The organism is Pseudomonas sp. AC193 (assembly GCF_979258075.1).
The window spans coordinates 2,302,427-2,533,112 of record NZ_OZ409832.1 but is presented as its reverse complement, the minus strand read 5'-3'; the positions used below and the strand labels follow the sequence as shown (position 1 = coordinate 2,533,112).

Genomic DNA, 230,686 nt, shown 5'->3' with positions numbered 1-230,686 from the left:
ACGTTCACGCTGAGCATCAAGCAGCACGAGGAAGTCGGTAGTGCCTTCGCGATAGCGGATCTCGGCGAGGTCAGCAGCCTTGCGGCTCGACTCACTCTGACGAATCAGCGAGATCAGCCGTTGCTGACGTTTGCCGTAATCGCTGAAGGCGTTTTCCGATTCTTCCAGGGCCAGCAGCACTTGCTGCTCGTAAGTCGCCAGTGCGCCTTCGGCTTCGGCATCGGCGCCGCGCAAACGCGCTCGCACGCTGCCAAGGTCGAACGCAGCCCAGGTGATGCTCGGGCCGAGTGCCCAGGCGTTGGCCGCCGAGGAACCGATTTGCGAACCACGCCCGGCCGTCCAGCCAAGGAAACCGCTGAGGCTGACCCGTGGGAACAGATCGGCTTTCGCCACGCCGATGCGCGCTGTGGCCGAAGCCAGGTTGCGTTCTGCGCTGAGAATGTCCGGGCGACGTTGCAGCAGTTCACCCGGATCGCCGATTGGCAGGGCCTTGGCAATCGCCGGCAAGTCTTTTGGGCTGAGGTCGACGGTCAGCTTGTCCGGACGCTCACCCAGCAGGGTGGCGATGCGGTTTTTCTGCCGAACCTGCTCGGCCTGTAATTGCGGCACGCTGGCTTCTACCGAAGCCAGACGCGCATCGGCACGTTCGACGTCGAGCTGATCACCAACGCCGGCGTCACGCAGGCTGATGGTGATCTTGCGCGACTCCTGCTGGTTGTTCAGGTTGGCCACGGCGATCTTTTCCCGCAACTGAGCGCCGCGCAGTTGACCGTAAGCGTCGACCAGTTCGGCAATCATGGTGACTTGCAGTTGGTACAGATCGGCTTTGGCGGCCTCTTGATCGGCGTCACTGGCTTCCAGATTGCGCTGGATGCGCCCGAACAGATCAAGCTCCCAGGCCATGTCCAGACCGAGGTCATAGCGTTCGCTGTTGACTCGGTCGTTTGTCTGGCCGGGGATTTGCCCCTTGGCCAGATCACTGCTGACGCGGCTGGTGATGGTCGGCATTGCATCGTTGCTGGCATCGTCGCGGATTGCCCGAGCGGCTTTCCAGCGGGCGAACGCCACGCGCAGTTCACGGTTGCCTTGCAGCGATTGGGTCACCAACTGGTTGAGGGTCGGATCGTCGAATTGCTGCCACCAGATGCCTTCGAATTTCGAACGGTCGAAGTTCTTTTGCCCGGCGGCGCCGTCGGTGACGGCCGTGATGTTGGCCGCCTCCGTGGCTGGGGTCTTGTAGTCGGGGCCGACGGCGCAGGCGCTGAGGGCCAGCACCAGCAGGCTCGGCAGGAAGACTTTCAGACTCATTGTTGAGCCTCCAGTTTGAGGGCCTTGGCCGCTTTGCGGGCTTCGCCGCGCTCAACAAAGTTACGGATCAGCACGTAGAACACTGGCGTCAGCAACAGACCGAAGAAGGTCACCCCAAGCATCCCGGAGAACACCGCCACGCCCATGGCATGACGCATCTCGGCACCGGCACCGCTGGAGAACACCAGTGGCACTACACCCATGATGAACGCGAAGGAGGTCATCAGGATCGGCCGCAGACGCAGACGGCAAGCTTCCAGTACTGCGGCGAGCGGGTTGAGGCCTTCTTCCTGTTTATCCTTGGCGAACTCGACGATCAGAATCGCGTTCTTACACGCCAGTCCGACCAGTACGATCAATCCGATCTGGGTGAAGATGTTGTTGTCACCGCCCGAGATGATCACGCCGGTGATGGCCGACAGCAGGGTCATCGGTACGATCAGGATTACCGCCAGCGGCAGGCTCCAGCTTTCGTACTGAGCGGCGAGCACCAGGAACGCCAGCAATACGCAGAGCGGGAACACGAACAGCGCGGTGTTGCCAGACAGAATCTGCTGGTAGGTCAGGTCGGTCCACTCGTAGGTCATGCCGTTCGGAAGTTCTTCCTTGAGCAGTTTCTCGATGGCTTTTTCGGCCTGGCCGGAGCTGTAGCCTGGGGCTGCGGCACCGTTGATTTCAGCGGTAATGAAGCCGTTGTAGTGCATCACGCGATCGGGGCCCGAGGTGTCGCTGACCTTGATGAAGGTCGCCAGCGGGATCATTTCGCCTTTGTTGTTACGCACTTTCAGCTGACCGATCTGATCGGATTCGAGGCGGAACTGCTGCTCGGCCTGAACGTTGACCTGATAGGTGCGCCCGAAGCGGTTGAAGTCGTTGGCATACAGCGAACCCAGGTAAATCTGCAGGGTGTCGAAGATGTCGCTGACGGCCACGCCGTGGGTCTTGGCTTTTTCACGGTCGATGGCGGCATCGACCTGCGGCACGTTCACGGTGTAGCTGGTGAACAGGCCTGCCAGTTCCGGCACGTTATGGCTCTTGTTGATGATGTTCATGGTTTCTTTGTACAGCTCGTCATAGCCCAGGTTGCCCCGGTCTTCGATTTGCAGACGGAAACCACCAATGGTGCCCAGACCTTGTACCGGCGGTGGCGGGAAGATCGCCATGTAGGCTTCTTGAATGTTGGCGAACTGGCCGTTCAAGGCCCCGGCGATCGCACCGGCGGACATGCTCGCGTCTTTACGTTCGTCGAACGGCTTCAGGGTCACGAAGACGATGCCGGCGTTCGGACTGTTGGTGAAACCGTTGATCGACAGGCCCGGGAACGCTACAGCGCTTTCCACGCCTGGCTGTTTCAGCGCGAGGTCGGACATGCGTTTGATCACGTCTTCGGTGCGATCCAGGCTCGAAGCGTCCGGCAGTTGCGCGAAAGCGACGAGGTATTGCTTGTCCTGGCCGGGTACGAAACCGGTCGGGGTGCTGGAGAAACCGAAGAAGGTCAACACCATCAGGCCTGCGTACAGCAGAAGGGCGATGCCGCTGCTGCGGATAACCCGGCCCACCGTGCCGACGTAGCCATGGCTGGCGCGGTCAAAGAAGCGGTTGAACGGACGGAACAGCCAGCCACCGAAGATCTTGTCGAGCACTTTCGAGAAGCGGTCTTTCGGTGCGTCGTGGCTTTTCAGCAACACAGCGGCCAGCGCTGGCGACAGGGTCAGCGAGTTGAACGCCGAGATCACGGTCGAGATGGCAATGGTCAGTGCGAACTGCTTGTAGAACTGCCCGGTGAGGCCGGAAATAAACGCCGCCGGAATGAACACCGCACACAGCACCAGCGCCGTGGCAATGATCGGGCCGGTCACCTCACGCATCGCCCGTTTGGTCGCTTCGACCGGCGTCAGGCCGAGTCCGATGTTCCGCTCGACGTTCTCCACCACCACGATGGCGTCGTCCACCACGATACCGATGGCCAGTACCAGACCGAACAGCGACAGCGCGTTCAGCGAGAAGCCAAACAGGTGCATCACCGCAAACGTACCGATCAACGACACCGGCACCGCCACCAACGGAATGATCGAGGCGCGCCAGGTTTGCAGGAACAGAATCACCACCAGCACCACGAGGATCAATGCTTCGAAGAGGGTGTGAACCACCGCCTCGATCGAACCGCGCACGAAGATCGTCGGGTCATAGACGATGCTGTAATCCATGCCTTGTGGGAAGCTTTTCTTCAACTCGTCCATCTTGCCGCGAACTTCGTTCGAGATGTCGATGGCGTTGGAACCAGGGCGCTGGAAGATCGGGATCGCCACGGCCGGCTGATTGTTCAGCAACGAACGCAGGGCGTATTGGCTGGAACCCAGTTCGACGCGAGCGATGTCTTTGAGGCGAGTGATTTCACCATTGTCGCCAGCGCGAATGATGATGTTCTCGAACTCTTCCTCAGTGACCAGACGGCCCTGAGTGTTGACCGACAGCTGGAAGCTCTGGGCATTCGGGGCAGGGGGCGCGCCCAATTGACCGGCAGCCACTTGACGGTTCTGTTCACGAATGGCGGTGACCACATCAGTCGCGGTCAGATTGCGTGAAGCGGTTTTGTTCGGATCGAGCCAGACCCGCAACGAGTAGTCGCCCATACCGAACAGTTGCACGTCACCGACACCGTTCAGACGCGCCAGCTCATCCTTGATGTTGAGGATCGCGTAGTTCGACAGGTAGAGCATGTCGTAGCGCTTGTCCGGCGAGGTCAAGTGCACAACCATGGTCAGGTCGGGCGAGGCCTTGTCGACGGTGATACCGATGCGTGTCACTTCCTCGGGAAGTTTCGGCTCGGTACGGGTCACCCGGTTTTGCACCTGCACCTGCGCATTGTCGAGGTCAGTGCCCAGGGCGAAGGTGATGGTCAGGGTGATCTTGCCGTCGGCGGTCGACTGCGAGGACATGTACAGCATGTTCTCGACGCCGGTGATGGCTTGCTCCAATGGAGCCGCCACGGTTTCACCGATGACTTTGGGGTTGGCGCCCGGGAAGTTCGCACGCACCACCACGGTCGGTGGCACGACTTCCGGGTATTCGCTGATCGGCAGCTGGAACAGCGAGATCGCACCGGCGATCAGGATCAGCAGCGACAGCACCGCTGCGAAGATCGGCCGTGAAATGAAGAATTGGGAAAAATTCATCGGAGTTGTCGTCCCTTAACCGCGTGGGGTCGTGGCGGCCAGCTTCACAACCGCACCGGACGCACCCTTGGCAGGGGCGACTTTGGGCAGGTTGCTGGCTTCCAGCGCTTGACGTTGTTGAGCGAGTGCCGCGATGGTCTGTTCGCTGGCCATCGGCACCACTTCCGGGGTGACCGGCGAGCCAGGGCGAACCCGTTGCAGACCCTTGACGATGATCGTGTCGTCCTTGTTCAGGCCGGTGCGGACGATGCGCAGGCCTTCGATTTTCGGACCGAGTTCGACGGCGCGGTACACGGTGTTGTTGTCCGCATCCATCACCAGCACGAACTTCTTGCCGAGGTCGGTGCCGACCGCTTCGTCGTTGATCAACATGGCGTTGTAGGTGCCGCTGCCGACCAGTTTCAAGCGAGCGTAGAGGCCCGGGGTGTAGGTGCCGTCGCTGTTGTCGAACACCGCGCGACCACGGATGGTGCCGGTTTTCGGGTTGACCTGGTTGTCGACGAAGTTCATCTGACCGAGATGGGGGTTGCCGTCTTCATTGGACAGGCCCATGTACACCGGGGTGGTCGCGCCGCGCTGACCGTTGCGAGCGAGTTGGGTGTATTTGAGGAACACACGCTCGTCAGCATCGAAGTAGGCGTAAACGCGATCAGTGGAAACCACGCTGGTCAGCGGCGTGGTGTCGGCGGTCACCAGGTTACCGGCGGTGATCTCGGCACGGCTGACGCGGCCAGTGATCGGCGCGGTCACGCGGGTGAAGCTGAGATTGAGTTTGGCCAGATCCAGTTGCGCTTGCAGGGCACCGACGGCGGCGCGGGCTTCTTGAGCAGCGCTGGTGCGCGAGTCAGCCAGTTCGGCAGAGATCGCGTTGCTGGCACGCAGACGTTCACCACGGCCAGCTTCGTTTTCACTGCGGGTGGCGTTAGCGCGGGATTGGGCGACAAGGGCTTCGAGGCGGCGAACCTCGGCCTGGAACGGACGCGGATCGATCTGGAACAGCAGGTCGCCTTTCTTGACCAGGGCGCCTTCAGTGAAAGCGACTTCGTCGATCTGGCCGGAGACCCGTGGACGGATTTCAACGGTTTCCGGTGCTTCGAGGCGGCCGGTGAATTCGTCCCATTCGTTGACCGGTTGTTCGATCACCTTGGCCACGCTGACTTTGGCAGCAGGCTGGGTGGCGGCAGTCTCCGGAGTCTTGCCGCAGGCGCTCATCACCAGGATGGCCAGCATGGCCAACGGGAAGCGCAAATGTTTGAGTGACTGTTCCATGGATGCATCCGCCAATGTATTGAAGATGGGCGGATGATGCTCGGCAGGCTGTGATGGCACGAATCGAATGAAGCAAAGGTAACTATCATTCGGAATGATATAAGAACGTAGCGAGCCCTCTAGCATGCACCTTTCGTTAGGGTGCTATCAATATCCTTAATGAAAGTTTCATGCGAGGCGCTGCCGGCGCATGGCGCACCCATAAAGAGGGCGCGCCACTTCAGAGCGGATCAGAAGTTGTACTTGAAGCTCGTCATGATATTGCGCGGTGCGCCGTAAACCCCGTACAGACCGGACTGGCTGTAGTACTCGCGATCAAACACGTTGTTCAGATTCACCGAAGCGCTGAGGTTGTGGCTGATGTCGTACTTGGCCATCAGGTTGGTCACCGCGTAGCTGCCCTGGCTGAACGTATGCAGGTCGGCGCCGACTTTGCTCTGCCAATTCACGCCGCCGCCAATCGTGACTTTGTCCAGCGGGCCGTGCAGGCGATAGCTGGTGAAGGTCTTGAAACTGTTGCGCGGCAGGTTAGTGTTGATGCGCTCGTCGTCGGCGTTGGTGGTCACTGAATACGCGTAGCCGGCGGAGGCCTGCCAGCCTTCGACCAGTTCACCGTTCAACTCCATCTCGATGCCTTTGGAGGTGGTGTCCTGCTCGGAGCTGTAGACGTTGTCGTGTTGCCAGATCGCCAGGTTGTCCTGCTCCAGTTTGAACACGGCCAGGCTGGAGTTGAGCTTGCCATCGAGGTGCGTGCCCTTGATGCCGATCTCGTAGCCTTTGCCTTCCATCGGGTCGAGCGGTTTGTTGTCTTCGTCAGTCACCCACGAGGCTTGCGGGTTGAAGATCTTGGTGTAGCTGGCGTACAGCGACCAGGTGTCGTTGAGGTCGTAAACGACGCCGGCGTACGGAATGAACACGCCGTTTTCTTCGCGATTGACTTCGCTTTCTTCGCCGCCATACGGGCGATCCGAGGTGTCGCGTTTCCAGTTGATCACGCGGCTGCCGAGAATCAGGCTCAAGTCATCGCTGACGCTGAAACGCGAGGTCAGGTACGCCGCGTATTGATCTTCGTCGATTGACGATTTGCCACTGACGGCGAAGTCCGGTTTAACCGAGTTGCCGTCCCAAGTGAATAGGTTGTCGATAGCGCCCGCCGGCGAGCCGTTGTAGTCGTAACGCCAACCGCCCCAGCTCGGCGTGCTTTCTTTGTACTGTGAGAGGGTCATGCCGGTGATCAACTGGTGTTCGCGCCCGAACAGACTGAATGGGCCGGTGAGGTACACATCGAGGTTGTCCTGACGCGGCGTGCCCGAGAAACGCACCGGCAGTTGCGACAGACCGCTGCCGTCGGTATTCAGGTCACCCATAGCGAAGTTGAACAGTTCGTCGAACTTGTTTTCGGCGTGGGTCAGTTCGATCTTGCCGCTCCAGCCGTTGCCCAGTTGCTGCTCGATGGAAGTGAAGAAACTGGTCTGTTCGTGATCGTTGTACGACCAGTCTGGCGCAGCATTTAGCGAACGTTGCAGGTCGGTGCGCTGGCCGGTGCTGAAACGCGTCGGCAGGCCGGAGCGCAGTGGCGAATCAATGTCGCTGCGCAGATAACTGAAGCCCATGGTCAGCAGGGTGTCTTCCGTCAGATCAAACTCGGTGATGCCGTAGATCAGCTGCGACTGCTGATTGTAACGGTCGATCCAGGCTTTCTCGGTTTTGTAATCGGCGACAAAGCGTCCGCGCACATTGCCGGTTTCCGTCAGCGGCCCCGAGACGTCAAAACCGGTGCCGTAGCGATCCCAGTTGCCGGCCTCACCGGTGATGCTGGCCTGCGCTTCGGCAGTCGGGCGTTTACGGATCAGGTTGATCGTCGCGGACGGGTTGCCCATGCCACTGATCAAACCGGTGGCGCCGCGCACGACTTCTATGCGGTCGTACATCGCCATGCTTTGCGAATAGTTGTCGAGGCGCGTGTTGGTGGGAACGCCGTCGACCTCGTAGTTCTGAATCGCGAAACCGCGCGACCAATAGGAATCGCTTTCCGAACCGAGACCGTCGCGCACCACGGTGATGCCCGGCGTGGCTTCGAGGGCATCGGTCAGGTTGGTCAGGCGCTGGTCATCGAGACGCTGACGGGTCATCACCGTCATCGATTGCGGGGTCTCACGCGGGGTCAGGTTCAGCCGCGTCGAGCTGCTGGAGGAATACGTGGTGTAGAGCCCGGTGCCTTCAGTGGTCGAACCCGGCGCCTTGCCGGAAATCGACACCGCGCCCAGCTCCAGCGCATCACCGGTGCTGGCCTGCAGCGAATAATTGCCGTTGGCGCCGCGACTGGCTTCAAGCCCGGAACCGGCCAGCAGAATCGCCAGTCCTTGGTCGACGTCGTAACGACCTTTAAGGCCGGATGTGCTGCGCCCCTCGGTCAGCGATGTGGAGTAGGACAACAGGATGTGCGCAGTCTGGCCAAAACGCGTCAACGCCGGTGCGAGCGCGCCAGCGGGGATATCGAAATCTTCTTGAGTTTGCTCGGCGGCGGCCCAGTTCGGCGCGATCAGCAGTGGTGCGGTCACTGCCATGCAAGCGATGCCTTGAACCACGGCGCCGGCCAGTTTCTGTTTGATCGAAAATTGCCAGCCCTGGCGTTTGCGTGCGGTGCGATTCACGAGTTGTTTCCCATTGAATTGAATGTCTGGGGTTTAAGTCTCGTGAGAATCGAAATCGGACCACCCAAATGCGAATATTTTTCAGTATCAGGCGGTGCGCGGTTTCAACGTCACCCAATAGCGAGTGAATTGCTGCACATCGAGCTGCAAAGTGTCGGCGACGGCGAAGATGATTTTCTCGGTGTTGCCGAGGGGGAAGGTGCCGGAAACCCGCAGGTCGGCCAAACGCGGATCACAGGCCAGATGGCCCTGGCGATAACGGCTCAGGTCTTCGAGGAAGTCGGCCAGACGCTGGCCCTGCGCGACCAGCATGCCCTGACTCCAGGCCGGCGCGGTAAGTGCAATGGCTTGCCTGCTGAAAATCTGCCCGGCGCTGAAACTGATCTGCTCGCCGGCGTTGAGTGCGATGGGCTGGTGCGACAGACTGGAAGGGTTGATCACCAACGTGCCCTGATAAACGCTGACCTGAGTGAAACCGGCGCGCTGTCTGACGCTGAAGCGCGCGAGTGCGGATTCCAGTCGACCCTGAGCGGTGTCCACCGACAACAATCGGCCATCGGCGCGGGTGACCAGCAGCTCGCCGCGCAGCAATTTTATGCGCCGCGATTCCCGTTCAAAAACCACATTGATTGCGCTGTCGGTGTTGAGCTGGATTTGCGTGTTATCGGCCAGCGTAAAGCTCTTTTGCTCGCCAACCTGGCTGTAGTAATCCGCGCGCCAGTCTTGCACCAACGCCGTGTCTTTCATGGCCCAGGCACCGGCACCGGCCGCAAACAAAACGCTCAACTGCTTGAGCGCCGAGCGCCGTGAAAGCGTGGGTCGCAGGGCGGCGTGGGCGAGGGGGCGCTGGTCGGGGCTGCGCAGGTCGCGCATGCGTCGTGCAAACACTTCCGCCCGTTGCCAGGCGTGCTCGTGCACCGGGTGCGCCTGACGCCAGCGCATCCACGCCGCGAGCGTCGCTTCGCTGACCTCGGGCTCCTGCAACTCAAGGTGCCAGTGCATGGCCTGCTCGGCGACGTCGCCGGAAATCGCCAAAGTATCTTCGCGGTTCATGGCAGGTCGAGGCTATCGTCGAGCATGATGCACATCGCCCCGGCCTTGATGATGTAGCGCTTGACCGTGGTGATCGAAACGTCGAGCCGCGCGGCGATCTCACCGTGGCTCAAACCGTCCATCTGCGACAACAGAAACGCCTCGCGCACCGGGCGCTCAAGACCTTCGAGCGCAGCGTCGAGGGCGATCAGGGTTTCCAGCAGAATGGCCTGAGTTTCCAGGCTCGGCGCGACCTGTTCAGGCATCGCTGCCAGTGCTTCAAGGTAAGCGCGTTCGAGTTTTTGTCGGCGGTAATGATTGCACAGAACACTCTGCGCCACCTTCGCCAGAAACGTTCGCGGGGCATGCAACTCGGGCACTTGCTCCTTGGCCAGCAGGCGCATGAACGTGTCCTGTGCCAGATCAGCCGCACTCTGCGAGCAATTGAGCCGACGCCGTAGCCAGTTCTGTAACCAACCGTGCTGCTGGCGATAGAGCACAGCGACATCGCAGAAACTGGTTTGTGGAGATGGAAGCATCGTAGGAGGGCGCCGGATAAGGATGGTACAAATGATAATCCTTATCATATATATCGGCTGGGTGTGGCGGCAAGAAGTGTGCGTAGGAATTTTCGCAGTAGGGGTTGGCGCAAAGAGGCTAACGTCGCTGAGGTGTCAGCGACGACGTCACCATCGACGGTGGGTTCTAGAGGCTGTCCGGATCACCAAAGAACATCTGAATCCGCGACCTCAACCAACGCTCGCCCGGATCATTATCCTGCGACCCACGCCAAGCCATGTGCAATTCAAACGTGCGCGTCGGCAACGGCGGATCTTCCGCTCGAACCCCGCCAGCCGCCGTCAGCGCTTCCGCGGTGTAATCCGGCACGGTCGCGACGATGTCAGTGCCCGCGAGCAACGTGCTGAGCCCGTTGAACTGCGGCACGGCCAGCACCACATGCCGTTTGCGGCCAAGCTTTTCCAGCTCTTCATCAATAAAGCCACTGAGGTCGCCGGCAAATGACACCAGCGCATGCGGCCGCGCACAGTAATCATCCAGACTCAACGGCCCCGGCACGGTATCGGCGCGCAGCAATTTAGGCGCGCTGCGACGCAAGACCTTGCGTTTGGCGTTGGCCGGCAGGTCGGTGGTGTAGCTGACGCCAATGGAGATTTCGCCGGAAGCCAACAGGCCTGGCATCAATATGTAGTTGACGCGACGAATCACCAGCACGATGCCTGGCGCTTCAGCGCGAAGGCGTTTAAGCAGCATCGGCAGGAGGGCGAACTCGACGTCATCGGATAAACCGATGCGGAACACCGAGGTGCTGGTCGCCGGATCGAATTCTGCCGCGCGGCTGACGGCCGTGGAAATCGAATCGAGGGCAGGCGAGAGCAGGGCGAAGATTTCCACCGCGCGGGCAGACGGCTCCATGCTGCGCCCGGTGCGTACAAATAACGGGTCATCGAACAGGCTACGCAGGCGCGAGAGCGCCGCACTGATCGCCGGCTGACCGAGAAACAGCTTTTCCGCCGCCCGGGTCACGCTGCGTTCGTGCATCAATGTTTCGAATACGATCAACAGGTTCAGGTCGACACGACGCAGGTCATTACGATTCATCTGGAGTCCTGGCAGAGTCATCAAGCTTGACGAGAGCGGCCATATGAGAACAATGGCCGGCATGAATCTTACGGGGAAAGGCTGGTACTCTGCACCGGAAAATTCAGCTTTACCGAGCCGGTGGCAGTGATTTTTTGCTGGATTGTGCCAATGCCGCCCATACTGCGGAATCAATGACAGGCATGTCGACTATTAATAGCCACTGATAGTCTTGGGTTAAAAGCCCAGATAGAGTTCATGGCATTAGAGGTTACTTTGACGAGGTTTGCGATGTCCCGCACGATCCGTTTTCACAAGTTTCGGTCCCGCCGAGGTGCTCAAATGCGAAGAGCATGCGGCCGCTCAGCCAGGTCCTGGCGAAGTGCAGGTACGTGTCGAAGCGATCGGCATCAGCTGGTATGACACGCTCTGGCGTCAGAACCTGGCCTCGTCTCAGGCACGTTTGCCTGCAGGCCTCGGTCACGAGATGGCCGGTGTGGTCACCGCCGTCGGTGACGGTGTCGATGATCTGTCGGTAGGCGACAAGGTGGCCAGTTTTCCGGCCGAGAGCGCCAACGATTATCCGGTTTACGGCGAGCAGATCTTGCTGCCGCGTACCGCGCTGACCCGTTATCCAGACGTCCTCAGCCCGATCGAAGCCAGCGTGCATTACACGCCGCTGCTGATTGCCTATTTTGCCTACGCCGATCTGGCGCGGGTCAAGCCGGGGCAATTCGCCTTGGTCACTGACGCCAGCCACTGTGCCGGGCCATCCTTTGTACAACTGGGCAAAGCCTTGGGTGTACGCGTGATTGCCGCGACTAAAACCGCGGAAGAGCGTGAATATCTGTTGTCGCTGGGTGCCGAGAAAGTCATCGTCACGGAGGAAGAAGATCTGCTGATGCGGATCAACAAGATCACCGACAACCGCGGCGTTGACGTGGTGTTCGATGGCCTGGGTGGCCCACAGATGTCGTTGCTCGGTGACGTTCTCGCCCCGCGTGGCAGCCTGGTGTTGTACGGTCTGCAAGGTGGCAACCAGACGCCATTCCCGGCGTGTGCAGCGTTCCAGAAGAACATTCAGTTCTTTGTGCACTGCATCGGCAACTTCACTGGCAAACCGGAGCTGGGCATCACGCAGGATTCCGTGGCGCTGCAACGTGCCTTGCGTGACATCAACCAGCTGACCGCTGATCGTGTGCTGCTACCGCTCAAGACTCGGGTGTTCCCGTTCGATGAGTTTGTCGAAGCACACCGCTACATGGATGAATGCCCATGTCGCGAACGGGTCGCCCTGCAGGTCGAACCGGCGTAATACTGCTGAACAGAGTCCGTGGCCCCACGGACTCTTTGCGTTTATCCCCCAAAAAGAGACTGCCTGCGCGTGATGCGTGTAGGGCCATTCAGCAACTGAACTGGTTTTTGCTCTCGATCTGTATCTTCTAATCGCTATATAAGCCCTGATAATTGAATGATTACTTTCATCTCAAGGAATGAGCCATGGCTGTGCATTCTATTTGCCCTGTGCAATATCAAACGGCTACTTCTGCTGGTCGTGTCAATTTCTGTTTAATTGTTGTAGGGCTATTCCCAAGTTGCGTCCTTTTTTCTTGTACTCAATTGTCGTGGGCTGTTGTGGGAAGTTTCCTAGGAATATTTTCCACAAAAAAATACCGTTATTTAACAATCGGTTGAAGCCCGTGGTGTGGGCGTTGGTGGGGTCTTAACTGTTCAAGTGTTTCAAATAACTACGATTGCGTAAGTGTTAGCATTTGAGCGTCTATTACTTATTGATGAATTGTTGTGCGACCGAGCATTCAGTCTGCGCAGCATGAAACTATTGATTCCGGGTAAATACCGATGAGCACGATCCATGATCAGGCAATGAATTATGTCTACCAGCAAGTCCTGCAGCGTTTGCTGAGCTTCTTCTCACGCGCAGAACGTACGGCGTTGCAGCTATTGATGCAGCGACTGCTGGTGGCCGCTGGCGGCATGGAAAACATCGGTCATTTCAAGGTGCTGGTCGTCCAGTCGGGCTCCCGGGACAGCTGTTACACGCTGGCCCTGCTGCGGGCCGCGCAGTTGAGCCTGGCCAGTCGTTCACCGGCGACATTCCAGTTGCGCGTGGCCAACCTGCGCTGGAACGGCACAAGTCCTTTCGCCTTGCAGAACATGCACCGCAGCTACAGCGCACTGTTTCTGTATGACGATCCTCGGGTTGAACTGTTGATGGTGGATCATCGCGAGGTGCTACCGTTCGATTATCAGACGCCCGCCAGCGAGGACAGTCGTGAAGCCAATCGCGTCAATCTGTTGATGGTCGGCCATCGCCGCACATGGGATGAGCCCCTTGAACTGTGGGACGACGCTTACCTGGCTACGGCGGAGTTCTACAGCCAGATCGCCCGCTGGAACAATGGCGTCGATGCAATGATTGGTGCCGAAACACCGCGCCGGCAACAGCAGTTTCTCGAAGGGTTGAATCGCGCTGCGCTCAAGGCCGAAATCGGTGGTTTGCCTGCTGAACACGGTGGTTTTGACGCTTTATTTCCGTTGCTCGACGGTCTTGGCCCAGATTTCTACCGCCATTTTCATGCGGACGGTGAGCATCTGCCATGGCGCCCGGAGGGCAAGTTTGAGGCCTGTCGCCGCACCAGTTTTATCGCTATCAACGACATGATTGTCGGAAAACTTGAAGAGCGCTGGCCTTTGCTCAGTGATTTTCTCGGGTTCCAGGCCGACGATCTTGCGCTGTATCACAGCGACAACGACTACGTTGAGCCGCTGCTTGCCGCGCATCTTCAAGGTTTGCAGGCGTGCGTGATCGAGGGGCGGACGTACGAGGCCGGCATCAGCGAATATTTGCAGGAAAGCCTGTTGACGATGCGCCTCAAACAGGTGCCAGAACCGGTGTGTGAGCAGTTGCTGGCCAATTTCGGCAACTTGCTCGACCTCGAGCAGCGGCGTATTCAAGCGGCCAATCACCTGCAAGCGACGTTTGCAATCAGTGAAACCCAACTCACGTGCCTGTTGTTTGCGCCGTTCATCGATCACGGCGCCGGGCTCGAGCGGTTTCTGCGCAAGTGCCACCCCGGCATGCTGGTGGCATTGCCTGACCTGCACCGCGCCATGCAGGGCTCGAGTGCGCCGGAGCAGGTCATGAAGTGGATGACCGACGTCAGCGGATTGCCGGTCAAACTGATCAGCCGTTTGTACGCTATGGGGCCGATTCACATGCCGCAATCGACTGAAGCATCATGCTCTCGCGCCGATGCCAGCGAGGCGGATGTCGTTGCGGGTGACCGGTCGGCGGAAGGTTGAACTTGAGCCTTTTGGCACATATTGCGCCAATGCCTATGGATGAGGGCTCATGAAGGTCTTGCGTGAAAACGATTTTGCTTACCAAGCGGTTTACCGCTACCTGACGTCGGTGATTAACGAGTCCGACGCCGCTGGCGCCATGCGATTGCCGTCATTGCGCCAATTGGCCGATCGCTTGAAGGTGTCGATCTCGACCATTCAATACGCGTATTCGCTGTTGGAGAAGGAAGGGCGGGTTTACTCGATAGCCAAGTCCGGTTATTACGCAAAAGCCCGCTCGCTCCTGGTGCCGCCGGCCAATGGCAGCGATCTGCTAGAGGCTGTCTATGTCAACGCCCGGCGCCCGGGCATGTGCGTGTTGAGCACCGACGATCCGGCGTCGCTGCAGCCGCTGGACAGTCCTTTGCTGATGCTGGAAAGGGAGTTGCTGCGGCAATACCCGCGCCAGCCACAATTGTTGCTGCAACCCTGCGGTGAACTGGAATTGCGCACGGTTCTGGCGGCGCGCTACACCACTTCATCGACCCATTGCTGGCACGCCGATGACGTCTACATCGGCGCTGATCTACGCGCCGTGCTGGAAATACTCATCGCCGTGCTGGAATTGCGCCAGGCCACGGTTCTGGTCGAGTCACCCTGTGACTGGGTGATCCTGCGTCTGTTCGAGGCGGCCGAGGTGCGCGTCATCGAGTTGCCGTTGCAAATCGATGGCGCACTGGATCCTCAATGGCTGGCGTCGTTGCTCAAGACTGAACCTGTGCGACTGATTTTATTGTCTTCGGCATTGAATCTGCCGCATGGCAGCGCCGCGCCGACGGCCAATCGGCAATTGATTGCAAAATTACTCGCGGAGCAGGGCACCTGGGTGCTGGAAAATGACTGTTGCAGTGAGCTGGCAGACGAGCACGATGGCCAGCGGTTACGCGACTGGCTGGATCCCGAGCGTTTGCTGGTGTTTTCTGCTTTCGACAGGATCATCGGCACCGAAGCCCCTTACGGTTTCGTCCTGTCGCGTCAGTGGCGAAGCGAATTGCAGCGGCATTTTCTGCTGCGCTCCTTCCGCTTGTCGGTCACTCGGCAAAAAGCCATCGCGCGGTTGTATGCGAGTGGGCGTATCGATCAGCATTTGCTGGTGTTGCGGCGGTTACTCAAGGAACGCCGAACCCACCTGATTCAGCTGTTGCGCGAGCGTTTGGGCGATGCCTTGCAGATAGTCGAGCCACAGGGCGGGGCGACGGTGTGGGTTCGGTCGCTGCGGACGGTGAACATGAGCGAGGTGTTTCATGACTTGCTCAGGCAACAGGTTGTGATTGCCCCCGGCGAGTTGTTCAGCCTGCATCGACAGCACGCGCAGTACCTGCGCTTGAGCGCGATCAGTCACAGCGATCATGATCTGGCCAGCGTGGTCGGGCTTGTCGGTGACGCCTTGCGCCTTGCGCCCGCCGAGTGACGTTAGAAAACTTCTGCGATGTGCCGGATAGATCCCATCGCGCTGTGGTCATACTGCCAGTAAACTGCGCTGTATTTCCTGAACCACTCGATCTCAGAGGTTTTGCATGACACTCAGTCCTTTTGCGGGCAAACCGGCACCGGCAGAATTGTTGGTCGATATCCCGCGACTGGTAACGGCCTATTACACCGGCCAGCCTGATGCATCGATTTCGACCCAGCGCGTGGCGTTCGGCACGTCCGGACACCGGGGCAGTTCCTTTGATTTGAGTTTCAATGAATGGCACGTTCTGGCCATCAGCCAGGCAATCTGCCTGTACCGCGAAGCCCAGGGCATCACCGGCCCGCTGTTTGTCGGCATCGACACTCACGCATTGTCGACCCCGGCCGGGGCGAGCGCGCTGGAAGTACTGGCCGCCAACGGCGTGACCGTCATGATCGCCGAAGGTGATGAATACACACCAACGCCGGCGATCTCCCACGCGATTCTTTGCTACAACCGTGGCCGTACTACTGGCCTGGCGGACGGCGTGGTTGTTACGCCGTCGCACAACCCGCCACAAAGCGGCGGCTACAAATACAACCCAACCAACGGCGGCCCGGCCGATACCCACATCACCAAGTGGATCGAAGCCAAGGCCAACGAGTTGCTGGCGAACAAACTGGCGGGCGTGAAGCGCATCAGCTACGAGCAAGCGCTCAAGGCCAGCAACACGCACCGCCATGATTACCTCAACACCTACGTCGCCGATCTGATCAACGTGATCGACTTCGACGCCATTCGTGACGCCAAACTGCGTCTGGGCGTGGATCCGTTGGGTGGAGCAGGGGTGCGCTATTGGTCGGCGATTGCCGAGCACTATCGTCTGGATCTGGAAGTGGTCAACAAAGAAGTTGATGCGACCTTCCGTTTCATGACCGTCGACTGGGATGGTCAGATTCGCATGGACCCATCGTCCAGCCATGCGATGCAAGGTCTGATCGGTCTGAAAGAGCGTTTCGACGTGGCTTTCGCCTGCGATCCGGATCACGACCGCCACGGCATCGTCACGCCGTCCGGTGGTTTGCTGGCGCCGAACAATTACCTCGCCGTGTCCATCGATTACCTGTTCCAGAACCGTCCGCAATGGCGCGCCGATGCTGGCGTGGGTAAAACCGTGGTCAGCAGTGGCTTGATCGATCGCGTGGCCAAGCGTCTGGGTCGTCGTCTGTACGAAGTGCCGGTCGGCTTCAAATGGTTCGCCGACGGTCTGTTCGACGGCTCGCTGGGTTTTGGCGGTGAAGAGAGCGCCGGTGCATCGTTCCTGCGTAAGGATGGCGGCGTTTGGAGCACTGACAAGGACGGTCTGATTCCGGCCCTGTTGGCAGCGGAAATGACTGCCCGTAGCGGTCGCGATCCGAGTCAGGCTTACCGTGCATTGACCGATGAACTGGGCGAACCGTTCTCGGTGCGCGTAGACGCCAAGGCAAATCCGGAACAAAAGGCTTTGCTGAGCAAGTTGTCGCCGACGCAAGTGACCTCGACTGAACTGGCGGGCGAGAAGATTCAGAGCATTCTGAGTCATGCGCCGGGCAATGATCAGGCGATCGGTGGTTTGAAAGTGATGACCGAGAACGGCTGGTTCGCGGCGCGTCCGTCAGGCACTGAGGACATCTACAAGATCTACGCTGAAAGCTTTATTGGCGACGATCACCTCAAGCAACTGGTGGCAGAGGCGCAGACGTTGGTGGATGGGGCGATTTCCACGAAATAGTGGCAATCACCACAACGCCTGTTGTGGTGTTTTAACTGTGGTGTAGTGATTTAACTGGGTGTAGCGATTTAAATGTGGCGAGGGGATTTATCCCCGTTGGGTTGCGAAGCGACCCCCGCTTTTTAAATTGCTGGGGGCTGCTGCGCAGCCCAACGGGGATAAATCCCCTCGCCACAGATGAATCCCTTGCCACAAAGTATTTCAAGCAGAGAGCGCATGTAAAAAAAGGGGTGACCTCATTGGTCACCCCTTTTTCATGCCTGCCACTTAAGCCAGATCAACCAGCACAATCTCGCTGTCTTCAATCGCCGTGACCGTCAACACTCGCTCTTGCGCAACCGCCACACCGTCCCGCGCTTCTGCCCGCAAACCATTGACCTCAATCACGCCAGTCGCGGGTACCAGATACGCCCGTCGCCCTTCATCCAGACGATACTCAGCCGTTTCCCCAGCCTTGATATTCGCCGCCACCAAACGCGCATCGGCGCGAATCCGCAGGCTCTGATCATCGCCGTCCTTACCGCTCGCCAGCGTCACGAAGCCTTCACGCTGGCCTTTCGGGAACGGCTTGGCACCCCACGACGGCGGTGCGCCAGTCTCGGTCGGCAAAATCCAGATCTGAAAGATCTTGGTGTCACGCGCCTCCAGGTTGTACTCGCTGTGCGCAATACCGGTGCCAGCGCTCATCACCTGCACGTCGCCAGCCTCGGTGCGGCCCTTGTTGCCCAGATTGTCCTGGTGGGTAATTGCACCTTCACGCACATAGGTGATGATTTCCATATCGCGATGCGGGTGCTGCGGGAAGCCGGTGCCAGCGGCGATCACGTCGTCGTTCCACACCCGCAGGTTGCCCCAATTCATGCGTTGCGGATCGTAGTATTCGGCGAACGAAAAATGGTGATGGGCATCCAACCAGCCGTGATGGGCGCCGCCCAGCGAGCTGAAGGGTCTGAGTTCGAGCATGATCGTCTCCTGAAAACGTGGTTTATGACGGCCATCATCCATCAGCCAAACATCGATAAAAAGCGTAAAAACTGCGGCATTACCATCGAATCAATCGATATAAAACAACGCAAAAATGATTAAGCGCTACCTTCAATTCATCGCCTAAACCAATGACCTGCAAGCATTTCGCTAGAACTCGACGGCAAATGCAGACACCATAGAGTCAACAGCCTCACACCCTGGAGTCCGTCAGCGTGGCGCAACACACCCCCGATCTACCTCCCGTACTTCGTCCTCTGGCCGAGATGCCTTGGTTCAAGCGTCTGGCCGCGCGTTTCTTCGGCCACGGCCTGACCCGTTTACGCGCTCAACATCGCGCGTCGTGGCTGCATGGCCAGGCCGACGGCTTTCGCAGCGGGCACACCGCTGGCGTTGAATACGGTTTTAACGAAGGCAAGCTTGAAGGGTTGGAGGAAGGCCGTCAGGTTCTGCTGATTCGCGACAGCCGCAACACCGAGCATCGACCGCCGAGCATCGACAACCACTTGTTCGATGATTGGCGTTTGCCACTGACCGCCGAACTGAAGAAACGCATCAAAGCCGATGTCGCTCGGTTGCTTCCCGAAAACGCGCAACCGAGTACCGCGCAATGGAAGATGATCTTCAGCGAAACGCCGTCCACTTCAGTGGTTGCCGGCGCCGGGGCAGGCAAGTCGACCACGCTGGTGCTGCGCATTCTGCTGCTCACGCACTATCTGGGTTTTGAGCTGGATTCGATGACCGTGGTGACCTTCACCCGTGAGTCGCGCAAAGACTTCATCAATAAGCTGATGGAAATGTTCGCGCTCTGGGGTCAGGCATTGAGCCCGAAACAGGCGCGCGAACTGGTGCGCACCTTTCACTCGCGCATTTTGCCGATGGTGCGCAGCCTGCCGGGGTTCGAACGCCTGCAAGCCTTCGAAAACCTCAGCACTCGCCCGCAGGGCCGCGATGAAGAGGTCGACAGCAACCCTTTCGACCTGCGCATCAACGACGCCCAGCGTCAGCAGCTCAATGCCTGTTATCACCGCCTGTTTACTCGCGATGAACGTTTCCGCGAATTGATACAGCCGCTGTCTCGCGCGGCGTTGCAGCTTAAAGAGCTGGAACGCGATCACCCGGACGTGCAGAAACGCGTGGCAGTAACCGAGCTGGCAGCCAAGCGCGACGAAGAACTCTGCGACGCCATTGAGGATCTATGGTTTCGCGCGGGCGCCTGGCCGATCAAAGGCATCGAACCGAACCGCCAGACCTTCGACATCAATGGCGCTAAATTCCATGCCCATGGCTACATTCCAAGCCTCGACGCGTGGGTGGTACTGGGCTTTGATCCGCGCGAAAACGCCCAGATCTGTCGGCCAAACGCCAAACTCTCTATCCGCGCAGAATGGGCGGTCAAGCGCACCCTGTTTCAAGCTTTCTGTCGTAAGCCATTGATATGGATAGATTCCTACGAATCATCGAGGCGCGTATTGGCCACGTTGGCCGGTGATGCCAGCGCGGGTCCAGGGCTTTGATTACAAGGTTAAAGGCGAACTCGCTTCCGCGCCGCTACTTGATTGTTTCGTCGCCGCCGCAGGCTTTATCGAGAACCTGGGACTGGACGTGCCGGACGCCGTAGGCCGCATGAGTTTCGCCAAGGAAGACCCGGATCGGTTCTTTTTCGAGGCCTTGAGCCTGTTCTGGCGTGCGCTGGAAGATCATCTGGTGGATCAGAAACCGCCGGTGATGACCTACAACCGCATGTTTGCGCTGTTCAGCGAACACTCGCCGGAGAACCTCAAGTTGCTCAGCGATGAGCTGCTGCGGCCAATGTCGCACCTGATGATCGACGAGTTTCAGGACGTTTCGCCACAGATCGTCTCGTGGATTCGCGCGAGTCTCACGGAGATTCGCAGCCGAGGCCCGGCCATGCATGTCGGGCGGGGTGCGCAACGCTCGTCGTTGCTGTGTGTGGGTGATGACTGGCAGTCGATCTATGGCTGGCGGGGCAGTTCGCCGAGTTATTTCATGGAGTTCAACAAGGAATTCCCGTCGCCGAGCACCACGCGGGTCATGCTCAGCGACAACTATCGCAGCCACCAGCACATCATCGACGCCGCCGAGCACATCGTTCGCGCAGCGCCGGCGATCCCCGGCAAGAAAGCCAAGTCCAGCGGCGAGCCCAAACCACTGCAACCGGTTAATGTGCTGGAGCGAGATGACCAAGGTCTTGGTCAGCGCCTCGCCGAACACTACCGTCAGGGCGATTCGATCTTGATGCTCTATCGAAAAAGCAGTGATAAGTTGTTGATAGAACAGCATATTCAGTCTGTAGTTAATGTGGATTCGAGCTTGCCATACGAAGCTCGGCGCCTGAAACAACTGACCTATCACAGCGCCAAAGGCTTGCAGGCCGATGCGGTATTTTTGCTCGGCGATTGTCAGCACCTGACCAGCTCGCCGTACAAGAACCAGGTCTATCGCATGGCCGGACTAGGCAAAAGCGGCGACAGCGAGCCTTACGACAGCGCGCAAAAAGACGAAATCCTGCGTCTGGCTTATGTCGGCATCACCCGCGCCGTCAGCCATTGCTATTGGTACGTCGAACCACAGGAAAGCCAAGCGGTGAACGTGCCAAGAGCCTCCGAGCGGGTGGCCAAGGGCAAAGCGTTCTTTTTCGATCACCGCGCAGAAAGCAAAACCGCCTGAAACCTTCGCCCACAAAAAAGCCCGCTTAACGGCGGGCTTATCTTTGTTAATCAAAAGCTTATGCGTAACTCCTGAGAGATTCAGGCGGTATGAAAGCTTCCAGCTCATCCTCAACCGCTTCAATCATCCGCTCGACATCCGCCGCATTCATCACCGTTGCACACGGGATGCCGGCGATGGCGATCAGGGTTTCGCCGCTGGCGCGATCAAACAGACGCGCGACCATGCTGCCCGGCGCGTCCATCGTGGCCTCGAAACCCATAGGATGAAAATGCCAGCGCATCAGCTGGCAAGCGTTGGGGAACGTGACTTTGCTTGACCCTTTATTCATGTTGTTGCCCGCCTTCATCATCGAGCGTTTCCTTTTGCTCATGGTAGGTGGGAAGAGCCTTCATTGGCTCAACCAGTGTCAGGACTTAAAAGTAGCATCCGGATGTGAATTTTCTGTGAGATTTTTCAGTTCATTTGGCGATTGCGACCGGTTTTTTGATGTGCGTCACGCCAAATGCACTTATCGCCAAATGGCCACTATCGATTGGCCATTGCTGCCCGAGGCGAAGTTGGGCAAGCTCGGTTTCTTTTCGCCGAGCCTTTTATGCACGCCGACGACGACGGCCCACAACAGACCGAGGCCACGGCCGCCACGGTCATGCGCTATCACCTGAGCTGGAAACACCGCGATCTGGACGCCGTCATGGCGCTGTATCACCCGGACATCGAATACAACGACTTCTTTCAGAATCGCGTGCTCGGCCTCGACGACCTGCGCGAGTACGTGCGTGTCAGCATGCCGCGAGAATCCGACGAAGCGCTTGAGCATTGCGACCGCATTCGCGTCGACGGCAACACCGCGTTCATTCAATACGAAGTGACGTTGCGCGGCGGCGACGGTTTGGTGTCGTTCCGCTCCAGTGAAGCGATCACGGTCAAGGACGGACTGATCTGGCGCGTCAACGAATACGCCTCACTGGTGCGTGCGCAGGCAGGCGGGACTTCGGCGTCCAATCAGCGCCCGGCGGTCAGTCGTCTGGGCTTGTCGCCACGGCAACTGAGCTTCATGGCCGAAGACCTCCAGCAATACTTCGAAAAGCAGCAACCGTATCTCGATCCCGCACTCGACCTGCAGCGAGTGGCGAAGGAGTGCGGGTACAGCCGCAATCAGATTTCTTACCTGCTCAATCAGGTGTTGGGGCAAAGCTTCTATCGCTACGTAAACCAGGCGCGGTTGCAGCATTTGTTGCGCTCGCTGGATGGCGCCACGCCCCCGGTGCGCATTGATGAGCTGGCCTTCGCCGCCGGCTTCAACTCGGTGTCGGCGTTCTACAGCTGTTTCCGTCAGCACACTGGCCAGTCACCGAAGGCCTACGTTAAACAAATTTCTTTGCGGACACGCGCGCAAGACAACGCTTAAGCCCACGCACTAGGATCGACGCCATCGAAGGTTTTCAGTGGCGGAGTCTTGCATGCCGGCGTGGCGCACTATCAGTTTGTGGATGGATCAACTCGACGAACCGCTGACCGCGCGGCCCGAGCTGACGCAGGATCTCGACGTCGACGTGGCGATTATCGGCGCGGGGTACACCGGGCTGTGGACGGCGTATTACCTGAAGAAACTCGCCCCCGGTCTGGACATTGCCATCATTGAGGCGCAAACCGCCGGGTTTGGCGCGTCGGGTCGCAACGGCGGTTGGTTGATGGGCAATCTGCTCGGTGAAGATCGCTTGCTCGCCGGACTGTCACCGGAACAGCGCCGCGCTTCGTTTGATCTGCTGCACAGCATTCCCGATGAAGTTGAAGTCGTCCTCGAACGTGAAGGCATCGACTGCGATTATCGCAAGGGCGGCGTGTTGTATTGCGCTGCACGTTACCCGGAGCAGGAAGCCACGCTGCGTGAATACCTGGCGAAACTGCACGCGCAAGGCCTGAACGACAACGACTATCGCTGGCTCAGCCCCGAGCAATTGGCGCAGCAGATTCGCGTGGCCAAACCTTACGGCGGCATTTACGCGCCGCACGTGGCGACCATTCACCCGGCGAAACTGGTGCGTGGTCTCGCGCGTACCGTGCAAAGCATGGGCGTGAAGATCTACGAAAACAGTCCGGTCACGCATTGGCAGTCCGGCAGCTTGCGTACCGCCAAGGCCAGCGTGCGCAGTCGCTGGATCGTCCCGGCCGTTGAAGGTTATTCGGTGACCTTGCCGCCGCTCGGCCGTTATCAATTGCCGGTGCAAAGCCTGATTGTCGCCACCGAACCGTTGTCCGCCGCCACGTGGGATGAGATTGGCCTCAATCGCGGCCAGGCTTTCAGCGAATTCAGCCGTCAGGTCACTTACGGCCAGCGCAGTGCCGACAACCGCCTGATCTTCGGTGCCCGTGGCGGTTATCAATTCGCCGGCAAGCTGCGCCACAACTTCGATCTGACCCGCGATGAGGTCGAACTGCGCCGTTATCTGTTCGGCGAACTGTTCCCGCAACTGAAAAACGTGCAAATCACTCACGCCTGGGGCGGCAACCTCGGCATGTCGCGGCACTTCAAGCCGCACATGCTCTGCGATCGCGCCAACGGCATCGCGCTGTCCGGCGGTTATGGCGGGGAAGGCGTCGGCGCCAGCAACCTCGGCGGCCGCACCCTGGCGGACCTGATTCTTGAACGCGACAGCGAACTGGTGCATCAGCCGTGGGTACTGCCGGACGGCGGCATTCATGCGCTGCGTGCCTGGGAACCGGAGCCGTGCCGCTGGCTCGGTTACAACGCGATCATTAAAAGCTTCGTCCATGAAGACCAGACCCTGGCCAATCCGACGACCGCGCCATGGCGGCGCAAACTCGCCAGCCAGGTGGCCGGTTTCATGGAAGGTTTCATGCACTAAACGTCGATTGATTTTTAAGAACGCCCAAAAGACAGGTCAGACCATGAGCATTACCCAGTTCAAAAACACCGCGACATTGCAGCTCGACGAATCCAATCCGGTGGCCGTTCCTCTCGGCGAACCGATCGCGATCGCCTCAACCACCAGCGTCGAGCGCGACGACGGCGTCGAAACCGGCGTCTGGGAATGCACCCCGGGCCGCTGGCGCCGGCAGATCACCGCGCAGGAGTTCTGCCATTTCATCTCCGGGCGTTGCACGTTCACCCCGGACGGTGGCGGCGAAACCCTGCACATACAAGGTGGCGACGCACTGATGTTGCCGGCCAACACGCTCGGTATCTGGGACATCGAAGAGACCGTGCGCAAGACCTATGTACTGATTTTCTGATCGTTTGATCCCTTTGATTGCCTGCCAACAAAAAAACCTACACAGGAATCGACCCATGATCCGCAAGACCCTCGCTCTGGCACCGCTGATGCTGGCCGTTTCCCTCGCTCAGGCGGCGGACACGGTCAAGGTGTACAACTGGTCCGACTACATCGCGCCAGACACCACCAAGAATTTCGAGAAGGAAACCGGCGTCGGCGTCACCTATGACGTCTACGACAGTAACGAAACCCTCGACGGCAAGTTGATGACCGGCAAATCCGGCTACGACGTGGTATTCCCGTCCAACCACTTCATGGCGCGGCAGATTCAGGGCGGGGCGCTGAAGAAACTCGACAAGAGCCAGTTGCCTAACTGGAAAAACCTCAACCCGGTGCTGCTCAAGGCTTTGCAGGTCAACGACCCGAACAACGTACACGGCTTCCCGTATTTGTGGGGCAGCACCGGCATCGGCTACAACATCGCCAAGGTCAAAGCCGTGCTGGGCGACGATGCACCGGTGGATTCCTGGGATCTGATCTTCAAACCCGAGAACATGGAAAAACTGCAGAAGTGCGGCGTGGCCATCCTCGACAACGGCCCGGAATTGCTCCCGGCAGCGCTCAATTATTTGGGCTTGCCGCACCACAGCAAAAACCCCGAAGACTACAAAAAGGCTGAAGCGCTGCTGATGAAAGTGCGGCCGTACGTCAGCTACTTCCACTCCTCGAAATACACCAGCGACCTGGCCAACGGCGATATTTGCGTGGCAGTCGGTTTCTCTGGTGACATTCTGCAAGCGGAAAACCGCGCCAAGGAAGCCAAGAACGGTGTCGACATCGGTTACAACATTCCCAAGGAAGGCGCGGCGATCTGGTTCGACATGGTCGCCATGCCGGTCGATGCACCGGACGAGAAGGCCGGTTACGCGTTCATGAACTACCTGCTGCGCCCGGACGTCATGGCCGGCATCAGCAACTACGTGCACTACGCCAACGGCAACGAACAGGCCGACAGCCTGATCGACCCGGCGATCAAAAACGACACCAAGGTGTACCCGAGTCCGGAGATGATGGGCAAGTTGTTTGCACTGGAGGCGATGCCGCTGAATATCGACCGGATTCGTACGCGGGTCTGGAACAAGATTCGTACGGGTAGCTAATACCCAGGATTAGACATAGAACCTGTGGGAGCGGGCTTGCTCGCGAAGGCGTCTGTTCAGTCAACATAGAGCTTGACTGACACTCCGCTTTCGCGAGCAAGCCCGCTCCCACGTGGGTTATTCAGTGAGTTTGAGAAGTTGATATCAATACACTGGCACTGCACTGTTAAAGTGCGGGAAAGTGAGACGCAGCTAACAAAACACAACTTACCGATATTTAATAATTAAATATAAAATCGTCAGACAATTAGGCGAAAGCCCGCAACTTTAAATATTCTTGATACCTCGCGCGCTTTGTTTACGGCAGTTTTCAGAAACACTCAGATTTCATTCCAAAAAAATCCTTTACGGCAGATTTCAAATTGTGTCAGTTTTCTTTCGCCCTCAATGGGGCGAGTGATAGGACGATCTCGCCAGGGATCGCCGCTATCGGACAAAAACTGTTCCATTGCTAAACAAGGAAGTGTGTTTATGTCGAAAGTTAAAACCAATGCTATTGATGCTGCCGAACAGGCTTTCCAGCCGGTTGGTGCCGTTCAGCCACTGGCAGCCGCCAGTTCGGCCTGGAATCAGATCAATAGTTTCAGCCATCAATACGATCGTGGCGGCAACCTCACGGTCAATGGCAAACCCTCCTTCTCCGTCGACCAGGCCGCCACCCAGTTGCTGCGCGACGGTGCTGCCTACCAGGACAAGGACGGCAGCGGCAAGATCGAACTCACCTACACGTTCCTGACTTCTGCTTCGTCGAGCACGATGAACAAACACGGGATCAGCGGGTTCAGCCAGTTCAGCACCCAGCAAAAAGCTCAGGCAGCGCTCGCCATGCAATCCTGGGCCGACGTCGCCAACGTGACCTTCACCGAGAAAGCCTCGGGCGGTGACGGCCACATGACCTTCGGTAACTACAGCGGTGGCCAGGACGGCGCGGCAGCGTTCGCCTATCTACCAGGCACCGGCGCCGGTTACGACGGCACATCGTGGTACCTGATCAACAGTGGCTACACGCAAAACAAGAACCCGGATTTGAACAACTACGGCCGTCAGACCCTGACCCACGAGATCGGCCACAGCCTCGGCCTGGCTCACCCGGGCGACTACAACGCCGGCAATGGCAACCCGACTTACAACGACGCTTCCTACGGGCAAGACACCCGCGGCTACAGCCTCATGAGTTACTGGAGCGAGAGCAACACCAACCAGAACTTCAGCAAGGGCGGCGTCGAAGCCTATGCGTCTGGCCCGCTGATGGACGATATCGCGGCCATCCAGAAACTCTACGGTGCCAACACCAATATCCGTACCGGCGACACCACTTACGGCTTCAACTCCAACGCCGGTCGCGATTTCCTCAGCGCCTCGTCGTCGAGTGACAAGCTGGTGTTCTCGGTGTGGGATGCGGGCGGCAAGGATACCCTGGACTTCTCTGGCTTCACCCAGAACCAGAAGATCAACCTCAATGACGCCTCGTTCTCTGACGTTGGCGGCATGGTCGGTAACGTGTCCATTGCCAAAGGCGCGATCATCGAGAACGCCATTGGCGGTTCGGGCAACGATCTGCTGATCGGCAACAGCGTGGCCAACGAGTTGAAGGGCGGTGCCGGCAACGACATCATCTGGGGCGCCGGGGGTGCCGACAAACTGTGGGGCGGCGCCGGTTCGGACACCTTTGTGTTCGCTGCCAGCTCGGATTCCAAACCGGGTGCGATCGATCAGATCCTCGATTTTGTCAGCGGTCTCGACAAAATCGACCTGACCGGGATCACCAACGGTGCGGGCCTGCACTTCGTCAGCAGCTTCACCGGCGCGGTGGGCGATGCCGTGCTGACCTCGTCGGGCGGCAACAGCTTGCTGTCGGTGGATTTCTCCGGGCACGGCGTGGCTGACTTCATCGTCAGCACGGTTGGCCAGGCAGCGACCAGCGACATCGTGGCGTGATGTAGCCGGGGAAAGCGGCGTGCGAGCGTCGCTTTCTTTACTTGCATCGAATGATTCAGTGGGCAAGGCTACGTGCCGGAGCGAATATTCCCATGGTCAGTAAGGCTTTTACCTACAAGGCAGTGGCGTGGTTTACGGCAGCGCTCCTTATGATTTCTGGAGAAACAAGCATGGCAAGCAGCCTCAGACTCGAAGAACCCTCGGCATTTGCCGGCCATTGGCAGGCAACATTATCGGCTCGCGAAGATGCAGCGGATGCGCAAAAGCTCCAGGACAAACCGTCAAACACCTGTGGTGTTGAACTGGCGGCGAACAAAACCCTGAGTTCCACGTGTCTGGGCGCATGGCTGGAAGAAACTCCGGTGGGCTGGTTTCCCGATCCCGATGGCTTGTCGATCACCGGCAAAGAAGGTTCAAGGATTCAGTTTTTCAGTCGACAACGTAATGGGCTATATCAGACGACTTTAAAGTCGGGCCTGATCATTACGCTCGAACGTGCGGCGCAACAGCCGTAACTATCAAATTTACGACAGCGTTTTTATATAAAGCGCCACGGGCGGGCTATCAGCAACGCCTCGATGAACAACTGCGCCGTAATATTCGCCGGTAGTTGTTATAAAAGTGTAAGCGGTCACTTAAAAAGCACAGCCCGGTGAAGTGCCGATAATTAATAAAAGTCTCGCCAACGAGTGGCGGGAATATTTTCCAGGAAGAATCAATGAAGATGGCGAAGGCCCCAGCCACCGCTCCCTTATTCAAGGCATTGGCTGACTATAAAAGCATTCTGATCAGTGTTGGCTGCTTTACTGCGCTGATTAACGTACTGATGCTGGTGCCCTCCATCTACATGCTCCAGGTCTATGACCGGGTGCTGTCGTCGCAGAACGAAACCACACTCGCGATGTTGTCGCTGATGGTCGTCGGCTTCTTCGCTTTTATCGGTCTGCTGGAAGTCATCCGCAGCTTTATCGTGATCCGCATCGGCAGCCAGTTGGAGCGCCGTTTCAACCTGCGTGTCTATCAAGCCGCGTTCGAGCGCAACCTGTTCAAGGGCGAGGGCAACGCCGGGCAGTCGCTGGGCGATCTGACGCACATTCGCCAATTTGTCACCGGGCCCGCGCTGTTCGCGTTCTTCGATGCGCCGTGGTTCCCGGTCTATTTGTTCGTGATTTACCTGTTCAACGTCTGGCTGGGCGTACTCGCCACCGCCGGCGCGCTGCTGTTGATCGCATTGGCCTGCCTCAACGAATACATGACCAAAACGCCGTTGGGCGAAGCGGCCGGTTTCTCGCAGAAATCCAGCCAATTGGCGACCAGCCACCTGCACAACGCTGAAACAATTCAAGCCATGGGCATGCTCGGTGCGCTGCGCAAGCGCTGGTTTGGCGTGCACTCGCGGTTCCTCGGTTTGCAGAATCAGGCCAGCGATACCGGTGCGGTGATCAGTTCGCTGAGCAAAACCCTGCGCCTGTGCCTGCAATCGCTGGTGCTCGGCCTCGGTGCATTGCTGGTGATCAAGGGCGACATGACGGCGGGGATGATGATCGCCGGTTCGATTCTGATGGGCCGCGTGCTGAGCCCGATCGACCAGTTGATCGCCGTGTGGAAACAGTGGAGCGGGGCGAAGCTGGCGTACCGTCGTCTCGATGCCTTGTTGCAAGCCTTCCCGCCGAGTGACGACGCCATGGCGTTGCCAGCACCGAAAGGACAGATCACTTTCGAGCAGGTCAGCGCTGGCCCTCCGGGTCAACGCGCGGCGACGCTGCACATGGTCAATTTCAATCTGGCGGCCGGCGAAGTATTGGGCGTGCTCGGTGCTTCCGGCTCGGGCAAGTCGACATTGGCCCGAGTATTGGTTGGCGTGTGGCCGACCCTTGGCGGAACCGTGCGCCTGGACGGCGCGGATATTCATCGCTGGAACCGCGATCAACTCGGCCCTTACATCGGTTACCTGCCGCAGGACATCGAGCTGTTCAGCGGCAGCATCGCTGAAAACATTGCGCGCTTTAGCGAGGCCGATCCGCAGAAAGTCGTCGCTGCTGCGCAACAGGCGGGCGTGCACGAAATCATCCTGCGTCTGCCACAAGGCTACGACACGCAGTTGGGCGAGGACGGCAGCGGTCTGTCTGGCGGGCAGAAACAACGTGTGGCACTGGCGCGGGCGATGTATGGCAACCCGAGCCTGGTGGTGCTGGATGAACCCAATTCCAACCTCGACACCATCGGCGAAGCCGCGTTGGCCAGCGCCATCGCGCAACTCAAATCCCAAGGCACCACTGTGGTGCTGGTGACGCATCGTTCTTCGGTGCTGGCTCAGGCCGACAAATTATTGGTGCTCAATGACGGTCGTTTGCAGGCCTTCGGCCCAAGTCAGGACGTGCTCAAGGCACTGTCCGGCCAGCAAGAACAGCAACGGGAAAAAGCTGCACAGGCACCGGGCGGACTCAGCATGAGCCGGCAGTATCAGCCCACGACAAGGAATTCGGGTGTATGAGCAGCGCCAGCATGAACACTGAAAACGAAGCGAACATGGAACACGCCTACCTCAACGAGCGTCCGGAACGCGATGCGAAGTTCTTCGCGCGCATGGGCTGGATTCTGGCGATTGTCGGCGCAGGCAGCTTCTTTACCTGGGCGGCGTTGGCGCCGCTGGATCAAGGCATTCCGGTGCAGGGCACGGTGGTCGTCTCGGGCAAACGCAAAGCCGTGCAATCGATGAGCAGCGGCGTGGTCAGCCGGATTCTGGTGCGCGAAGGCGAGATCGTGAAGCAGGGGCAGCCGCTGTTTCGTCTCGATCAGACGCAAGTGGCGGCTGACGTGCAATCGCTGCAAGCGCAGTACCGCATGGCGTGGGCGAGCCTGGCGCGCTGGCAGGCCGAGCGCGACAACCTCAAGCAAGTGACTTTTCCGGCTGAACTGAGCAACGATCCGGATCCGCGTCTGGCGCTGGTGCTTGAGGGCCAACGTCAACTGTTCAGCAGCCGCCGCGAAGCGTTCTACCGTGAGCAGGCCGGGTTGCGCGCGAACATCGAAGGCGCCACCGCGCAACTGGCCGGCATGCGCCGCGCACGCACCGACCTCAATGCGCAAGCCGCGTCGCTGCAACAGCAATTGAGCAACCTGCAACCGCTGGCCGACAACGGCTACATCCCGCGCAACCGCTTGATGGAATATCAGCGCCAACTCTCGCAAGTGCAGCAGCAACTGGCCGAGAACACCGGCGAAAGCGGCCGCGTCGAGCAGGGCATCCTTGAATCGCGCCTTAAATTGCAGCAGCACGGCGAGGAATATCAAAAAGAAGTGCGCACGCAACTGGCCGACGCGCAGCTGAAAAGCGTCACCCTGTCCGAGCAACTCACCTCCGCCGGTTTCGACCTGCAACACAGCGAAATCATCGCCACCGCCGATGGTGTGGCGGTCAATCTCGGGGTGCACACCGAAGGCGCCGTTGTACGCCAAGGCGAAACCCTGCTGGAAATCGTCCCGCAAGGCACCACGCTGGAAGTGGAAGGGCACTTGCCGATCAACCTGATCGACAAGGTCGGCACGCACTTGCCGGTGGACATCCTGTTTACCGCGTTCAACCAGAGCAAAACCCCGCGCGTACCGGGCGAAGTCAGCCTGATTTCCGCTGACCAAATGATCGACGAGAAAACCGGCGCGCCGTATTACGTGCTGCGCACCCGTGTCAGCGATCAGGCGATGGAGAAACTCAACGGTCTGGTGATCAAGCCCGGCATGCCCGCAGAAATGTTCGTGCGCACCGGCGAACGTTCGCTGCTCAACTACCTGTTCAAACCGTTGCTCGACCGGGCCAACTCCGCGTTGACCGAAGAATAAGGATGTTCGGCTGTATGAATAAGCTTTCGATGCTGGCGGCAGCGTTCGCGCTGTTGGCCGGCAACAGTGCAGTGGCGGCGATGGGTCCGTTCGAGATCTACGAACAGGCGTTGCGCAATGATCCGGTGTTCCTCGGCGCGATCAAGGAGCGCGACGCCGGCCTGGAAAACCGTGCGATTGGCCGCGCCGGCCTGTTGCCCCGCGTCGGTTACAACTACAACAAGGGCCGCAACTCGTCGAAAGCCACTTCGCTCGACGAACGCGCGCGCAACCGCACCGATGACCGCAATTACAGCAGTTACGGCTCGACCCTGACCGTGCAACAACCGTTACTCGATTACGAGGCCTACGCCGCTTATCGCAAGGGCGTCGCGCAATCGTTGTTTGCCGATGAAAACTTCCGCGGCAAGAGTCAGGAGCTGTTGGTGCGGGGCCTGGATAACTACACCAAAGCCTTGTTCGCTCAGGATCAGATCGACATCGCCCAGGCGAAGAAAAAAGCTTACGAGCAGCAGTTCCAGCAGAACGAACACATGTTCCGCCAAGGCGAAGGCACGCGCACCGACATTCTTGAAGCCGAGTCGCGCTACGAGCTGGCGACCGCCGAAGAGATCGAAGCGCGTAACGAACAGGACGCCGCGCTGCGTGAACTTGGCGCGTTGGTGGGCGTTGCGGCGGTGAACATCGATGAGCTGGCACCGCTGGATCAAAACTTCCAGACCTTCGCGCTGATGCCGGCCAACTACGACACCTGGCACGAAATGGCGATCAGCAATAACCCGAATCTGGCGTCGCAGCGTCAGGCCGTGGAGGTTGCGCGTTATGAAGTGGAGCGTAATCGCGCCGGCCATCTGCCGAAGGTCAACGCGTACGCCTCGATGCGCCAGAACGAATCGGAAAGTGGCAACACCTACAACCAGCGCTACGAGACCAACACCATTGGTTTTGAGGTGAGCGTGCCGTTGTATGCCGGTGGCGGCGTGTCGGCCTCGACGCGGCAGGCCAGTCGCACGATGGAACAGGCTGAGTATGAGCTGGATGGCAAGACCCGCGAGACGTTGATCGAGCTGCGCCGACAGTTCAGTGCGTGCTTGTCGGGGGTGAGCAAATTGCGTGCGTATTCCAAGGCATTGTCCTCGGCGGAAGCGCTGGTGGTGTCGACCAAGCAGAGCATTCTCGGCGGTGAACGCACCAACCTCGACGCACTGAACGCCGAGCAACAATTGTTCACCACCCGCCGCGATCTGGCGCAGGCGCGGTACGACTATCTGATGGCGTGGACGAAATTGCATTACTACGCGGGGACGTTGAACGAGCAGGATCTGGCCCGGGTGGATGAGGCATTTGTGGTCGCGCAACAGCCCTCACCCTAGCCCTCTCCCAAAGGGAGAGGGGACTGACCGGGTTGTTTGCGGGCGATGCATCGACCTGAATGTTCGAGTCGAACTCGAGATTTGAAAGCAACACAAATCGGCTCCCTCTCCCTCGGGAGAGGGCTGGGGTGAGGGGACTGACCGGGTTGTTTGCGGGCGATGCATCGACCTGAATGGTCGGGTCGAACTCGAGATTTCAAAGCACCACAAATCGGCTCCCTCTCCCTCGGGAGAGGGCTGGGGTGAGGGGCAGCAACACCGCAATTCTCTGTAGGAGCTGCCGAAGGCTGCGATCTTTTAAGCTCAAGATCAAAAGATCGCAGCCTGCGGCAGCTCCTACATAACAACAAAAAAAGTGAGGAGTGAACATGGACGTACGCATCAAACCGGCATCAGTCGGCACCCTGTTGCTGGTGATTTCTACCGCGCAAGCCCAGGCCCAATACCTGGAAACCGGCCAACCCGGCGACGCCGCCAGTTGGCGCAGCGCCGAATTCAAGCGCGACTGGGGCCTCGCGCGCATGCAGGCCGATCAAGCCTATGCCGCCGGCATCACCGGCCAAGGCGTAAAAATCGGCGCTCTCGATTCCGGTTTCGATGCGAGCCATCCCGAGTTCGCCACTGACCGCTATCACCCGGTACAAGCCAGCGGCAGCTACCTGAACGGCACCCCGTTTAACGTCGACGGCACACTCAACCCGAACAACGATTCCCACGGCACCCATGTCGTCGGCACCATGGGCGCCTCGCGCGATGGCACTGGCATGCACGGCGTCGCATACAACGCGCAAATCTATGTCGGCAACACCAACGCCAACGACAGTTTCCTCTTCGGCCCGAAACCGGATCCGCGTTATTTCAAAGCTGTTTACGACTCTTTGGCCGACGCCGGTGTGCGCGCGATCAACAACAGCTGGGGCAGTCAGCCGCCTGACGTCAGCTACCGCACGCTGGCCGATCTGCACGCCGCATACGCCCAGCACTGGAATCAGGGCACCTGGCTCGATGCCGCTGCCGACGTCTCTCGGCGCGGAGTGATCAACGTGTTCAGCGCCGGCAACAGCGGCTACCCGAATGCCAGCGTGCGCTCGGCGCTGCCGTACTTTCAGCCGGATCTTGAAGGCCACTGGCTGGCGGTTTCCGGGCTCGATCAAAGCAATCAACAGAAGTACAACCAGTGCGGCCTCGCCAAATACTGGTGCATCACCACGCCGGGGGCGAAGATCGACAGCACCATTCCCGGCGGCGGTTATGCGATCAAGTCCGGCACCTCGATGTCGGCGCCGCACGCGACCGGTGCATTGGCGCTGGTGATGGAACGTTACCCGTACATGAACAACCAGCAAGCGCTGGAAACGCTGCTGACCACCGCCACGCAACTAGATGGCTCCGTCACCGACGCGCCGACCGAGCGAGTCGGCTGGGGCGTGGCCAACCTTGATCGGGCGATGCGCGGGCCGGGGCAATTGCTCGGTGCGTTCGACGCGAATCTGGGGGCAGGGCAGCGCGATGTCTGGAGCAATGACATCTCCGATAAAGCGCTGATCCAGCGTCAGAGTGAAGACCTCGCCGAGCACAACGCCTGGCAGCAAACCCTGCAGGACAAAGGCTGGCAGAATGGTGTAGCGGCTGGCGCCAGTCAGCAGGATCAGACCGATTACGCCGTGGGCATGGCGCGTGATGCAGCAGCGGCGAGCCGCATTTATCAGGGCAGCCTGATCAAGTCCGGCGGCGGCCAATTGATCCTCAGCGGCGACAACACCTATCGCGGCGCGACCACGGTCAATGGCGGCTTGCTGACGGTCAACGGTTCGCTGACCTCGGCGGTAACCGTCAACGACAGCGGCACCCTCGGCGGTTCCGGGCGGATCAATGCCTTGACCGCCAACAGCGGCGCTCGCGTCGCACCGGGCAATTCCATTGGCACGTTGAACGTAGCGGGGAACGTCACGCTCGCGCCAGGTTCGACCTACGCGGTGGAATTGTCACCCACCAGCAGCGACCGCATCGTCGCCGGCGGCACGGCCACGGTCGGCGGCGCCACTGTCAGCCTCGCGCTGGAAAACAGTCCGACGCTGCTCAGCGCCACAGAAACCCGCAGCCTGCTCGGTCGCCAATACGACATCTTGCAAGCGGCCGGCGGCGTTCAAGGCCAATTCGCGGCAGTTGTGCCGAACTACCTGTTTATCGGTGGCAATCTCGACTACGCCGCCAACGCGATTCAACTGAATATCGAACGCAACGCAACGACGTTCGCCAGCGTCGGCCAAACGCCGAATCAGCGTTCCGTCGCGGCGGCGGTTGAAAGTCTCGGTGCCGGCAGTTCGGTGTATGAAAGCCTGCTGCTGTCACCATCAGCCGCCTCAGCGCAACAAGCGTTCCAACAATTGAGCGGTGAAATCTACCCGGCTCTCGGTTCGGTGTTGATCAACGACAGCCGCCAATTGCGCAACGCGGTCGGCGAACGTCTGCACGATGCGTCGGCCACGCAAAACAACGGCTGGATCAAAGCCCTCGGCGCGTGGGGCACAACCGATTCCAGCCACGACACGGCGGGTTACAGCACCTCGATTGGCGGCTTACTCGCCGGTGTCGACGGCGCACTGGACGAGCAGACGCGCATCGGTCTGGTCACCGGTTACAGCGACAGTTCGCTGAGCATGGGGTCGGGCACGCACTCGTCGGCCAAGGTCGACAGCTACCACCTCGGCGCCTACGCCGGCCACGAAATCGGCGCCTGGCGTTTGAGCACCGGCGCGGCCTACAGCTGGCATCGCGCCGATGTAAAACGCGATCTGCAATACGGCGACGTCAGCGCTAAACAGAAAGCCAAAGTCGACGCGGCCACCACCCAGGTGTTCGGTGAGGCGGCGTATCGACTGCACCTGCAACCGTTGGCGCTGGAACCGTTCGCCAATCTGGCTTACGTGCATCTGGACACCGAAGGCTTCAAAGAGAAGGGCGATGCGGCGGCGCTGAAAAGCTCTGGCGATCAGCGTGATGCGGTGTTGAGCACGCTCGGTGTGCGCGCGATCAAGACGCTCAACCTGTCGGCGCAACAGACCCTCTACGTCAGCGGACATCTTGGCTGGCAGCACAGCTTGAGTGATATCGATGCTGAGCAGCACCTGCGTTTTGCCAGCGGTGGCACGCCATATTCGGTGGAGAGTTCGGCGCTGGTACGTGATGCCGCACTGGTCGGCGTGCAGGCGAGTCTGGCGCTGAGCCGCGATGTGCGGGTGAACCTCGATTACAACGGACAACTGGCCCATCGCGAGAAAAGCCATGGCGTCGGGTTGAGCCTGAATTGGCAGTTCTAAAAGATCGACGCACACCCTGTGTTGATCGTTCCCACGCTCTGCGTGGGAATGCCTCTACGGACGCTCTGCGTCCTGTGACGCGGAGCGTCACGGGCTGCATTCCCACGCGGAGCGTGGGAACGATCACATGCAGGTAGCCCGTTCACAAACGCAAGAGATACGGATTTTTTCGCAACATCACTAAGGAAGGTCGCTGGATGAATAACAACAATACACCCGCGCAATCGGGTGGCCGTTTTGCCTTGAAAACCCTGAATCTCGCGGTGCTCTGCGCACTCACCACCTGGGGCAGCGCACACGCCGCGCCTTACGTCGAGAGTGGTCGCACGGGCGATCCTTCCAGTTGGCGCAGCGCTGAATTCAAGGCCGATTGGGGCCTGGGCGCGATCGGTGCCGATCACGCTTACGCTGCTGGCTACACCGGCAAAGGCGTGAAACTGGGGATCTTCGACCAGCCGGTGTACGCCGCGCACCCGGAGTTTTCCGGCAGCAACAAAGTCGTGACGCTGATCACCAGCGGCATCCGCGAATACACCGACCCGTACATCCCGGTGAAGGCCGGCGATGCGTTTCGTTATGACGGTTCGCCCTCGGTCGGTTCCGACGGCAAACTCGGCGCCCACGGCACCCACGTCGGCGGTATCGCGGCGGGCAGTCGTGACGGCGGGCCGATGCACGGTGTGGCGTTCGCCGCGCAAATCATCAGCGCCGACAACGGTGATCCGGGCCCGGAAGATGGCATCGTCCGTGGCAACGACGGCGCGGTGTACAAGGCCGGTTGGGATGCACTGATCGCCAGCGGCGCGCGGATCATCAACAATAGCTGGGGCATCGGCATCACCGACCGTTTCGACCTCGGCGGCCGCGACCCGGCGTACCCGCATTTCACCGTCAACGACGCGCAAGTGCAGTTCAACGAAATCCGCACACTGCTCGGCACCAAACCTGGCGGCGCGTATGACGGCGCCATCGCCGCCGCGCGCAGTGGCATCGTCACCATTTTCGCTGCCGGCAACGACTACAACCTCAACAACCCCGACGCCATCGCCGGCCTCGGCTATTTCGTGCCTGAGATCGCGCCGAACTGGATCACCGTCGCCGCGCTGCAACAGAACCCGGATCTGGCCAGCGCCAATCCGTACGTCATCAGTACGTTCTCGTCGCGTTGCGGCTACACCGCGAGTTTCTGCGTGTCGGCACCGGGCACGAAAATCTTCAGCTCGATCATCGAAGGCACCAACGCCGATAACTTGACCACCAGCTATAAAAATTACAACGGCACCTCGATGGCCGCGCCGCACGTCGCCGGTTCCATGGCGGTGCTGATGGAGCGTTTCCCTTATATGACCGGTGATCAGGTCGCGACTGTGTTGCGCACCACCGCCACCGACCTCGGCGCACCGGGCATCGACGCCTTGTACGGCTGGGGCATGATCAACCTGCGCAAGGGTATCGACGGCCCGTCGATGTTCGTCACCGAGCAGGACATTCCCGAGGAATTCCGCGTCAACGGCGCCTACGGTTCCGGTCAGTTTGTCGCGGATTTGCCGGGCATCGGCGCGATCATCGACCAGGGCAAACCGACCGAGCGCGTGTGCAACGACATCACCTGTGGCCTCGACACCTGGCGCAACGATATCTCCGGTCACGGTGGCCTGACCAAGCAAGGCATCGGCACCCTGGTGCTGACCGGCAAAAACAGCTACAGCGGCCCAACGCTGGTCAATCAGGGCCGACTGGCGATCAACGGCTCGCTGGCTTCTGAAGTGACCGTGAACAACAGCGGCATCCTCGGCGGCAACGGTCGCATCGGCGCCCTGACCGCGAAAAGCGGCGGCACCGTGGCGCCGGGCAATTCCATCGGCACGCTGAACGTGGCGGGTGACGTGACCTTTGAACGCGGTTCGACCTACGCGGTAGAAGTCTCGCCGACCAGCAGCGACCGCATCGTTGCCGGCGGCGCCGCACAAATCGACGGCGCGACCGTCGCATTGTCGCTGGAAAACAGCCCGACATTGCTGACTACCAGCGAAGTGAAAAGTCTGCTCGGCACGCAATACAACATCCTCCAGGCAGCGGGCGGCGTGTCCGGCCAGTTCGGCCAGGTGTTGCCGAACTATGCATTCCTCGGCGGTACGTTGGGCTATTCGGCAAACGGCGTTCAGCTTGAGGTCGGCCGTAATGGCGCGTCGTTCGCCAGCGTCGGTCTGACGCCGAATCAGCGTTCAGTCGCGGCGGCGGCGGATCGTCTCGGTGCCGGCAATGCGCTGTTCGAAACCCTGCTGCTGTCGCCTAACGCGGCGTTGGCGCAACAGGCTTTCCAACAGTTGTCTGGCGAGATTCACCCGGCCATTGGCACCTTGCTGATAAACGACAGCCGTTACCTGCGCGAAGCGGTTGGCGAGCGTCTGCGCGAACGCGATCTGTTCAACGCCGATGCACCGAAAAGCGAGGGCAGCAACGCCTGGGTCAAGGTGTTGGGCTCGTGGGGCACCAGTGATGGCGGCAATAAATACGCGGATTCCACCAGCTCGATCGGTGGCTTGCTCGCCGGTGTCGATGGCTTGATTGCTGAAGATACTCGTCTCGGTTTCGTTACCGGTTATAGCGACAGCTCTTTGAGCATGGGCAGCGGCACGCATTCGTCGGCCTCGGTCGACAGCTACCACTTGGGTGCGTATCTGGGGCATGAAATCGATGCCCTGCGCCTGACCGTTGGCGGCGCTTACAGCTGGCACCGCATCGATGCGAAGCGTGATCTGCAAATCGGCGATGTCAGCGGCAAGCAGAAAACCAAACGCGATGCGACCACTGCGCAATTGTTCACAGAAGCCGCTTACGACCTGGGCTTGCAGCCGATGAACCTGGAACCGTTCGCCAATCTGTCCTACGTGCATCTCAACACTGACAGCTTCACCGAGAAGGGTGACGCGGCGGCGTTGAAGGGCGGTGAAGACAATCGCGACGTGGTGCTGTCGACCCTCGGCGTGCGCGCCAAGCGCAGTTTCGCCCTGTCGGATCAGCATCAACTGGAACTGGGTGCGAGCCTCGGCTGGCAGCACAACCTGAGCAGCGTTGACGCTGACAGCCACTTGGCTTTCGCCAACGGCAACAGTGCGTTCAACGTGCAGAGCGTGTCGATGGATCGTGATGCAGCGGTGGTCGGCGTGCGTGCAGGTCTGGCGCTCAATCGCGATGTGCGGGTGAATCTGGATTACAACGGGCTGATCGGTTCGAACGAGAAAGACCACGGTGTCGGCCTCACACTCGACTGGCAGTTCTAAAGCGTACCGGCAGCCTTGCGAAAGGCTGCCGGTTTAAAGGAAGAGAGAGCACAACATGGGATTGTTCGATTACAAAAAGGCCGATGGCAAAGCGTTGTACAGCGACGCCATCGCCCTGACGTTGTACGCCTACACCCCGACCGGCAAGCCTTTGCCGGCAACCGCGTGGGCGCCGGTCACTGCGACGGCGCTGGGTTATCAGGGCAAGGTCGGGCCGCAAGGCACATTCTTCGGTGAAGAGGATGGCTTCACCAGCGCCGAGGCGGAGGTGCTCGGCAAGTACGACGCGGCCGGCAAATTGATCGGCCTCGGCATTGCCTTTCGTGGCACCGGTGGGCTGGGTTACAGCGACACCTTCGGCGACATGAAAAACAATCTGCTGGCCGCGGTCGGGCCGTCGGATTATGCGAGCAACTACGCGAAAAACGCTTTCGACAATCTGCTCAAGGCTGTCGCCACGTTTGCGATTGCCAACGGCATCGCTGCCAAGGATGTGCTGTTCAGCGGCCACAGCCTCGGCGGCCTCGGGGTCAACAGCGTCGCCGAGTTAAGCGCGAACAACTGGGGTGGGTTCTTCAAGGACGCCAACTACATCGCGTTTGCTTCGCCGACCCAGAGCAGCACCGGCAACAACGTGCTGAACGTCGGTTACGAGAACGACCCGGTGTTCCGCGTGCTGGACGGCACTACGTTCAGCACGGCCTCGATGGGCAAACACGACAAACCGCACGATTCGACCACCGACAACCTCATCAACTTCAACGACAACTACGCCTCAACCGCGCAGAACCTGGTGCCGTTCAGCATCATCAATCCGCTGAGCTGGTCGGCGCATGGTTCGTTGGGTTATGCCGATGGCTTGAATCGGCTGATCGACTCGACGTTCTACAACCTGACGCATAAAGACTCGACGATCATCATATCCAATCTGGAGGAATCTTCGCGGGGCAAAACCTGGGTTGAGGACTTGGGCCGCAGCGGTGAACCGCACACTGGCAGCACTTTCATCATCGGCACGCAAAGCAATGACTGGTTGAAGGGCGGGGCGGGCAACGACTTCCTTGAAGGCTTGGGCGGTGACGACCATTTCCGCGATGACGGCGGCTTCAATATTCTGCTTGGCGGTCAAGGCCACAATACGTTCGAGCTGCAGAAACCATTGCAGAACTTCAGCTTCGCCAATGATGGCGACGGCACGCTGTACGTGCGCGACGCCTACGGCGGCATCAGCATGACCCGCGACATTGGTGCGCTAGTGAGCAAGGAATCGGGTTCGTGGTGGGGCAGCAAGGAAATCACCTGGGGCGTCACGGCCAAGGGTTTGAGTAATGGCAACGAACTGACCCAGTACAACCATTCACTGAACGGCGATGGTTACGGCAATGCGCTACACGCCACGGCGGACGATGATTGGCTGTTTGGCTTGGGCGGCGATGACACGCTGATCAGCGACAAGGGCCACGTGACCTTCGTCGGTGGCGCTGGCAACGATGTGATGAATGCGATAGGTGGCAACAACACCTTCCTGTTCAGCGGTGCGTTTGGTTTTGATGCGATCAATGGCTATCAGGGCAGCGACAAACTGGTTTTCATGGGCGTCGAGGGCGCGGGGCAAGGTTATGACTACAAACAGCACGCGTCGCAGAGCGGCGGCGATACCGTGCTGAAGGTTGGCGACTTTGCCGTGACGTTGGTTGGGGTGGGAGTGGCTAATCTGTCGGACTCGGCGTTCGTCTTCGCCTAGATCCTGATCAATCCCTGTAGGAGCTGCCGAAGGCTGCGATCTTTTGATTTTGTTTTTAAGATCAAAAGATCGCAGCCTTCGGCAGCTCCTACAGGGGGAGTGTGTGCGCATGTATTAAGAAGTGCTGTATCGAAATGCTCCGGGGCGGCCTGCGAGGGGCGCTCTGGCTGTGAGCTATCTCTGAACAATTCCAACAAAAAGAGAGGCAATGGCATGGGTGTGTATGACTATAAAAACTACGGCACAGCCGATTCCAAGGCGCTGTTCAGCGACGCCATGGCGATCACGCTGTATTCCTATCACAACCTCGATAACGGGTTTGCTGCCGGTTATCAGCACAATGGCTTCGGCCTCGGCTTGCCAGCCACACTGGTCACAGCGCTGATTGGCGGCACCGATTCACAAGGCGTCATCCCCGGCATTCCGTGGAACCCCGACTCGGAAAAAGCCGCCCTCGACGCGGTCAAACAGGCCGGTTGGACACCGATCACCGCCTCGCAACTGGGCTACGACGGCAAGACCGATGCGCGTGGCACCTTCTTCGGCGAGAAGGCCGGCTACACCAGCGCTCAGGTAGAAATTCTCGGCAAATACGACGTCCAAGGCCATCTCACCGAACTGGGCATTGCCTTTCGCGGCACCAGCGGGCCACGGGAAATCCTCATTGGCGATTCGATCGGCGACGCGATCAACGATCTGCTCGCGGCATTCGGCCCCAAGGATTACGCGAAAAACTACGTCGGCGAAGCCTTCGGCAATCTGCTCAATAACGTCGTGGCGTTCGCCAAGGCCAACGGTCTCAGCGGCAACGACGTACTGGTCAGCGGCCACAGCCTCGGCGGCCTCGCGGTCAACAGCATGGCCGATTTGAGCGGTGGCAAATGGGGCAGTTTCTTCGCCGATTCCAACTACATCGCTTACGCCTCGCCGACCCAGAGCAGCACCGACAAAGTGCTCAACGTCGGCTACGAAAACGATCCGGTATTCCGCGCCCTCGACGGCTCGACCTTCACCGGCGCCTCGGTCGGCGTGCATGACGCGCCGCATGCGTCGACCACCGACAACATCGTCAGCTTCAACGATCACTACGCCTCGACCGCGTGGAATCTGCTGCCGTTCTCGATCCTGAATATTCCGACGTGGATCTCACACCTGCCGACCGCGTATGGCGATGGCATGAACCGGGTGATCGAGTCGAAGTTCTACGACCTGACCAGCCGAGACTCGACGATCATCGTCGCCAACCTGTCCGACCCGGCGCGCGCCAATACTTGGGTGCAGGATCTCAATCGCAACGCCGAAACCCACAAGGGCAGCACCTTCATCATCGGCAGTGACGGTAATGACCTGATCCAGGGCGGCAGCGGCAACGACTACCTGGAAGGACGCGCCGGCAACGACACGTTCCGTGACAGCGGTGGTTACAACATTATCCTCGGCGGGCACGGCAACAATTCACTGGATCTGCAGAACTCGGTAAAGAACTTCGACTTCGCCAACGACGGCGTGGGCAATCTGTACGTCCGCGATGCACAGGGCGGGATCAGCATCACTCGCGACATCGGCACGATTCTGACCAAGGAACCGGGGTTTCTCTGGGGCGTGTTCAAGAATGACGTGGTCAACAGCGTCACGGTCAACGGCCTGACAGCGGGCAACACCGTTACCGCTTACGAATCGAGCGTGAAAGGCACCAGTGGCGTCGATACGCTCAAGGCACATGCGAGTGGCGACTGGTTGTTCGGGCTGGATGGCAACGATCATCTGATTGGCGGTACGGGCAACGATGTATTTGTCGGCGGCGCCGGTAATGACCTGACGGAATCGGGGGGCGGGGCGGATACGTTCCTGTTCAACGGCGCGTTCGGGCAGGATCGGGTGGTGGGTTATTCGTCGAATGACAAACTGGTGTTTCTCGGTGTGCAGGGTGTTTTGCCGGCGGATGACTTCCGTGCGCATGCCTCCAGTGTCGGGCAGGACACGGTGCTGACGTTTGGCACAGACTCGGTGACGTTGGTCGGCGTGGCGCTGAATAGCCTGAATGCCGACGGTATCGTGATCGCCTGATTCGTTAGGGCTATCCCAAAACCTGTGGCGAGGGGATTTATCCCCGATGGGTTGCGCAGCAGCCCCAAATTCTGAGCATGCGCTGTGTCAGACACACTTCTGCTTAAGGGTTTGGGGTCGCTGCGCGACCCATCGGGGATAAATCCCCTCGCCACAATGAATGGTGTATGTGACTGATCAGCCTGTTTCTGACTCAAACCCCTGCAAAAACAGGAAATGCGGCCTAAAGCCAGCACGTGCACACACGTTCTACAGCTAGCCGCCATTGAGTACAGGAGATTCAAACGTGAAAGGTTTCAAGGGGTATATCGGTTTCGTCGGGCTGGCGCTGTGTTCGGCCAACGTCTGCGCCGATCTGCCTCAAAGCTCGATTCTGAGCCGCTACGGCATTACCACCGACCAACTGCCGAACCCGGTAAAGACTGCCGAGGACAAACCGGTCGAAGAAAAAAGCCGCTTTCAGATCCAGCCCGAACAACCGTTCGTGACGATCCGTCTGGGTGACGGCAAGCAGCTGCCAACCACCGGCAATCTGAGCATCGACCGCATGGCGCAGCAGGATCTGCAGCGTTGCCAGCGTTTGCAGGGCGAAGTGGTCAAGCGGGGCGGGACTTACCTGAGTTGCGACAACAGCATCCCCGGCATGCCAACTCCCGAGTAACACAAAAAACCTGTAGGAGCTGCCGAAGGCTGCGATTTTTTGATCTTTTAAAAGCAAAGATCGCAGCCTTCGGCAGCTCTTACACGGCCTGAGGCGTTAGTCTTCCTTGTGAACCGTCGCCACTTCATCGGCGCGCACTTTCACCTTCGCCCCGGAAATATCCTCGAACTCGTAGAAGCCATCCTTGGTTTCGGTCTTCGGCATGTCCTTGGTCAAATACTGGGTGCCGTTCTGCAACGTGACCACGGTCTGGGTTGAGCAACCGCCCAATGCCAACAGGGCGGCAACCGCCAATGGAAGGCCCAGCGTCTTGATGTTCATAGCCACCTCAAACTCCTCATGCGATGTAGTACCGATCATTGTCGGTGTTCTAACGCGGTTGGTGTCATGGCACCGTGAAAAGTTCGATGTTCACGGATAAAAAATGCCATTGATCTTTTTCCGTTTGCACGGGGTAGGGCTGAGCTGGTATCTGTACGCATAACCAGTACTCGCTCGCCATGGCCCTGAATTCCCGTGACTGCCAATCCCCTCGACGATCCGTTTTATTACCTCAACAACTTCCGGCAAGTGCTTGATTGGCTTGAGCTTCGCTATGCCGATGTGATGAGCGAAGCGGAGCACGCGTTTATCCGCGACTTCAATGCGCTGCCGCGAGCGTCACAGGGTCTGCTGGTGCGGATGGTGATGCGCAAGGGCATTCATTTTCGCGCCGGGAAACTGACTTACGCCGAAATCGGCGACATCGCTGCAGCCGCACAGCCGTTATTGGCGCGCGGCTGGCTCGACGAGCAGGCACCGTTGGCGATCGCAGAGCTCTTTGATGTGTTGCTCAAGGCTGAAATTTTGCAGGCTTTCGCTGACTGTATTGATCGACCCAAGGGCCGCAAAGATGAATGGCTGCCTTTGCTGGCAGAACAGTTCGATACGCCGCGAACCCTGCGCGACTGGGCGCCGTCTCTGAATGATCGCCTGTTCAGCCTGACCATCATGGATCTGTGCGATCGCCTGCGCCTGATGTTCTTCGGCAACCTTTATCAGGATTGGTCGGAATTCGTCCTGGCTGATCTCGGTATCTTTACTTACGAAAAAGTCGAATTCTGCGCCGATTCCCGAGGCCTGCGCAGCCGCGCGGACGTCGACGCCTGCCTGTTCCTGCACAATTGCCAGTTGCGTTTCGAAGCCGGTGAACCGCTGGAAACTATCTTTGAACAGGTCAGCGCGCTGCACTTCGACAACCCGTGGTTGCAGCGGCGGCGCGGTAAAGTGCTGTTTCAGATTGGCCAGTATTGCGAGCGCATCACCGAGTTTGCCCTAGCCCTGAGTATCTACCGTGACTGCGCCTATCCCGGTGCGCGGCTGCGGATGATCCGCGTGCTGGAGCGCAGCGCCGAATACGCGCTGGCGCTGGAGTTGGCAATGTTGGCCGAACAAGCCCCGGAGAGTGCCGCCGAGCAACAAGGCCTGCAACGCATCTTGCCAAGGCTGCGGCGCAAACTTGGCGGCCCGCCGCTCAAGCGCACAACGGCAAAACCGGTGGAGCGTCTGGATTTGCACCTGCCTCGCAGCGATCCGGCATTGTCGGTGGAATTTTACGTACAGGCGCATCTGCATGACGACGAGGGCCCGGTGCATTACGTCGAGAACAGCCTGATTAACTCGCTGTTCGGCTTGCTCTGCTGGCCGGCGATTTTCGCGCCGTTGCCCGGGGCGTTTTTTCACCCGTTCCAGCGAGGCCCGGTCGATCTGCTCAATGAAGATTTCCAGCAACGTCGCACCGAACTGTTCGAGGCCTGCTTCGCCGAGCTCGATGATGGCTGTTATGCCGACACGATTCGTCAACGGTTCGTGGATAAATGGGGTGTGCAGTCGCCGTTCGTGTTCTGGGGTGCACTGAACGAGGACTTGCTGGAACAGGCGCTGGCCTGCTTGCCCGCGGAGCACCTCAAACACTGGTTCAATCGTTTGCTGCTCGACATCAAGGCCAATCGCGCCGGCATGCCCGACCTGATCCAGTTCTGGCCGCAGCACAAAACCTATCGAATGATTGAAGTCAAAGGCCCCGGCGACCGCTTGCAGGACAACCAGTTGCGCTGGCTGGAGTTCTGCCACCAGCACCAGATGCCGGTTGCCGTGTGTTACGTGCAATGGGCGGAGCAGAGCGCTTGAGCTACAGCATTGCCGTGCGGGCACTGTGCGAGTTCACCGCCAAGACCGGCGACCTCGACTTGCGCTTCACGCCGTCACCCACCGCGCTGGAAGGCATCGCCGGCCACCGCACCGTAGCCTCGCGACGCAGCGACAATTACCAAAGTGAAGTGGCGCTGGAAGGCGAATTCCTGCAGTTGAAGGTCAAGGGCAGGGCGGACGGCTACGACCCGGCGCAGAACTGCTTGGAAGAAGTCAAAACCTATCGTGGCGACCTGAGTAAACAACCGGCCAACCACCGCCAGTTGCACTGGGCGCAGGCGAAAATCTACGGCTGGTTGATGTGCCGCAAACTGGATTTGCAGAAGATCAATCTGGCGCTGGTGTATTTCGACATCGTCAGCGAAAAGGAAACCTGTCTGGTTGAGGCGTTCAGCGTCGACACCTTGCGCGAGTTCTTTGAGCAACAATGCTGCTTGTTTCTGCATTGGGCTGAGCAGGAAATGGCGCATCGCGAGGCGCGCAATCTGGCGGCGCAGCAGTTGCGCTTTCCCCATGCGGATTTTCGTCCCGGTCAGCGGCATCTGGCCGAATCGGTGTTCAAGGCTATCAGCACTGGTCGTTGCCTGATGGCCCAAGCCCCCACCGGCATTGGCAAAACCCTCGGTACGTTGTTCCCGATGCTCAAGGCGCTGGCGCCGCAGCAACTGGACAAAGTGTTCTTCCTCACCGCTAAAACCCCCGGGCGCAAACTGGCGCTGGACGCCAGTCAGGTGTTGTTCGATCAATCGCCGACGTTGCCGTTGCGTGTGCTGGAAATGGTTGCCCGGGACAAGGCTTGCGAACACCCGGACAAAGCCTGTCACGGCGAATCCTGCCCGTTGGCGCAAGGCTTTTATGATCGTCTGCCCGCCGCCCGTGAGGCCGCCAGCCGCATCAATCTGCTTGATCAAGCCGCCATGCGTGAAGTCGCCGCGCAACATTCGGTATGCCCTTATTACTTGAGCCAGGAAATGGCCCGCTGGGTGGACGTGGTCGTCGCCGACTACAACTATTACTTCGACTTCAGCGCGCTGCTGTTCGGTCTCGCCCAGCTCAATCAATGGAAAGTTGCGGTGTTGGCCGACGAGGCGCACAACCTGGTCGAGCGTGGCCGGCAGATGTACAGCGCCAGCCTCGATCAATTCACCTTGGGCAGCGTGCGCAAAACCGCCCCCGAAGCGCTGAAAAAATCGCTGCAAAGGGTCAACCGTGAATGGAACGCGCTGCATGCGCCGCAACTGGCGGCGTATCAGGCCTACGACAAAGCCCCGGAAAAACTGCTGCAAGCGATCTCCCTGTGCTGCGCGGCGATTGGTGATTACCTCAACGATCACCCGCAAGGGCTCGACAGCGCGTTGCAGAACTTCTATTTCGATTTACTGCAGTTTGGCCGGGTCGCGGAGCTATACGACGAGCATTACCTGTTCGACATCAGCAAGCGCGACCTCGACCGCAAACGGCCGCTGTCACAGCTGTGTTTGCGCAACGTGGTGCCTGCTGCGTTCATTGGCCCGCGCCTGAAGTCTGCGCGCAGCAGCGTGTTGTTCTCCGCGACCCTCAGCCCACGGCGTTATTACGCCGACCTGCTCGGCACGCCGGCCGATACGGTGTGGATCGACGTTGAATCACCGTTCAGCGCCGAGCAATTGCAGGTGCAGATCGTCAGCCGCATCTCGACCCGTTTCAATCACCGGCAGGCGTCGCTGGAACCCATCGTCGAACTGATCGCGCGGCAGTTCAGTGAGCGCCCGGGTAACTATCTGGCATTTTTCAGCAGCTTCGATTATCTGCAACAAGTGGCAACGTTACTCGCCGAACGGCACCCGCAGATCACCCTGTGGCAGCAATCGCGGGGCATGGCCGAAGGGCAGCGGCAGGCGTTTCTTGATCAGTTCACCGCTGACAGCCAAGGCGTTGGTTTTGCGGTGTTGGGGGGAGCATTTGGCGAGGGCATCGACCTGCCGGGCGCGCGGTTAATCGGTGCGTTCATTGCGACGCTGGGGCTGGCGCAGCTCAACCCGGTCAACGAACAATTGAAACTGCGCATGGCAGCGATTTTCGGCGCCGGTTATGACTACACCTATCTGTTCCCGGGGGTGCAGAAGGTGGTGCAGGCGGCAGGCCGGGTGATTCGTACTCGCCAGGATCGCGGTGTGGTGATGTTGATCGATGACCGCTTTGCCGAGAGCCGGATCAAGCAGCTACTGCCGAAATGGTGGGCACTGCAGCATTCGCCTGGCTGATTGTTTTGAAGGCCGTTTCTGATAGCGCTGTAGGAATTTTTTCCTTTTAAAATCAGTGACATATCCCGTATTGAAGCCGTGTTTGATGGTTTCGCAAAAGCAGACTTTATTGATAAGACCGCTCAAGCGGTTCAGTCCATTATCGATAAGGACATCGACCCATGACCATTAACGCCATCTACCGCTATACCCCCGAACAACTCAGTGCCGCTCTCAGCGATATCACTGCAACGTTGTTCGCCGGAATCATGCCTGACACCCGACCCAAACTATTGATCACCGCCGGCGTACAAAGCTCGGGCAAGACCTGGCTGCTGGAAAAAACCTTGTTGCCATCCGGCAACTACAAAAACCACGTGCGCCTGTATTTGCCGGAATACCGCAGCAAACACCCGCAGTATCAAGAGATGCTCAAGCACGGCGTACTGCACGCCTATGAGCACAGCGAAACGTTCATTCGCGAGCTGTGCGGCAAGATCTTCGAAAAAGCCTTCACTGAGAAACTCAACATCATCATGGAATGCGCGTTCGACTCGATCGACTTTGCGGCGCTGCCTGCCATCGCCGTCAACGCGGGATATCAACTGGAGGTGCACATCGTCGCGTGCAATCAGCCTTTTGCATTTCTGTCCGGCTTCAAACGGGCCTTCAAAAGCCTGGAAACGCAGGAAGTCGAACGATTTGTCCGGCCCTCGGAACTCAAAGCCAGTCTGGCAACGGCGCATGCAGTAGTGTTTGCACTTGAGGCAGCGGCAAAGTTGTCGGATGGCTCGCAAATTCTTTTATACGAACGTGGAATGGGGGCTCTGCAAGATCGCGTGTTGCGTGCACGCAGCCTTTACAGCAGGGACGAGCAGGGCGTACTGAAAGTGACCACGCCGAATGAGCCTTATAGCTATGCGGAGTACCAGCGCATCAGCAGTGCTTCAATCAGTGGCAATATGGAACGCGACGAATTTATAAAGGCGTGCCACCGGATGCTGCTGCAGACCCGGCAATACGCCGAGCAGATCCCTGACTATGTGTACGACGCGCTCTATTCACGCATTCTCAAGTACGTGCAGCGTTGAATGACCAAATCCTTGCGAGGTTTAACCGACATGCGCTTCCCAAACCGCCGGTTTGACGCATACTCCTCCAATACCAAATGTGCTTGAGTCGTACCTGATGATCAAAAACACCAAGACCGCTGCGATCGAAGAAATGCGTTTCAGGCTTTTGATCGATGCAGTGGTCGACTACGCGATCTACATGATCGACCCGGACGGCATCATCACCAGCTGGAACTCCGGCGCCAAACGATTCAAGGGCTACGAAGAAGCCGAGATTCTCGGTGAGCACTTTTCCCGCTTCTATACCGCCGACGACCGCGCCGCCGGGTTGCCGCAGCGGGCGCTCGACACGGCGATTCGTGAAGGGCGCTTCGAGGGCGAAGGTTGGCGGGTACGCAAGGATGGCACCAATTTCTGGTCGCACGTGGTGATCGATCCGATCATTGACCCCAATGGCCAACTGCTGGGGTTCGCCAAAATCACCCGCGACCTGACCGACCGCAAGATGGCCGAGGAAACCCTCAGACGCAGCGAACAGCAGTTCCGCATGCTGGTGCAGGGCGTGACCGATTACGCAATCTACATGCTCAGCCCCGAAGGTCGGGTCAGCAACTGGAATCAGGGTGCACAGCGGATCAAAGGCTATCTGCCTGAAGAAATCATCGGCGAGCATTTTTCGGTTTTTTATACGCCAGAAGACCGTGCGGCCGGCGAACCACAACGGGCGTTGGCGATTGCCACCCATGAAGGTCGCTTCGAAAACCGTAGCTGGCGGGTACGCAAGGACGGCACGCGGTTTCTCGCGCACGTGGTGGTCGATGCCATTCGCGGTGAAACCGGCACGCTGCTCGGCTTTGCCAAGATCACCCGTGATGTCACCGAAGCCCATAAAGCCCAACAGGATCTGGAAAAAACCCGCGAAGCCTTGTTCCAGGCGCAGAAGATGCAGGCTATCGGCCAACTCAGTGGCGGCATCGCTCATGACTTCAACAACCTGCTGACGGTGATTCTCGGCAACCTCGAGATTGTCCAGAAGCGCATTGGCGATGATCCGAAACTCACCCGGTTGCTGGAAAACGCCACCCAGGGCGCACTGCGCGGCGTGTCGCTGACCCAGCGCATGCTGGCGTTCGCTCGTCGTCAGGAACTCAAGACCGAGGCGGTCAATATTCCGCAACTGGTGCAAGGCATCACCGGGCTGCTGCGCAGTTCCTTGGGGCCGAACATCAAAATCGAGACACGCTTCCCCCTCGAACTTGATCGCGTATTGGCTGACACCAATCAACTGGAACTGGCGATCCTCAATCTCGCGACCAATGCCCGTGACGCCATGCCCGACGGCGGTAGCGTCATTATCAAAGCTGAACACGAAGTGGTGCTGGAACAAGCTCAGCATGCGCTGGCGGCCGGTCACTACGTGTGCCTGAGCCTCACCGACACGGGCGCCGGCATGGATGCCAACACCCTGGCATCGGCCAAGGATCCGTTCTTCACCACCAAAGGACTGGGCAAAGGCACGGGGCTGGGCTTGTCGATGGTGCATGGCTTTATCGAGCAACTTGGCGGGCGTTTCGTTCTCAAAAGCGAACCGGGGCAGGGCACCACGGCTGAACTCTGGTTGCCAGTGGCGACATATGCGGACATTGCCAGTACGTTGCCGGTCATTGAACCCGTCAGTTCAGTGCCACGCTTGAGCGTATTGGTGGTGGACGACGACAGTCTGGTACTGACCAGCACGGTGTTGCTGCTCGAAGACCTTGGCCACCGGGTGCTGAGCGTCACCTCCGGTGCTCAGGCGTTGAACCTGTTCGATCAGGGTGAAGTGATCGATCTGATGATCACCGACATGGCCATGCCGCACATGAGCGGCGCGCAACTGGCCCACGCCGTTCGGTTGTTGAAACCGGATCTGCCGATCATCCTGGCCACCGGTTACGCCGAGCGTCTGGAGGGTTTTGCAGCACAACTGCCGCGTTTGCCGAAACCGTTCACGCAACTCAATCTGCTGGAGGTCATTGCCCAATCAATGAAATGACCCGTCGGGAGATCCGCCTGAACTTGTCCGCTGTGGAGTTCTTCTAACTGTTTTCCACTCCGGAGCGTGCGTCCTTGTCTCGCATACTGACTCATCCAACTGCTGAAGAAACCCTGACCGAACACGACGCGAAAATGTTTGGCTCGCCCAAGGAGCGGCTGGATTTTTACCGTCGGGAAATACAGTACGAAACCAGCATTCTGGCCAACCGAACTGACGCTTATCTGGCGGCGCAATCGTTTCTGGTGATCGCTTTTGCTTCGTGCATGGCCAATCTCAATCCGGAGTGGGGCAAGTTGTTCACCTTGGTGGTGCCACCGTTTCTGGCATTGCTCGGGCTGCTTAGCTCGCTCAACGCCTGGCCAGGGATTCGGGCGGCGTACGACATTATTGATCACTGGCACTTCAAGCAGAGTCACTTGCTGCACAGTGAACCGGTGATGGGCTTGGCGTATGACGAGTCGCCGCTGTTCAGTGAGATGGAGTCGACTCACAAGGGGTACCGAAAGTCGCTGCTGTTTTCGGTGCGTACGCCGTGGATTTTTGCGGTGTTCTGGATAGTGCTGGGGAGTTATGCGGTGTTTATACAGGTGACTAATCCTGGGGGATGATTGATAGCAAAAACCCGGCTGGATTGGCCGGGCTTTTCGTACTTCGCATTCAATCTGTGGTGTGCTTCAGATCGATCCCCCTCACCCCAGCCCTCTCCCCCAAGGGGTAGAGGGGGAAGGGAGCAGATCTTTTGCTGTGTTCAAACCTGAGTTCGACCGGATATTTCAGGTCGGCGTATCTCGAACAAACACTGCGGTCAGTCCCCTCTCCCTCCGGGAGAGGGCTAGGGTGAGGGGCTTTTGACGTATAACTTCAAGCCACCGTCTCAAGCTCCCGACGCAACCCCGCCGAATTCTGCGAAGACATCGGAATCGGCGGGAAGTCCTCGTTAAGCACGCACAGATGATCAATCGCGTCTTCAAACATAAAATCGGCTTTCTTGCGCAAGGCCCGATAGTGCTCAAACTGTTCGAAATCCAGATTTTCCACTTCCAGCAACGCGTTCGCCGCTCGATTCAGCGCGTGGGCGTTTTCGAAGAGTTGACGATTGCGTTCCAGAGCCAGTGCTCTGCAAGCCTTGATTTGCGCAGGAGTCGAGCATTCTTTCATGACCGTAACCTTATTCTTCGGGGTTCCTTTTCTCAGGCCCTCAAGCCGCAGGGGAACCGAACCTGCCGGGCCTCGTCGGACTCGTCCGGCGGGGGGTTATGCTTGTGACTGTCGACAATCGGGCAGGGATCCATTTTTTTTAAAAAGAATATTCGATGGGTTGTCATGGAAAACCTGTAAGGAAAAATCAGCTTTTTTGTTTTTTTCGCTGTTCGTAGCGCGCCAGGATCGGTTGCGTGCTGATGCCGTGTAGCAGAATGCTCAGCGCAACCACCGACAGCGTGAGGTCCGTGCACAGCGTCGCCACCGAATCCGTCAGCCCATGGTTCAGCGCATAAAACAGATAAAACAGACTGCCGATCCCGCGGATGCCAAACCAGCCGATCAACAATCGTTGCCTGCCTTCAAGCAACGATCCCCAGGGCATCAAAGCCACACAGGCCGGACGGATCGCACAAAACAACACGGCACCGACCAGTAATGCCCGCCAGTCCCAATGGGCGATCAACACGACGCCAAGCAGAGTCACCAGAAACACTTCCATGGCCCGTTCGACCAGACCGCCAAACGAAAGCATGTCGCCCATCATGATCCCGGCAGCCACCTGGCTGCTTTCCAGCCGCTCGGTATCGCCATGCACCGCGTACTGCGGTTCGATGTTCTGGTGGCCCACCACCGGTTGCACCAAATGCTCGGCGGGCGGCTGACCGGCACCGGTGGATTTCACTTCGATCTGGCGCAGGCCCAGGCCCGCTGCGAACACCGACAGAAAACCGTAGCCGCCGATGGCTTCCGCCACCACGTAGGCGAGGGCGATCAGCGCTAGCGCGAGGTAATCATTGGGGCTCAGGGTGCTGTCGTCATTACGGATGCGCAGCGACAACGTGACGCGTCCGATACCGCGCCCCATCCAGTAACCAGTCAAGAGTCCCGCGGGCACGGCCCACAGCACATTGCGCAAGACCCAACCCTGCCACTCGGCGGAGGTACCTTCGCCATGGATCAACAGCAGTCCGAGAATCACAAACGGGAACGCGATCCCGTCATTCAAACCCGCCTCACCGGACAGGCCGTAGCGCACGCTGTCGACGTCCCGCGCATCGTTGACTTGCACCAGCGCCGCCAGCACCGGGTCGGTCGGCGCCAGGATCGCGCCAATCAGCAGCGACGGCCCCCATGGCAATTGCAGCGCCCAATGCAACAGCAGACAAACCCCGATGATGGTCACCACCATCACCGGCCCGGCCAGTCCAAAAGCGATTCGCCAACGCTTGTCACGCAGCGGCAATCGCAATTTCAACCCGCAGACAAACAGCGAAAAGAGCACCGCAACTTCCGTCAGGTGCTCCATCCACAGCGAGGTTTCTTCCAGAGGCAGTTTCAGCAGGCCCAAGCCACTGGGGCCGATGCCGATGCCCAGCAGCAGGCAAACCGCTGACGTCGTGACCGGCATCCAGCGCAGGTACGACGAGGTCAGTGCCAGGGTCAACAACACGGCGCCGAGCACCGCGACCCACACGATAAAACTCATGTTGTGCCGCCTCCGAATGTTCCATATGACGGCAATCGCACCGCATTTTTTGGGTAGCTGCCATATCACTGTAGGAGCTGCCGCAGGCTGCAATCTTTTGATCTTGAAAAACAGGGGCAAAAGATCGCAGCCTGCGGCAGCTCCTACAGTGACGCAAGGCCACAGGGTTTCAGAGCATCGGCTTGCCGCCGGTGACGCCGTAGCGCTGGCCGGTGATGTAACTGGCTTCATCCGAGGCCAGCAGCACATAAATAGGCGCCACTTCGACCGGTTGACCGGGGCGGCCAAGCGGGGTTTGCGCGCCGAAGTTCTGCACTTCTTCGTCGGGCATGGTCGAGACGATCAGCGGCGTCCAGATCGGCCCCGGCGCCACGCAGTTCACGCGAATTTCCTGCGGGCCGAGCATCTGCGCGAGACCGCCGGTGAAATTGGCAATCGCGCCTTTGGTGGTGGCATAGGCGAGCAGGCTGGGTTTGGGCATGTCCGAGTTGATCGAGCTGGTATTGATGATCGACGAGCCGGCGCGCATGTGTTTGATCGCCGCTTGGCACAGGCGGAAAATCGCGGTGATGTTGACGTCGAAAGTCATCACCCATTCGTCGTCGGGGATTTCCTCGAAGGTTTCGTGGGTCATCTGGAACGCGGCGTTGTTGACCAACACATCGATGCGGCCGAAGCGTTCAACGGTTTTATCGACCAAGGCCTGGCAGTGGGATTTCTGCGCGATATCGCCCGGCAGCAAGAGGCACTGGCGCCCGGCCTGTTCGACCCAGCGTGCGGTTTCCTTGGCGTCTTCGTGTTCGTTCAGATAAGCGACCGCAACGTCTGCGCCTTCACGGGCAAAGGCAATGGCCACGGCACGCCCGATGCCGCTGTCGGCGCCAGTGATCAGGGCAATTTTGCCGGCCAGGCGTCCAGAGCCGACGTAGCTTTGCTCGCCACAATCGGGGTAGGGCTGCATCTTGCTTTGCGAACCGGGGACGGCTTGGGCTTGTTTGGCAAAGGGAGGTTTTGGATAGTCGGTCATCGCGGGACTCCGAGGTCTCATGGCAGGTATGGGTGGTTGACCCGGAGTGTTTGCCGTGAGTTCGATCGGATTTCCACACCCCCACTGTAGGAGCTGCCGCAGGCTGCGATCTGTTGATCTTGTTTTTTAAGATCAAGATCAAAAGATCGCAGCCTGCGGCAGCTCCTACAGGGGAATGGTGTTAGCGGTTAGTCAGGGCACGCTCCATGCGGGCAAGGCCTTCTTCCAGCATCGAGCGTGGGCAGCCGAAATTCAGGCGTACGAACTGTTGGTGCTGATCGCCGAAATCCAGACCGGCGCTGAGGCCAACCTTGCCTTGCTCAAGGAAGAACTGCTGCGGGTTGGCCAGATCCAGCGCCGAACAATCCAGCCACGCCAGATAAGTCCCTTGCGGCACATTAATCGTCACGCCCGGCAAACGGCTGCGCACCGCATCTACCAGATAATCACGGTTGGCTTGCAGATAGATTTTCAGCTCGGCCAGCCACGGCGCGCCTTCGCTATACGCCACGCGAGTCGCTTCCATGCCCAGCGGATTGACGCTGTCGACCATGCCGCAGCGGGCGTGGTTGACGCGTTCGCGCAGGGCGGCGTCTTGAATGATCATGAACGAGGTCTTCAGGCCGGCGATGTTGTAAGCCTTGCTCGCCGACATCAGGGTGATGGTGCGCCGGGCAATTTCCGGGCTCAGCGAGGCGGTCGGAATGTGTACGCGGCCGTCGAAGCACAGTTCGGCGTGAATCTCATCGGAGATGATCCACGCGTCCTGCGCCACGCAAATATCGGCCACGGCTTGCAGCTCTTCGCGGCCGAACACTTTGCCCAACGGGTTGTGCGGGTTGCTCAGGAGCAGGGCGCCACCACCGTTTAGCGAATCACGCAATACGTCCAGCGGCGTCAAGTAGGTGCCGTCCGCCTGAGCATTGAATTCCAGCTCGACCTTGTTCAACCCCCAATGCCCCGGCGCATGGCGCAGCGGCGGGTAGTTCGGCACTTGCACCACAACGTTTTGCTGCGGCTGCACCAGCGCTTTCAACGCCATGTTGAAACCGGATTCAACGCCCGGCAGGAAGATCAGCTCTTGCGGTTGGATCTTCCAGGCGAACTTGGCCCAGAGGTCGGCAACGATGGCTTCGCGCAGGCTGTCTTGAGCAACGCTGTAACCCACCAGCGGGTGCAGCAGGCGCTGTTGCAGCGCCTCGATGACTACCGGCGGCGCGGCGAAATCCATGTCAGCAACCCACATCGGCAACACGTCGGCCGGGTAGCGGCTCCACTTGGTGCTGCCGGTGTTGTGGCGGTCGAATAGCTGATCAAAATCGAAAGTCATGCGCGGTCTCGTGAAGGCGGGTTGTTCATGGGCGCCATGATAAACCCATGCCCCCACGGGAACACCCAAAACCTTGTGGGAGGGGGCTTGCTCCCGAATGCGGCGGGTCAGTGACGTTATTGTTTCTGACCCGCCGCATTCGGGAGCAAGCCCCCTCCCACAGGTTTCACAGTGCATGACCGATTGTCGCCGACGGTCGGTTTTCACACAGAACGTGTGGTCTTTGTCTACAGTGAAAAGGTCGGCAGACGTTTGCCGCAACCGTGTTTGTCCAGATAAAACCCGGCACAAGTACCGGGTTCCACCTGATCAGGAGTGCACGATGGATCTCAGCCGTCGTCAGTTCTTCAAGGTCGCCGGTATCGGCCTTGCAGGCTCGAGCCTGGGCGCGTTGGGCATGGCCCCGACGCTGGCCTTCGCCGAGCAGGTGCGCCACTTCAAGCTTGCCCACACCCATGAAACCCGCAACACCTGCCCGTATTGCTCGGTCGGCTGCGGTTTGATCATGTACAGCCAGGGCGATGCTGCGAAGAACGTTGCGCAAAACATCATTCACATCGAGGGCGACGCTGACCACCCGGTCAACCGCGGCACCCTCTGCCCGAAAGGCGCAGGCCTCCTCGACTTCATTCACAGCCCCGGCCGTTTGCTCTACCCGCAAACGCGCAAACCGGGCAGCAGCGAATGGACGCGGATCAGTTGGGACGAAGCGCTCGATCGCATCGTCGACCTGATGAAGACCGACCGCGACGCCAACTTCATCGAACAAAATGCCAATGGGCAAACGGTGAATCGCTGGCTGAGCACCGGTTTTCTCGCGGCGTCGGCGGCGTCCAACGAAGCCGGTTACATCACCCAGAAGGTGATTCGCAGTCTCGGCATGCTGGGGTTCGATAACCAGGCGCGTGTCTGACACGGCCCGACGGTGGCAAGTCTTGCCCCGACGTACGGCCGTGGTGCCATGACCAATACCTGGACTGATATCGCCAACGCGAATCTGATCCTGGTGATGGGTGGCAACGCAGCAGAAGCGCATCCGTGCGGCTTCAAATGGGTGACCGAGGCCAAAGCGCACAACGCTGCGCGGCTGATTGTGGTTGATCCGCGTTTTACCCGCACCGCTTCGGTGGCCGACTATTACGCGCCGATCCGCACCGGCACCGACATTGCCTTCATGGGCGGGCTGATCAATTACCTGCTGACCGAGGACAAGATCCAGCACGAGTACGTGCGCAATTACACCGACGTCTCGTTCATCGTCAAAGAAGGCTACGGCTTCGAAGACGGTATCTTCAGCGGCTACGACGTCGCCAAGCGCAGCTACACCGACAAGTCCGGTTGGGGTTACGAGATGGGTGATGACGGCTTTGCCAAAGTCGACCCGACCCTGCAACACCCGCGCTGCGTCTATCAATTGATGAAGGTGCATTACAGCCGCTACAACATCGACCTCGCCAGCCAGATCTGTGGCATGCCGGTCGACGCCATGCAGAAAATCTGGGACGAAATCGCCACCTGCTCGATTCCGGGCAAGACCATGACGATTCTCTACGCCCTTGGCTGGACGCAGCACTCGATCGGCGCGCAGATCATCCGCAGCGCGGCGATGGTGCAACTGCTGCTGGGCAACGTCGGCATGCCCGGCGGTGGAGTCAACGCCTTGCGCGGGCACTCCAACATTCAGGGCCTGACCGACCTTGGCTTGCTCTCCAATGCGCTGCCGGGATACCTGACATTGGCCAGCGACAGCGAGCAGGACTACAACGCCTTCATCCATAAACGCACGCAAGTTCCGCTGCGCCCGGGGCAACTGTCTTATTGGCAGAACTACAGCAAATTCCACGTCAGCCTGATGAAGTCGTGGTACGGCGCCAACGCCACCGCCGAAAACAATTGGTGCTACGACCATTTGCCGAAACTCGACATTCCCAATTACGACGTCTTGAAAATGTTCGACCTGATGAGCCAAGGCAAGGTCAACGGCTACTTCTGCCAGGGCTTCAATCCGATCGCCGCGCTGCCGGACAAAAACCGCGTGATGGGCGCATTGGCGAAACTGAAATGGCTGGTGGTGATGGATCCGCTGGCCACCGAGACCTCGGAGTTCTGGCACAACGTCGGGCCGTACAACGATGTGAAAAGCGCGGAGATCCAGACCGAAGTCATTCGCCTGCCGACCACGTGTTTTGCCGAAGAGGACGGCTCGCTGGTCAACAGCAGCCGCTGGTTGCAATGGCACTGGAAAGGCGCTGATGGCCCGGGCGAAGCGCAGACCGACATTCGCATCATGGCCGAACTGTTCCTGCGCCTGCGCAAGCGCTATCAGGCCGAGGGCGGCAAATTCCCTGATCCGCTGTTGAAACTGACGTGGCCGTACAAGATCCCCGACGAGCCTTCGCCGGAAGAACTGGCCAAGGAAATCAACGGCAGCGCCGTGGCTGACTTCACCGATGCCACAGGCGTGGCGGTCAAGGCTGGCTCGCAACTGGCCGGGTTCGGCTTGCTCAAGGATGACGGCAGCACCGCGTCCGGCTGCTGGATTTTCGCCGGTAGCTGAACCGAGGCCGGCAATCAGATGGCGCGGCGCGACAACGCCGATCCGTATGGCATGCACCAGCATTTGGGCTGGGCGTGGGCGTGGCCGGCGAATCGGCGGATTCTCTACAACCGCGCTTCGGCAGATGTTTCCGGTAAACCGTGGGATCCGAAAAAACGTCTGGTCTGGTGGAACGGCAAAGCCTGGGGCGGCACCGACGTGCCGGACTACAAGGCCGACGTGCCACCAGAAGCCGGGATGAACCCGTTCATCATGAACCCCGAAGGCGTGGCGCGATTCTTCGCCGTCGACAAGATGAACGAAGGGCCATTCCCCGAGCACTATGAGCCGTTTGAAACGCCAATCGGCATCAACCCGCTGCATCCGCAAAACAAGAAAGCCACCAGCAACCCGGCGGCGCGGGTCTTCGATTCGGTCTGGGAAACCCTCGGCGAGGCCAAGGACTTCCCCTACGCCGGCACCAGTTACCGGTTGACCGAGCATTTCCACTTCTGGAGCAAGCACTGCAAGTTGAACGCGATTGCCCAACCCGAGCAGTTCGTGGAAATCGGCGAAGTGTTGGCGAAAGAGAAGGGCATCGCTGCCGGCGATCGCGTGCGGGTCAGTTGCAAACGCGGCTTTATCGAAGCGGTGGCAGTGGTGACGAAAAGGATCCGGCCGTTGCAGGTCAACGGCCAGGTCGTGCATCAGATCGGCATCCCGCTGCACTGGGGTTTCACCGGCCTGACGCGTCACGGTTACCTGACCAACACCCTGGTGCCGTTCCTCGGCGATGGCAACACACAGACCCCGGAATCCAAGTCATTCCTGGTCAACGTGGAGAAGCTCTGATGGAGAATCTTTAAATGGCCAGCCAAGACATCATTGCCCGCTCGGCCACCACGACGGTGCCGCCGTCGGTGCGGAATCAGGAGGCGGTGGCGAAGCTGATCGACACCACCAAGTGCATCGGCTGCAAGGCCTGCCAGGTCGCCTGCTCGGAGTGGAACGAGCTGCGCGACGAGGTCGGCCACAACCACGGCACCTACGACAACCCGCAGGATCTGAGCGCGGAAACCTGGACGTTGATGCGCTTCACCGAACACGAAACCGATGCCGGCAACCTCGAATGGCTGATCCGCAAGGACGGCTGCATGCACTGCGCCGAGCCCGGTTGTCTGGCGGCGTGCCCGAGCCCCGGCGCGATCATCAAGCACGCTAACGGCATCGTCGATTTCGATCAGGATCACTGCATCGGCTGCGGTTATTGCATCACCGGTTGCCCGTTCAACATTCCGCGCATTTCGCAGAAAGATCACAAGGCCTACAAATGCACCTTGTGTTCGGATCGCGTCGCAGTCGGGCTGGAACCGGCCTGCGTAAAAACCTGTCCGACCGGCGCCATTGTTTTCGGTACCAAGGAGGACATGAAGGAACACGCTGCCGAACGCATCGTTGACCTGAAAAGCCGTGGTTTTGAAAACGCCGGTTTGTATGACCCGGCAGGCGTTGGCGGCACGCATGTGATGTACGTGTTGCATCACGCCGACACGCCAACGATCTACGCCAACCTGCCGCAGGATCCGGCAATCAGTCCGTTGGTGGGTCTGTGGAAAGGCATCAGCAAACCTCTGGGCCTGCTGGCCATGGGCGCGGCGGTGTTGGCCGGGTTCTTCCATTACGTGCGCATCGGGCCGAATCGCGTCGAAGAAGATGAACATCCAACCCCACCCGACACTTCGGTGCACGTCGTTGACCCGGCGGTGCACACCTTCGATCCACGCGGGGAGGAGCGGCCATGAGCAACAAGACGATCCTGCGTTACACCGCCAACCAGCGCACCAATCACTGGCTGGTGGCGATCCTGTTTTTCATGGCCGGACTGTCCGGGCTGGCGTTGTTTCATCCGTCGCTGTTCTGGCTGAGCAACCTGTTTGGCGGCGGGCCATGGACGCGGATTTTGCATCCGTTCATGGGTGTGGCGATGTTCGTGCTGTTCCTCGGTCTGGTGTTCCGTTTCTGGCGCGCGAACTTCTTTATCGACAACGACTGGAAGTGGATGCGCCGCATTGATCGGGTGCTGGTCAACGATGAAGAAAGTGTACCGCCGGTGGGCAAATACAACGCCGGGCAGAAGCTGCTGTTCTGGACTTTACTGCTGTGCATGCTCGGGTTGCTGTTCACCGGGCTGGTGATCTGGCGCGCGTATTTCAGTGCGTTTTTCGGCATCACCGTGATCCGCTGGGCGATGCTTCTGCACGCGCTCGCCGGGTTCGTGCTGGTACTGAGCATCATCATTCACATCTACGCCGGGCTGTGGATCAAGGGTTCGGTGGACGCGATGATGCACGGCTGGGTCAGCCGCGCCTGGGCGAAAAAACACCATGAACTGTGGTATCGCGACATCACCCGCGACGAACGTCAACCGGACGTGCCGGAGCGACCGATCACCAAAAAGGGCTGACTTTTGCCAACCATTCTTGAACCTGGGGAAATTGAAGCGGCGGCCAGTTCGCCGCCGTTTCTGCACCTGCCGCCGCACAATCTGTTTTCCCTGCGCGCTGATCGCCTCGAGCAATTGGCCGAGGGGCATCCGTTGGCTGAGTATCTGCGCCTGATCGCCGGTTTATGCCGGGTTCAGCAACAGGTGTTCGACGATCCACCGCTGACAGCGCCGTTTGATCAGCAACGGATCGAGGCGTGTCAGCAGCATGGGTTGCCGCCGTTCGCGGCGGATACGTTGGTGCGCGAGGAGGGTTGGCAGGCCTATCTCGAGGCTTTGTTGCAACGTTATCAGCCGGGTGAACAGCCTGCTGTTGTCGAGGCGGTCGACACCTTGCGCGGCGCCAGTCCCGGCCAGCTGCGCGCATGGGCGGTGGCGTTGGTCAGCGGCCAATATTCGATGGTGGCGGCGCAATTGGTGCCGTTTCTCGGGGCGGCGCTGCAAGCGGCGTGGAGTCATTGGCTGCTCACTACGGCGGATCTCAAATTGAAACCCGGCGATAGCCTCAGCCAGTGCCCGGCCTGTGGTTCGCCGGCGATGGCGGGGGTGATCCGTCATCGTGGCAAGCACAACGGTTTGCGCTATCTGGTCTGTTCACTGTGTGCCTGCGAATGGCATGTGGTGCGGGTCAAGTGCGTGTATTGCGAATCGAGCAAGGGCCTGGATTATTTCAGCCTTGAGGATGATCGCCACGCGGCGAATCAGGCGCCGTTGCGGGCTGAGGTTTGTCCGGGCTGTAACAGTTATCTGAAACTGGTTTATCTGGAAAACGATGCTGACGCTGAGGCGCTGTCGGCGGATCTCTCCAGTTTGTTGCTGGACATGCGACTGGCGCAGGACGGTTATCAGCGTCTGGCGCCGAATCTGTTGCTGGCACCGGGAGACGAATGACAGCAGGGTCTACACTCCTGAAGCAACCTGTGGGAGGGGGCTTGCTCCCGAAGAGGCCATTTCAGTCACATTCTCATCGGCTGACTTACCGCATTCGCGAGCAAGCCCGCTCCCACAGTGGTCACCGGTGTGCTTCAGCTAGACGTTTAGCGTCAGGACATGCCAGACAGTCTATTGGTTTTGGAGTGGCTGATGTCCCTGCGGTTACCTTCCATTGATGGTTTGTTGCGTCACGCTGCGTGTGTGCCTTTGCTTGCGCGTCATGGGCGTGAATCGTTGTTGGCAAGCTTGCGCCAACTGCTTGATGAACTGCGTCCCGGCGTGTTGAGCGGGCAATTGTCGGCGGTTGAAATCAGCCCCGAAGTGCTCGCCGGTCGCGTCGGCGAACGCTTGGCGCAGCAACAACGCAGTAACGTGCGCCGGGTGTTCAACCTCACTGGCACCGTGTTGCACACCAACCTCGGCCGCGCCTTGTTACCGGACGAAGCCATCGAAGCCGTGCAAATGGCCGCGCGTTATCCGCTCAATCTTGAGTTCGATCTGGCCAGCGGCAAACGCGGTGATCGCGATGATTTGATCGAAGGCCTGATCCGCGAACTGACCGGCGCCGAAGCCGTCACCGTGGTCAACAACAATGCCGCTGCGGTGCTGCTGACGCTCAACAGCCTGGGCGCGCGCAAGGAAGGCATCATCTCGCGCGGTGAGCTGATCGAGATCGGCGGCGCCTTCCGCATCCCCGACATCATGGCCCGCGCCGGCGTGCGTCTGCACGAAGTCGGCACCACTAATCGCACCCATGCGCGCGACTACGAAGCAGCGATCAGCCCAAGTAGCGGCTTGATCATGCGCGTGCATGCGAGCAATTACGCCATCGAAGGCTTTACCGCGCGAGTGCCCACCGCTGAGCTGGCCGAATTGGCGCATCGGCATGCTTTGCCGTTGCTGGAGGATCTGGGCAGCGGCAGTTTGCTCGATTTGACGCGCTGGGGTTTGCCGGCCGAGCCGACGGTGCGTCAGGCGCTGCTCGACGGCGCGGACATCGTCACCTTCAGCGGCGACAAGTTGCTCGGTGGCCCGCAGGCCGGTTTGATCGTCGGGCGAAAAGAGCTGATCGCGAAGATCAAGAAGAACCCGCTGAAACGCGCGCTGCGTGTCGACAAGCTGACCTTGGCGGCGCTGGAAGCGGTGCTGGGTTTGTACCGCGATCCGGATCGGCTGGCCGAGCGTCTGCCGAGTCTGCGACTGCTCACTCGACCGCAGGCGGACATTTTTGCGCAGGCCTCGCGCTTGCAACCGGCGCTGGCTGAAGTGCTGGGCGAGGGTTGGCAGGTCAGTGCGGTTGAGGCCTTGGGCATGATCGGCAGCGGCAGCCAACCGGTGGCGCGTTTGCCGAGTGCGGCGTTGTGTCTGCGCCCGCACGTTTCCAAGCGATTGCGCGGGCGTTGCTTGTTGAATCTTGAAGCGGCACTGCGCGCGTTGCCGATCCCGGTGCTCGGCCGTATCGACGACGATGCGCTGTGGCTGGATCTGCGCCAACTCGACGATGAGCCGGCGTGGCTGGCGCAGCTGCCGCAGTTGCAGGTCAATCCGTGATTGTCGGCACGGCGGGGCACATCGACCACGGCAAGACATCGCTGCTGCAAGCGCTGACCGGACAAACCGGTGATCGTCGTCCGCAGGAACGCGAACGCGGGATGACCATTGACCTTGGTTATCTGTATGCCGAACTCGAACCGGGCGCGGGCCTGACCGGGTTTATCGATGTGCCGGGGCATGAAAAATTCACCCATAACATGCTCGCCGGGGCGCAAGGCATTGATCGGGTGTTGCTGGTGGTCGCCGCGGATGACGGCGTGATGCCGCAAACCCGTGAACATCTGGCGATCGTCGAACTGCTCGGCATTCCGCGCGCGTTGGTGGCGATCACCAAGTGCGACCGGGTCGAGGCGGGCAGGGTGGAAGAAGTGCAGCGTCAGGTGCTCGATCTGCTGGAGGCCGGGCCGTTTGCCGAGGCGCCGGTTGTGATTGTCTCGAGCGTGACCGGGCAGGGCGTTGATGAACTGCGCGAACTGTTGTTGCGCTCGCAACGTGAAGTGCTGGAACGCAGTCGTGAGGGTGGTTTTCGATTGGCCATTGATCGGGCGTTCAGCGTCGCCGGTGCGGGGATTGTGGTAACGGGTACGGCGCTGTCGGGCGAGGTCTCGGTGGGCGATAAACTCACGCTCGGGCCGTCAGGGAAATCGGTGAAGGTGCGCGGGTTGCACGCGCAGAATCAGGCTGCTGAGCAAGCCTTCGCCGGGCAACGGGTGGCGCTGAATCTGAGCGGCGAACGCCTGGAATTGGCGCAGATCCATCGCGGGCAATGGCTGCTGAGCGATTGGCTGCACGCCCCGACTCAGCGCGTGGATATCGAATTTCAATTACTGCCGGGCGAACGGACTTTCGAGCATTTTCATCCGGTGCATGTGCATCTCGGCACGCAGGACGTGATCGCGCGGGTGGCGCTGCTTGAAGGGTCGCGCCTGAGTGCTGGTGAGCGGATGTTCGCGCAACTGCTGATCAACGCCCCAGTGCATGCGGTGAAAGGGGATCGGCTGATCCTGCGCGACTCAAGCGCTCAGCGCACCCTCGGCGGTGGGCGCGTGCTGGATCCGTTTGCCCCGGCCCGACAGCGCCGCAGTCCTGAGCGTTTGGCGCAGTTGCAGGCGTTGGCTGACAGCGAAAGTTTTGAGCAGGTGTTGCCAGCGTTGCTTGATCACAGCGCCGGCGGCCTCGGCCCGCAACGGCTGGAACGTCAATTCAATCGTCCGCGCGCAAGCTGGTCTTTGCCTGAGAATGTGCGCCTGATCGAGACGCGCCAAGGCCCTGTGCTGTTCAACGTGCAGCGCTGGGGGCAACTGAAATTCACCCTGCTGGAGCAATTGGCGAAGTTTCATGAACTGGAGCCCGATCAGATGGGCCCGGATCGTGATCGCCTGAGACGCTTCAGCGCACTGCCGCTGGAACGTTCGACGTTTGCCAGTTTGCTCGACGAATTGCGCGATGCCGGCGCGATCTCTGCCAGTGGCCCGTGGCTGCATCTGCCTGATCACCAGGTGCGCCTGAATGCCGAAGACGAGATCCTCTGGCAGCGACTGCAACCGCTGTTTGAAAACGGCGGCTACGATCCGCCGTGGCTGCGCGACGTGGCGAAAATGCTTGGCGAGGATGACGCCGTGGTGCGTTTGCTGTTGCGCAAACTGGCGCGGCTGGGGCTGATGCATCAAGTGGTGCGCGACCTGTTCCTCAGCGACAGCCAACTGCGCAGGATGGCGGCGATCCTCCTGCAACTGGCCAAGGAAAATCCGCAGATCCAGGTGACAACCTTCCGCGATGCGCTAGGCTTGGGACGCAAACGCTGTATTCAGTTCCTCGAATACTTCGACCGCCTCGGCCTGACCCGGCGCAGCGGCGAAGCACGGCAAATCCGCTACGACAACGCACTGGCCAACACCAGCGCGCACTGAGTTCAAGGAAGGCAATCGCGCCCGGTGGCGCGGCCGGGCTTCAAACCCGGTTGGGGACGGCATCCGTTCCCGGGCAGGTTCGACTCCGGCTGCCTTCCGCCAATTATCAGAATCAAAAGATCGCAGCCTTCGGCAGCTCCTACAAAAGCCTGCGATCTTTTGATATTCAAAGTTTGCGTTGCGCATCCATCCGATCATGCAGGATTCGAATGATCGCAATGCCATAGGCCGTAATGCGAAAGTAGATCATGTGCCGTTCTACGCTGCAGCGCCGATAACCAACACGGATGGCATCGCAGGCGGGTGCTGTTTTGGGACGCTCAGTCAATTGAGCAAATGCAGTGGTGATAATATCGATGTAACGATTTGCCTGATCCAGGCCCCATTGTTGCGCGGTATAACTCCAGATCGCCTCGAGGTCGCCCTCGGCAGCAGGTGTCAGGCGATATTCAGCCATGCGTAGTCAGCATTCTCTGTTTGAACGCCTCTGGATCGAAGGGGCGTGGTTTGCCGCTAGACTCACCTTCGCGAAGCGCTGCACGAATCGTTTCAAGTTCAGCAGTGCGTTCTTGTTCACGTCGGATCAGATCGCGAATGTATTCGCTGTCGTTGGTGTAATGGCCGGCGTCGATTTGAGCTTTGATCCAGTTATCTTGTTGGTCAGTCACGGTGATGGTTTTTCGAACGGTTCCCATGATCGGGCCTCCAGTGAAAGGGTCGATAGCGCGGAATTTATCATACTATTGGTGCGCTAAGGTGCTCTCTTGTGGGAGCGGGCTTGCTCGCGAAAGCGGTGGGTCAGTCAACATCGCGGGCGACTGATGCGCCGCCTTCGCGAGCAAGCTCGCTCCCACAGTTTTGATTGTGTTTCGGGCAGGGTGATTGTGTTTTGTCAGAAGGCGAGCGGGTATTGGATGACGACGTAGATACGGTCGATGTCGTCGCCGGACTGGGCTTCGTTCGCGCGGTGGGAGACGTGGGAGAGTTGTACTGAGAGGTCTTTTGCCGCGCCGGACTGGACGATGTATTTCATGTCGATGTCGCGCTCCCAGTGCTTGCCGCCATCGCCTTGCTGCAGTTGATACGCGCCGCCAACCGGGGCGTGGGTGCCGTCGATGTGGTCGCCGGTGACGTAGCGGGTCATGAAGGTCAGGCCGGGGATGCCGAAGGCGCCGAGGTCGAGGTCGTAGCGTGCTTGCCATGAGCGTTCGTGGGCGCCGTTGAAGTCGGCGTATTTGATTGAGTTGGCGAGGTAGATCGAGTCACCGCCGACAAAATCAAACGGTGTATCGCCATTGATCCGCTGCCAGCCGAGCATTACTGCGTGCGGGCGGAAGGTGTATTTGCCGGAAAGGCTGAAGGCTGTGTTGTCGATCGCGCCGGCCAGCGCCTGGCCGGTATCGCGGGTGTGGTAGAGGTTGGCGTCGAGTAGCAGGCCGGATTGCTTGAAGTGCAGATTGCCGTAGTACTGGCGCCAGGTGTCGCTCAGGTCGGAGGCGTAGAGCGCGCCGCCGAGAGGGCTGTCCGCGAACAGATCGGCGCCGATAAAACTGATGCCGCCGGCTTCGGTATTGGCGCCGTAGCCGTAAAAATCGCCTTTGCCCGATGAGCTGTCCTGATTCTTGAATGCGGTGAAATGACCGGCGACCAGATTGAGGTTGTCGATCTCTCGGCTGTTGAGCAGCAAACCCGTGGCGTATTTCCGGTTGCAGGCGTTTGTCGGAGGTGTCGAAGACCGGCGTTTCTACGGTCATTTCGCCGAACGCCAGAGTGGTGCGCGAGGTTCTCAGCTTGAGTGCACCGCCGGCACTGGAGTAGTTGCTTTCGCTGCGGCCGTCACTGTCGACCGGCAGCAAACCCGTGCCGGAATGGCCCTTGCCGCCATCGAGTTTGAACCCGGAAAAGGCGTGGGCGTCGATGCCAAAGCCAAGTGTTCCTTCTGTGAAACCTGATGAGAAGGTACCGATAAACCCTTGAGCCCATTCCTGTTTATAGTTTTTGCCGCTGGGTGAGGGGGATCGGTAGTCGTTGCTCAAATAGAAGTTGCGCAGAAGGACTTCGGTTTTCGCGTCGTCAAAGAAATCGCTGGCGGCGCCGGTTCCGGACAGACCACAGAGCAGGGCTAGCAGGGTGAGACGCGAGGGTGCGCGATGGATCATGGTCGGTGGCCAGCAGCAATTGAAGTGGCACCGATGATCGCGGGATTTCAGAGCAGGCGATTGAGCCAATGTGCTGACTTGATGGGCCCTTGTAGGAGCTGCGGCACGCTGCGATCTTTTGATCTTGATTACAAAAAACCAAGGATTAAAAGATCGCAGCGGTCCGCAGCTCCTACAGGGATGGTGTTACGACAGTGGCGGGGTGCGGGGCGGGATCTGGCGTTTGCTGCCGGTTGATTCGAATGCAGCGGCCAGGCGCAGCAGGCTCGAATCGTCGTAAGCGCGACCGGCGAAGGTCAGGCCGACCGGCATACCGATGTCAGCCATCACGCCCATCGGCACGGTCACGGTTGGTACCCCGAGGTGACGGATCGCGAGGTTGCCGTTGGCCACCCAGATGCCGTTGCTCCAGGCAATATCGGCTGACTCCGGGTTAACGTCGGCATCCGCCGGGCCCACATCGGCCACCGTCGGGAACAGCACGGCGTCGAGACCGAGCTTATCCATCCACTCTTCCAGATCGATGCGACGCGTCTCTTCTAGCCCACGCAAGCCATCGGGCACGGTGCTGATTTCATTCCACGGCGTGATCCCGCGTTCAGCCATGCGCACGTATTCGTCCATGCCGGCGACCAGATCGCCCTCACGGTTGGGCAGGGTGCCCAGCTCGTGCGGGAAAATCTTCAGCCCGTCGACGTCAACCAGACGATTGAGCTTCGGATCGCCGTTGGCTTGCAGGAAGTCGTCGAACGCCCAAGCGGTCAGATCCCACAGTTCATGGTGAAGAAACTCTTTCGAGACCAGACCACGGGTGAACACGGTCGGCGCGCCAGGACGATCGCCTTCGCAGTTGGAGACCAGCGGGAAGTCGGTTTCGATGACTTCAGCGCCGGCCGCTTCGAGTGCCTGACGTGCTTGTTTCCACAGATCAATCACCGATTCGCGGGTGTTGATGCGCTGGCCGGTCGGGCCACCGATGCCCGGTGCTTCGCTGGTGCCAGCCTCAGGATCGGCGTTGATGAACATGCGTGGTACGGCGAAACGCTTGCCGGCCAGCGCTTTGGAATCTGCTGCCAGATCAGCATAAGCAGCAGGGCGCACGGAGCTGACGCTCGGGATCGGCACCCACGGTTGCAGACGCCAGAGATCGCCACGGGTGTCCGGGTCTTCGGCGACGACGATGTCTAGGACTTCGAGCAAGTCAGCCATGGTGCGTGCGTACGGCACCACAACGTCCATGGTCGGGGTCAACGGCCAGTTGCCGCGCACCGAAATTACGCCGCGCGACGGCGTATAGGCGCACAGGCCATTATTCGAGGCCGGGCCACGACCGCTGAACCAGGTTTCTTCGGCCAGACCGAACGCGGCGAAGCTGGCAGCGGTGGCAGTCCCGGCGCCGTTGGACGAGCCGGAAGCAAAGGGTGCGGTCAGGTAATCAGCGTTGTACGGGCTCTCGGCGCGGCCATAAACGCCACGCTGCATGCCGCCATTGGCCATCGGCGGCATGTTGGTTTTGCCCAGGCAAATCGCCCCGGCCGCGCGCAGGCGCTCGATGGTGAAGGCGTCGCGATAGGCGACCAGATCAGCAAACGCCGGGCTGCCGGACGCGGCGGTCAGGCCTTTGACCAGATAACTGTCTTTGGCGGTGTAGGGGATGCCGTCGAGCGGGCCAAGGGTTTCACCTTTGGCGCGACGGGCATCGGCGGCTTGCGCTTCGTTCAGCGCTTCAGGATTGCGCACCACCACCGCATTCAGCGCGGTCGGCGTATCGGCGCCGTCGTAGGCGTCGATGCGCGCGAGGTAGGCTTGCACCAGCTCGACCGAGGTGGTCTGGCCGGATTCCAGCGCAGCGCGCAGTTGCGCAATGGACACTTCGGTGACTTCGATCATGCGGTCACCGCCGTTGGAATGTGGGTGTTTTTCTTGGAATGGGTGTTCATATCGGTTCTCGTTGCACAGCTTTAAGCGACAAGGTGAAGACTGGCGCCTATTTAACACCAAGCGGCGCACGGAGTAATCGGCGGGATTGCCCTACCACCGATTTTCATCCCGACTGGCTCCATCGCGAGCAGGCTCACTCCTACATTTGAAATGCGTTCCAACTGTAGGAGTGAGCCTGCTCGCGATAGCATTATTTCAGCCGAATCATCATTTCAGCCGATCAGAGGACGCCGTACTCCCGCGCCGTGCGATCCACGGCGATGCGCGTCTTGTCGATCAACTCATCCAGCTCCGCCCGGGTCGCTACCAGCGCCGGCGCCATGATCATCCGGCCCAGTGTCGAGCGGATGATCAAGCCTTCTTCAAAACCGATCGTGCGGCAACGCCAGGCCATGTCGTTCTCATTGGCAAAGCGCTTGCGGCTGGCCTTGTCCTCAGCAAACTGCAACGCGGCCACCAGGCCGACGCCCTGAATCTCGCCGATCAACGGGTGATTACCGAACACTTCACGCAAACAATTTTGCAGATACGGCCCGGTATCAGCTTTCACCTGAGCGACCACGCCTTCATCGCGCAACGCCTTGAGGTTGGCAATCGCCACGGCAGCCGCGACCGGGTGCCCGGAATAAGTCAGGCCGTGGGCGAACACGCCACCTTTCTCAACCAGTGCATCGGCCATACGCCGCGACAGAATCAGACCGCCCATAGGGATGTACCCGGAGGTCAGGCCCTTGGCGATCGACAGTGTGTCGGGCTCAAAACCGAACGTCTGGTGTGCGAACCATTCGCCAGTGCGGCCGAACCCGCCGATTACTTCATCGGCGCACAGCAACACGTCGTACTTGCGGCAGATGCGCTGGATTTCAGGCCAGTATGTAGCCGGCGGAATGATCATGCCGCCCGCGCCCTGGAACGGTTCGGCGACGAAAGCGGCGACCTTGTCGGCGCCCAGTTCGAGAATCTTGTCTTCCAGTTGTCGCGCGGCTTGCAGGCCGAACTCTTCCGGGCTGAGGTTGCCTTCGTGGGCAAACCAGTACGGCTCGTCGATGTGCGCGACGTCAGGAATGGTGCCGCCCATTTCGTGCATGAACTTCATGCCGCCCAGCGCCGTCGCTGCGAGGGTTGAGCCGTGGTAGCCGTTCCAGCGGCCGATCATGATTTTCTTCTCGGGCTTGCCCATCACTTGCCAGAACTTGCGCACGGTGCGGATCAGCACTTCGTTGGCTTCGGAGCCGGAGTTGGTGTAGATCGCGTGGCTGTAGTGCTTGGGCAGCAGGCTGAAGAGCAGCTCGGACAGTTCGATCACCGCCGGGTGGGTCGTGTGGAAGAACATGTTGTAGTAGGGCAGTTGTTCCAGTTGCGCGGTCGCGGCGGCGGCCAGATCCTTGCGACCGTAACCGAGGTTGGTGCACCACAGGCCAGACATGCCGTCGAGGTAGCGATTGCCATCGTTGTCCCACAGCGCCAGGCGATCACCGCTGACCATCACCCGCGGGCCTTCTTCGTTAAGGGCCTTTTGGTCGACGAACGCGTGGATGTGGTGCGCGGCATCGGCGGCTTGGTAATCGCTGGTACTGCGGGTCGAATCGAATTCGGCGGACATGGCGGATCTCCAGAGAAAAGGGCGGGTGAGTGCGTTCGTTGCCGCGCTGCACCAATAAAGTTTTGTCACCTAAAAATATTTTTGTAAAGAAAATATTTGTCGGTGAAAAAATATCTCCGTAGGCTGAGGGTCATTGGCAAGGATCATCAGAGGCGACATGAGCGGACTTCGAGAGCGGCAAAAGGAACAGCGCCGGCAGGTGATTGCCGAGGCGGCGCTGGAGCTGTTCAAGACCAACGGGTTTGCGGCGACGACGCTGGATCAGATCGCGGCGCAGGCCGGGGTGTCGGCGCCGACGGTGGTGAATTACTTTGGCGGCAAGCAGGAGATTTTGTTGGCGTTGCTGAAGCAGCCGGATGAGAAGGCGATGCGTGATTCGCGGGCTCGTCTTGATGACGACAGTGATCCGCTGGAGGCGTTGTGTGCGTTTGAGGGGTTGATGACGCATTACCAGTTGGAGGCTATGCCGGCTTCACTGTGGCGGGAGTTGGCGCCGTTTTTGTTTACCGGGGAATTGGCTCGGGCGCTTGATCCTTGGAATGCGGCGGTGATTGAGGAGACCAAGGCGCTGCTCGTGCATTTTCAGGGGGTTGGCAGGATTCGCGACTCGGTTGATATTGATGTGGCGGCGACGGTGTTTAATCAGTATGCGAATGTGGCGTTTATTCGGTTGGCGACTGAGGTGACGCCGGATCGGGAGGCGCATTCACGGCATATGCGGAGTGTGTTGGGGTTGATGTGTCATGGGATGTTGGTTGGGTGATTGGGGTTTTGGGTTTTGGGTGTATATCCGTTGCTGCGGGGGTGGCTGCTGGCGGTTTCGCCCTTACGGCGAGTCACCTTTTCCAAACGCCGAAAAGGTAACCGAAAAGGCTTTGCCCTGACGTTCGGCCCTCGCTGTGGCTCGGGTTCCTTCGCTCCGGGATTTATCCGGGGGGCAGCGCCTACGGTTTGCTTCGCTGCACCTCCTCTCGCTGTGTTTGGCTGCGCCAAACGGTCGCTGCGCTCCCACCCCCGGATCAATCCCTACACTCAGCCTGCCGACGGGCCGGTGAGTCAAGATCAAGAGCAGGCGAGCTGACACTCGGCCTATTGAGTGGTGAAGGGCGGGGCGTGATTGGCTTTGGTTTTTGTGGTGTTTTCGCCCCTCACCCCAGCCCTCTCCCGAGGGAGAGGGAGCCGATTGGTGGGCTTTTTAAAATTTGGGTTCGGCTCGGTCTTTCACGTCGGCGCATTTCTTCCATTCCACGCAATCAGTCCCCTCTCCCTCCGGGAGAGGGCTAGGGTGAGGGGCCTTTGATCTTGATCTGGCTTTTGATCTAAAGCCCCTTCGGCAGGCCGAGCGTAGGTGTCCATCCGGGGATCAGGCGCATAGCGCCGTGCGGCGTAGCCGCACACATCGAGAGGAGGTGCAGCGAAGCAAACCGTAGGCGATGTCCCCGGATGGACACCGTAGCGAGGGAACACTGAGCCTCAGCGAAGTGCCGTACGCCGGGGCCAAGCCTTTTCGGTTACCTTTTCGGCGTCTGGAAAAGGTGACTCGCTGTAAGAGCGAAACCGCCAGCAGCCATCACCGCAGCAACGGATATGCCCCCACCCCCCAGAAACAAACCTCACTCATTAATCCGCGGATGCTGCTGCACCAGGTTCTTGCGCTTCGCCTCCAGCTCAGCAATCTCGGCATCGATGTCTTCGATCTTCTGCTCAATGTTGTCGTGATGCTCTTTCAACAACTCCTTCGCCTCCGCCAGATCCGAAGCCGCCGGGGCCGCGCCGCGTAGCGGTTGGTTGGCGGTTTCTTTCATGGTGACGCCGGTGAACAGGCCGACCACGGCGATGACCATCAGGTAGTAAGCCGGCATGTACAAGTCGTTGGTGCTTTCGACCAGCCAGGCGACGATGGTCGGGGTCAAACCGGCGATCAGCACGGAGATGTTGAAAGCAGCGGCCAAAGCGCTATAGCGAATGTGCGTGGGGAACATCGCCGGCAGGGTCGAGGCCATGACGCCGATGAAGAAGTTGAGCAGCACCGCGAGCATCAGCAGGCCGGAGAAGATCAGGCCGATCTTGCCGCTGTTGATCAGCATGAACGCCGGAATCGCCAGAATGAACAGGCCGATACTGCCGACGACGATGAAGGGTTTGCGGCCAATCTTGTCGCTGATAAAACCAATCGCCGGTTGCACAAACAGCATGCCGACCATGATCGCGATGATGATCAGCACGCCACGGTTTTCGCTGTAGTGCAGGTTGTGCGACAGGTAGCTCGGCATGTACGTCAGCAGCATGTAGTAGGTGACGTTGGTCACCACCACCACGCCGACGCAGGTCATCAGGCTGCGCCAGTATTTGGTGGCGACTTCCTTGAACGAGACTTTCGGGCCATCGGCGAGGCCTTCGCGGTCGCCTTGTTCGAGTTTTTCGACGTGTTGCTGGAATGCCGGTGTTTCTTCCAGTGCGTGGCGCAGGTAGAGGCCGATCATGCCCAGGGGCAGGGCGAGGAAGAACGGCAGGCGCCAGCCCCACGACTCGAATTGCTCTTCGCCCAGCGTTGAGGAAATCAACACCACGACGCCGGCGCCGAGGACAAAACCGGCGATGGAGCCAAAGTCCAGCCAACTGCCGAGGAAGCCGCGTTTGCGATCCGGCGCGTACTCGGCGACGAAGATCGAGGCGCCGGTGTATTCACCGCCGACCGAGAAGCCTTGGGCCATTTTCGCCAGTAACAGCAGGATCGGCGCCCAAATGCCGATCGACGCATAAGAGGGAATCAAGCCGATGGCGAAGGTGCTCAGCGACATGATCACGATGGTCGCGGCGAGGACTTTCTGTCGCCCGTACTTATCGCCCAGCCTGCCGAAAAACAGGCCGCCCAGCGGACGGATGAGGAAGGGCACGGAGAACGTCGCCAACGCGGCGATCATCTGTGTGCCGGGGTCGGCGCCGGGGAAGAACACTTTGCCGAGGACGTAGGCGACGAAGCCGTACACGCCAAAGTCGAACCATTCCATGGCGTTGCCAAGCGCAGCCGCGGTAATCGCTTTGCGCATTTTTGCGTCGTCGACAATGGTGATGTCTTTCAGTCTGATTGGACTGACGCTTTGTTCATTGGATTTCATGGGCGGTTTCCCTGTACCTGATCTGAATCGGTGCTATCTGTTTGATGGCATTGCGCTTTGGGTTCAGATACATGGCGATACGAAATAATTCAGCGTTCACTGAATTATTTCGTCTCTGGCCTCAAGAGCCCCGCAACGTTATTCGACTGCTTCCACGCAGTTCGGCGCTTCTCGGCGCATGCACAGGCGATAACGTACTTTTTCTGCCCAGTATTTTTCAGCCGCAGTCACGTCGCTCCAGGAGTCATACGTGCTGCTTTCGAACAAACCGATGATCGGACGGCGCGAGCCCGTGCGGCGATCGATCTCTGCGACGATGACTTCACCCGTCTGCGAGTCAGCCATTTTTCCTTCAACAGTGACTTGGCCGGTAAACGGCGGTTGCCCTGTGGTGTGCGAAACGGCTTGCATGGCGGCGGCTTTGGCACCGGGCACGCCAAGCGGAATCGGAATGTAGGAAGCTGCCTTCAGCGAAGTATCGGCGGCTTCTGCATCGACGATGGCGACAGCGATGTGCAGAGTGTCGGGGCCTGGGGCGTTGACCATTTGATAGTCTTTGCCCAGTTGCTCATGCAGCTGATTGTAGAGACCTTGAGCAATCGCGTTGCTGTCGGCCTGCGGTGCTTCGTGCAGTTTGGATTTCGGGCCGGCGTACAACTTGACCGGATCCAGCAGTACTTTCTTGTAGCGGGTGAAGCTCGCGGTGGAGGCGTATTTCGGGTTGCGGTAAAGCCGCAGTGCTTCACCGTCCTTGCCTTCTTTCATCAGCGGGTAAACGTCCGATAGAAACCCCGATCCATTGAGGTTGTCCTCGCCGAGCGTCGTATTTCTGCCCGGTTGCGAGGTCGAGGAGCAGCCGGCGAGGGCGATGAGGACGGCGGCGAGCGTCAACGTGCTCGAAAATGGTTTCATGCAGGATTTTCCTTACTGGAATCAAGGTTTTTCGTGGGGGGGCAGTCTCGCGGGACGTGCCATGCTCAAGGCTAGTTCATGGATGAACAAACGCTAGAAACATCGCGAGCAAGCTTTGCTCCTGCAGAATGAAATGCGATCCACAGGAGCAAAGCTTGCTCGCGAAGGCGTCTGACCAGACGCCAATCAACTCAAGCCTTCTGCTGCTTGAGCCATTGCCGTGGGCTGGCGCCAAACCAGCGTTGGAACGCCCGGCTGAATGCACTCTGATTGGCGTACCCAAGCACTTCAGTCAATTGCATCAGGCTCATGTCCGATTCTTCTAGGTAGCGCACGGCCATGGCTTGCCGTGTTTCGTCCAGCAACGCCTGAAACGAGGTGCCGTGTCCGGCGAGGTGGCGCTGCAGGGAGCGCGGACTGACGCGCATGAAGTCGGCGATGTAGTCGATGGTCACCCGTCCGCCGGGCAGAAAACTGCGCAGCAAACGCTGGATCTGGGCCGGCAGTTCGTCGCTGTCGATGCGGTCGATGGTGTCCAGTTGCTGCAACATCAAACGGTGTAGTTTCGGATCGGCGTCACTGAGCGTCACTTGCAGCAGGCTGGCGTCGAACAGCCAGGCGTCGAAGGAGCTGTTGAAGCGAGGCGTCACGCCAAGCAGGCGGCGATAGCGTGCAGCGCTGGTTGCCGGTGCGTTTTGCAGCAGTGCGGCCATAGGTTGCCAGCGGCCGCCAAGCAACGTGCGCATTAATTGGTAGCCAACGCCGACTACCAATTCACTGATGTGGCGTCGGCCCGGCAGATTGTCCGGTTCTGTGGCGAAATAAAGCTGCGCGTGCCCGTCAAGCTGTTGCACCACAACCGCCCCATAGTTGTCGTGGACGTGAAAGTAATGTCCAAAATCGCGTAGCGCGTCGCCGACAGTATTGGAATTGCGCATCAAGTAGAGCAAGGAGCCAAAAATGCCAACGCCTTGATGCAGACCGAACTCCAGACCGAAGAGGGGATTGCCGCTGGTTTCGCTGCCCAGTTCCAGCACCATGGCAAAACGTTGCAAGGAGATCAGCGCGTCCGGGTTCTCCAGTACATCGCCGGGTAGCCCGGCCTTGCGCAGAATATCGGTCGGGTTGAGTTTCTGGCTGAGGGCGAAGTCGTAGAATCCATGGAGGGACGACGCACGGGTAAGGTAAGCCATATGAACTGTGCTGCCTTGATAGGGGCCGTGCACGCACGGCCCGGGTACATGTGAATCAGAAACGCCAGGTCGCACCGCCGCCAATGATATGAAGGGCGCTGTTGGGATAACTGCCCGACAGCGTCTGACCGTCGCGCTTGCTCTGCTGCACGTCCATGTCGCCCAGCCACACCAGGGTGTAATTGAGGTTGACGTCCATGTCGTCGGTCAGCTTGTAGCTGACGCCCGTGGCCAGCCGCCAGGTTTCGTTCATCGGGTTGTCGACGGTGCGATCCTTATCCTTTACCGCCGAACTGTCATACGCCACACCCATGTTCCAGCGCAGTTTCGGGCTGAGTTGATTTTGCGCACCGAACGACAGGTGCCAGGTGTCCTGATATTTGCGGTCGACGGAACGCGAAACGTTGTTGCCACCGGTATCCACTTCCACGCCGATATCGGCAAAATCGCTCCAGTCCTGCCAGTTGGCCGAACCGAGCAATGTCCATTGATCGTTCAACTGATGAGCGACGCTCAGGGTCACGGTCTGCGGGATGTTCATGTCAATGCCCAAGTCATCGACATCGGCCCTCGACAACGCCAGGTTGAGCAGCGGGTTGCGTACGCCATGCACCGATGGCGAATCCTTGAACTCCAGTTTGACCTTGCTGGTGTACGCCAGACCGATCGTGGTGCGCGGGTCGAGTTGATAACGCAAACCCAGATTGATCCCGGTGCCGGTGTCGGTGTCCTTGTACTGCAACTTGCCATCCTGCTGAAACGGATCACCCGGCAGGAAGGCGTTATTGTCGATGGCCATTTTTGTGTAGTAGTAGCCGTAGACCAGGCGCGGGCCGATGCCCATCGACAGGTCGTCAGTGATTTTGTAGGCGAACGTTGGCTGGAACGAGATACCGATCAGTGTCGACTCCTGCGTTTGATAACGGCCGGCCCAATCATCGTCGTACTTCACGCTGAGGCCGAAGTTGCCGTACATGCCGAAACCGACACTGGCACGTTCATTGACTTCATGGCTGATGAAGAAACTGGCCCCGGGCAGCACCGGCAGCGGGTTGCCGCCCTCGTTGCCGGAGATGTCATTGTTGCCATCGCGATCAAACTTGATACCGCCGAACAGCGCCTGACCGGTCATGGTGACTTGCGTCCCTTTAAGCGCCGCAATCCCCGCCGGGTTGCTCATCAATACACTCGGGTCGGTGGCCAGCGCCGCCGAGCCGGCATTGGCCAGCCCCGCGCCTTCCTGACCCGCTTCATACAACTGAATACCACCTGCCATCGCCTGCCCGGCAGTGCCGGCCAACGCCAGAATCATCAGTGAGTGAGTGGATCTCATCCGGTACTTCCTTATTGATTGGGACGTGCATCAGTTTTAGTCGTGAATCGGCCCCGGCACCAGCGGCGGAGGTGTCCAATCGCCTTTAATCAACGCTTCGGAAGGACCGTAGGCGCGAATCGTCAGGGCGAACTCCTGCTCGGGTGCCGGCAGCCAGTTGCCGACTTTGTCTTCAGTCGGGCGCTGATGCTGGATGTAGATCGTCAGCGAGCCGTCGGCGTTGTACTTCAGGTCTTTGTTTTTGGTCCCCGTGGAGTAACGCTTGATCGGATTGTCGGCAAAAAAATGCAGCTTGTCGTACAGGGTCAGTGACCAGAAACCCGACACCGGCGGTGTCTGCCCGGCAGGGAAGGTCAGGGTGTAGCTGCGCTGGCCACTGAGGCGCTGCCCGTCGCCATCCTCTTCGCGGAAGATGTACGCGGTTTCCTTGACGTTGTTCTCGAAGATGTTCGATTTGGCGATCGCCAGACGTGTCAGGTAATCGGTGCCGAATGCCGCGTTGTTGAATGGCCGGTTCCAGCCATTGGCGATGCGCACGCCATTACTGCTCAGATAGAACAGCGGATCAACCACGTCCTTTTCGCTTTGCTGTGCAGTTTCCTGTAACACACGTGCGATCGCCGGATCATGCTCGCCCGCCGCTATGAGTGCGCGAAACTGTGCATAGAGCGACTCTTCACCCGGCAACGGCGGCACCTGCGCCAATACGCCTTTAAGCTGAGCGAAGAAGCGCTGCGGTGTGACCCATTTGGTCTCGCCGGGTGGTTGATCCGCCATGGCTTTGGGCAGCGGCAGTTTCGGCAGGTTCTTCCAGTCGATGGTTTTGACCTTGCCGTCGAACGCTGACAACGGGTACATGGCGATTTGATTGAGCACCGGTTGAATCGCCGCGCGATCCTCTGCGGTGTCGGCCATGAACACGCGCGGGATGACCACGCCGGTGTTGGTTGGCGAACGCAGCACCGCTTCGACACCTTCAGGTTTTTCGCCTTTCCAGTCCGGGCCGACAATCAGGTAGAAGCCCGGTTTGGTCGCGTAGATTTTCGCCACTTGCGCGAAACTGTCGGTGCGCTGATCGGCCAGTTCATACATCCAGAAGCGGTCGCCGAAGTCTGGCACTTGCAGGATCACCGGGCCTTTGTCCAGCGCCAGTGCGCCGAAACCGTAAACCACGTCCTGATTCGGGTGCGCAACGATGCGAATGCCCGGGTCGATGTAATCCGACAGCATGGCCAACTGATTGACCGGGGCCACTGGCGTTGGGCCGAGCAGGCCGATAGTTGGCACCTGCTCGTACATCATGCGTCGGGTCTGCAAATTCACCAGCGGCCAGCCCCAGACATACGCCATTTGCGCAACGGCGCGGGCGTAGCCGGGTGTCATCACGGTGTTGGCGACCGGGCCTTGGGGCAGGACGGTTTGATCGGCGTTCGCGGCGCTGGGCAGGGCGATCAGCAAACTGCTGATCGCCAGAGCACTGAGCGAAAGGCGTTTTGGCAGGCTGAACTTATTCAACGGCTTCCACCTGTGGCAGTTCGTACTTGCCGGCCAGTACTTCGCTTTTAGGCTGGTACAGACGCAGGATCATGTAGAACGGGCCTTTAGGCGCCGGCAACCAGTTGGCCGCGAACTCGCCATCAGGTTTCTCCGCTTGTAGCGGTACTTCGAAAGAGCCATCGGCGAGTACTTTCAGACCCTGTGTGTCGGAGCCGAGTTTGTAGCGGGCAATCGGGTTGTCGACGAGCATTTTGTCGACGGCGTTGTAGACCGTCAGCGACCAGAACCCATCGACCGGCGGGGCGCTTTTGAAGCGCAATACATAGTGCTTGTCACCGCTGAGTTGTTGACCTTTGGCGTCGGTCGAGCGAAGTGGGTACATCGCTTCTTTCTCGCCCTGACCACCCAGATATGGGCCGCTGACCAGTGCGCGCAACGGATAGTTGGCGCCGAATTGATCAAGACCGGTTGCCCAGGCCCAACCATTGCGCTGTGTCGCGGCCGAGGCCAGTGCCGAGACGGCGACTTTCGGCCCGTCGGCCAGTGCTTTCAGCAAACCGGCCTTTTGTGGCGGGGACAGGCGCGAAGGATCGAAACCTTTTTCCGTCAGGCCGAATCGGCCGAACTGTGCAAACAGCGCCTCGTCACGCGCTGGCACCGGGTTGTCCTTGAGTCCAGCAGCGAGTTCGCGGAAGAAGTCCAAACCATCGTCATTGCCTGTCGGCAGTGCGGCCAACGTCTGCTCTTTAGGCTTGTAATCGCGGTTGTTGCGTTGCGACAACGGACGCAAGGTGAATTGCGCTTGCAAGGCGTGCAGCGGCTTCAGGTCTTCGCCGTCATTGACGCGTAAACGACCCCACAGCCAGACGGTTTTGGTGCTGACATCCAGACGTTTCAAATCCTTGGGCAGCGTACCTTTCCATCCCGGCGGCACCAGCACGTAGTCACCGGCAGCGGTGCCGGTGGTACGACGGCCGATGTAGTGCTGCAACTCCTGCCACATGTTGAACACATCGACCACGTAGTAGCGATCGGCGGTGTCCGGAACGTGCAGCACGTAAGGTTCAGTCAGTTGCACAACGGAGCTGAGGTACAGCGTGTCGTTGTTGGCGGTCGGCATGTCTTTCGCTGCCGGGGTGGCCAGTGTCTTGGCCCAGCCGAGTTGATTCAGCGGTGCGCGATAGCTGGTGTCGGGACGGGGGTTGGGCACGTCGGTGTAATCGCGAATCACCCGTTCCATGCGTACCAGCGGATAACCCCAGGTGAACGCGTTGATGCCGTTGGCGTAAGCGTCGGCCTCAAGACCGGCGGCGATGTTTTCCTGGCTGGTGGGCATGCTCAGCAGTGCATCGGGCTGCGTCTGAGCGAACGTTGGCATTGCGACAAAACCACTGCTCAAGACTGCTGTAGCGAGGGCACAGCGCAGCCAAGGTGTTTTTTTCGACATAAGTTTTCTCCCATTCGCTCGACATACACCCGTTCAGGGGCGCATGTCGTCGAATGTGGTCATTCAATTGAGGAAGGGGGTTGGGCTCAGTTGGCCATTGAGGCCATGCCGATACCGCCGGCACCTTTCTGCGAAGGCGGGTAGTCCTTCATGCTCTTGGCGAACGCTTGCATGTACGGCGCGATGATAGGGATGATCCAGCTGCGCTGTTGCTGCCAGCGGAAGTGATCGCCGGCTTCAGGCGAGCGCTCGTACGGATCGACTTTGATGTCGATGACCAGACCGCCCGGAATTTCCTTGGCCGCCTCCATCCACTTGTCTTTGATCGCGGTGTGGACTTTCCACTGATCGACGCGCACGGCGTTCAAGTGGGTTTCGCCAAAGAAGAAGAACTCATGGCGATTGGATTTGCCGCCCGGTTTGGTCAGCATGTCGATCTGGTTGTAGCCGTCCAGATGGTTCTTGAAGGTTTTGCCGTCGACATCCAGACCGGTCAGCAGTTTCTCTTTGACGTCGGTCTGGCCTACCGCAGCCATCAGCGTCGGTACCCAGTCTTCAGAGGTCATGAACTCGCCGGTCCAGGTGTTGGGCTTGATGTTGCCCGGCCAGCGCACCAGCATCGGCACCCGGAACCCGCCGTCCCAAGTCAGGCCTTTTTCACCACGGAAAGACGCCGCGCCCGAGTCCGGCCAGTGCGACAGGTTCACGCCGTTATCGGAGGTGAACAGCACAATAGTGTTCTTCGCCAGGCCTTGGTCATCGAGGGTTTTGAGCAGTTTGCCGACCAGCGAATCGAGCTGCAGGATGGCGTCGGTGTACTCGGTGTGACCGCTTTTGCCCAGCCACTCATCACTGACGTGGATCTTCTGGTGCATGCGCGACGGGTTGTACCAAAGGAAGAATGGCTTGTCGGCGGCTTTCTGTTTTTTCACCCAGTCGATCGACAAGTCAGTGATCTGGTCATCGACGCTCTTCATGCGTTCGATGGTCAGCGAACCTTCGTCGGTGATCTTCTGTTTACCGACACGGCCCCAGCGTGGATCAACTGTTGCATCGTCGGTGGTGGTCGCCACTGAGTGGATCATGTTGCGCGGGATGCCGGGGAAATTCGGGTCTTTGGGGAAATTGGTCATTTCTGCGATCTCCATCACGTTCAGGTGATAGAGAAAACCGAAGAATTCATCAAAACCGTGGGCAGTCGGCAGGTATTCATTCCGGTCGCCGATGTGCGACTTGCCGAACATGCCGGTGGCGTAGCCCTGAGCCTTGAGCAACTGGGCGAGGGTGACGTCGCTGTCCTGAATGCCGACTTTCGCACCGGGCTGGCCAACAGCGGTCAGGCCCGTGCGGATCGGATACTGGCCGGTGATGAACGCCGCGCGGCCCGCGGTACAACTTGGTTGCGCGTAGTAATCAGAGACCATCATGCCCTCCTGGGCAATGCGGTCGATGTTTGGCGTGGTCACGGCGCCGAGGCCGCGGTTGTAGGCCGAAACGTCCATGGGGGCCATGTCGTCGATCATGATCACGACAATGTTCGGCTTCTCGGCAGCCTGGGTGACGCCCATGGCCGCAAGGCTCAGGCCAAATCCCAAGAGGGCAGTTCTTAGTATGTGCATCGTGGATTCCTGTTCATGCGTGATCGGAAAACTTGAGCCAGTCTGGTTCAGGTTTTACCGTTGCGCAAAGAATGGGTGGCGGGTTAAGGCCGTTTCAGATTGCCGTGTCTGGCATGCCCGACATAGAACGCCGGACGCGTCCCCGGGAACATCCAGAACGGCGTCATTTCCGAGGACGGGAAAACGTTCGGGAAGCGAGGGTCGCGCGTCGAGGGGCCGGCGACGGTGGCTTCCTGAACCATGGAGATGTATTGATCAACAGCGTTTTCCAGCGTGTTGCCATTGATGATTACTTCGGTGCCGATCATCTGTGCGTATTCGGCGACACCGCTGGCTGTGGACAGCAGCGGCGCGTAGGCATCGACGCTGACACCGTTCTCGCTGGTGACCCACAAGCCTTCATCGGTGTGAACGACAATCGAATGGTTGCCTTCGGTATGACCCGGGGTGTGCATCAGCGCAACACCTTCGCCGAGCATGATCGAGCCGTCGAAGCAGACGACCTTGCTGTCGGGTATCCCGGCGATACCGCTCGGGCAGTACCAGTCGGCCTGATAGGGGTTGAGGTCTTTAGCCGATTCCCACTCGCGCCAGTGCACCAGTAATTGCGCATTGGGGAACAGGCCGGGAGCCTTGTCGGTGCCGAGCCAGCGCCGAACGTCTTGCGTGTGCAGGTGGTCGTAAGTGATGTAGTCGATGTCTTCAGGACGCAGGCCGATGCGCGTGAGAATCTCGGGCACGCTGTTCTGACGTTTGATGATCAATTTGGTCAGCCACGCGGCGGTGCGATCCTGCAAGCGGCGGAAGAACGGCGTTTCGATGTTGCGTTCGTGATCCGATGGCGAGACCAGCAGGGTCTTGAGGCCTTCGGCGGTGTCGAACTGCACAACGAACAGACGGTTCTGGATGTGCATGTATTCGACAAAGCGCTCGCGCGAGAACGCATTGCGCAAGCCGTAACGCACGGGGTAGGGCACGGTAATCAGGTCGAACGATTCGAAGTAGCGAACCTTGGGGCCGTTAAGCATGTCTTCACGAAACTGTCGTGCGGCGATCCGCGTATCTTCTACGCGCGCCTGTTGACCGGCAGCGGCGCGGGAGTCCTGGAAGTGATGAATTTGTTCAAATGCACGCATGGCAGAGCATCCTTTAGGTAGAAGTGGCGAGATCAATCGTTCAGCGCAACGACGCTCGCGCGGGTTTGCTGCGAAAGCTTTTGGCCAGGTTGCGGTCGACGATCCAGCGCTGCAGCGAGCTGCATTTGCGCGCAACGGCACGGATGACTTTGGCCTTGAACCCTGGCGTGATCATGAACTGCCGACGCTGGATGCCGCGCAGGATGCCGGCCACCGCTTGATCGACGGTGAGTACACCGGCCACCGAATTGAGCTCGCGGGTGACGTCACTGCCGTGCTGGCGTTCGTAGTCGAGCAGCGGCGTCTGGATCTCACCGGGGCAGACCACCGAGACATCAATGCCGCTGAGTCTCTGTTCGGCGCGCAACACTTCTGCCAGACCGACTACGCCGAATTTGGACGCGGCGTAGGCCGATTGGGTGTAACTGCCGACGATGCCGGCCAGCGACGCCATGAACACCAGATGCCCTTGCGTGGCCAAATGCTTCAGAGCGCTGGCGGCGAAGTTGCGGCTGCCGAGCAGGTTGACCCGAATGACTCGCTCAAAGGTCTCGTAGGGCAGGTCGGTGAACACTGCATTACGCATCATCCCGGCGCAGTTGAATGCCAGATCGGCCGCACCTTGCTGCGCGTGGGCATTGGCCATGGCCAGATCCATCGCCTGCGGATCGGTGACGTCAGCCGGATAGAAACGTACTGACTGGCCTTTGACTTTGCAGGCCTGCTGCAAGCGCGCGAGGGTGTCGCCAGGCATTTGCAAATCGAACACGGCCACGCTGCAACCTTCTGCAATCAATGCATGGGCAAAGCCCAGACCGATACCGCTGCCGCCTCCGGAAAGGTAAACGGCGCGAGGGGTACGATGCTTCCACTTCGACATGAAATGACCTGCTGGATGAGGGTGTTATTGGCCCGCAAAAAGACATCGGTACGGGCGGGTTCCTGTTTGTCATAAAGTTATCTTTTCGCGCCTTGGGCCACTTGGCGTTTGACGAACGTAATTTGATCGATTGCGAATATGACGGGCGCAGGCCTGACGCCTTCGCGAGCAGGCTCGCTCCCACATTTAGCGGTGGTTGGCCACAGCTTTTGTGGGTACTGAAGAACCCTGTGGGAGCCGGGCTTGCTCGCGAAAGCGGTCGGTCAGTCGAGTAGGGTGTCTGACCCACCGCTTTCGCGAGCAGGCTCACTCCTACATTTATCGGCGTTTGATCGCAGCTTTTGTGGACACTGAAGAACCCTGTGGGAGCCGGGCTTGCCCGCGAAAGCGGTGGGACATGCGATGGGGAATTGGCAGATTGACCGCCATCGCGAGTAGGCTCACTCCTTCAGTTTTTGTCAGGCGTGATGGCGGGTGGCGGCCAGTTGCATGGCGGTGTTGGGTAATGCGCCGCGCCAGTCGTTGCCGCTCGGTTGCTGGTAGAGGCTGAGGCCGAATTCGGGGAGGACGGCCAGCAGGTAGTCGAAGATGTCCGCCTGAATGCGTTCGTATTCGCCCCATTCGGTGGTTTTCGTGAAGCAGTAGATTTGCAGCGGCACGCCCTGAGCGGTGGATTGCATCTGGCGCACCATGCAGGTCATGTGCGGAGCAATCGAAGGGTGGCTGTCGAGGTAGGCCTGGGCATACGCGCGGAAGGTGCCGAGGTTGGTCATGCGGCGGCGATTGGCCGACAGCGCAGCGACATTGCCTTGGGCTTCGTTCCAGCGTTGCAGCTCGGGTTGTTTGCGCGCCAGGTACTCATTGAGCAAGCGCACCTGACCCAGATGACGCTCTTCCTCGTCACTCAAAAAGCGTACGCCGCCGGCATCGATGTGCACGTCGCGCATGATCCGGCGACCGCCCGCCTGCTGCATGCCGCGCCAGTTCTTGAACGAGTCGGACATCAGGCGCCAGGTCGGGATCGACACGATGGTTTTATCAAAATTCTGCACCTTGACCGTGTGCAGCGTGATATCCACCACATCGCCATCCGCGCCCAATTGCGGCATTTCGATCCAGTCGCCAACCCGCAGCATGTCATTGCTGGTCAGCTGCACACTGGCAACAAACGACAGTAGCGTGTCCTTGTAAACCAACAGAATCACTGCCGACATCGCACCCAGCCCGGACAGCAGTAACAGCGGTGAGCGATTGATCAGCGTGGCGACAATGATGATGGCGCCGAGCACATACAAGAGCATCTTCGCCAGTTGCACGTAGCCTTTGATCGAACGAGTACGAGCATGCTCGGTGCGCGCGTAGATCACCAGCATGGTATCGAGCGATGCGCTGATCGCCATCACCAGCGACAACAGGGTGAAGGACAGCGCGAGGTTGCCGAGAATGGTTTGCAATCTGTCACTCAGGCCCGGAATGATCGCCAGGCCGAATTGCACCACCAGCGACGGAATGATCTGCGCCAGACGATGAAAAACCTTGTTGTCACTCAGATCGCCGATCCAGCGCATAGACGCCTGACGGCGCAGCAGTCCGACTCCTTGCGCGATCACAAAGCGGCCGATACGGCCGAGCAACAGGGCGACAAATAACAGCGCCAACAGCGTCAGGCTAGCGTTGACGTAGGGATGGTTGTCCAGCGAGCTCCAGAACTGCTGAACGTTGAGCCAAATCTCTGAAAAGTTCATCGGTTTTAATGGTTCCTGTACAGCGTGGCCCCTCTTCCTTTACGGGAGAGAGGGCCGGGTGAGGGACGCGGTTGCCAGGCCGCGATTAGAAGTTGTATTTCAAACCGACCTGGCCACTGACGTTGCCGTAGTCGTCTTCACCGCTTTGCACACCGACCTGACCCCAGGTGCTCCAGTGCTTGCCCAACACCAGTTGCGCACCGGTCTTGAATTCGTAGCGGTCTTTCGGATCGCCGCCCTGCATGACGCTGTCGTTAAAGGCGACGGCGTTGTCGCGGCTGTTGTGGTACCAGTTGACGTCGGCATAGGGCTGAACCTTCATGCCGCTGTCGAGGTTGATCTGGCTGTACACCCGCATGCCTGTGCGGGTAGTCACACCGCCGGCCTCGTCGGATTTGATCTCGGTGCCGTTGGTTTCCTGATGGTCATCGCTGTCGTAATGCGTCGCGGTGATCTGCAGTTGTGGCTGCACGTAGACCCGCGAGGTTTCATTGCTGAACACATTCCACGAGTACCCGGCTTCGATGGAGCCGGCCAGCGTGCGCGAGTCATAGTTTTCTTCGTCCAGACCTTCGCCTTGCACACTGTTGTCGTAGCGGCCGTATTGCAGCCAGCTATCGACGTACAAGCCGGTTTCGCCGGTCGGATTGGCGAACCAGGTTCCGTAGACACCCACGGCGGTACCGTCGACTTCACCTTTGGAGCTGTAGCCGGTCAGGCCGGAGCGGGTGGTGTTTTGATTACTGCCAGTACCGGCCATGACGCCGAAAATGCCCCGGCCGTACTCGCCCCAATGCGCCAGATCGGCACCGATCTGCAGCACCGAGGTATCGCTGTCGACGTCCAGTTGGCCTTTGCCACCGGTGTAATCGGTGTCGGTGCGATTGACCCGGACCCAGAGGCTGCCGAGGCGATCATCGCTGAGTTTTTGTGGATCCAGTTCCGGCGTGCCCAGACGGTCGTGCATCGACAACTGGAACATGTTCACTGCTGCGGCCTGGTTACTCAGGTAGCTGCCGACTTCCGGGCGGTATACCGGCACGGCCGGGGCGGTTGGAGGTGGCGGCACGATCGGGTCAGTCGGATCTCCGGGATCGACGGGTGGAGGCACGATTGGATCGGTCGGATCTCCCGGCTCTCCGGGATCGACTGGAGGCGGCACGATCGGATCGGTCGGATCAGTCGGCAATTCCGAACGCAGGTACCAGTCACCATCATTGGGATCGGTGTAGCTGCCCTGATAGAGGAAATACTCTTCGCTGCCACCCACTGCGCGACCGGCGAGGTCGAACTGCGCGTCGGACTGCCCATCGACCTGAATCAATTCGATGCCATCGGTGGTGGTATCGCCGACGCCGCCGACATTATTAACGTGCACGTACGCCTGGCCGGAGGTGCTGCCCTCGACGTGCAGCATGTCGGAGGGAGAGTCGTCGCCATTCAGTTCGCTGTTCATCAACAGCACGCCGCCGTTGCTGTTGAAGTCACCCGTGACGGTGAGGGTTTTGAAGTCGCCATTGGTAGGCTGGGCGAAGGCGATGGTGCTGTTGTTCAGATCGACCTGGCCGACGGTTGAGTCGCCAGTCATCGTCCATTCACTGCCGCCGCTGAGGGATAGTTGATCGACCGCGCCATTTGTCGAACCCTGCCAGCTCGACAGGTTGCTCAGCGTCATGTCGGTGGTGGCGCTGATCTGTCCGTCGCCATTGCTGTCGACGCCGTTGATATCGCCCTGTGCCCGCACGCGTTGATCGAGGTTCAGGCTCAGTGCCGCGTTTTCGTCGTTCACCTGGACAAAAACACCGGTGCCGTTGCTGATCTGGGTGCTGTTGCTCAGGTTGATTGTGCTCGGCGTTGCGCCACCGACGTCGATTGTGTTGCCCAGGCTGCTGGTCAACGAGCCGCCGCTGACATTCAAGGTTCCGCCGTTGACCTGAGCGGCTGCAGAGCCTGCCCCTTGAGCGCTGACGTTGCTGTTGGTCAACTCTACTTTAGAACCTTCACCCGCGACGCTGACTGCCGCCGCGTTGTCGCCGCTGGTGATAATGCTGCTGCCGCTGATCGAAACAATGCCGCCGTTTTCAGCCAGCACACCGGTGGCACCGTCGCCGCTGGTTTTGACACTGCCATCGGTGAGGTAAAGCGAACTGCGAACGCCATTGGCACCGGTGCCGGTTGAAACCAGACCCACTGAATCAAGACCGCTGGTGTCGATACTGACACCGTCCAGATCGGCAAAGCTGCCGTTATTGACGACCACACCTTTGCTTGAATCACCGCTGGTGGTGATGCTGCCGCCCGTCATGTCAAACGTGGTGTGATCAAGTTCGCCGGGGTCTTTGACCACACTGACACCGTTCGCCCCAGCACCACTGGTGCTGATGTCGGTGTCCTGCAGCGTTGCGGCACTGCCGGCACGCACGATAACGCCCATCGCCTCGTCACCGCTGGTGGTGACGCTGGAATCACTCATGTAAACCCGGCCATCGCCCTGAGCAACCACGCCCAGCCCGCGATCACCCGAGGTTGTAATGGTGCTGCCGGACATCACAACAACTGGTTGCGAACTGCCATCGCCGACTGCGCCACCGGAGACCACGCCGACAGAGTTGATGCCTTCGGTGATGATGTTGACATTCGTGGCGGTAATGCTGCTGTCCTTGTCGATGGCCGCCATGCCCGCTGAGTTATCCCCGTGCGTCGTCACTTGGCTGTTGCTGATGGTGACTTCGCTGTGAGTTGCATTGAGTCCATTGGCGAGCACACCGGTGGCGCCATTGCCGCTGGTGCTCACGGAGACGCCATCGGCTTGAAGATTACCGCCATTGCGCGCCACCAGGCCGCTTTCGCCATCTGCCGTTGTCCCGTAACTGCCAGGTGCCACGGTCAATTGAGTGCCATCGGCAATCTGCGATTGCGCCATGGCCGTGGCTGGTGCGCATAACGCGATCAACAAGGGTGTGGCGATACGCGCAGCGCCCATGCCTGCGCGAGGAGTGGCGTTTTCCGGGGCGACGACGAAGCGGCCGACTGCGCGATTCCAGATCACGCGGTAGAGCTTGTTCATGCGATGGATCCTTTTACCAATGTGGTGCAAGCAACTGCACGGCGTTGCGGTTCACGCCGTGCAAGTGCCAATTCGAGAGGTTCTGCACAAGGCAGATCAGAGAGGTCGGGCCGGGGTTACGCCGCCCGGTAAACCTCGAAATGAAGCGATTCAGCCGAGCGTAAAATGTTACGCAGCGAGCCGATGAACAGCTTGATAAATTGCGAAGAACACTTGATGTATTACGAACAGTGCATTGACGTAACGAAGGCCGGGCCCTAGGTTCTGCCGCGCCCGGAGAACCCTCTGGATGATAAATCACCCGTAAAAAACGCTGGAGCTGTCGTTGTGTTCTAGTCTGAGCCAACCGACATCCAGTGATGGGTGCTTCTCAGGAGAGCAGTAATGGAAGAAAAGCCGCTGATCGCGTTCAACAGTCCTCGGGCTTTGCTCGACGTGTTGATCCGCGCCGGACTGATCACAGTGCTGGTGCTGTTCTGCTACGACATCTTCCATCCGTTTCTCAACGTGATGTTGTGGTCGCTGATCCTTGCAGTCACCCTCTATCCGCTCAACCAGATGCTTGGCGCAAAGCTCGGTGGTCGTTATGGCTGGGCATCGGTGATTCTGGTCATTCTGGGCCTGGTGATCCTGATGCTGCCGCTGAGTCTGCTGGGTGCCTCGGTGGCGGACTCGGTGCAGACCGGCATCCACGCGGTGGAAAATGGTCAGTTCGAAATTCCGCCACCACCGGCCAATGTCGAGAGCTGGCCGCTGATCGGCGCGCCGCTGTATGGCGTCTGGCTGCACGCCTCGCAGGATCTGAGCTGGGCGTTTCATCAGGTGGCGCCACACCTCAAAGACTGGAGCAAAGTGGCGTTGCATCAAGTGGCCGGCGTCGGTACAGGGATTGTCGTGTTCATCCTCGCGCTAATCTTCGCCGGGCTGATCATGAAGCACGGCGAGGCGGGCCACCGCACTGCGGTAGCGATTACTTCACGGGTTTCCGGTCCGGTACGCGGGCCGCAGATTGCCGAACTGTGTACCGCGACGATTCGTGCGGTGGCGCAGGGTGTGGTCGGCATCGCGTTCATTCAAATGCTGCTGATTGGTGTGGCGCTGGTGATCATGGGCATTCCGGCGGCGGGCGTACTCGCCTTGATGGTGCTGCTGCTGGGCATCATGCAACTGCCAGTGTTGCTGATTACGCTGCCGGTGGTGATCTATGCATTTGCCCAAGGTGGCGTCAGCGCGAGCACGGTTATTTTTGCGGTCTGGATGATCATCGCCGGGCTCTCCGACAACGTGCTCAAGCCGATGCTGTTGGGGCGCGGTGTGGCCGTGCCGATGCCGGTGGTGTTGATCGGTGCGCTCGGTGGGATGATTACCAGCGGCATCATCGGTTTGTTTACCGGCCCGGTCATTTTGGCGATTGGTTACGAGCTGTTCATCGGTTGGGTGTATCACTCGGCCGATCCTGATGGGCCAGTTATGCCAGTAGTTGAAGAGCCTTCCTCTTGACAGTGGGCGGTTGAAACCTGATTCATGACCCACTTTTCGACTAAGGATGCAGGCAATGTTTCTGTTACGCAGCGGTGCCATCGAGGGCTACAGCGCGCTTGTGACCGAGCTTGGGCAGAACCCGATGACTCTGCTGCGTAATGGCGGCATGGTAGTCGCGCAATTGCGCGAACCCAACAGCTATCTGTCTTACGAAAAGACTGCGGATTTGCTGGACGCGTCCGCTCGGCAATGCCATGAACCGTTGTTCGGTTTACGCTTGGCATCGCGACAAAACCTGCTGGCCATCGGCGACGTGGCGTTGTCCGGCAGTCGCCAGGCGACCATCGGCGAAGCGTTGAATTTCGCCCGGCAGTATTTGTACCTGCATGCCAGCGGCTTGCACCTTGAACTGAGTCGGCGGGGAGAGCGCGCCGAGGTCAAGCTTCGGTTCGATTTCACCAACGAGTTGGGCTTGCAACAACTGAGTCAGCTCAGTGCCGCGCAATTGTTCAACGCAATGAAAATCCTCAGCGGCGCCGACAGCCCGCAAATTCGTCTGCACCTGCAGCAAGGCACCTTGAAAAGCCCCGGTTGGCAGTCCATCAACGTCTACGGCAAAGTCCGCTTCGACAGCACATTTGACGGCGTCAGTTTTCCTTTCGAATACCTCAAGCGCTCGCCGCTGGCCGATGAGAATTTGATGCGTGAACACTGGATCAGCCGCATGCAGTCGCTCAAGACTCAATACCCCGACAACCTCCGCGCGCAGGTGTGTCACCTGATCGGCAGCCTGCTCAATACCGGTGAATGCAACATCGACGCGGTGAGTAATTCGTTGGGATTACAGCCGCGGGTATTGCAGAAACGCCTGAAGGCAGAAAACAGCAGTTTCAGTCGTTTGTTGCAGGACACGCGCCTGGAAATCGCCAAACAGAACCTGCTGCACGACAAGACCAGCATCACCGACCTGGCGCTGAATCTGGGCTACGCCGACGTCTCGGTGTTCAGCCGTCATTTCAAACAATGGACGGGCGTTTCTCCGCGCAACTGGCGGGCACAACAACTGTTGGCAGAGGAAATCTGACAACCGTTCATCGCTCAACTACGCTGCCTTACGTATCCCTCACAAACAACTGTGGCGTAAGGAAAAAGGCGCATGCGAAGCAGGCTGCTGGCAGTATTGATGGTGGTTTTCGCAACGCTTTGGTGCGGGGCTGGATGGGCGCTTGATGCCGCCGCAAAACCGGATAACGACGCGGTCGAGTTGAAGGTCGCCAACCGCAGCATCATTACGTTTCGCGCAACCATTCTGGGCGAGGCGCCGGCCTCGCGGGTCAAACGGGCGAAAATGGTCATCAGTGAAGCGCTCGATGAAGACGCCGAACTGAACATCAGCATCGACTCGATCCAGAACAGTTACATGGTGCTGCTCGGCAACAAACGGGCATTCATCGTTTCACCCAACGATGTCGACAGCCTGCAATATTCCTCGGTGCAGCAGGCCGCCGAAGGTGCGGCTGAAAAACTGCGTCAGGTCGTTTCCGAGACCCGTGAAGCGCGCAGCATGGATCTGATTGTCAGGTCGCTGGCCTTGGCGGCGGTGGCCACCGTCATCTATGTCGCGTTGTTGTGGGCGCTGGCCTGGATGCGCCGCCGCTTGCTGAGAAAACTCCCCGAACTGATGGATCGCCACACCAAGGCGTTGAAGGTCGGGCGGGTGCAGGTGATCGACGCCAATTTCCTTTATCCCTTGGTCAGCCGTTTATTGTTGGTGCTGCGCTGGCTGGTGATTTTGCTGCTGACCTATGAGTGGTTGGGCTTTGTTCTGTCGCGGTTTCCCTACACCCGGCCTTGGGGTGAAAGCCTCAACAACTACCTGTTCGAACTCGCCGACTATCTGCTGCAAGGCATCGTTGGCGCCGTCCCGGGATTGGGCGTGGCGTTGGCGATTTTCTTTATTGCGCGCGGCGCTACTGCGTTTACCCGGCGCATGCTGCGGCGCATGTCGACGCCAGGCACGTTCAGTTGGCTCAATCACGAAACCCTGCAACCGACTCAGCGGCTGACGTCGCTGGCGATCTGGTTGTTTGCGCTGGCGATGGCTTATCCGTATCTGCCCGGCGCCGGTACCGATGCGTTCAAGGGCTTGTCGGTGTTGATCGGTCTGATGATTTCCCTCGGTGCGACCAGCGTGGTGGGGCAGGCAGCGGCAGGGTTAATCCTCACGTATACCCGCACATTGCGCCCGGGCGAGTTCGTCAAAATCGGCGAATACGAAGGCACGGTCACCGAGTTGGGCATGTTCACCACGCGTATTCGTACCGGCCTTGGCGAAGTGCTGACTCTGCCCAATTCACTGATCACCGGCACCGTGACCAAGAACTACTCGCGCACCGTGCAAGGCCCGGGTTACGTGGTCGACACGGTGGTGACCATCGGCTACGACACGCCATGGCGGCAGGTCGAAGCGATGCTGCTGGAAGCGGCCAAACGCACACCGGGGATTCTCGAAGACCCGGCGGCGCAGGTGTTTCAGACCGCGCTGTCGGATTTCTACCCGGAATATCGACTGGTGGCGCAGGCGATCCCGAGTCAGCCACGGCCACGCGCGGTGCTGTTGAGCATGCTCCACGCCAATATTCAGGACGTGTTCAACGAGTACGGCGTGCAGATCATGTCGCCGCATTATCTGGGCGATCCGCAGGCCGAGAAGTGGGTGCCGCGAGAGAAGTGGTTTACCTCGCCGGCGCAAGAACCGAAGGATCAGTGACCGTCGCTGCAAGGGAGTCCGCACCATGCTCGATTTTGTCCTCCACGCGTTACGCGCTGATCCGGAAATCGCCGTGTTTCTGGCGATCGCCCTGGGCGTATTTGTCGGGCGCATTCACATTGGCAGCTTTCATTTGGGCTCGGTGGCCGGCGCGCTGTTGATGGGTTTGCTGATCGGCCAGATCGGTCTGGAAGTGCCGACGGGTTTGAAGTCGGTGTTCTTCGTGATGTTCATCTACGCCGTCGGCTTCAAGAGCGGGCCGGAGTTTTTCGGCAGCCTCAATCGCGGCACGCTGAAACTGGTGTTGTTGTCGGTGGTGCTGTGTGCGACGGCATTGGTGGCGATTCTGGCGATGTATTGGCTGTTTGATTTCGACGCCGGTTTCACCGCCGGACTCGGTGCCGGTGCGCTCACCGATACGGCGATCATGGGCACCGCGACCAGCGCGATCAATCAGTTGAATCTCGACGCGGCAGCCGTGGCGAAACTCAACAGCCACATGGCGATTGCCTACGCGATCACCTACCTGTTCGGCACCATTGGTTTGATCGTGTTTGTCGGCAGCATTGCGCCGAAGTTGCTCGGTGTGAATCTGCGCGAATCGGCGCGTGAACTGGAGCTGGAACTGGGGATCGCCAAGGAAGAGGAGGCGATCACTGTGCCGTACACGAGGATCGTTGTGCGTGCGCATCAGGTGGCGAGTAACGGCCAGGCCGATGGGCAGCGGATCATCGACATCGAAAAGCTGCACGAATCGCTGACGGTCGAGCGGGTGGTGCGGGCCGGGCAGGTGATCGAGCGCGACGAAAATTTTGTGTTGATGGCGGGGGATGTGGTCGGTGTGTATGCCTTGCGCGACGCGGTGGGCACGCTGAGCCATTGGGTCGGGCCGGAGATCGATCATCCTGAGTCGCTGTCGTTTCCGACCCGCGAGGTGGACATTGTGCTGACCTCGGCGGAGTTCGCCGGCAAGACGATTCATCAGGCGAAAAGCCGTTTAGCCAACGACAAACGCCTGGGCTGCTTCGTCAACAACATCACGCGTCAGGGCTATGACTTGCCGCTGTTGCCGAACACGGTGTTGCGCCGGGGGGATGTGATTACGTTGACCGGGCGCACCGCCAGCGTCGAAATGATCGCCAAACGGCTGGGGCGCATTCGCAAGAACAATTACAAAAGTGATATCGCCATGCACACGCTGGGGATGGTCGTGGGCTCGTTGATCGGCTTGCTGTCGACGCATATCGGCATGATTCCGGTGGAGCTGGGTATTGGCGGCGGGGTGTTGGTCGCGGCATTGGTGATTGGCTGGTACAACTCGCGCCACCCGGAAATCGGCGCGTTGCCACCGGCGGCACAATGGGCGTTTTCCGAGTTCGGCTTGACCGCGTTTGGCGCGGTGGTCGGCCTGCTGGCCGGGCCAGCGGCGTTTGCAGCGATGAAAGAGCAAGGGCTGGCGTTGTTGCTGTCCGGCGCGGTGGTAACGATCCTTCCGCCATTGGTGGCGCTGTACTTCGGTCGCTACGTGCTGCGCTTGCATCCGATGATTCTTTTTGGCGCATTGGCTGGGGCGCAGACAGAGGCGGCTTCGATGAACAAGATCATTGAGCAGTCTGGCAGCAATACACCGGTGATTGGCTTCACCGTGTGTTATGCAATTTCCAATGTGCTGCTGGCGGTGTGCGGGCCGATCATTATCTTTGTGGTGGCTGGCTGAATTTCCCCGGAGCTACCTACACACCACCTTGAAGCTCCCCATTCCCTGTGGTGTGTCAGTGGAATTGGATTTGATGGCTGGCTGGGGTCAGCAGAAGTGCAGATTTTCCTGGGTAACCCGCTCTCCTTGTGGCGAGGGGATTTATCCCCGTTCGGCTGCGCAGCAGTCGTGAAGCCAGTGCATGCGGTGTGTCTGGTGTACCGGGATTGCAGGTTTTGGGGCTGCTTCGCAGCCCATCGGGGATAAATCCCCTCGCCACAGGGTTTGTGGTGTGTCAGTGGAATTGGATTTGATGGCTGGCTGGGGTCAGCAGAAGTGCAGATTTTTCTGGGTAACCCAGCTCTCCTTGTGGTGAGGGGATTTATCCCCGATCGGCTGCGCAGCAGTCGCAAAGCCATTGTATGCGGTGTGTCTAGTGTGCCGGGATTGTAGGTTTTGGGGCTGCTTCGCAGCCCAACGGGGATAAATCCCCTCGCCACAGGGTTTGTGGTGTGTCAGTGGAATTGGATTTGATGGCTGGCTGGGGTCAGCAGAAGTGCAGATTTTCCTGGGTAACCCAGCTCTCCTTGTGGTGAGGGGATGGGTTAAGAGCTTGGGGGTTAGAAGCCACTTTCGCGCATTAGCACCGCCAATACATGCGTTGCACCATCGGCCAGCAAACTGCGCCGTTCGCCTTCGATTTTCAGATGCCCACGGGTTTCGCGCAGGGTGGGCATGGGTTCGTCGAGTTGGATCAGTACCTGAAACAACGCGCTGCTCGGGATCAACGAGTGCTCGGCAGTCGTGGTGGGTACCTGATCCGCCGAAGCGTGACGAAAGCATGCGGTGTGACAACTGGCTCGCGCGGGTGCTGCCGATTTGCAGGACGCGGCCGCTACGTGGCGTGGTCTGGCCGTCGGGGTAGAAGCGTACGCGGTCGCCGATGGCCATGCGGTGCACTTGATCCTGCGCGACATACGCATCCACCTGCCAGCTGCGCGGGTCAACCAGCATGCCCAGCGATTCTTGACGACCGACCCACTGCCCCGGTTTCCAGTCCGGGTTGACGTCCAGCCACACCCCGGCAAACGGTGTTTGCAGATTCAGCCTGGCGATTTCCGAACGCGCCGCGCGGGCTTCTTCGAATTGCACGTTGAGGCGTTGACGGGTCACAGCATCCTCAGCCAAACCACCGGGATCGGCGATCAGCCCGGACAGCCGCGCTTCGTAACTGCGCGCATTGGCTTCACTGCTGCGTACGCGCGAGGCGATGTCCGGCTCATCCAGCACCACCAGATTGGTGCCAGCCTCGACCGGGCCATCGGCGTGAATCGATTGCAGCCGCGCCGGGTAGGGCGCATAGACGCGCATCTGATGCTCGGCCCGCGCCACGCCCACCGCATCGATTTGCGTGCGCCAAGGGATCGCCAGCCCCGCCAGAATCGCCAGCAACACCAGATACAGTTGCACCTTGCGCCGGCTCGGCACCGCCGCGCGGTGCTTCCACCAGTGACCGAGTTCGCGCATGACGGGCAGGGCGATAAACCACGACAGTTCGACCATGAACAGGAAAATCCCCAAGACCTTGAAGAAGAACAAATAGACCGCCAGCGCGATCCCCAGAAACAGCACCAGACGATAAACCCAGGTGAAGATCGCAAACGTCACCAATAGTCGCCGCTGACCGGTCGGAAACGTCTCCGGCCAGTCCTCGCGCAAACCCAGCAGATTGCGCCGCAACGTCACCCGCGCCAGTGCCGATGCACGCTCGTGCAGATTGGGGAAATCAAGTAAATCGGAAAGAATGAAGTAGCCGTCAAAACGCATGAACGGACTGGCATTCAACGCCAGCGACAGCAACCAACTGGTGGTCGCCAGATACAGCAGGGCATTGCGCAGCGCCCCCGGATCGCACACCGCCCAGCCCAGCGTCGACAGACCGGCCAGTGACAATTCGGTGATGATCCCCGCCGAGGCAATCGCCAGACGCTGCCGCGAACGGCTGAGTTTCCAGCTCTCGCCGGTGTCGGTATAGAGCATCGGCCACATCACCACAAACGCGATGCCCATGTGCCCGACGCGCAAGCCCAGCCGCGTCGCGACCAAGGCATGCCCTAGTTCATGCAGAGTCTTGGCGACGATTAACGCCAAGGCAAAACTCAACAGGCCTTCGGTGGAAAACGACTCGACCACCGCGCTGGTAAACGTGTCCCACTGCTGCAACACCAGAACGATGCCGAGCAGGCTCAAACCGAGCACGAGCATGCCGGTGAGCGGATGAAACAGCCAGCCCAGCGCCTTCGCCAGATGCTGTAAATGTTGTTGCGGGCGCAGCAGCGGAATGCGGAAAAACAGGTAATGGTGCAGCCACCAGCGCCAGGTCAGCCAGCCACCTTCTTCGCCTTTGGCTTTGAGCTTTTCCAGCGCCGCCGGGCCGGCACGCAGCAGCTGATGCTGTTCAAGAAACTGACGGAAATCGAGAATCTGTTCGACGTCGGGTTTGAGCGCCGTGCCTTCAGCTATCTGCTCGCTGATCTGCCGGGGTGATTGGCCCCAACGCAGCAGGCACTCGAATTCCAGCCAGCCGATGCGGTAGAAACGATTGATCACCGTGTCTTGAATCACCCACGCCGGTTCACCGTTGCTGCCATCGGCAGCCTCGCTCAGGCGCAGGTCTTCACGCAGCGGGGGCAGGGGCAGATCGGCCGGATCGAGCATTACCAGCCACTCCACGCCCGCATTGTCGCCAGTGGTCGACGCAGCAAGTAATAACCGAGCATCACTCGACCGCCATACAGTTTCGCGGTGCCGTGCAAGCCCAGTCGCGCGTGTTCCGGTGCGCCGTCGATGCTCGCCAGCAAGCGATAGGCGACCACGCCTTCGTCACTCGGCCGTGCCTGATAGCTGGTTTCAAGGATCTTGCCCTTGAGCGGCGTCAGCGGATAAGCGGTCAAAAACAGCGTCACTTCGGCGCCCGGTTCCAGCGCGATCGCGTCGGCTACGGCCAGTTGAATCAGCATCGCCGGTTGCGTCGGATCGGCAACTTGCATGATGCGTTCGCCGGTCACTACCGGTTTGCCCAGCCAATCGTTGGGATCGCTGAACACCGCAACACCGCCTCTCGGCGACAGCACTTTGGTGCGCTTCAACTGCGCGGTGACCGCCGCCAATTCTGCGCGCCGTTGTTGCGAACGACCTTCGAGCAGGGTCAATTCGCTTTTGCTTTGCGGGTTGTCGAACGCGCGTTGACTGGCCGCCTGCAACTCGGCATCGGCCACCGCGACTTCCTTGCCGAGCACTTCGGCGCGACTGCGCAATGTGGTTTCGTCGAGGGAAAACAGCAGCGTGCCAGCATCGACCGGTTGATTGGGGCGAACCTCGATCTTCTCGATCACACCGTCGATGGGCGAGCTGATGATCTGTGCCTGGCGCGAGACGATTTCGGTCGGCGCCAGCGCGGTTTGCCGCACCGGCAACAGCAGCAGGGCACCCAGCACAATCGCCGTCAGCAGCAGTTGCTTGCGACTGGGCCGCCAGCGATTGAAACGCTTGCGCTTGGTCAGCGCCGCCCAGCAATACGCCCAAGTGCCAACCAGACCTTTGAGGTGCTGCCACAACACCGCCGGCGGTTCCTGCTCCAGCAGCAAAAGCAGCAAACCGAGGCGCTGCTCATCGCGATCCTGGATCGGCACGCACCAGACGCCCGACGGCCACCATTCGCCCCAGCCTTCGGCGATGTCGGCCGGTGCGTCGACGGTTTCCTGCGTCAGCCATACCGGTTCGTCAGCAGGGACTTGGGTGGCGATCCAGCGACTGGCGCGGCGCAGCCACACCAGGTACGGCGAGTCTTCACTGGGCCGGGACAATCCCGAGACGTTCAACAATTCCAGTGATGATTCACGCTGGGCAAACACCAGCGCCTGATGAAATTGCAGCAACGGATACAAGTCGTTGGCCATGCTGAATGCCAACGCGTTGAGCGAGTCGGCCGCCATGGCCTTGTCGCGCAGCGCGTCGAGTTCGAGCAGCAGGTGAGGGTGCGGCAGTTGCTCGTTCATGGTCATGGTTGCGCAGCTTGATCAAATTGCGCCGTGCCGCTCATGCCCGCCATCAAGTCGGGATATTTGTTGTCGAGGCGCGCTTCGAGTTCGACGGTTTGTGCTACCGCATCGACGCGCGAGTTGATCCCGCTGACATGCGCGGGATAGGTCTTGCCGGTCTCATGAATGCTGACTTGCAGCGGCAGGCCAGGTTTCAGATTTTTCAGCAGATTGGACGGCACGTTCAAACGCACTTTCAGCGCGCCATCGCTGACCAGATCAAATAACGGCGTACCGGCGGTGACGGTCTGATACGGCTTGACGTACACCTTGGCGACGCGCCCGGAAAAAGGCGCGAGCACTTGGCAATAACTGCTTTGCGCGGCACCCATGGCCCGCGCGCCGTCGGCCTTTTGCACTTCGGTGTTGGCCATCGACACTTCGATATCGCCAACGGCATTGAGTTGGCGCAGTTGCTTTTTCGCCTCCAGATTTTGTTTGGCCATGGCCAGTTCTGCCGCCGCGACTTTGGCCCGTGCTTCGGCCTCGTTGCAGTTGAAGCGAGCGAGCAGTTCGGACTTGCCGACCTGTTCGCCGAACCCGGCTTTCAGTTCGCCGAGGGTGCCGCTCATTTGGCTCGACAGCGTGGTTTCCAGCTCCGAAGCGAGCAACACACGAATGGCGCTCGCGCTTTCCAGGGACGGGGCCGAAGGTGCGTCTTCGGCGTGGGCATTGAGGATCAGACTGGCCAACAACAGAACCCCGAAACGGGGTTCAAGGGCGATTTTGCGCATTCGGCGTTCCTTGCGAAGTGACGAGCAGGCGTTGCTGTTCTTGTTGGTTCAGGGTGCGCTGGATTTCCCGCGACAGGGTCTTGATGTCGTGTTGGTCGATTTCCTTCGGCAGCACATCGAGGCCGACCGAGTTGTACATCCGCCCCCACGCCGCTTGAGCACTGGAGAACGCCGCTTCACGCTGATAACGCGAGAGCAGATAACGCCCTTCGGAGCGGATCACTTCCAGTTCCGAGCCAAGTGCGCCGGTCTTTGCGGCTTGCGCATAGTCGAGCAGGCTGCGGTCGACGCGCAGGCTGTCCTCGGCAAACTCCACTTCCTGACGCGCCAGTTGATAGCGCAGGGTGCCAACGCGCACTTGCGTGAGAATCGCCATCGACAGCGCCACGCGGCGGGTGTCATCGGTTTCGCTCTGGGATTTCTCCGCAGCATTGAGCGACGGCAGTTGCAGCAGGCGCAGCAGGTTGGTCGACACTTGCAGGCCGGTGCTCATCCAGTCGTTGTTGTAGAGGTATTTGTTCGAGTCGTACTTGTAGCCGAAATCGACGCTGACGTTCGGCCACAACTGCGCCTTGGCAATCTCCAGATCCTTCTGGTTGACGCGTTTGCGGTACCACTCTTCCATGATTTCCGGGCGGTTCTCCAGCGACAGCTGTTCAAGTTGCGCCATGCTCTGACGCACTTCCGGCAGCGGTGGATCGGGCACGTCAGCCAGCACCATTTTCGAGCCCGGTGGCAGCGACATCAGCGCCGACAATTCGGCTTGGGCGAACTCCAGATCCTGACGGCGCACGGTCAGCAAGTAGATCGAGTCGAGGAGGGCGCGTTGATAGGCGAGGATCTCCTGACGCGGCAACAGGCCCCGAGTTTCCGCTTCTCGCGCGGAGGTCAGCGCGGTGTGGGTGCGCATCAGCAGTTTGTCGACTTCCGGCATCAAACGTTGCGCGCCGAGTGCTCGCCAGTACGCGTTGCGCACATCCTGCAGGACGTTTTGCGCGACTTTGCGTCGACGCTCTTCGGCCATCAGAATCTGGTCGGATTTCTGTTGCGTACGGTAATAGGCCACGCCGAAGTCCAGCAGACTCCAGCTCAAACCTAGGCCGTAGACTTCGCGATAGCGTTCTTCCGACGTCGACGGCCGCAAGCTGACCTGACGATCCTCGATGCCGATCGAGGTGCCACCGGAGTCGTTGTTTCGTCCGGCATAACCGGCCGAGGCCACCAGTTTCGGCAGCATTTCATGGCTGGACACGTCGCGCAGGTCTGAGGCCAGCGCGCTCTCCATCAGTTTCAGTCGGTAGTCGAGGTTGTATTTCAACGCTCGCGCAGCCGCGTCGTAAAAGGTGATCGGCGCTGTCACCGGTTCCTGCCCGGAGTACATGCGCGACTGATCGGCAATGATGCGTTGGCGGTTTTCCTCGTCGGTGGAGGGTTTTGGTTCCGTCGACGAACAGGCACTGAGCAGCAGTGCGGAGGCGATGGCGGTACTGAGAAGCCGGGTCGCGTTTTTACGCATGTTCATTCCTTTGCATTCTTGGAATTTATTCGGATCTGCTGCTGTTACCGCTGGGGTTGCTGGTATGCAAGCGCTGGGCCGCGTGTCGCAGCTGCGCCGAGAAGCCTTTGCCGTGACGCGTTTCTGCGGGTTTTTCCGCGTGGATCGGATGTTTCGTCATGTTTGCCGGATCGAGCGCAAACAACGATGGATCACTGAGCAAACCGTCGGCACTCAAATTGGTGCGACCCTCACGGCCCTGCACCCAGAGCTGGTCGAACTCGCTGGCGCGGCGACTTTCGCGCACCGCTTGCGCCACGAATTGCCCCGGCACCAGACCCAAGGCGTTACCCAACGAATCAACCTCGAATTCCCCCACCGAGGCCAGACGCAAATTGCTGCCATCGACACCGTAGCTGGTCAGCTCGTTGACCTCGGCGTAACGCTCGACCACCGGGGTGATGAAGATTGCTGGTTGCGGATCGGGGATCAGGAAATCGCTGGAATCCAGATCACTGTCCCGACTGAAGCGGTTGCCGCCATCCGGTGCCGGAATGAACGGCGTGGCGATGTCCAGGGTGATCACCAGTTCGGCCTGATCGCTGGCGCCGGCGCGGTCATTGATGGTGTAGGTGAACACGTCACGCAGTACCCGGCCGAGTCCGGCTGCGGCGAGCACGTCCGGGTTGCTCTGATCGATGGTGTAGGTGTAGCTGCCGTCGGCGTTGAGTACGAGCGTGCCGTAGAGGCCTTTGATCGGTTGACCGATCACACCGTCCGCGCCTGAACCCGCTTCGGCGCCGGTGCGTACGCCAACCACGACGAGGCTGTCATTGGCATCGATGTCACCATCGTTGGGCAGCACGTTGCCGGTGGTTTGTGGCCCGGCGATCTGATCGCTGGCGAAGCCGCTGTCGTTGCGTGCAATCGGCGCATCGTTGGCGCCCTGAATGACCACGGTCAAACGCGCGTCGGCAGTTGCACCGGCGGTGTCGACCATGCGGTAGGTGAAGGTTTCGCTGAGGGTTTCACCGGCCGTGCGCAAGGCTTGAACAACCGGGTTGTTATTGTCGATGACGTAGGTGTAGCTGCCATCAGCATTGATCGTCAGTTGCCCATAGAGGCCCATCAATACTTGCCCGGCGCCTGCCGACTGACCGGCCTGATTGCTGACGCTCAAGACGTGTTTGCTTTCGCCATTGGCGACGCTGTCGACATCGCTGTCGTTGTCGAGCACGTTGCCGGTGGCGTTGCTGCCCGGAGTACCGTTGTTGACGCCGCCGGCTTCGACAGCCACGGATCCATCATTGACGGCAGTCGGCGTGTCGTTGCGGCCATCCACCGTCACGCGCAATTCGGCGGTGCTGGTTTCACCCCACTTGTCGACGATGGTGTAAGTGAACACCTCCGACAGCGTCTGGCCACTTTGACGCAAGGCTTGCACGGCGGCGAGGCTGTTATTGACGGTATAGGTGTAGCCGCCATCGGCGTTGAGCAACAGTGTGCCGTACTGTCCTTGCAAGGTTGTGCCCACCGTACCGACCGTGCCGATATCGCTGGTGGTGCCGGTATGGATGCCGATCACCGTCAGCGGATCGCTTTCAGCATCGGTGTCGTTGTTGAGGACGTTGCCGCTCGGGTTGACCCCGGGTTGGCCGTTATTGACGCCGCCAGCCTCGACCGCCGTCGCTGTGTCGCCATTGGCCACAGGTGCCGAGTTGCGCCCGCGAATGATGATGTGGATTTCCGCCAGATCATTCTGCCCGCCACTGTCGGTGACCTGATAAGTGAAACGCTCGTTGAGAAATTGCAGTGGCCCCAGCGCCAGAACGGTCGGGTTACTGGAGTCGAGGTTGTAGGTGTAGCTGCCGTCAGCGCCGATGATCAACTGACCGTAGAGGCCGTTGATCAACGTGCCGTTGCTGTTGTCGGTCTCGGCATTGACGTCGGTCAGGGTGCCGTTGGCCCCTTCAGCACCGAAGCGGATACCGGTGACGGTTTTGCTGTCACCCTGATCGACATCGGTGTCGTTGGGCAGCACGTTGCCGCTCGGGTTGACCCCGTTGTCATTGCCGTTATCGGCCACGGCGACAGCCAGATCGTCTGCCGCGACCGGGGCATCCCATGCGCCGTCGATGCGAATGCTCAGTTGCGCGGTATCAGTGGCACCGGCGATGTCGCGCATGCGGTAAGTGAAGGTTTCCACCAGCGAATCGCCAGCCTTCAATGCTTGAACCGCCGCCAGATTGTTGTCGAGCACGTAGCTGTAAGTGCCGTTGGCGTTGATGGTCAGGGTGCCGTACAGACCGGCGAACGATTGCGTGACGCCAATGGTGGTGAACGTCCCGCCCGCCGCTTCGGTACCACTGCGAATGCCAGTGACCAGCATCGCGTCGTTGGCATCGACATCGTTGTCATTGGTCAGCACATTGCCGGTTGGATTCACCCCCGGCGTGCCATTGAACGTGCCACCGGCCTCGACCGAAACCGTGCTGTCATCCGTCGCCAGCGGGTTGTCGTTGGCACCGCGAATGGTGATGGTCAGCGACGCGGTGCTGGTAGCGCCGGCGAGGTCGCGGATCTGGTAGGTGAACGTTTCGCTGAGGGTATCGGCATTACTGCGCAGTGCCTGAACCTGTGGATTGAAGTTGTCGACCAGATAGCTGTAACTGCCATCGGCATTCAAGGTCAGTCTGCCGTAGGTGCCATTCAACGCACTGCCGACCAGGCCCACCGAGCTGCCCTGATTGAAGCCGACCACGCTGATGACTTCACCGTTGCCATCCACATCGGTGTCGTTGGTCAATACGTTGCCGGTCGGGTTGACGCCAGGCGTGGCGTTGTTCAAGCCACCGGCTTCGACGGCCGTGGCGCTATCGTTCTGCGCCACCGGCGCGTCGTTGCGCCCCTGAATATTGATATTCAACGTGGCGCGATCCGTCGTCCCGGCAGCGTCGATGACTTCGTAGCTGAACGAGTCGAGGAGGGTGTTGCCAGCGCGTAAGGCCTGGACTTCAGCCATGTTGTTGTCGAGGCGATAGCTGTAGCTGCCGTCGGCGTTCAGGGTCAGCCAGCCATAAGTGCCGCGCAGTTCGGTGCCCAAGGCGCCGGCGGTGCCGGTGTCGAGTTCGCTGCCGGTGCGCACCGACGCGACCGCTTTGGTTTCGCCATAGTCATGGTTGGGCAGATCGCCAGGCACTTCGCCGCCGTCAACGTCGGTGTCGTTGTCCAGCACGTTGCCGACCGGATCCTGTCCCGGTTGCGAGTTGTTCAAGCCGCCAGCCTCAATGGACAGACCGCTTTCATCGGTGGCAACCGGGTTGTCGTTCTGCCCACGGATCAACACGATGATTTCCGCCGAATCGGTTTCCGGCGTCGCACCGACGCCATCGCTGATGGTGTAGGTGAAACGCTCCAGCAGCAGATCGCTGCCACGGCGCAGGGCTTGCACGTCGGCGTTGTTATTGTCGACCTCGTAGACATAGCTGCCGTCAGGGAAAATCGTCAGTGTGCCGTATTGGCCAATGACCACCGTACCGCCAATATTCACCGCTAGATCGGTGCCCGTTCCGCCTTCGGGGCCAGACTTGACCAGGGTGATAGTGATCGGGTCACCGTCCGGATCATGGTCGTTGGCCGTCGCATCACCTGATGGATTGACCCCTGGGGTGGCGTTGGCGATGCCGCCGGCTTCAGTGGCGATGGCCACGACGTTCTGTGCTACGGGTGGATCGTTGACGCCGTGCACGGTAATCACCAGTTGCGCGGTGTCGGTCAGGCCGGTGGTGTCGGTGATCCGGTAGGTGAAAAACTCGGTCAACGTCTGGCCGGAGTTGAGGTTCTGAACCAAAGCGTTGGTGCTGTCTACGTCGTAGAAGTACGAACCATCGGCGCCGATGCGCAAGGTGCCATAAAGCCCGACCACCACGGTGCCGTTGGCCGATGTGGTGCCGGTGGTGACGCCGTTCAGCACGTCGACCGTCGGGTTGTAGTCGGCTTCGCTTTTATTGATCACACCATTGACCACCAACTGACTGCTGGGCCGATCGTTGTCATCGACGTCCTGATCGACGCCGTTGCCGCCGGGTTGATCAATGCTGCCGGGGCGGCTTGGAAAGAGAATGACGTTGCCGCTCGGGTCGCTTTCTACCGCGTTGCCGTTGGTTGAGGCGGCTTGTGCTTCGGCAGCGTCATCGCTGGCCACCGGATTGTCATTAGCACCCTGAATCGTGATGCGCAGTTGCGCGACATCGTCCAGACCGCCGGTGTCGGTGAGGCGGTAGCTGAAGAATTCGATCAGTTGTTCGCCGGCACTCAGGCGCTGCACCGTGGTGTTGGCGTTGTTGATCACGTAGGTGTAAGTGCCATCGGGGTTGATGGTCAACGTGCCGTACGCGCCGATGATATTGGTCGGCCCGTTGACCGCCGTGAAATCACCCGAGCCCGCTTCGGCCGCCGCACGGATACCCGTCACGGTGCGGGTTTCGCCATTGGCCACGCTGTCGACGTCCTGATCGTTGGTCAACACGTTGCCGGCGGCAGGGCTGCCGGGGGTGCCGTTGTTGATGCCGCCAGCCTCAACCGCCACGCCGTCGTCATTGATGCCCAGCGGCGTGTCGTTGGCGCCCTGAATGGTTACGGTCAACACGGCGGTTGACGTCGCCCCGGCAAGGTCGGCAAGCACGTAATTGAAGGTGTCTTGCAGGGTCTGGCCGGACAGCCGCAACGCCTGCACGGTGGCATTGTTGTTATCGACGACATACTCGTAGGAACCGTTGCTGCCAATGAGCAATTGGCCGTACAGACCGTTGACGACTACCACGCCGTTGTTCGGTATCGGGATCCCGGCGCCGGGGCCAACCGACACTACCTGCAGCGAATCGGCGTTGGTGGCGATGTCGACATCGGTGTCGTTGTCCAGCACATTGCCGCGCGGGTCGACGCCGGCCGAGGCGTTATTGGTGCCGCCGGCCTCGACGGCTGTGGCGCTGTCGTTGACGCCGACCGGGTTGTCGTTGACCGCAGCGAGGACGATTTGCAGAGTGTCGCTGTCGGTCAGTGCATCCGCTGCCGTACCGGGAATACCGTCGCCATCCGCATCGCCGTAATTACCACGGTCATTGCTGATCACGGTCAGGGTGTCGATGCCGTTGAAGTTGGCGTTGCCCAGATAACGCAAACCGGCCAGCGCGGTGTTGATGTCGGCGAGGTTGCCGGTCAGGGTCAAGGTAGCGGTGTTGGCGCCAGTGACGGTCACGCCCGGCACGGTTGCACCGAGGAACAGCGTGCCCTGCGTCACTTGCAGGATCACACTGATCGCACGGTCGTTGACGTTCGGATCGCGGTTGGCGTCGACGTCGGCAACGCTGATGCCGCCGATCGCCAGCACGATATCTTCCTGACCGTTTTGCGTGCCGGGCAGGGTGTTGACCGGCGCGTCGTTCTGTTCGACATAACCGGCGTTGGCGCTTTGCGCGGCAGCATCGCCGAGGCTGATGGTGATCTGACCAAGAGTGCCGGCATCACTGTCGACACGCACGCGCAAATCACCGATCGGTTGCGGATAGCTGACCAGGCCGGCCGGCACATCAATGCGGAACACGCCCAGCGGCAGCACGCCGAAACGGTACTGACCGTTGGCATCGGTGAGGGTGGCGAAAATCAGGTTGTCGGCAGTGGTCGCCAGATTGCCGTCGGCACCGGCCCACGTCAGGGTCACGGTTTGTCCGGCGAGGCCTGCGCCGTCCGGTGTGGCGCTGAAGGTCGGGCTGGCGGTGTCGTTCCACAAGGTGCCGCTGATCACGCCGAGTCCGGCGTTGTCGCGCAGGATGTACTGGTTGGGGCCGACCGTGCTGCCGGTGCGTTCGCCAGTGGTGGTGCCGTCAACGCCGACGCTGTTGCCGCCCCAACTGGTGAAATCTTCCGGCAGGCTGCTCCAGGTCAGTGTTGCGTTGCTGCTGGCGACGATGGTCGAGTTGGGCAGGGTGACCTGATAGCGCACTTGAATCTGCGCGCCGACGTCGAGTTGGTCGAAATTCACGCTCAAACCGCCACTGGTGCTGAAGCTCACACCCGCCGGCAAATTGCCCGGGCCGTAGGTCACGCCGTTGATGCTGATACTGACCAGCGTGTAGTTGCTGCCGCCGGCAAAGCTGTCGCTGACTTGCGCGTCGAAGGCCGGCAGGCCGCCGTTCTGGGTGAAACTCAGTTGCACCGTGGCGTTGCCGGTGGTGCCGGTCGGATTGGGGTCGAACGCAACGATCTGTTTGTCGAGGCCACTGAAGCTCGGTTCGACGATGCGCTCCAGCACCGTGTCGCTGACGGCCCGTCCGCCGCCGTTAACGATTTCCCGGGCTGTTGCACCCAACTGAACGCCGGCAACGTTGCTGGCAATGTTGGTGACCCTGACGTTGAACTCAATGGAAACACCTTCCAGATCGTCATCGTCGCCGGCGTTGACCACGTTGCCCAGGTTGAACGTCACCACCTGGCTGCCGTCGGGATTGGTGATCACGGTCACGCGGCTCGGGTCGAACACGCCTTGCGGGGCGGCACCTGAAAGATTGGCGGTAATCGGCAGGGCTTCCGGGCTGTTTTCGTTGCCATCGATATTCAGCGTACCCCCGACGATCAGGTTGGCATCACTGCTGAGCCCACCGTTGGAAATGAAGGCGATGCGCAGCGCATTGACCAAGGCGTCCGGGGAGATGAATTGCAAGCCGTTGGCCAGGGTGATCTGTATCTGGTAATTGGGGTTGTCACCCTCGGGCACGACCACCACGACACGGTAGCGGATGACTTCGCCGACCGTCACTTGCTCGACAATCGCGGTGGTCGGCGAGGGCGCGGCGGTGTCCGGCAGACCGCCGACCCGGGAAATCTCGATGGCCTGGGCCACAGGGATAATCAATGTCGAGAGGTTGCGGTAATCGTTGAGTGTGCCGCCATTGAGTGTGCCGTCGACACCGGTGCGCTCACCGGCATTGGCGCCATCAAGGCTGGTCCACTGCACGCTGGCGACGTTGGCGATATTCGATTGCGCGGCAGCGCTGGCGTTGACGACGCCCGACAGGCGCAAGACGATGCTGCCACCCTTGGCGATGTCGATATTGGCGCCGTTGGCGGTCACCAACTGGCCATTGATGATCTGGAAATCGACGCCGCCGTTGTTGGTGGCGCCGTTCTGATACAACACGCCCACCAGCGTCACGTTGCTCAATTGGGTCGGCAGGTTGTCGAGGAAACTGATATCGAACGCGGTGAAATCGTTGCTGCCATTCCCATTGCTGATGGTAATGGTGAACGTCACCGTGTCGCCCTGATCGTAACCACCGAGCCCTGAGGTCGAGGTGATCACCTGGTTGATCTGCAGCGTTGGTTCGCGCACGGTCACAGTGGGCTGGCCACCAGTGAGCGCGACGTTACGGTCCTGCGCGACCGTGCCATTCGGCGTGCTGCCATCAGGGTCGCTGTAGGTCAGTTGCGCATTGTTTTGCAGGGAGACGTTGGCCTGGTTGGCGATGACGTTATTGGCCACCAGTTGCAGGCGAATCACAAAGGTGTTGTTGCCAGTCACGTTGTCGGCCGAAACGCTGGACACGCTGAACGTCCAGCGCGCATCGACGCCGTCAGCGCCCAATGCGCCGCCGACACCGGCGAATCCGCTGATCAACACGCTACCGGCGAAATCGGCTCCAAGTGCGCCGCTGCCGGCGCGGGTGGTGATGATCTGATAACCGAGGCCGCCGTTGAAACTGGTGTCCAGACGCATGCCCGGTGGAATCAGATCCTGAATGCGCAGGTTCTGCGTAGTGCCTTCGGGCAGGCTGATGACGATGTCGTAACGCATGCTTTCGCCGACCACCAGATCGCTGCCAGTGGTGTGTGTGGCGCTGGAATCGCCGTTATCCAGCGAGCCGTCGGCGAAGCCTTTTCTGATCACCGGCGCGGCGATTTGCTGGTTGGCCAGATCGGTCAGATCGGTCGGGGTGAAATCGGTGCCATTGTTGACGCTCGCGTAGTTGTTCAGGGTCGCACTCGATTGCAGGGTGCGATTGGCTTCGATGGTGCTGCTGACCACCACGTCATAACTGATCACCACGACGTTGGCGCCGCTGGTGTCAGCGGCGGTGCCGGCGCGTCCGGCGAGCAAAGTCGCCTGTCCGCCGGCATCGAGGAAGGTAATCTGGTTGCCACTGACGCTGTAATCAGTGCCGAGTACCAACAGGGTGCCGTCACCGCGATAGATCTGCAGATTGGCCGCGGCCAGACTGCCGCCAACAAAACTCAGCCCCGTGGGCAGGGTGATGCTGGTGCCGACATCGAACGCGCCGCCGCCCCCGGTGTTTTCAATCGCGGTGACCAGGCGCAGGCGATCAGCGCCGTCAATGTTGCTAATGTTTCCATCCACGGCGGCCAGGTTGGTGACACTGCCATTGAACGGTACGCCGGTGCTGCCCGGTGGATTCCAGCTGCCGGTGGTGCCGGTGACGGTGCCGTTGGTGCCTGAAACCACGCCGTGTTTGATGTTCAACACTGGCTCTGCGACGGAGACGATCGCCACCACGTCCGAGGAAATCAACGTGCGGTCGGTGAGGGTGGTTTGCTGGGTCGATTGCGCCAGCACATCCAGCGAACGCTGGTCGGCAAATGGTTGATCGCCGACGCGCACGGTAAAGCGAATGACGATGCGACTGCCGGTGGTGGTGTTGGTGGCAAAACTGCCGAAGTCGAACACCACGGAATTGCCATTGGCGCTGGTCACGCTGACGACACCGCCGGCATTGGTATTGCCCGGGCCCAGTTGCCACTGACCGACATCGCTGCCGCTGCCCCAGGTCACGCCGTTTACGTTGAACAGCGGCAATGGCAGATACGCGGTGAGTTTGAATTGCTCGTAGTCACCGGTGACCAGGTCATAGCTCAGCTCGAACGTCACTTCATCGCCCGGACGCAGTTCGCCGTTGCCGGGTGGTGTGCCGTTATTGACCTCGACCAGACTGATGTCGACGGTACTGGTCGGAATCACGCTAGTCGTCGAGGAACCGTCGGTTTCGCTTTGACCGGTCAGGTTGAACTGATCCACCAGCAACGTGCCATCGACGGTGGCCGTGTTGCCCAGCTCATCGCCTTCATTGATGTCCGGTTGCGGGTTGCCCGACGGTGGCTTGTAGGTCTGACCGACCACGGCTGAATAGCTCAATACCGCGAGCACGGCGCCTTGCAGCGTGTCGTCGAAGGCCAGATCGCCGTTGAGCCAGCCGCGAATATTATTCGATGAATTACGCAGCGACTGGCCGATGTCGAACACGATCGAGGTGCTGCCGTCAGCGTTGACCACTGACGTGGTCACCAGGTTAATGGTTTGCGCAACGCCATTGATGGTCACGGTGACGGTCGGCGTGCCGCTCAGGGTCTGGCCGTCGCTGAGTTGATCGCGCACCACCAATTGCCCTTCGTTGAAGAAGTCCTTGCCGAAGGCGAAGTAGTCGGAAATCGCCACATTGAGGCTGTATTGCAGCGTGTCGCCGGGGCTGATGCCGACGTGGCCGATATCGGTTTGCATCGACACGGTTTTCAGCAGCGTGATCGACTTGGCCACAAACTGTGTGCCCAGGCCGGTGCCGCTGAAATCAATGGTGGTGTTCGGTGCGGTCACGTCACGCGGATCAAGCGGCGTCCATTGCCCGGACGCGGTCGGAGGGCCCATGGTGATCGTGACAGCATCACCGGTGACCGGGTTGATCACTGGCTGACCGTTGGCATCGACTTCTGGTACGTAAAACGCAACCACGGTGTCGGTCTTGCCGGTGAGGGTGGCGTACTCGACCGTGAACGAATTGATGTACACGTCGTTCGCGGCCAGCAACACGGCAATTTGCGCAGGATTGCTGACCACGGTGCCGTCGTGCAGGGTGATCGACGCGAGACGGCCACCGGCCCCCGGGGTAATCGAATTAACCTGAATGTTGTCCGGCAGCGGTTGGGTGATGACCACATTGGTCAGCGTCTGCCCCGGTGCGGGTGTAGCGGACAACGTCAGCGTGCGCGCGTAGTTGGGGCCGCTGACCGTTTCGCCTTCGGGAGTGTTGATGATTTCGCTGACGGTGATGACGGTCGGATGCACGACAAACGCTGCGGTACCGGCCTGAATCAGGCTTGGGTCGTTGGTCGGATTGTCCAGCGCATCGTTGCCGAACTCGAAGCCACCGCTGGCACGCAAGGTCAGATCCGGCGTGCCGTTGGAAAACGAGGTGTCAGCCAGATTGCTCAGGCTGGCGGTGACCTGCACGCTGATCAGCGGTTGCTGGTTGGTAACACTGGCAAACGGCAGTTCGATCACCACCAGTTTGTCGCCGGCGCGCATGCCATAGCTGGCGGCATTGATGATCAGAAAGTTGCCGCTGGCGTCTTTTGCCAGCGGGTGGGTCGCGTTGCCATTGGCGTCAAACGTCAACACTTGGGCGGTCAGGTTCTGACCAAGGAACGTGGCGGAAATGAAGTTGACGCCATCATCGCCATCCTTGCCGGTGGCCGGCATGGCCAGGTTGATGAAGGGCGCGAAACCGGTTTGGCCCGAGGTGTTGCTGAAATTCACGGTAAAGGTGAACCGCTCGCCGATCAGCACATCGGTGCCGGCGGTGGTGACGGTCGCAGTGGGCGCAGCGTCGGCCAGCAAGCCATCGAAGTGGCTCATGGCCAGGCCGCTGATGGCGATGCTTTTGTCGATGTCGCCGACTTTGGTTTCCAGCGTCCAGTCGCCGCCAGCCTTGGCACTGCCGGTGTCATTGCTGGAGGCGCCGACATCGGCACCTGTCCAGCGCGCCAGTTCGGTGACCAGCGTTTGCCCGGCAGCCCCAGCGCCGACGTCGCAGCCGTACAGTTGAATGTCCGCACCCTGCGTGAGGTTGCCGCGCCATTGTTCGAGGGTTTTGCTGAGGGAGTCGACGTTGTCCGAGGTAATGGTGCGATTGCCGAGGGTGAACTGGCCGGATGCGCCGTGGGACATCACTTGTATTGAGTCGACCTTGCCCAGTTGCGCCAAAGCGGCAGAAATGGCGGCGAGACCGTCCTCGCCGACGTTGACCACAATCGCCGTGACATTGCCGGGCAATTGCGCCAGCAGTTGGTCGCGGTTTTCGATTCGACTGTCGATCACCAACAGGCTGCGCGCCGCTGATGGCGCCTGTTCTGGCGTGGCGCGGGCTTCGGTGGGCGTGGCATGCGGGACTTGTGCATCGACCGCTGCCGGCGGCGCAGCAGGGTCGCTGTGATGCTGGTCGACAGCGGCAGACGCGGCGGCGCCGTCAAAGAGAATCCGTGGCTCCAGCGCAAGGGCCTGACGTTGAGGCCGTAAATGCGAGCCAAACTGCGAACGTGGAGACTCTTGCATCGCTTCTATCCCTCGAACTGCGTGGTCAGAAATTCCGTTCGTAACAAGTCCCTTACGAACAGATTCAGCGTAGGAGTTTTCTTGTGGTTTTCCAGTCTGTTGCAGAAAAAACTTATAGCCAAAAATTCGCCGTGTCTATACGTGCGAAAGCCCAAAAAAAACAGTGAATTTAAGGAAATTTCCTATAGCTCAGCCTCGGGCATGGCGATGAGACTACGCGCCCGCGAATAGACAGATATTTCATCCACAGGAGCGACACAATGACCAAGACAATGTGGGCCATGGCCCTGGTTTTACTGAGTGTGAATGTTCAGGCTGGCGTAATGAATCCGGACTGCACCGCAGAAAAAGCAGCCAAAAGCACTGCCATGAAAGCGACCGTCGGGGTGGGCGGGCGTTGTTCGCCGAAGGAGGCCGCTGCTGACACCGTGGGTCTCAAAGGAAAAAAAGACTCGGTCTCTGACATCAAAGGCAATGTTGATGGAAAAGTGAGTACTGCTACAGACAATTTGGGCCGCAAAGCCGTCAAGAAGGCAGTCACGAACTAATTGGTGTGAATTGATTCAAGTCGAGATCGAAAATACCGAGATTTAGGAAATTTCCTACAGAGGTGGGCGCCTGCTGACGCTAGTTTCTGAGTGTTAGTGAGGTGCAGCCCTTAGAGCCTCTTTCATTTCACTCCCCTGAAAGCGGCTCCAAGTGCAGCACTCTCAGCCGACAGTGTCGGATGAACGTTGATACTTATAAAACAACCAGCGCCTATCGCTATGGGAATAAAAATGAATCACTTCAAAACTGTATTTCTTGCAGGGGCAATGCTCGTCTCTACCGCTGTTTTCGCCGAAGGCGGCGGAGACCGGACGTTTGCACACATCGAAGACCTGCTGCGCATGCAGCAAGCCTCGGCAATGATGTTGGCCGATATCGAAAAAATGCCGAAAAAAGATCAGGGGCCGATGATGGGCGAGCACATGAAAATGCTCGGCGATGTCATGGATCAACTGACTAAGGCCACGCCCGATAGCGCCATGTCCGACAAGGACAAAATGGTCTGGATGCAGAAGCATCAGGCGATCGTCGCCGATGTGCTGAGCCAGATGCGTCGTGAGCACGCGATGATGTTTTCGCAAAGCCACAACCTCAACTGACGGTTTCCTCGGCTTGGCCTGGCATCTGCCTGTGGCCGGGCCGGGTGCGTCCGGCGATCAGCGCAAACCGTACAGAATCACATCCGAGTGCCCGCGACCGTTGCCGCGAGTGCTATACCAGAACTCGACTTTGCGAATGCTGCGTTTGCCGGATCCGCGTAGATCGATCGGGCGCGTTTCACCGCCTTGCGGGATGAAGCGACGCACGTTGAGGTTTTCAGTGGCGCCATTGTCGTAAACCACAACCATGCGGCGCAGGTCGAGCGGGGCATCCTTGACCTTGATTTTCAGGCGTCGATAGCTGTCGCGAAAACCGCTCACGCGAATGGTGTCGTGATCCCTGGAAAGTTGTGCTTCTGCACGTCCCAATCGATCCCAGTTCAAGCCGCTTGCGCTAGCAGCTGCCGTCCATGCGCTCAGTAACAGAAATGCGTACGTCGCTGCTTTGAAGGTTTTGTTCATCCGGTTTTTGCCCATTGAATTGAGTAGGGCAAGTTAATCGGGCTAGGGCATGCGGACTTGATGTCGCGCGAATCGCAGTTGATGTATGACGAATTGTGGTTCAAAGGATGGTGTTGGTTATCTGAGTTCAAATTCAGGGAATAGGCAAATGCGATTAATAAAAAATGATCACCCAAGTTGGGTTTTTATGATCCTGTTATTCGCAGGACTTGTATTTGATGCAGTGCTTTTTTATCTGACAGCTTGAACATCGTTGTCGCGCTGATCGCGGGTGTATCTGTAGATCTGAAAACTTGACTGCCCATTTGGGGTGTCATCGGAAGTTTCCTACAGACTCTTACATACCTGTCCGCGTAAAAAACACACTTCCTGGCCCGGGACTGTGAGCCTTGGTGCTACCGCATAAGCCTTCTTGGTCGTGCGCGCACGTCTATCAGTCGCACCTCGTCAACCCGGCCGCTCTCCATTCCTGGAGGCGTACCCCATGCGCTTCCCCCAAGGAACGCTGTTGTTCAATGAAAAATGCTCCTGCTACTCGGACTACCCTCAACCCTCCGGTCTTCTATACCTCTGCGGCATTGACGCTGGCACTGGTCGCGTTCGCCGTGCTGGCTCCTCAATTGGCACAGGGGGTGTTCGACCAAGTGCAACGCTGGATCGTCGCCAACCTCAGTTGGTTCTATGTACTGGCCGTCGCGGTGGTGCTGATCAGCGTGCTGTTTCTGGCATTCGGACGCTTTGGTGATATTCGCCTGGGCCCTGATCACAGCCGCCCGGAATACAAAAGCGTGACTTGGTTCGCCATGCTGTTTTCCGCCGGGATGGGCATTGGCCTGATGTTTTTCGGCGTTGCCGAGCCGGTCATGCACTTCAGCAACCCGCCGATTGGTGATCCGGGCACCGTGCAGGCTGCGCGCGAGGCGATGAAAATCACCTTCTTCCATTGGGGGCTGCATGCCTGGGGCATTTATGCCGCCGTCGGTCTGGTGTTGGCCTACTTCAGCTTTCGTCATGGATTGCCGTTGACGCTGCGTTCGGCGCTTTACCCCTTGATCGGCGAGCGCATTCACGGGCCGATCGGCCATGCCGTCGATGTCTTTGCGATTCTGGGCACGGTATTCGGGGTTGCCACTTCGTTGGGTTATGGCGTTCTGCAGATCAACAGCGGTTTTCATCAGTTGTTCAATTTGCCCGTCAGCACCACCGTGCAGATCGGGTTGATTGTGTTGACGTGCGGCTTGGCGACTATTTCTGTCGCCAGCGGCCTCAATCGCGGGGTCAAGCTGTTGTCCGAGATCAATCTGGGGCTCGCGGTGATTCTGCTGGTATTTGTGCTGGTGCTGGGGCCAACGGTTTTTCTGCTGCAAGCCTACGTACAAAACACCGGAGCCTACCTCTCTGAAATCGTCGGCAAGACCTTCAATCTATATGCCTACAAGCCAACAGGCTGGATGGGCGGCTGGACGCTGCTGTATTGGGGTTGGTGGTTGTCGTGGTCGCCTTTTGTCGGCCTGTTCATCGCACGGATTTCCCGTGGCCGCACTATCCGCGAATTTGTCTGCGGCGTACTGCTGGTGCCGACAGGCTTCACGCTGTTGTGGATGACGGTATTTGGCGACAGTGCGATTCACCTGATTCTCAACAATGGCCTGACGCAACTGGCGGATACGGTCAATCAGGACAGCTCGTTGGCGCTGTTTGCGTTTCTCGAGCATTTCCCTTGGTCGCACGTGCTGTCGCTGATTGCAGTGGTGATGGTCATGGTGTTTTTTGTCACGTCGGCGGATTCCGGCGCATTGGTGGTGGATATGCTGGCATCGAAAACCCAACACAATTCGCCGATATGGCAGCGGATTTTCTGGTCCGTATTGATCGGGACTGTAGCGATTGCGTTGCTGCTGGCCGATGGCTTGAAAGCCTTGCAGACAGCGACGATCGCCAGCGCGTTACCTTTCGCGATTGTTCTGTTGCTGGCGCTGTGGGGGCTGTTCAAAGCATTGCGCGTAGACGCCGACAAACGTCAGCTGTCGCGTCAGCCTCTGCCGGGCATTCTCGGCAGTGCGAAAGAAGGGGTGTGGCAGCAACGCTTGCAGCGCTTGGTGCACTTTCCAGAACGCGAAGCGGTTGCCTTCTACCTACGCGATGTCGTCGCCCCGGCCTGCGAGGCGGTGGGTCGCGAAATGGAGCTGCGAGATGTCCGTGCGTCGGTGAGCAGCGCTGACAATGGTCGTGTTCGGCTGAACGTCAGTCTGGGGGATCAGACACCCTTTACCTACGAGGTGCGACTGCGCTCGGTGGCACTGCCGGTTTTCGCGCCCTCCAGCAATAACGATCAGATTCACACATCGCGTTATTTCCGTGCCGAAGTTTTTCTTCTCGAGGGCGGTCAAGGCTACTGCATGATGGGGTGGGCTCGCGAAGACGTTATCACTGACATCCTCAACCAGTATGAGCGGCACCTGCAGTTTCTGGGGACGCAGCAATGCGACTGAAACTTGCAGGCGAAGCGTTGATTGCGTTGCCGAGGCCACGTTGATGAAGGGTCATTTTTCCTTGCGCTGTGTGCTGATGCTGACCATCACAGTGCTGGTCGTCGCGACGGGGGCGAGCATCGCCGAGCTGACGTTTGAGCGCACGAAACGTCTGCTCAATGAACACGCACTGGAACATGCCTCGACTGTTGCCGAAGCGGCCACCCGAACGTTTGACAGTAGCCTGGGCCCGGCCCGCTCGGCGATTCGCCTGCTCGCACTCAGCTATCGCGGTGAAACGCTCAATGTTCAGACGTTTGAGCACTATCTGGAGTCCATGGCGGCGGTACTCAAAAGCTCGCCGGCCATCGACTCGGTATATATCGCTGACGAGCAGGGCAGTGAGTTGTACCTGCGCAAACGCCAGGGAGGCAGTGCATTGGTCACCGGCAGTGCGGGTTATGTGGCGTGGATCATTCAGCGTACCTCCACGAGAACCCGTGCCATGACCGTGTTTTACGATGATCGGCTGCAAATGATCAGCGGCAAAACGGATCAGGATCTGGCGAATTTCGACCCGAGATCGCGACCCTGGTATCAAGATGCGTTGACTCAACGAAAGTTGATCCGTACGCGGCCGTATGCGTTTTTCCCCAGTGGTGACATTGGCTCTACTCTGGCTATTGCCACTGAAAACGGGCGCGCGGTCGTCGGCATTGATTTACTGCATCACCAGATGGATGAGGTGCTCAGACGTTACCGGTTGACGCAAAGCACGGCTTTCGCGCTTTACAATACGGACGGCCAGGTGCTTGCCAGTGATCGCCCCGAGGTATTCGCTGGCGGTATCAAGCGCTCGCCGCTGGTGAGTGCGTTGGGCCATCCCGCGCTGGCGGCATTGGCGACGTTGCCCGCCGATTCTGCTTTCTCACCGCTGGGGGTGACGCGAGGCCAGCTGCAAATTGACGGCCAGCTCTGGCACCTGGAGCGCCGCCGTTTGCAGGTGGATTCGACCCAGCCTTTGTATCTGGGAATGGTCGCTCCCGACAATGAGCTGCTCGCCAAAGCCAACCAGTTGCGCGACGACGTTCTGCTGCAAACCTTGTTGATCCTTGCGTTGACATTGCCGTTTGCTTTCTGGCTTTCCGGTTATCTGGTCGCACCGATCACACAACTAACGCGCAACGCCAGGAATATGGGCGACTTCAACTACAGTGCCTGGCCGGTTACACGCAGCCGAATCAGTGAAGTCAATGAGTTGGGTGCAGCGCTTGAGCAGAATCGTTCGACGCAGGAGCGTTTTCTCGAACTCATCACGCAACTGAGCCAGGAAGCCGATTTTGTGCGGATGCTACCCACGTTGCTGCGCACCATCTGCAAGGCGAGCCAGGTGAACGGTGCGTTGCTGTGCATTCGTCCTGAGCCAGAGCAGGCATTGAGTGTCATGGCTGGACGTTGGGAGGAGTCCGAGTTGGACATAGCGGTGCTGGGCGATGCTATCGGCCAATTCAATCTTGAAGAAGCGCTGTTGGTCGGGGTGTGCCAGTCCCGCAAGGCTGATCCGAAGGCTTGTGCTGCGCTGGGGTTGCCGCCTGCGGCGACGCTGAGCGTGCCGTTGTTCACGCGTAACGATCATGAGGTGGGTGTCTTGCTGTTGTTCAGTCGCCAGGCATTGAGCGCTGACCAGATCCGCTTTGTCGAGGTGATATCGGGAATAGTCGCTGTCGCGCTTGAGGCGAGGGGGCTCATCGAGCGCCAGGCCGCATTGTTCGAGGCGTTCATTCAATTAATCGCCGGGGCGATCGACGCCAAGAGCCCATATACCGGTGAGCACTGCTCGCGGGTGCCGAAAATCGCGAAAATCATTGCTGAAGCTACTTGCGCTGAGACGCAAGGGCCCTATGCCCGTTTCCGCATGAGCGAAAGCGACCACCGTGCGCTGCATCTGGCTGCCTGGTTGCATGATTGCGGCAAGGTGACCACGCCTGAATACGTCGTGGACAAAGCGACAAAACTGGAAAGCCTGTATGACCGGATTCATGAAATCCGTACCCGTTTTGAAGTGCTCAAGCGTGATGCCAATATTGAGTATCTGCAGGATTGCCTGGCAGGCGGAGATGAAAAGGCCGCACGTGAGATCAGAAATAACCTGTGGCAGACGCTCGACGATGAATTTGCCTATATTGCGCGTTGCAATACCGGGCGGGAGTTCATGGACGAGGAGGGGCTGCACAAGCTGCGAGCCATTGGTTCGCGTCAGTGGTTGAGGACGCTGGATGACCGCCTGGGGATTTCCGGTGAGGAGCGTGTGCGCAAAGAGGCGCAGCCGATGCAGCCGTTGCCGTGTATGGAAAACTTGTTAGCCGATCGACCCGAGCAGCGTATTGCCCGCAATCCAAAGGAAAACCTCGATCCGCAGGGTGTCTGGGGGTTCAATATGAAAGTGCCCGAGTTGTTGTATGACCGCGGCGAGTTGAAAAATCTGTCGATTCAGCGGGGCACCCTCACAGCCGAGGAGAGGTACAAAATCAATGAGCACATTGTGCAGACCATCGTCATGCTCAATGCCTTGCCGTTTCCTCCAGAGTTGAGTCAGGTGCCTCAAATTGCCGGCGGCCATCACGAACGCATTGATGGCAAAGGTTATCCGCGAGGGTTGAGCGGGGATCAGTTGCTTCCGCAGACGCGGATGATGGCTCTGGCCGATGTATTCGAGGCGCTTACTGCACAGGATCGACCGTACAAGCCGAGCAAAACATTGTCGCAGGCCCTGCAAATCATGCGCGAAATGTGTGAGAACGGGCACCTGGACGCGGAGCTGTTTAACGTATTTCTGCGATCCGGCGCCTGTTTGAGTTATGCCAGTGATCACTTGCATCCCGATCAGGTGGATATCAGCTGCACTGACGTGTATCTGTGCGCCTCTGCGTGACATGTTGGCGCGTTAAGGTAAAAAATGGCGCTTAAAGGCGTTTTTTCAAAGACCCTTGTGTGTTCTCATTTAAATCGTCTGGCGCGTATTGCAAAGTCGTAAGGCAATCGCAGCTTAGATGAACTCATTGATTTAGGAAATTTCCTACACCGCTTGGTTTTTTTTATCGCTAATTTGAACGTGCTCTTCAAATTAAATAAGAAATAATCAAACCTTGCGGAATAATCTATGAGTGCAGAATGCAAGTTGTTGTCACGCCTGATTGAAGGGGATCAGTACGCATTCAACCAGTTTGTCAAACAGCACCAAAGCCGGATGGATGCGGCGGCCCGTGCGATAGTGGGGCCGGCACTTGCCGATGATGTCGTGCAAGACGCCTGGTTAAGTGTTTTTCGTAACATCAAGCACTTCGAAGGGCGAGCTAGTTTGCGTACATGGCTGTTGGTAATTACCGCCAATATGGCCAAGGCGCACCTTCGAAAGTCTCGCAAAGAAGTGTCTCGTCTTCCGCGCAACGGTTTGAAAGTAGTGTCTGCGGAAGAGCATGAAGAAAGCGGTGGCTGTTTGTTTTGGCACGACGAAACACCCGACGCAATTCTGGTGCGTGATCGAAAAGTCCAGGCGCTCGAGGCCTGCCTCCAAACCTTGCCCCGCCGTCAGCGTGAGGTCGTGAATCTCTATGACTATCAGGGCATGGGGATGAATGATATTGCCCATCGGCATGGCATTACACAGGGTAATGTCCGAGTGCTGCTCCATCGAGCGAGGACCACTCTTTTATCCAGTCTGGAACAGCGCGAGTGAACGAGCCAGCACATCCGCAAGCCTCTCGATGGGGCCACGTGGATGCCTCACTAGAGCCAATCGCTGGAGAGCCTTACATGTATAACGTTATTGTTGTAGACGACCATCCTTTTGTCCGCGCCAGTGTCAAGGCACTGCTCTCACAGGACGGCTTCGAAATCATCGGTGAAACCGGTAACGGCCAAGAAGCAATCAGGCTGGTGCGTGACCTGCAACCTGATCTGATTGTGCTGGATATCGGAATTCCTGACCTGGACGGTTTTGAGGTGATCAACCGGTTGTCGGTGCTCAGTCGCTCCGTGAAAGTGCTGGTGCTCAGTACTCAGTCTCCCGAACAGTTTTCAATTCGCTGCAAACATGCAGGCGCCGCGGGTTACGTGTGCAAAAACGACGAGTTGGCCGAATTGTCGAAAGCCGCGCGCGCGGTCATGAATGGTTATACCTATTTTCCCAATATCGCATTCAGTTCCGTGCGCAAACATGATGACATTGATGAAAAGCAGCGGCTTGAATCGGTGTCCGATCGCGAAATGCTTGTGTTGCAGCAGTTGGCCAAAGGCTTCAGTAACAAACAGATCGCCGACACGATGTTTCTCAGCAACAAAACCATCAGCACTTACAAAACCCGGCTTCTTGAAAAACTCGAGTTAAAATCAGTTGTGGAACTCGCCGATCTGGCAAAACGCAACGGCTTGATTTAACTCAAGAGCGCCTGGGCTGATGAGAGCAATTCTTTTACCCATCTTCGTGACGGTCCAGCTGTTCATTGGTTGCATGGGGCTGTGCCAGGCAGCAAGTAACGACAATATGCGTTTGTTCGGTCGTTCACTCGTGACGGGTTATCAGGTCGACCTCAGTGAGGCTGATCAGCGCTGGCTGACCGACAAGCGTGTCCTGCGCATTGGCGTTTCCCTGCCTGATTACCCTCCGCTGGACATCATTGCCAATAATCGTGATTACGAGGGCATTACCGCAGACTACGCCAGTCTGCTGGAGCAGTTGCTCGGTGTGCGGGTCGAAGTCAAAGGATACCTTTCTCGCCGTGAGGCAATTGAAGCGCTCAAACTCGGTGAAATCGATCTGTTGGGTTCTTCCAATGACTACGACATTGCGGACCCCGCACTGGTGTTGTCCGAACCGTATGCCACTGACCAACCGACACTGGTGACGCGAATCGGTGAAGACGTCACGTATCCGGTCGATCTGGCAGGTGTTCGGGTAGCTACTGTTTATCACTATCTCCCCGAGGCGGCCATCAACAAGGTTTACCCGGGCGCCAGGCTTCAGCTGTACCCTTCGACACTGAGCGCCATGGGCGCCGTGGCGTTCGGTCAGGCGGACGTGTTTCTGGGGAATGCCATCGGTGCCAACTACCTGGTCAACCGCAACTATCGGGGCATCGTCCGGCTGGTCAATTTTGCCCATCTCGATACCGCCAGTTTCTCTTTTGCACTGGTTAAACAGAACCCCACCTTGCTGCGTCTGGTCAATCGGGCGCTGGACGCCATACCCAAAGGCGAACGGATGACCATCCTGCAGCGCTGGGGGGCCGATGAGATCAGCATTCCCGGCGAGCACCGCTTGCAGCTCAGCACAACCGAGCAGCAATGGCTATCGCGGCATCCCACCGTCCGTGTGTTGATTGATGACAGCCTGCTGCCGTTCACCTATCTCGATGAGCAAAACCGCTTTCGGGGACTCAGCGCCGATGTCCTGGATAACGTCAGTCAGCGCACCGGGCTGAAGTTTGAAATAAAGACTGTCCATTCACGGGAAGATCAGGTGGCGGCATTGAATCGTGGTGACGCAGATATGCTCGCCGCGTTCTCCTCCGGGCAGGATCAGGGCCTCGGTTTGAGCTTTACTCGGCCGTATTTCACGACGTCCTTCGTATTGCTCACAAAAAATTCTGTCAGCAGCCCCGGCACGCTTGATCAACTGGCGGGACAAACCGTGGCCTTCACCGATGATCGTTACCTGCGAAGCTTTTTGACCGAGCACTATCCGGCGATTCACATTGTCGAGACCGACAACGCCACCCAGGCGTTGGCGATGGTTGCCAATGGGCAGGCGCAGGCGGCCATCAGTTCATTGATCAGCGCCCGTTATCTATTGTCCCGGGACTTCAAGGAACGGCTCAAGATCACGTCGACGGTGGGGACTTCTCGCTCGCAGATCGCGTTTGCGACTATCCCCGACGAGCTTGAACTCAACTCGATTCTCAATAAAGCCTTGCTGAGTATTCCACCCGGTGAAATGGATACGTTGGCAGAGCGTTGGCGCTCCGAACTGGTGTTTCAGGATGGCTACTGGTTACGTTATCGCGGGCTGATCATTCAGGGTTTTATCGTCGCCGGCATTTTGTTGATTGTGGCCATCACCTGGATTACCTATCTTAAACGTCTGGTGTATCGGCGCGAGCAAGCGGAGCGAGCGCTCAGCGATCAGATGGAATTCATGCGGGTATTGATCGACGAAACACCCCATCCGATTTATGTGCGGGATCGAGCGGGCAAGCTGATTTCCTGCAACGCCAGTTATCTGGAAGTGTTTGGTCGGGACATGGAAAGTCTTCTCGGCAAACGCCTGGTTGAGGGTTCTGAGCTAAGCCCTGCTGAGGCTCTGGAGTTCGATAAATCCTATCAGCAGGTAATGAGGCACGGTCGAGCGGTTATCGGTGACCGTCTACTGACCTTGGCCAATGGCAAGACGCGGACGATTTATCACTGGGCGCTGCCTTATCGCGGCAGCAACGGCATGGTCAGTGGTTTAATCGCTGGCTGGATTGACGTCAGTGACCGTCAGCGCCTGCTAGATGAACTCAAGGAATCCAAAGAAGAGGCAGAAAACGCCAACCGCGCCAAGACGACGTTTCTCGCCACCATGAGCCATGAGATCCGCACGCCGATGAACGCGGTGATCGGCATGCTCGAACTGGCCATGAAGAAGGGTGACCAGGGCATCATGGACAGACTGGCATTGGACGTCGCGTCCGGCGCCGCACGGGATCTGCTGGACTTGATCGGTGGCATTCTCGATATCGCCCGTATTGAAGCCGGCAAGCTGACCCTGACTCCGGAGCGCGCGCGGGTGCGCAGTCTGATCGAGTCCACCGTCCGTATCTTCGAGGGGCTGGCACAACAAAAAGGCATTGCGCTGGTGCTGGAAGTGCAGGAAGTCAGTCGAGACGACGCACTGGTTGACCCGCTTCGTCTGAAGCAGGTGCTGTCCAACTTGATCGGCAATGCCATCAAATTTACGGTAAGGGGTGAAGTACGCGTCAGCTATCGCAGTCGCCAGTCAGAGGATGGCCAGCGTTTGCGGGTCGAATTCGACGTGACTGACAGCGGCATTGGTATCTCGGATGAAGATCAGATGCGTTTGTTCACGCCGTTTTCCCAGGCGCGAGGCAATCGCAATGCGGCGCGTACAGGTTCCGGACTCGGCCTTGTGATCTCACGATCATTGTGCGAAATGATGGGGGGCACACTGACGCTCACCAGCCAAGTCGGCAAAGGCACCCGCGTGAGCGCTCTGTTGGAATTTCCGCTGCTCGAGCCTGCAGATGATCCTGGTGTCGAACAAGTGATTTCAGTCCCGGCGGGCGCGCGATTACGGGTGCTGGTGGTCGATGATTACCCGGTCAATCGCATGTTGCTGTCCCAACAACTGGAATATCTCGGGCACCGGGTCGAGGAAGCCGTCGATGGCGTTCACGGTTTGCAAGTCTGGGGGCGCAAGCAGTTCGATGTGGTGATTACCGACTGCCATATGCCCAGAATGACCGGTTATGAGTTGGCCAGCGCCATACGGGAAGACGAAAAGGACCGGAACGTCAAAGCCTGTCTGTTACTGGGCTTTACCGCCAATGCGCTGCCTGAGGAGCGTCAGCGTTGCCTTGCCGCCGGCATGGATGGGTGCCTGTTCAAGCCGATTACCCTGCATGACTTGCAGCAACGTTTGAGCGGAGTCGAACCGCCTCGGCAAGTCCCGCCATTGGATGATGGCGAAGATGGACACGAAGAAGGTGACTGGGGCGCACTGCTGAAACTCACCGGCGGCAACAAACAAGTGGCGCGCGGGTTGTTGATTGATCTGGCGCGGAGCAACAAAGAGGATCTGGCACTGCTGGAAACTTTGCAGGAGCCAATGGACGCCAGCGCTTTGAAAGATTTGGCTCACCGAGTGAAGGGTGGCGCACGGATCATCAAGGCATCGCGGCTGATGGAGGCATGCGAGTCACTGGAGTTTGCCAGTATCAACGGTGAGCGCGATCAGGTGACCCAGGCTGCTGCCGGACTGGCTCAGGCCATGACGCAATTGCGCGAAAACCTCGATCGACAGATTGGCTAAGTCAATGGCTGGCGTGTAGGGTCGCCCGTTGTGATGAATGGGATGCGCACCCTTTCGAGCATCAGAAACAGCAATTACAGGAGAGAACATCAATATGGAATATCGCAGGCATTGGTTTTGAAAACAGCTCGAATACTCGCCTCGTTGATTTTTTTGCTATTGACTGGCTGTGGTGGCGACCCGGATTTCGATTACAACGAAAAGGTCATGACGCAATATCTTTCGCACCGGGACAAGGTGCAGGAAGTGCAGCAGAGAGTCCAAAGCGGGGAACTTACTTTCGATTATTATTCGATGAAATACCGGACGATGCAGCGCCTGAGCGACGCAGCGCGAGCAGCCATGATGGATATCGATAACATTCCCCACAGTGCGCATGCCAACGCGTTTTCCCTGGCGCTGGTGCGCTACTACGAGACGGAAGCTGCCTACTATTTGTGGGTGAAGCGCTACATCCAGAAGAAGGGCAATTTCGATGGTGTGGCATTGCTGACAAGGATCAACGCGTCCCACGCAAAACTCCTGCAGCTCTCGCGTCAGGTTTATGTGACGCAACTTGAGTTTTTCAAATCGGCGGGAATAGCGTTTGCCGAGCGAGGCGCCTGAACCGGCTCTCACGCTTTCACTTTTTGCGCCAGTGCATGGTTGAGTGCTTTGAGTACGGGTTTGGCGCCTTCCACTTTCAGGCGCGCTTGAAACACTTTGCGCACCGCTTCGCCGTTATGGGCGAGCACTTTGACCGCGCGCGTGCGCTCGCTTTCTGTACCGTGGTTCATGAGCTGGCGCAGATGCGGAAGCTTGTTCGGCAGGGGCAGGGCGATGACTTGGGGCGCGGCGACAACGCGTACGCGACGATCGCCCACCACGGCAAGCTGTACCATGACGTCGGCGTAGGTCTGGGCCAGAGCCGGGTGCATTTCAAACACCTTGAGCAATGACAAACGTCCGCTGATCGAGAGCTCATTGATCAGGCAACGGGTCATGGCCGGGTTTTCCAGCAGAAATTCGGCAAGGTCAGGCCATTCGAGCAGGGCATCGAAGTCACGCCAGTACAGATTGTCCCGGCGTTCGAGCATCAGCAGCAGGGCGTACAAAGGTGACATGTCGTCTGCAGCCAGAATCTGGCAGAGCAGATTAAAGTTCCAGTTCGCTGGCATGCGTGTGCGGCAATGTCCTTTCAGATCCGTGCAAGTGTTGCTCAGGGCATCAATCGCCAGATAAAGGAACCATTCAGGTATCTGCGCGATACGGCGCAAATGCGTGCCTTGGCACGCAGCCTCCATGACTTTTCCCAGACGTACCAGTTTCGCGGCGTGTTCTTCGTTGCCAAGTGCGTACATCTGCGCGCGCGCGTTGGCGGCAGCTTGCAGGCGTTGCTGATGCCGCTGAGCGTAAACATGCGGTGAGCGCCACCAGTTGGAAATATTGGGCTGGCAGAGGATCGCGTTGGCGGCTTCGGCATCTGCCTGGCGAAGAGCGGTCAGCACATCGTCGGCTTCCCCGGTGATGACATAGAGGGTGGCGTGCAATGCCAGTCCAGGGCACAACAGGTCGAATACCTCAAGGCTGCGCACGGTTTGCTCGGCGAATGGGCAGGTCAGGTTGGCGGTGTTCAGGTTTTGCAAAGAGGTGTGCGGCATGAAGAACTCGCGGACAAATCGAGTCAGTGTCCAAGGGTTGCTCGATTTTCAATGTAGGAAATGTCTGTTTTTTGCCTTTTTGAGTGCGGTGATGATCTATGAACAAAATCGGCAAAATAGGAAATTTCCTACAGATTGAGGCCGTCGTTTTGTTTAGCTTTCAGGGTCTACGCCTGTCGAGCCAGGCGTAGACCTCTCTTTTCAACCTCCCTTCGGGAGGTTTTTTTTGAACAGCACTTTTATCACCGCCAGTCGTACCCGGCGGAGCAAAAGGAAAATCACCATGCGTGTTGAACCAGGCTACCTACGTCATCGCAGTCGCCCTGATCAGTCCCCCGTATTCTCCATCGACGTTGCATACGAGGTTGTCCGTGAGCATGAGAACGATCCATTCCTGCACCTGACCGTGCGCAGTGAAGTGGCGGGAAAAATTACCCATGACGAGTGCAAACTCAGTCGGGAGTCCTCACCATGTGTGGCCAAAATCATCAACTTCATCGGCCGCAACCGTGGGCTTGCCGACGCTGACCTGCTGACGGCAGAGCACCCGGACGTAATCCGCGCCAACGCCGATGTCGATGAGCGTTTTGCGGCCCATCGCCGTGCCTTCGAATCGAGTTGCTCGGCTTACGACAGCTTCGTGCCGGGGCGCCTGCACCGTGCAAACAAGAACCCTCTGGATGGTCAGCCGCCGTATTGCGTCGACCTGCATTACAGCATCGTGCACGACCCTAAAGAAGGTTCGGTGGTGCAGATGCGTCTGGTGGGCGAAGTGGCGGGCAAACGTTTTGAAGAGTCCTTCAGCCTGCCTCGCAGCAGCGCCTACAATTTCGGCAGCGTGGCGACACGCCTGGCACACAAACACGGCATGTCCCGCGATAACGGCCTGATCAAGTACAACCACAAACTGTACGACCTGATGTACGCCGACATCCGCGACCGCCTGACCTCGTGCAGCGAAGACTCCGGGCAATGTGATCTCAAGTCCCGCTGAAAACCAACGCTCAAAGTCGCTACAAAAAATGTAGGAGCGCGCCTGCTCGCGATGGCGGTGTGTCAGCCAAAGTTTCATCGACTGTTCCACTGCTTTCGCGAGCAAGCCCGCTCCCACATTTGGCTGTGGTTGTCTGCAGGATTTGTGGGTGGCGCTGAACCTTGTGGGAGCGGGCGTGCTCGCGAAAGCGTTAAACCAGCCACAACTGTGTCAACTGACACAATATTTTCGCGAGCAAGCCTGCTCCCACATTTGGCTGTGGTTGTCTGCAGGATTTGTGGGCGGCGCTGAACCTTGTGGGAGCGGGCTTGCTCGCGAAAGCGGTAAACCAGCCACATCTGCGTCAACTGACAAAATGCTTTAGCGAGCAAGCCTGCTCCCACAATGGATCTCTGCAAAAACCGCTACAACGTGGCCAGCAACCAGGCGCCAGCCGCCGCGCAGGCAAAGCCCATGATCTGAAGCATCCGTGCGCCGGCGTTCAGTTTGAGCATCAGCCAGGCACCCACGGCGCCGATGACGTGCAGGCTGGCGGTGGTGAGAAGGAAACCGCTGGCGTACGCCACCTTGTCATCCATCACCGGCACTTCATAACCATGGGCATAGCCATGGAAAATGCCGAAGACACCAACGCCGAGCGCTGCGACCGGCACGGCGAAGGTCTTTCGCAGGCCGATGGCCAAACCGAGTAACACCACTGACAACGAAACGCCGATCTCGCTGCCCGGCAGATCAAACTGATCGAACCCCAACAGCCCGCCGAGCAACATGCAGCAGACGAACGCACTCGGCACGATCCAGATCGCTCTGCCGCCCATCTGGCAGCTCCATGCGCCAACGGCAATCATCGCCAGCAAGTGGTCGAGTCCGGACAATGGATGCAACCACCCGGCAGATCCGCCGCTGTGCGCTTGCGCCAGCTCACTGGCCATTACCCCTGCCAGTAACAGCGGCAGGCTGACAAATCGTTTGATTGGCGAGTTCATTGCGATGGGCTCCGGTCTTTAGAGGAAATGTTCACGGTCAACGAGGCCCAGAGACTTACCCAATCAACACCATCCTCACCACTGGGCTCCATGTGTACGGTGCTGAACAGCCACAAGCCCGGATCAGTAAGTGGCAGCGCGACGCGACCGTGCTCATCGCTGATGGCCATGACTTCTTTCACCGGGTCGGCCTTGAGCTGTGCCTTGACCAGGTTGCCCGCCAACGGTTCGCCGTTGAAAAAAAGCTGAAGGTGGAACTCATCGCCGGCCTGGAATTTCAGTGGATCGGTGTGCGCAACGAATTCGAGCGGCATGTCCATGACGCGATCAAAGCCATCGCTGCGACCGCCGACTAACACGATGCTTTTTGCGCAGCGCGAATACTGTTCGCGGCCAGGCGTTTGCATCAGGTCATAACGCTTGCGCAGTGCCAGCACATTGCTCAAGCCTTCTTCTTCCAGATACTCATTGAACTCAACGGCTGACAAATTGATGCGCGTGCTGTTGGTGCGCATGGCCACGACCGTCGCGCCAGCTGCGCGGGTCTGCAAATGCCCGACCGCAAGCGCGCCGTCGCGACCCTCGACTTTGCGCACGCCCTTGGCATCCTTGGCGATAAACCAGTCCACCAGGTTATTCAAGCGCGGGCTCTGCACACCGGGCCAGGTGGGGCCGATCCGCAGCTCGAACACGACCTTTTTATCAACTGCGGTCACGCCATCGTGGGGCACAAGCCAGAACTCATGGGCTGAGGCGAGTGGCGCGAGCAACATCAGGGCGCAAATGCGCGCAGTGCGGGTGAGGGTTGCGACCGTGCGAGCGGTTTTTTTTGCGGGAGGCGTTAGGTCGGTTTTCATCTTTAAGGACAATGGTCTGATCCCGTCCGGGTTGAAAAAGAGGAGGGCATAAGCCCCCCTCCGTTTGTCATTGCACGACGTCAGCGATTACTTGAGTTCTGCCGGCATGAGGTACGGGAAGGTCGTGGTGTGCAGCTTCGGATTGGCGATCTTCTGATCGGTCGGGGTACCCAGCACCATGGACAGGATGGTGCTCATGGCATCGTCGTCCAGCGCGCGACCGTTACGCTCGTCAACGGTGTACTTGGCGGCGCTGCCGACCTTGTAGGTCAACACGTCAGGGATCAACTTGTCAGCGACAGTGTCACCGTACTGCTGTGGATCCTGCTGGGTCTTGGCCAGGGCCGAAGCGCGGGCAATGCGAGCGGAGACCAGCGCCTTGATAGGGTTATCCGTGTCAGGACGGCTTTGGTCGTGCTCTGCCTTCAACGCCGCGTTTTCGAACAGCGTGATGTGCGAGAGCAACGGGTTGGCCGAGTACTGCACCTGCGTCCAGGTGCCTTTGTTGTCCACTGCAGTGGTCATAAAGGTGCGGATGGTCTTGCCGAGCATCGAGTTCGGTACTTCCAGCACGATGGCTGCGGCTTTGCGACCGAGGAAAATGCTTTTGCCCTGGGCTTGTGCCCAGATGGACGCGTCGTACGGCTTACCGGCGTTCAACTGTGCACGCATCAACCCCAGGCTGGTGGAGTTACCGAAGAACGGATCTTTGACCACGCCGGCCCAGGCTTTCACGCCCTTGGCCAGTTCGCTGGTTTTACCCAATTCGCCGGTGCCGATTTTCGCGCCTTTGGCACCGACGGCAGCGTTAGGCAATTGCGACTCGTACACGGTGAACTTGTTATCGCTGCTGAACGACAGGCTGAAGGTATGCCCGGTTTTATAAGTTGCGTCATCGGCGACGTGAATGTTGTACAGCGCATCGGTCGCGAACACCCCGTTCGGGCCGGTTTTTGCCGCGGAGTTCAGGGTCATGATGAAGACGGTGTGATCCGCCTTCGGTGACGCAAATACATAGTTATCGAGTTGGTTAAGGGCCGGGGTCTTTTGCACGATCACCGATTCAAAGTGATGACTGGCCATTGCCGGGGCACTGACCAGGCAGGCAGCCGAAAACGCGAAAGCAAATTTCGAGATTGAGTAGTTCATTGGAAATTCCTGAAAAGGTATAAATCCGAGAGGTAACTTCTGCGGTTATTGCTGCAAGCCCAGGTGCAAGTCGCTGAAGACGAAGTCTTTGTCAGCGCGATTGGCTACGTGGCAACCTGAACACTGTTCCATCGGGCGCAGTTCTGCGGTTTTCGGATAAGGCGTGCCTTTAACAGGACCAAAGCCGAAGTAGCCCCAATTGCCAGGTGCCTTGGGAAAGCGTTTGGCATCCTTGACCATGTAACCGGCGCCGAAGTAATACGCCTCGAATACACCGGTGCCGTGGGTGGTTTTGCATTCACCGGTGACTTTGTCGCAGCTCTCGATGTCCTGCGGCCATTTCTGGCCTTTGTTCTTGGTGCAGACGCCAGATTTGTCGTCGCATTCGTCGCCCAGGCTCGATGCGGTGAAGTCCTTGACGAACTGGGTGCCGTCAGGCCACTTGCCGGTTTTTTTGTACGCTGCCAGCGCCGAAGGCTCGACGTAGGTGTTACCGAACTGTGCACCCTCGATCACGCTACCATCGAGAATCGTGGTTTTACCCGGCTCCTTGAAGTACGTGCCGATGTGCGTCCAGCTGCGATAGCCTTCCGGCAATTTGACGACGGTATTACTTTCAAATTTAGCTTTGGCGCTGGCCTCTACACCTTCAGCCGCCGTAGCGATCGAACTGCCCGTGGTAACGGCAATGGCAAGTAAACAGGCACTTAAGTTGAACAGACCAACTCCGGTTTTTTTAAACACGCTGACATTCCTTTTTTTTTGAATGAGTCAGCGTGATGGATGCCCGAAAGTTTGAGCTGTTACAGAAAACGCCAGTTAATTTGACTGTTTGATCACACATGGCCGCACCGTTCACGTACTTGATCTGCCGTTACTCGGTTTGCGCGAACTTCTCGATCAGATCCTTGCGTGGTGGCGTCCAGGTGGAAATCATCTCGCCCACCGGCGTCAGGCAGCGCATGTCGTGTTCGACATTTGGAGCGACACACACCGCTTGCCCGGCATACACCGGGAACTGTTCGGCACCATTGGTAGCGATGAATTCGCCGTTGATCACCACGTTCACTTCTTCATTGGAGTGATGGTGGGTGCTGCCAAAACCCTTGCCGGTGAACCAGAACCGCGCGGACATCATTTGCTCGGTGATGTTGATGATTTGCATGGTCACGTCGTCGTTCAGTTTTACTTTCTTGTAAGTTTTCATCGGTTACGCCTTGGTGTGATTGGAACTTGCCTAGAGTTTTTTCGAGCGCTTGATGTTACAGGCGAGGCATTTTTGGCCGCGCGGAACCGGCCATTGGCGCACTTGAGGATGGCGGTCTAGGCTGATCTTTCAGGCACGCGGGCCTCGGCCGGAAAAGCCTGAAATCGCCGTCTGAAAATCTTCCAGGAGCGAAGGCCCTTGCGGGCCAGGAGTGGGATCCATGAAAGCCGCAACACCTGTTTTGTGCGTGTGTTTCAGCCTGTTCCTGACCTCGGTCGCGTATGCCGACGATCCACCGGCTGCCGCCGACAATCCACCGGCCGCTGCCGACAACACGCCGGTCAACCCGCAAGTGGTCGACAAGCTCATCGACATGGGCAATTACCTGCGCGCTTTGCCGAAGTTTCAGGTCGATGCGCAAATCTCCCGTGACACCGTTCTGGAGTCCGGTCAGAAGATCAAGACCGAGTCGGCCAACACCCTTAAAGTCCTCGATCACAACCGGCTGTATGCCAAATCAGAAGGCGATGTGCGCACGCGGGAGCTGTTTTACAACGGCAAAAAACTCACGCAGTACGCGCCTTACCTCAAGTACTACACGACGGTCGATGCACCGCCGACAGTAGGTGAAGCCCTGCACCGATTCGAAAACTTCTACGGCATTCAGGTGCCGATGGAAGATCTGTTTCTGTTCGGCAGCGATCAGGCGCAGATCGATGCGCTCAAAGAGGCGGCGTATGTCGGGCCCTCGACCATCAACGGTCAGCTCTGTGACCATTTGGCGTTTCGTCAGGAGGGTGTCGACTGGCAGTTGTGGATCACCCGTTCGGAGAAACCGCTGCCGTGCAAACTGGTGATCACTACCACCGATGTGGCGAGTTTTCCCGAGTACAGCGCGGTGTATCGCTGGAACCTGAAACCGGAACTCAAGGACGCCATTTTTACCTTCAAGCCGGGCAAGGGCGACGTGGCGATCCCTTTGAAAGAAGTCGCTGCACAGGGAGGCAAATGACATGAACGGCACACTGACCTGGAGTTTGTTGTTCTCATTTGCCACCGCTTCGGTGCTGACCATAAGCCTGATCAGCGAAGCCGACGCCAGACCGCAACGCGCCCAAGGGCATGCCCGCGCCTCGGTTAATCGGCCACCACCGCCGCATGCGCCACGCGCGCAACGAGTCAATGCACCACAGCGCGCCAATCATGTGAGTGCCAATAACCGGGTGAACGCCGGCAACCGCGTCAATTCCAACAATCGCAACTACGTCAACAACAGCCGGCACAACGTCAACATCGACAACCATCGTGACGTTGATATCGATGTCGACGGGCGCGGTCGCTATGGCTACGACGATCACTACCACCCGATTGGCACCGCCGTCGCGGTGGGTGCGACCGTCGCGGTAACGTCGGCGGTCATCGGCGCGATCCTCACCCCGGCACAGATGCCCAGCAGTTGTGTGCAGGTGATGCGTTACAACACGATGTATATGCAATGCGGCTCAACCTGGTACCAGCCGCAGTACCAGGGCAGTGACGTCACGTACATCGTGGTCAACGCGCCGTGATCGCGGTTTAGCGCAGCACTCGTAAGCGCCGCAGCAGGCGCGGTTGATGCTCGGGACAATGACGCTTCTGCCACTCGCGGGGCGTCATCGAGAACCAGCGCTGGAACGCTCGACAGAATGCACTGAGGTCTGAGTAGCCGAGTAAATCGGCCATTTGTGCGGTGCTGATCAGCGGGTCTTCGAGGTATTCGCAGGCCATGATCTGGCGGGTTTTGTCGAGCAGATCCTGAAAGGATTTTCCCTCCTGAGCCAGACGCCGTTGCAAGGTGCGGGAATTGATCGCCATGCAGTCGGCGACTTTCTCGATGGTCACGCGGCCGCTGGGCAGCATGTTGCGCAGCAATTGGCGGACGAAGCTGGGCATTTCGTCAGCCGACAGGCGCTCCATGTTGTGGACATGCGCAGTCAACAACTGGTGCAAGGTCTCGTTAGCCGAACCCAGCGGCTGAGCGAGCACCGCCGCCGGAAACACCAACCCGTGGCAAGCGGTGTTAAACGTCGGATTGCATGCCAGCGTGCGGCGATAGACAGTCGGATCCGTCAGCGGTGCGTGGCGCAACAATATCGCTGAAGGTAACCAGTTACCGCCGACCAGCGTGCGCATCAGTTGCATGCCAACGCCGATGGCCAGTTCCTCAGCCTGGCCAATACCGGGCAAGTCACGCTCATAAATGTGGTAACTGAGCACCGCCACCTCATCGTCGACCGCCAGCGCGACGTGAGCCGCCGCGTTGTGCAGGGCAAAGTTTTCCTTCAGTTCGATCAGCGCGTCACCCACTGTTCGGGCGTTGCGGATGAGGTAGAGCAGGGGGCCGAAGATACTCACGCCCTGATGCAGGCCGTATTGCAGACCGAACAGCGGATTGGCGGACTGCCACGTACACAATTCCAGCAGCGCGCAAAATCGTCGATAGGCAAGAATGCCCTCCTGGCGCCGCAGCAGTTCCACCGGCAGCGACGCACGGCGCAGCATCTCGGCCGGGTTAATCCCCTGCAACAGCGTAAATTCTTCAAAGCACGAGAGCGTCAGCGCCCGAACGAAAGGGCTTACCGCGCAGGGGGTCGGGCTGTCGAGCGGTACTGCCGGCAACTCATTGCTCATCGGTTTTCCCCGCTCGGGTTGACGGCTTGCGCTTCGAGATAGCGACGCTTCCACACGCGTGGGCTGACACCGTTCCAGCGTGCGAACGCACGGGAAAAAGCACTCAAGTCGCCATAGCCGAGCAGGGTGGCGAGTTGAGTGAGGCTGATCGATGTGTCGCAAATATAGCGGGTGGACATCGACTGTCGGGTCTTGTCCAGCAGCTCTTGAAAACCGGTATTTTCATCCATGAGATAACGCTGCAGCGTGCGCGGGCTGATCATCATGTATTGCGCGACATCCTCAAGGGTGGCTTTGCCCGAGGGCAACATCGTACGCAGAACCTTTTGCACGTAGCCGGGCAATTCTTGCAGGGTCAATTGGGAGATGTCCTCGACATGCCGGCGCACCAGTTGCTGCAAGCCTTCATCGGCATCGCTCAATGGCGCGCAAAGCAATGCCGCGTCGAAAATCCAGGCGTTGCTGTCGCTGTTGAAGCGTGGATTGATGCCCAGCAGGCGTCGGTAATCGCTCGACGGCACCGATGAGACGTGACGCATCAGCAATGCACTGGGCCGCCAGCGTCGTCCCAACAAGCTCTGCATCAAATGACTACCGACGGCGAGGGCCAGTTCGACATCATGACGGACCGACGCGGCCTGGCCGTCGGTGACTTCGTAGGAAAGCCGGGCGTTGTCGCCCTGAATATCGAGGTGAATGACGGCGCCACTGCTGTGGACATGAAAGTACTCACGCAGGGCTTTCAACGCCGCACCGACTGTTTTGCCGCTCTGGATGACGTACAGCAAGCTGCCGAGGACCTCGGCGCCCTGATGCAAACCCATTTGCAGGCCAAACAGCGGGTTATCCGAGTGTCGCGCCGATTGTTCGAGCAGGGCGGTATAGCGTGAATATGTGATCAATTCATCGTGCTGGTCGGGCGTGTCTGCCCGCAGGCCGGCCTGCTCAAGCAGGCCGCGTGCGTCCAGGCCCTGGCTTGCAGCGAATTCGTTGTAGCCCAACAGGGCAATGCCGCGGACGATCGAAGTCATGAACGCAACCTATAGAAGGCAAGGCGATATTGTCGTTATGTGTGCCTTTTTCGATGGTACACCCGGGCAATAGCGGCGGATGTGAGGGTGTCGTCAGTTGTGGAAAAAATGGCGCGATCTGCAAAGTCATTGGCGTTTGAGAGCGCGACAGTACGCACACAGGAATCCTGCCATCCCACCAACAATGAGAATAATCATGGCCCTCCCGAACGTTTTGATCGATCACAAATCCCTGCTGACCCTCAATACCAACGAGCTGCCCGTTTACCGTGACGCGCTCATCCTCGGCGTTGACGCGCAGCCGTTGTACCTGGACCCGGTTGCCGGTGTCTGGGTGCTGCGCGTGATGTTCCATCCAGGTGTGATGCTGCCCAAGCATTACCACACCGGCGTGGTGCACTTGTACACCCTTAGTGGCCGCTGGAATTACGTCGAATACCCGGACCAGCCACAGACCGCCGGCAGCTACCTGTTCGAACCGGGTGGCTCGATCCATACGTTCATGACCCCGGCAGACAACACGGAAATCACTGACACGTTCATGGTGGTACACGGTGCTAACGTCAACTTCGATCAAGACGGCAATTACCTCGGCATCATGGACGCCAGCGACATCATGATGATGTTCGATCGTCTGATTCGTGAACGCGGCCTGCAACCGGCTCGCTACATTCGTGCGCAACAGACTGATTACACCACCGGCGCCTGATGCGTTGTGCTGAGCCGTTCCCCAAGTTAGAGGTATGACCATGTCAGATACACCCATGCCCGTCGGCGCTAACGGGCAGACCGCGGCGCCGCCGCGCAGTGTCTTCATCACAGGCGCCAACGGGTTTATTGGCCGCGCGCTGATGGCGCGTTATCAGGCGCTGGGCGCCGAAGTTCGCGGCATGGATCTGCATGCCGATCCGGCTCGCAACGTGGTCGCCGGCGATTTGACCCAGCCTTCGCGTTGGGCTGATCACGCCAAGGGCTGTGAGTTGTTCATTAACACCGCAGCTGTGGTTTCCCTTGCCGCGCCGTGGAAGCTTTATCGCGAAGTGTCGGTACGCGGTGTGCGCAATTGCATCGATGCGGCAGTGGCCGGCGGTGCGCAGCGTTTTGTGCAGCTGTCGTCGATCGCAGCGCTGGGCTGGGATTACCAGAGCGTCGTGGATGAAACCGCCGACGTGGTGATCGGTACGCAATACCGGTATGGCGTGGCCAAAGGCGCCAGCGAACATGTGGTGCTCGCCGCCCATGCCGCTGGCGAGATCGACTGCACCATCATTCGGCCGGGCGACGTTTACGGGCCAGGCTCGCGGGCCTGGCTGAGCGAGCCTTTGAAAATGGCCAAGAGTGGCGCGCTGGTACTGCCCGATGGCGGTAACGGCGTGTTTTCACCCGTGTTCATCGACGACCTGCTGGACGGCATCATGCTTGCCAGCGGATTGCCGCAGGGCTGTGGGCAGATCTTCATTCTAAGCGGCGGCACGCCTCTGAGCTGTATGGACTTCTTCTCCAACCACTGGCGCTGGGCCGGTCGCCAGGGCCAGCCACGCACGTTGCCGTTGAGTGTCGCTGCCCTGGTGACGCGTCTGCTCTGGGGCTTCAATCGCTTGCTGCAGCGTCCCAATGAAATCACCCCGGACGCGATGTACATGTTTGCGCGCAAGGCCGATGTGTCGATTGCCAAGGCGCAGCGATTGCTCGGTTATCAGCCCAAGGTAAAAATTGCCGAAGGTTTGCAACGCTCCGAAGACTGGTTGCGCAGCACCGGTCAGATTGATTAAACATTTTCAGAATGGGTGACACCGGAGGCGTTCACGCTACGCGCCTCTGTTTTCCGGCATTTGCCGAGGCCATCGGTTGCGCAGGCAGCCGGTGGCTTTTTCTTTATGCAGGCTGGCCGATCGGTGCCAACTGTTGTCGCGAGAAGTATGGATCTTGGCGCGATCTGCCAAGTCTTTTCCTGCGCGGGCAACAACAATCGACGCTACCAATAACAAAAGACACTGCATCCGGTTTATCTGGATGACGGAGGTTAGCGATGCGTCCACTTCTGGTTATCTGTCTGCTTATAGTGTTTGCCGCAGGCATGAGCGAGCTTACCCGACCAGCCATCATGGGCTCGTTGGCGACGGCAGCGCCTGTCGTCAGCATGGGGGAGGTTTTTCGAGGATATTGAGCGCAGTCGCTGCACCCGCTGACAAAAAAACCTGCCAATTGCTGCAGGTTTTTTTATGCGCATGGTGATGAGTCGGACAATCCTTCGCGCTGGCGTCAAATGTTGAAATTCTGGCGTGATCTGCAAAGTTCACCCATGTGCTTCCCTCCATGATCGACTCACTCTGACGCCAAGGCCTTTCAAATCAGAGGTTCGGTCACCCGAACCTGCCAGCCAGCCCAGAGCCACTCCAAATAAAAACAATCCGGAGAGTGCTCCATGAAACCTTCCCTGGGTCCGACTGCCTGCGCTCGCAGCCGTCTGGCAAAAGCCGTGCTTACCCTGACACCCCTTGCGCTTGCTGTATCTCAACAGGCGTTCGCTGGCGAATTCGAGTTCGGCGAAGTGTCTGGCCGTTACAACGGCAGCGTCAGTGTCGGCGCCATCTGGAGCGCCGAAAACCCCAACAGCAATTACATTTTCCAGGGTAACGCCAACCGTGCCGGCTACGGCAGCCCCGGGAAATTCAACCCCAACGGTGCGCGTAACGTTGACGACAGTCGCCTGAACTTCAAAAAGAACGATCTGGTTTCGACGCCCGTCACGCTGCTGGGCGAAGTTGAGTTGAACTGGAAAAACTACGGTGCGTTCATTCGTGGCAAAACCTGGTACGACTACACGCTCAATAACCACAACGTCGATTACGGCCACTCGTCCAACGGCTACAAGGCCAACAGCACACTCGATGACGACCATTTTGACAGCCTCGCCAAATTCCAGGGTGTAGCGCTGCTGGATGCTTACGTGTTCGGCGACTTCACGGTCGCCGATCGACCGCTCAATGCCCGCGTCGGTAATCAGGTAGTGAACTGGGGTGAAGGGCTGTTCTTTCAGAACGGTATCAACTCGGTCAACCCGGTCGATGTCGCGGCACTGCGCCGGCCCGGTTCGCAGCTCAAGGAAGCGTTGCTGCCCGTGCCGATGCTGTACGGCAACTACGGCCTGACCGACAACCTGAGTCTGGAAGCCTTCTACCAATTGCAATGGCGCGAAAGCGTGCTGGAAGGTTGCGGTACCTACTTTGCGGCTAACGACTATGTGCCGGAAGGTTGCTACGGCATCCCGCGTCTGGCGCCGGCGGCTGACCCCAACGACGCCTTTGCCTACGCCAACGGCCTGATCATCAATCGCGCCAGCGATGATGAGCCGTCCAATGCCGGTCAGTTCGGGTTGTCGCTGCGTTATTTCGCCGATGAAATCGGTACCGAGTTCGGCGCCTATGCGATGAACATTCACTCGCGCACACCATACGCCAGCGTCATCACCGACTCGCGCCCAGGATCTGGCGCGGGCTGGTTGCCAGGTCAGCAGTCAACCAACAGCGAATACTTTGCCGCATTCCCTGAAGACATCCGCATTTTCGGCCTGAGTTTCTCCAGCAATATCTGGGGCACCTCGGTGTTCGGCGAGTACAGCTTCCGGCCCAACCAACCGGTGCAACTGGCCACGGCCGACCTGATCACTGCATTTGGTTCGCCGCAAAATCCGGGCGCGTTTCCCGGGGCGATCGGGCAGAACCTGACACTCGGCCAAGACGCGATCAACGCCGCGCCGGGTTCGGTGTATGACGGTTATGACCGATTGAAAATCTCGCAGTTGTCGCTGGGCTTTATCAAGTCGATACCGCAAGTGATGGGGGCGGACAGTCTCAATCTGACCGGTGAAGTGGCCGCCAAGTATGTTCACGACATGCCGAGCCTTTCCGAGCGCCGCTACGTCAAGGGCGACATATACGGCTCCGACCTTGCCCAAGGCAGTGCGGCTGGCTGCGCTGCCGGTACACCCGTGGCCAAGTACAAAAAACTCTCCTGCACCAGCGACGGCTACATGAGCCAGTTTGCCTGGGGTTATCGCCTGCGCGCAGCCCTGAACTACCCGGGCGTGTTCGCCGGCATCGATCTTTCACCTTTTGTGGCGTTCGGCCAAGACGTCAAGGGCTGGTTGGTATGACGGCAACTTCGTCGAAGACCGCTTGCTGGGTTCGGTGGGATTGCGCGCTGACTACCTGCAGAAATACTCCGCCGAACTGTCCTGGTCGGGCAGCGGCAATACCCCTTATGCACCAACTGACCGCGACTTTATTGCACTGAGTCTGCGGGCAGGTTTCTGAACCGAGGAAATAACCATGAACAAAAATCTACTCTCGGCCGCCATTATCGGCGGGCTGTTATCCCTGACCAGCCATGCCGCACTGGCGAAAATGGACGCTGCCGATGTCGCCCGACTGGGCAAAGACCTGACGCCAACCGGCGCTGAAAAAGCCGCCAGCGCCGACGGCAAAGTCCCAGCGTGGACAGGTGGTTTGACCACGCCGCCGGCTGGCTATGACGCGAGCAAAGGCTACACCGATCCGTTTGCCGCAGAAAAACCGCTGTACACCGTAACTTCGGCAAACATGGCGCAGTACGCCGCCCTGCTGTCGCCGGGCTACAAAGCACTGCTGCAGAAATACCCGGACTACAAACTCAACGTTTATCCGAGCCACCGCACGGCGGCACTGCCGCAAGCGGAATACGCCGAGATCGCCAAGGAAGCCAGCAAGGTTGAACTGGCAAACAATGGCAACGGCCTGCTCAACTACGAAAAAACCAGCGTACCGTTCCCGATGCCCAAGACCGGCATCGAAGCGATGTACAACCACTTGGTGCGCTTCCGCGTCGGCGGTTACCAGTACTTCCCGACCGAAATGGTCGTGCAGGCCAACGGCAACTTCACCCCGGTACGCCGTGAAGTTGAAGTGATGATGGCCTCGGCGATGGGTAATCCGGAGCCCAACCGTTTGTATTACTACCTGGGCAAAGTCACCTCGCCGGAAAGCGTTGCGGGCAACCTGACCCTGGTACACGAACCGATGGATCAGACCAAGGAAGGGCGTCTGGCCTGGGTTTACAACCCTGGCCAGCGCCGCGTTCTGCGCGCACCGGAAATCTCCTATGACTCGCCGGTAAACACTGCCGATGGTCTGCGCACCAACGACATGGTCGACATGTTCAACGGCGCCCCGGATAAATACGACTGGAAACTGGTCGGCAAGAAAGAAATGCTGGTGCCGTACAACACCTACAAACTGGCCGATCGCACGCTCAAGTATGAGCAGATCATCCAGCCTAACCACCTCAATCAGGACTTGGTGCGTTACGAGCCGCATCGCGTCTGGGTGGTCGAAGCCACGCTGAAACCGGGCGAGCGTCACATCTACGCCAAGCGCACGTTCTACCTCGATGAAGACAGCTGGGGCATTCTCGGCGCCGATCTGTATGACGGTCGCGGCGATCTCTGGCGCGTTCAGGAAGCGCACAGCCTGCAACGTTACGACGTGCTGTCGGCGATTCACATCAGCGACGTTTCTTACGATCTGCAAGCGCGCCGCTACATCACCTACGGACTGGAAAACGAAGAGAAGCACACCAAGTTCGGCATCACTGCCGAGTTGAAGGATTTCAGCCCTGCTGCGCTGCGTCGCAGTGGTCGCTGATTTTCCAAGCGACTGAGATCCCGGGGGAACGGTGCAAACGGTTCCCCCTTTTTTTCAGCTTTTCACGGTACCGAACCATGAACAAATTCCTTTCGCCGGCCTTGCTGATGCTGTCCGGTCTGGCGTTGGCCGTGCAAGCACTGAACGTCAGTGCTGCGCCGCTTGCCGACCGCCTCGAACGCGCTTCCCGTCACACCGCGCTGGCCATCGAGCAGCCGCTGACCGACGTGCAAAAAGTCGGTGATCAACTGGTGATGGTCGGTGCGGCCGGGCACATTCTTCTGCGCAGTCCCTCGGCAACTTTACAGGCCAACACCCCGGTGGATCTGCTGCTGACGGCGGTGTATTTCGTCGATGCCCGTAACGGCTGGGCTGTGGGACATGACGGGGTGATCCTGCACAGCAGCGACGGTGGGAACACCTGGGCGCGTCAACTGGAAGGCCGGGCGATCAGTCAGTTGATGCTTAAGTGGGCCGAAGCCGAAGTGGCGCGTCAGGAACAGGCCAACGCCGCTGCGCCGGAAGACGAGAGCCTGATCAGCGCCCTCGATAATGCCAATTTTGCCCTCGACGATGCCAAGGCGGGTGTCGAAGCAGGGCCTTCGCGACCGCTGCTGGACGTGTGGTTTCGTGATGCGCAGGAAGGCTGGGCGGTCGGTGCTTACGGGATGATCGTGCACACCCGGGATGGCGGCAGTAGCTGGGAATTTCTCCCCGGCCTCGATAATCCCGAGCGGCTGCACCTCAATGCAGTGCTGGGCACGGCTGACGGCAGTTTGTTGGTAGCGGGTGAGGGCGGACGCATGTATCGCCAGTCCGCTGGCCATTGGCAAACCCTCGACCCCCTGACCAAGGCCTCGCTGTACAAACTGATGACGCTGCGCGACGGGCAGACATTGGCCATGGGGTTTGGCGGTGCGCTGTACCTCAGCGCCGATCAAGGCCTGAGCTGGCAAAACATCCCGTTGAACAGCAAGGCCAGCCTCTACGGCGGCACGCAGTTGAATGACGGCACGCTGTTGCTGACTGGCAGCGCAGGTTCGCTGATGTACAGCAACGATCTCAAGCATTTCCGTCTCTGGCAGGGCAGCGCCAAATCGCCGTTGCTCGGTGCTGCACAACTGGCTGAGGGCCAACTGGCGCTGATCGGCAGCAACGGCCTGCGCGTGCTGCCGCTGGCTGACATCAAGGAGCAACTGCAATGACCGCGCGCATGAACCTCGATCAGAACCCCGCGCCGCAGGAGCGCAGCCTGATGCAACGCATGGTGAGCGTCACCGAGCGTGGCTTGTTCAATCACCGGCGACTGGTGCTGACGTTCTTTGTGATTGTCTCGCTGCTGCTGGGTTACAAGGCGCTGGAACTGCGCCCGGATGCCAGCTTCACGCGGATGATTCCCACCGGTCACCCGTTCATTCAGAACTACTTCAAGTTTGAGGATGTGTTGCGCCCGCAAAGCAACGTGCTGCGCGTGCTGGTAGAAAACCCTGACGGCGAGATTCTCACGCCGAAGTTCATGGAAACCCTGCGCGAGGTCAACGACAAGATCTTCTACCTGCCGGGCGTTGATCGCGGCAACCTGAAATCGTTGTGGACGCCCAACGCACTGTGGACCGAAGTGACCACCGAAGGTATGCGTGCCGGACGGGTGATTCCCGATGGTTACGACGGTAGCGCCGCGTCGCTGGCACAGGTGAAGCAGAACATCCAGCGCGCCAACATGCTGGGCAGCTTTGTCGCCAATGACTTCAACTCGACGATCATTCGCGTGCCGTTGCTGGAGAACGATCCGGAAACCGGCAAGCCACTGGATTACGGCGTGTTCACCCAAGCCCTGGAAAAGCAAGTGCGCGAACACTTCGCCACTCAGGGCGTGAACATTCGGGTGATCGGTTTCGCCCAGATCGTCGGCGACCTGCTGGCTGCTGCGACCGACATCGCCAAGTTTTTCGCGCTTACAGTGGTGTTAATTAGTGTCCTGTTGTACTGGTATTGCCGTTGCTGGCGCAGTACGGCGGTGACGGTATTGACCTGTCTGCTCACCGTTGCTTGTCAACTGGGACTGTTGAGTTTGTTGGGCTTCGGCCTTGATCCGTACTCGATCCTGGTGCCGTTTCTAATCTTCGCCATCGGCATCAGCCATGCGGTGCAGAACATCAATTTGATGATGAGTGAGATGGATCAGGGGCATTCACCGATCGATGCATCGCGGCGAACGTTCAGGGCGTTGTTCATTCCGGGGACGACGGCGTTGCTGGCGGACGCGGTGGGTTTCATCACATTGCTGGTGATCGACATCGGCGTGATTCAGCAACTGGCGATTACTGCGAGCATTGGCGTGTTCGTGGCGATCTTCACCAAGATGTTTTTGCTACCGGTGTTGATGTCGTATGTCGGCGTCAGCCCGCGTGGTTTGCAGCAGCAGCGCAAACGTGCGACGTCGTCGTGGCCGATTTTTCGCCGGGTGTCTGCCGTGGTGGAACCGCGCGTGGCGATTCCGTTGATTCTGTTCAGTCTGGTGTTGCTCGGTGCCGGTTATTACCTGCGCCAGGATCTGAAGATTGGCGACCTCGATGTCGGTGCGCCGGAGTTCCGTCCGGAGGCGCGTTACAACCAGGACAACGCCTATCTGCTCGCCCATTACACCACCAGCACTGATGTCTTTGTGGTGATGTTCAAAACACCGAAAGAGCAGTGCGCACGGTTTGCTGCCGCCGATCTGGCGAATCAGCTGGAGCAGAGCCTGCGAGAAGTCAAAGGCGTGGAGTCGGTGCAGTCGCTGTATGGCGCCATGCGTTTCGGTATTCTGGCGCGCAACGAGGGCAACCCGAAATGGGCCGAATTTTCCCGCGACCAGTTCGTGATGAACAATGCGCGCTCCAACGTCAGTTCCGATCTGGTGGACGCCAACTGCAGCGTGGCGCCGATCAGTTTGTATCTGGCTGACCACAAGGCTGAAACGCTGACCCGGGTGGTCAACGCGGTCGATCAGTTCGCGCGGCAGTACGACACCGGTGATTTCGAAATTCTGCAGGCGGCCGGCAGTGCCGGGATCGAGGCGGCGACCAACATCGTCATCAAACACTCAGAGAAACAGATGCTGATTCTGGTGTTCATCATCATCTCGGCGGTGGTGCTGTGGGAGTTCCGCTCGATCAAAGTGACCATTGCGCTGATGGCGCCGTTGTACCTGTCGACCGTGTTGTGTGAAGCGGTGATGGCGCAGATGGGGCTGGGGGTGAAAATCGCGACCTTGCCGGTGATAGCGCTGGGCGTGGGGATTGGCGTTGATTACGGGATTTACCTGTACAGCCGCATGGAAGGCTTTCTGCATCAAGGCCTGAAATTCCGCGCAGCGTTTTTTGAAGCACTGAAAACGACTGGCACCTCCGTGGCCTTCACCGGCATCACTCTGGCGCTCGGCGTGGCGACCTGGTCGTTCTCAGCACTCAAGTTCCAGGCCGATATGGGTCTGCTGCTGGTGATGCTGTTCATCTGGAACATGATCGGCGCCTTGATCCTGCTGCCGGCGATTGCCTCGATGCTGATCTGCAACAAAAACACCCGCTGAACTCAACCCGCCCACATGGATTGTGGTGCTGCAGAGCTTCATTGTGGGAGCGGGCTTGCTCGCGAAAGCGGTGGGTCAGGCAATGAAGAGTTGAAGGGCAGACCGCCATCGCGAGCAGGCTCACTCCCACATTTAATCTCGGTTGCTCGCTGGATTTGTGGACACCACAAAACCCCGTAGGAGCCAGGCTTGCCCGCGAAGGCGTCACTTCAGGCGATGAAGTTTTGCCCGATCCAACCCCATCGCTGGCAATCTACAGGGATTGCGATGTCGCAAAGCTCCCTTGTAGGAGTGAGCCTGCTCGCGATAGCGGTGGGTCAGGCAATGAAGAGCTGAAGGGCAGACCGCCATCGCGAGCAGGCTCACTCCCACATTTAATCTCGGTTGCTCGCCTGATTTGTGGACACCACACAACCCTTGTGGGAGCTAGCTTGCTAGCGAAAGCGCCCGGATCAGGCAATGAAGTTTGGCTGATCCGGCGCCATCGCTGGCAAGCCAGCTTCCACAGGTATTTGTGTGGTTTTTATTGGACTGGTTTGCCCAGTCCCAGGTCTTTCATCGGGTAAGTCCGGTAGCTGGCCATGTGGCCGCCGACCAGCGCAAGAACGCGCGGCAGGCCCCATTCGAACGTGCGATGACCGACGCTTTTCTGCTCCTTGGGATCCAGATAAAGGTTGTAGACCCAAGGTGACAATCCGGTTGATACCAGTGTCGATTCATCGATATTGGAACCCGGCACCGAGGTCTGAAACACTTTGAAGTGCACCTTGAACTCTTCCCAGCGCACAGCCGTGAGGTTGCGTTCGCTGTACATGAACACCGCTTCGCGATTGCTTTCGCCGTTATCGGCGAGCAGGAACGAGGTTTGGTCAACACCATCGATGTAGCGATCCGTTGGTACATTCGCGCCAGCCAGTTTGAGGCTGGTGTTGAACAGATCCATTAAGTCGAACAGACCATCGCTCTCACGACCGGGCTTGATCATGCCCGGCCAGTACGCAATGCCCGGCACCCGTACACCACCTTCCCACGTCGTGCCCTTGCCGCCACGCCAAGGCTGGAATCCGGAATCCGGCCAGGCGTCTTCGTTGGCGCCGTTGTCGGAGGTGAAGAATACCAGCGTGTTGTCAGCGACACCTTCATCCTTAAGCGTTTTCATCAGGTGTGCGACGATGTCATCGACTTCCATCACCGCGTCTTTATAGGGCGTACGCGCGGGGCTCTTGCCGGCGAAAGCCTTGGCCGGAAAGTTGTCGTTGTGTACCCGCGAGAAGGCATGCACCAGATAAAACGGCTTCTTGGCCTGCGCAGCCCGATGGATGAAGTCCTGCGAGTAAGCGGCAAACTGCTGGTCGATTTCAGCGAGTTTTTCCAACGAGTCGAGTTGGGTCACCACTTTCAATGGCTCGCCTTTACGGCCGCTGGTAACGGCGGCTTCGGTGGTTTGGTTCAGTGCAGCCTTGCGCGCAGGATTGAGGATCAGCTCCGGATAGCGTTGCTTGTCTAGCCCTTGGGTGTATTCGCTGGCGACCCCGAGAATGCCCATGTATTCGTCGTAACCGACTTGCTGCGGCTGATAGCCATCGGCTTCACCCAAATGCCACTTGCCGGACAGCGCGGTCATGTAACCCTTTTCGGAGAGTAGAGAGGCCGCGGTCTTTTCATCCAGCCAAGGGTTAACGGGCACCTTTTCACCACTGAGAATCGGCCGGGTCAGGCCGGTTCGCGCCGGGAAGCGACCGGTCATCAACGCCGAGCGGGTCGGCGTGCACGTCGGTTGCGCGTAGGTAGAGGTGAACAACACGCCCTCGCGGGCAATGCGGTCGATTTCTTTGGTCGGTGCGCCGATGGCTGTGCCGCCGCCGAAAGCGCCCGGATCGCCCCAGCCCATGTCGTCGACCAGCAAAATCAGAATGTTTGGTTTGCGCCTGGTTTTCGCCTCTAGCGCTTTGAGGCGCTGATCCACTTCAACTTGTTGATCGGGGTGCAGCCGCACCGGTTCCAGTGTCGGCGAAATGCGCTGTGCTTTGATAAACGGATCCTGCGCCTGCGCCTGCGCCGAGATACAGGCCAGACTCAGTGCGATCCCCGCCAGTGACGTCAATTTAATCTGTCGCATGGTCGTGCGCCTTGCTACAAGACGGGATCAGTCGAAGGTGATCATCACTTTGGCGTGATCTTCCGGGCTGGCCAGCGCCCGGAACGCCTCGGCGACCCCGTCCAGTTTGACCCGTCCGGTGATCATCGGCGCGCCGTCGAGCTTGCCGTCGGCGAGGGCATACAAGGTCTGGGTGAATTCTTCGCCGGTGTAGCCAAAGGAAAAGTGCAGGTTGGCCTCTTTGCCAATGCCGATCAGCGGTTCGATCTGATCGGTTTCCATGCACACGCCGACAACGATGATTCGCGAGCGCGGCGGCGCGTTCTGGATCGCTTGTTGAATCAGACCCGGAAGGCCCACGCACTCGAACACCACGCAAGGCCGTGGTTGCGGGCCAAGACCGAACAGGGCAAACGGGCTGTTGATCTCGTAGCCCGGCGGCGCCGCGACATCGAGCCATGACCGATAAGGCGATTGCTCCGCCGGATTGACCACCACATCGGCCCCGAGTTTTTCTGCCAGCGCGCGCCGGGCAGGGGAGAAGTCCGCCGCGACGATCGGGCCGATACCACGGGATTTCAGCGCAGCAATAACTGCCAGGCCAATCGGCCCGCAGCCAATCACCACCGGCACTTCATTACCTTGCAACTGTGCGCGATTGACAGCGTGCGCGGCGACCGTCAACGGCTCGGCGAGGGCGGCGATTTCGGCCGGCAGATCACCGGGCACCGGGATCAGCATCTGTTCGCTGAGCACCATTTGTTCGCCATAGCCGCCGGGGTATTGGTTGGAGTAGCCGATATGGTCGAATCGCGCTGGCGTGATAACAAAAGGCAGCGAACAGACGCGGGTGCCAACCTTGATTTTCTTGTCGCTGCCGGGGCCATGGTCGAGGATTTCAGCGCAGTACTCGTGACCGAAAACCACATCCTTTCGCGCGTCGAAAGACACCGGAATATTCCCGCGCTTAAAGTTGCCCAGCACGTGCTCACAGTGGTGAAACATGTGCAGATCAGAACCGCAGATGCCGCAGGCGAGGGTTTTGACCAGCACTTCGCCCAGGCCCGGAACAGGCGCAGGGATGTCATCAACGAGCAATTGTTGCTCGCGCATCACGACAGCTTTCATGAGGTTTGCCTTTTTGTTGTTGTAATGGGGTTGACCCAGGAACCGAGAGCCGTTTGCGCGCGGGGCTGCTCGCACCGGATGGTTGCGTGGGTTCAAAAAGGATTATTCGGCAGCGACTGGGCGGTCACTTTGCAGATCGCGCCAATTGGCGTGCATTCGGTGACAGCCGCTCTCCCGGTGTAAGGCAGCATGTGTGTTGCATTTGACCGCCGATAGAACCGGCGACAGAACACTGCCGGATTACCATCTATCGACTGCGTTTCGAATTTCGGAAATTTCCTACGGTGCAATTAGCTCGCGCTGCGGAGAATGCCGCCTTGAGAAAGATCCTTCGTGCAATTAGGTCTTTTATTAAAAAATCCATTCGCGCCAAAATTAAGTTCATCGGGCAATAGAGAAACCTTTGAGTTTGATTGTTGGAATGTCATGAATGCAAAGATTGGCCTGCCTGTACTAACGCGCAGGGATTCGTGTCAGCCGGGTATTTCAATGCCGCAGTCCTAGTTGCGGTGCTTTAAGGATAAATTTATTTATGAACAAAGTTTTTCGCGTTATCTGGAATGCCGCTTCTGGGCGCTGGGTTGTTACCAGCGAACTGGCAAAGTCGCACTCGAAATCCAGCAAATCCGCCTCTTTGCTTGCAGCTGTGGCGTTGCCGATAGGCACACTATTGTCGAGTGGGGCGATGGCTGTGGTGTATACCCCGGGTAGCGCGAATAACGAGGGTCAAGCGATCATCGTGGACGGTGGTACTTCGAGTCTGGACGGTTCGGTAAACTTTACCGGGTCGGTTGGCCCCAATGTAAAGGGTTACGAATTACTGGGTGGGTATGATGCGGGTTACATCACCGGAGCCGTTGATCCTAACGCACTGCAAAGTATCACCACGGGTACCCAAAGTTCTGGCGTCTCGGTAATTGATGCTTATTTACAAGCACCGGTGATCATCAATACTTACGACAACGCAAATATTACACAAGTTGATCCTGGCGCTGGCGTATTGTGGAAGGTGTATTCGCCGAGCGACCCATCGGCCAGTAATTTCTACGATGCACAGATCGCTAAAATCACCGGTGGCGGCATCTTCAACATGAATGCCGATGGGCAGTTGGGTGACAAAAACACCAAAAACACGGTGTTTGTCGAAGTCACTGACGGTACCGCAAACTGGAACTCTTCAAACACCGTCCAGTTTTCCAACGACAAGCTCAAAGCGTCAGACCTGCAACCGAAGGACTTCGACGTTACCACTCAGTCTTACGCGGGAACGTTTGTCGTCACCCTGAGTGATGGTTCTCAGGTATCGAAAACCGTATCCAACATTGGTGAACTGGTTGCCTATAACAGTTGGCTGGTTGATCAGCTGGAAGCTGGCAAGCTGGGCGATACCAAGGCAGAGATGCAACAGTCGTATGACGACGCCTTCGCGCAGGCTTACACAGACACCACGAACACATTCACTATCAATCAGACCACGGGCCCCATTCCGCTCGACGATCCGCTGTTTACCCCGCTGGGCCAGCAAATTGCTTTGATGGCCAACGGCGCCAATGCGGTCGGGCATATCAGCAGCACTGGTGAACTGATTTCCGATGGCGCCACCCCAGCTGCCGGTATCATGGTCTACGCCACTAACGGCGGCACGGTCATTAACGATGGCACCATTTCCACCACGCGAAATGGTGTGGGTGTCGTGGCGACGGCTGACGGCCATTTCATCAACAATGGTTTGCGTAACGTCGGCAAAATCAGCGGCACCAACGCGACCGCCGCTTCTGACTTGGTGAACGACAACTCTACTTACGTTAACAACGGTACCTTCAACTCCAGTAGCTGGAGTGTCGACAGCCCGGCGACGCAAGATATCATCGGCGTGCAGGTGAGCGAAAACAGCCAGTTCACCAACAATGGTGCGATGAACATCGGTGTGCTGGCACAAACCTCCAGCGGCAAGCCGACAGGCGCGACCGTCAGCTCTGGCAGTACCTTCACGAACGCAGCAGGCGGCTTGATGTACCTGGGGCGCGAAGCGAGTACTGATACCACCTCTGCTCCTATCGCCCGTGGCGGCGCCGATGTTGCGCAAACCAACGGGATTATCGGCATTGATGCCCAAGACGACAGCACTGTCGTCAACGACGGGTCGCTCATTATCGGCGATCTGGTGCAGGGCGGTGTCGGCATAAACGTGCAGGGCGCCAATGCCAACATCACCAACAATGGCAAGATTCTGGTGAAGGGGCATTACAGCGAAACGCCAACGGCTAACATTGGCATCCTGAACACTTCGCCGACGGCCACCGTCACCAACAACGGCACTATCGATCTTTCCGGTGTCAACTCCGTCGGCATCCGTACGCAAAGCGGCGGTAAAGTAACTTCTGCCGGCGATATCAACGTGTTGACCGGTGTTGATCCAACCTCCGGCGTGCACAACTTCGGTATCTGGGCAACGGGCGTGGGTTCGTCCGCGACCTTGACCGGCAAAGTCAATCTGACTGGCGACGGTGCCATTGGCGTCCACGTCCGTGAAGGCGCGACGGCTGATGTCAGCGGGAGCGGCCAAGTAACGTTTGCCGACGGCAGCGATCAGATCGGTTTCTTCGTCTATGGCCCGGGTTCTTCGGTGACCAACGACAGTTCCGATGTTGAAAACGTTACAACGACCAACTCGACACTTTATCGTCTGGAAGACGGTGCCGACTTCAGCGGTACCGGCGTTAACGGTACAGACTCGACACTGACTGCTTCCGGTCAAAACTCCACGGCACTGTGGTTGACCGGGCAGACCGGTAATGATGTATCGGCCTTCAACTCCGGTGGCATGACCATCAATGTCACTGGCGCAGACGCCACTGGTGTCCGCATCGCGGGCGGCGCACAAGGTAAAACCACTGTCGACTCGATCATCAATCTGGACGCTGTCGGCGCCATTGCTGCAATGGCTGACGGCCAGAAGCTGACTCTGGAAGGCACGCCAACCGGTGCATCGGTGCCAGGTTCGTTCGGTGATACAACGCTCGACGCAGGGGCCGATGGTTTTGGTACCGGTACACTGCTGCTGACTGAGTCTCATCTGACCTCGAGCCTGGATGGCGTAACCGGTTATATCGCCAAAAACGGCGCTGCGTTGCGCAACAGCGGCAACATCGAGTTCACCGGTAAAAATACCACTGGTATCGAAGTCCTCGAAGGTTCGACAGGTGGGAACACCGGTTCGATCACTGTCCAGGACGGCGGTGTGGGTTTGCTCGCAGCTTCCAGTGGTGCCACCACCACTCTGAACAACAAGGGTGATCTGGTACTCAAGGGTGGCAGCAATGCCAATCGCACCACTGGTATTTCTGCGACCGGCTCTGGCGTAAAAATCAATATGGACGCCGGCACGATCGACCTTCAAGGGCAGGGCGCCGTTGGTGTCGCCGCGTTTGGCGGGGCGACAATCGATCTGGAAAGTCAGGCAGTTCCGACGTTCTCCCTCGATGAATTTGTATCCGATCAGATCGCGTTCCTGGTGTCTGGTGAAGGCACCAGCATCAACACCAATATCCCGGCGGGAACTTTGCTGGATGCTTCGGGTAAAAACTCGACGCTGTTCCGTATTCAGGGCGGCGCCAAACAAACTGGCGAAGTGCAACTGAAAACGTCCGGTACGGGCGCTCGTGGCATTTGGGCCACCGGTGACAATACCGACGTCAAGGCCTCTTCGGGTTCCGACTTCCAGGTCTTGGGGACTGACGCCATGTCTGTTCTTGTCGAGGGCGGTGCGCATGTAACCCTGGATCAAGGTACTACCGTGTCATTGGTAGGCGACGGTGCGATCGTTGGCCAAGTTGATGGCAACGAATATGGCCTGGACGGCACGACAGTCACTCGTCAAGGCACTGATGCTCAGCTGATCAATAACGCAACACTGTCAACGACCCTGTCCAATGCCACTGGTTTCGTAACCCAAAACCAAGGCCTGCTGATCAACAACGGCAACATTGATTTTACTGCAGGCACCGGCAATACCGGCGTTCTGATTAAAGACGGCCGTTTCGAGAACCACGCGGACATCTCTGTAAATGGTGTAGCGGTATCGGTTCAAGGTGAGCAAGCCAAAGTCGATGTGCAAGACGGTCTGATCAAAGCTACCGACGGCACCGCCGCTATTTTGGTGGGCCAGGATGCTTCGCTGGATCTGGTCGGTTCCGGCATTGGCAAGGTTACCGCGTCAGGTACTGCGCACGCTGTACAGCTGGACACCGGCGCCAAAGGTCTGGTGGTGGATGGTGCCTTTATTGACATGGCTTCTGCCGGCGCAGGCAGTGGCAACGGCATCGAAAACAAGGCTGAAGTTTCGGGCATTCAGTTGACCAACGACACTCGTATCGACGTCATGGACGGTAAAGGTGTGCGTACCTCCGCCACCTTGGCCCAAACCAACGCCGGTACGATCAACGTGTTGGGCGCAGGTACTGGCCTGGCCTTCGAAACGGCTGCCGGCGGCGGCACGTCGAACAACATTGATCTCTCCGATTCCAATGGTCTGAACATCAATGTGACTGGCGCCAATGCCACTGGTATTTCGGTCAAGCACACCGGCAACGGCGATGTTAAAAGCGGCGCAAACGTCACTGTCGCTGCGGGCGGCGGTTCGGCTGTAGCACTTGAAGGTGTATCGAGTTTCGATAACTCGGGCGAACTGGTTTCCGCATCCACCGATGCGCCGGTTATCTCCCTTGGCGGCGTCACCGACATGATCAACAGCGGCGTTGTCGCAGCGGTTGATGCACTGACGAGCGCGCTGACTTTCGATGATCAGGATTCTGCGTTGACCAACAGTGGTCAAGTGACCGGTGTCATCGATCTTGGCGAGGGCAACAACACTGCTACCAACGCTGCAGGCGCCACGATCACCGGTAACCTGGTTGCCGCTGCAGGCAATGACACTGTGACCAACAGTGGCACCGTCGTCGGTGATATCAACCTCGGCACGGGCTCCAACGCCGTGACGTTGAACAGTGACTCTTCGGTGGTCAACGTCAACGGTGATACCGGCACGGATGCTGTGACCGTCAAAGGCAATGCGGCCTTCACCAAACTAGACGGCGGCATTGGCGCGGCTGACACGCTGACCTTCGACGGCGCTACTCAAACGCTGTCGGCAGCTGCCGATGTTGATCGCTTCGAAACCATGAGCCTGCACAACGGATCGACCGTTACCACCGCTGATCTGCTCAAGATGACCGACACTGCTGGTGGCGTCGGCAAAATCGATATCGATGCCACTTCAACGCTGGCCTTAACGCCGGGCGCCGGTGAGGGCTACACACTGGCTCACACGCTCTCGGGCGACGGTGTTATCGATGCCGTCATGGGCGCTGCGGAAGATGTCTTCGAATTCGCCGCAACCACTGGCGATGCCTTCGCCGGTACGTTGAAAGCGGGTCTGGGTATGTTCGACCTGCAAGGCGACAACACCACCGCGCTGACCAATGCTACCTTGCAATCGGATGCCGGTAACGTCACCACCGTGGGTGATGGCGAGCAGGCGATCGGTGGCATCGCGTTCAACGGCGGTACCGTCAAGTTTAACGCCAATGTTCCGGATCAGACCGTCGCGACCAGTCATGTTGTAGCGGGTAATCTGCAAGCGGGTACCGGTACCGTGCAGGTCAACGTGCCTTCGCCTTACATTGTGCCTCCGGTTATTCCGGCTGGATCTCTCTCGCTGCTGCAGCAGGATGATGTTCAGGATGGTGTGCAACTCGTAGCGGCTGATTCGGTATCCGGCACGGGTGGTGCGCTGGTATTGCAGGATCAGAACGGTAACGTCATTACCGATGCCAAGACCCTGGATGTCTCGCAGGGCGGTGATAACGTAGCTGTCGCAACGTACGACTTCGGCCTCAATACCGGCGTCAACAGCGATGGCCTGTATGTCGGTTACCGTCTGCAGGAACTGGATCTGCAAGCGGACAAGACGCTGACGTTGACCGAAGGTGCAGTCGCCACTGCTGCTGCGTCCGATATGTCGGCCAAGATCACCGGCAGCGGTAATCTGGCCATCGATACGGCGAACATCATTTCGCTGTCCAACTCGACCAACGACTACACCGGCAGCACCGACGTTAACCGTGGTGGGTTGCGACTGGATGCCGACAATGCCATGGGCAACACTTCGGCGCTGAACATTGCTACAGGTGCCAAGGTGGACATCAATGGCAAGGTGCAAACCGTCGGTGTACTTGCAGGCCAGACCGGCTCCGTACTGGACATCAATAGCGGTACCTTGACGCTCGCCAACGGCGGTGTTTCCAACGGCGTTCTGACCGGTGCCGGTTCGCTGATTCTGGCGGCGGGTGATCTCACAGTCACCGGTGCCAACAGCGGTTTGTCAGCCAATACCAGCATCGCCAGCGGTGCCAATGTAACGCTCGATAACGCTGCTGGTTTGGGCAACGGTTCGATTGCCACAGATGGCAGCCTGACGCTGAGCGGTGCTTTGGGCACGCTGCAAAACACCCTGACCGGTGCAGGCAAGGTCATTGCCCAGAGCGTTTCCGATGTTGTGCTGGGTAACAACAACAGCGAATTCGCAGGTGAGTTCGACATCGATGGCTCCTCCAGTCTGACAGCGTTGACCGCTGACAGTCTGGGTACTGCTAGCGTGCACGACGAAGGTAATCTGACCCTCGATACTGCCTCTGACTGGGCGCTGAAAAATGCCGTGACCGGTACAGGTTCTTTGACCAAGCAAGGTCAGGGCACTGTGACCCTGGATGACACTGCCGCTTACACCGGTGCCACTCAGGTGAATGCGGGCAACTTGTACTTCGGCAGCGAATCGGCTCCAATGACCCTGGCGAGCAGCCAAGTCAACGTGGCTTCTGGTGCACAGTTTGGTGGTTTCGGTGGTGTTGCCGGTTCGATCGATAACGCCGGTACTCTGTTGGTGGGCAATACGTTGCCTGGAACCACTAGTGCTCATACCTTCACCGTTGGCGGCAACCTGAACAACAACGGCTGGGTCATCCTTGGCGGCGCTGATGCGGCTAGCTCTGCAGCACGAGCCAACACGCCGTTCGGCAATACCCTCGATATCAAGGGGAATCTGAGCGGTGCCGGTAACTTCGCGATGAACACCCAACTGGGTATTCTCGCAGGCGACTTGATCAAGGTTGGCGGCGACACCAGCGGCTCTCACCAGATTCTGGTGGCGGACAGCGGTGTAGAACCGGTCAGCACCGATGGCAAGCTGACACTGGTTGAAACCCAGGGTGGTAACGGTAATTTTGCTTTGGCGGGTGGTCACGTTGACGCCGGTGCTTTCCGTTACACGCTGGGTAAAGAAGGACAAAACTGGGTGCTGAGCACGCCTTCGGGAGTTGTTAATCCGCCGGTTGATCCGACTAATCCTGTGGATCCATCTGAGCCAGGTGCGCCACCGGCCCCGCCAATTGGCAAGCCAGGCCCGGGTGATCTTTCCGGCGGCGGTAACGCGGCAGTGGCTGCACACACCGCAAGTGCAAGTCTGTGGAGTGCGCAGATGAACGCACTGGTCAAACGCCTCGGCGAATTGCGGATGGGCAAGGACGAGGGTGGTATCTGGACTCGTGCCATTGGCAAGGAATTCAAGGTCGATGAAAAATCGAGCCGAGCTTATGACCAGAACATTACCGGTATGGAAGTCGGTGCGGACAAGGCAATTCATGTCGACAGCGGCAAGGTCTATGTGGGTGGCATGGTGGGTACGGCCCGCTCGGACATGAACTATGGCGAAGGCGGCACGGGTGATGTGAAAAGCCAGTTCGGTGGCGTTTATGCGACGTACATCGGCGACAACGGTGTCTATGTCGATACCGTTGCCAAGTACAGCCACTTCGATAACGACATCAAAACGCTGTCGAATACCGGGGAGGCCGTCAAAGGCTCTTATGACACCAATGGTCTGGGTGTCGACGTCGAAGTTGGCAAGCATATCAAGCTCAAGGATGGCTGGTTCGTCGAGCCGCAACTGGAAATCACGGCGACCAAAACGCAAGGTGGCAAGTACACCTCCAGCAATGGCATGCGCGTCAAGGCGGACGATCTCGACTCGCTGCAAAGTCGTGTCGGTGGCTTGTTTGGTCGTAGCATCCAGATGGAAAACGGCATGAAGGTGCAGCCGTACGCCAAAGTGTCTTACGTGACCGAACACGGTGGCGACAGCGCCGTTAAAGTCAACGGCATCAAACTGGATGCGCAGTTGCCAGGTAGCCGTACTGAGGTCGGTTTCGGTGGGATTCTGCAGTTGACCGAAAACAGCAAGGTGTCGCTGGATGCCGAGTACGCTAAAGGTGACGATATCGAGCAGCCGTACGGTATTACTTTGGGCTACCGCTATCTCTGGTAAGTCGTAATGGGCAGACGTTAGTAATAACGCGAGCTTTTGAAGGCTCCATCGGTTTTCATTGATGGGGCCTTTTTGTTTTAAGTAATGAAGATGCAAGGCTCTACCGTGTGCTCTTTATGCGGAATTTAACAGGGAGTCCTATAGAGCGTTTTCCTGGGAGGATCTTATTATGCTGTCTAAAGTTTCTATTGAAGTCTTTGCAAAGACCGGTGATGAGGCTGAGATCATCTATTTTTTTGGGGAGTTGTGCACAGACTCGAAGATATTGAATCTTGACGTGCAAGGGGTAGGGCGTCTGCAATTAACCCAGTTGCAAACTGGCGCTGAGGGATCAATAAAAAAACTGGTGCTAAAAGCTCAGCTAGTGAAGATGCCTTCAACGAGCGTTAATCTATTGCGAAACGCCTGCGAGAAAATAGCGGGGGACGCGCCCTGCGCAAAGGAGGACATTGCTGAAAGTCGTGTTTGTTTGCATGACGCTGCGGTGGAGTGTAAGTATGCGGGCAGTAGAAAGGTAGAGGATATCAAGGGATATGCATCGATCAGTGGTCGGGAACTGGAAGTTCTACAAGCACTGGCAAAAGGACTTCGGAATAAGCAAGTTGCTGAAAAGCTGAAGCTCAGTGAAAAAACGATCAGCACCTACAAGACACGTATTTTCAGAAAGCTGGGGATGAGTACGAACATCGAACTTTCCGATCTGGCAAGAAAGGTAGGAATAATTTGAAGTTGGGAGGTCGATGACTTTCAGGTAATGAAAAGCATTAAAACAATACGTCTTTATAAGGGCTGCTCACCTCTTGCTCTCGGCAGTCATTGTAAAGAGGTGAGCAACTTTGGCTACGCGCCGAGGTGTCTATTTACTACATGGGTACATCGCCATACGCGTAAGCAGCTTTAACGCTGTTGGTTTTGCCACAGGACGCGCAGTTGATATTTGTGTCAATTTCTTTACTTACAGGTTCCTGGCTCAACAGAAACTTAGTCATGTAGTTTTTTCCATGCGCGCCCATGTCTAGCGCTGTTTTGACGAAGCTGTAAAAATTCAAATGTTCTCCGCAACCATTGCAGGCTTCTGAAGAAGCACTGAACTGAGGGCGTCTTGCTTTTAGCGTACTAAAGTCCGCACTGAGCAGGTTTGCTACTTCATTCAACACGTTGTCGGAGACAGGTAATGCTTTCATAAAAATACCTTTTTCAATTTATCTATTGTTTGCTGACTTGCTGTGCCGTTGCGGCCTCACACGATTTTATTTTTCACAACGGTGGTTGGCCCATTGGCCTTCACGCTTTCAATTCCAACCGTCCTTGCAGCATCAGACGAATAGCGCTGGCTGGTGCCGATGATTTGATAGTTCACTGCCTTGAGGTTGAAGTACGGCTTTCCGTCCTTTGCCGTCTCTTTGGCGTAACAAGCTTCCAATGGGCTATTGCTCTGTACCGACGCAATACCGTTCTCGGCCGCACCCCTAGTGGTGTAGAGCTCACTGGTAAGGATAACTTCGGCGTTTCCCGCTTTGAGAACGAAGCGAAACTGACCGTCACTGCTTTTACTAAGTTCATACCAGCCTGACATGTTTACTTCCTTAATGTTAATAGAAATAGTGCTTTCCAAGAGCGACGTGCTAGACATTGCGCCCATCGCTAAAATTTGAGCACAAGCAAAAGTCGACTTGTTGAGCCAGGTGCAAACTATTATTGATGCACGGCACCGATCTATAGGAAATTTCCGATTTAAGATTTTTGGTTGATGGCGTGGGGCTCTGTAAAGTGCAAGCCTCTGCATTGATGTGAACTATTAGAGTGATTCTTCGTAGATAATCTTTAGGTTTCGGATACCAAGACTGCCACCACCCCGCGTAGCTCCCCTGCGTTTTTCGGAAAAGTCGTACAAAGAAAGTTGTGCCTTGAGCTTATGGTGGGAGCACTCCGTAGATACAAGCTATGGGTTCTCTCTCATACGCGTATAAACGGGGTGGTGGCTTTTTTGCCTATGCAGTGATACGGGTCATACTATGGAGGCGATATGTTTAATAAACTCGGTGCTGAATTTATAGGCACTTTCTGGCTTGTCTTTGGCGGATGCGGCAGCGCCATTTTCGCTGCTTATGGGATTGGATTGCTCGGTGTATCTTTAGCATTTGGTTTGACAGTGCTCACAATGGCCTACGCGATCGGCCCCATTTCAGGTTGTCATTTGAACCCTGCTGTTAGTCTTGGGCTTTGGGTTGGCGGTCGTTTGGATGGCCGGGATCTTTTGCCATACATCTTGGCGCAAGTGGCTGGGGGGATCTTGGCGGGCGGTGCTCTTTTTGTTATAGCAAGCGGCTCAAGTGAATTCGATGTCATGACAAGTTTCGCGGCTAATGGCTATGGTGAGCATTCGCCTAATGGTTACAGCCTTTTGTCTGTTTTAACCGCTGAGTTCCTGCTGACGGCCATGTTCCTGTTTATCATCATGGGAGCAACCGACATCCGCACTCCCGGTGGATTTGCTCCACTGGCTATTGGTTTGGCACTGACACTCATCCATCTGATCAGCATCCCGATCAGCAACACATCGGTTAACCCGGCACGCAGTCTGGGTGTAGCGCTATACACCGCTCCTTGGGCGATACATCAGATATGGGCATTCTGGGTCGCACCATTGGCGGGTGGTGTGCTCGGCGCTTTGGCTTATCGTGTAATACGACCTGCGAAGCCAGCCATCTTGTTCTCGTCTGATCCAGAAACCAACCAAAACTAGCATTTGCTTTTATCCGACGCTTGCTAACCGCACACTAGAAGAAGTCATGCGTGCGGTTAGCTAGAAATAACCAACTGTTAGCGGGTTCGCATCAGTCACTACGCGTAAGGCGGACTGCATGTAGTGTTTGAGGGTGGTTAAAGCTGTTGCAGTGAATTGGATCGAAAGTTTTAATCATAAGGATGTGGCGCGCAAGGAGTCTTATTATGCTTGTATGTAGCAATGAACAAAAAAACCGTTGCTTGAATAACGCGCAACAAAAAATCGCCATTATTGGATGTGTAAGCCGCTCTTTCCTGGTGTGCGCTGAGGAGTTTGCTCGTGGGTATGTGCAGGCTTTGGTCGAAGCAGGGGTGTTGAATTACGAACAGCGCGATGAGTTGTATGCTCTTACAACCGAGGCGGTTGAGCGGCGCAAGCAGAAACCATAGATTGGCGCAGACGCATTTGACTCGTCATTAATTGCGCTTTGTGTTGCCAGACCTATCGAGAGTAGGCCTGGCCAGAGGGAAACAGTGAGGGGTGGTTCATTGAAGTGAGTTTCTAAAAAGCTTCGAGCTGGCCTAAAACCGCAACGTAAATGATGGCGTAACGCTTCTGCCCGGACGCGTTTGACGGGGCCGAGGGAGAGCGCCTTGTGAATCTTCATCCGCTGTTCGTGTGTACTGAGCGTTGTCACATTTTTCTGGCCTGCCATTGTGAAGAGACGGAGTGATACCCGCGCCACCATCTGATACATGGCTTATCAAAAAAAACTGCCCGTCGATGCATACCTTCGTAACGATTATGTTTGGCTCGACTAGATAAGTCGCTGCTGCATCGATTGTTTTTACTGAGCTTTCATCAATGGCTGACTGCGCAGTGCTTGCAAGAAAAATGAGCAACATTGGATAAATAAACTTCATTGTAATCGGTAAAAGTCTCTCGGTCGGAGGTTGAAGATTTACGTGAACCTTTTGGGCAGCATGGAAGAAAAAAGCCTCCAGTAACGGAGGCAAATCTACTGTGCAGGTTGAGTCCTAACCACAAGGCTCGTGAGCAAAGTAAAACAGTGAGTTTCGACTGTATGTAGGAATTTTCCGGTTTGCCTGAGGCTGGAAGGCTACAAACCAATGCCTCAACCACAGAGAAAATACCTTCATGCTCTAACGGCGTTATACGCTGGATAGCATTGATCCACATCAAGCGACGATTGTTCAGCAAGCGGAAACTAGTATTTACGAGTACTGGGTCGTCAAGCGTCAAAAAAGGAGTCTGTCTATGTCGAGTTACACTGACGAACAAAAGACGAAATGCCTCGAGAATGCCCGGCAACGAATTGCGGTCATCAGTGGCGTTGGCCGCTCACACCTTGCATGCGCTGAAGAGTTTGCCCTTGGTTATGTCCAGGCGCTAACGGATGTCGGTGCATTGAGCTTTGATCAGCGCGACGAGTTATATGCGCTTGCGGCTGAAGCGGTAGAGCAGCGCAAGCGCAGACTTTAGGCAAATACGGGGCAAAAAAAACCTCCAGGCCAGCCAGCGTGGAGGTCAAAGTTTTTGGTGTGAACACCGCATCCGTGCGGCGCGTGCAATTTATTAAAAAATATCCTCCCGGTCTGTCGGATATTTCCTATATTGCATTTCAGGTGATTTCGCGGCGCTAGGTGGCTAAGGCTCATATGTCAAATTCCGAACGCTCCAACAACGTTTTAGAAGATGCTCGGAACAGAATTTCCCTGATTGAATCTGCGTCGACCGGAGAGCAAGCAGACGAATTAGCAGCAAAGGCTCGCGGTTACATCACAGCGTTGCGAGCGCAAAATCTAATAGAATTACACAGTCTGGCGATGCTGCTTGCGGAGGCCGATCAGGCGTTACGCGACTGGCGCACTTCATAAATGAAGTGACGTCTGGTGAGTTTTCCGCTACTTACGAATGGCTATGTAAGACTTACCCAAATCGCTGGCCCAACCATCAAGCACCACTTTGACGTCATCAGCCGTCAGCACTTGCTTGTCATTCTCCAACGGCACGCCCGTGCCCTTGCGTACCACTTCAGCCACGACTTCACCGGTAGAACCATCCTCGAACGACACTTCGGTAGACACCTCACTGTCCTGATCGCGAATGCCCGTGGCCGTGCTCACCCCAGCCGCAACCAGTGTGACCGGCAGCCATTCATAAAAGCGCAACCCTTGGGTGCTGGTGGCGATCTGGGTGATCGCCGGGCGAACCGTCAAGGTGTCGGGGCCGGGTCTGTCGACCAGCTTCATGACCTTGCTCAGTTCGGCTCGAAGCGCCGCGTCGTAATAGTCGGTGACGCCCGCCAGCGTACTCATGGGAATCCGCTGAGTCGGCGCGGCGCTGGGGTAAAACTGGCTCGGCGCTAGGTAGGCTTTGGTGTAATGCGCTCGGGCCAAGGCCGGGCTGACCCACGACAGGGTTTTCTGGCCAGAGGGCGACTGATGCTCTTTCAGCACGCTGTAGTCATGCAGAAAACCGGTGTACATCTCGGGTTCGAGGTTTTTGTTGCTGCAGGCCGCCAGGCTCAGGCTGGCGGCAATCAACAGCGGCAGTGAGCGTTTACTGATCATCAACGTGATTCCTTGTTTTACGTAAGTCCGCATGGATCAGGCATGAATCTGTTTTTGCGGGGTGTTGTCCGAGCATTCGACGTGCAATTGGCCGTGGCTCATGACCCAACTGATGAGATCAGCGGTGGAGATGCTGTGCACGTATTCCACCCAATGGGCATTGGTCGGGCTGAAGTGTTCGAAGTAGCGGCGCAGGACAATCCGGCTCTGATCGTCGGAAACCCCCAGGCATGACTCCTGAAAAACAATCGGCGTGTCAGGCCCGAGCGCGCCGGTGCGCTGGCTCAGGATCAATGGGTGATTAGCGTTGTGCTGCTTGGTGCTGTGGCTGCTGTTGAAGTCCGTCATGGCAAACCCCTTTGGTGGAATACGTGCAGATTGCCCGACGGTTTTTGCCGGACGATGTCCGCTTGATGTCGCTGCGGACGAAATGTTGCTCGATTGAAATAAATGACCCGCAGCGGCAAATGGCTTTAGATTGGCGGCTTTCGATCCATGGATTTTGCAACCGTGAGCAAATTGCTGTTCGTCGACGATGACGTGGAAATCCTCTCCTTGTTGAAGAAGTTCTTCACCCAGCACGGCTATGACGTCGACGTGGCGGAGAACGGTGAAGCCATGTGGGCGGCGATTGCGCTGGGGCGCCCGGACACGCTCATTCTCGACGTGATGATGCCCGGCGAAGGCGGCCTGAGCCTGTGCCAGAAAGTGCGGGCGCAGATGGGCATTCCGATCATCATGCTCACGGCCATGGCCGAGTTGAGCGATCGCATCGTCGGCCTCGAACTCGGCGCCGATGACTACCTGACCAAACCGTTCGCCCCGCAGGAATTGCTCGCCCGTGTCCGCGCATTGCAACGCCGCGCCGGTGAACAGGCCTGTCCGGTTGAGCCGTCGCGACCGGTGATTGCCTTTGCCGGTTGGCATCTGGACATCACTTGCCGCGAATTGCGCTCACCCGAAAACGTGATGATTCCGCTGTCCGGCGGCGAGTTCGATCTGTTGGTGGTGTTCCTCGATCATCCACAACGCATCCTCACTCGCGAACAGTTGATCGACCTCACTCACGGCCAGGGTCACGATGCCTTTGATCGCAGTATTGATGTGCAGGTCAGCCGTTTGCGCCGCAAGATCGAGCCCGACTGCAAGCGTCCGGATTTGATCCGAACGGTGCGCAATGGCGGCTATATGTTCACTGCCAAGGTCAGCCGCACGTGATCGGGCGGCTACTGCGCGGCGACACGCTGCGGCGACGCATTGCCCTGACCATCGTCGCGGCGATGCTCGCATCGGTGGCGTTGAATGCTTTGTTTATTCAAGTCGCCGGCATCTGGGCGCGTCCGCCCATCGAACGCACCGGCCTGCTCGAGCAGATCGCGGTCACTTCGCGGCTGATCGAGGTCGCGCCCGCTGACTTGCGCCCGCAACTGGCGCAAGCCGCCAGCAGCGACATGCTGCAAGTGGTGTGGAAGGCGCAGCGCGCCGATTTTGGTTTGCCCAACGACGGCGCCCGCGTGGAAGCGAGTCGGGTGCCGGTGCTGGAGCAGTTGTTGGGTGGAGATCGAAACATCGAAGCGTTCAACCCCGGTGACTGGACGCGGGACAATCCTCAAGCGCATTACGCGGCGTTGGTGCAACTGGTCGATGGCAGTTGGTTGTCCTTCACCCCGCCTGAAAGGAGCTGGGGCCTGGAAATCGGCACGCGGATCGCGATCATCATTGCTTTGGGATTGATCGCCACGTTCCTCGTCGCCTGGGTCGCTACCCGCCAATTGGCTAACCCACTGCAACGCTTCGCCAGTGCCGCCCGACGTTTCGGCACCGACCTGCGCGCACCGCCGATCAAGGTCGAAGGGCCGCACGAGATTCGTCAGGCCATCGTCGCCTTCAACACCATGCAGGCGCAGATTCAGCATTTCATTGCCGAGCGTACGCACATGCTCGCTTCGATTTCCCACGACTTGCGCGCGCCACTGACACGCATGCGTCTGCGCAGCGAATTCATGGAAGACCTCGACCATCAGCGCAAACTGATCCGCGATGTCGAAGAGATGCAATCGATGATCAACGCGGCGCTGGAGTTCTTCCGCGAGGACACCCATCGCGAGGCGACAACGGCGTTCGATCTGTCCGAGTTGCTGCAAACCATCGTCGACGATTACCGCGACCAGCATATCGAGGTCGACTTCAACGGCCCGGCGCATCTGGTTTACAACGGCCGGCCGCTGGGTATCAAACGGGTAATCGTCAATCTGCTGGAAAACGCCGTGAAGTACGCGCGCAACCCGCGCATCACTTTGAGCCGTGATGATTACGCGATTCGCATCGAGGTCAGCGATGAAGGGCCGGGCATTCCGGAAGAGGCGCTGGAAAAGGTCTTCGACCCGTTCTTCCGTCTGGAGACTTCGCGCAACCGCAGCACCGGTGGCGTCGGCCTCGGACTGTCGGCGGCGCGAGCGATCATACGCGAGCAGGGCGGTGATCTGACGTTGCGCAATCAGCGCCGCAAAGGTTTGGTGGCGCGCGTCGAGCTGGCCGTCGCGCCGACGCTATTGGGCTAACCACTCCAGCGCGATGCCGACGCGGGAGGATTGCCGGCGATCTAACGGCTCAGGTGCGTCGGTCTGGTTGCGATAGCCATTCGGGCTGGTTGCCAGATGCTTCTGGAAGGTGCGGCGCATGCGTTCCTCGCGACCAAAACCGACGGTTTCGGCGATTCGCTTGATCGGTTCATGGCTGGTTTTCAGCAATCGGCAGGCCGCCTCAAGACGCAATTGTTCGACCGCTTGCGCCGGTGTCTGCCCGGTCGCGGCGACATAGGCGCGGGCGAAGTGCCGAGGACTCATGCCGAATTGCTCGGCCAGTCGTTCCACGCGTAAATCTTCGTTGAGGTGCCCGGCAATCCACGCGTGCAGCCGCGCCACGCGCACGTCCGGATCGGTGCGCAAGGCACTCGATTGCGCATTGAGTGACGCGCTTAGCTGCGGTTGTTCCGCGCCGCGCCAGAGGAACACCGTGAAATAACGCGCCAGTGACAGCGCCGCTTGCGCGCCCAAATCCTGTTCAACCAGACCCAATGCCAAATCGATGCCCGCCGTCGCGCCGCCACACGTCCACAGATTGTCGTCGTGCAGGTACAGCGCGTCGGTCTGGCAGCGCACCGCCGGATACCGCGCCTGCAATTCAGCGGCGAATTTCCAGTGCGTCACCACTTGGCGCCCGTCGAGCAATCCAGCGGCGGCGAGGGCAAAGGTGCCGGTGCCAATCGAGCAGAGCCGGCGGATGTTTGCAGAGCGAACCCGTAACCAGTCGCAAGCACGTTCGTCAGCCTCAAGTGCCGCCATGCCCGGGCCGCCGGCGACAATCAACGTGTCGATCTGCGGCGCCATTTGATCGATTTGCTCAAGCGAGCACGTGCTTACGCTGATCCCCGAAATCGACATCACCTGACCACCCTGCGCCGAAGCGATCAACAGTCGGTAGGGCGGGCTATCGATGAATGCTCCGCCGAGCACGCGCGGGATCGCCGCAAACACTTCCAGTGGCCCGGCGGCGTTGAGCAACAGCAAATCATCGAACGCCAACACCACCACGGTACGCACGGGCTGCGCGGCGATGTCCGGGATGGCAGGAAAGGAGGGGTGTTTGGCATGGAGCGGCACGGCGGGCCTCGACATACTGAATTCAACGCAAAAATGAGAGCACGACAATGCCGGTAAAACCTTCTGCTGCCAAGCCATCGCTCACCCTGAAAGCGCTGTTGTGCTGCGCTGCGTTATTGATCGCACATCCGCTTTGGGCGGCGAACGACGGGCTGAAAGTCGGTGACCAGAGCGGTCTGACTCAGGCGCTGCTGCACGCCGCCGGCGAGGACGAGGGCATCACGTATTCGCTGTCGTGGCATCCATTCCTGGCCGGCACGACGATGCTTGAAGCTTTGAGTGCCGGGGCAATCGACGTCGGTGTGGTCGGCAATGCGCCGCCGGTATTCGCTCAGGCCGGCGGCTACGATGTGCGCATCGTTGGTGTGGCCAGTGGCGCGCAAAACAACAACGCGTTGCTGGTGCCGGAAGGCTCAACCGTCAGGCAAGTCGCCGACCTTAAAGGTCAACGCGTGGCCGTGGCCAAAGGCAGTAGCGGCCATTACCTGCTACTCGCGGCCCTGCAGCGTGCCGGGCTGACGCCGCGTGATGTGAACATTGCTTACGTTAGCCCGGTGGATGCGCAAAACGCTTTCGCCAGCGGCAAACTCGATGGCTGGGCGGTGTGGTATCCGTTTGTGGGGCAGGCCACTTCGCGCGGGGCTCGCGTGTTGGTCGACGGCAGCGGCTGGCCGGAAACCGGTCTGAACTTCACCGTCGCCGGCCTGCAAACGTTGAACGACCCGCAGCGGGCAGCGCAACTCGGCGACCTGCTGGGCAGATTTGCCCGTGCTCAAGCCTGGGCCACCGCGCATCCGTAAGCGTGGGCCGAGGTGTTCGCGCAAACCACACGCCTGCCGGTCGCGCTGGTGCAAGAGATGCTCGCGCATCAGGATTTGCGTTATGTGCCGATTGAAAAAACCGTCATCGATTCGCAGCAGCATCTGGCCGACATGTTCGCCGCTGAGCGCTTGATTCCGCGACCGCTGCAGGTCGAGCAAATCTTCGACGACCGCTTTAACCGCTTGCTGCCCAACCCTCAATAACCCTTTGAACTGACCGTGCCGCGTTGCTCGCGGCCGGGATTCACTCGCCTGGAGAAAAACCATGCCTCAACTGCATCCCACCACACTCAAACGTCGTAAAACCGGCCTCATCGCCGTGGATCACGCCCGTAGCGCCGGCGGCTATACGCTGTTCGCACCGCAGACGGCGGACGGCAATGTGTTCCTCATCGACCTCGACGGCGAAGTCGTGCACCGCTGGAAACTCCCGCAACGCCCCGGTCGCGACGCGGTGATCTTGCGCAACGGCAACCTCGGCTACAACGGCAATCACCCGGATTCGCCGGATCTGTTTCCGGGCTGGTCGGTGTGGCACGGCGGCGCGTTCAGCGAAGTCACCCCGGATGGCGAAGTGGTCTGGCAGCACACCGATCTGCTTCATCACCACGATGCGCAATGGCTGGATAACGGCCATCTGCTCTACACCACCGCCGAGCCGTTGCCGCCGGAACTGGCGAAGCGCGTGGTCGGCGGCATTCCCGGTAGCGAGGCGCCGGGCGGGGTGATTTATGCCGACGTGGTCAAGGAAGTCGATCGCCAAGGCAACACGGTGTGGGAATGGCGCAGCTGGGAACACCTGCAACCCGAAGACTATCCGCTGCACGAAGCCTTCGAGCGGCATCACTGGCCAATGTCCAACGCGGTGACGCCGGGCCGTGACGGCAAGGTGATTCTCAGCCTGCGCAGTGTGTCTTCGGTGATCGCTGTGCAACGTGGCAGCGGCGAGGTGTTGTGGCGTCTGGGCCACGATCTGGTCGCCCAGCAACATTGCCCGAGTGAATTGGAAAACGGCAACGTGCTGGTGTTCGACAACGGCATCTTCCGCCCGCACGTGAGCATGCCGCACTCGCGCATCCTCGAAATCAATCCGTCGACTCAGCGCATCGAATGGCAATACGCCGACACCCCGGGCTATGCGTTTTTCACCCCGTTCATGGGCGGCGCGCAGCGGTTGCATAACGGCAACACGCTGGTCACCGAGGCCAATTTCGGCCGGTTGTTTGAAGTGACGCCAGCCGGCGATGTGGTCTGGGAATACGTCAATCCACACTTCGCCACGTACCCCGATGCCGCCTCGCGCCGCTACCTGCCGGGCGAAAACAACGCGATCTTCCGCGCTCACCGTTATCAACGCGAAGACCTGCCATGGCTGCGTGACTGATCAGCCATAAACCTCAACCGCAACGATCACGCTCACGCAGGCCACGCGCAGCGAAGTATCGATTCCTCTCAAAGAGCTGCGTGATGCAGCTCCAGGAACCACCGATGAATCTTCTTTATTCGCGCAATTTTTCTGCGACCGCTCTGGGCTTGTGTTCGTTAATGCCGCTGCTGCCGGCGATCGCCAATGATTTACCCGGCACCAGCGATGTCTTGCAAACGGTAACGGTCGAGTCCCGTCGCCGTAGCGAAGATGCACAGCAAGTGCCCACGGCAATGAGCGTGCTCGGCGCGCAAACCCTTGAGGAACAGCGCTTGTATCGCCTGCAGGATTTGCAGCAGGCGATGCCGAGCGTCAACGTCGCGTTTATGCACGCTCGGCAGTCGAGCCTGTCGATTCGTGGCTTGGGCAATAACCCGGCGAGCGATGGTCTGGAAGGCAGCGCCGGGATCTATCTGGACAACGTCTACCTTGGTCGTCCCGGCATGGCCGTATTCGACCTGCTCGATGTCGAGCAGATCGAACTGCTGCGCGGCCCGCAAGGCACCTTGTTCGGCAAGAACACCACGGCGGGCGTGCTCAACATCACCACGCGTCGCCCCTCAGCGACACCGCAAGGCACCCTCGCGACGTCGGTCGGCGAGGACGGTTACTCGCAGACTCAAGCGAGTTTTTCCGGGCCGTTGAATGACACGCTCACCGGGCGCATCGCCGCTTACAAGACTCATGAAAACGGCTACGTGAAAAACGAGTACGACGGCCATGAACTCGGCGGCGGCATGCGCCAAGGTGTTCGTGGGCAACTGGAGTTTCAGCCCAACGATGATTTCAATCTGCGTTGGCTCGCCGATTATCACGAGGAGGATTCCAGCGCCGGCACGCGTTCGCTGTTCAGCACCGGGCCGGTGATCAACGGCGTCAACCGTTACCAACAGCGTGCGGCGGCGGTCGGCGCGACGCTGGTGGACGGCCGTCGGGTCAATCTGGATGCCGATCAGAACGTCACAGTGTTTCAGGGCGGCACCTCGCTGGAGGCCAACTGGAATCTGGCCGGGGATTACACACTGACCTCGATCAGCGCCTATCGCTGGTGGGATTTCACCCCGCGCAATGATGATGAGCTGAACGTCGACGTGATGCACAACGTCGGGCAATCCGCGCGCGACAAACAATATTCGCAAGAGATTCGTCTGGCCTCACCGGTGGGTGAACATTTCGACTACGTGCTCGGCGCCTATTACTTCCGCCAGGAAATGAGCAACACCGTGTTCACCGATTACGGCCCGTTGGCGGACACGTGGAACGGTACCCCGCAGGGCGCGCTGAACAACGTCACCAGCGTCGGCCATGGCGATGTCGACACCGACAGTTACGCCACGTTTGCCCAAGGCACCTGGCACTTGACGCCAACCCTGGATTTCAGCCTGGGCGTGCGCGGCACCTATGAACGCAAACTCGCAGAGGTCACCCGCAACGCGCCGCTCGGTGGCGATGCTGCCAGCGCCGCTGCATTGCGCGTCAGAGATGCGAGGGTCGGTGCTTACGATTCCGGCGATTTGAGCCTCTACAGTTTCAGCCCCTCGGCGCTGGCCAGCCTGGCGTGGCATGTCAGCGATCAAGTGCTGGCGTACGGCTCGTTGTCGCACGGCGAGAATCCGGCGGCGTCAATCTCGGCGTGGCCAGCGCCCCCGTCGCAGGTGCCGACTCGTTGTTGATCGGCAGCGAACGCGCCAACGACGCCGAACTGGGCATCAAAACCACGCTGCTCGACCAGCGCTTGCTGCTCAATGCCAACCTGTTCTGGACGGTGGTGCATGGCTACCAGACCAACGCTTACGACGATGTCTCGCTCACCAGTTATCTGACCAACGCCGGCACGGTGCGCAGTCGAGGACTGGAACTCGACAGCAGCTGGCGGCCGATGCCGGGCCTGACGATCAACGCCAACGGCTCGTTCAACGATGTGCGTTACCTGTCTTACGACGATGCACCGTGTCCCGCCGAAGTGGCTTTGCGCCCCGGCGCCCCGGCATCCTGCGACCTCAGTGGCCACGCGGTGGTGGGCGCGTCGAAATGGATTTTCAACACCAGCGCCAGTTATCAATGGAATCTGCAGGACGGCCTGCAACCTTACGTTAACGGTAACTACGCCTGGCGCTCGCATGCCGTCGGCACCGTTGATGATTCCAGTGAAGCGCAGTTGCCGGGGTATGGACTGGTCAACTTGTCCACCGGTGTGCGCGGTGATTGGGGCAAGGGTCAGTGGGACGTGTCGTTGTGGCTGAAAAACGCCTTCGACAAGACTTACTACACCACGCTGTGGAACTCGCCGAATGGCGCGTATACGGGAGTGTTGGGCACGCCGAGGACGTTGGGGATGACGGCGCGTTACGATTTTTGAACCGGCCAGCGTCACGTCGCCGACTACACTGCGAGAAATCACCGCAGGGACGCGCATCCGATGGCAACGCTTATGAAGCAAACGCTCAATTCAAACACACCGATTTTGACGGTTGTTGATGCTCGACGTCTTCTGGTCAGAACGGTCAATTATTGCCGAAAGCAGATCGACGATGCGGCAGAAGTGCGAGTGGATCGTCAGCTGCATGACGCTGGCGGCCGTGCGGTGAAACAGTGGGATCCGCGATTGTGGGCGTTGGCTGAGTCTGATGCTGAGACGCCGGCAAACCAGTCGACGGTTTGCTCTTTATCCGGTCAGGACTTGGCCAGCAACAACGTCGACGGCGGCTGGCGGGTCAATCTGGTAAACGATTCCGGGCAGACGATCTGTCGTTGGGACGGCCGCAAAAATCAATCGCGCTTTGAGTACGACTTACTCTTGCGGCCGGTCGCGGTGTTTGAACAGGTCCACGGCGAAAGCGAGCGTTGTGTCGAGCGTTTGCGTTATGCAGGCACTGAAGCATCCGCGAGCAATTTGTGCGGACAGTTGATGCGTCACGACGATCCTGCGGGTTCAATGCACATTCATGAGGCCAGCCTGCAAGGTGCAGTTTTGCGGCAATCACAGCATTTTTTGGCGCTGGCATCTGCTCCGGATTGGCCGAAGTCTGTGGCGCAATGCGATGCGTTACTGGAGCCAGGAGGCGGCGCAGTCACCCTTCAACATTACAACGCACTGAATGATCTTCTTAGCCTGACCGATGCGCGGGGACATTGCCGCCGTTCTGCCTATGACGTGGCGGGTCAATTGCACCGAAGCAGTTTGCAACTGGCGGGTCAGGCAGAGGCGGTGTTGCTGTCAACGATCAGTTACAACACCTCTGGCCAGATCGAGCGGGAAGTCGCTGGCGATGCGGCCATCACCACGGCACGTTATTCGCCAATCGATGGTCGTCTGGAACAATTGCTCGCACTGAAGCCCGACGGCACTCGCCTTCAAGATCTGACGTACACCTCTGACCCGGTGGGCAATATCCTGAGCATTGAGGACGGTGTACAAGCGGTGCGTTTTTTCAATAACCAACGGATCGCTTCCGTCAGTGCCTACCGCTATGACAGTCTGTCCCGACTCATCGAAGCCACCGGGCGAGAGGCTGCGGCATCCAGCCCCGATCAGTTCACCAATTACACCCAACGCTACAACTACGATGCCGGCGGCAACCTGGTTCGGCTGCAGCATGTCGGCGCGCACTCCCATACCCGCGAGATGCAGATTGCGGCGTTCAGCAATCGCGGTGTCGTAAAAGATCAGGGTGATCCAGACACAGCCTTCGATGCCAACGGCAATTTGCAGCAATTACAACCGGGTCAGGCATTGGCTTGGGATCTGCGTAATCAACTGCGGCAAGTCACACCGGTCGAGCGAACCGAGGCAGCCAACGACACCGAACGGTATGCGTATGACAGTGCAGGTCAGCGCGTTCGTAAAACTCGCTTTACCCAGGCTCGTAACAGAACTCACCAGGCCGAAGTGCGCTATTTGCCGGGCCTGGAACTGCGCACTAATACCGCGACTGGCGAAGTCCTGCATGTCATCAGCATCTCTGCCGGGCGCAGCGGGGTGAGGGTATTGCACTGGGAGAGTGAGCCGCCCGCCGAGATGACCAATGATCGATTGAGCTACAGCTTGAGCGACCATTTGGGCAGCAGCAGTCTGGAGCTGGACGGGGCAGGGCGATTGATCAGTCAGGAAGGTTATTACCCTGACGGCGCAACCGCTTGGTGGGCGAGTCGCAGCGACGTCGAGACGTCGTACAAGACCGTTCGTTATTCGGGCAAGGAACGTGATGCGACAGGGCTGTATTACTTCGGATTCCGGTATTACGCGCCGTGGTTGAATCGCTGGATCAATCCGGATCCGGCGGGTGTTGTTGATGGTTTGAATCTGTTTCGAATGGTCAGGAACAATCCGCTGCGGTACCGGGATGGGGATGGGAGGCTGCCGGAGGAGTATTCAGAATATGCGCCGAGTGCGATGGCGGGGTATCACTTTAATCCAAAAACATTCAGGCGTCGTGACGTAACTAAGCAGACAGCAGCAGTGCGTGAGAAAGCAGTCAAGGACGGCTTTTCCCATTACATTGAAGACGACCCGCACAGAATCGTCTCTGACGAGGCCATTCGCGCCAAACCTTATGGTCATTTTGAAAATGAGTATTTGCCGGGACGTTGGAAGATGCTTGAAAATTTTCGCGGTGCCGGCAACGGGCCCTATGCGACCGATGTGACTTGGTATCAATACAAGAAAGTTTCAAAACTGAATAATTTTTACGGGGTGACGCCGAACGTCATCCTGCGTTGGAACGTGAACAATGAGGACGCTCTACGCGCTACCGAAAACCCAGAAGGCATACGCGAGCGTTTTTTGGCCAGTAGAGGAAATGGTCGTTCAACACAGAGAATACTTGACGCATTCGGCCTGCAAGCAACCAAGGTTGTGAGGATAGACGTCGAAATTCCCAATACATTTTATAAGAAAGTCATTATTGCTGTGCATGTAGAGCCAAAACCTGAATATCGGGAGAAAGAATTGCGACGAGCAAGCCGCAACCCGATATCACGAGCCGCACACGCGGTATGGCGAACCGCTAAACGTACTGTATTGCCCGCTCACACCAATACTGGGCACAGGTAGTCGCGGGCAATGCTGGCAGTGAACGCAGATCACCTCCGACACCCAGCGGTTTGACGTCTGCAGGTTGCTCATATGAAATTAATTCTGTAGATTTTCATGAAATTATAAAAAGATAATTTCATGAGGTCGCGAATGTTTCAGCAATCCACGCAGCACGTCGACAGCTATTACGCCCACAGTTGCGCCGATATTTTGCGTGAGCGACCTGCGCTGGAAGGTGAGCAGCACACCGACGTCGTCATCATCGGCTCCGGTTTCAGCGGTCTGCACACCGCGTTGCGTCTGGCCTTGGCCGGTAAACGCGTGACGTTGCTGGAAGCCAGTCGGGTGGCGTGGGCGGCATCGGGGCGTAATGGCGGGCAGGCGATTCTTGGCTGGTCGTGCGACATGCCGCCGCTGGAAGCCGCGATCGGCCATGAACGCGCCAAACGTCTGTGGGACGGTATGCGTTGGGCGGCGCAGGAGTTGCGTGAATTGCCGGGGCGTCATGGTTTTGATTGCGACTACCGGCCCGGCCATTTGTGGACGTCGGTGATGCCGCGCCGGGTTGGCTTGCTGACCGAATGGCAACACGAGGCCAGCCACAAATGGGGCCACGATGCTTTGCAGTTCATTCCGCGTGAACAGTTGCCCGAGTGGGTGGCCAGCGAGCGCTATCAAGCCGGGCTCTATGACCCGGAAGGCGCACACCTCAATCCTTTGAAACTGGCCCTCGGCCTTGCCGCCGCGATAGAACGTGCCGGTGGCCACATCTACGAACAAAGCAAAGCTCTGAGTTATCAGGAGGAGGGCGCAGGTTTTCGGGTCAACACTGCGCGCGGATCAGTTCGCGCTGATGTGTTGATCCTTGCCTGCAACGCTTATCTCGATGAACTCGATCCGCAACTGGCCGCCTGCATTTTGCCGGTCGGCACTTATCAGGTCGCCACCGCGCCGCTGACGCCGGAGCAAGCCACGGCATTGCTGCCGAGCAACGTCTGCGTGACCGACAACCAATTCGTCCTCGATTACTTCCGCCGCACACCGGACAACCGTTTGCTGTTCGGCGGCGGCTGCACCTATCTGGGCGGCATGCCCAAGGATATTGCGGCGGCCACTCGGCCGTTTCTGCAGCGAGTGTTCCCGCAACTCAAAGGCGTCGAGGTGGAATTTGCCTGGGGCGGCCATATCGATCTGACGTTGAAACGCACGCCGGATGTCGGTGGCGAGGGCAACCGTTATTGGCTTCAGGGTTACTCGGGGCATGGCGTGTTGCCGACACTGGCCGCCGCCCGCGCGGTGTCCGATGCGATCCTCGGTCAGAGCGATGAATTGGCGTTGTACCAAGGCCTGAGCAATGGCCGCTTCCCCGGCGGTAAACATTTCGCCGCGCCGCTGGAAGCCATCGGCAAGGCCTGGTATCGACTGCGTGACAGCGTCTGATGCGTCACTTTCCGGAAGTTGAATCATGAACAAGCAAGAAGAAATCGCCGCACTGGCGATCCTCATCCACGACCTGCGCAAGCACAAGAAGTGGACGCTGAAAGAGCTGGCCGACAAGATCGGCCGCTCGGTGGGTTTTCTCTCGCAGGTCGAGCGCGGCCTGTCGCGGCCAACCGTGGCAGACCTCACCGCGATCAGCGAAACCTTTGGCGTGCCGACCACGTATTTCTACAGTTTGCCCAAGCCCAAAGAGCTGCCGTGGGTCACGCGCCCGGACGAGCGCCGCACGCTGTATTACGCCAACGGCATCACCGACATTTTGGTGTCACCGCAGATGCGCGCCTCGTTCTCCATGCTTGAAAGTCATCTGGAAGCGGGCGCCAGCAGCGGCGATCGGCATATGACGGACAGTTCGGAGCAGGGCGGTTACGTGCTCGAGGGCGAGTTGACGCTGTGGCTGGGCGACGACGAAGAGCCGGCAACCCTCAAGGCTGGCGACAGTTTCCAGTTCGACAGCCACACCGTTTGCCGCTACGGCAATCTCACCGATCAGCTCACACGCGTGCTGTGGGTCTACACCTGATAACAACAAATAAAGGATGAACACGATGGACGCTGTCTGCGCCGACCTGTTGGCTGAAGTGCGCGCGTTTCGCCAACAACACCCCGAAGTGCGTTATGTCGACCTGATTTCTCTGGATATTCCGGGGCACTTTTACGGCAAGCGCTACCCGATCGACATGCTCGAAAAAGTCGCAGCGGGCAGCGCGCTCAAGTTGCCGCAAAACTGCGTGCTGCTGGGCGTGCAGGGCGGGTTGTTCAAGATTGGTGATTACTGCTTTAACGATGGCGATCCGGATGCCGTACGGCGTTTGGTGCCGGGCACTTTGAAGCCGGTGACCTGGGAAGCGCAGCCGCTGGGGCAGATGCTGATTACCTCGGACGGCACTGAAAAACCCATCGAATTCGAACCCCGTGAAGTGCTGGCGCAGGTGCTCGATCGACTGGCGCGCAAAGGCATTCACCCGGTGGTGGCGTTCGAGCTGGAGTTTTATCTGTTCGATAAAAAGCTGCGCGACGGCCTCCCGCAATTCCCTCGTGATGACCTGACCGATGATTCCGATGACCAGCCGAACATGCACATCGAGCGCTTGTCGCGGTTTGCGCCGGTGCTCGATGAAATGGTTGAAGCGACGCGCGCTCAAGGCATCGACGCCACGGTGATCACCGCAGAACTCGGCCCCGGTCAGTTCGAAATCAACTTCGGGCATCTTGATGATGGTTTGCGTGCAGCGGATTGGGCGGCGCTGTTCTGCCGCAGCACCCGTGGCGTGGCGCTCAAGCACGGTTATCGCGCCAGTTTCATGGCCAAACCGTATTTGCAGCACCCGGGCAGTGGCATGCATGTGCACGTCAGTCTTTACGATGCTGACGGCAATAATCTGCTGGCGGCGAATCAACAACAGCCGTTGCGTCATGCGGTGGCGGGGTGTCTGGAATTGTTGCCGCACAGCATGCCGATCTTCGCCCCGAACCAGAACGCGATGCGTCGCTTGGGCGGTACGGTGAACACGGCGACCAAGGCAAGCTGGGGTTTTGAGGACCGTGATGCGTGTTTGCGCATTCCTGAATCGGACGCGAAAAACCTGCGCATTGAATATCGACTGGCCGGCGCGGATGCCAATCCGTATCTGGTGTTGGCAGCGATTCTGGTGGGACTGGAGCACGGCTTGGCAGCGGGCAAGGAACCCATTGCGCCGCTGAATGAAGACCGTGACAGCGGTATCGGTTTCCCCACGGAAATGTTTGAAGCGGTAAAAACCATGCAGCAGCAGCCGCAATTGCGTGAAGGGCTGGGCGCCGAGTTTGTGGATGTGTATTGCGAGAACAAACGTCAGGATCATTTGGCGTTTATGCAGGAGATCAGCGCGCGGGAGTATCGCTGGTATTTGTGAAGATTTTTAAGAATCCAGAAACATTCTGAAACATTCGCTAGATGGCAGGGGTCAACAGAGCACATCCCCTGCCAGAAGTCCCCATGAAAACACCTCGTCCCTCCGCACGCCTGGAAACCCTTTCGCAACTGCGAAATTTCAAGATGGCGAGGTCAGCGCATGCTTATGTTCGCGGTAGCACGGTGCAATTTTATGAATGGCTGCACAGCCAACCCGGCCGGCGCCTTCCCCACGGGCCTGCCGTATGGATCTGTGGCGATTGCCACGCTGGCAATCTCGGGCCCACCGGGGATCTGAAAGGGCAGATCGACATCCATATCCGCGACCTCGATCAGACCGTTATCGGCAATCCCGCGCACGATCTGGTCAGACTGGCCCTGTCATTGGCCACGGCGGCACGCGGTTCCGATCTGCCCGGTGTCGCGACCGCGCGCATGCTCGAAGAAATGATGCGCGGCTACGAGCAAGCCTTTGTCGACGACGTCGATAAAGAACCGCCACGCCCGGCGCAGGTCAAGGCGGGCATGCGCAGTGCGGTGCGGCGCACGTGGAAGCATCTGGCGCAGGAGCGTATCGAGAACACCAAACCGACGATTCCCTTGGGCAAACACTTCTGGTCGCTTTCGCGGGCAGAGCGTGCAGCGCTTAAGACTTTATGCGCGAGCGATGACATCCATACGTTGGTGACTTCGTTGAAGGGCCGGTCGAAGGATGACCGGGTCAAACTGCTCGACTCGGCGTATTGGGTCAAAGGCTGCAGCTCGCTCGGATTGAAGCGTTACGCGGTGTTGTTGGGTGTGGGTGAGGGCGATGATCAGGACTTCTGCCTGCTCGATGTCAAAGAAGCGGTAACGGCTGCAGCACCGCGTGCGGCCAGATCTTCGATGCCGCGCGATAACGGTAAACGTGTGGTTGAGGGCGCGCGGTTTCTATCGCCGGGGTTGGGCAACCGCATGATCGCGACGCGCGTGCTTGATCATGGCTTTTTTGTCCGCGAATTGTTGCCGCAAGACATGAAGCTGGAACTCGATCAGTTGAGCCAGCGCGACGCGATGTTGGCGGCGGGGTATTTGGCACGGGTAGTAGGGATTGCCCATGCCCGGCAGATGGATCTGGCGACGCGGTCAGCGTGGATCAGCGAGTTGCAGAACTGCCGATCGAAGACGCTGGATGCGCCGTCGTGGCTTTGGTCGAGTGTTGTGCAGTTGGTCGGCAGTCATGAGAAAGGCTATCTCGAACACTGTCGGCGCTACGCCCTGCAACACTAAACCCCTTACACACTGCAACGCTGAACCTCTTACACGCTGCAACACTGAACCTCTTACACACTGCTACGCTGAACCTCTTACACATTACAACGCTGAACCCTGGTAGGAGCTGCCGCAGGCTGCGATCTTTTGATCTTAAAAAACAACGTCAAAAGATCGCAGCCTGCGGCAGCTCCTACAAGGCGTGGTGTTAGAGCGAGGCTTTTACTTGCAGGCCCACGACCAGTGCGTTGTCGATGTCTTGCCCGGAAAACGCGCCTGGTTCGATGATGTATTGCACATTCGGGCGCAGCGTCAGCCATGGCGTGGCTTGATAGCCGTAACCCAGTTCGATCAATTGCTCGGCGCTGTCCAGATTCGGGAACGCGGTGCCATTGGCCAGTGCGGCGTCTTGCTGCACATCACGGCTGCGCGGGTTAGGCACTGCGCGACCATAACCCAGCGCGACGGTGTCATGCGGGCGGCTGTCGAACGGTTTGTACAACACCACGCCAGTGCCATACCACTTGCTGAACGGCGAAGCCGCGTCGCTGGCCGCTGAATACTGACCGAATGCGTGCAGGCTGCGGCCGGTGGAAGTCTGCGAAGCCCACACCGCTTGATCAACCAGCAAATAATGACCGCCGCGACCGGACACTTCATCGTCGCTGCCGATGCGTTTAACGTCGGAGCTGTCGTAGTAGTAACCCACCTTGTATTCGCCAGGCAATTCGCCGCCGTGCTTGTACACCAGCTCGATCGGCACCACGGTACCGGTGGTGTGTTTCGGCCCAAGGTGCCAGGCGCGACTGGAGTTGCCGTTGCTTTGCGGGTCGACGTTGAACGCCGCCACGCGCAATTGCCAGGAGGACGACAGGTCGTATTTCACCCGCACGCCCAAATGCGCGTTGGGGTAGTTGGTCCAGCCGCTGCCACCGGACATGTTCAGCGGATGACCGCAGAAACCGGCGTTCATGAAGTTGCAGAGAATGCCGCTGTCGAGGCCGCCGAGGTCGTTGCCCATCGCCATGTAGCCGAGTTTAACGTTGAGCGCCGGGGTAAACAGGCTGCGCTCGTAACTCAGTTCGGTCAGGCGGGTGTACAGACCTCCGTAGTTTTCCTGAATCGGCAAACGGTTGCCGACAAGGTCTTCTGAAGCGCTGTTGCCGCGCCTGTCGTTGATGGTCAATTGCACTTTGCCGGCGTTATCGACGCCATACAATTTGCTCAGATCGAACTGCACGCCGAGCTTGATGTTCTGCGAGTAACGCGCCGAACGGTGCAAGCCGCCGTCAGCGTTGTAAGCGGTTTCGCCGCTGTAGTCCCCGGTGAATTTAACGCCTTGTTCATCCATCTGATGACGCAATCCGCCCCAGTCGCCAGTGAGCGTGCTGCGGGTCAACAGATCGGATTCGCCGGCGGCCAGCGCGGGCAGGGCAGTGGTGCAGGAAAGGCCGATCAACAGGCCTTTGAACAGGTCGGAACGAGAAAAACGAACAGCCGATTGCATGTGAATCTTCCTGCTGGAATCTTGGGCAATGGAGCAAAGCAGCGCGGCACCCTAAGGTGCCGCGCTTGACTGGATGAGGTGACGACGGCTTACGGCAACGCGTAGGCCATGACGAGGTCGCCACGATCGGTCGACTGACGAGCGCCGCCCGCGGTGATGACGATGTACTGCTTGCCGGTTTTCGGCGAGACGTAAGTCATCGGGCCGCCCTGGCTGCCCACCGGCAGACGCGCTTTCCAGACTTCTTCACCGTTGCCGCTGTTGAACGCGCGCAGGTAGAAGTCTTGCGTGCCGGCGATGAAGATCAGGCCACCCTGGGTCGACAGCGTGCCGCCGAGGGTTGGCAGACCGATCTTGATCGGCAAGTGCATGCGGATACCCAACGGACCGGTGTCTTCAACCGTACCGACTGGAACCTGCCAGGCGATTTTCTGCGTCTTCATGTCGATTGCGGTCAGGGTGCCGAACGGCGGTGCCTGGCATGGAATGCCGGCCACCGACAGGAAGCGGTTTTTGTTCACGGCGTAAGGCGTGCCCTTCAGCGGAACGGCGCCCATGCCGGTGTTCAGTGCTTCGCCGCCGGATGTGGCCTGGCCTTTGTTCTGCGACGGGATCATCTGAATCCACAGACCCAGGCGCATGTCGTTGACGAAGATGAAACCGTGTACCGGGTCAGTCGAGATGCTGCCCCAGTTCATGCCGCCCAGCGAACCCGGGAAGCTCAACGATTTATCCATGCCCGGCGCGGTGTACAAACCGTCGTAACGCATGCCTTTGAAGTCGATGCGGCAGAGCAACTGATCGTACGGGGTGGCGCCCCACATGTCGGATTCGGTCAGGTGCTGCGCACCGATCTGCGGCATGCCCACCGATTTCGGCTGGGTAGGGGAGTACGGTTCGTTCGGGATGTTCGCTGCTTTGACCGGCACTTCTTTCACGTCGGTCAGCGGTTTGCCGGTGGCACGGTCAAGCACGTAGATCTGCCCGGCCTTGGTGCCGATGACCAGCGCCGGAACGGTTTTGCCGTCCTTGGTGAAGTCGATCAGGCTCGGCTGCATTGGCAGGTCGAAGTCCCAGAGATCGTTGTGCACGGTCTGGAACACCCAGCGCTCTTCGCCGCTGGTGGCGTCCAGCGCGAGAATCGAAGCACCGTAGGTGTGATCGAGTTTGCTGCGCTCGACACCATAGATGTCGGTGGACGAACTGCCCATCGGCAGGAAGACCGTGTTGGTCGCCGGGTCATACGACATCGGCGCCCAGCTGTTCGGCGTGCTGCGCACGTAGGTGCTGCCGTCTGCCGGCGCGTTGCGATCCTGCGGGTTGCCCGGGTCGAACGCCCAGCGCATGGCGCCGGTCATCACGTCGAAACCACGGATCACGCCGCCCGGCATGTCGGTTTGCACGTTATCAGCCACGCGACCGCCGACCACGACAGTGGTGCCGGCCATCAACGGTGCGGAGGACAACTGATAGTAGCTGTCCGGGACGTTACCCAGACCGGCCTTCAGATCGACCTGACCGTTGTTGCCGAAACCCTGACAGAACTCGCCAGTGTCGGCATCGACCGCGATCAGGCGAGCATCAATGGTGTTGGTCAGCAGACGACGCTGGCAATTGGCGGCCCGCACCGGTTTGGCTTCGATGATGCTCGAATTGCTCGGCTGGGCAATGGCGGCAGTCGCATCGAAATAGGCCATGCCACGGCAGCGCTGCCAGACTTTCGACTGGGCGTTGATCGAGTTCTTCCACAGCTCTTTGCCGGTGTCGGCATCGAGGGCGATCAGGTTGTTGTGCGGGGTGCAGATGAACACTTTGTTGCCGATTTGCAGCGGGGTGAGCTGGTCTTCGGCGCCGTTGCCATCGCTCTCGGCGATGTCGCCGGTGTGATAGGTCCAGGCGACTTTGAGCTTGTCGACGTTGTTGCGATTGATCTGATCCAGCGCAGCGAAGCGGCTGCCACCTTCGGTATTACCGTAGTGCGCCCAATCTTTCTGCGCCTTGTCCGGCTCAACCGGAGTGAGGCCCGGGCCAGTGCCGGTGGCGGCAACGGTCGGATGCGCGACGAACATGTTGCCGGCAGCAACGGCCAGGCCAACCGCCAATACAGCGGCAACGCCATAAGCGCCGCGACCCGCAACGCCACCGTTGGCGCGCTTGAGCATCGGGTAGACCAAGGCCACCACCAAGCCGATCGCGCTGAACATGAACAGGCGCGAGAACACCGGCCAGAACACCAGACCGGCATCACTGACAGCCCAGATCGCCGTCCCGACCAGGAACGCCGCGAACAACCAGGCACCGCTCAGTTTGAAGCGCGCGATCAACAGACCGGAAACGGCCATGACCAAGCCACCCACCAGGAAGTACCACGAACCTCCCAGGCTGACCAACTTCACGCCGCCCGCAGCCAGCGCCAAGCCGAGCAGGGCGATGACGACGCCCAGCCCGACCAGAATGAATTTTGATATGCCCGAGAGGCGTTGACTCTGCTTCACGTTGAGTGTCCCGTTGAAATGAGGCGCGCATTATATAGTTAGGTAACTACCTAGTTAAATCACAAATTTCACCGTGAAGCGTAGTTCGCGGTTTTGGCTCATGCCTGTGGTGAAGCTTAGACGCTGAAATGTCTGTCGAAATGTGCAAAAAAAACGCTGTTATGTCAGCTCGATTGTTATTTGTGACAGGCACTTAATGTCGCGCCGCAAGGCGTAAATCATTTGCGCCAGGTTGTAAATGCGACGAATAACCACCCGGTAGCCCGATCCAGAGCCTCCGGTGGACGCCTCGAGCTATATGGATATGCTTTTTTAATCTTGGAATTCCGATTCTTTTACCGCTCAACTGGCGCCTTTTTGATCGGTGACTATTTATGTCCGAGCGATGTGAGGTGCTGGTTTTAGGCTTGGGCGCGATGGGCGCCGCCACGGTTTACCAGTTGGCGAAAGCGGGGGTGAACGTCGTCGGAATTGACCGTCATCACCCGCCGCATAACCTCGGCTCCAGTCATGGCGATACCCGAATCACAAGGCTTTCGGTTGGCGAGGGCGCGCAATATGTGCCGATCGTGCGTAATTCGCATCGCATTTGGCGTGAGCTTGAGGCGTTGTCGGATGAGTCACTGTTCGAGCAATCCGGGTTACTGGTACTGACGTCGAGCGCCGAGTTCGATCCTGCAGATCAGAGCGACTTCACCTTGCGCACCATCGGCCTGGCACAGACCTACGGCATCGAGCACGAAGTCTTGTCCGCCGAGCAGATTCGCCAGCGCTTTCCTCAATTCGCCCACGTGCACGACTCGGCCATCGGTTATTTCGAACCCGGTGGCGGCTTCGTACGCCCGGAGCGCTGTATCGATGTGCAGCTCAAACTGGCCGAGCAGCACGGGGCGACGCTTTATAAAGGCGAGACCGTCACCGCAATCACCTCGGACGCGGACGGTGTCACCGTTACCACCGACCGCCGCACGCTGTTTGCCAACAAACTGGTGATCAGCGCGGGCAACTGGAGCGGCGAGTTGCTCGGCAAACCGTTTGAACATCTGCTCAGTGTGTACCGGCAGAAACTGTTCTGGTTCGAACTGGCAGAGAACGCCGGACTGGTGGGCCATTCACCGACGTTTATCCTGACCCACGGCCGTGGCGACGACAAAATCAACTACGGCTTCCCCGCATTACCCGGCGAGGGCAGTTTGAAAATCGCTACCGCGCAGTACCACACCGCATCGGCGCCGCAGGCCATCGACCGCACGGTTTCAGCAGCCGAAGCGCAGGACATGTACGAGCAGCAAGTACACAAGCGCATCGCCGGCGTGACCGCAAAGGTCAGCAAGTCCGCCGTCTGCGCCTACACCGTCACGCCGGATCGCCACTTCATCATCGACGAGCATCCGTCGCTGCAACACACGCTGTTCGTGTCGGCATGTTCGGGCCATGGCTTCAAGCATTCCGCGGCACTGGGCGAGGCGTTTGCACAGTGGTGCATGCGTGGCTCGACCGACCTGGATCTGTCCTCTTTCTCCCTGAAACGCTTCGAAGGAAAACTATCGTGAAACGTGTCGCGCTCTCCGTCGCACTGCTGGTCGCCGCCATGGGTTCTGCCTATGCGGAAACTTTGAAAATTGCTGTGGTGCCCGTGCCCCATGCCGAGATTCTCGAGTTCCTGAAACCTCAGCTGGCAAAAGAAGGCGTGACGCTCGACGTCAAAGTCTTCTCTGACTACATTCAGCCCGACCGGCAGACGGATGAAGGTTTGCTCGACGCCAATTACTTCCAGAGCAAACCGTATTACGAAGCCTACAAAAAGGATCGCCCGAGCAGCGATCAGGTGCCCGTCGTCGCGGTACACATCGAACCGTTCGGCGCCTATTCGAAGAAGATCAACAACATCAGCGAACTCAAGGATGGCGCCACCATTGCCATTCCCAACGATCCGACCAACTCCGGTCGTGCGCTGTTGCTGATCGCCAAACAAGGCCTGATCACCCTCAAAGACCCTGACAACATCATGGCGACGCGCCTGGATATCGTCAGCAATCCCAAGCACCTGAAGTTTCAAGAGCTTGAAGCGGCGATGCTGCCGCGCGTGTTGAATCAGGTCGATCTGGCTCTGATCAACGCCAACTACGCGCTGGAAGCCAAACTGGTGCCGCACAAAGATGCGCTGTTTATCGAAAGCTCAGAATCGCCGTACGCCAATTACCTGTACGTGCGCCGCGACAAGGCCAACGCGCCGGCGGTGCAGAAGCTCGGCGCATTGCTTAACTCGCCGCAAGTGAAGCAGTTCATTCTTGAGCGTTATCACGGCGATGTAGTGCCGGCGTTCTGACCACGTCAGGCCGTCACGTTCGATTCGGCAAAATGCACTTCAGTGGCTGCGCGCCCCGCCAGCCACGCGAGTACGGACGCGACGACCAGCACGGCAGCGCTCAGCTCGAATGTGACTTTGTAGCCGCTCAGATCAAAGGCCAAACCGCCGACGATGGCGCCGCCGGCGATCGCCAGTTGAACAATCGCCACCAGCATGCCGCCACCGGCTTCCGCATCATCCGGCAGCGTCTGCGCCAGCCATGTCCACCAGCCGACCGGCGCGGCCGTGGCGACCAATCCCCACAGTCCAAGCAGCACGGCCGTCAGCATTGCCGACTCGCCGAAGTTCACCAGCGCCAAAGCGATGCCGGCCATGATCAACGGGATAACCGTGAGCGTGCGGTAGAGGCCGCGGCCCATGAATCTTTCGATCAGAAAGGTGCCGATAAACCCTGCGAGTCCCAGCCCCAGCAGCATCAAAGACAGTGTTGAAACACTGACGCCGGTGACGCCCTCAAGGAACGGGCGCAGGTAAGTGAACAACATGAACTGGCCCATGAAAAACACGCTGACGGCGATCATGCCCAAGGCCACGGGCGGCTGACGCATCAGTTGCAGGGCGTTGGCGCCGTCGGCCTTGCGTTCGGCCTTGAAGGACGGAAGGCTGATCATCAACCACACCGCGGCCAGCGCTGCCACCGGCACCACACAGAAAAACGCACCGCGCCAGCCGATCAACGAACCGAGGAAGGCGCCCGCCGGGGCGGCGATCACCGTTGCGAGCGCGTTGCCACCGTTGACCATGGCCAGTGCGCGCGATACTTGATCAGGCGCCACCAGACGCATGGCGGTCGCCGCCGACAATGACCAGAAACCACCGATGGCGATGCCGATCAAGGCACGTCCGATCATGAATGACGGATACCCCGGCGCGAGCGCGACGATCGTGCCTGACACGATCATCAGCAAGGTCAGACTCAACAGCAATTTCTTGCGTTCAACGCGAGCAGCGATGCTTGCAATCAGCAGGCTGGTGATCAACGCGAACGCACCGGACACGGAAATGCCCTGACCCGCCTGGCCTTCGGTGATGTGCAAATCGGCAGCAATCGGCGTCAGCAGGCTGACCGGCATGAATTCTGAAGCGACCAGAGCGAACGCGGCCAGGGACATGGCCAGCACGGCGCTCCAGCCGCTTTTCTTTGTAGAAGGATCGGTAAGAGGGGTTGTCATGGAAACTACCTGTGTTGCGCGAAAAGCGTAGGAGGTGATACGCAGGGGTTGAAGCGATGGATGCCTGCAAGGGCATGCCCCTGTAACAGTTCGACACATTCTCCCGGTCGATCCGCCGCTGCTCTAGTGCATTCCTCTTGAATGCTTGCCTGATCCTCTGAGGATGCAGGGTTGTGGATAGGAAAGCTCGGTTGCGCGGACTACAGTTCGGTCAACAGGAGTGACCGACCATGATCCACATCACCCATCGCCATGAATCGCCGTTAGCGTTGCAGATTGACCCGCGCATCAGCGCACCGGGTGACCTCGCGACCTGCATACCCGGGCTGTCGTTGTTTCGCCGCGACCAGCCAGCGCCACCTGCCGTGTGCATGATCGAACCGAGCCTGATTCTGGTCGGCCGTGGCGAGAAACGCTTGTGGGTCGGAGGGGAGGGTTATCGTTACGACCCTTCGCGGTTTCTGGTCACGTCGCTGGATTTGCCCGCCAACTCCGAAGTGCTGCTCGCCAGCCCTGAGCAGCCCTGTGTCGGTCTGGTGTTGAAACTGGACATCGGCATGCTCGCCGAGGTCATCACCAAAAGTGGCTTGCCCGCCAAGCGGCAGCCATCCACAGGCACCGGCGCCGGCATTGGCAATGTGTCCTCGGCGCTGGAAGGCGCGCTTGATCGGCTGTTGGCCCTGCTTGATGAACCCGAGGCGATCCCGGTGCTGGCGCCGCTGATCCTGCGCGAAATCCATTACCGGCTCCTCAATACCGATCAAGGTTCACGCCTGCGGCAGATCACTGCGGTGGATGGTCAGGGCTATCGCATCGCCAAAGCCATCGACTGGCTGAAACTCAACTACACCGTTGCACTGCGCATCGACGATCTGGCCGCACGCGTGCAGATGAGTGCGCCGACTTTTCACCTGCATTTCCGCCAACTGACCGGCATGAGCCCGCTGCAGTACCAGAAGTGGCTGCGGCTCAACGAGGCGCGTCGGCTGATGCTGGTCGAGCGTCTGGACGTTTCGCGCGCGGCGTTTGCGGTCGGTTACGAAAGTCCCTCGCAGTTCAGCCGTGAATATGGCCGCCTGTTCGGTACCGCGCCCAGTCGCGACATGGCGCTGCTGCGCGGGCAACCAATCGAAGCAGAAGCGGCAAGTTAAACCACAGACACGCTTTACCGGGGATGCGCCTCGCCGCGCGTCACCGTTCATAACAATGCACGTCAACCGATGATAGAGCGGGTGAGCCATGGAATTACGAATCAACCAGAAGACCTATCAGGTCGATGCCGACGCCGATACGCCCTTGCTGTGGGTGATCCGCGATGACCTCGGCATGACCGGCACCAAGTACGGCTGCGGACTGGCGCAGTGCGGCGCCTGTTCCGTGCTGGTCGACGGCAATGTGGTGCGTTCGTGCGTGACGCCGGTGGCCGGCGTGGTCGGCCGCGAAATCACCACCATTGAAGCCATCGAGGCTGACGAAGTCGGCAAACGGGTGGTCTCGACCTGGGTCGATCTTCAGGTGGCCCAGTGTGGTTACTGTCAGTCGGGGCAGGTCATGGCCGCCACGGCGTTGCTCAAGCAAAACCCGCAGCCAAGTGACGCGCAAATCGACGCGGCGATGGTCAATCTGTGCCGCTGCGGCACCTACAACGCCATTCATGCCGCCGTGCATGAGCTGGCCGGCAAGAGGGACGCCTGATGAGCATCCGTATCGATCCGTCCAGTGAGGCATCCGCGTTCGCGCTGCACGAGCCGATCAATGTCTCGCGCCGACGTTTTCTGACCGGTACCGCCGTCGGTGCGTTGGTGCTTGGCTTCGGTCTGCCGCTCGGTTCGACCCGCGTGCAGGCCGCAACGGCTTCGGCGACTGCCGAGCGTGGCACGCAGGTGCCCGGCGTTTCTGGAAATTCGTCCGGACAACCGCGTGCGCCTGCTGTGCCCGTTTATGGAAGGCGGGCAGGGCACGTTCACCGCGATGGCGCAAATTGTCGGAGAAGAACTCGATGCCGACCCGGCGACCTTCCTCGTCGAAGCCGCACCGCCCGGTGAAGCCTACGTGGTTTTGGAGAACGGCATGCGCATCACCGGCGGCAGCATGTCGGTGCGCATGAGTTACCCGGTGATGCGCCGCCTCGGCGCACTGGCCCGCGCCATGTTGTTGCAGTCCGGCGCGGAAAAACTCGGCGTGCCGGTCGGCGAGCTGACGACCGAACCCGGTAAAGTCCTGCATGCCGCGTCGGGCCGGTCGTTGACCTACGGCGAACTGGCCGGGCGTGCGATGGATCTGCCGGTTCCCGATCCCGCCTCAATAACACTACGAGATCCGAGCCAGTTCCGCTGGATCGGCAAACCGGTGAAGCGCCTTGATGCCTACGACAAGTCCACGGGCAAGGCTGTGTACTGCATCGATCTGAAGGTCGATGACATGCTGCACGCCGCCGTTCAGCATGCGCCGCGTTTGGGCATGACGGTGGGCAAGCTGCGCAACGAAGACCAGGTCCAGGCGATGCAAGGCGTGCATTCCGTGCACCGTCTGCCGGGCGCCGTGGCAGTGGTTGCCGAGCGCTGGTGGCACGCGAAACGCGCGGTCGAGGCGATTCAGGTCGACTGGCAAGAACCAACCGCCGACAGCAAAGTCCGGCCGATGCCCGCCGACTTTTCCAGCGATGCCTGGCTCAAGCGCCTCGCTGAAGATAAAAGCCCCGCCAAAGATGATGAACATGAAGGCGACGTGGCGGGGATACTCAACGAGGCCAAGACGCGGATCGACGCCACTTACCACAATCAATACCTGAACCACGGTCAGTTGGAGCCGCCCTCGGCGCTGGCCAGATTCAATCCGGACGGTTCGCTGGAGGTCTGGCTGCCCAATCAGGCGCCGGACATGTTCCGCGCGGACATCGCCAAGCGCACCGGCCTGGATCCGTCGCGCATCACCTTGCATTCGCCGCTGCTGGGGGGCTTCTTCGGTCGGCATTTTCTCTACGATTCCGCCAGTCCTTATCCCCAGGCGATCGAGTTGGCCAAAGCGGTGGGTCGCCCGGTCAAACTGATCTGGAGTCGCGAGGAAGAGTTTCTGCGTGACGTGCTCCGCCCCGTTGCGGCGGTGAATTTCCGCGCCGCGCTGGACAAGGACGGCTGGCCGCTGGCAATCGAGGCGATCAGTGCCACCGAAGGCCCGACCGAGGCCCTCGCTGGCAAGCAGGGCGAAAAACTCGACCCTACCGCGCTTGAGGGGTTGTCGGGCAAATCCTATGCAATCGCCAACAAGCGAATCGCGCAGATCTATGTCAAAGGCCCGGCGATGCTCGGTTATTGGCGTTCCGTGGGCAATTCCCTCAACGACTTTTTCTACGAATCGTTCCTTGATGAACTGGCCGATAAGGGCGGTAAAGACCCGTTCGAACTGCGCCTGCATTTGCTGCGCGACAACAAACGTTTGACCACCTTGCTGCAAGCGGCGGGTGAGTTATCGGGTGGCTGGAAGCGCGGCCCGTTTACCGCCGAGGATGGCAGCCGCCGTGCGCGTGGCGTGGCCATGGCTTCGCCGTTCGGAACGCACACGGCGGTGATCGCCGAGGTGTCGATCGAAAACGGCCAGGTCAAAGTGCATGACATCTGGCAGGCGATTGACCCGGGCAGCATCGTCAATCCGGCGATTGTCGAGGCGCAGGTCAATGGCGCCGTGGCGTTGGGGTTATCGCAGACACTGGTGGAAGAGGCCGTTTGGCTGGATGGCAAACCGCGCGCGCGTAACTACGATTTGTACCCGATCCTGCCGCCTGCGCGGATGGCGCGGGTGCATGTGCGGGTCGTCGAGAGCGGGGAAAAAATGGGCGGCATCGGTGAACCGCCACTGCCCGCCGTCGCGCCAGCCGTGGCGAACGCAGTGGCAACCCTGACCGGGCAACGGGTTCGCAGCCTGCCCATGAGCCGACACACCTTCACTTGATCAGCGCCGGAGCGTCCATGAAAAACAGCCGATTCGCAAGAACCGCTGGCTGGCTGGCAGTGCCGTGCCTGGTCGCGGCAGGCCTGCTGGCCTGGTATGTCACCCGCGAGCCTGTCTCGCCTTTTGAAGATCACACGATCACTGCCGCCGACGTCGACCCGGCGCTGCTGGCTCGGGGCGAATACGTCGCCAGGCTCAGCGATTGCGTGGCTTGCCACAGCGTACCGGGCGCGGCCCCGTTCGCCGGCGGCCTGGAAATGGCCACGCCGCTGGGCGCGATTCACGCGACCAACATCACCCCGGATCCTCAAACCGGGATTGGTCGTTACAGCCTGGCCGACTTCGACCGTGCCGTGCGTCACGGCGTGGCACCCGACAGTCGCCGTTTGTACCCGGCGATGCCCTATCCGTCGTACGCCAAGCTCAGTGACGACGATGTACGTGCGCTGTATGCGTTCTTCATGAAAGGCGTGGCGCCGGTCAAACAAGCGAACCTTGCGAGCTCGATTCCCTGGCCGCTGAACCTGCGTTGGCCGATTGCCGTGTGGAACGGTGTGTTTGTCGACAGCGGATCCTACCTGCCCACATCGTCGCAAGATGAAGTGTGGAATCGCGGCGCTTACCTGGTGCAGGGCGCCGGCCACTGCGGCAGTTGCCATACGCCTCGCGGCCTGGCGTTCAACGAAAAGGCACTGGATGAATCCGCTGCGCCGTTCCTCGCGGGCGCCTTGCTGGACGGCTGGTACGCGCCGAGTCTGCGTGATGACCACAACACCGGGCTGGGCCGATGGAGCGAGGCGGAAATCGTCCAGTTCCTCAAAACCGGTCGCAATCGCCACGCGGTGGTCTACGGCTCAATGACCGAGGCGTTCAACAACTCCACGCAGTTCATGAGCGACGAAGATCTGACGGCCATCGCCCGCTATCTCAAATCGTTGCCTGGCGACCCGCAGCGCGACGGCCAGCCATGGCAATACCAGGCAGTTTCGGCAGCGACGCGTCTGGATTCTCCGGGCGGGCACACCTACGTCACGCGCTGTGCCTCGTGCCACGGCCTCGACGGCAAGGGTCAAGCGCAATGGATGCCGCCGCTGGCAGGCGCCACTTCTGCGCTGGCCAAAGAGAGCGCCTCGGCAATCAACATCACCTTGAACGGCTCGCAGCGCATCGTCGCTGCCGGTGTGCCGGACGCCTATCGCATGCCGGCATTCCGTGAGCAGTTGTCGGATCAGCAGATCGCCGAGGTGCTGACATTCATGCGCAGCACATGGGGCAATCAGGCCAGCGCTGTCGATGCGCAGTCCGTTGGCAAGTTGCGTGAACACACTGATCCAGCCAGCAGCAGCCCGATCATTTTGCACATGCGCTAGAGGAGTCAAACGTAGAACTCGCCGTCAGGCCAGCGGCACCTTTACCAAAAAAGAGGTGCCGTGCTCGGTGTTGGAGACAACCTCGATTGTTCCTTGATGTGATGCGACGATCTCGGAAGCTATGAACAGCCCCAGACCCAGCCCCTCGGAAGGCGGGTGATCAACGACCGAGCGTTGGGAAAAACGCCCCATGGGATTGAAAATAAACGGCAGTACATCCTCGGCAATAGGCTCTCCGCGGTTGTGCACGGTAAAGATTGCCGAGCGATCAGAGACCGCCAGCTGCACTTCAATGGGCGTCTGAATATCGCCATGCTGGACAGCGTTGCCGATGATGTTGGAGAACACCTGCTCCATACGCGGCCCATCAAATTTGCCTGCAACCGGTGCTTTCGCCGTGAATACAACGTTGGCGTCAGGGTGAAACGCTCGTATTTCATCGACGATGCGTTCACACAGCGGCGCTAGATCCAACGCCACCTTTTTAACAGGAATGCCTGGCCCCATCTGGCAACGGGTCAAGTCCAGCAAGTCGTCAACAATCTGATTCGCGCGTCTCACGCTGGTGAAAATCTGGTTCGCCCGTCGGGTACCGCGTTCTCCGACATCGGCAGACCGGCGCAGGCTGTCCGCACCCAGCAGAATGGCGCCTAACGGTGTGCGCAAATCATGGCCGAGGATGCCCAGAAAGATATTGCGTGACGCGTCCACGGCTCTTGAATAACTGGCAATGGATTCGGCGAGCGCCTGATCGATGGCTTCGTGGAAGCGGTTCATGTCGTCAGCATCGAAGGGCGTGCCGGACTTCACTTTGACCATCCACTGATTGAGCACGCTGGTTCTCAACGCCCGGTATTCCGACACCATCTGATCGATGGTAAACCCAGCCATCAACCGTGTGACGGCGTGGGTTTCGGCGGGCGTCTCTTCAGCGCTGCTGGGTCCATGCCCCAGAGATTTTGCGATTTGTTCCGAGCGTGTCTGTTGGGTTCGTAGATCTATAACGATGGCTTAGAGCATCTGGCCGGCATGATCGCGCAAGGCTTCACGATCCAGCGCCGCGCCGGGCGTTTCGATGGTTCTGGCGAAATCCTCCCACGCCTGAAGAATAGGCTCGATATGTTCAATGATGAAATCGGGGAGGCGCATGTCGGTAATCCTGGTGAGGGCTTATGAAAAGTCGCCGAGCGTTCGTTTCACAGCATGAACGATCCAGTATGCTCACTTTCGTCCGACACTGCGCACTCCGATCGCAGCATCCATCAGTCGGGTTTGATCCTGCTACTTTTCCAGGAACCGTTTCATGCGCTATCGACGACTCGATCTGAATCTTTTAGTGGCGCTGGACGCTTTGTTAAGCGAGTGCAGCGTCAGCCGCGCGGCTGAGCGATTACATCTCGGGCAGTCGGCGACCAGCTCGGCACTCGGGCGCTTGCGCGAGCATTTCAACGATCCGTTGCTGGTGCAGGTGGGGCGGCGTTTGGAGCCTACTGCGCTCGGCTTGCAATTGTTGCCCAAAGTTCGCGAAGCATTGGCGCTGACGCGTGAGATTGTCGATGCCCCGGTGGAATTTGACCCCGCGACCTGTACGCGGCAATTCACGCTGGTGGCATCTGATTACGTGATCGGCGTGCTGATGCCGGCGGTCAGTCGCGAACTTGCGCGCATCGCGCCCGGCGTACGGTTGAATCTGCGTGATTTGCCAGCACCGCGCGATGACGACGTTGTCAGCGAGGCGCTCGATTATCGGCGTAGCGATTGGGTGATCGTGCCCGAGCGGCGCCGAAACCCGGCTTATCCGCACGAAGCCATCCTTAGCGACCGGTTGTGCTGCATTGTCTGTGCGCAGCATTCGCGGTTTGTCGAAAGCCTGAACCTCGACGACTACCGCTCGGCCGAACATGTGGTGCGAGCCTTCGCCGACGGCCGAAACCTGTCGATGGACTCAGCTCACTTGCAGGAACAGGGCATTGAGCGGGACATCGCGGTATCGGTTGAAAGCTTTGCGCTGATCCCTGAATTCATCGTCGGCACGGCGCGGGTCGCTACCGTGTTTCGGCGTCAGGCGCAGCGTTTCGCTCAGCGCTATCACTTGCGCATCCTCGCCGCACCGCTGGTTTTTCCCGAAGCAGTACAGGTGCTGCAGTGGCATCCTTATCAGGATCTTGATCCGGCAATGAGGTGGTTTCGCAGCCTGCTATTGGAACAGGCCGCGTTACTCGATCAGCCTGTCACACAATCCCCGGTGTCGGCTTCAAGTCCTGCCTGAACGATCGCTTGCACGGCGCAGTGCTCATCATTGTCCGAGGTGTCGCCACTGATGCCGAGGGCGCCGATCAGCTCGCCGTCGGCATTGCGAATCAGCACGCCGCCGGCCACAGGAATCACTTCACCGTCGGTGAGGCTGTTGATTGCAGCAAAAAACGCTGGCATCGCTTGCGCCCGCCGTGCCAGCTCACGACCGCCAAACCCCATGCCCAGACAACCACGGGCCTTGCCGGTGGCGATCTGTGGACGCAGAAAACTGGCGTGCTGATCACGCAGCACTGCCAGCGGATGTCCTGCCGCGTCGAGGACAGCGGCCGCCATGGGTTTGAATCCGGCTTGCCGGGCGATCTCGATGGCGTGGCTGGCGATAAGCGTGGCGGTGTTCAGGTCGATTGCTTGCATGTCGATCGTTCTCATAGGGTCCATTTGCCCAATTGGGAAACGCGGTCACGGGTATACAGGTCGGTCGCATTTCAACGAGTTGAAATCTGACACTTGCTTGGGGTTGTAGGGGCTGCGTTCCATGCGCATCGGCTGTCCTGCCTTGTACACGGCTTTGAGACGCGAGCGATCCTGGAGGATGCGGATGTCCTGCAGCGGTGAGCCATCGAGTAACAGAAAATCCGCCTGTTTGCCCACCTCCAGTGTGCCGAGGGTTTCGCCACGCGGCATGCAGCGCGCGCCGACGGCCGTGGCCGCATGCAGTGCTTCGGCCGGGGTAAAGCCGAGACGGGTCACCAACAGCTCCAGTTCGCGAGCGTGCCATTCACCATAAGGTGTCACCGCAAAACCGCTGTCACTGCCGCAGGCGAACGGTACTCCGGCAGCTTTGGCGCGCTTGAGTACCGCCGAACCGACCTCCAGCGTGCGTGCGCAATAACCCGCGTAACCGGTGGTAATCGCCGGGTCGTGGGGCTGGCAAAAGTCCACGGTGTTTTGCGGAAAGGTCATTGTCGGCGCCAGAATGCTGCCAGCTTCGAGCAACGCTTCGATGCAGGCGTCATCCATGTAAAAGCCGTGAAAGACCAGATCAACCTTGGCCAGCGCGGCGTACATCACCGCTTCGCGACCGTAGGCATGGGTGGCGACTTTGCAGCCGAGTCGATGCGCCTCGTCGACCATTTCGCGGGTTTCATCGGCGGTGAATGCAGCGATGATTTCACCATCGGGCCGGCGATGCGTGCCGTCCATGGCAATCTTGATCAGGTCGACGCCGTCCTTGGCCTGCTTGCGGATTTCCGCCAGCGCTTCACTGCGACTGGTGACGAGGCGGGCAGTGAAAAACTCCGGTGCGCCCATGCGACTCGGAAACCAGTCGTTGAGACTCTGCCGATCGGCGATGACCCGGCTACTGGCGGCAATCCGGCTGCCCCTTCAAACAAGCCGGCGCCGATCGCATTGCGCACGGCGCATGCTCAGTTGGCCGCTGTCGCCGGGGCAGACCATGCTGGTGACGCCCGCCGCAAGGACATGCTGGGCGAAGAACATGCCCCGCAGCGCGCGAAATTCGTCGCCGTTGCCAGATGTCGATGTCCTCTTCGCTCTGCGCATTGCCGAAGGCCAGGTGGGTGTGCGACATCCACCAGCCCGGGCATGACGAAAGCGTCTGCGGCATCCACCACGTTGTCGCCGGCGCGAGGCTGCGGCGCTGAAACGCTAGGGCCGACGTAGCTGAACAAGCCGTTCTCGACAATCAGCGTCTGCTGCTGGCGCGTGTCGCGGCCAGTGCCGTCGAACAAGGTCTGACATTTGAGGTGCAGGCTGCTCATGGTGACTTCACTTTGTTGTGGTTGTACCGACGAGGCTAGGGCGGGGGAGGTTGGCAGACCAACAGATTGCATCGATGGCCGGGTATTGATGGCGTCGATGGCTGTACGGCGAATGGCGTTGGGCGGGACGCAAAAACGCCGGAGCAGCGCAAGGCTGTCCGGCGTTTCGGGTGAGCTTTGAAAACGTGTCAGGCGGTGCGACCACCTAGGGTTTCACTAACCCAGTCAGCAATGTATTGCCCGGCATTGATGCTGTTGTCGAAGCTCGAATGCTGCACGCCACCTTCACGTTCGGTGAAGATTTTCAGTTCGCATTTTGGGCTGTTGACCAGTTGTTCGTAGGTGCGATGCGCCCACTTCAATGGGATCTGTGAATCCTGCTCACCATGGGTCACGAGGAAGGGCACCTTGATCCGGTCGAGCACGCCATCGAGGTGCACGTTTTCGGCGATGGTCATGAACTCTTCGACGTCCTTGGCGCCCCACACCCAGCAGACATGCGCCCAATAATGCGGCACCGGGAAGCTGCCTTCTTTTTCCAGTCGACGTTTTTGCACATCACGCCAGTCGTGGTTGGGCGCCCCATACCACGCCGCAGGCGAAGCGTGGTTCGAATGCAACCGCGCGCGGGCAGTAATAGCCGCCCAACGAGACACCTTCGAGGCCGATACGTTTGGCATCAACGTCGCTTCGGGTTTCCAGCCAATCCACCACGCGGCTGGCCCAATGTTCACTGTCGAATCGTGCGGTCAGGCCATGCAGGCGCAGCGCTTCGCCGGTGCCCGGCTGGTCGATGATCAGTGAAGAGATGCCGCGTTTCGCCAGCCACGCTGGCAGACCCACGCGGTATTTCATCTCTTTGGTCGAGTCCAGACCGTTGACCTGCACCAGAATCGGTGCCGGCCCCTCGACGCCTTCGGCGCGCACCAGCAATCCGGAAAGATGTTTGCCTTCGTACGGAATTTCCACCCGTTCACAGTTTTCACGCGACAGTTCGACGCCGCGCTTGAAGGTTTGCAGGAAGCGTTGATAGAGCTCGGTACGCCCCGGTGCGCCGTGGGCTTGCAGGCGCTCGCAGGTCAAATAATAGGTGGCGGCGCGGTTGTATTTTTCGCCAGCCGAGAGCATCCGGCCGTTGCCTTCGTCTTCTTCGGCCAGACCGCAGAGCTTGTCGGCCATTTTCGCCCAGGTTTCGCGAAAGGCACGGGTGCCCGCCGCGTCTGGCTGTTTCGCAGCCTCTTGCAGCGGGGCGCACATCTCTTCGATTTCACCCATGCGGGCGCCCATTTCAATGGCCAGGTCGACAGAGAGATTCCAAACGTAGTTGGTCGGGAAATAGCGAAACATGATTATTGTTGTCCTTATGGTTGCCTTGGCATTCCCAAGGCACGTTAAGGATCACCCGACTAATTGGCCAATCGTGACGGCGGATACGAGGTATCGCGAGATACGATGGGCACGTGTTGCAGATGCTGAATGGATTCGCTGATGCGTTCGCGCAGCCAGCGGTGCATCGGGTCGCCGTCAACGCTGCGGTGCCACAACATGTACTCGCGCATGACCGGAATTTTCACCGGCGGCGGCAGGATGCGCAGCGGCAGATAGTGCGCGTAGAGGTTCGCCAGACGCTGGTGCATCGTGGCGACGCGCTGCGTGCCGACAATCAGTTGCGGCAGGGTATTGAAGTCGCTGGTGATCACTTCAATGCGCCGATTGAAACCGTATTGATTCATGAACCATTCTTCGATGCTCATGTGCCGGGTACGGCCAAAGCCCACCGAGACATGGCCCATCTGCATGTACTGCTCAAGGGTCAGGGTGTCGCCGACTTGCGTATTGCCTTGCCACACTACGCACACATGTTCTTCCTCAAAGAGCAGGCGCGAAGGGTGGCCGTCAATGATGTAGCGCTCGGGAACAATCATCAGGTCGACTTCGCCACGCACCAGCAATTCGCCGGAATTGTCGCTGGGGCCCAGCATTTCGAAGGTGATGTTGGGCGCTTCCTGGTGAATGTTCTGGATCACCTGGGCGAACAGCACGCTGATCAGATAGTCCGAGGTCACTAAGCGAAAATGCCGCTTGCTGGTGGTCGGGTCGAACACCGGTTTGGCGGTAATCGAAGACTGGATCGTCAGCAGGACTTCACGCACCGGTTTTGCCAGTTCTGTGGCATAGGGCGTGGGCTGCATCTTGCGCCCCACCTGAACCAGCAGCTCATCCTCAAAGTAGGTACGCAAACGCGCGAGCACGCCGCTGGTGGCGGATTGAGTCATGTGCAGGCGTTCGGCAGCGCGGGTGATGTTCTGCTCTTCGAGCAACACATCAAGCGCGACCAGCAGGTTCAGATCCAGATGGTTGAAACGCATGGGCAGGTCCGTTCTTGTATTTATTTTCGCAATACATTCGAACGAATCCATCGACACGTCAACCTTCGTCGCAGGTATCGCGTTTGCCGATAGGTCGCATCCCGACTCGCGATTAGTCAGGTGTCAGCCCTTGCGCCAATCTTCGCCGCAGTCGGCCCTGCAGCCGACACCACCACCGGTTTCCAGTCAGGCCCGGCGCGCTGCAAGGCGTCCATGGCGACAGTCACCGGATCATAATTTCAATGGAGTGGTAAGCCATGAACATCATTGGCCTTGATGCCCTGATTTTTGGCGTCGATGACATTCAAGCCTGCACCGATTGCCTGCGCGACTATGGCCTTACGCCGGTCGGCGTTGACAGCAACGGCGGGCGTTTCGAAGCGCTGGACGGTACCGCCGTAATTATCCGTCGAGCCGACGACCCTGACTTGCCGGCGGCGATCGGCCCGGCGCCGTCGATTCGCGAGACGGTCTACGGGGTCGCTGCGATCAGCGATCTGGATGCCATCGAAGATGAGCTGGCCCGTGACCGCTCCGTCCGTCGCGATCAGCACGGCGTGTTGCACAGCGTTGACGACATGGGGTTCGCCATCGCTTTTCAGGTCAGCGTGCGCAAGCCATACAGCGCGCCGGATGACCTGACCAACGCCGCCGGCCATGCGCCACAGCGGCCACTTAACCAACCGGGCATTACCCTCGATATGGGCGCCGTCCCGCGCACTTTGTCGCACGTGGTGTATTTCGTACCCGACGCGGCGAAAGCGGAAGCCTTTTACGCCGAGCGTCTGGGTTTTCGCACCACCGACACCTTCATTGGCGCCGGGCCGTTCATGCGCCCGGCCGGCTCTGACGATCACCATTGCCTGTTCATGATCCAGACCCCGCCGCACATGAAAGGCTGCGAACACTTCACCTTCCACATGGGCAGTGGCACCGAAGTGCTGCTGGCCGGAACGCGTTTCGAGCAAAAAGGCTGGACCAGTTTCTGGGGGCCGGGCCGTCACCTGTTTGGCTCCAACTGGTTCTGGTATTTCAACAGTCCGCTGGGCTGCCACATCGAATACGACGCTGACATGGACAAGCACGATGACGCCTGGGAGGCCCGTCGCGCGCCACTGTCGGCGGATAACTCGCAGCTGTTCCTGTTCAGCGCCAAAGAAAAATGGGCTCCCGGTGGGCCGCCACCGAAACTCGGTTGAGGCCGGCGCTGATCATGAGCGCTATTGCGCAGCCACTGTGTCGGCTGGACGAACTGGAGGAGGGCCGGGCGCGCGGGTTCGATCCGTTGGCGCAGGGCCGCGACAGCGTGTTTGCCCTGCGTCATGACCATCAGGTGCGGGTCTATCGCAACCGTTGTCCGCATCTGGACGTGCGCCTGGAGTATCGCAAGGACAAGTTCCTGTCCGCCGATGGCCAGTTGATCGTCTGCTACGCCCACGGTGCGCAATTTCTGCCGGCGACGGGCGAGTGCATCTACGGCCCGTGCCTGGGCCACACGCTGGAGGCGCTGCCGTTCTGCGAAAAGGACGGCTGGCTGCTGGTGCAAATGCCTGAAGGGGTGCCGCTGCCGGGATAAATCGAGGTATCGCGTACGGCGATACATCGCATCCTTACTCGCGATTAGTCAAATCCCTGCTTTGCCGGGAAGCTTCATCCAACGATGCCGTGCCCGACGCAGCATCGATCACAAGAATAAAAAGAGAGAACACCATGAGTGCAGTGAACAACGTTCTGATCGTGGGCGGTGGTATCGGCGGTTTGTGTGCGGCCATCGCCTTGCGGCGTAAAGGTATCGAGGTCGACCTGATCGAGCTCAAGTCCGAATGGACAGTCTATGGCGTCGGGATTATTCAGCAGAGCAACGTCGTCCGTGAAATGGCCAAGTTGGGCGTTCTCGACGGTTATCTGGACGCCGCTTATGCCTTCGAAGACGTCGCCATCTACGGCCCGGGCGGGCAGCAACTGGCGCGCATTCCGGGTCAGCGACTGGCCGGCCCGCAGTACCCCGCCAACGTCGGCATTTCTCGCCTGGCGCTGCACAAAGTCCTCAGCGAAACCGCGCTGCAACTCGGTGCCAACGTGCGTTTGGGCCTGAGCGTGGAAACGCTGGACGACAACGGCGCAGAGGTCGACGTGTTGTTTACCGACGGCAGTCGCGGCCGCTACGACCTGGTGGTTGGTGCCGACGGACTGTTCTCGAAAGTGCGCAGCCTGGTCTTTGGCGATGTCTACACCCCGCGTTTCACTGGCCAGTCGGTGTGGCGCTACAACTTTCCCCGAGCGCCACAGATTGACCATCTGGCCAACTATCAAAGCGCTGACGGCAACGCCGGGCTGGTGCCGCTGGCCGGCGACTTGATGTACCTGTTTCTGACGTCCCACGAGCCCTCCAATCCGTGGATGGATCCTGCCGATCTGGCCGCGCAGATGCGCCAGCGCCTGCAAGGCTTTACCGGGCTGATCGGCGAACTGCGCGAGCAAATCACTGAAAACAGCCAGGTCGTCTACAAGCCGATGGAAGTGGTGTTCGTCGATGAGCCGTGGCATCGCGGACGCGTGCTGCTGATCGGCGATGCGGCCCACGCCACCACGCCGCACCTCGGTCAAGGCGCCGGCATGGCCATCGAAGACGCGATTGTGCTCAGCGAAGAACTGACTCACGAGCAGTCCGCGACCACCAGCGTCGAGCAGCAGTTGCAGCGCTTCATGGCGCGGCGCTTCGAACGTTGCAAGTACATCAGCGAAAGCTCGGTGCTGGCCGGCGACAAGGAGATGCAACACGACCGCGCCTTCGATCGCATTGGCCTGGTCAAGCAAATGCTCGCGCGCACTGCCGAGCCAATCTAAGCCACACCTGCGCCTCATCCACAGCAGTTACCACTATAAAAACAAGAGGTTAACGCGATGGTTAGTTCTACGACTGCGGCGCTCGCGCGTCGCCCGGTCTGCTCGTCTGCACCCTTTGGTTTGAGCGTCGCTGCGCTGCTGGTGCTGTGCAGCCAGGCCGCTTTCGCTTTCGACATCGATACCGGCAACCCGGATTTCAAGCTGCGCTGGGACAATACGATCAAGTACAGCGCTGCCTGGCGCACGCAGAATCCCAGCAGCAAGTTGACCGAGGGTCAGGTCGCGCTCAACCAGGACGATGGCGATCGTGCGTTCAAAAAAGGCCTGATCTCCAATCGCACCGACATCCTCTCGGAGCTGGATCTGTCGTTTCAGGATTTCGGCGCACGCTTGAGCGGTGCAGCGTGGTACGACAGCGAGTACCAGGGCAACAACGACAATAACGATCCGTCCCGCGCCAACGCACGTTCGGTGGGCTACGACGAGTTCACCGACGACACCCGTCATTTGCACGGTGGTGACGGCGAAATCCTCGACGCGTTCGTCTACTGGAACGGTGAACTGGCCGACCGCGCAACATCGGTGCGCGCCGGCCGTCATGGCCTGATCTGGGGTGAAAGCCTGTTCTTCGGCGCCAACGGCATTGCCGGTGGCATGGCCCCGGTGGACGTGGTCAAGGCTCAGTCGGTGCCGAACACGCAGTTCAAGGAAATCACCCGTCCGGTCAATCAACTGTCGGGCACCTTCCAAGTGACCGATGACGTATCCCTCGGTGCGTTTTACCAACTGGAATGGGAAGAAACACGCTTGCCTGGCGCAGGCAGTTACTTCTCTACCAGCGACACCATCGGTGAAGGCAATGAACGCCTGATCGTCGGCGCGCCGTTTCCGGCGTTTCTGGGTGGCAACGCCAGCAGTCCGGCGGCGTTTTTCCATGGCAAAGACAAAGATGCCAAAGATTCGGGGCAGGGTGGCCTGCAACTGAAATACAGCGCAGAGACCGTGGAGTACGGTCTCTATGCCATTCAGTACCACGACAAGACCCCCAAGCTGTACCTCAGGCCTTCCACTGGCGCACCCAACTTCAGCACGGGCCAAATCGGCGATTACTACTGGGTTTATCCGGAAGACATCCGCGCGCTGGGTGCCAGTTTCTCCACCACCGTCGATGCCTACAGCTTTGCCGGTGAAGCCTCGATGCGCTGGAACATGCCACTGGTGTCCAACGGCGTCACGGTGCTACCGGGGGTTGCTGCCGACAACGACGACGATGCGCTTTATGCCGTCGGGCGCACCGCGCACATCAACCTCAACGTGATCGCTTCGTTCGGAACCGAACTTCATTGCCAAGGAGTCCGGATTCGTCGGTGAGGTCGCCTGGAACCGTCTGCTCAGCGTCACAAAAAACCGTGCCGCACTAGACCCCAACGCCACCGATGACGGTCTCGGCTTCAAGATGGTTTACACCCCGACTTATCGGCAGTTTTTCCCCGGCGTGGACATCAGCATTCCGGTTGGCCTGAGCTATTTCCCGCTGGGCAAATCAGCGGTTGTCAGTTCGTTCGGCGCAGATAACGGCGGTGACATGAATATCGGTATTACCGCGACCTACCTCGACCGTGTGACCGCCGGCCTGACATACACGCATTACTACGGCCCCGAGAACACCAACCTCAACGCGACCAGCCAATTCAATTTCCAGCAATCGCTGAAGGATCGGGATTACCTCGCCTTCTCCGTCAAGACCACGTTTTAAGAGGACTTGCGCATGACCTATAACAACAAAAATGCCGCGTTCACACCCAAAGCCTTGTGCTTCGCGTTGCTCACAAGCCTGGCGATATTGAGTCAGGGTGCCGCAGCAGCCACGGCTGACGAAGCAGCGAAATTGAACAAGTCGCTGACGCCGTTCGGTGCCGAGCGCGCCGGCAATGCCGACGGCTCGATTCCAGCCTGGGATGGCGGCTACACCAAGGTCGATCCGGCCTTCAAGGAGGGCGGCAAACGTAGCGATCCGTTTGCGGCCGACAAGCCGCTGTTCAGCATCACCTCGAAAAATCTGGCGCAATACGCCGCCAAGCTCAGCGATGGCACCAAGGAAATGTTCAAGCGTTTTCCTGACACCTATCGCATCGACGTCTATCCGACCCGTCGCACGGCCGCCGCACCGCAATGGGTGTACGACAACACTCTGAAAAATGCCACCCGCGCCAAGCTGGTCGACAGCAGCGCCGGGCCGGTGCCCGAAGGTGCGTTTGGCGGTATTCCATTCCCGATTCCGCATAACGGCGCGGAAGCCATGTGGAACCACATCCTCAACTGGCGCGGCACGTCACTGGCCATGCACTTTCGCCATTACCTGATGACCGCAGATGGCAAACAGGTGATGACCACCGACGGCCAGGCGATTCAGGACATGCCGTATTACTACCAGGACGGCACGCCGGAAAGTTTCGCCGGTGATTACTGGCTGTTCCGCCTGCTGAACGTCGGCCCGCCGTTGCGTGCCGGTGAGCAAATCATGGGGCGCACCAATATCAACGGCGACAAGTCCCAGGCCCACGTCTATCTGACCGGCCAGCGCCGCGTGCGCAAGTTGCCGAATGCCTGCTGCGACACGCCGACGCCGGCCACGGCCGGGGTGATGTCGTTCGATGAGTTGAGCGTGTTCCAGGGGCGCATCGATCGCTTCGACTGGAAACTGGTCGGCAAGCAGGAAATGTATATCCCCTACAACACCAACAAAGTCCTGACTGCCGGCAAACCGGAAGACCTGTTTCTGGCTCACCACATGAATCCTGATTACGTGCGCTGGGAATTGCATCGCGTGTGGGTGGTGGACGCCGAACTGGCGCCGGGCAAGCGTCACCAATTGCCGAAGGGCCGTTACTACCTCGACGAAGACACCTGGCAAGCGATGCTCGGCGATCGCTGGGACGCCAACGGCCAACTCGCCAAAACCTTGTGGTCGCTGCCCGCCGTGCTGCCGGATCTGCCAGCGCAGGCGCAGCTGTCTTCGGGTTTCTACGACCTGACCTCCGGCGCCTGGTTTATCCAGAACGTCTACACCGGCCTGCCTGAGCAATACGGCGTGGTCGATCGCTACAAGGCGTCGGAATTCTCGCCGGCGGCGATGGCGGGTGCCGGGGTTCGTTGAATCGGGCCGGATCGCGACACGGTGTGGCGATCCGGTTTCACAGGTGGTTTCGAGGTCGGTATGAACAGAATCTGTCAGGTGCTCGGGCGGTTGTTAGCGCTGCTGGCGCTGCCTTGCGTATTAACCGTGAGCCAGGCTCAGGCCGCTGCCGTCGGCGATGTATTGAATACGCCGGCGATGCGCGCGCCGCAGGCCCGGCAAGCGGTCTTGCTTGATCTGGCGCGGGCAGGTGCGCGGTTGGTGGCAGTCGGCGAACGCGGCATCGTCTTGCTCTCCGATGACAACGGGATCAATTGGCGGCAGGCGCAGGTGCCGGTGTCCGTCAGCCTTACCGCGGTGCAGTTTGTCGATGCCAACACGGGCTGGGCGGTCGGTCATGCCGGTGCGGTGCTGGTCAGCCACGACGGTGGCGAAAACTGGGCGTTGCAGCTGGACGGCAACCGCGCGGCGCAACTGGAATTGCACGCCGCACGCGAGCAAGTGCCGACAGCCACTGACCCCGACGCAGCGGCGGCGCGCGTGCAAACCGCCGAACGGATGGTCAGCGAAGGTGCGGACAAACCGTTTCTCAGCCTCAAGTTCACCGATGCACGTCACGGCCTGATCGTCGGCGCCTACGGCCTCGCGTTTACCACCGAAGACGGCGGCGTGAGCTGGCACTCGCTGATGGGCCAGATCGACAATCCGATGGGCGCGCACCTGTATGCCATCGCGCAACAAGGCGAGCGTTGGTTCATCGCCGGCGAGCAAGGTTATGTGGCGCGTTCCGAGGACGGCGGACAATCCTTCGTCGCGCTCGACAGCCCGTACAGCGGCAGTTTCTTCGCCCTGCAAGTACGCGATGACGGCGCGCTGCTGGCGGCAGGCCTGAAAGGCAACGCGTTCATTTCTACCGACGACGGCAACAGCTTCGTGCCTGCGCCCGTACCGATGCCAGTGTCCTTCAGTGAAGCGATTCGCACCGCTGACGGCCAGCTGTTGGTGGTCAATCAGGCGGGCGCGATGTTTCGCACCACGGGCGATGCACCAACCCTGCAGCCGTTCGGCAAACCGCTGGGCAAACCGATTGCCAGCGTCGTGCAGGCCGCCGATGGCAGCCTGGTGCTGGCCGGTTTTACCGGGTTGACGCGCCTGGCGTCGCCCACCGCTACAGCTTCGGAGTGAGGTTATGAAACCATTCGACAACGCCACGGCCAGCCTGGCGAGTTTCGACCCGCGCTCCGGCTCGGTCGTGGAACGCACTTTGTTCAATCACCGGTTGTGGGTGTTGCTGGTGTGCCTGGTGACCACGCTCTTTTTGGGCTATCAGGCCACGCGCGTCGAGCTGAACGCCAGTTTCGAAAAGATGATTCCCACGCAACAACCCTACATCGCCAATTATCTGCAACATCAAAAGCAACTCAGCGGTCTGGGCAACTCTCTGCGCATCGTCGTCGCCAATCGCCAGGGCGATATCTACGACGCTGAGTATCTGAAAACCCTGCAGGCGTTGAGCGACAAGCTTTACCTGCTGCCGGGCGTTGATCGCGCCTACATGAAATCGCTGTGGACGCCGGCAACTCGCTGGGTCGCAGTGACTGAAGACGGACTGGATGGCGGCCCGGTGATCCCCGACGATTATGCCGGCACACCGGCCAGTCTCGAGGCCTTGCGCCGCAACGTGCAGCGCTCCAACGAGCTCGGCCAACTGGTAGCGTTCGATCAAACCTCGAGCATCATTTACGTGCCGTTGCTGGCCACGACTGCCGACGGTCAGGCGCTGAATTACTCGGTGCTGTCCGAGCAACTGGAGGCGTTGCGCAGCCAGTATCAGAACGAAAAGATCGACATTCACATCACCGGTTTCGCGAAAAAGGTCGGCGACCTGATTGCCGGGCTCAAGCAGATCCTGCTGTTCTTCGCCGTAGCGATCCTGATCACCACCGCCGTACTGTTCTGGTACACACGTTGCCTGCGCAGCACGTTGCTCGTGGTGTTCTGTTCGCTGGTGGCGGTGGTCTGGCAACTGGGGCTGTTGCCGTTGCTCGACTATCAGCTGGATCCGTATTCGGTGCTGGTGCCGTTTCTGGTGTTCGCCATCGGCATGAGCCACGGCGCGCAGAAAATGAACGGCATCATGCAGGACATCGGTCGCGGCATGCACCGGGTGGTGGCCGCGCGCTTCACCTTTCGACGGCTGTTTCTGGCCGGGCTGACGGCATTGCTCTGCGACGCAGTGGGTTTTGCCGTGTTGATGCTGATCAAGATCCAGGTGATTCAGGATCTGGCCGTGATCGCCAGCATCGGTGTGGCGGTGCTGATTTTCACCAACCTGATTCTGCTGCCGGTGTTGCTGTCCTATGTCGGCGTAACGCCGCGTGCGGCGCAATTGAGCCTGAAGAGCGAGCAGAACGATCAGGCCGGCGCGCGGCGTCATGGCTTCTGGCGTTTTCTCGATCTGTTTACCCAGCGTCGCTGGGCCAGCCTGTGCATCGCCATCAGTCTGGCGTTGGCGGCATTGGGTTTTGTGGTCAGCCTGCAATTGAAGATCGGTGATCTCGATGCCGGCGCGCCGGAGCTGCGGGCCGACTCACGCTACAACCAGGACGATGCGTTTCTGACCCGGCATTACGGCGCCAGCAGTGATTTGTTCGCGGTGATGGTCAAGACCCCGGCCGGGCAATGTGCGCGTTACGACATCCTTGCCAAGGTTGATGCGCTGGACTGGCAACTGCGTGCGCTGCCGGGGGTGGATTCGACCAACTCGCTGGCCTTGCTCAATCGACGCATGCTGGTCGGCCTCAGCGAAGGCAGCGCAAAGTGGTACGAGCTGCAGAACAATCAGGCGATGCTCAATATGATCACCGCCAGTGCGCCACGCGGTTTGTACAACGAGGATTGCAGCCTGCTGACGCTGTACGCCTACCTCACCGACCACAAGGCTGAAACGCTGACGCGGCTGGTCGAGCACGTTGAGCAATTCGCCGCCGCCAATAACGACAAGGACGTGCAGTTCCTGCTGGCAGCGGGCAATGCCGGCATCGAAGCAGCGACCAATATCGTGGTTAAGCAGGCCAATCGCGAGATGCTGTTCTGGGTCTACGGGGCGGTGATCGTGCTGTGCCTGATCACCTTCCGTTCGTGGCGCGCCACGCTGTGCGCGGTGATTCCGCTGATGGTCACCTCGATTCTCTGCGAAGCATTGATGGTCTGGCTGAACATCGGCGTGAAGGTCGCTACGTTGCCGGTGATCGCGTTGGGTGTCGGCATTGGCGTCGACTATGCGTTGTATGTGATGAGCATCCTGCTCGGTCATCTGCGCCAGGGTGCGAGCCTGTCAGAAGCCTATTACCGCGCACTGGTGTCCACCGGCAAAGTGGTGATGCTCACCGGCATCACGCTCGCCATTGGTGTGGCCACGTGGATCTTCTCGCCGATTAAATTCCAGGCTGACATGGGCGTGCTGCTGGCGTTCATGTTCGTCTGGAACATGGTCGGCGCGCTGCTGCTGTTGCCAGCGCTGGCGTACTTCCTGCTGCCTGCACGGCGGACGAACACCGACGCAGAAACGCCGGCGGAGGCAGCCGATGTGGCCGTGCCGTCGCGAGCTGTGGCGGCAGATGTTGTTCAATCGCGTCATCGGGAGACCTGTCATGGCCGTTGAGTCTTCATTGGGAAACAGCGACCGCCGCGCCGGTTTGACGCAATCGTTGCTGTTGCTGTTCGGCAGCTGTCTGCCCGTGCTCGGCGCAGTATTGCTCGCACCGGTATTGCCGCGCATGCAGGCACATTTTGCCGAGGTCGCCGGCAGCACCGTGCTGGTGCCGATCGTGCTGACCCTGCCGGCATTGATGATTGCACTACTGGCGCCGTTTGCCGGGGTCATCGCCGACCGGCTCGGGCGCAAACCGCTGTTGTTGGCGAGCATGGCCCTGTACACGCTCTGCGGTGTGTTGCCGCTGTGGCTGGATTCGCTGCCGGCGATTGTCGCCAGCCGGGCCGGAATTGGTCTGGCGGAGGCGGGGATCATGACCTGCTGCACAACGCTGATGGGCGACTACTACAGCGGCGCCCGACGCGAGCGCTTGTTCGCCTTGCAGATGGTCGCGACGTCGCTCTCTGCAGCGGTGTTTATCGCGCTGGGTGGTTTTCTTGGCCAGGACGACTGGCGCACACCGTTTGCGCTGTACGCGGTCGGGCTGATTTTCCTGCCGCTGATGGCGTGGAAACTCTGGGAGCCGCAACCCCGCGTGCAACCAGCAGCAATGGTGCCGGTGCCAGCCCCGCGCGTTTTTCCGTGGCGCGCACTGACGCCTCTGTATGGATTATCGCTGTTCGCGGGCCTGAGCCTGTTCATTGTGCCGGTGCAGGCCGGCTACTTGCTCAACTTGTTGCACGTGGATGCGCCGCAGCAGATCGGCATGACCATGGGCGCCAATCAACTCGGTGTGCTCGCCGGGGCCTTGAGTTTTCGTCTGTTGAGCGGTCTGCGCAGCCAGCATGTGTTGCTGATTGCCTATGGCCTCGCGGGTATCGGCGGCCTGTTGATGGCCGCTGCCGGCAGCCACGCGCAAGTGGTGGTCGCGGTCTTGGTCAACGGGCTGGGCATCGGCCTGATGTTGCCGACGTTGATCACCTGGATCATGGCGCAAGTCGGTTTTGCTCAGCGTGGGCGAGCGGCGGGGTGCTTCACCGCGGCGATTTTCGCCGGCGAATTCATCAGTCCGCTGGTGGTACTCGCCATCACTGCCGGGGCTTCCACGGCGTTGCCGCAAGCGTTGGCCATGATCGGTTGGCTGCAACTGGTCGTGGCACTGTTTTGTCTGTCCGTGCCGAGGCTCGGTGGTCTGCTGACCCGCCCCAATGTTGGCGGTCACGACTCCATCGGCAACGGCCATTGAACGAGGATTTTCCATGCAAACGCTTCCCCCTTTCAAACGCGTGGTCACCGGGCATGATGCCCACGGCCGCGCGGTCGTCGCCAGTCTCGGCGCAACCGCCAACGTCTTCGCACTGCAAGCGGTGCCAGGCACGGTGTTTCATGAAATATGGAACAGCAGCGGCAGTCCGGCACTGCTCGACAATGGCGATGATCCAACCCGCAAACCCTTACAGCTGAGTCCTGGCCCGCAGGGCAGCGTGATTCGCGTCGTCGACATTCCACCAGACAGCGTGCAGAACCAGGTCAGCGCTGCCGCTGCAGCAGCCGCATTTGCCGAGATTGGCCAGGCGCATGCCGGCACCGGCCAGGCGAACTCGCGGCACAAACTGATGCACCGCACCGAAACCCTTGATTACGGCATCGTCACCGAAGGCGAAGTCTGGCTAGTGCTCGACGATACGGAAGTCCACCTCAAGCGCGGCGATGTGGTGGTTCAACGCGGCACCAATCACGCGTGGAGCAACCGCACCGAGGCCATGGCGCGCATGGTGTTTATTCTGCTGGACGGGCGCTTTGCCGCTGAACTGCAGGACTGCCCGGGAGAAAAAGCATGAAGCTCGCAACCCTGAAAAACGGCAGCCGTGACGGCCAACTGGTGGTGGTTTCACGTGACATGTCCCGGGCTATTGACGCACGTTCGGTAGCGCCGACCTTGCAGCAAGCCATCGAAAACTGGGCTAAAGCCGAGCCGCGGTTGCAGGCCCTGGCGCGTGAACTTGAAAACCACGATTGCCGCGAGGCCTTTGCCTTCGACCCCGCGCAGGCAATGGCACCGTTGCCGCGTGCTTATCAATGGTGTGACGGTTCGGCGTTTCTCAGTCACGGCGCGCTGATGCAGAAGGCGTTCAACCTCGACCCGATCGAAGGCGCCGACCGCACGCCGTTGATGTACCAGGGCGCCGGTGATGACTTCATCGGTGCACACGATGACATCCAACTGCCGAGCGAAAGCCAGGGCATCGATTTCGAAGGCGAATTTGTCGTGCTGGTCGATGATGTGCCGATGGGCTGTTCGGCGGAAAACGCGTTGCAGCACATTAAACTGATCCTGCAGATCAACGATGTCAGCCTGCGTGCGCTGGCACCGCGGGAAATGCGCACCGGGTTCGGTTTCCTGCAAGCCAAACCGTCCTCCAGTTTTGCCCCGCTGGCGATTACCCCGGATGAACTCGGCGAAGCCTGGCGCGATGGCCGCGTCAATTTACCCCTGCAAGTGCAGTGGAACGGCGAGTGGTTTGGCCAGCCGCACGGCGCGCAGATGAACTTTCATTTTGGTGAGCTGATCGCCCACGCGGCCCTGACCCGTCGCCTGCGCGCCGGCACCCTGATCGGTTCCGGCACGGTGTCGAATGCCGAGCGCAACGTCGGCTCGGCGTGCATCGCCGAACGTCGGGCCATTGAGATGATCGAGCACGGCGCGCCGGTCACAGGCTTCATGCGTTTCGGTGATCGCGTGCGCATGGACGTCACCGGCAGCGATGGTCGGTCGCTGTTTGGTGCGATCGATCAACGCGTCGTCAAAGCCAACGGCTAAGGAACGCCCATGCGTGTACTGATTACCGGAGCCAATGGTTTTGTCGGCCGCGAACTGCTGCGTTGTCTGCTCGCGCGCGGCAGTTTGCGCGGGCAAGTCATTCGTTCGTTGCTGGTGCTGGACACTGACGTCCAAGGCTTGCCAGACGACCCGCGCCTGCGTCGGCACAGCGGCAGCGTGACGGATGCGGCGTTGATGCGCCGGGTCTTGGCCGATGGCATCGATGTGGTGTTTCACTTGGTCAGCATCCCCGGTGGGGCGGCGGAGGCGCATTACGAATCGGGTTATCAGGTCAACCTGCTGGCCAGCCTCGAACTGCTCGATCAACTGCGCAACAAGGCGCGCCCACCGGTGTTGGTATATGCCAGCAGCGTCGCGGTGTACGGCGCTGATCTGCCGGCGAAGATGAACGAGCAGGCTGAACTGCATCCGCAACTGTCGTACGGCACACACAAGATGATGGTCGAGCGTGCGCTGATTGATCTGGGTCGGCGCGCTGAAGTCGACAGCCGCGCGGTGCGCCTGCCGGGCATTGTCGCGCGCCCGCGCGAACCCAACGGCTTGCGCTCGGCCTTCATGAGTGACTTGATGCGTGCGTTTGCCGAGGGCATTGACTATTGCTGCCCGGTATCACCGCAAGCAACAGCGTGGTGGATGTCGGCCCGCTGTTGCGTGAACAACTTGATTCACGCCGCCGAACTGGATGACGCCGCCGCGCAACAGCGGGTCTGGCAACTGCCGGTGCTGCATTTGTCCATCGCCCAGGTTATCGATGCACTGGCGGTAACTTACGGCGAGCAACGCCGTGCGCTGATCAGTTTCGCCGCGGATCGTGACCTCGAAACCCTGTTCGGGCGCATGCCGCCCTTGAAAACCCCGCAGGCCCGCGCTGCCGGTTTCTGTCATGACGGCAACGTCGCCACGCTTATTCGCAACGCCCTCAACCCAGCCCCTTATCGGCATCTGCCGTTGAACGGAGACACGCCTCATGTCACAGCCCATCCAGCGTAAACGTCGTCTGGTCGATCTTTCGGTGACCCTCGATAACAACCCGTACACGGATCCACCGCCGCTGTTGCCGAAAATCGATTACATGGATCACCAGCAAGGCTGGCCGGAGATGGCGGCGATGTTTCCGGGCTTGCAGCTTGAGCAGATGCCCGGTAATGAATCGTGGGCCGCCGAGCGCTTGCAGATCACCACCCACAGCGGCACGCACATGGATGCGCCGTGGCATTACGCCTCGACCACCGATGGCGGCGAACCGGCATTTGGCATTGACGAGTTGCCGCTGGACTGGTGCTTGCAGCCGGGGGTCAAACTGGATTTTCGCCATTTGCCCGACGGTCACGTGGTCACGGCAGAAGAGGTCGAAGCGGAACTGGCGCGTATTGAGTACGCGTTGCAGCCGCTGGATATCGTGCTGGTCAACACACGCGCCGGGGCGTTGTTTGGCCAGCCGGGGTATCTCGATGCCGGCATCGGCATGGGGCGCGAAGCGACGATGTATCTGCTGGAGCGTGGCGTGCGCGTGGTCGGCACGGATGCCTGGAGCTGGGATGCACCGTTCAAATACACCCGTGAGCGTTTTGCTGCCAGCGGCGATGCCTCGATCATCTGGGAGGGGCATAAGGCCGGGCGCGATATCGGCTATGGGCAAATGGAAAAACTGGCCAACCTCGAATCCCTGCCAGCGAGCGGTTTCACCGTGTCGTGCTTTCCCTACAAGATCCGGCATGCGTCTGCAGGTTTTGTGCGCGCGGTCGCTATTTTCGAAGAGTGAGTTCCGGACACTCCTTCCACAACAATAAGAGAACACCGATGGCTCTATCGCGATTACCGCTGACGGCACTTTTTTGCGCCCTGGCTATGGCCAGCGGCGTGGCCCTGGCGGCCAGCCAACCGAATATTCTGCTGATTGTGGCGGACGATCTCGGCTACTCGGATCTGGGCAGCTATGGCGGCGAGATTCACACGCCCAGACTGGATGAACTGGCCCAACAGGGCGTGCAATTTACCAGCATGTACGCGGCGCCGACCTGTTCCATCACCCGCTCGATGTTGCTGTCCGGCACTGACAATCACCTTGTCGGGCTGGGCACCATGGCCGAAGCATTGCAACCGTTTCAACGCGGTAAACCGGGGTATGAAGGGTTCCTGAACGGGCGCGCCTACTCGGTTGCCGAACTGCTCCAAGCGGGCGGATACAACACGCTGATGGTCGGCAAATGGCACTTGGGTCTGGAAGCCGATCAAGGCCCGGATCGGCGTGGTTTCGAACAGTCGTTCACGTTGCTGGAAGGCGGGGCGACGCACTTCAAACCCGCCAGCGTTGCACCGGCGCCGTTGGAGCAAGTGCATTACCGTGAAAACGGCCAGTCGGTAGAGGTTCCCGAGACGTTCTACTCGACAGATTTTTACACCGACAAGCTGATTGGCTATCTGCAAAACACCCAACGTGAGGGCAAACCGTTTTTTGCCTATGCCGCCTACACGTCACCGCACTGGCCGTTGCAAGCGCCCAAGGAATACCTCGACAAATACCGCGGCCGCTTCGATCAGGGTTACGACACCGTGCGCTCGTCGCGCATTGAGCGGCTGAAAAAACTCGGCCTGGTGGACAAGGACTTTCAGCCAGCGCAACCGTTGCCTGTGAACCCACGGCTGCCCGGTTGGCAGCAACTCACGGCCGAGCAGCAGAAAATCGAAGCGCGCAAAATGGAGATCTACGCGGCAATGGTCGACAACCTCGATCACAACATTGGCCGGGTCATCGACTACCTGCGCCAAAGCGGCCAGTACGACAACACGGTGATCGTGTTCATGTCCGACAACGGCGCGGCGGCGGAAAACCACGCGCAGTTCTATCCACCCGGCGCGAACACGGATAACAGACTGGCCAATCTGGGCCAGCCCGGCTCGCAGATCGACTATGGTTTGCGCTGGGCGGAAGTCAGTGCCTCGCCTTTTCATTTGTTCAAGGGCACCACGGCCGAAGGCGGAATCAGTGTGCCGGCGATCATCCAACTGCCCAAGACACTGCGGCGTCAGGGTGTGGAAAGAGGCGTAGCGCGGGTGGATGATCTGGCACCGACATTCCTTGATTTGGCAGGCATCGCTTTGCCGAGCGAAGCGGACAAACATCCGATTACCGGCCGATCCATCCTGCCGATGCTCGAAGGCAAGGGCAGCCCTCATGACGCTGAGAGTCTGGCCGGAGAGCTGTTCGGCAACGCTTATTATCGTGAGGGCAATCTCAAATTGTTGGGCATGCGCCCGCCAGCAGGTTTCGGCGATAACACGCAGCCGCCGCAATGGCAGTTGTTTGATGTTGCCCAGGATCGTGGTGAAACCCATGACCTGGCGGCGGCTCAACCGCAGACGGTTCAACGGCTCAAAGCCGCGTGGCTCAAGTACGCCGAGCGGGTCGGCGTCGCTTTTCCGCCGCGCTAGCACGGCAGAGGCTTAACACAGTGGACGGCATTTGCCGCCGCCACTGTGTTGCGGCCATCAACTTGTCGGATTGCGCAGTCGCTCGATGATTCTGCGGGCACGATTGGCACCGACGTCGACATGAATATCAATCATCGGGCGCGTACCGAACCGGCACATGTTCTGGTACTGCGCTTCGATCACCACTTTGTCTTCATCGAACGTCAATCGCGTCTGATGCAGGACTTTGGCTGTGACGGCTTCGGGATCATGCTCAGGGTTGGTGGCCATGGTCCAGAAATAGTGGCTTGTGGTGTCGGTTTCCGGCGTCACACCGTGAAAACCACGCATATGGAAACCACCTCGATCCGGGTTGTGCAGATCGTCCGTGCCTGCGTCTATCGCGCCGGTCCGAGATGCGCAGGTGATTGAAGTGAAATTCGATCTCCTGCCAGCGGTCGATGTTGCCTTTGAACGGGTAGGCCGCGGTGTAGGTCGGCGGCGGAACGGAATCGGGCATGTGTCGAACCACGCGAACCATCGAGTCATCGCCGTCCACGCTCATCTGCGCGTTCATGTGAATGCTGGCGTTGCCGCCAATGGTGTGCAGATGGACGTAGCCCAGATGACTGAGATCCATGAGGTTGTCGTGGATGAGTTGATAGGGCGCGTCGTAGTGGTAGACATCACCGTCGAACAGGTACTTACCGCTGCTGTGCACGTCGTAGACCGGTGGCGCGAATGTCGGCTCTGGATGCTCTGCGCTGCCGAACCAGATCCAGATGATCTGATCCTGCTCTCGGACAGGGTAGGCAGGCACTTTGGCTTTGCTGGGGATCTTGTCCTGGCCCGGAATTTCGATGCATTTACCGCCGTCGTCAAACAACAAGCCGTGATAGCCGCAGCGCAAGCCACGTGCTTCCACTGTGCCGTTGGACAGCGGCAGTGCACGATGGCAGCAGCGGTCTTCAAGCGCGGCGACCTGGTTATCCGCCGTGCGGAAAAGCACCACCGGTTTATTCAGTAACGTGCGGCCAAGGGGCTGGTCTTTCAGTTCCCGGCTCAAGGCTGCGACGTACCATTGATCGAGCGGGAAACTTGGCGCATTGGCCGGGTCAATTTCGTGTGCAAGGGGTTGGGCAGCGGTCGTCATGATGTTCTCCGGCGAGCGGTCAAGGCTCGGTTCAGGTCAAAGGTCTCAATACCAGGCGGGGCGATTTGGCACGTGAGCAGCACGGCGTGAAACGGTCATTGGCCGCGTGTTCGGCGGCGGTCATGAACTGGTCGCGGTGATCGCCAATGCCTTCGAGCAAGCCCGTGACACAGGTGCCGCAGACGCCTTGCTCGCAGGATGATTCGATGGCAATCCCGGCCTCATCGAGCACTTCAAAAACAGTGCGATCGGCGGGGATGTAAAAAATTTGCCCCGTGCTCGCCAACTGAACTTCGAAAGGCCAATCAGCGCTTGCATCAACCGGTGCGGCGGCGAAGAACTCTCTGTGCACACGATCTTCGGGCCAGCCAGCGATCTGCGCGGTGTCGAGGATGAAATTCATGAAACCGGCCGGGCCACAGACGTAGAGGTGAGTCGCGCTGTCTGGCGCGGCGAGGAGGGCGCTTGCATCGAGTTTCTGTGCGGGCGATCCGCTGTCGTCATGCAAATGCACGTGGCTGGCGAACGGTGCTTGCCGCAGGTATTGGATAAACGCGGCGCGTTCGCTGGATCGAAAGCTGTAATGCAGCTCGAAATCCGTGCCTTGATGATGAAGTTCATGGGCCATTGCCAGCATCGGCGTAATGCCAATCCCGCCGCCAAACAGCAGGTGACGCTTGGCTGAATCAGCGAGTGGGAAGAGGTTGCGCGGCTCGCTGATACTGAGTGTCTGGCCCTCGCTGATGGTGTCGTGCATCGCGGTAGAACCGCCGCGGGAGGCGGGATCCTTCAACACACTGATCACGTAGCGATGACGCTCTTTGGAGTCATTGCACAGCGAGTATTGCCGGGTGAGGCCGCCGCCAATGTGGATGTCGATGTGAGCACCGGCGTTGAACGGTGGTAACGGGCGGCCGTCTGCTGCGCACAACTCGAAACTGCAAATACCCTCGGCCTCAACGACTTTGCGGGTGACGTTGACTTCAAGCATGACTTCTCCCTCCACATTGAAGTGGCTGCTGAAAAACGAATGGAAAAAAGGCTGCGAGCGAGTGACGAATCAGCCGGGCGCGAGGAAATAGCGAGGGTCGGTAATCACGGGTAAAAGGGAAGGGCACGACTGGCGGAGGTTCATAAGCAAGACCTGATAATTATTTTTTTGAGGTTGTGCTACGGCGTATCATGCGGCGCATTGTCCGCAATGGTTGGCTGAGTGAATCCTCAGATAAATTGGTTGCGGTGTCAACCAAATTGCCAGATCTTCGATCTACGGTGTTTTCTCGATGGCTACCGATACACAACTGAACCTGTCGCGTTATGTACCTGGCCTGGTGACATTCCTGGCGAACAAACTCGCCACCGGAGCCTCCCAGTGCTACCGCAAACACTTCGGCATCGGCGTGGTTGAATGGCGGATGCTGTCAATGCTGGCGGTTGAATCCGACATCACCGCCAATCGAATCTGCCAGGCGATCGGCCTCGACAAGAGCGCTGTCAGTCGTTCATTGCAAACGCTTGAAGCGGCGGGGCGGATCACCAGTCAGCTGGATCCCAAGGACGCGCGGCGTTACACCGTGCGATTGACGGCCAGCGGCAAGGAGCTGCATGACCGTGTGCTTAAAGTGGCGCTGGAGCGCGAGTCGCGTCTGCTCAGCGGATTGACCCCGGGCGAGGTCGACACGCTGGTTGACTTGCTTGGGCGCCTGCATCTGCAGGTGCCCAATGTGAACAGTTATGACCCGAGTGACGATCAAGTCTGACCACCGCTGGCACACGCAGCGAACGGTGGCTCGCATTTATATCGCAGGTTTCATATCGCGCTCGTTCCGCCCGGTGAACGTCAGCCAGAACAAAATAAACACCGCGATGGCGAAGGCTGCCGGAAACAGCCAGATGCTTCGCCAGTCGTGAACGCCCGCTGTCGAAAAGTGGTCGGTCACCTGACCCGCAACCCAGAATCCGATCAGCATGCCAAAGCCGTAGGTGGCCAGTGTAATGAGTCCCTGCGCGGAACTGCGAAAGCGCTCTGAGGCTTTGGCGTCGGTGTAGATTTGCCCTGAGACGAAAAAGAAGTCATAGCAGACGCCGTGCAAGGCGATGCCGGCCAGCAGCATCATGGCTTGATCACCGTTACTGCCATAGGCGAACAGCAAATACCGCAATGCCCACGCCGACATCCCGATCAACAGTGCGATTTTGATGCCGAAACGATGGATGAACAGCGGCAGCAGCAACATAAAAAGCACTTCGGACACCTGCCCGATGGCCATTTTTGCGGTGGGGTTTTCGACACCGATTTCAGACAGAAACGGATTGGCGTTCTGGTAGTAAAACGCCAGAGGAATACAGATCAGAATCGAGGCGATGAAGAAGATCAGGTAGCCTCGATCCTTCAGCAAACCTAGAGCCTCCACCCCCAGCAGCTGTTTGAGCCCACCGGTATTTTCACCGTGCTCGAGCGGCGCGGTCGCGGGCAAAGTGAAGCTGTAGACACCAAGGATCAACGAGGCGACGGCGGACATCAGAAACGTGTTGCGCAGCGCTCCGTCCGCGATGGCCTGTTGAGAGTCCCAGGCAAAGCCGAAGCTGATCACCAGCCCGGCGATAATCCAGCCGATCGTTCCCCAAACGCGAATCCGCGAAAACTCCAGCGCGGGATCTTTCATTTGCCTGAACGCGACGGCATTGACCAATGCCAGGGTCGGCATATAGACCATCATGTAGGCGAGGACGTAAGGGTAAAACGCGCTGAAATCATCAGCGAGATAGAGCCGGTAGAGCAGCGCGGCGCCCAGTAGATGCAGCACCGCCAAAATGCGTTCCGCGTTGAAAAAGCGGTCAGCAATCAGGCCAATCACGAACGGGGCGAAAATCGCTCCCCACGATTGCGTGGAGAAGGCCATGCCCACCTGACCGCCGCTGGCAGCCAGCGTCGTAGTGAGGAACGTCCCGAGGGTGACGAACCAGCCACCCCAGATAAAAAATTGCAGAAACATCATCGCGCTCAGTCGCGCGTTAATTCCAGGCATGTCAGTCACCCTATTATTCTTATTGGATAGACGTTATTGGATAGACGTCAGTGGCCAGCCGCTGTGGCGTCAGTCATCGCCCAGGCCGAGCAGTCGTCGGTTGGATTGCTGATCGGCCGTCACACGGGCGAAATCGTCGAAAGCCTTCTCGGTCTTTTTGATCATGTGTTGCTCTATGAATGCCGCGCCTTCTGCGGCGCCCTGGGCGGCGTCCTTCAGGCAGCATTCCCATTCCAGCACGGCCCAGCCGCTGAAATCGTATTGGGTCAATTTGCTGAAGATCGACTTGAAATCGATCTGGCCATCGCCCAGCGATCTGAATCTGCCGGGCCGATCCATCCAGCCCTGATACCCGCCGTACACGCCAGAGCGGGCGTCGGGACGGAACTCGGCATCCTTGACGTGGAACATGCGGATGCGCTCGTGATAGCGATCGATGAAACCCAAGTAGTCCATTTGTTGTAAAAGCAGATGGCTTGGATCGTAGAGAATCGCCGCGCGCGGGTGATGATTCACCGCTTCGAGAAAGCGTTCGAACGAGGCGCCGTCGTGCAGATCTTCCCCAGGATGGATCTCGTAGCAGAGATCAACGCCCGCTGCTTCAAAGCAATCGAGGATCGGTAACCAGCGCCGCGCCAACTCGGCAAACCCCTCATCGACAAGCCCGGCCGGGCGTTGTGGCCATGGGTACAGAAACGGCCAGAGCAGGGCGCCGGAGAATGTCGCGTGAGCCGTCAGGCCCAAGCGCTGACTGGCACGGGCGGCGAGTTTGAGCTGGGAAATTGCCCACTCTGTGCGAGCCTTGGGCTGGCCGCGTAAATGTTCAGGGGCGAAGTCGTCGAAGACGGCGTCGAACGCGGGATGCACGGCGACCAACTGGCCTTGCAGGTGCGTCGACAGTTCGCTGATCACCACGCCGGCTCGCGCACAGGTGGCGATGAGTTCGTCGCAGTAATCCTGACTCTCGGCTGCTCGCTCAAGGTCGATGAATTGCGTGCCGAGGGTCGGTATCTGGATCGCCTTGTAGCCTTGGGAGGCGGCCCATTGCGCGATCTCGGATAACGTATGGAACGGGCTCTCGCTGGACATGAACTGGGCGAGAAAAATACCCGGCCCGCGCATGCCTTTGGTCTGTCGCAACTCAGCGTTCATCTGAGGATTCTCCTGCGATGTAGGTGTCGGGGATTTCGCTCCACTTGGCGTCACCCCGATGGTTGGCGATGGCTGTCTCGATGAACGCCATGCCGCGTAAACCAACGTTGATTCCGGGAACGCCCGGCGCATCGTGGCCTGGCACTTTGTGCAAAATCGATTGCGCCAGTGCGCGATAAAGATTGGCCATCGCTTCGAGATAACCCTCCGGATGCCCGGCGGGCAGGCGCATCCGCGATAAGGCGTCGGCGCACAACCAGGGTTGCCCGACGCCTGAGCGCAACAGGCGGATCGGCTGGTCAATCGAGCGATGGATCAGGCTGGCCGGGTCTTCCTGGCGCCACTCCAGCCCGCCTTTATCACCGTAGAGGCGGATCTTCAGCGGGTTTTCCTCTCCCGCGCAGACCTGGCTGGCGATCAACACGCCGCTGGCGCCATCGGCCATTTTGAACAGCATCGAGGCGTCGTCATCCAGCTGACGGTTATCGAAGTGAGCGCTGAGCATTGCGCTGACGTACTGAATTTTCTGGCCGGCGACAAACTCCGCGAGAGAGAAGGCGTGAGTGCCGATATCACCGATGCAGCCACCGATGCCGGACTGCGCGGGATCATCTCGCCAGTCCGCCTGTTTATTGCCGCGTCCGGAGACATCTTCGCTGAGCCAGCCTTGAGGATATTCGACCAGCACCTTGCGCAGGCGGCCGATCACACCGCTGCGAACCATTTCGCGGGCCTGCCAGACCATCGCATAGCCGAGGTAAGTGTGAGCCAGCCCGTAGATTCGATCGCTGTGGATGACGTCGTGTCGGAGCGACTGCAGTTCAGCAAGATCCAGCGCAGCAGGTTTTTCACTGAACACATGGAAACCGGCGCGCAGCGCTTTACTGGCAATCGGTGCATGCAGATGGTTTGGCGTGACGATCACCAGCAATTCCATGCGCTGCTCAGGCGCAAGCACACTTTCGGCGTCGAGCATCGCCTGCCAGGTGTCATAGCAGCGCTGGGCAGGCACACCCAGTGCTGCAGCGGTGCGCTGGTTATTTTCAGGCGTGCGACTGAAGGCACCACAGACCAGCTCGAACTGGCCATCCAGGCGTGCCGCCTGCCGATGCGCCTGAGCAATGAAGGCGCCTTCACCGCCGCCGACAAAACCCATTCTTATTTTTCGACCTGCTGAACTCATGTCACTCGTCTCGGTGGGGTAATTGTTCACTATGCTTGAGTGGTGATGTAACCGGTTACATCTGCCCGGAAATTTAGGCTTCAATTCCGGCAGTGTCAAATCCTGCGACGATGTGGAGTGGACATTTCCGCCTGTCGCGACGTGCGGTAAGCTGCCGCACTCGATCTTCCGAACACGCGAGGCGTTTGTGTCAAATATCCGTGAGGTGGCTCGACTGGCAGGTGTATCCGTGGCGACGGTGTCCAGAACACTGAAATCACCGGAAAGGGTGCTCCCCGAAACCCGCGACAAGGTCAACGCTGCCGTCGAACAAGCCAACTACCGGCCGAACCTGATGGCCGTGCAGTTTCGCTCGCGAAAAACCGGCAACCTGGTGATCCTCGTTCCGGCAATCGCCAATACTTTTTTCGCACGGGTGATCAGTGGGGCGCAGAAGGCGGCGCAGGCGGCCGGGTATCGGCTGCTGCTTTGCGATACTCAAGGGCAAGAAGCCGTGGAGCGGCAATTCGCCGAACTGGTATATGCCCACCAGGCGGACGGCGTGATTCAACTGCGCGCGTTTGATCCCTTTGATACCGCGGCTTCGAGCGCGGATCTGCCGCCGATCGTCAATGCCTGCGAAGTCATCAGCGACGGGCGTCACGCCACCATCAGCCTGGATAATTTCGCGGCCGCCAAGGCAATGACGCAACACCTTATCGCGCTGGGACATCAGCGGATCGGACTGATCAAAGGCTCAAGAAGCAGTCCTCTGACACGCGACCGACTGGCCGGCTATCAGGCCGCTTTGCGCGAAGCCGGAATCGGTTTCGACGAGGAATTGGTCTGCCATGGCGACTTCACCCTGAATGCCGGGTTCGTCGGCGCCTCGAAAATGCTCACGATGGCCACGAAGCCAACTGCGCTTTTCTGTGAAAACGACGAGATGGCCATCGGCGCCTTGAAACGCATCAAGCAAGCGGGTTTGCGCGTGCCTGAGGACATTTCGTTGGTGGGCTTCGACGATATTCCGATGGCCGCCTACTGCGATCCACCCCTGACGACCATCTCGCAACCCGCTGAGGCGTTCGGTGAGAAAGCCGTGCAAATGCTGATCATGCTGATCGATAAAAAGCCGCTGCCCAAGCGCCACGTCGTGCTGCCGTTCGAGTTCACCGGCCGCGCCAGTTCAGGCCCTTGCGCGGCTAGCAAAACGCAGCCGGTTTAAGCAAGCTTCAAGCAATTTCACCGTGCCGGCGCACGTCGCCCAACGAATCGCGTTGCATCGACTGCAGGTTTTTCTCGATGGTTTCGCACAGCGCTTCCATCTGAATCTGATGCTCGCTATGACGAAACGGACTTTGCAGATCGGTGCCGATGCGCTCGATCGCCAGCAACATAAACCCGACCACGGTCGAGGCCAGCGGGGTGAACCAGCCCAGCGACTCCACCAGGCCCACCGGCACGATCAGGCAGAACAGCGAGATAAACAGCCGCGGAAAATACACATAAGGGTAGGGCAGCGGCGTATTCGCGATCCGCTCCATACCGCCCTGACTGTTCGACAGATCCACCAGCGTCGACTCCAGCCGCGCCAGACGAATGCTGTCCAGACGCCCGGCCTTGTATTCCCGCGCCAACAACGCAGCGGAGCCGGTGAGAATGTCGTTGGCGAAGTTATTGGTCGTGCCGCTGCGGGCGAATTCGTCAGCGGGAATAAACGCCCGGACTTCCTCAGGGCAAGGCAAACCTTGCAGATGCGCCGCCAAGCAATTCACGTAAGCAACGTGACGACGCAGCAGTGTCGACTTGACCGGATTCACCTCGGTGCCGGGATCATCCAGCAACGTCAGCACCTGCCGGGCAAAACTGCGCGAACTGTTGATCATCGAACCCCACAGCGTCCGCGCCTCCCACCAGCGGTTGTAAGCGCTGCTGTTACGAAAACTGATCAGCACGATCAATGCCGAGCCCAATAACGTCAGGGGCATCAGCGGCAAATTCAGCTTGGCGTTGAGAAACAACATGAAGTCGACCGTGACGGCGATGTCCCACAACAACAGCCAGAACAAGGCCCAGCCGACATAGCCCAGGGTCTTGATGATCAAACGGTATTTTTTGACGATGGCAGCTTTCAAACGGAAACCTCGTGGCGAGCGGGAAGCATTGATGCCTTAGCTCGGACGGTGTTTTCGCTGCAAGGTTCGATGAGGGCGGAGGGGGGCATGATAGATAGGGGTGCAGGAAGCCGGCTAATCGGCTCTGACACGTTTGAAGGAGATTGAAAGGTATCTTTTGATGAAACGGGCAATCGGCGTTTCGATTTTCTTGTTGATGAACCAGGACGCGGCAATCATCAGGATGATGGTGCCCCAGAACAGCAGGTGCGGGTTCACCGCCGGGTAAGCGATGTTGAAGATCATGAAGCCGATCATTTGATGGAGCAGGTAAAGCGGATACGTCAGCGCACCCAGCACCGTCCAGTTGCGCCGACTGATCGCAGGCGTTCGGTTGGTCGTGATCAAGTAGAACAGGATGAAAAACAGGCCGATCAGACCGCAGATGATCAGCGGGTTGTATTCAGTCGAGTATTTGGTTTCGATCGATTCGGCCCACACCAGCGCGGTAAAGCAGGCTAACGCCAACGCGCCCAGCAGTAGCAGAACCCGGGTTGTGTTAAAACCCTTGACCCACGCGAGGTAGAACGTGGCTCCGGCGATGAAGTAGGCGGCGTAATCAGTGATCAATAGCGAGCGTAGCTTTTCCAACACCAGTATTTCCGCTGTTGCAGAAACCAGCAGCCAGGCCACGAGGAACGGTTCGATTTTGTCTATTTTCTTCACGCTCAACAGGACGGAAATCATCAGGTAGAACTTTATTTCTACAAACAGTGACCAGTACACCCCATCGATCGGTTCTACATTCAGCATCTCGCTCAGAAAGGCCATGTTGATCAAATATTGGTATAGATCGGCCGAGAAGCGTGGCTGGCCGATGGCTAACGTGAACAAAAACGTAAGCGTGCAGCACACCCAGAACGCCGGGCAAAGGCGCACGACGCGGGAGATGAAAAATACGCTGAGGTTGTTGCTCGACGCGGTCATCAGAATGACGAACCCGCTGATCATGAAAAAAAGTTCGACGCCCAGGTAACCGTATTTGGCAGGCTCGGCCAACCAGGGATAGGGCATTGTTGACATGTCGCCTTTTGCATAGCCGCGAAACGCATAGTGAAAAATCACGACGGCGATAGCGGCGAGGAAGCGCAGCAAATCCAGTTCCTGCAGCCGTCGGTTGTTCATATAGGGCGCTCCAGACTTTTTCGCGCTGATTGAAACTGACGACTCTGGTCACTGACACTTGACCCCAGGCGAAAGCGATTGAAGCCGTGGCGATTCGTCCCCCGGTTTGATGAGACGGCTATGGACTGCGTTGCCACATGTGGATGTAGTCGATTTCGAAGGTGGAGGGCAGGTCAGCGTCATCGACGATGCCGAACCACTTCCACATCGCCTCACTGTCAAAGACGATCTCCATGGGGAAGAAGAAGTGGCTGTTCTTCGATTCCCGCACCAGCACACCATCGACGTACCAGCGCAGGGTGTCGGGTTGCCAGTCGAAGCCGTAGACATGAAAGTCCTCGGCCAGGCGCCATGGACTCAGCCAAATGCTGCCGTCGGCGATGTGTTCGCTGCTTTGCGGCGTGGCCCATAAGTGGGCGTTCATGTTGTACGAACGGTCGAGGGCGGCATTTTTGGTTTTGCCGCCGATTTCGAAAATGTCGATTTCGGTGGCGTTGTCCATCATGCCTGTCCACGCCAGCCAGAATGCGCTTGAGCCGGCGGAGTTCATCGGCTTGGCCCGTGCTTCGTAGTAACCGTAAAAACCGCGTTCAAGGGTGCGAACCATCGCTGAGGTGTAGTCCTTGAAACCGAGTTTGACGTACTTGTCGGGCAAGCTTTCTTTGCGGAAGACGATGTTCAGGTTGGCAACGTCACGTCGTTACCGGCGTCGACACCGTGTGGATCTCCCAGTTTTCCGCGATTCGCGTCCACATGAAGCGGTCTTCGCTGTAGCGCAGGCCAGCATCGCGCGATGTTTCAAGGCGAACGCTCCTGTTCGCCAGTCGCGTTATGTTTGATGATGTCCATGACGGCAGCGGTCATGATTGCCGTGGAAACACCGAACATAAGAATGCCATTAGCCGCCTCCAGCGGGCTGAGCAAGCGCCATTGCGGGCTCAGAACCACATCGCCATAGCCCAACGTGGAGAAGGTCACGCCAGAAAAATACAGCGCGCTGGTGAAGTCTTTGAACTCGCCTAGCAGCAGGAACAGCAAGGCCCACAGGGCCATTTGCACATAGTTGCCGATGAGCATCACCACCATGACCATCGACAACAAACGCACGTCATCTGTCTTGGAGTGGCACAGCTTCATCTTGCGCCGCTGCGACGCATAACGCCGCGCACACAGGGCCAGGAACACCGCCTGCAAAACCACGCAGAGCACGATCACCGGCAGGCCCACGAGGAAATTGATCAGCATGTGCGATCCTCTGTAGAGGTTGGGTTAGAGGCGTTGCGACGTTGCCGGCGATTATCAAGCAGATAAACCATCGCACAGGCATACAGCGTGACCAGAATGAACAGCCCCATGCGGATCGCGAAAGCGGTATAGACATCCTTGCCGGCGGCGCTGTCCTGCACCGACTGGCCGAGCAGAATGATCATGGTCATCAGGCTGTTGAGCCAGAAACCCGGCGTGTAGCGGCCAGGGCTCAGCCCATAGAGTTTTCGGGCCACTAGCAGCCCGAACAGCAGCATCCACAGGAAGAACATCCACAGATTGACGAACAGGCCCAGGGCGAACCAGAAGATAATCGCCAGCAGGCCGCCGAGCAGGGTTGAGCCGAGCAGTTCCCGCCCGGCAGATCGCGCGCTGGTAACGGTGCTCTGTTGGCCGAGGTTGACCGACTTCATGATGATCGGCATGTAGCTGGCCGGATCGATCAGCGCCAACAGGAAGGCAGGCATCACCACCAGCGCGGCGCGCAACGCCAGCCAGTTGACCTCATCTGCCGACAGGGTCGGTGCGGGGGCGGGTGGTCGTGTATCGATGGGATCCGGGAACAGCCAGTGGCTGATCGACACCGCCGTGAGCGCCAGCAGCATGCCTTTGACCAACGAGACCACCACCTGCAGGGCCAGGTCGAAGTCGGTGGCGCCGGCCGCGCTGATCATCGTCAAGCCGACCACCATGAAGGTCGCGACCAGCGCGCTGCCGCCTCGCATGCCATAGCGGAACACCAGAAACAGGCCCAGGCAAACCAGCATCACGCCGACCGCCGCGTAATACTGCAACAACGGTATCAGCAGCAAGCCGCTGCCGGTGGTGATCATCAGCACCAGGGCCAGGCCCAGGCTGGCCTTGAACGGCAGCGGTCGGTTCATCGCCGCCAGGATCGTCAGCGCCAGCATCGGTGCGATAAAAGGGATAGGCAGGGCCAGACCGAAGCTTGCGGCCAGGCAAAGCGCCGTGCCCGTGGCCAGTCGCAGGGCACGCCGGGCGCGGATCTGTTGCTCAGTAGGCATACGACATCCAGCTCATCACACGCAAAAACAGGCGACCGAGAACGTTTAGCGGATTGCCCTCGTTGGGAAACGCCATCACCTCGGCCTGGCCACCGACACGGATGCCACTGATATCGCTCAACTGGCCTGGCTCAAGCTCAATGATCACCGGAAAGCGCTGGGCCGGGCGCAGCCAGTCACGGCTGTTCTGCACCGTGGGCAAGGTGCCGGCTGGCGTGCTCTGACCCGTACTGACGCCATAACCGACGCTGCGCACATGGCCTTCGAATACGCTGCCGGGCAGTGCGTCCAGCACGATGCGCACCGGGGTGCCGGGCCTTACCTGCCCGAGGTTGTTCTCCGTCATATCCGCCGAGACCCACGCGTCGTGGATGGCGATCAAAGTCATCAAGGGCGCTCCAGCGGTGGCGAACTGGCCGACATCGGTGCGCAGGTCAGTGACCAGACCGTTGGAGCGGGCCCGCACGACGCTGTTGGCCAGATCCAGTTCGGCCTTGTCCACCGTGGCGATTGCGCTGAGCAACAGCGCATTTTTTTCGTCGCCGCCCCCTTGGGTTTCGCGGGCGCGTTCGACCTCTGCCCGCGCCGCCGCGACATGGGCGACGGCCGCATCCAGAGTGGAACGGGAAACCTCCAATCGACGCAGAGAGATGGTTCCGGCGTCTTCCTTGTATAAACGCTCAAGGCGTTGCAGATCCTGGCGGGACATGACTTCGTTAGCCTGGGCCGCTTTCAGCGACGCCGTCTTGGAGTCGATGCCAGCAGTGTTGGCGCCGATCTGCCTGCGGGTGGTCTGTAAGTCAGCACGCGCCCGGTCGACAGCGATCTGATATTGCTGCGGGTTCACCTCGAACAACACGTCGCCAGCCTTGACCTCCTGGTTGTTGCGCACGTTGACCTTGGTGACCCGGCCTGCGACTTCCGCCGCCACCGGAACCACAAACGTCTGTACCCGTGCCTGCTGCGTATAAGGTGTGTAGCGGTCGGCCATCAGGTACCAGACCAGGCTCAGGAGAATGAGCGCGGCAACAGCGCTGACAGCTTTTTTTGCCGGATCCGCCGCAGGCGCGGGCACGGCTTGTTCTTTCTCGTTTTGGCGGTCACTCAATTGACACCTTCCTTCCCTTCATCAAGCAAGTTGCCCCAGTCGGTGCGTTGTTCCATCTGTTGGCGGGTGGCGGGATCGATCAGCGGACGGTCGCTGTACCAACCGCCGCCGACGGCCTTGTACAGCGCGATCAGGCTGTTGATGGCCGTGTTGCGATTGACCAGGTAGTTATCCTGTTGGGCGAAGAGGGCGGCCTGGGCATCGAGTACCCGCTGGAAATCCGAATAGCCTTCGCGGTACTGGGTATTGGCCAGAGATACCGAACGCCTGGCTGCAATCGACGCTTCGCTGAGGATCCGGTCGCGCTCCAGCGCCTTGATCAGGCCGGTCGCCGCATCGTCGGCCTCGCGCGCCGCCTGGCGAACGCTGTCCTGATAGACGACGATCAACTGCTGCAGACGGGCATCCTGAACACGCACGTTGTTGGTGATCTGGCCATGGTCAAACACGTTCCAGCGCAGGCTAGGGCCGCCGATCAGATCCAATGTATTGGACGTGCCGTCCAGGGAATTCGCGAACCAGACGATGCTGCCGAACAGGCTGATAGAAGGATAAAGGTCGGCCTCGGCGACACCGATCAGCGCCGACTGGGCCGCGACCTGGGCTTCTGCGCTACGGACATCCGGACGACGCAATAACAGGTCAACCGGCACGTCTTGCAGCACAGCACGATCAACCAAAGGCACCACGCCAGTGTTGGTCTGCAGTTCAGCCATTGCGCCCGGCGGGCGACCGATCAGGGTGGCCAAGGCATTGCGTGTGCTGGCGACTTGCGCTTCGAAATCGGGAATGGTGCTGAGGGTCGCGAGGTACTGGGTTTTGGCCTGTTGCAGATCAAGTTCGGCATTGTTGCCGCTGAGAAACAGGCGCTCGGTAATCTCATAGCTGCGCTTCTGCAGTGTGGCGTTGTTCTTTGCGATCAGCAGGCGCGCCTCGGCGGTACGCAGTGCGTAGTAGGTCTGCGCCACTTGCGCGTGCAGCAGCACCAGCGCGTTTTCATAGTTGCTCTGCGCGGCGAACCAGGCCGCATCAGCCGACTCGATGGCGCGGCTGAACCGGCCCCAGAAATCCAGTTCCCAGCCGACGTCGAACCCCGCACTGTGTTGCCACAGATGGCTGTCCTGCGGATTGTCACCGCCCCATTGGCGACGTTTGACATAGGCGCTGTCGGCGCTGACCTGTTGCACTTGCGGGTAGCGACCACTTAGCGCGATGCCCAACTGTGCGCGCGCCTCCATCACCCGCAGGCCGGCCACTTCGAGGTCGGCATTGTGCGCGTCCGCCTCGGCGATCAGGTGGTCGAGCACCGGGTCGGTAAACACGTGCCACCACTGCCGGCTATCGGGTTGCGTCTGTTGCTGGCTGGCCAGCGCCAAGGCCGGCGTATTCCAGTGCTCAACCCAAGGTTGGGTCGGTGACTGGAAGTCCGGGCCAAGACGCACACAACCACTCAGGCCCACGGCGGCACACAGCAGTAACCGGCTCATGCGGGCAGGAGATGCCTTCAAGCGCATGCGCCTCAGACCAGCGGGAGCTCGTTCGCTGACCCACGTTGCGGTGGCTCAACGCTCAATAGTTCATCCAGAACCTCGATGTGCGGCTGGTCGTCGATCCACTGCCAGAACAGTTGATAGGCGACCGCCAGCATCACCGGCCCAATGAACAGACCGATAAACCCGCCGCTGACCATACCGCCCAGCGCACCGATCAGAATCACCGGCATCGGCACATCGACGCCGCGGCCGAGCATCAATGGCTTGAGGACGTTGTCGGACATCCCGGCGATCAGGCTGTAAATGCAAAACACGACGGTACCGAGCGTGGTGCCGTCAGTGGCAAAGACATAGGCGATTACCGGCACCGTCACGAGGATTACCGGCAACTGCATGATCCCCATCAACAGCGCAACCATGGCGAGCAGCCCGGCACCGGGCACTCCCATAAGCACGAAGCCGACGCCCACCAGCAGCATCTGGATAAAGGCGATACCCACCACGCCCTGAGCTACCGCGCGGATGGTCGCGGTGCACAGTGTCGCAATGCGCCGGCCGCGTTCCGGGCCGGAAAGGCGGGTGGCGATGGCGATGGCGCTGCGTTCGCCGTTGTCGCCGTAGGCCATCAGCACACCGGCGATGATCAGGGCACCGATAAACAACAGAAAGCCCACGCCAACCCCAGCCATCTTGCCCAGCAAGGTCAAGCCGATCGTTTTGATGTACGGCATCAACTTCATCACCACGCTGCTCATGTCGGTCGCCGACTGCAACCAGAAGGCATAGAGCCGTTCGCCAATGAGCGGCAAGGTGGCAATTTTTTCGTTGGGCAGCGGAATGGTCACGGTGTCGGACTTGAGAATTGCCAGGGCGCCTTCGACCGATTCAGTGATTGAGGTGCCCAGCAGATAAATCGGCACCATCAGCAAGGCCAGGGCGACCACGACGATCAGCGTCGCGGCGCGGCCATCTTTATTGCCCAATTTGCGCTTAAGCAGGGTGTGCAGCGGGTACAGGGTGATCGCCAGGATCACTGCCCAAAGCATCAGGTTGAGGAAGGGTTCAAAGATCTGAAAGCAGAACAGCACCAGTACCGTGATCAGTCCGGCGCGAATCAACACATCGAGCAAACCACCGGATAGCGCCCTTGCAGAAATGTTTGTGTTTAACATTGCCTAATCCCTTGCTGTTCGTCGCGTGGAGGCAGTATAGACGCTGATTTTTCGAAGGTTGGGCGATCAGAAAACCATCCCCATGACCGCAGATTTATAACCGTCGGGGGGATCGCTTGAGTGTTTTTTTAAAGGAATACCGGAGACCTTATGCCCCCTGATAGCGGGGTGATCCCGCTACTGAACGTTTTGGAGGCTCATACCCGTGTTTCGCTACGAGGGCCTTTTATTGCCCAGATGATCAGGCCGATCACCGGCAGAAGCGCGACCAGCGCCACCCATAAAACTTTTTTCGGTGTTTCTGCCGAGCTTTTCACCACATTGATGATTGCCCAGATATCCAGAACGAAAATGACGAAGGCGATAAGGTCGTACAAGAAAGAGCCCATGCATGCAGTCCTGCGAGTGAAGTTACGCTTCAAGATAGGCCATAAAACGCAACGCAGTGTCGGGCCTGCAAAAAAAACGGGTCAGGCTTTTTGCTTCTCGCGTAAATGGGCATGACAGACCTGCGCGGCTCTGCTTCTGGCCGAAAACAGGCGCGAATGAGTAGGTGCTTTCGGCGAATGGGTTCCTTTAATTCATCAAACCGACCTTCAAATCATCAACTGGCAATTACAGTTTTTCTGGTTACGCTTACCGGCAAGAATGGTGTAAATCCGCCCGTTCAATAATTGTCTGGCAAGGGAGCCAACAACCATGGATAGCACTCAGGGCGTTTATCCATCAGCGACCGTTCTGGTGGTCGACGATACCCCCGACAACCTGATGTTGATCGCCGAGTTGCTGAAGGACAAATATCGGGTCAAGGCCGCCAATAGCGGTGAGAAGGCCTTGCGTCTTCTGCAGGCGGATCCACTGCCCGACCTGATCCTGCTGGACATCATGATGCCGGGCCTGTCCGGTTATGACGTTGCCGAGCAGCTCAAACGTGATGCCCGCATTCGCCACATACCGATCATTTTCCTCACCTCTATGGCCGCCACGGAGGACGAGATTCGCGGCTTGAGCCTGGGGGCTGCGGATTACATTACCAAACCGATCATTCCCCCCGTGCTCATGGCCAGGGTCGAGACGCAGATCAAGCTCAAGTCCGTTGCCGATTTCCTGCGCAATCAGAACGAATTTCTCGAGCAGGAAGTGCAGCGCCGCACCCGCGAGGTGATCGCCATCCAGGATGTCACGATCCACGCCATGGCTTCGCTGGCGGAAACCCGTGACAACGAAACCGGCAACCACATTCGCCGCACTCAGCACTACATCAAACAACTGGCTGAACTGTTGCGCAATCACCCGCGCTTCCGGCACTTCCTTGACGACGAGACCATCAAACTGCTGTTCAAATCGGCGCCGCTGCACGATATCGGCAAGATTGGTATTCCCGATCGCATTCTGCTCAAGCCGGGACGCCTGACCCCGGAAGAATTCGAGGTCATGAAGACCCACACCACGTTGGGGCGCGACGCCATCCAGCACGCCGAGGATCAATTAGGCATCAACGTCGACTTCCTTCATTTGGCCAAGGAAATTGCCTACGGTCATCAGGAAAAGTGGGACGGCAGTGGCTATCCGCAAGGCGTGGCCACCGACGACATCCCGATCAGCGCCAGGTTGATGGCCGTGGCAGATGTCTACGATGCACTGATCAGCCGCCGCGTGTACAAGCCCGGCATGTCCCATGAGCAGGCGGTGGCAATCATCCGCGAAGGCCGGGGCTCGCACTTTGATCCGGACATCTGCGACGCGTTTCTCGCCAATGCCGAGCAGTTCCGCGCCATTGCTGAACAATTTGCCGACAGCGACCAGGACATGGCCAAGCAGTTAGCCCTGCTTGAGCAGATCGCCGACCGTCCCTGAGCCCCACGCATCCGTTTGCACATTCCGTTGAAAGAGGCCGTTTATGAACAGACTGTTCGAGATGCTCGAGCGCCTGTCTCTGCGCAGTAAATTGATCATCGGCTTCGCTGCGCTGCTGATATTGATCCTGATATTGGGTGTGC

The 230,686-nt window shown here is 59.0% G+C and carries 154 protein-coding genes, 1 tRNA gene and 12 pseudogenes (2 of these 167 cut by a window edge); 94 read left to right on the top strand and 73 right to left on the bottom strand.

Features of this window, described 5'->3' with window-relative positions; translation table 11 throughout:
• From ACZZ0D_RS11365 to ACZZ0D_RS11335, 7 genes are all read right to left on the bottom strand, one after another.
• Positions 1–1,308 carry the 5' portion of an efflux transporter outer membrane subunit gene (locus ACZZ0D_RS11365; protein ID WP_212549452.1) on the bottom strand. Its footprint begins 114 nt before the window's first position, so only the first 1,308 of its 1,422 coding nucleotides appear in the window; it begins with the start codon at positions 1,306–1,308; its stop codon lies off the left edge, out of view.
• Positions 1,305–4,484 (bottom strand): efflux RND transporter permease subunit, encoded by a 3,180-nt coding sequence (locus tag ACZZ0D_RS11360; protein WP_053119927.1) that lies wholly within the window; start codon positions 4,482–4,484, stop codon positions 1,305–1,307. The genes ACZZ0D_RS11365 and ACZZ0D_RS11360 overlap by 4 nt, the downstream gene beginning before the upstream one ends.
• A 15-nt stretch (positions 4,485–4,499) precedes the next feature.
• Entirely contained in the window at positions 4,500–5,753 is a 1,254-nt protein-coding gene (gene mexE, locus ACZZ0D_RS11355; protein ID WP_053119928.1) for a multidrug efflux RND transporter periplasmic adaptor subunit MexE, read from the bottom strand.
• Positions 5,754–5,983: 230 nt separating this feature from the next.
• Complete coding sequence (locus ACZZ0D_RS11350) at positions 5,984–8,320, bottom strand: TonB-dependent siderophore receptor (protein WP_463554799.1); 2,337 nt, start codon at positions 8,318–8,320, stop codon at positions 5,984–5,986.
• Positions 8,321–8,494: 174 nt separating this feature from the next.
• Positions 8,495–9,460 (bottom strand): FecR domain-containing protein, encoded by a 966-nt coding sequence (locus tag ACZZ0D_RS11345; protein WP_463553272.1) that lies wholly within the window; start codon positions 9,458–9,460, stop codon positions 8,495–8,497.
• Positions 9,457–9,978: a sigma-70 family RNA polymerase sigma factor gene (locus ACZZ0D_RS11340; protein WP_159811317.1), complete on the bottom strand. Its 522-nt coding sequence runs from the start codon at positions 9,976–9,978 to the stop codon at positions 9,457–9,459. The genes ACZZ0D_RS11345 and ACZZ0D_RS11340 overlap by 4 nt, the downstream gene beginning before the upstream one ends.
• 166 nt (positions 9,979–10,144) lie before the next feature.
• Positions 10,145–11,059, bottom strand: coding sequence for a LysR family transcriptional regulator (locus ACZZ0D_RS11335; RefSeq protein ID WP_053119932.1), 915 nt, complete (start codon positions 11,057–11,059; stop codon positions 10,145–10,147).
• A 270-nt stretch (positions 11,060–11,329) separates the two neighbouring features.
• On the opposite strand from ACZZ0D_RS11335, the pseudogene ACZZ0D_RS11330 reads away from it, so the two are divergent.
• The 4 genes and pseudogenes from ACZZ0D_RS11330 (at position 11,330) to pgm (ending at position 17,565) form a co-directional block, all read left to right on the top strand.
• Positions 11,330–12,353 (top strand): annotated as a pseudogene (locus ACZZ0D_RS11330) (zinc-dependent alcohol dehydrogenase family protein).
• 545 nt (positions 12,354–12,898) lie between these two features.
• A complete protein-coding gene (locus ACZZ0D_RS11325; protein WP_463553271.1) occupies positions 12,899–14,362 on the top strand; it encodes a hypothetical protein in 1,464 nt (487 codons plus the stop codon).
• Between the two features lie 49 nt (positions 14,363–14,411).
• Complete coding sequence (locus ACZZ0D_RS11320; RefSeq protein ID WP_463553270.1) at positions 14,412–15,812, top strand: aminotransferase-like domain-containing protein; 1,401 nt, start codon at positions 14,412–14,414, stop codon at positions 15,810–15,812.
• A gap of 106 nt (positions 15,813–15,918) precedes the next feature.
• Positions 15,919–17,565, top strand: a complete 1,647-nt coding sequence (pgm, locus tag ACZZ0D_RS11315) for a phosphoglucomutase (alpha-D-glucose-1,6-bisphosphate-dependent) (protein ID WP_463553269.1) — start codon at positions 15,919–15,921, stop codon at positions 17,563–17,565.
• A 267-nt stretch (positions 17,566–17,832) separates the two neighbouring features.
• Here pgm and ACZZ0D_RS11310 read toward each other — a convergent pair whose 3' ends face one another.
• Positions 17,833–18,528 carry a pirin family protein gene (locus ACZZ0D_RS11310; RefSeq protein WP_400748500.1) on the bottom strand — a complete coding sequence of 232 codons (696 nt, stop codon included), beginning with the start codon at positions 18,526–18,528 and terminating at the stop codon, positions 17,833–17,835.
• A 236-nt stretch (positions 18,529–18,764) separates the two neighbouring features.
• Here ACZZ0D_RS11310 and ACZZ0D_RS11305 point away from each other — a divergent pair.
• A pseudogene (locus ACZZ0D_RS11305) lies at positions 18,765–21,240 on the top strand (UvrD-helicase domain-containing protein).
• Positions 21,241–21,298: 58 nt separating this feature from the next.
• Here the strand turns inward: ACZZ0D_RS11305 and ACZZ0D_RS11300 are convergent.
• Entirely contained in the window at positions 21,299–21,571 is a 273-nt protein-coding gene (locus tag ACZZ0D_RS11300) for a DUF1652 domain-containing protein (RefSeq protein ID WP_053120469.1), read from the bottom strand.
• A 264-nt stretch (positions 21,572–21,835) separates the two neighbouring features.
• On the opposite strand from ACZZ0D_RS11300, the gene ACZZ0D_RS11295 reads away from it, so the two are divergent.
• The 14 genes from ACZZ0D_RS11295 (at position 21,836) to ACZZ0D_RS11230 (ending at position 43,866) form a co-directional block, all read left to right on the top strand.
• Entirely contained in the window at positions 21,836–22,651 is an 816-nt protein-coding gene (locus ACZZ0D_RS11295) for a helix-turn-helix domain-containing protein (protein ID WP_053119946.1), read from the top strand.
• Positions 22,652–22,703: 52 nt separating this feature from the next.
• Positions 22,704–24,110, top strand: a complete 1,407-nt coding sequence (locus ACZZ0D_RS11290; RefSeq protein WP_463553268.1) for an NAD(P)/FAD-dependent oxidoreductase — start codon at positions 22,704–22,706, stop codon at positions 24,108–24,110.
• A gap of 43 nt (positions 24,111–24,153) precedes the next feature.
• Positions 24,154–24,498, top strand: a complete 345-nt coding sequence (locus ACZZ0D_RS11285) for a cupin domain-containing protein (RefSeq protein WP_053119950.1) — start codon at positions 24,154–24,156, stop codon at positions 24,496–24,498.
• Positions 24,499–24,553: 55 nt separating this feature from the next.
• Positions 24,554–25,639: a polyamine ABC transporter substrate-binding protein gene (locus tag ACZZ0D_RS11280; protein WP_463553267.1), complete on the top strand. Its 1,086-nt coding sequence runs from the start codon at positions 24,554–24,556 to the stop codon at positions 25,637–25,639.
• Between the two features lie 471 nt (positions 25,640–26,110).
• A complete protein-coding gene (locus ACZZ0D_RS11275; RefSeq protein WP_463553266.1) occupies positions 26,111–27,577 on the top strand; it encodes a serralysin family metalloprotease in 1,467 nt (488 codons plus the stop codon).
• A 92-nt stretch (positions 27,578–27,669) separates the two neighbouring features.
• The gene (locus tag ACZZ0D_RS11270) at positions 27,670–28,092 is read left to right on the top strand and encodes an AprI/Inh family metalloprotease inhibitor (RefSeq protein ID WP_463553265.1); all 423 of its coding nucleotides are present in this window, start codon (positions 27,670–27,672) and stop codon (positions 28,090–28,092) included.
• 203 nt (positions 28,093–28,295) lie between these two features.
• Positions 28,296–30,071 (top strand): type I secretion system permease/ATPase, encoded by a 1,776-nt coding sequence (locus ACZZ0D_RS11265; RefSeq protein WP_463553264.1) that lies wholly within the window; start codon positions 28,296–28,298, stop codon positions 30,069–30,071.
• Complete coding sequence (locus ACZZ0D_RS11260; RefSeq protein ID WP_463553263.1) at positions 30,068–31,417, top strand: HlyD family type I secretion periplasmic adaptor subunit; 1,350 nt, start codon at positions 30,068–30,070, stop codon at positions 31,415–31,417. Before ACZZ0D_RS11265 ends, ACZZ0D_RS11260 begins: the two co-directional genes overlap by 4 nt.
• A gap of 2 nt (positions 31,418–31,419) precedes the next feature.
• Entirely contained in the window at positions 31,420–32,790 is a 1,371-nt protein-coding gene (locus tag ACZZ0D_RS11255; protein WP_463553262.1) for a TolC family outer membrane protein, read from the top strand.
• A gap of 368 nt (positions 32,791–33,158) precedes the next feature.
• Positions 33,159–36,110 carry an autotransporter serine peptidase EprS gene (gene eprS, locus ACZZ0D_RS11250; protein ID WP_463553261.1) on the top strand — a complete coding sequence of 984 codons (2,952 nt, stop codon included), beginning with the start codon at positions 33,159–33,161 and terminating at the stop codon, positions 36,108–36,110.
• Between the two features lie 197 nt (positions 36,111–36,307).
• Positions 36,308–39,394, top strand: coding sequence for an autotransporter domain-containing protein (locus tag ACZZ0D_RS11245; RefSeq protein WP_463553260.1), 3,087 nt, complete (start codon positions 36,308–36,310; stop codon positions 39,392–39,394).
• 55 nt (positions 39,395–39,449) lie between these two features.
• Positions 39,450–41,138: a polyurethane esterase gene (locus tag ACZZ0D_RS11240; RefSeq protein WP_463553259.1), complete on the top strand. Its 1,689-nt coding sequence runs from the start codon at positions 39,450–39,452 to the stop codon at positions 41,136–41,138.
• A gap of 213 nt (positions 41,139–41,351) precedes the next feature.
• Complete coding sequence (locus ACZZ0D_RS11235; protein ID WP_463553258.1) at positions 41,352–43,205, top strand: polyurethane esterase; 1,854 nt, start codon at positions 41,352–41,354, stop codon at positions 43,203–43,205.
• A gap of 286 nt (positions 43,206–43,491) precedes the next feature.
• Positions 43,492–43,866, top strand: a complete 375-nt coding sequence (locus tag ACZZ0D_RS11230) for a hypothetical protein (protein WP_463553257.1) — start codon at positions 43,492–43,494, stop codon at positions 43,864–43,866.
• Between the two features lie 96 nt (positions 43,867–43,962).
• Here ACZZ0D_RS11230 and ACZZ0D_RS11225 read toward each other — a convergent pair whose 3' ends face one another.
• A complete protein-coding gene (locus ACZZ0D_RS11225; protein ID WP_463553256.1) occupies positions 43,963–44,187 on the bottom strand; it encodes a YgdI/YgdR family lipoprotein in 225 nt (74 codons plus the stop codon).
• 195 nt (positions 44,188–44,382) lie between these two features.
• Here ACZZ0D_RS11225 and ACZZ0D_RS11220 point away from each other — a divergent pair, with 195 nt between their 5' ends.
• The 5 genes from ACZZ0D_RS11220 to ACZZ0D_RS11200 all read left to right on the top strand — a co-directional run bounded on the left by ACZZ0D_RS11220 (position 44,383) and on the right by ACZZ0D_RS11200 (position 51,997).
• On the top strand, positions 44,383–46,035 hold the full coding sequence (locus tag ACZZ0D_RS11220; protein ID WP_463553255.1) for a VRR-NUC domain-containing protein: 1,653 nt from the start codon (positions 44,383–44,385) through the stop codon (positions 46,033–46,035).
• Positions 46,032–48,299, top strand: coding sequence for an ATP-dependent DNA helicase (locus ACZZ0D_RS11215; RefSeq protein ID WP_463553254.1), 2,268 nt, complete (start codon positions 46,032–46,034; stop codon positions 48,297–48,299). The genes ACZZ0D_RS11220 and ACZZ0D_RS11215 overlap by 4 nt, the downstream gene beginning before the upstream one ends.
• A 161-nt stretch (positions 48,300–48,460) precedes the next feature.
• Positions 48,461–49,369, top strand: coding sequence for a zeta toxin family protein (locus tag ACZZ0D_RS11210; RefSeq protein WP_463553253.1), 909 nt, complete (start codon positions 48,461–48,463; stop codon positions 49,367–49,369).
• A 97-nt stretch (positions 49,370–49,466) separates the two neighbouring features.
• Positions 49,467–51,386, top strand: coding sequence for a hybrid sensor histidine kinase/response regulator (locus ACZZ0D_RS11205; protein WP_463553252.1), 1,920 nt, complete (start codon positions 49,467–49,469; stop codon positions 51,384–51,386).
• 74 nt (positions 51,387–51,460) lie between these two features.
• Positions 51,461–51,997, top strand: a complete 537-nt coding sequence (locus tag ACZZ0D_RS11200) for a hypothetical protein (protein WP_053119988.1) — start codon at positions 51,461–51,463, stop codon at positions 51,995–51,997.
• A gap of 253 nt (positions 51,998–52,250) precedes the next feature.
• On the opposite strand, the gene ACZZ0D_RS11195 is transcribed toward ACZZ0D_RS11200, so the two are convergent.
• The 4 genes from ACZZ0D_RS11195 to ACZZ0D_RS11180 form a co-directional block, all read right to left on the bottom strand.
• On the bottom strand, positions 52,251–52,547 hold the full coding sequence (locus ACZZ0D_RS11195) for a hypothetical protein (protein WP_159811295.1): 297 nt from the start codon (positions 52,545–52,547) through the stop codon (positions 52,251–52,253).
• A gap of 187 nt (positions 52,548–52,734) precedes the next feature.
• Entirely contained in the window at positions 52,735–54,078 is a 1,344-nt protein-coding gene (locus ACZZ0D_RS11190) for a cation:proton antiporter (RefSeq protein WP_463553251.1), read from the bottom strand.
• 169 nt (positions 54,079–54,247) lie between these two features.
• On the bottom strand, positions 54,248–55,105 hold the full coding sequence (locus tag ACZZ0D_RS11185; protein WP_463553250.1) for a glucose 1-dehydrogenase: 858 nt from the start codon (positions 55,103–55,105) through the stop codon (positions 54,248–54,250).
• Positions 55,106–55,286: 181 nt separating this feature from the next.
• Positions 55,287–56,435, bottom strand: coding sequence for a MalY/PatB family protein (locus ACZZ0D_RS11180; RefSeq protein WP_463553249.1), 1,149 nt, complete (start codon positions 56,433–56,435; stop codon positions 55,287–55,289).
• 322 nt (positions 56,436–56,757) lie between these two features.
• On the opposite strand from ACZZ0D_RS11180, the pseudogene fdnG reads away from it, so the two are divergent.
• The 7 genes and pseudogenes from fdnG (at position 56,758) to ACZZ0D_RS11145 (ending at position 65,973) form a co-directional block, all read left to right on the top strand.
• Positions 56,758–59,823 (top strand): annotated as a pseudogene (fdnG, locus tag ACZZ0D_RS11175) (formate dehydrogenase-N subunit alpha).
• Between the two features lie 14 nt (positions 59,824–59,837).
• Positions 59,838–60,773: a formate dehydrogenase subunit beta gene (gene fdxH / locus ACZZ0D_RS11170; protein WP_034154153.1), complete on the top strand. Its 936-nt coding sequence runs from the start codon at positions 59,838–59,840 to the stop codon at positions 60,771–60,773.
• Positions 60,770–61,435, top strand: coding sequence for a formate dehydrogenase subunit gamma (locus ACZZ0D_RS11165; protein WP_053120000.1), 666 nt, complete (start codon positions 60,770–60,772; stop codon positions 61,433–61,435). The genes fdxH and ACZZ0D_RS11165 overlap by 4 nt, the downstream gene beginning before the upstream one ends.
• Before the next feature lie 3 nt (positions 61,436–61,438).
• Entirely contained in the window at positions 61,439–62,365 is a 927-nt protein-coding gene (gene fdhE / locus ACZZ0D_RS11160; protein ID WP_463553248.1) for a formate dehydrogenase accessory protein FdhE, read from the top strand.
• 189 nt (positions 62,366–62,554) lie between these two features.
• A complete protein-coding gene (gene selA, locus ACZZ0D_RS11155; RefSeq protein WP_463554798.1) occupies positions 62,555–63,958 on the top strand; it encodes an L-seryl-tRNA(Sec) selenium transferase in 1,404 nt (467 codons plus the stop codon).
• The gene (selB, locus tag ACZZ0D_RS11150) at positions 63,955–65,871 is read left to right on the top strand and encodes a selenocysteine-specific translation elongation factor (protein WP_463554797.1); all 1,917 of its coding nucleotides are present in this window, start codon (positions 63,955–63,957) and stop codon (positions 65,869–65,871) included. Before selA ends, selB begins: the two co-directional genes overlap by 4 nt.
• A gap of 6 nt (positions 65,872–65,877) precedes the next feature.
• Positions 65,878–65,973: transfer RNA gene (locus ACZZ0D_RS11145), tRNA-Sec, on the top strand.
• 64 nt (positions 65,974–66,037) lie between these two features.
• On the opposite strand, the gene ACZZ0D_RS11140 is transcribed toward ACZZ0D_RS11145, so the two are convergent.
• From ACZZ0D_RS11140 to ACZZ0D_RS11120, 5 genes and pseudogenes are all read right to left on the bottom strand, one after another.
• A complete protein-coding gene (locus ACZZ0D_RS11140; protein ID WP_463553247.1) occupies positions 66,038–66,328 on the bottom strand; it encodes a type II toxin-antitoxin system RelE/ParE family toxin in 291 nt (96 codons plus the stop codon).
• Positions 66,321–66,566, bottom strand: coding sequence for a type II toxin-antitoxin system ParD family antitoxin (locus ACZZ0D_RS11135; protein ID WP_053120009.1), 246 nt, complete (start codon positions 66,564–66,566; stop codon positions 66,321–66,323). Before ACZZ0D_RS11135 ends, ACZZ0D_RS11140 begins: the two co-directional genes overlap by 8 nt.
• Positions 66,567–66,763: 197 nt before the next feature.
• A pseudogene (locus tag ACZZ0D_RS11130) lies at positions 66,764–68,030 on the bottom strand (OprD family porin).
• A gap of 186 nt (positions 68,031–68,216) precedes the next feature.
• Positions 68,217–69,920, bottom strand: a complete 1,704-nt coding sequence (locus ACZZ0D_RS11125) for an amidase (RefSeq protein WP_463553246.1) — start codon at positions 69,918–69,920, stop codon at positions 68,217–68,219.
• A gap of 271 nt (positions 69,921–70,191) precedes the next feature.
• Positions 70,192–71,574, bottom strand: a complete 1,383-nt coding sequence (locus tag ACZZ0D_RS11120; protein ID WP_401237811.1) for an aspartate aminotransferase family protein — start codon at positions 71,572–71,574, stop codon at positions 70,192–70,194.
• Between the two features lie 157 nt (positions 71,575–71,731).
• Here ACZZ0D_RS11120 and ACZZ0D_RS11115 point away from each other — a divergent pair, with 157 nt between their 5' ends.
• Positions 71,732–72,337, top strand: coding sequence for a TetR/AcrR family transcriptional regulator (locus ACZZ0D_RS11115; RefSeq protein ID WP_463553245.1), 606 nt, complete (start codon positions 71,732–71,734; stop codon positions 72,335–72,337).
• Between the two features lie 850 nt (positions 72,338–73,187).
• Here ACZZ0D_RS11115 and proP read toward each other — a convergent pair.
• The 11 genes from proP to ACZZ0D_RS11060 all read right to left on the bottom strand — a co-directional run bounded on the left by proP (position 73,188) and on the right by ACZZ0D_RS11060 (position 89,522).
• A complete protein-coding gene (gene proP, locus ACZZ0D_RS11110) occupies positions 73,188–74,693 on the bottom strand; it encodes a glycine betaine/L-proline transporter ProP (RefSeq protein ID WP_053120021.1) in 1,506 nt (501 codons plus the stop codon).
• Positions 74,694–74,831: 138 nt separating this feature from the next.
• Positions 74,832–75,605: a DUF3313 domain-containing protein gene (locus ACZZ0D_RS11105; RefSeq protein ID WP_463553244.1), complete on the bottom strand. Its 774-nt coding sequence runs from the start codon at positions 75,603–75,605 to the stop codon at positions 74,832–74,834.
• 191 nt (positions 75,606–75,796) lie between these two features.
• Positions 75,797–76,798: an AraC family transcriptional regulator gene (locus tag ACZZ0D_RS11100; RefSeq protein WP_463553243.1), complete on the bottom strand. Its 1,002-nt coding sequence runs from the start codon at positions 76,796–76,798 to the stop codon at positions 75,797–75,799.
• Positions 76,799–76,853: 55 nt separating this feature from the next.
• Positions 76,854–78,131 carry an OmpP1/FadL family transporter gene (locus tag ACZZ0D_RS11095; protein WP_463553242.1) on the bottom strand — a complete coding sequence of 426 codons (1,278 nt, stop codon included), beginning with the start codon at positions 78,129–78,131 and terminating at the stop codon, positions 76,854–76,856.
• 36 nt (positions 78,132–78,167) lie between these two features.
• Entirely contained in the window at positions 78,168–79,646 is a 1,479-nt protein-coding gene (locus tag ACZZ0D_RS11090) for a DUF1254 domain-containing protein (protein WP_463553241.1), read from the bottom strand.
• Entirely contained in the window at positions 79,639–81,006 is a 1,368-nt protein-coding gene (locus ACZZ0D_RS11085; RefSeq protein WP_463553240.1) for a DUF1254 domain-containing protein, read from the bottom strand. Before ACZZ0D_RS11085 ends, ACZZ0D_RS11090 begins: the two co-directional genes overlap by 8 nt.
• A gap of 155 nt (positions 81,007–81,161) precedes the next feature.
• The gene (locus ACZZ0D_RS11080; protein WP_463553239.1) at positions 81,162–82,694 is read right to left on the bottom strand and encodes an arylsulfatase; all 1,533 of its coding nucleotides are present in this window, start codon (positions 82,692–82,694) and stop codon (positions 81,162–81,164) included.
• An 83-nt stretch (positions 82,695–82,777) separates the two neighbouring features.
• Positions 82,778–83,830: an MBL fold metallo-hydrolase gene (locus ACZZ0D_RS11075; protein ID WP_463553238.1), complete on the bottom strand. Its 1,053-nt coding sequence runs from the start codon at positions 83,828–83,830 to the stop codon at positions 82,778–82,780.
• Positions 83,831–83,870: 40 nt separating this feature from the next.
• A complete protein-coding gene (locus ACZZ0D_RS11070) occupies positions 83,871–84,710 on the bottom strand; it encodes an SDR family NAD(P)-dependent oxidoreductase (RefSeq protein WP_053120033.1) in 840 nt (279 codons plus the stop codon).
• Positions 84,711–85,168: 458 nt separating this feature from the next.
• Complete coding sequence (locus ACZZ0D_RS11065; protein WP_053120035.1) at positions 85,169–86,455, bottom strand: mechanosensitive ion channel family protein; 1,287 nt, start codon at positions 86,453–86,455, stop codon at positions 85,169–85,171.
• 85 nt (positions 86,456–86,540) lie between these two features.
• A complete protein-coding gene (locus tag ACZZ0D_RS11060; RefSeq protein ID WP_463553237.1) occupies positions 86,541–89,522 on the bottom strand; it encodes an autotransporter outer membrane beta-barrel domain-containing protein in 2,982 nt (993 codons plus the stop codon).
• 384 nt (positions 89,523–89,906) lie between these two features.
• On the opposite strand from ACZZ0D_RS11060, the gene ACZZ0D_RS11055 reads away from it, so the two are divergent.
• The 4 genes from ACZZ0D_RS11055 (at position 89,907) to aspT (ending at position 95,491) form a co-directional block, all read left to right on the top strand.
• Complete coding sequence (locus tag ACZZ0D_RS11055) at positions 89,907–91,022, top strand: AI-2E family transporter (RefSeq protein ID WP_463553236.1); 1,116 nt, start codon at positions 89,907–89,909, stop codon at positions 91,020–91,022.
• A gap of 55 nt (positions 91,023–91,077) precedes the next feature.
• Positions 91,078–92,088 carry an AraC family transcriptional regulator gene (locus ACZZ0D_RS11050; protein WP_463553235.1) on the top strand — a complete coding sequence of 337 codons (1,011 nt, stop codon included), beginning with the start codon at positions 91,078–91,080 and terminating at the stop codon, positions 92,086–92,088.
• Between the two features lie 72 nt (positions 92,089–92,160).
• Positions 92,161–93,774: a mechanosensitive ion channel family protein gene (locus tag ACZZ0D_RS11045; RefSeq protein ID WP_463553234.1), complete on the top strand. Its 1,614-nt coding sequence runs from the start codon at positions 92,161–92,163 to the stop codon at positions 93,772–93,774.
• A 25-nt stretch (positions 93,775–93,799) separates the two neighbouring features.
• Positions 93,800–95,491: an aspartate-alanine antiporter gene (gene aspT, locus ACZZ0D_RS11040; RefSeq protein WP_463553233.1), complete on the top strand. Its 1,692-nt coding sequence runs from the start codon at positions 93,800–93,802 to the stop codon at positions 95,489–95,491.
• 599 nt (positions 95,492–96,090) lie between these two features.
• Here aspT and ACZZ0D_RS11035 read toward each other — a convergent pair.
• The 5 genes and pseudogenes from ACZZ0D_RS11035 to ACZZ0D_RS11015 all read right to left on the bottom strand — a co-directional run bounded on the left by ACZZ0D_RS11035 (position 96,091) and on the right by ACZZ0D_RS11015 (position 113,191).
• Positions 96,091–98,188, bottom strand: a pseudogene (locus ACZZ0D_RS11035) (HlyD family efflux transporter periplasmic adaptor subunit).
• Entirely contained in the window at positions 98,188–99,534 is a 1,347-nt protein-coding gene (locus tag ACZZ0D_RS11030; RefSeq protein ID WP_463553232.1) for an efflux RND transporter periplasmic adaptor subunit, read from the bottom strand. Before ACZZ0D_RS11030 ends, ACZZ0D_RS11035 begins: the two are co-directional and overlap by 1 nt.
• The gene (locus tag ACZZ0D_RS11025; protein ID WP_159811821.1) at positions 99,531–100,304 is read right to left on the bottom strand and encodes an efflux RND transporter periplasmic adaptor subunit; all 774 of its coding nucleotides are present in this window, start codon (positions 100,302–100,304) and stop codon (positions 99,531–99,533) included. Before ACZZ0D_RS11025 ends, ACZZ0D_RS11030 begins: the two co-directional genes overlap by 4 nt.
• Entirely contained in the window at positions 100,285–101,820 is a 1,536-nt protein-coding gene (locus tag ACZZ0D_RS11020) for a TolC family protein (protein ID WP_053120049.1), read from the bottom strand. Before ACZZ0D_RS11020 ends, ACZZ0D_RS11025 begins: the two co-directional genes overlap by 20 nt.
• 25 nt (positions 101,821–101,845) lie before the next feature.
• Entirely contained in the window at positions 101,846–113,191 is an 11,346-nt protein-coding gene (locus ACZZ0D_RS11015; protein WP_463553231.1) for a VCBS domain-containing protein, read from the bottom strand.
• Between the two features lie 260 nt (positions 113,192–113,451).
• Here ACZZ0D_RS11015 and ACZZ0D_RS11010 point away from each other — a divergent pair, with 260 nt between their 5' ends.
• Positions 113,452–113,739, top strand: a complete 288-nt coding sequence (locus ACZZ0D_RS11010; RefSeq protein WP_463553230.1) for a hypothetical protein — start codon at positions 113,452–113,454, stop codon at positions 113,737–113,739.
• Between the two features lie 231 nt (positions 113,740–113,970).
• A complete protein-coding gene (locus tag ACZZ0D_RS11005; RefSeq protein WP_463553229.1) occupies positions 113,971–114,339 on the top strand; it encodes a co-regulatory protein PtrA N-terminal domain-containing protein in 369 nt (122 codons plus the stop codon).
• A gap of 57 nt (positions 114,340–114,396) precedes the next feature.
• Here ACZZ0D_RS11005 and ACZZ0D_RS11000 read toward each other — a convergent pair whose 3' ends face one another.
• On the bottom strand, positions 114,397–114,801 hold the full coding sequence (locus ACZZ0D_RS11000) for a DUF2541 family protein (RefSeq protein WP_463553228.1): 405 nt from the start codon (positions 114,799–114,801) through the stop codon (positions 114,397–114,399).
• Between the two features lie 515 nt (positions 114,802–115,316).
• On the opposite strand from ACZZ0D_RS11000, the gene betT reads away from it, so the two are divergent.
• The 6 genes from betT (at position 115,317) to ACZZ0D_RS10970 (ending at position 125,967) form a co-directional block, all read left to right on the top strand.
• On the top strand, positions 115,317–117,293 hold the full coding sequence (gene betT / locus ACZZ0D_RS10995) for a choline BCCT transporter BetT (RefSeq protein WP_463553227.1): 1,977 nt from the start codon (positions 115,317–115,319) through the stop codon (positions 117,291–117,293).
• 43 nt (positions 117,294–117,336) lie between these two features.
• On the top strand, positions 117,337–120,204 hold the full coding sequence (locus tag ACZZ0D_RS10990) for an HD domain-containing phosphohydrolase (protein WP_463553226.1): 2,868 nt from the start codon (positions 117,337–117,339) through the stop codon (positions 120,202–120,204).
• Positions 120,205–120,432: 228 nt separating this feature from the next.
• The gene (locus ACZZ0D_RS10985; RefSeq protein ID WP_053120062.1) at positions 120,433–121,008 is read left to right on the top strand and encodes an RNA polymerase sigma factor; all 576 of its coding nucleotides are present in this window, start codon (positions 120,433–120,435) and stop codon (positions 121,006–121,008) included.
• Positions 121,009–121,085: 77 nt separating this feature from the next.
• Positions 121,086–121,709 (top strand): response regulator transcription factor, encoded by a 624-nt coding sequence (locus tag ACZZ0D_RS10980; RefSeq protein ID WP_053120064.1) that lies wholly within the window; start codon positions 121,086–121,088, stop codon positions 121,707–121,709.
• Positions 121,710–121,815: 106 nt separating this feature from the next.
• Positions 121,816–125,361 carry a transporter substrate-binding domain-containing protein gene (locus ACZZ0D_RS10975; RefSeq protein WP_463553225.1) on the top strand — a complete coding sequence of 1,182 codons (3,546 nt, stop codon included), beginning with the start codon at positions 121,816–121,818 and terminating at the stop codon, positions 125,359–125,361.
• A gap of 42 nt (positions 125,362–125,403) precedes the next feature.
• On the top strand, positions 125,404–125,967 hold the full coding sequence (locus tag ACZZ0D_RS10970) for a hypothetical protein (protein WP_463553224.1): 564 nt from the start codon (positions 125,404–125,406) through the stop codon (positions 125,965–125,967).
• An 8-nt stretch (positions 125,968–125,975) separates the two neighbouring features.
• On the opposite strand, the gene ACZZ0D_RS10965 is transcribed toward ACZZ0D_RS10970, so the two are convergent.
• Positions 125,976–127,001: a hypothetical protein gene (locus tag ACZZ0D_RS10965; RefSeq protein ID WP_053120068.1), complete on the bottom strand. Its 1,026-nt coding sequence runs from the start codon at positions 126,999–127,001 to the stop codon at positions 125,976–125,978.
• 283 nt (positions 127,002–127,284) lie between these two features.
• Here ACZZ0D_RS10965 and ACZZ0D_RS10960 point away from each other — a divergent pair, with 283 nt between their 5' ends.
• Entirely contained in the window at positions 127,285–127,995 is a 711-nt protein-coding gene (locus ACZZ0D_RS10960; protein WP_463553223.1) for a DUF5064 family protein, read from the top strand.
• A 404-nt stretch (positions 127,996–128,399) separates the two neighbouring features.
• Here the strand turns inward: ACZZ0D_RS10960 and ACZZ0D_RS10955 are convergent, their stop codons facing one another.
• The 5 genes from ACZZ0D_RS10955 to ACZZ0D_RS10935 all read right to left on the bottom strand — a co-directional run bounded on the left by ACZZ0D_RS10955 (position 128,400) and on the right by ACZZ0D_RS10935 (position 132,194).
• Entirely contained in the window at positions 128,400–128,981 is a 582-nt protein-coding gene (locus ACZZ0D_RS10955) for a HupE/UreJ family protein (RefSeq protein ID WP_053120074.1), read from the bottom strand.
• Positions 128,978–129,838: a DUF4198 domain-containing protein gene (locus ACZZ0D_RS10950; RefSeq protein ID WP_463553222.1), complete on the bottom strand. Its 861-nt coding sequence runs from the start codon at positions 129,836–129,838 to the stop codon at positions 128,978–128,980. Before ACZZ0D_RS10950 ends, ACZZ0D_RS10955 begins: the two co-directional genes overlap by 4 nt.
• Positions 129,839–129,925: 87 nt before the next feature.
• A complete protein-coding gene (locus tag ACZZ0D_RS10945; protein WP_463553221.1) occupies positions 129,926–130,987 on the bottom strand; it encodes a DUF4331 family protein in 1,062 nt (353 codons plus the stop codon).
• A 45-nt stretch (positions 130,988–131,032) separates the two neighbouring features.
• Positions 131,033–131,731, bottom strand: a complete 699-nt coding sequence (locus ACZZ0D_RS10940; protein ID WP_463553220.1) for a cytochrome P460 family protein — start codon at positions 131,729–131,731, stop codon at positions 131,033–131,035.
• 130 nt (positions 131,732–131,861) lie between these two features.
• A complete protein-coding gene (locus ACZZ0D_RS10935) occupies positions 131,862–132,194 on the bottom strand; it encodes a cupin domain-containing protein (RefSeq protein WP_463553219.1) in 333 nt (110 codons plus the stop codon).
• Positions 132,195–132,414: 220 nt separating this feature from the next.
• Here ACZZ0D_RS10935 and ACZZ0D_RS10930 point away from each other — a divergent pair, with 220 nt between their 5' ends.
• Both ACZZ0D_RS10930 and ACZZ0D_RS10925 read left to right on the top strand, forming a co-directional pair.
• Entirely contained in the window at positions 132,415–133,206 is a 792-nt protein-coding gene (locus tag ACZZ0D_RS10930; RefSeq protein ID WP_463553218.1) for a DUF2092 domain-containing protein, read from the top strand.
• A 1-nt stretch (position 133,207) separates the two neighbouring features.
• Positions 133,208–133,762, top strand: coding sequence for a hypothetical protein (locus ACZZ0D_RS10925; protein WP_463553217.1), 555 nt, complete (start codon positions 133,208–133,210; stop codon positions 133,760–133,762).
• 7 nt (positions 133,763–133,769) lie between these two features.
• On the opposite strand, the gene ACZZ0D_RS10920 is transcribed toward ACZZ0D_RS10925, so the two are convergent.
• Both ACZZ0D_RS10920 and qhpR read right to left on the bottom strand, forming a co-directional pair.
• A complete protein-coding gene (locus ACZZ0D_RS10920; RefSeq protein ID WP_463553216.1) occupies positions 133,770–134,864 on the bottom strand; it encodes an AraC family transcriptional regulator in 1,095 nt (364 codons plus the stop codon).
• Entirely contained in the window at positions 134,861–135,895 is a 1,035-nt protein-coding gene (qhpR, locus tag ACZZ0D_RS10915) for an AraC-like transcriptional regulator QhpR (RefSeq protein WP_463553215.1), read from the bottom strand. Before qhpR ends, ACZZ0D_RS10920 begins: the two co-directional genes overlap by 4 nt.
• A gap of 196 nt (positions 135,896–136,091) precedes the next feature.
• On the opposite strand from qhpR, the gene ACZZ0D_RS10910 reads away from it, so the two are divergent.
• From ACZZ0D_RS10910 to ACZZ0D_RS10880, 7 genes are all read left to right on the top strand, one after another.
• On the top strand, positions 136,092–136,604 hold the full coding sequence (locus ACZZ0D_RS10910) for a 2,4'-dihydroxyacetophenone dioxygenase family protein (protein WP_463553214.1): 513 nt from the start codon (positions 136,092–136,094) through the stop codon (positions 136,602–136,604).
• A gap of 40 nt (positions 136,605–136,644) precedes the next feature.
• A complete protein-coding gene (locus tag ACZZ0D_RS10905) occupies positions 136,645–137,667 on the top strand; it encodes an NAD-dependent epimerase/dehydratase family protein (RefSeq protein ID WP_463553213.1) in 1,023 nt (340 codons plus the stop codon).
• Between the two features lie 653 nt (positions 137,668–138,320).
• Entirely contained in the window at positions 138,321–140,051 is a 1,731-nt protein-coding gene (locus ACZZ0D_RS10900) for a DUF1302 domain-containing protein (RefSeq protein ID WP_463553212.1), read from the top strand.
• A 34-nt stretch (positions 140,052–140,085) separates the two neighbouring features.
• The gene (locus ACZZ0D_RS10895; RefSeq protein ID WP_463554796.1) at positions 140,086–140,211 is read left to right on the top strand and encodes a hypothetical protein; all 126 of its coding nucleotides are present in this window, start codon (positions 140,086–140,088) and stop codon (positions 140,209–140,211) included.
• Positions 140,212–140,226: 15 nt separating this feature from the next.
• A complete protein-coding gene (locus ACZZ0D_RS10890) occupies positions 140,227–141,576 on the top strand; it encodes a DUF1329 domain-containing protein (RefSeq protein WP_463553211.1) in 1,350 nt (449 codons plus the stop codon).
• Positions 141,577–141,653: 77 nt separating this feature from the next.
• Complete coding sequence (locus tag ACZZ0D_RS10885) at positions 141,654–142,781, top strand: WD40/YVTN/BNR-like repeat-containing protein (protein ID WP_463553210.1); 1,128 nt, start codon at positions 141,654–141,656, stop codon at positions 142,779–142,781.
• An 8-nt stretch (positions 142,782–142,789) separates the two neighbouring features.
• Positions 142,790–145,147 (top strand): efflux RND transporter permease subunit, encoded by a 2,358-nt coding sequence (locus ACZZ0D_RS10880; RefSeq protein WP_463554795.1) that lies wholly within the window; start codon positions 142,790–142,792, stop codon positions 145,145–145,147.
• 523 nt (positions 145,148–145,670) lie between these two features.
• Here the strand turns inward: ACZZ0D_RS10880 and ACZZ0D_RS10875 are convergent.
• Entirely contained in the window at positions 145,671–147,266 is a 1,596-nt protein-coding gene (locus tag ACZZ0D_RS10875; protein ID WP_463553209.1) for an arylsulfatase, read from the bottom strand.
• Positions 147,267–147,293: 27 nt separating this feature from the next.
• Positions 147,294–148,373, bottom strand: coding sequence for a zinc-binding dehydrogenase (locus ACZZ0D_RS10870; RefSeq protein WP_463553208.1), 1,080 nt, complete (start codon positions 148,371–148,373; stop codon positions 147,294–147,296).
• Between the two features lie 532 nt (positions 148,374–148,905).
• On the opposite strand from ACZZ0D_RS10870, the gene ACZZ0D_RS10865 reads away from it, so the two are divergent.
• Positions 148,906–156,753 (top strand): autotransporter outer membrane beta-barrel domain-containing protein, encoded by a 7,848-nt coding sequence (locus tag ACZZ0D_RS10865; protein WP_463553207.1) that lies wholly within the window; start codon positions 148,906–148,908, stop codon positions 156,751–156,753.
• Between the two features lie 169 nt (positions 156,754–156,922).
• Positions 156,923–157,480, top strand: a complete 558-nt coding sequence (locus ACZZ0D_RS10860; RefSeq protein WP_463553206.1) for a response regulator transcription factor — start codon at positions 156,923–156,925, stop codon at positions 157,478–157,480.
• Between the two features lie 136 nt (positions 157,481–157,616).
• Here the strand turns inward: ACZZ0D_RS10860 and ACZZ0D_RS10855 are convergent, their stop codons facing one another.
• Both ACZZ0D_RS10855 and ACZZ0D_RS10850 read right to left on the bottom strand, forming a co-directional pair.
• On the bottom strand, positions 157,617–157,937 hold the full coding sequence (locus tag ACZZ0D_RS10855) for a hypothetical protein (RefSeq protein WP_463553205.1): 321 nt from the start codon (positions 157,935–157,937) through the stop codon (positions 157,617–157,619).
• A gap of 56 nt (positions 157,938–157,993) precedes the next feature.
• Positions 157,994–158,329, bottom strand: a complete 336-nt coding sequence (locus ACZZ0D_RS10850) for a YegP family protein (RefSeq protein ID WP_463553203.1) — start codon at positions 158,327–158,329, stop codon at positions 157,994–157,996.
• A gap of 450 nt (positions 158,330–158,779) precedes the next feature.
• Between ACZZ0D_RS10850 and aqpZ the strand changes: the two genes are divergently transcribed.
• The 3 genes from aqpZ (at position 158,780) to ACZZ0D_RS10835 (ending at position 160,984) form a co-directional block, all read left to right on the top strand.
• Entirely contained in the window at positions 158,780–159,499 is a 720-nt protein-coding gene (aqpZ, locus tag ACZZ0D_RS10845; RefSeq protein WP_463553202.1) for an aquaporin Z, read from the top strand.
• Positions 159,500–159,705: 206 nt separating this feature from the next.
• Positions 159,706–159,930: a hypothetical protein gene (locus ACZZ0D_RS10840; protein ID WP_463553201.1), complete on the top strand. Its 225-nt coding sequence runs from the start codon at positions 159,706–159,708 to the stop codon at positions 159,928–159,930.
• An 829-nt stretch (positions 159,931–160,759) separates the two neighbouring features.
• Complete coding sequence (locus ACZZ0D_RS10835; protein WP_463553200.1) at positions 160,760–160,984, top strand: hypothetical protein; 225 nt, start codon at positions 160,760–160,762, stop codon at positions 160,982–160,984.
• A gap of 422 nt (positions 160,985–161,406) precedes the next feature.
• Here ACZZ0D_RS10835 and ACZZ0D_RS10830 read toward each other — a convergent pair whose 3' ends face one another.
• Together ACZZ0D_RS10830 and ACZZ0D_RS10825 are read right to left on the bottom strand one after the other, a co-directional pair.
• On the bottom strand, positions 161,407–162,075 hold the full coding sequence (locus ACZZ0D_RS10830; protein WP_463553199.1) for a DUF3313 domain-containing protein: 669 nt from the start codon (positions 162,073–162,075) through the stop codon (positions 161,407–161,409).
• Between the two features lie 36 nt (positions 162,076–162,111).
• Positions 162,112–162,423, bottom strand: a complete 312-nt coding sequence (locus ACZZ0D_RS10825) for a PIN domain-containing protein (protein WP_053120107.1) — start codon at positions 162,421–162,423, stop codon at positions 162,112–162,114.
• Positions 162,424–162,570: 147 nt separating this feature from the next.
• Between ACZZ0D_RS10825 and ACZZ0D_RS10820 the strand changes: the two genes are divergently transcribed.
• A complete protein-coding gene (locus ACZZ0D_RS10820) occupies positions 162,571–163,293 on the top strand; it encodes a response regulator (RefSeq protein WP_463553198.1) in 723 nt (240 codons plus the stop codon).
• The gene (locus ACZZ0D_RS10815; RefSeq protein WP_463553197.1) at positions 163,290–164,636 is read left to right on the top strand and encodes an ATP-binding protein; all 1,347 of its coding nucleotides are present in this window, start codon (positions 163,290–163,292) and stop codon (positions 164,634–164,636) included. Before ACZZ0D_RS10820 ends, ACZZ0D_RS10815 begins: the two co-directional genes overlap by 4 nt.
• On the opposite strand, the gene ACZZ0D_RS10810 is transcribed toward ACZZ0D_RS10815, so the two are convergent.
• Positions 164,625–165,737, bottom strand: coding sequence for a GlxA family transcriptional regulator (locus tag ACZZ0D_RS10810; protein WP_463553196.1), 1,113 nt, complete (start codon positions 165,735–165,737; stop codon positions 164,625–164,627). The two genes, ACZZ0D_RS10815 and ACZZ0D_RS10810, sit on opposite strands and share 12 nt — an antisense overlap.
• A gap of 47 nt (positions 165,738–165,784) precedes the next feature.
• On the opposite strand from ACZZ0D_RS10810, the gene ACZZ0D_RS10805 reads away from it, so the two are divergent.
• From ACZZ0D_RS10805 to ACZZ0D_RS10765, 9 genes and pseudogenes are all read left to right on the top strand, one after another.
• Entirely contained in the window at positions 165,785–166,537 is a 753-nt protein-coding gene (locus ACZZ0D_RS10805) for an ABC transporter substrate-binding protein (protein ID WP_463553195.1), read from the top strand.
• Positions 166,538–166,549: 12 nt separating this feature from the next.
• A complete protein-coding gene (locus tag ACZZ0D_RS10800; RefSeq protein ID WP_463553194.1) occupies positions 166,550–166,762 on the top strand; it encodes a hypothetical protein in 213 nt (70 codons plus the stop codon).
• A gap of 61 nt (positions 166,763–166,823) precedes the next feature.
• Positions 166,824–167,942 carry an aryl-sulfate sulfotransferase gene (locus ACZZ0D_RS10795; protein ID WP_463553193.1) on the top strand — a complete coding sequence of 373 codons (1,119 nt, stop codon included), beginning with the start codon at positions 166,824–166,826 and terminating at the stop codon, positions 167,940–167,942.
• A gap of 104 nt (positions 167,943–168,046) precedes the next feature.
• Positions 168,047–170,343, top strand: a pseudogene (locus ACZZ0D_RS10790) (TonB-dependent receptor).
• A 72-nt stretch (positions 170,344–170,415) separates the two neighbouring features.
• The gene (locus ACZZ0D_RS10785; protein WP_463553192.1) at positions 170,416–173,037 is read left to right on the top strand and encodes an RHS repeat-associated core domain-containing protein; all 2,622 of its coding nucleotides are present in this window, start codon (positions 170,416–170,418) and stop codon (positions 173,035–173,037) included.
• 132 nt (positions 173,038–173,169) lie between these two features.
• Positions 173,170–174,459, top strand: coding sequence for an NAD(P)/FAD-dependent oxidoreductase (locus ACZZ0D_RS10780; protein ID WP_463553191.1), 1,290 nt, complete (start codon positions 173,170–173,172; stop codon positions 174,457–174,459).
• A 25-nt stretch (positions 174,460–174,484) separates the two neighbouring features.
• On the top strand, positions 174,485–175,042 hold the full coding sequence (locus tag ACZZ0D_RS10775) for a helix-turn-helix domain-containing protein (protein ID WP_053120121.1): 558 nt from the start codon (positions 174,485–174,487) through the stop codon (positions 175,040–175,042).
• 25 nt (positions 175,043–175,067) lie between these two features.
• Positions 175,068–176,414, top strand: a complete 1,347-nt coding sequence (locus ACZZ0D_RS10770) for a glutamine synthetase family protein (protein WP_463553190.1) — start codon at positions 175,068–175,070, stop codon at positions 176,412–176,414.
• A gap of 83 nt (positions 176,415–176,497) precedes the next feature.
• Positions 176,498–177,682, top strand: coding sequence for a DUF2252 family protein (locus ACZZ0D_RS10765; RefSeq protein WP_463553189.1), 1,185 nt, complete (start codon positions 176,498–176,500; stop codon positions 177,680–177,682).
• Positions 177,683–177,872: 190 nt separating this feature from the next.
• Here ACZZ0D_RS10765 and ACZZ0D_RS10760 read toward each other — a convergent pair whose 3' ends face one another.
• Positions 177,873–179,171, bottom strand: coding sequence for a carbohydrate porin (locus ACZZ0D_RS10760; protein WP_401237848.1), 1,299 nt, complete (start codon positions 179,169–179,171; stop codon positions 177,873–177,875).
• Positions 179,172–179,260: 89 nt separating this feature from the next.
• A complete protein-coding gene (locus ACZZ0D_RS10755; protein WP_463553188.1) occupies positions 179,261–181,666 on the bottom strand; it encodes a glucose/quinate/shikimate family membrane-bound PQQ-dependent dehydrogenase in 2,406 nt (801 codons plus the stop codon).
• Between the two features lie 374 nt (positions 181,667–182,040).
• Here ACZZ0D_RS10755 and solA point away from each other — a divergent pair, with 374 nt between their 5' ends.
• Together solA and ACZZ0D_RS10745 are read left to right on the top strand one after the other, a co-directional pair.
• Positions 182,041–183,219 carry an N-methyl-L-tryptophan oxidase gene (solA, locus tag ACZZ0D_RS10750; RefSeq protein ID WP_463553187.1) on the top strand — a complete coding sequence of 393 codons (1,179 nt, stop codon included), beginning with the start codon at positions 182,041–182,043 and terminating at the stop codon, positions 183,217–183,219.
• Positions 183,216–183,995 carry a MetQ/NlpA family ABC transporter substrate-binding protein gene (locus ACZZ0D_RS10745; RefSeq protein WP_156316147.1) on the top strand — a complete coding sequence of 260 codons (780 nt, stop codon included), beginning with the start codon at positions 183,216–183,218 and terminating at the stop codon, positions 183,993–183,995. Before solA ends, ACZZ0D_RS10745 begins: the two co-directional genes overlap by 4 nt.
• 5 nt (positions 183,996–184,000) lie before the next feature.
• On the opposite strand, the gene ACZZ0D_RS10740 is transcribed toward ACZZ0D_RS10745, so the two are convergent.
• Positions 184,001–185,209 carry an MFS transporter gene (locus ACZZ0D_RS10740; RefSeq protein ID WP_463553186.1) on the bottom strand — a complete coding sequence of 403 codons (1,209 nt, stop codon included), beginning with the start codon at positions 185,207–185,209 and terminating at the stop codon, positions 184,001–184,003.
• A 230-nt stretch (positions 185,210–185,439) separates the two neighbouring features.
• On the opposite strand from ACZZ0D_RS10740, the gene ACZZ0D_RS10735 reads away from it, so the two are divergent.
• The 4 genes and pseudogenes from ACZZ0D_RS10735 to ACZZ0D_RS10720 all read left to right on the top strand — a co-directional run bounded on the left by ACZZ0D_RS10735 (position 185,440) and on the right by ACZZ0D_RS10720 (position 190,527).
• Complete coding sequence (locus ACZZ0D_RS10735; RefSeq protein ID WP_463553185.1) at positions 185,440–186,360, top strand: AraC family transcriptional regulator; 921 nt, start codon at positions 185,440–185,442, stop codon at positions 186,358–186,360.
• 88 nt (positions 186,361–186,448) lie between these two features.
• Positions 186,449–186,904 (top strand): (2Fe-2S)-binding protein, encoded by a 456-nt coding sequence (locus tag ACZZ0D_RS10730; RefSeq protein WP_053120137.1) that lies wholly within the window; start codon positions 186,449–186,451, stop codon positions 186,902–186,904.
• Positions 186,904–189,157, top strand: a pseudogene (locus ACZZ0D_RS10725) (xanthine dehydrogenase family protein molybdopterin-binding subunit). Before ACZZ0D_RS10730 ends, ACZZ0D_RS10725 begins: the two are co-directional and overlap by 1 nt.
• 17 nt (positions 189,158–189,174) lie before the next feature.
• Positions 189,175–190,527 (top strand): c-type cytochrome, encoded by a 1,353-nt coding sequence (locus ACZZ0D_RS10720; RefSeq protein ID WP_463553184.1) that lies wholly within the window; start codon positions 189,175–189,177, stop codon positions 190,525–190,527.
• A gap of 24 nt (positions 190,528–190,551) precedes the next feature.
• Here ACZZ0D_RS10720 and ACZZ0D_RS10715 read toward each other — a convergent pair.
• Positions 190,552–191,676, bottom strand: a pseudogene (locus ACZZ0D_RS10715) (ATP-binding protein).
• Between the two features lie 154 nt (positions 191,677–191,830).
• Between ACZZ0D_RS10715 and ACZZ0D_RS10710 the strand changes: the two are divergent.
• Positions 191,831–192,796, top strand: coding sequence for a LysR family transcriptional regulator (locus ACZZ0D_RS10710; RefSeq protein ID WP_463553183.1), 966 nt, complete (start codon positions 191,831–191,833; stop codon positions 192,794–192,796).
• On the opposite strand, the gene ACZZ0D_RS10705 is transcribed toward ACZZ0D_RS10710, so the two are convergent.
• The 4 genes and pseudogenes from ACZZ0D_RS10705 to ACZZ0D_RS10690 form a co-directional block, all read right to left on the bottom strand.
• On the bottom strand, positions 192,751–193,197 hold the full coding sequence (locus tag ACZZ0D_RS10705) for a GlcG/HbpS family heme-binding protein (protein ID WP_463553182.1): 447 nt from the start codon (positions 193,195–193,197) through the stop codon (positions 192,751–192,753). The two genes, ACZZ0D_RS10710 and ACZZ0D_RS10705, sit on opposite strands and share 46 nt — an antisense overlap.
• A gap of 11 nt (positions 193,198–193,208) precedes the next feature.
• Positions 193,209–194,564: pseudogene (locus tag ACZZ0D_RS10700) on the bottom strand (metal-dependent hydrolase family protein).
• 188 nt (positions 194,565–194,752) lie between these two features.
• Positions 194,753–195,911: pseudogene (locus ACZZ0D_RS10695) on the bottom strand (alpha/beta hydrolase family protein).
• Between the two features lie 59 nt (positions 195,912–195,970).
• Positions 195,971–196,933 (bottom strand): LysR family transcriptional regulator, encoded by a 963-nt coding sequence (locus ACZZ0D_RS10690; RefSeq protein ID WP_463553181.1) that lies wholly within the window; start codon positions 196,931–196,933, stop codon positions 195,971–195,973.
• Positions 196,934–197,190: 257 nt separating this feature from the next.
• Between ACZZ0D_RS10690 and ACZZ0D_RS10685 the strand changes: the two genes are divergently transcribed.
• The 13 genes and pseudogenes from ACZZ0D_RS10685 (at position 197,191) to ACZZ0D_RS10625 (ending at position 212,845) form a co-directional block, all read left to right on the top strand.
• Positions 197,191–198,132: a VOC family protein gene (locus ACZZ0D_RS10685; protein WP_463553180.1), complete on the top strand. Its 942-nt coding sequence runs from the start codon at positions 197,191–197,193 to the stop codon at positions 198,130–198,132.
• A gap of 14 nt (positions 198,133–198,146) precedes the next feature.
• Positions 198,147–198,509, top strand: coding sequence for a Rieske (2Fe-2S) protein (locus ACZZ0D_RS10680; RefSeq protein ID WP_400748199.1), 363 nt, complete (start codon positions 198,147–198,149; stop codon positions 198,507–198,509).
• A gap of 134 nt (positions 198,510–198,643) precedes the next feature.
• A complete protein-coding gene (locus ACZZ0D_RS10675) occupies positions 198,644–199,780 on the top strand; it encodes an FAD-dependent oxidoreductase (protein ID WP_463553179.1) in 1,137 nt (378 codons plus the stop codon).
• A 57-nt stretch (positions 199,781–199,837) separates the two neighbouring features.
• A pseudogene (locus tag ACZZ0D_RS10670) lies at positions 199,838–201,536 on the top strand (DUF1302 domain-containing protein).
• A gap of 12 nt (positions 201,537–201,548) precedes the next feature.
• Positions 201,549–202,937, top strand: a complete 1,389-nt coding sequence (locus ACZZ0D_RS10665; protein ID WP_463553178.1) for a DUF1329 domain-containing protein — start codon at positions 201,549–201,551, stop codon at positions 202,935–202,937.
• Between the two features lie 60 nt (positions 202,938–202,997).
• Complete coding sequence (locus ACZZ0D_RS10660; protein WP_401237880.1) at positions 202,998–204,101, top strand: WD40/YVTN/BNR-like repeat-containing protein; 1,104 nt, start codon at positions 202,998–203,000, stop codon at positions 204,099–204,101.
• A gap of 4 nt (positions 204,102–204,105) precedes the next feature.
• Positions 204,106–206,580, top strand: coding sequence for an efflux RND transporter permease subunit (locus tag ACZZ0D_RS10655; protein ID WP_463553177.1), 2,475 nt, complete (start codon positions 204,106–204,108; stop codon positions 206,578–206,580).
• Positions 206,570–207,817, top strand: a complete 1,248-nt coding sequence (locus ACZZ0D_RS10650; RefSeq protein ID WP_463553176.1) for an MFS transporter — start codon at positions 206,570–206,572, stop codon at positions 207,815–207,817. Before ACZZ0D_RS10655 ends, ACZZ0D_RS10650 begins: the two co-directional genes overlap by 11 nt.
• 13 nt (positions 207,818–207,830) lie before the next feature.
• The gene (locus tag ACZZ0D_RS10645; RefSeq protein WP_401237884.1) at positions 207,831–208,412 is read left to right on the top strand and encodes a cupin domain-containing protein; all 582 of its coding nucleotides are present in this window, start codon (positions 207,831–207,833) and stop codon (positions 208,410–208,412) included.
• Positions 208,409–209,392 (top strand): fumarylacetoacetate hydrolase family protein, encoded by a 984-nt coding sequence (locus ACZZ0D_RS10640; protein WP_463553175.1) that lies wholly within the window; start codon positions 208,409–208,411, stop codon positions 209,390–209,392. The genes ACZZ0D_RS10645 and ACZZ0D_RS10640 overlap by 4 nt, the downstream gene beginning before the upstream one ends.
• Positions 209,393–209,401: 9 nt before the next feature.
• Positions 209,402–210,403: an NAD-dependent epimerase/dehydratase family protein gene (locus ACZZ0D_RS10635; RefSeq protein ID WP_463553174.1), complete on the top strand. Its 1,002-nt coding sequence runs from the start codon at positions 209,402–209,404 to the stop codon at positions 210,401–210,403.
• Positions 210,381–211,175 (top strand): cyclase family protein, encoded by a 795-nt coding sequence (locus tag ACZZ0D_RS10630; RefSeq protein ID WP_064390111.1) that lies wholly within the window; start codon positions 210,381–210,383, stop codon positions 211,173–211,175. Before ACZZ0D_RS10635 ends, ACZZ0D_RS10630 begins: the two co-directional genes overlap by 23 nt.
• A 38-nt stretch (positions 211,176–211,213) precedes the next feature.
• Positions 211,214–212,845 (top strand): arylsulfatase, encoded by a 1,632-nt coding sequence (locus ACZZ0D_RS10625; RefSeq protein WP_463553173.1) that lies wholly within the window; start codon positions 211,214–211,216, stop codon positions 212,843–212,845.
• A gap of 57 nt (positions 212,846–212,902) precedes the next feature.
• On the opposite strand, the pseudogene ACZZ0D_RS10620 reads toward ACZZ0D_RS10625, so the two are convergent.
• Positions 212,903–213,977, bottom strand: a pseudogene (locus ACZZ0D_RS10620) (Rieske 2Fe-2S domain-containing protein).
• 31 nt (positions 213,978–214,008) lie between these two features.
• On the bottom strand, positions 214,009–214,968 hold the full coding sequence (locus ACZZ0D_RS10615) for a PDR/VanB family oxidoreductase (protein WP_463553172.1): 960 nt from the start codon (positions 214,966–214,968) through the stop codon (positions 214,009–214,011).
• Between the two features lie 292 nt (positions 214,969–215,260).
• On the opposite strand from ACZZ0D_RS10615, the gene ACZZ0D_RS10610 reads away from it, so the two are divergent.
• Entirely contained in the window at positions 215,261–215,737 is a 477-nt protein-coding gene (locus ACZZ0D_RS10610) for a MarR family winged helix-turn-helix transcriptional regulator (protein ID WP_400748239.1), read from the top strand.
• 36 nt (positions 215,738–215,773) lie between these two features.
• On the opposite strand, the gene ACZZ0D_RS10605 is transcribed toward ACZZ0D_RS10610, so the two are convergent.
• The 3 genes from ACZZ0D_RS10605 to ACZZ0D_RS10595 all read right to left on the bottom strand — a co-directional run bounded on the left by ACZZ0D_RS10605 (position 215,774) and on the right by ACZZ0D_RS10595 (position 219,341).
• A complete protein-coding gene (locus ACZZ0D_RS10605) occupies positions 215,774–217,006 on the bottom strand; it encodes a nucleoside permease (protein WP_401237895.1) in 1,233 nt (410 codons plus the stop codon).
• Positions 217,007–217,075: 69 nt separating this feature from the next.
• Positions 217,076–218,128, bottom strand: coding sequence for a sugar phosphate isomerase/epimerase family protein (locus tag ACZZ0D_RS10600; RefSeq protein WP_463554794.1), 1,053 nt, complete (start codon positions 218,126–218,128; stop codon positions 217,076–217,078).
• Between the two features lie 19 nt (positions 218,129–218,147).
• Entirely contained in the window at positions 218,148–219,341 is a 1,194-nt protein-coding gene (locus ACZZ0D_RS10595) for a Gfo/Idh/MocA family protein (RefSeq protein WP_463553171.1), read from the bottom strand.
• Between the two features lie 187 nt (positions 219,342–219,528).
• Here ACZZ0D_RS10595 and ACZZ0D_RS10590 point away from each other — a divergent pair, with 187 nt between their 5' ends.
• Positions 219,529–220,548 (top strand): LacI family DNA-binding transcriptional regulator, encoded by a 1,020-nt coding sequence (locus ACZZ0D_RS10590; RefSeq protein ID WP_463553170.1) that lies wholly within the window; start codon positions 219,529–219,531, stop codon positions 220,546–220,548.
• A gap of 7 nt (positions 220,549–220,555) precedes the next feature.
• Here the strand turns inward: ACZZ0D_RS10590 and ACZZ0D_RS10585 are convergent, their stop codons facing one another.
• The 9 genes from ACZZ0D_RS10585 to ACZZ0D_RS10545 form a co-directional block, all read right to left on the bottom strand.
• On the bottom strand, positions 220,556–221,458 hold the full coding sequence (locus ACZZ0D_RS10585; RefSeq protein WP_053120153.1) for a bestrophin family protein: 903 nt from the start codon (positions 221,456–221,458) through the stop codon (positions 220,556–220,558).
• Positions 221,459–221,572: 114 nt separating this feature from the next.
• On the bottom strand, positions 221,573–222,592 hold the full coding sequence (locus tag ACZZ0D_RS10580) for an acyltransferase family protein (RefSeq protein ID WP_463553169.1): 1,020 nt from the start codon (positions 222,590–222,592) through the stop codon (positions 221,573–221,575).
• Between the two features lie 148 nt (positions 222,593–222,740).
• Positions 222,741–223,277 (bottom strand): family 16 glycosylhydrolase, encoded by a 537-nt coding sequence (locus ACZZ0D_RS10575; protein ID WP_463553168.1) that lies wholly within the window; start codon positions 223,275–223,277, stop codon positions 222,741–222,743.
• Positions 223,278–223,420: 143 nt separating this feature from the next.
• Complete coding sequence (locus tag ACZZ0D_RS10570; protein WP_401237903.1) at positions 223,421–223,867, bottom strand: potassium channel family protein; 447 nt, start codon at positions 223,865–223,867, stop codon at positions 223,421–223,423.
• Positions 223,861–224,913, bottom strand: coding sequence for a DUF2955 domain-containing protein (locus ACZZ0D_RS10565; protein ID WP_463553167.1), 1,053 nt, complete (start codon positions 224,911–224,913; stop codon positions 223,861–223,863). The genes ACZZ0D_RS10570 and ACZZ0D_RS10565 overlap by 7 nt, the downstream gene beginning before the upstream one ends.
• Positions 224,903–226,021, bottom strand: coding sequence for an HlyD family secretion protein (locus tag ACZZ0D_RS10560; RefSeq protein WP_256671820.1), 1,119 nt, complete (start codon positions 226,019–226,021; stop codon positions 224,903–224,905). Before ACZZ0D_RS10560 ends, ACZZ0D_RS10565 begins: the two co-directional genes overlap by 11 nt.
• Positions 226,018–227,508, bottom strand: a complete 1,491-nt coding sequence (locus tag ACZZ0D_RS10555) for an efflux transporter outer membrane subunit (protein WP_463553166.1) — start codon at positions 227,506–227,508, stop codon at positions 226,018–226,020. The genes ACZZ0D_RS10560 and ACZZ0D_RS10555 overlap by 4 nt, the downstream gene beginning before the upstream one ends.
• A gap of 32 nt (positions 227,509–227,540) precedes the next feature.
• Positions 227,541–228,686, bottom strand: a complete 1,146-nt coding sequence (locus ACZZ0D_RS10550) for an AI-2E family transporter (protein WP_463553165.1) — start codon at positions 228,684–228,686, stop codon at positions 227,541–227,543.
• Positions 228,687–228,883: 197 nt separating this feature from the next.
• Positions 228,884–229,075 carry a PLD nuclease N-terminal domain-containing protein gene (locus tag ACZZ0D_RS10545; RefSeq protein ID WP_102899049.1) on the bottom strand — a complete coding sequence of 64 codons (192 nt, stop codon included), beginning with the start codon at positions 229,073–229,075 and terminating at the stop codon, positions 228,884–228,886.
• 310 nt (positions 229,076–229,385) lie between these two features.
• Here ACZZ0D_RS10545 and ACZZ0D_RS10540 point away from each other — a divergent pair, with 310 nt between their 5' ends.
• On the top strand, positions 229,386–230,543 hold the full coding sequence (locus ACZZ0D_RS10540; protein ID WP_401237909.1) for a response regulator: 1,158 nt from the start codon (positions 229,386–229,388) through the stop codon (positions 230,541–230,543).
• Between the two features lie 43 nt (positions 230,544–230,586).
• Positions 230,587–230,686: the 5' portion of a response regulator gene (locus tag ACZZ0D_RS10535; RefSeq protein WP_463553163.1), read on the top strand. The gene runs 4,274 nt beyond the window's last position; 100 of the gene's 4,374 nt are visible here — the first part of the coding sequence; the start codon lies at positions 230,587–230,589; its stop codon lies beyond the right edge, outside the window.

Bases quoted from the DNA above. Each gene is read 5' to 3' on its own strand.
- ACZZ0D_RS11235 (WP_463553258.1), top strand. From the start codon at position 41,352: ATGGGTGTGTATGACTATAAAAACTACGGCACAGCCGATTCCAAGGCG.
- ACZZ0D_RS10785 (WP_463553192.1), top strand. From the start codon at position 170,416: ATGAAGCAAACGCTCAATTCAAACACACCGATTTTGACGGTTGTTGAT.
- ACZZ0D_RS10730 (WP_053120137.1), top strand. From the start codon at position 186,449: ATGGAATTACGAATCAACCAGAAGACCTATCAGGTCGATGCCGACGCC.
- qhpR (WP_463553215.1), bottom strand. From the start codon at position 135,895: ATGACTTCGATCGTCCGCGGCATTGCCCTGTTGGGCTACAACGAATTC.
- ACZZ0D_RS10925 (WP_463553217.1), top strand. From the start codon at position 133,208: ATGAACGGCACACTGACCTGGAGTTTGTTGTTCTCATTTGCCACCGCT.
- ACZZ0D_RS10645 (WP_401237884.1), top strand. From the start codon at position 207,831: ATGCAAACGCTTCCCCCTTTCAAACGCGTGGTCACCGGGCATGATGCC.
- ACZZ0D_RS10865 (WP_463553207.1), top strand. From the start codon at position 148,906: ATGAACAAAGTTTTTCGCGTTATCTGGAATGCCGCTTCTGGGCGCTGG.
- ACZZ0D_RS11245 (WP_463553260.1), top strand. From the start codon at position 36,308: ATGAATAACAACAATACACCCGCGCAATCGGGTGGCCGTTTTGCCTTG.
- ACZZ0D_RS11275 (WP_463553266.1), top strand. From the start codon at position 26,111: ATGTCGAAAGTTAAAACCAATGCTATTGATGCTGCCGAACAGGCTTTC.
- ACZZ0D_RS10780 (WP_463553191.1), top strand. From the start codon at position 173,170: ATGTTTCAGCAATCCACGCAGCACGTCGACAGCTATTACGCCCACAGT.
- ACZZ0D_RS10595 (WP_463553171.1), bottom strand. From the start codon at position 219,341: ATGAGTTCAGCAGGTCGAAAAATAAGAATGGGTTTTGTCGGCGGCGGT.
- ACZZ0D_RS10610 (WP_400748239.1), top strand. From the start codon at position 215,261: ATGGCTACCGATACACAACTGAACCTGTCGCGTTATGTACCTGGCCTG.
- ACZZ0D_RS10825 (WP_053120107.1), bottom strand. From the start codon at position 162,423: ATGACGGACTTCAACAGCAGCCACAGCACCAAGCAGCACAACGCTAAT.
- ACZZ0D_RS11325 (WP_463553271.1), top strand. From the start codon at position 12,899: ATGAGCACGATCCATGATCAGGCAATGAATTATGTCTACCAGCAAGTC.
- ACZZ0D_RS11105 (WP_463553244.1), bottom strand. From the start codon at position 75,605: ATGAAACCATTTTCGAGCACGTTGACGCTCGCCGCCGTCCTCATCGCC.
- ACZZ0D_RS11260 (WP_463553263.1), top strand. From the start codon at position 30,068: ATGAGCAGCGCCAGCATGAACACTGAAAACGAAGCGAACATGGAACAC.
- ACZZ0D_RS10775 (WP_053120121.1), top strand. From the start codon at position 174,485: ATGAACAAGCAAGAAGAAATCGCCGCACTGGCGATCCTCATCCACGAC.
- ACZZ0D_RS11085 (WP_463553240.1), bottom strand. From the start codon at position 81,006: ATGCCAACGTTCGCTCAGACGCAGCCCGATGCACTGCTGAGCATGCCC.
- ACZZ0D_RS11115 (WP_463553245.1), top strand. From the start codon at position 71,732: ATGAGCGGACTTCGAGAGCGGCAAAAGGAACAGCGCCGGCAGGTGATT.
- solA (WP_463553187.1), top strand. From the start codon at position 182,041: ATGTCCGAGCGATGTGAGGTGCTGGTTTTAGGCTTGGGCGCGATGGGC.
- ACZZ0D_RS10770 (WP_463553190.1), top strand. From the start codon at position 175,068: ATGGACGCTGTCTGCGCCGACCTGTTGGCTGAAGTGCGCGCGTTTCGC.
- betT (WP_463553227.1), top strand. From the start codon at position 115,317: ATGAAAAATGCTCCTGCTACTCGGACTACCCTCAACCCTCCGGTCTTC.
- ACZZ0D_RS10720 (WP_463553184.1), top strand. From the start codon at position 189,175: ATGAAAAACAGCCGATTCGCAAGAACCGCTGGCTGGCTGGCAGTGCCG.
- ACZZ0D_RS10655 (WP_463553177.1), top strand. From the start codon at position 204,106: ATGAAACCATTCGACAACGCCACGGCCAGCCTGGCGAGTTTCGACCCG.
- ACZZ0D_RS11240 (WP_463553259.1), top strand. From the start codon at position 39,450: ATGGGATTGTTCGATTACAAAAAGGCCGATGGCAAAGCGTTGTACAGC.
- aqpZ (WP_463553202.1), top strand. From the start codon at position 158,780: ATGTTTAATAAACTCGGTGCTGAATTTATAGGCACTTTCTGGCTTGTC.
- ACZZ0D_RS11010 (WP_463553230.1), top strand. From the start codon at position 113,452: ATGACCAAGACAATGTGGGCCATGGCCCTGGTTTTACTGAGTGTGAAT.
- ACZZ0D_RS10920 (WP_463553216.1), bottom strand. From the start codon at position 134,864: ATGAGCAATGAGTTGCCGGCAGTACCGCTCGACAGCCCGACCCCCTGC.
- ACZZ0D_RS11295 (WP_053119946.1), top strand. From the start codon at position 21,836: ATGCACGCCGACGACGACGGCCCACAACAGACCGAGGCCACGGCCGCC.
- ACZZ0D_RS10690 (WP_463553181.1), bottom strand. From the start codon at position 196,933: ATGCGTTTCAACCATCTGGATCTGAACCTGCTGGTCGCGCTTGATGTG.
- ACZZ0D_RS10740 (WP_463553186.1), bottom strand. From the start codon at position 185,209: ATGACAACCCCTCTTACCGATCCTTCTACAAAGAAAAGCGGCTGGAGC.
- ACZZ0D_RS10975 (WP_463553225.1), top strand. From the start codon at position 121,816: ATGCGTTTGTTCGGTCGTTCACTCGTGACGGGTTATCAGGTCGACCTC.
- ACZZ0D_RS10870 (WP_463553208.1), bottom strand. From the start codon at position 148,373: ATGAAAGCTGTCGTGATGCGCGAGCAACAATTGCTCGTTGATGACATC.
- ACZZ0D_RS10945 (WP_463553221.1), bottom strand. From the start codon at position 130,987: ATGAACTACTCAATCTCGAAATTTGCTTTCGCGTTTTCGGCTGCCTGC.
- ACZZ0D_RS10680 (WP_400748199.1), top strand. From the start codon at position 198,147: ATGAGCGCTATTGCGCAGCCACTGTGTCGGCTGGACGAACTGGAGGAG.
- ACZZ0D_RS10760 (WP_401237848.1), bottom strand. From the start codon at position 179,171: ATGCAATCGGCTGTTCGTTTTTCTCGTTCCGACCTGTTCAAAGGCCTG.
- ACZZ0D_RS10875 (WP_463553209.1), bottom strand. From the start codon at position 147,266: ATGCGACAGATTAAATTGACGTCACTGGCGGGGATCGCACTGAGTCTG.
- ACZZ0D_RS10835 (WP_463553200.1), top strand. From the start codon at position 160,760: ATGTCGAGTTACACTGACGAACAAAAGACGAAATGCCTCGAGAATGCC.
- ACZZ0D_RS10640 (WP_463553175.1), top strand. From the start codon at position 208,409: ATGAAGCTCGCAACCCTGAAAAACGGCAGCCGTGACGGCCAACTGGTG.
- aspT (WP_463553233.1), top strand. From the start codon at position 93,800: ATGCTCGATTTTGTCCTCCACGCGTTACGCGCTGATCCGGAAATCGCC.
- ACZZ0D_RS11080 (WP_463553239.1), bottom strand. From the start codon at position 82,694: ATGCACATACTAAGAACTGCCCTCTTGGGATTTGGCCTGAGCCTTGCG.
- ACZZ0D_RS11335 (WP_053119932.1), bottom strand. From the start codon at position 11,059: ATGAATCGTAATGACCTGCGTCGTGTCGACCTGAACCTGTTGATCGTA.
- ACZZ0D_RS10830 (WP_463553199.1), bottom strand. From the start codon at position 162,075: ATGATCAGTAAACGCTCACTGCCGCTGTTGATTGCCGCCAGCCTGAGC.
- ACZZ0D_RS10660 (WP_401237880.1), top strand. From the start codon at position 202,998: ATGAACAGAATCTGTCAGGTGCTCGGGCGGTTGTTAGCGCTGCTGGCG.
- ACZZ0D_RS11075 (WP_463553238.1), bottom strand. From the start codon at position 83,830: ATGCGTGCATTTGAACAAATTCATCACTTCCAGGACTCCCGCGCCGCT.
- ACZZ0D_RS11345 (WP_463553272.1), bottom strand. From the start codon at position 9,460: ATGAACCGCGAAGATACTTTGGCGATTTCCGGCGACGTCGCCGAGCAG.
- ACZZ0D_RS11320 (WP_463553270.1), top strand. From the start codon at position 14,412: ATGAAGGTCTTGCGTGAAAACGATTTTGCTTACCAAGCGGTTTACCGC.
- ACZZ0D_RS11350 (WP_463554799.1), bottom strand. From the start codon at position 8,320: ATGGCAGTGACCGCACCACTGCTGATCGCGCCGAACTGGGCCGCCGCC.
- ACZZ0D_RS11020 (WP_053120049.1), bottom strand. From the start codon at position 101,820: ATGCGTAAAAACGCGACCCGGCTTCTCAGTACCGCCATCGCCTCCGCA.
- ACZZ0D_RS11015 (WP_463553231.1), bottom strand. From the start codon at position 113,191: ATGCAAGAGTCTCCACGTTCGCAGTTTGGCTCGCATTTACGGCCTCAA.
- ACZZ0D_RS10540 (WP_401237909.1), top strand. From the start codon at position 229,386: ATGGATAGCACTCAGGGCGTTTATCCATCAGCGACCGTTCTGGTGGTC.
- ACZZ0D_RS10635 (WP_463553174.1), top strand. From the start codon at position 209,402: ATGCGTGTACTGATTACCGGAGCCAATGGTTTTGTCGGCCGCGAACTG.
- ACZZ0D_RS10985 (WP_053120062.1), top strand. From the start codon at position 120,433: ATGAGTGCAGAATGCAAGTTGTTGTCACGCCTGATTGAAGGGGATCAG.
- ACZZ0D_RS10960 (WP_463553223.1), top strand. From the start codon at position 127,285: ATGCGTGTTGAACCAGGCTACCTACGTCATCGCAGTCGCCCTGATCAG.
- ACZZ0D_RS11255 (WP_463553262.1), top strand. From the start codon at position 31,420: ATGTTCGGCTGTATGAATAAGCTTTCGATGCTGGCGGCAGCGTTCGCG.
- ACZZ0D_RS11290 (WP_463553268.1), top strand. From the start codon at position 22,704: ATGCCGGCGTGGCGCACTATCAGTTTGTGGATGGATCAACTCGACGAA.
- ACZZ0D_RS10765 (WP_463553189.1), top strand. From the start codon at position 176,498: ATGAAAACACCTCGTCCCTCCGCACGCCTGGAAACCCTTTCGCAACTG.
- ACZZ0D_RS11140 (WP_463553247.1), bottom strand. From the start codon at position 66,328: ATGGCTGAATATCGCCTGACACCTGCTGCCGAGGGCGACCTCGAGGCG.
- eprS (WP_463553261.1), top strand. From the start codon at position 33,159: ATGGACGTACGCATCAAACCGGCATCAGTCGGCACCCTGTTGCTGGTG.
- ACZZ0D_RS11180 (WP_463553249.1), bottom strand. From the start codon at position 56,435: ATGACTTTCGATTTTGATCAGCTATTCGACCGCCACAACACCGGCAGC.
- mexE (WP_053119928.1), bottom strand. From the start codon at position 5,753: ATGGAACAGTCACTCAAACATTTGCGCTTCCCGTTGGCCATGCTGGCC.
- ACZZ0D_RS11095 (WP_463553242.1), bottom strand. From the start codon at position 78,131: ATGAGATCCACTCACTCACTGATGATTCTGGCGTTGGCCGGCACTGCC.
- ACZZ0D_RS10650 (WP_463553176.1), top strand. From the start codon at position 206,570: ATGGCCGTTGAGTCTTCATTGGGAAACAGCGACCGCCGCGCCGGTTTG.
- ACZZ0D_RS11070 (WP_053120033.1), bottom strand. From the start codon at position 84,710: ATGTCGAAGTGGAAGCATCGTACCCCTCGCGCCGTTTACCTTTCCGGA.
- proP (WP_053120021.1), bottom strand. From the start codon at position 74,693: ATGAAATCCAATGAACAAAGCGTCAGTCCAATCAGACTGAAAGACATC.
- ACZZ0D_RS10910 (WP_463553214.1), top strand. From the start codon at position 136,092: ATGGCCCTCCCGAACGTTTTGATCGATCACAAATCCCTGCTGACCCTC.
- ACZZ0D_RS10980 (WP_053120064.1), top strand. From the start codon at position 121,086: ATGTATAACGTTATTGTTGTAGACGACCATCCTTTTGTCCGCGCCAGT.
- ACZZ0D_RS10930 (WP_463553218.1), top strand. From the start codon at position 132,415: ATGAAAGCCGCAACACCTGTTTTGTGCGTGTGTTTCAGCCTGTTCCTG.
- ACZZ0D_RS10705 (WP_463553182.1), bottom strand. From the start codon at position 193,197: ATGCAAGCAATCGACCTGAACACCGCCACGCTTATCGCCAGCCACGCC.
- ACZZ0D_RS10795 (WP_463553193.1), top strand. From the start codon at position 166,824: ATGCCTCAACTGCATCCCACCACACTCAAACGTCGTAAAACCGGCCTC.
- ACZZ0D_RS11045 (WP_463553234.1), top strand. From the start codon at position 92,161: ATGCGAAGCAGGCTGCTGGCAGTATTGATGGTGGTTTTCGCAACGCTT.
- ACZZ0D_RS11280 (WP_463553267.1), top strand. From the start codon at position 24,554: ATGATCCGCAAGACCCTCGCTCTGGCACCGCTGATGCTGGCCGTTTCC.
- ACZZ0D_RS11360 (WP_053119927.1), bottom strand. From the start codon at position 4,484: ATGAATTTTTCCCAATTCTTCATTTCACGGCCGATCTTCGCAGCGGTG.
- ACZZ0D_RS11065 (WP_053120035.1), bottom strand. From the start codon at position 86,455: ATGAACTTTTCAGAGATTTGGCTCAACGTTCAGCAGTTCTGGAGCTCG.
- ACZZ0D_RS11210 (WP_463553253.1), top strand. From the start codon at position 48,461: ATGACCATTAACGCCATCTACCGCTATACCCCCGAACAACTCAGTGCC.
- ACZZ0D_RS10615 (WP_463553172.1), bottom strand. From the start codon at position 214,968: ATGCTTGAAGTCAACGTCACCCGCAAAGTCGTTGAGGCCGAGGGTATT.
- ACZZ0D_RS10855 (WP_463553205.1), bottom strand. From the start codon at position 157,937: ATGAAAGCATTACCTGTCTCCGACAACGTGTTGAATGAAGTAGCAAAC.
- ACZZ0D_RS10630 (WP_064390111.1), top strand. From the start codon at position 210,381: ATGTCACAGCCCATCCAGCGTAAACGTCGTCTGGTCGATCTTTCGGTG.
- ACZZ0D_RS10570 (WP_401237903.1), bottom strand. From the start codon at position 223,867: ATGCTGATCAATTTCCTCGTGGGCCTGCCGGTGATCGTGCTCTGCGTG.
- ACZZ0D_RS10710 (WP_463553183.1), top strand. From the start codon at position 191,831: ATGCGCTATCGACGACTCGATCTGAATCTTTTAGTGGCGCTGGACGCT.
- ACZZ0D_RS10950 (WP_463553222.1), bottom strand. From the start codon at position 129,838: ATGAAAACCGACCTAACGCCTCCCGCAAAAAAAACCGCTCGCACGGTC.
- ACZZ0D_RS10970 (WP_463553224.1), top strand. From the start codon at position 125,404: ATGCGCACCCTTTCGAGCATCAGAAACAGCAATTACAGGAGAGAACAT.
- ACZZ0D_RS11125 (WP_463553246.1), bottom strand. From the start codon at position 69,920: ATGATCGAAGTCACCGAAGTGTCCATTGCGCAACTGCGCGCTGCGCTG.
- ACZZ0D_RS10550 (WP_463553165.1), bottom strand. From the start codon at position 228,686: ATGTTAAACACAAACATTTCTGCAAGGGCGCTATCCGGTGGTTTGCTC.
- ACZZ0D_RS10600 (WP_463554794.1), bottom strand. From the start codon at position 218,128: ATGCGCGGGCCGGGTATTTTTCTCGCCCAGTTCATGTCCAGCGAGAGC.
- ACZZ0D_RS10935 (WP_463553219.1), bottom strand. From the start codon at position 132,194: ATGAAAACTTACAAGAAAGTAAAACTGAACGACGACGTGACCATGCAA.
- ACZZ0D_RS10625 (WP_463553173.1), top strand. From the start codon at position 211,214: ATGGCTCTATCGCGATTACCGCTGACGGCACTTTTTTGCGCCCTGGCT.
- ACZZ0D_RS10555 (WP_463553166.1), bottom strand. From the start codon at position 227,508: ATGAGCCGGTTACTGCTGTGTGCCGCCGTGGGCCTGAGTGGTTGTGTG.
- ACZZ0D_RS11340 (WP_159811317.1), bottom strand. From the start codon at position 9,978: ATGCTTCCATCTCCACAAACCAGTTTCTGCGATGTCGCTGTGCTCTAT.
- ACZZ0D_RS11055 (WP_463553236.1), top strand. From the start codon at position 89,907: ATGGAAGAAAAGCCGCTGATCGCGTTCAACAGTCCTCGGGCTTTGCTC.
- ACZZ0D_RS11100 (WP_463553243.1), bottom strand. From the start codon at position 76,798: ATGGCTTACCTTACCCGTGCGTCGTCCCTCCATGGATTCTACGACTTC.
- pgm (WP_463553269.1), top strand. From the start codon at position 15,919: ATGACACTCAGTCCTTTTGCGGGCAAACCGGCACCGGCAGAATTGTTG.
- ACZZ0D_RS10820 (WP_463553198.1), top strand. From the start codon at position 162,571: ATGGATTTTGCAACCGTGAGCAAATTGCTGTTCGTCGACGATGACGTG.
- ACZZ0D_RS11285 (WP_053119950.1), top strand. From the start codon at position 24,154: ATGAGCATTACCCAGTTCAAAAACACCGCGACATTGCAGCTCGACGAA.
- ACZZ0D_RS11135 (WP_053120009.1), bottom strand. From the start codon at position 66,566: ATGGGAACCGTTCGAAAAACCATCACCGTGACTGACCAACAAGATAAC.
- ACZZ0D_RS10900 (WP_463553212.1), top strand. From the start codon at position 138,321: ATGAAACCTTCCCTGGGTCCGACTGCCTGCGCTCGCAGCCGTCTGGCA.
- ACZZ0D_RS10890 (WP_463553211.1), top strand. From the start codon at position 140,227: ATGAACAAAAATCTACTCTCGGCCGCCATTATCGGCGGGCTGTTATCC.
- fdxH (WP_034154153.1), top strand. From the start codon at position 59,838: ATGGCCAGCCAAGACATCATTGCCCGCTCGGCCACCACGACGGTGCCG.
- ACZZ0D_RS10880 (WP_463554795.1), top strand. From the start codon at position 142,790: ATGAACCTCGATCAGAACCCCGCGCCGCAGGAGCGCAGCCTGATGCAA.
- ACZZ0D_RS10685 (WP_463553180.1), top strand. From the start codon at position 197,191: ATGAACATCATTGGCCTTGATGCCCTGATTTTTGGCGTCGATGACATT.
- ACZZ0D_RS11120 (WP_401237811.1), bottom strand. From the start codon at position 71,574: ATGTCCGCCGAATTCGATTCGACCCGCAGTACCAGCGATTACCAAGCC.
- ACZZ0D_RS11005 (WP_463553229.1), top strand. From the start codon at position 113,971: ATGAATCACTTCAAAACTGTATTTCTTGCAGGGGCAATGCTCGTCTCT.
- ACZZ0D_RS11185 (WP_463553250.1), bottom strand. From the start codon at position 55,105: ATGACCGACTATCCAAAACCTCCCTTTGCCAAACAAGCCCAAGCCGTC.
- ACZZ0D_RS10735 (WP_463553185.1), top strand. From the start codon at position 185,440: ATGATCCACATCACCCATCGCCATGAATCGCCGTTAGCGTTGCAGATT.
- ACZZ0D_RS11025 (WP_159811821.1), bottom strand. From the start codon at position 100,304: ATGCGCAAAATCGCCCTTGAACCCCGTTTCGGGGTTCTGTTGTTGGCC.
- ACZZ0D_RS10675 (WP_463553179.1), top strand. From the start codon at position 198,644: ATGAGTGCAGTGAACAACGTTCTGATCGTGGGCGGTGGTATCGGCGGT.
- ACZZ0D_RS10955 (WP_053120074.1), bottom strand. From the start codon at position 128,981: ATGAACTCGCCAATCAAACGATTTGTCAGCCTGCCGCTGTTACTGGCA.
- ACZZ0D_RS11300 (WP_053120469.1), bottom strand. From the start codon at position 21,571: ATGAATAAAGGGTCAAGCAAAGTCACGTTCCCCAACGCTTGCCAGCTG.
- ACZZ0D_RS10965 (WP_053120068.1), bottom strand. From the start codon at position 127,001: ATGCCGCACACCTCTTTGCAAAACCTGAACACCGCCAACCTGACCTGC.
- ACZZ0D_RS11310 (WP_400748500.1), bottom strand. From the start codon at position 18,528: ATGCTCGAACTCAGACCCTTCAGCTCGCTGGGCGGCGCCCATCACGGC.
- ACZZ0D_RS11270 (WP_463553265.1), top strand. From the start codon at position 27,670: ATGGTCAGTAAGGCTTTTACCTACAAGGCAGTGGCGTGGTTTACGGCA.
- ACZZ0D_RS10565 (WP_463553167.1), bottom strand. From the start codon at position 224,913: ATGCCTACTGAGCAACAGATCCGCGCCCGGCGTGCCCTGCGACTGGCC.
- ACZZ0D_RS11190 (WP_463553251.1), bottom strand. From the start codon at position 54,078: ATGAGTTTTATCGTGTGGGTCGCGGTGCTCGGCGCCGTGTTGTTGACC.
- ACZZ0D_RS11050 (WP_463553235.1), top strand. From the start codon at position 91,078: ATGTTTCTGTTACGCAGCGGTGCCATCGAGGGCTACAGCGCGCTTGTG.
- ACZZ0D_RS10605 (WP_401237895.1), bottom strand. From the start codon at position 217,006: ATGCCTGGAATTAACGCGCGACTGAGCGCGATGATGTTTCTGCAATTT.
- ACZZ0D_RS11225 (WP_463553256.1), bottom strand. From the start codon at position 44,187: ATGAACATCAAGACGCTGGGCCTTCCATTGGCGGTTGCCGCCCTGTTG.
- ACZZ0D_RS11030 (WP_463553232.1), bottom strand. From the start codon at position 99,534: ATGACCATGAACGAGCAACTGCCGCACCCTCACCTGCTGCTCGAACTC.
- ACZZ0D_RS11060 (WP_463553237.1), bottom strand. From the start codon at position 89,522: ATGAACAAGCTCTACCGCGTGATCTGGAATCGCGCAGTCGGCCGCTTC.
- ACZZ0D_RS11000 (WP_463553228.1), bottom strand. From the start codon at position 114,801: ATGAACAAAACCTTCAAAGCAGCGACGTACGCATTTCTGTTACTGAGC.
- ACZZ0D_RS10885 (WP_463553210.1), top strand. From the start codon at position 141,654: ATGAACAAATTCCTTTCGCCGGCCTTGCTGATGCTGTCCGGTCTGGCG.
- ACZZ0D_RS10840 (WP_463553201.1), top strand. From the start codon at position 159,706: ATGCTTGTATGTAGCAATGAACAAAAAAACCGTTGCTTGAATAACGCG.
- ACZZ0D_RS10990 (WP_463553226.1), top strand. From the start codon at position 117,337: ATGAAGGGTCATTTTTCCTTGCGCTGTGTGCTGATGCTGACCATCACA.
- ACZZ0D_RS10850 (WP_463553203.1), bottom strand. From the start codon at position 158,329: ATGTCAGGCTGGTATGAACTTAGTAAAAGCAGTGACGGTCAGTTTCGC.
- ACZZ0D_RS11165 (WP_053120000.1), top strand. From the start codon at position 60,770: ATGAGCAACAAGACGATCCTGCGTTACACCGCCAACCAGCGCACCAAT.
- ACZZ0D_RS11205 (WP_463553252.1), top strand. From the start codon at position 49,467: ATGATCAAAAACACCAAGACCGCTGCGATCGAAGAAATGCGTTTCAGG.
- ACZZ0D_RS11265 (WP_463553264.1), top strand. From the start codon at position 28,296: ATGAAGATGGCGAAGGCCCCAGCCACCGCTCCCTTATTCAAGGCATTG.
- ACZZ0D_RS10860 (WP_463553206.1), top strand. From the start codon at position 156,923: ATGCTGTCTAAAGTTTCTATTGAAGTCTTTGCAAAGACCGGTGATGAG.
- ACZZ0D_RS11195 (WP_159811295.1), bottom strand. From the start codon at position 52,547: ATGAAAGAATGCTCGACTCCTGCGCAAATCAAGGCTTGCAGAGCACTG.
- ACZZ0D_RS10905 (WP_463553213.1), top strand. From the start codon at position 136,645: ATGTCAGATACACCCATGCCCGTCGGCGCTAACGGGCAGACCGCGGCG.
- ACZZ0D_RS10805 (WP_463553195.1), top strand. From the start codon at position 165,785: ATGCCGGTAAAACCTTCTGCTGCCAAGCCATCGCTCACCCTGAAAGCG.
- ACZZ0D_RS10665 (WP_463553178.1), top strand. From the start codon at position 201,549: ATGACCTATAACAACAAAAATGCCGCGTTCACACCCAAAGCCTTGTGC.
- ACZZ0D_RS10545 (WP_102899049.1), bottom strand. From the start codon at position 229,075: ATGGGCTCTTTCTTGTACGACCTTATCGCCTTCGTCATTTTCGTTCTG.